Consider the following 227,860-nt stretch of genomic DNA (forward strand, 5'->3'; position numbering starts at 1 on the left):
GGCGTACAGCGTGTCCGGGTCACCGGCGACGAGGCGCGCGGCGACCGCGGTGCCATGCCGCGACGGATTCGCCGCGCTGCAGCCGTGCCGCTCGATGCGTGCGCGCACCAGCGCAGGATCGGACGGATCGACGCCGCCATCGATCAGCCCCACGCGCTGCGGCGGAGCGTTCGACGATGGTGTCGCCGAGGTCGCCGCAGCCGCAACGTCATCGGTGCCCGCGGGCAGGTAGAGATGCTGGTAGGTGAACGCGGCATCCGGTGCAGCCTGCCGCAGGGCGCGCATGGCCCGGGCGGTGCTGCGTGCACGCGTGTCGTGCAGGACCACGAAATCCAGCCCCAGCGTCGCGTCGGCCGGCGTCGCGCGATCCACGCTGAACCCCAGCGCCCGCACCGCGTCCAGTGGCGCACCCCACAGGCCCGTCGCGAGGAATTCGCCGCGTAGGATCGGCGCGCCCTGGGGATCGACATCGACGCGCCGCGACTCGCTTCGGCGCAGCACGTCGATCTGCAGTTTTCGGGTGAGCGACAGCGACCCGCGCAGCAGGTCGTCCATGCTGCGCAAAGGTGGTGTGGAAAGCACGGGCGGCAGGCCCGCGCCGGGTGCCTGCAGGTCGGGCAGGTGCTGCACGGGGCCCAGCAACTGTGCCTGCACCGATGTCGCGCCGACCCGAAAAGACGCGATGGTCAGCAACGAAAAGAGCAGGGCGGACGGACGGCGCAAGGGCATGGCCAACGGCCTCGGGAACAACCGGGCCGGATGCTAGCATGGCCCCGCTTTACGCCCTCGAACCGCGCCGCTGCGCACGAGGGAAGGAATCCTCCCCGGCGGACGTAGTGGAAGGTGATGCGTGAATTCGAGCGACGCCGTACGCGAAGGACTGATCCCGCTGTTGCCGCGCCTGCGTCGCCTGGCGCGTGCACTGGCGGGCCAGGTGGCCGATGCCGACGACCTGGTGCAGATCGTGCTGGAACGCGCCCTGGCCCGCTCTGCACAGTGGCGGCCGGATGCGCCGCTGGACAAGTGGGTGTTCGCGATTGCGCGCAACGCCTGGCGGGACGAGCTGCGCGCGCGTGGCCGCTCGCAGCATCTGTTCGCGCCGGAGGAGGCTGGTGAGATGGCCGTGGATAGCGGCAACGCCCAGCCCGCGCAACGGCTGGAACTGGCGATGGCGCTGGCGGCGTTGCCACCGGACCATCGCGAAGTGGTAGCCCTGGTGCTGGTCGAGGGCATGTCGTACGGCGAGGCTGCCGAGCTGCTGGAAGTGCCGGTGGGCACCGTCACCAGCCGTCTGGCTCGCGCCCGCTCAACGTTGCAGGCCCATCTTGGGAAAGAAGCATGACTCCGATCGACGACGATATCCTGCAGGCCTACGTGGACGGCGAAATCGATGCCGAGGCCGCCGCGCAAGTCGACGCCGCGCTAGCCCGTGACGCCACGCTTGCCGTGCGCGTGCAGCAGATGCGCGAGGTGAACGACCGGTTGCGCACCACCTTCGATGCGGTGCTCGATGAAGCGGTGCCCGCGCATCTTTCCGCGATGTTGCAGCCGCGACCGGCCACGGTGACACCGATCGCCCCACGCGCCGGATCGACGCGCCGCGGCGCCAGCGGCCGCCGCTGGTTCCTGCCCGGGGCCGCGCTGGCCGCATCGGTGGCGTTGCTCGCCGTGGCCTTGTGGAGTTGGCGATCCCATGACGATCTCGTGCGCATGCACGGTGGCCAGACCTTCGCCGCAGGTGCCTTGAACCATGCGCTGGACGAGTCGCTGGCCAGCGAGCCGGACGCGCAGGCGCCAGTCGCCATCGGCCTCAGCTTCCGCAGCGCGGAAGGACACATCTGCCGCACCTTCGTGTTGCGCGCGGCACCGGCACGCGCCGGCCTGGCTTGCCACGAACAGACGGGTTGGACACTGCCGGTGCTCAGCGTAATGGCGCCGTCCGGGAGCGGCGACCTGCGCCAGGCAGCGAGCAGCATGCCGGGTGCGGTGCAGGACGCAGTCGATGCGCGTTTGCGCGGCGATGTCTTCAATGCGCAGCAGGAACGCGCAGCGCGCGCCGCCGGCTGGCGATAGTCGCGCCGCCATGACCGAAGGCCCCGTTGCCGGGGCCTTCTGCCTGTGGACGATCAGTGGCGCTGGCGGTGAATCGCGCGGCTGTTGCGGTTTTCCGCGCGGTTGAGGCGACGGGTTTCGCCCCTGGTCAGGTGACCGTTGTGCTTCGCTTCGGCGGCGCTTTCGCGCTGGGCGATGTTGGCGGCGCGGCGTTGGTCGTTGGCTGCCTGCTGCGGCGTGATGGTGCCGTTGGCGACGCCTTTCGCGGTGCGCGCCTGCTGGTGGTCGATGCGCTGATTGACTTCGTTGACGCGGGGGTGACCGGGGACGGTGGTGTCGGCGGCCATCGCGCCGGCGCTGGCGAATGCAGTGCAGGCGATCAGGCTGAGCAGGCCGAGGCGGATCATCGAAGCGTGGTTCATGACGGTGTCCTTCAGTGTGAGAGGCCGGCGGTGGGGTACTGCCATGTCGTGCCGGGCGAGCGGCGGCATGCCGGAACAGGAACGCCGCCGGGGGCAGCGCGTTGACCGGCCGCCGGCACACTCCATGACTTCCGGCGGTTTCCGCCGATCGGACGGCGCGCCACCATCACGGGAATCGCGCCCGCAGCGCCACGGCGTCCGCCGGCACGCTGCGGCATTCCGCACTTCGCCCACCCTGACACGGAAGATACTCATGCGCAGCACCTTGCTGGTTTCCGCGATCGCCCTGGCGCTCGCTGGCGTTTCGATGACGGCCATGGCGGCCACGCCGGCGGCGACGTCCGCGGCCGACCTGGCCACCACCCAGCTGCCGCGCACGGTGCGGCCCAGCCACTACGACGTGGCGGTGACGCCGCATGCGGACAAGCTCGCCTTCGACGGCCAGGTGACGGTGACCGTCGACGTGCTGCAGCCGACCCACAGCATCACGCTCAACGCGATCGACATGACGTTCTCGTCGGTGCGCCTGACCCCGACGAAGCTGAAGATCGCCATCGCCGCGCCCAAGGTGACGGTGGATGCGAAGGCGCAGACGGCGACGTTCACCTTTGCCCAGCCGCTGCCTGCCGGGACCTACCAGCTCGCGATGAGCTACACCGGCAAGATCGGCACCCAGGCCAACGGCCTGTTCGCGATCGACTACGACACCACGGCGGGCAAGAAGCGCGCGCTGTACACCCAGTTCGAGAACTCCGACGCCCGCCGCTTCATCCCGTCCTGGGACGAGCCGGCGTACAAGGCCACCTTCAACCTCGCCGTGACCGTGCCCAGCGACGAGATGGCGGTGAGCAACATGCCGGTCGCCTCGACGAAAGACCTGGGCAACGGCATGAGCCGGGTGACGTTCCAGCCGTCGCCGAAAATGTCGACCTACCTGCTGTTCTTCGGCCTGGGCGAGTTGGAGCGGGCCACCACCATGGCCGACGGCACCGAGATCGGCGTGATCACGCAGAAGGGCAAGAAGTCGCAGGCCGGTTTCACGCTGAAATCGGCCAGCGACGTGTTGCGCGAGTACAACGACTATTTCGGCGTGAAGTATCCGCTGCCCAAGCTGGACAACATCGCCTCGCCGGGCAGCAGCCAGTTCTTCTCCGCGATGGAGAACTGGGGCGCGATCTACACCTTCGAATACGCCTTGCTGCTGGACCCGAGCTTCTCGACTCAGTCGGACAAGCAAGCGGTGTTCAACACCGCCGCCCACGAAATGGCGCACCAGTGGTTCGGCGACCTGGTGACGATGCGCTGGTGGGACGACCTGTGGCTCAACGAAGGCTTTGCCTCGTGGATGGCCGCGCGCACCACCGAGAAGCTGCACCCGGAGTGGCATACGCACCTGGATGCGGTGGGCACGCGCGAAGGCGCGATGTCGCGCGACGCGGTCGCCACCACGCACCCGGTGGTGCAACACGTGGAGACGGTGGAGCAGGCCAGCCAGGCGTTCGATGCGATCACCTACGCCAAGGGCGAGGCGGTGATCAACATGCTGGAAGCCTATGTCGGCCCCGATGCCTGGCGCGCCGGCGTGCGCAACTACATCAAGGCCCACGCCTACGGCAACACCGTGTCGGACGACCTGTGGAAGGCGGTGCAGGGCGCGGCCGGCAAGCCGGTCACCCAGATTGCGCACGACTTCACCCTGCAGCCGGGCATTCCGCTGATCCGCGTGGCGTCGTCCGCGTGCAGCAACGGCAAGACCACGCTGACCCTGAGCCAGGGCGAGTTCACCAAGGATCGCCCGAACAAGACGTCGCTGAAGTGGCACGTGCCGGTGATCGCGCAGAGCATCGGCGGCAGCGAGGTCGCCCGCACCGTGGTGGACGGCAAGGCCACGCTGGATTTGGCCGGCTGCGGCCCGGTGCTGGTGAACGCGGGGCAGAGCGGCTACTACCGCACGCTGTACACGCCGGCGGAATTCGCCGCGATCAAGAGCCAGTTCGCCAAGCTGGCGCCGATCGACCAGATGGGTCTGATGGGCGACAGCTGGGCGCTGGGCATGGCTGGCCTGCAGCCGGCGTCCAGCTACCTCGATCTGGCCCAGGTCACCCCGGCCGATGCCGACCCGCAGATCTGGGGCGACATCGCGGGCAGCTTCTCCGGCCTGCACGGGTATTACCGCGGCGACGACGCGCGTCAGGCGCGTCTTGATGCGTTCGCGATCAAGCAGCTGAAGCCGGTGTTTGCCCGCGTGGGCTGGGAGGCGAAGGCTGACGAGGGCGACCCCACCACGATCCTGCGCACCCAGCTGATCGGCGTGCTGGCCGACCTCGGCGATGCCGACGTGATCAGCGAAGTGCAGCGTCGCTACGCCGCGCAGGACACCGATCCGAAGGCCGTGCCGGCGGCCCTGCGCAAGACCATCTATGCGGTGGTGGCACGCAATGCCGACGCGGCGGGCTGGGACAAGCTGCATGCGAAGGCCAAGGCCGAGACCACGCCGCTGATCAAGGATCGCCTGTACGCGCTGCTTTCGATCAGCAAGGACAAGGCGCTGGCCAAACGCGCGCTGGAGCTGGCGCTGACCGACGAACCGGGCGCCACCAACAGCGCCGGCATGATCCGTGCGGTGGGCTACGAGCACCCCGACATGGCCTGGGAATTCGCGATGGCGCACCGGGCGCAGATCGACAAGCTGGTCGACTCCACCTCCAGCAGCCGCTACTACCCGGGCATCGGCGCCAGCTCCAATGATCCGGCGATGATCGACAAGATCAACGCCTACGCCGACGCGCACATCGCCAAGGGCTCGCGCCGCGCGGCGGAGACGGTGATCGCGAACATCCAGTACCGGCAGATGGTGCGCAAGGAACGGCTGCCAGCGATCGACGCCTGGCTGGCGAAGAACGGCGGCTGATCCGCTCGCCCGGGACGGCGCCCGCTTTCACCAGCGGGCGCCGCCTGGTGCGATTGGCGATACGCCCGGCGGACGATGTACCTTGCGTCTGCGCGCCGGCTGGCGCGATCGCCGCAGCTGCGGTGACCCGTCTTCATGCTTGAGTCCGAGAGCGATGGCCGATTTCGAAAAGCTGGAACCCGACAGCACCGTCTACCGCACACTGCTGGAATCCACCAAGGCCATTCCCTGGAAGATCGACTGGGACAGCAAGCAGTTCGCCTATATCGGACCGCAGATCGAGGCGCTGCTGGGCTGGACGCCGGCGAGCTGGCAGACGGTGGGCGACTGGGCCAGCCGCATGCATCCACAGGACCGCGAGTGGGTGCTGAATTTCTGCGTGGCGCAATCACAGGCCGGTGTCGATCATGAAGCCGACTACCGGGCGCTGACCCGCGACGGCCACTACGTATGGATTCGCGACGTGGTGCACGTGGTGCGCCGGGCGGACGGTTCGGTCGATTCGCTGATCGGCTTCATGTTCGACATCAGCGAACGCAAGCAGACCGAACAGAAACTGGCGAGCCTGCAGAAGGAGCTGGAGGAGCTGTCCTTCCGCGACGGTCTCACCGGCGTGGCCAACCGGCGTCGCTTCGATGCGTTGATGGAACTGGAATGGAGCAACGCGCGGCGCAACCGCCAGCCGCTGTCGTTGCTGATGATCGATATCGACTACTTCAAGCAGTACAACGACTGCTACGGCCACCTCGAAGGCGACGCCTGCCTGAAGCGCGTGGCCTGGCTGCTGGCTTCCGCCGCGACCCGCGCACGCGACCTGCTGGCGCGTTTCGGCGGCGAGGAATTCGTGTTGCTGCTGCCGGAAACCGACGAGGCGGCGTCGCACAAGCTGGCCGCGCGCTGCCGCGACCTGGTCCTGGCCGAGCAGATTCCCCATGCGCAGTCCGCGGTCGGCCCGGTGCTGACCATCAGCGTCGGCGCGGCCACCTGCATTCCCGCGCACGCCGACGAGCTGCGCGGCTTCCTCGACAGCGTCGACAAGCGGCTGTACCGGGCCAAGCAGCAGGGCCGGGACTGCATCGTGGCGGCAAGCTGACCGGCGCCAGGCCTGTCGGGCCGGCGATCGACGCCGGCTGATCGCGTTCACTGGCACGCTTCGTGCCCGTTGCCGTGGCCGGTTTTTCCCCGCGCCGCGGGCCATGTGCGGCCCCCGAACCGAGCGTATGCTGCCGCCGTGTTTCGTAGCCTTCACCACGGACGAGGGGAGATACGTCATGGCAACACTGCTGCTGGTCAAGGGGAATTCCGGGAATGATGTCGCCACGCTGCGCAAGCGCCTGGCCGGGGTGCTCGGCGACGACGCGCGCGACTTTCCGGGATTGGCGACGGGCGACGTTTTCGACGAGCAGGTCGACGCGGCGGCGCGGCGATGGCAGGCCGGCATCGGGATGGTCGCCGATGCGGTGATTGGGCCGTGCTGCCAGGGCCTGCTCGGCATGATGCAACCACAACCGATGGCGGTGCCGCTGACGGTGGACGCGGTGCAGCGGCTGTTCCCGGCCACCAAGAAGTCCAACATCGTGCGCTACCTGCCTTACGTGGCGGCGGCGCTGGGCGCGGCGGGGCTGCGCGACCGCATGATGATTTGCGCCGCGCTGGGCACCATCCGCGCCGAGAGCGAAGGCTTCGTGCCGATCGCCGAGTTTCCCTCGCACTTCAACACCACGCCGGGGCTGCCCGCGTTCAGTGCCTACGACGGGCGCAAATCGCTGGGCAACGACCAGCCCGGCGACGGCGCGCGCTATCGGGGCCGCGGCTTCGTGCAGCTGACGGGGCGGGCGAACTACCACACCTATGCGGCCCTGATCGGCGTCGACATCGAAGGCTTTCCGGACCTGGCCAACGCGCCCGAGGTGGCGGCCGTGCTGCTGGCGCTGTTCCTGTCGCACGCGGCGGACAGGATGCGCACGGCGCTGGCGGCGAACAACTACGCGGCGGCACGCAAGCTGGTCAACGGCGGCAGCTACGGACTGGCAAGCTTTCGCAACGTGTTCCAGCTGGTCGCGTCGGTCTGGCCGGTGGCGGTCCGCGGCGTGGGGGCGACTCGCAAGGCCGGCGCGGCTCGCAAGGCCGTCGCAGCGGCGGCGACGGGCACGGCGAAACTTGACGCCAGCAAGGACCCGGTCGACCTGCGCGATCGCGCCTACCAGCCGCCGCCGGCCAGCCTGCCTGATCGTTACCCCACCGATGCGCAGGTCAGCGAGTTCCTGCCGGCCTATACCGGGGCCGGCCTGATCCTCGACCAGGGCCAGGAAGGCGCGTGCACCGGTTTCGGCCTGGCCTGCGTGGTCAACTACCTGCGCTGGCGCAAGAGCGGGATGCCGGGTCGGCTGGCTTCGGTCAGCCCGCGCATGTTCTACAACTTCGCCCGCCGCTACGACGAATACGCGGGCGAGAACTACGACGGTTCGAGCTGCCGTGGCGCGCTGAAGGGCTGGTATCACCACGGCGTCTGCATGGAGGTCGACTGGCCGTATCGGCAGGAGGACACGCAGCCGCCGAAGTTCGGTTACGCCACCCGCGCCACCGCCAACACGCTGGGCGTGTATTACCGCATCGAGCTGAAGACGATCAGCGACCTGCAGGCGGCGATCCACGAAGTGGGCGCGATCTACGTGTCGGCCAACACGCACCAGGGCTGGCAGGACGTGCCGACCGTGCGCCGGAAGCTGGCCGGGCACGACAGCCTGCCGGTGATCGCGTTCGACGGCAAACCCTCGCACGACGACGGCCACGCCTTCGCCCTGGTCGGTTTCAACACCAATGGCTTTGTGGTGCAGAACTCCTGGGGCAAGAGCTGGGGTTGCGGCGGTTTCGCCGTGCTGACCTACGCCGACTGGCTGGCCAACGGCATGGACGCGTGGGTGGCCGCGATGGGCGTGTCGGGCGTGGTGCTGGGCCAGCTCGCGGCGGGCAGCAAGGGTGGCAGCAGCCGTGTCGGCACCAACCGCAGCCTGTGGTGGGATGAGGCCACCGCCTACGAGCACAGCGTGGTGCTGGGCAACGACGGCCGGGTGACGCGCTACCTGACCCAGGACGAGATGAGTCGCTCGCTGCTGTTCCAGGCCTGCACGCTGCCGGACCAGTGGTTCCGCCAGCAGAAGGCGACGACCAGGCGGCTGGTGATCTATGCCCACGGCGGACTCAACAGCGAGGCCGCGGCGATCGAACGCGCGCGGGCGATGGGGCGCTACTTCATCGGCAACGGCTGCTATCCGCTGTTCGTGATCTGGAAGACCGGCATGCTCGAATCGATCGGCGACATCTTCGCCGACAAGTTCCGGCACGAGCCGCCGCGGGCCGGCGGCATCCGCGAGAAGATCAGCGACGCCACCGACATCCTCGTCGAGCGCACCGTCGGCCGTCCGCTGGCGCGGCCGATCTGGAGCGAGATGAAGGAAAACGCCGAAGCCGCCAGCCTGCCCACGCGGGGCGGCGACCTGCTGGTGACGGCGCTGCAGAACCTGGCCAAGACCTGGGGCGACCGGCTGGAGATCCACCTGGTCGGCCACTCCGCCGGTTCGATCTTCCATGGCTACCTGGTCGACCTGCTGGCCGCGCGCGGGCTGGAGGCGCAGACCGCATCCATCCATCTCTATGCGCCGGCCTGTACGGTGCAGTTCGCCAACCGCCACTACGCGCCACACGATGCCCTGATGCAGCGGCTTTACCTGGGCATCCTGTCCGACCGCAACGAGCGTGACGACAACACCGCGGCGATCTATCGCAAGTCGCTGCTGTACCTGGTGTCCAACGCCCTGGAGCTGGATGTGCGCACGCCGATCCTCGGCCTGGCGAACGTGATGGACGCCGGGTACAAGGGCTGGGACGGTTCGTCCAGCACGGCCGAGGCGCTGGGCAACTGGCGCCAGGTGGCGAAGCAGACCGGCCTGGGCAAGCGCACCGAAGTCATCGATGTCGACAAGGTGCCCACCTGCCTGCACCCCGAAGTCGCCATCGATGCGGGGCATGGCAGCTTCGACAACAACGTCGAGGTACTGGGCCGCACCCTGGAACGCATCACCGGCGCGAAGCTGGCGTTGCCGGTGGACGACCTGCGCGGGTTCTAGCCGCGGGTTTTCCACCATAAAAAAGGCCCCGCCGTGGCGGGGCCTTCGCATCGGACGATCGACCGATGGTTAAGCTTCGACGTCTTCCCGGTACGCATCCACCGGGATGCACGAACACATGATGTTCTTGTCGCCGTAAACGTTGTCGACGCGGGCCACCGGCGGCCAGTATTTCTGCAGCTTCAGGCTGGCCAGCGGGAAGGCGGCCAGTTCGCGCGGGTAGGCGTGGGTCCACTCGCTGGCGCTGACCATGGTGGCGGTGTGCGGCGCGTTGGTGAGCGGGTTGTCCTCGCGGTCCAGCTTGCCTTCCTCGACGGCGCGGATCTCGTCGCGGATCTGGATCATCGCATCGATGAAGCGGTCCAGCTCGACCCGCGATTCGCTTTCGGTCGGTTCCACCATCAAGGTGCCGGAGACCGGGAAGCTCAGCGTGGGCGCGTGGAAGCCGAAGTCGATCAGCCGCTTGGCCACGTCCTCGGCGCCGATGCCGGTCGCGTCCTTCAGCGGGCGCAGGTCGAGGATGCACTCATGCGCGACCAGGCCGTTGCGGCCGGTGTACAGGGTGGGGTAGTGCGGCGCCAGCCGCTTCGCCACATAGTTGGCATTGAGCAGGGCCACCTGGGTGGCCTTGCGCAGGCCTTGCTGGCCCATCAGGGTGATGTACATCCAGCTGATCGGCAGGATCGACGCGCTGCCGAAGGTGGCGGCGCTGACCATCGCGCCGTTGCCGGTGCCCTGGGTGCGCGCGCCGTCGTTGCCCAGCGCGCCCGGCAGGAACGGCGCCAAGTGCGAACGCACCGCGCACGGGCCCACGCCCGGGCCGCCGCCGCCGTGCGGGATGCAGAAGGTCTTGTGCAGGTTGAGGTGGCTGACGTCCGAGCCCCACTTGCCGGGCTTGGCCACGCCGACCAGCGCGTTCATGTTGGCGCCGTCGGTGTACACCTGTCCGCCGTGCTGGTGGACGATGTCGCAGATGGCGACCACGTCTTCCTCGAACACGCCGTGGGTGGACGGGTAGGTCAGCATGATCGCGGCGAGGTTGGCCGAGTGCTTCGCGGCCTGCGCGCGGATGTCTTCCAGGTCCACGTTGCCGTTCGCGTCGCACTTGGTGACCACCACCTTCATGCCGCACAGGTGGGCCGAGGCCGGGTTGGTGCCGTGGGCGGATTCGGGGATCAGGCAGATGTCGCGATGGCCTTCGCCGCGCGACTGGTGATACGCACGAATCGCCAGCAGGCCCGCGTATTCGCCCTGGGCGCCGGAGTTCGGCTGCAGACTCACCGCGTCGTAGCCGGTGATCTCCACCAGTTGCGCTTCCAGACCGGCGATCAGTTCCTGGTAACCCTGGGTCTGCGCGGCGGGCGCGAACGGATGGATGTTGGCGAATTCCGGCCAGGTGACCGGGATCATCTCGGCGGTGGCGTTGAGCTTCATCGTGCACGAGCCCAACGGGATCATCGTGCGATCCATCGCCAGGTCCTTGTCGGCCAGCGCGCGCAGGTAGCGCAGCAGTTCGTGCTCGCTGTGATGGGTGTTGAACACCGGGTGGGTGAGGAACGGCGAGGTGCGCTGCAGCGCCTGCGGGATCAGCGACGGCGCGCTGGCGTCCAGCGCGTCGATGCTCGGCAACTGCGCGTCATCGCCGCCGAAGATGCGCCACAGCAGCTCGATGTCGGCGCGGGTGGTGGTCTCGTCCAGCGAGATGCACAGGTATTCGCCCCAGGCCTTGCGCAGGTTGGCGCCCAGCGCCACCGCGCGGGCGGCGATGGCGTCGGTGCGATCGCCGGTCTTCAGGCTGATCGTGTCGAACGCGCTGTCGTGGTGGCTGGCGGTGAAGCCGAGCTGCTGCAGGCCGGCCTTGAGGATCGCGGTGAGCCGCGTCACGCGGGAGGCGATGCGGGTGAGACCCTTGGGGCCGTGGTAGACGGCGTACATCGAGGCCATCACGGCGAGCAGCACTTGGGCGGTGCAGATGTTGCTGGTGGCCTTCTCGCGGCGGATGTGCTGTTCGCGCGTCTGCAAGGTGAGGCGATAGGCCTTGTTGCCCTCGGCATCGATGGAGACGCCGATCAGGCGGCCCGGCATCGAGCGCTTGTACGCATCGCGGCAGGCCATGAAGGCGGCGTGCGGGCCGCCGAATCCGAACGGCACGCCGAAGCGCTGGGTGTTGCCGATCACGATGTCGGCGCCCATTTCGCCCGGCGACTTCAACAGGGTCAGCGCCAGCAGGTCGGTGGCGAAGATGGCCAGCGCGCCCTTGGCGTGGATCTTCGCCACTTCCTCGCTCCAGTCCAGCAGCCAGCCGCTGCTGGCCGGGTACTGGATCAGCGCCGCGAAGTAGTCGTCCGCGGCGATCGCGGCATCCCAGGCCTCGGCGGAGTCGGCCAGGGTGATCGTCAGGCCCAGCGGCTCGGCGCGGGTGCGCATCACCTCGATGGTCTGCGGGTGGGCGTCGCCGAACACCACGATGGCGTTGCCCTTGTTCTTGCTCGAGCGCTTGGCCAGGGTCATCGCCTCGGCCGCGGCGGTGGCTTCGTCCAGCAGCGAGGCGTTGGCGATCTCCATCCCGGTGAGGTCGGCACACATCGTCTGGAAGTTGATCAGCGCCTCCATGCGACCCTGCGAGATCTCCGCCTGGTACGGCGTGTACGCGGTGTACCAGGCCGGGTTTTCCAGGATGTTGCGCAGGATGACGTTGGGCGTCAGCGTGCCGTAATAGCCCTGGCCGATGAAGCTGCGGAACACCTGGTTGTGATCGGCGATCGCGCGGATCTTGGCCAGCGCGTCTTCTTCGGTGATCGCCGTGGGCAAGGCCAGCGGCGCGGCGGACTTGATCGAGGCGGGCACGATGGCGTCGGTCATCGACTCCAGCGAATCGTGGCCGACCACGCGCAGCATCTGCGCGATCTCGGCGTCATCCGGGCCGATGTGGCGGTCGATGAAGGCGCCGTGGTTTTCGAGGTCACGCAGGGAAGTGGGGTTGTGGCTCATGGCTGGGCATCCGAAGACTGGCGTGTCGTGCCGCACGCGGGGCGCCCCTCTGTCCTTTTGCCTGAGAGTTTGGAAACGCGGCGGCGTTTCGTGCCCCTTCGGCGGCGGCTTCAGCCGCTCTCTCCAGAGTGTTCACGCATGGTGGTATGGGGGCCTGAGCGATTACGGGCGTTGCGTCTTCGGCAGCGGCCGTGTCCTGCGAGGGACGGGCCGCTTCTCCCACCATGCGTTTACCGCGGCGATTATACAGGGGGAACGGGGGCTGTCGCGGCCGGCCGGCGCCCGGCTCAGGGAGCTGCCGGACCGCCCTGGGTTATGCTCGGCTGCCTCATCGACCGGGAGTGCGCATGATTCGGATCGCCGACATCGACCACGTGGTGTTGCGTGTCACCGACAGCGACGCCATGCAGCGTTTCTACTGCGACGTGCTTGGCTGCCGCGAGGAACGTCGGCAGGACGAGATCGGCCTGGTGCAACTGCGCGCCGGCCGTTCGCTGATCGACCTGGTCGCCATCGACGGCAAGCTGGGTCGCCACGGCGGCGCCGCGCCGGGCGCGCAAGGCCACAACATGGATCACCTGTGCCTGCGCGTGGAGGATTACGACGAGGCGGCGATCCTGGCCCACCTGAATTCGCACGGCGTGCGCATCGGCGAACTGGGCTCGCGTTACGGCGCGCAGGGCGAGGGTCCGTCGATTTATCTGTACGACCCGCAGGGAAACATGGTCGAGTTGAAGGGGCCGGCAGTGGGCTGAAGAGCGCCCGTCCCGACTTTCAATCAAATCCGGAAAGACGAAGGCCGCCTTGTCGGGTGGCCTTCCTGACTTTAATCAAACCCGGAAAAGACGAAGGCCCGCATCGCTGCGGGCCTTCGTTTACAATTGGTGCCCAGGAGAGGACTCGAACCTCCACGGAGTTGCCCCCGCTAGCACCTGAAGCTAGTGCGTCTACCAATTCCGCCACCTGGGCAGGTGTCACGTTGCTCAGCGAGCTGCGTGAGCCGCGTAATTTAGGCATCTGCCGACGGCTTGTCAACACTTTTTCACAACCATCTCTCGCGACGTGGCATTCTCCGCGGCGCAAACATCACAAGGATACTGAGTGACCAGAAAAACTCCCCCCAAGTCCGGCCATCCCCAGGACTCGCATCCCGCGAAGAAATCCGCCAAGCGGACACCGCGCGCTGCATCCACGCCGGACAAGCGCACCCGGGCCGCCGCAGGCGCCGTGCGTGATCCCCATGCCGATCGCGAGGCGCAGCGTTATGCGCGCCCGATCCCCAGCCGCGAGGCGATCCTCGCCCTGCTTGAAGAACGCGGCGAACTGCTGACCGAAGCGCGCATTGCCGAAGCGCTCGGCATCCACGAAGAAACCGATCTCGAAGCCCTGCGCAAGCGCCTCGGCGCGATGGTGCGCGATGGCCAGATGCTGCTTGGCCGCCGTGGCGGCTACGCGCCGACCCAGAAGCTGGACCTGATCGCCGGCCGCGTGCTGGCCAATGCCGAAGGCTATGGCTTCCTGCGCCCGGACGAGGGCGGCGAAGACCTGTACCTGTCGCCGCAGCAGATGCGCGCAGTGATGCATGGCGACCGCGTGCTGGCCAGCGTGGTCGGCATCGACCGCCGCGGCCGCAAGCAGGGCGCGATCGCCGAAGTGCTGGAGCGGCGTTCGCCGCGACTGGTCGGCCGGGTGGTGATCGATGACGGCGTGACCCTGGTGACGCCCGACGACCGCCGCCTCAATCACGACGTGATGATCAAGCCGGGCACGGAGCAGGGCGCGAAGTCGGGCCAGATCGTGGTGGTCGAGATCACCGCGCCGCCCACCGCCCAGCGCGGTCCGGTGGGCGAGATCCGCGCCGTGCTGGGCGAACGCCTGCAGCCCTCGCTGGTGGTGGAGATGGCGATCGCCAGCCACGACCTACCGCACGAATGGCCGGCCGAAGTGCTGCGCGACGCGGCCCAGGTGGAAGCGGTGGTGACCGCCGCCGAGCGCGAGGGGCGCACCGACATCCGCAAGCTGCCGCTGGTGACCATCGACGGCGCCGACGCACGCGACTTCGACGACGCCGTGTATGCCGAGCCGAAGCGTGGCGGTGGCTGGCGGCTGATCGTGGCGATCGCCGACGTGTCGCACTACGTGCAGGTCGGCAACGCGCTGGATCGCGAGGCCTACGAACGCAGCACCTCGACCTATTTCCCCGGTTTCGTGGTGCCGATGCTGCCGGAGACGCTGTCCAATGGCATCTGCTCGTTGAACCCGAACGTCGAACGGCTGTGCATGGTCTGCGACATGCTGGTCGATGCCGAGGGCAACGTCACCAAGTCGAAGTTTTACGACGCGGTGATGCTGTCGCACGCGCGGCTCACCTACGACAAGGTGTGGGAAGCGGTCGGCCTGCGCGACAAGGACGCCCGCCACGAAGTGGCCGACGTGCTGCCGCAGCTGGAAAACCTGCACGCGCTGTACAAGGCGATGGCCGGCCAGCGCAAGCGGCGCGGCGCGATCGACTTCGAGACGCCGGAAGTGAAGTTCCGCCTCGACCAGACCGGCAGCGTCGAGTCGATGGGCGCCACCGAGCGCAACGACGCGCACAAGCTGATCGAGGAATGCATGATCGCCGCCAACGTGCAGGCGGCGCTGTTCCTGGAGAAGAAGAAAGTCCCCGCGCTGTTCCGCGCCCACGAGCCGCCGCCGGCGGAGAAGTACGAAGACCTGCAGCAGTTCCTGCGCGAGTTCAAGCTGCGCATGCCGCCGGTCGACGAAGTGACCCCGGCGGATTTCGCCGAGATCCTGCGCATGGTGCACGATCGCCCCGAGCGCGAACTGATCCAGAACGTGTTGCTGCGCTCGCAGAGCATGGCCGCGTACCAGCCCGACAACCGCGGCCACTTCGGCCTGGCGCTCACCGCCTACGCGCACTTCACCTCGCCGATCCGCCGCTATCCGGACCTGCTGGTGCATCGGGCGATCCGCTATGCGCTGACCGGCCGCAAGCCGGCCGACTACACCTACAGCCCCAGCGACATGGCGGCGATGGCGATCCACTGCTCGCAGCGCGAACGCCGCGCCGAGGAAGCCGAGCGCGACGTCGACGAGCGCTTCAAGTGCGCGTGGATGGAAAAGCACATCGGCAGCGAGTTCGACGGCGTGGTCACCGGCGTCACCTCGTTCGGCCTGTTCGTGGAGCTGGACGAGTCGAAGGTGTCCGGCCTGGTGCACATCAGCCAGCTCGCCAACGACTACTACCACTTCGATGCGACGCGTAAGCTGCTCAAGGGCGAGCGCACCGGCGCGCAGTTCCGCCTCGGTGACCACGTGCGCATCCAGGTACTGCGCGCCAGCCTGGAGGACCGCAAGATCGACTTCCGGCTGGTGTCACCGCGTACCCCGGCCACGCCGCCGACCGGCAGTGGCAAGGCGTACGACTATGCAGCCAGCGGCGAGCGCTATTCACTGCCGAAGAAGGCGGCGGCAACCGCCAAGGCGCCGGGCATGTTCGGCCGCGCCGCGAAGGCGATCGGTCGCGCGTTCGGGCGCAAGGAAGTTGAAGTTGCCGCGCCTGCGCCAACACCGGCTCCACGCAAGGCGGCGGTGAGCGATAATCCGCCGCCGCGTTCGTCGTCATCGTCGCGCGGTGCGCAGCGTCCAGCCCGCAAGGCTGATGCGTCCTCCTCCCGTGGTCCGCGCAAGGAGGCTTCGCCCAAGCGTGGCCACGCTCCGGCGGCCGCGCCCACCGCGAAGAAGGCTCCGCGGCGTCGACCCAAACCGAAAGGCAAGCCATGAGCGAGAGCTGGATCGTCGGGATCAACCCGGTCGAAGGTGCGTTGAGCAACGACGCCGAGCGGGTGCGCGAGGTGCTGGTGGAGAATGGCCAGCGCAACGCACGCGTGCTGGAGCTGGCCGAACGTGCGAAGAAGTTGAACATCCCGGTGCTGCATCGGCCGCGGGACGAGCTGGACAAGCATGCCGGCGAAGCGCGCCACCAGGGCGTGGCGGCACGTTATGAAGCCGCGCCCGCGGCGCACGAGAACGACCTGGCCGGCCTGCTGGAGCGCGACGGCAGCGATGCCCTGGTGCTGGTGCTGGACGGTGTCACCGACCCGCACAACCTCGGTGCCTGCCTGCGGAGTGCGGCGGCCGCCAAGGTCACCGCGGTGATCGTGCCGAAGGATCGCGCGGTCGGGCTGACACCGGTGGTGCGCCGGGCCTCGGCTGGCGGTGCCGACCGGGTGCCGCTGATCGCGGTGACCAACCTGGCACGCACGTTGCGTGAACTGAAGGACGCCGGCGTGTGGATCACCGGCTTGGCCGGCGACACCGACACCACCATTTACGGCGTCGACTTCAAGGGGCCGGTGGCGCTGGTGCTGGGCAGTGAAGGCGAGGGTATTCGCCGGCTGACCCGTGAGCTGTGCGATTTCGTGGCGAAGATCCCGATGCCGGGCACGATGGAAAGCCTCAACGTCTCCGTCGCCACCGGCGTGGTGCTGTTCGAGGCGTTGCGTCAGCGGAGCGCGAAGCGATGAGTTTCTTCTGGTACGACTGGGCCGGTTACCTCGGCGTGGCGCTGGTGCTGCTGGCGTTTTTCCTGCTGCAGGAGCGCAAGCTGCAGGGCAGCGGGCTGGTCTACCAGCTGATGAATGTGCTGGGTGCGATCGGCGTGATGCTGTCGTTGGGCTTCGGTAGCTTCAACCTGTCGGCATTCATCATGCAGGTGGCCTGGTTGCTGATCGGCAGCTACGGCATCGTGCGCGGCATCAATCGTCGACGCGAGACGCGCGGGCTGCCGTAGCGGCGGCGTGCGCAGGGACGACCCTGCGCACTTTTCCATCGCGGGGACGGCCCTGCCACACACAGAGGAACACCACATGGCGTGGATCTATCTGCTGCTGGCCGGCCTGTTCGAAGTGGTCTGGGCCATCGGCCTCAAGTACACCGAAGGCTTCACCCGGCTGTGGCCCACGGTGGGCACGCTGGCGGCGATGGCGGTGAGCATCGTGTTGCTGGCGATGGCGGTGAAAACGCTGCCGATCGGCACGGCCTACGCGATCTGGACCGGTATCGGCGCGGTCGGTGCGGTGGCGCTGGGCATCGTGCTGTTCGGCGATCCGGCCACGCTGCCGCGGCTGCTGTGCGTCGCGCTGATTCTGGTCGGCATCGTCGGCCTCAAGCTCACCGCGAGCTAGCAGGAGCAGGCAAACGCCTACTCGCCCAGCTTGGTGATCTCGGGGTTCGAGGTGAGGTCGCGCTTGCTGCGCTGCTTGTCCAGCGGTTCGCCGGTGACCTGGAACCAGATGTTCTCGGCGATGTTGGTGGCGTGGTCGCCGATGCGCTCGATGTTCTTGGCCATGAACAGCAGATGGGTGCACGGCGTGATGTTGCGCGGGTCTTCCATCATGTAGGTCAGCAACTGGCGGAAGTAGCCGGTATAGGCCTCGTCCAGCACCACGTCGTTCTTCCACACCTGGTAGGCGCGTTCGACATCGCGGTCGCGGTAGGCGGCCAGCACCTCGCGTACTTCCTCGGCGGCCAGCCTGGCCAGGTGGTTCAGGCCGTGGACCGGGGCGACCGGCGCCACCATCGACAGCGGAATCGAGCGCTTCGCCACGTTGGCCGCGTAATCGCCGATGCGCTCGATGTCCGACGCAATCCGCAGAGCGGCATACACGTTGCGCAGGTCGCCGGCCATCGGGGCCCGCAGCGCCAGCAGCCGCACCACGTCGTGGCCGATTTCCTGCTCCAGCTGGTCGATCGCCTCGTCGTTGCCGACCACCCGCTGGGCGGCGCGCTCGTCGCGGCGCTCCAGCACGTCGATGGCCGCTTCAAGCTGGGTCACCGACAGCTCGCCCATGCGCACGATCTCACCGGTGAGCCGGGTCAGTTCGCTGTCGTAACTCTTGATGATGTGGTCGGTGCCGGTGTTCATGGTTGCCTCGAAATGTTCAATCAGCCTTTTGAGCCGCCATTCCCGCGCAAGCGGGAATCCATGTCGCTTTGGTGCGAAAGAGCCGGGTCAAGGTGGATTCCCGCGTGCGCGGGAATGACGCCGCGATGGATCCCGGCTCTCAGCCAAACCGCCCGGTGATGTAATCCTCGGTCTGCTTCTTGCCAGGCTTGGTGAAGATCTTTTCGGTGCGGTCGAACTCGATCAGTTCGCCCAGGTACATGAAGGCGGTCTGGTCGGAAACGCGCGCGGCCTGCTGCATGTTGTGGGTGACGATGACGATGGTGAACTGGCTTTTCAGTTCTTCCACCAGTTGTTCGATGCGGCCGGTGGCGATCGGGTCCAGCGCCGAGGTGGGTTCGTCCAGCAACAGCACCTCGGGCTTCAGCGCGATCGCGCGGGCGATGCACAAACGCTGCTGCTGGCCACCGGAGAGGCCGAGCGCGTTCTGCTTGAGCTTGTCCTTCACCTCGTCCCACAGCGCGGCATTGCGCAGGGCCTGTTCGACCCGGCCTTCCATGTCCTTGCGCGACAGTTTCTCGTGGTGGCGGATGCCGTAGGCCACGTTCTCGAAGATCGTCATCGGGAACGGCACCGGCTTCTGGAACACCATGCCGACCTTGCTGCGCAGGCGGTTCATCGAATAGCGCGGGTCGAGGATGTTGTCGCCGTCCAGCCGGATCTCGCCCTTCGCCTCCAGCTTCGGATAGATCGCGTAGATGCGGTTGAAGATGCGCAGCAGGGTGGACTTGCCACAGCCGGACGGGCCGATGATCGCGGTGACCTGTTTTTCCGGGATATCCATGTTGATGCCTTTCAGCGCATGGAAACCGTTGTAGTAGAAGTGCAGGTCGCGCACGGTGATCTTGGGCGCCGCCGTCGCTGCGGGCGCCACCGGCGCCGGGTTCGTGGCGAGGGCGGAATCAGTCATGGGACACCTTGGTGCGGGAAAGAATCAGGCGCGAGGCCAGGCTCAGCAGCAGCACGAACATGGTGATCACGAACGCGCCGGCCCAGGCCAGGGCATGCATGGCGTCGCCCGGGTCGTTGGCGTACTGGTAGATGATCTGCGGCAGGCTGGACATCTTCTCCAGCGGATTGACCGCCATGTAGTTGTTGCCGAACGCGGTGAACAGCAGCGGCGCGGTCTCGCCGCTGATCCGCGCCAGCGCCAGCAGCACGCCGGTGATGATGCCCGAGCGGGCGGCGCGGATCAGGATCTGCAAGGTCAGCTTCCACTGCGGTACGCCCAGCGAAAGCGCCGCCTCGCGCAGGGTGGAGGGCACCAGTCGCAGCATCTCATCGGTGGTGCGCACGATCACCGGCAGCGCGATCAGCGCCAGCGCCACGCCGCCGGCAAAGCCGGAGAACGTGGTCGAGCCGTGGGTGAGGGCGGTGCTGGGCAGCACGATGATGGTGTAGACGAACAGGCCCATCACGATCGACGGCGCCGACAGCAGGATGTCGTTGAGGAAGCGGATCGACTCGCCCAGCTTGGTGCGGTTCGCGTACTCGGCCAGCCACGTGCCGGCCAGCACGCCGATCGGCGTGGCGATGCCGATGCCGATGAAGTTGATCACCAGGCTGCCGACCATCGAGTTCAGCAGGCCGCCGTCCTCGCCATAGGCGGTGATCTTCGTGAACAGTTTCAGGTCCAGCGCGCTGATGCCCTGGCGCAGGGTTTCCCACAGGATCCATGCCAGGAAGGCCAGGCCGACCAGGGTGGCCAGCAGGCTCAGCGCCATCGCCAGCGCGTTGGCGATGCGGCGGCGCAGGTACAAGGTGTTCATCAGCGCCCCTCCTTGCTGGCCAGCCGTCGCAACATCAATCGCGCGATCAGCAGCACGATGAAGGTGACCACGAACAGCAGGAAGGCCAGCGCCATCAGCGAGGACTTCTGCAGGCCCGCCGCTTCACTGAACTGGTTGGCGATGGTCGAGGCGATCGAGGTACCCGGATCGAGCAGCGACGCCGACAGGTGCATCGCGTTGCCGAGCACGAAGGTCACCGCCATGGTTTCGCCCAGCGCGCGGCCGAGGCCGAGGAAGATGCCGCCGATCACCGCCGAACGGGTGTATGGCAGCACGATGTCCCACGACACCTCCCAGGTGCTGGAGCCCAGCGCATAGGCTGATTCCTTCAGCCGGGTCGGTACGGTCTGGAACACCTCGCGCATCACCGAGGAGATGAACGGGATGATCATGATCGCCAGCACGATGCCGGCCACCAGGATGCTGGCGCCGAACGGATAGTCGCTGCCGAACAGCTTGCCCACGAAGGGCACGTGTTCGGCCACCCACGACAGCTGGCCGTCTTCGGGCTTGTTGCCGAGGTTGTTGGTCAGCCACGGCTTGATGTGTTCGGCGAAGAACGGGGCGAAGATGAAAAGCCCCCACATGCCGTAGATGATCGAGGGGATGCCGGCCAGAAGTTCGATCGCCGAGGCGACCGGCGTGCGCAGCCAGGTCGGCGCGACTTCGGACAGATAGACGGCGATGCCGAAGCTGATCGGCACGGCAATCAGCAACGCGATGAACGAGGTGGCGAGGGTGCCGTAGACCGGCACCAGCGCACCGTAGACGTCGTTGCCCGGGTCCCATTCCGAGCTGATCAGGAAGTGCCAGCCAAACGTGGCGAACGCCTCGCGGCCACCCCACAGCGTGGCGCCGGCGGCACCGAGCAGGGCCGCCAGCACGATCAGCGCGCAGCCCTTCAGCAGCCAGCGAAACAGCCGCTCGTGACGGGCGTCGCGGCGGCTGCGCTGTTCCAGGATGTCGGTGGTGGAGGCAGTGGTCATGCGGGACTCTGTGAATGAACTCGTGAACCTCACCACACCGTTCTCCCCCGGACTCGATCCAGAGGAGAACGGCTTCGATCAAACCATCAATGCTTGAATTCGGAAGCCCAATACGCCTCGATCTTGCTGACCAGCGCGGTCGGCAGCGGCACGTAGTCGAGTTCGCTGGCCGCCGGCTGGCCATGCTCCAGAGCGTACTTGAAGAAGTCGAAGGCGACCTTGCTGTTGCCGGCGTTCTTCGGCGACTTGTACATGATCATCCAGGTGGTGGCAGTGATCGGCCACGCCTGTTCGCCCGGTGCATTGGTCATGATCAGGTTGAAGTCCTTGGCGCTGGCCCAGTCGGCCGTGGCGGCGGCAGCAGCGAAGGCCTCGGCGCTCGGCTTCATGAAGTTGCCGCTGGCATTCTGCAGGTCGACCCAGGCGAGCTTGTTCTTCACCGCGTAGGCGTATTCGATGTAGCCGATCGAGCCCTTGATCTGGCGCACGTACTGCGATACGCCTTCATTGCCCTTGCCGCCCACGCCGGTCGGCCACTCAACCGCCGTGCCGAACTTCACCTTGGTCGCCCATTCATTGCTGACCTTGGACAGGTAGTTGGTGAAGTTGAACGAGGTGCCCGAACCGTCCGAACGATGCACCACGGTGATCTTGCCGGCGGGCAGGGCCAGGCCGGCGTTCAGCGCGGCGATCTTCGGGTCGTTCCAGTTGGTGATCTTGCCCAGGAAGATGTCGGCCAGGGTGGCGCCGTCCAGCTTGACCTGGTCCGCCTGCACGCCGGCGATGTTGACCACCGGCACGATGCCGCCGACCACGATCGGGAACTGGCCCAGGCCGTACTTCTGCAGGTCTTCCGCCTTCATCGGGGCGTCGGAAGCGCCGAAGTCGATGGTGCCTTCCTTGATCTGCGCGATGCCGGCGCCGGAGCCGACCGACTGGTAGTTCAGGCGGTTGCCGGTCTTCTCGGCATACGCAGCCGACCACTTGGACATGACCGGGTAGACGAAGCTGGAGCCGGCGCCGGTGATGTCGGTGGCCTGCGCGGCGGCCGCGCCGAAAGTCGAGGCCACGGCTAGGGTGGCGACGGCGGCGAATCGGACAGGTAAGTTGCGGATGGTCAAGACGGTAGCTCCTATCGAGTGAGGTCGGATGCGACCCCGCCATTTCAGGCTCTTCGTGTTGCCATTGGATGAAATGAATGTTTCAGGAAGATGACATGGGTGGGGAACGGTGATCAGAGACCGAAAGCGACAGCGGCGATGCTCTGCCGTTCCCCGTTCTCGCCTCAGCCCACGCCCAGCCCGACATGCGCCTGTTCGAACAGCTCCAGCTGGCGCCAGCGGTTGACCACGCTGCAGAACAGGTCGGCGGTGCGTTCGGTGTCGTAGACGGCGGAATGGGCTTCGCGGCTGTCGAATGGATGACCGGCGGCGAGCACGGCCTTGCTCAGCACAGTCTGGCCATAGGCAAGTCCGCCGAGGCTGACCGTGTCGAAGCAGCTGAACGGATGGAACGGATTGCGCTTGTGTCCGCAGCGTTTCACCGCCTGGTTGAGGAAGCCCAGGTCGAACGCGGCGTTGTGGCCGACCAGGATCGCCCGCTGGCAGCCGGCCTCGCGCACCGCTTCGCGCACCACGTGGAAGATGTGGTCCAGTGCCTGCCGCTCGGCCAGTGCGCCGCGCAGCGGATTGCTCGGATCGATGCCGGTGATCTCCAGCGAACGCGGGTCGAGGTTGGCGCCGGGGAAGGGCTCGACGTGCGTGGATACCGTAGGCTGCCGTTGCAGGAAGCCGTCTGCGTCCATGCACAGGGGCACGGCGGCGATTTCGAGCAGTGCATCATGTTCGGCGTCGAAGCCGCCGGTTTCCACGTCGACCACTACCGGCAGAAAGCCGCGGAACCGTTCGGCCATGCGTGGCGCGGCGCTGTTGTTGGGGATTTCCATCGGCGAAGCATATCAGTCGTGCTGCGCGGCATGAGGCGGCGGAGCAAGGCGCGGCTGTCATGGTGGTGTCATGAAAGCGGCATTCAACGGTAAAAATCGCTGGGCAAACTTGTTAACGAATCGCTAGCCGGCCATCGGATCGAGGGGGCGATCGAGATTTTCCCATCAACTTTCGGAGTAATGACATGCGTTCCAAATTGATTGCGGCAGCGATCGCCGCCGGCCTGGGCGTCAGCAGCTACACGGCTGCCGCGGCGCCGCAGCACACGACCCCGGCCCCCAGCGGCAGCGAAATCGAACTCCTCAAGGCCCAGTTGAGCGCGTTGCAGGCCAAGGTGGACGAACTGGAACAGCGCACCGACGCGCAATCCGAGATCAATGTCAGCACCGGCCAGGCGGTGGAGAAGGCGACCAACGTGACGGCCGCCAGCGACAAGAAGTTCGCGGCGCTGGAAAAGGCGGTCAACAACACCACGCTGTCCGGCAGAATGTATTTCGATGTCACCAGCATCGATCAAAAGAACAGCGATACGGGCAAGACCAATGCGTCCGGCCTCGGCATCGACGTGAAGCGCTTCTACCTCGGCGTCGACCACAAGTTCAACGACATCTGGTCGATGAACCTGACCACCGACTTCAACTACGTCAGCGGTGACGGCGAAACCAATCTGTTCGTCAAGAAGGCGTACGTGCAGGGCAAGTTCGACCAGGCGGCGGTGTTCCGCATCGGTTCGGCCGACATGCCGTGGATTCCGTTCGTCGAGAATTACTACGGCTTCCGCTACGTGGAACCCACCACGACCGACCGCCTGAAGTACGGCAACTCGGCGGACTGGGGCCTGCACCTGGGCGGCGAGATCGGTGCCGGGAAGTCGCTCAACTACGCGGTGTCCGTGGTCAACGGCAACGGCTACAAGAACCCGGGCCGCAGCAAGGGCGTGGACGTCGAGGGTCGCGTGGGCTTCGTGCCGTTCGAGAACATGGTCGTGGCCGTCGGTGGCTACAGTGGCCACCGTGGTCAGGAAACCCAGTTGACCGATGCACAGAACACCGCCCAGCGCGGCGACCTGATGGTGGCCTACGCCAGCGACGCGTTCCGTCTCGGCGCCGAGTATTTCACCGCCAGGAACTGGAACAACGTGCTGACCACGGCGACGGACAAGGCCGACGGCTACTCGCTGTGGGGCAGCGTGGCGATCGCCGATGGCGTCAACCTGTTCGCCCGTTACGACAATGCCAAGCTCAGCAAGACCCTGGACAGCGCCAACAAGGATGTCTACTACAACGCCGGCGTCGAGTTCCAGGTGACCAAGGGCTTCAAGCTCGCTGGCGTGTGGAAGCACGAGAAGGCGGACAAGTCGGTGGGTACGCCGGCACCGCTGCACGTGCAGAACGTGAAGACCAACGAGATCGGCGTGTTCGGCGAGGTGCGGTTCTAAAACTGTCACACGGCCGCGGCATACTGCGGCCCTGCGGACGGCGAAGCGCACGGGACAGCGCATAGGGTTATCGCAAGGGAGTTTCACCCAGGGAAGGAAAACGGCGGGCTTTGCCCGCCGTTTGCTTTTCCGCCGAGCGAAAACCTGCGGTCAGCGCCGATCCAGCGTGGCCCCGGTCAGCAGGCCGCGCGCCAGCATGCTGCACTGGCGCCGGTACAGCAGCAGCTGCCACTGGCGTCCGCCCAGTTGCCGCCACAGCACCGCCGAACGCATCGCGGCGAGCAGGTTGGTGCGGACCTTTTCCACCACGCTGGGCAGCTGCAGCTGTTGCGGGTTGCCGCTGACCATCACCCGCGGGTTGAGGATCGACAGGGTGGAGGCATACAGCTCGGCCAGCCGGCTGTTGACCTGGCTGGAATCCTGGCCGAAGTGCTCGACCTGCCGCTGCGCGGCGATGATGCCCTGCTGCAGTTTCTCCAGCAGGTCCGGACGTGCGGCCAGGCTGCGCTCCAGTCGCATCACGGTGACGGTCATGCGCGTCACCGCCATGTCGCGGCCGGTTTCGTCGAGCTGCGCGATCAGCGTGCGCAGGCCGAGCCGCACGTTCGCGGCGTCGCCGTACACGGCGACCACGGAGGGCGCATCGATGCGGAACACGCTGGCTACGCTGGCTTCCATTGCGCCTTCGTCGCAACGCCCGTCATTGGCCAGTTGCTGGGCCAGCGCGCAGGCCTGAAACAGGCCGGCCAGGGCAAGCACACGCTCTTCGGTCATGGAAAAAGTTTCAAGCACGGGTTGGAGCCACTCTTGCAGGGGAAGGGGAGGCGAAAGCCGGCAGCAGGCCGCCGTAGGCTGCGTCGGTGGCGGCGATCACCGCGCCGCCGAGGCAGACCTCGCCATCGTAGAGGACGACCGACTGTCCGGGGGTGACGGCGCGCTGGGCGTCGTCGAAGTGGATGTCCAGTCCGGTGGCGGTCACGCTGACCGTGCAGGCCTGGTCGGCCTGCCGATAACGGGTGCGAGCGGTGCAGCGGAACTCGTCTGCGGGCGGGTGGCCATCGACCCAGGTGGGTGCCTCCGAGCGCAATCGTCGCGAATGCAGCCAGCGGTTCTCGCCGCCCTGGGCGACATACAGCACGTTCGCTGCCACGTCCTTGCCGACCACGTACCAGGGCTCGCTGGCGGCGCCATGGCGGCCGCCGATGCCCAGCCCGTTGCGCTGGCCCAGGGTGTAATACATCACCCCGTCGTGTTCGCCGATCAGCTCGCCGTCGGGGCTGCGCATCTCGCCGGGGCGGGCCGGTATGTATTGCGACAGGAAACCGCGGAAATCGCGCTCGCCGATGAAGCAGATGCCGGTGGAATCCTTCTTGGCGTGGGTGGGCAGGTGGGCCTCGCGGGCCAGTTCGCGCACGCGGGGCTTCTGCAGCCCGCCCAGCGGGAACAGCGTGGCAGCCAGTTGCTGCTGGCCCAGCGCATGCAGGAAATAGCTCTGGTCCTTGGCCGTGTCCACCGCACGCAACAGGCGGTAACGGCCGTCCACGCAGTCGACGCGGGCGTAATGCCCGGTGGCGATCTTCTCGGCGCCCAGCGCATGCGCTTCGTCGAGAAAGGTCTTGAACTTGATCTCGCGATTGCACAGCACGTCGGGGTTCGGCGTGCGCCCGGCGCGATACTCGGCCAGGAAATGCTCGAACACGCCATCCCAGTATTCGCCGGCGAAGTTGCGCGCGTGGAACGGAATGCCAAGGCGCCCGCATACCGCCACGGCGTCCTTGCGGTCGGCGTCGGTGGTGCACGGGCCGGAGCGTTCGTCCTCTTCCCAGTTCTGCATGAACAGGCCCTCGACCTCGTAGCCGGCCTGCTGCAGCAGCAAGGCGGCCACCGACGAGTCGACGCCGCCGGAAATGCCCAGCATCACCTTCACGACGGCTCGCCTTCGGGCAGGTGGGCAAGGATGTCCAGCGGCAGCCGCTGGCCGCCCAGCCACAGGTCGATGCTTTGCAGGATCATCGGGCTGCGCAGGCGCTCGCCCAGCGCGGCGATCTCCTCGCGGGTCAGCCACAGCGCGCGGCGGATGTCGCTGTCCAGCGGGCGGTCGGGATCATGGCTGATCGCGCGAGCGGCGAAGCTGAAGCGGACCACCGCGTCGCCATGCTCGGTGCTGCGCCACTGGTGCACGCCGATCAGGTGCTGCAGTTCCACCGTCCAGCCGGTTTCCTCCAGGGTTTCGCGCAGGGCGGCCTGGGCGAGGCTTTCGTGGTCGTCCAGGTGGCCGGCCGGCTGGTTGTAGACCAATCGCCCGGCCACTTCTTCCTCCACCATCAGATAGCGTTCGCCCCTGGCCACCACGCAGGCCACGGTGACGTGCGGACGCCAGATATCGGAGTTGGGGGAGGAATCGGCCATGGACAGGCAATACCGGGGTGGAAAAGTGCCCATTGTGCCATCACCTCTGCTGACGCACCGTTGCGGCAGGGACGCATCCGCCGCGGCGTATACTTCGAACCAGAGAAACGACCCTGACCAACATGGCCCACGAACCCGAACATGAGCACGACAGCGGCCGCGGCCTGGCGCTGGAAACCGCGAAACCCGAGGTGGCGCGGCCCCCGCTGTTCCAGGTGCTGCTGCTGAACGACGACTTCACTCCGATGGATTTCGTGGTCGAGGTGCTGCGCAGCTTTTTCAACCTCGACCAGGAACAGGCGGTGCAAGTGATGCTGCACGTGCATACCCGCGGGCGTGGCGTCTGCGGCGTATTCACCCGCGAGGTGGCGGAAACCAAGGTTACCCACGTCAACGAATATTCACGCTCCCATCAGCACCCGTTGTTGTGCACTATGGAAAAGCTCTGAGCGACCCCATTTCGTGCTCATTGCGGCGTTGAAGGCCGCTCCCACTGCAAAGCGGAGACGATCCGAATGTTCAGCAAGGATCTGGAAGTCACCATCGGCCATTGCTACAAGCAGGCCCGCGAACAACGCCACGAGTTCATGACGGTCGAGCACCTGTTGCTCGCCCTCACCGAAAACCAGTCTGCGCTCGGCGCCCTGCGCGCCTGCGGCGTGGACCTGCCGCGCCTGTCGGCCGACCTGGAGCGCATCATCGGCGAAACGGTGCCGGTGCTGCCGGCGGGCGACGAGCGCGACACGCAACCCACGCTGGGCTTCCAGCGCGTGCTGCAACGGGCGGTTTACCACGTGCAATCCTCCGGGCGGAAGGAGGTCACCGGTGCGAACGTGCTGGTGGCGATCTTCGGTGAAAAGGATTCGCACGCGGTGTATTTCATGCACCAGCAGGAGATCACCCGGCTCGACGTGGTCAACTACATCTCGCACGGCATCGCCAAGATCGGCGACGAGCCGGCTGCCGGTGTGGCCGGCGGCGAGCGCGAGGGCGAGGAGGGCGGCGAGCCGAAGGGCAATCCGCTGCAGGAGTTCGCCAGCAACCTCAACGAGCTGGCGCTGGAAGGCAAGATCGACCCTTTGATCGGCCGTACCGACGAGATCGAGCGCACCATCCAGGTGCTGTGCCGCCGGCGCAAGAACAACCCGTTGTACGTGGGCGAGGCCGGCGTGGGCAAGACCGCGCTGGCCGAGGGCCTGGCCAAGCGCATCGTCGACGGCGAAGTGCCCGAGGTGCTGGAAGACGCCACCATCTGGTCGCTGGACCTGGGCGCGCTGGTGGCCGGCACCAAGTACCGCGGCGATTTCGAGAAGCGCCTGAAGGGCGTGATCGCGCAGCTGAAGAAGCAGCCGGGCGCGATCCTGTTCATCGACGAGATCCACACCATCATCGGCGCCGGTTCGGCGTCGGGTGGCACCATGGACGCCTCGAACCTGATCAAGCCGATGCTGGCTTCGGGCGAGCTGCGCTGCATCGGTTCGACCACGTTCCAGGAATACCGCGGCGTGTTCGAGAAGGACCGCGCGCTGGCCCGCCGCTTCCAGAAGATCGACGTGGTCGAGCCCACCGTGGCCGACAGCATCGAGATCCTCAAGGGCCTGCGTTCGCGCTTCGAGGAACATCACCACGTCGCTTATACCAACGAGGCGCTGAAGGCGGCGGTGGACCTGTCGGTCAAGCACATCCCCGATCGGCTGCTGCCGGACAAGGCGATCGACGTGATCGACGAGGCCGGCGCACGCCAGCGGCTGCTGCCTGAGGAACAGCGCACCGGCACGGTGGACGTCAGCGAGGTCGAATACATCGTGGCCAAGATGGCGCGCATTCCGGCCAAGCAGGTGTCCGCCTCTGACCGCGACGTGCTGCGCAACCTCGAGCGCAATTTGAAGATGGTCGTGTTCGGCCAGGACCAGGCGATCGAGGCGCTGTCCGCATCGATCAAGATGGCCCGTTCGGGCCTGGCCGATCCGTCCAAGCCGATCGGCTGCTTCCTGCTGGCCGGCCCCACCGGCGTGGGCAAGACCGAGGTGACCAAGCAGTTGGCGATGCAGCTCGGCATCGAGATGATCCGCTTCGACATGTCCGAATACATGGAAGGCCATTCGGTGTCGCGCCTGGTGGGCGCGCCTCCGGGCTACGTCGGTTTCGACCAGGGTGGCCTGCTGACCGAGGCGGTGACCAAGCATCCGCACGCGGTGTTGCTGCTGGACGAGATCGAGAAGGCGCACCCGGACGTGTTCAACATCCTGTTGCAGGTGATGGACCGCGGCGTGCTGACCGACACCAACGGCCGCGAGGCGAACTTCAAGAACGTGGTGGTGGTGATGACCACCAACGCCGGCGCGGCGATCGCGGCACGGCGCAGCATGGGCTTCGTCGAGCAGAAGCACGAATCGGACGCGATGGAAGTGATCCGCCGCATCTTCACCCCGGAGTTCCGCAACCGGCTGGACGCGATCATCCAGTTCGGCGCGCTGGATTTCGAACACATCCTGCGCGTGGTGGACAAGTTCCTGATCGAACTGGAAAGCCAGCTGACCGAGAAGCGGGTGAGCCTGGACGTGGACGCCGACGCCCGCCGCTGGCTGGCCGAGCACGGTTTCGATCCGCAGATGGGTGCACGCCCGATGGCGCGTGTGATCCAGGAAAAGGTGAAGCGCGCGCTGGCCGACGAGCTGCTGTTCGGCAAGCTGGCCGACGGCGGCGTGGTGCGGCTCAGCGTCGCCGATGGCGAGCTGAAGGTCGATTGCCAGGCGGCCGAGCAGGTGCCGGCGGTGGTCGAGTAGCCCAAAGCCCGAATGACGGGCAAAGCAAAGGCGGCGCATTGCGCCGCCTTTGTCATGTCTGGCACCTCATCACGCGTTCACTGCATCAAGGCAGTGGCACGACCGCTTTACTTCATGCGGTAGGTGATGCGTCCCTTGCTCAGGTCGTACGGGGTCATCTCGATCTTGACCTTGTCGCCCGTGAGAATGCGGATGTAGTGCTTGCGCATGCGACCGGAGATGTGGGCGATGATGACGTGCCCATTCTCGAGTTGTACGCGAAACATGGTGTTGGGCAGGGTCTCCTGGACCGTGCCTTCCATTTCGATGACGTCGTCTTTGGCCATGTGTTCCGGGGTTCACGCGCAGCCGTCATGGCCGCGTAAGCCGACGATTATGCCACGAAAGGGCGGCTGGTTAAAGAATCATCAAGCAGGCGGAACGCCGGGGCGGATCAGCTGAAATGCTCGTCCAGTTTGCGCCGAATTTCCTGCTCGACCATGCCCTTGAGTGGGGCCAGCATCAGGCCCAGCTCCGCCTTGACCTGGATCGCATCGCCGGCTACCGCGATGGAGCCGGTGACGCCGGGGCGCGAGAACAGCAGGGTATCGTCCTGCCAGCGGCCTTCCATGCCGAACTTTTCGTACATGCGCGCGGCGACCTGTTCGACCACGGAACGGGCTTCGGCGATCGAAAGCTGGTGGGGACGGCGGATGTCGATCTTGGGCATGGGGATTCCGGGGATGGGGTGGCGTCTGCAGGCGAATCTTAAGGCACGGGGTCACATGATAGAGTTTCGCGGTCCTTTGACCGGTTCATCCATGCGTATCGAATTTCCCAATGCGGCCCGTGAAGACTTTCACTGGACGCAGGCGCTGTTGCGGATCGGCAGCGCTGCCCACAACGACCTCGTGCTGGCCTCCGGCCAGGCGGCGCCCGAACATCTGCGGATTCATCAGGATCGCCGCGGCTGGGTGTTGCAGGTGCTGCCGTCGGCGGATCGCATCCATGTCAACGCCCGTCCGGTGCGCGAGCAGGCCCTGTTGCGCGCGGGCGACGTGATCAGCGTCGGCGACTGCCGCATGCTGCTGCGTTCCGACGAAGACCCCGCGGGGCGCGCCTCGCCGCAGGTTTCCGGGCAGGGGCGTTGCACGGTGGCCTTGCGCGCCGTCGCGGGCCCGTTGTCTGGCCGGGTGCTGTCGCTGGAAGGCGGGCTGGAACTCGGCTCGCCAGGCCATTGCCCGCTGGAGTTGCCACAAGGCGACGTGGTGGTGCTGCGGATCTTCTGGGAAAGCGGCCAGTTGTGGCTGGAAAACCTGCGTGCCTGCGAGCGCCATCCGCTGCGGGTCAATGGCACGGCCGTGCAGAAACTGGCCTTGCTGCCCGGCGACCAGATCGGCGTGGCCATGCATCGCTTCGTGATCGACGGCCCGGGGATGGAACCGGAGCCAGAGATCGTGATGGCCGAATCGTGGCCGCAGCCGCTGCCGGAAGAATCGGCGGGCCCGACCAGCGAGGTCTGGTGGCTGATCGTCACCGCCGCCGTGCTGGCTCTCGGCATCGCCCTGGTCCTGCTGATCCGGTTCTGAGCCTGCCTGCGTCGTGGCAGTTGACCGCGCCATGCTGCGCCGCGGCATAATGCCGGACACACTTCCAACGGGATGCAGGCGCACGTGAGCAGAGTCTGGAACTTCAGCGCCGGTCCGGCGGCCTTGCCACCGGCGGTACTCGAACGCGCACAGCGCGAACTGCTGGACTGGAACGGCAGTGGCGCCTCGGTGATGGAGCAGTCGCACCGCGGCAAGCGCTTCATCGCGATGGCGGCCCAGGCCGAAGCCGACCTGCGCACCTTGATGCAGATCCCGGCCGATTACGCCGTGCTGTTCCTGCAAGGCGGCGCGACCCAGCACTTCGCGCAGATCCCGATGAACCTGGCCGGCCCGGACGACGGCGCCGACTACATCGTCAGCGGACACTGGAGCGCCAAGGCCGCCAGCGAAGCCGGTGCGTACGTGCGGGTGAATGTGGCGGCCAGCAGCGCCGCGGACGACTATCTCAAGCTGCCGCCGCGCGACAGCTGGCAGCTCGATCCGCGCGCCGCCTATGTGCATTACACGCCGAACGAGACGATCCACGGCGTCGAATTCCATGACGTTCCCGATGTCGGCGAGGCGGTGCCGCTGGTGGCCGACCTGTCCTCGAACATCCTGTCCGAACCGCTCGACGTCAGCCGTTTCGGGCTGATCTACGCCGGCGCGCAGAAGAACATCGGGCCGTCCGGCCTGGTGGTGATGATCATCCGTCGCGACCTGCTGCAGCGTGCGGGCCGGCCGATGGCGCGGATCTTCCGCTACGCCGAACACGCTGCCGCCGACTCCATGCTCAACACGCCGAACACCTGGGGCTGGTACCTGGCCGGACTGACCTTCCAGTGGCTGCTGGAGCAGGGCGGCGTCGCCGCGATGGCCGGCCTGAATCGGGCCAAGGCCGGCTTGCTGTACGGCGCCATCGACGGTTCGGACGGCTATTACCGCAACCCGGTCGATCCCGCTGCCCGTTCGCGCATGAACGTCCGCTTCGACCTGCATGACACGGCGCTGGATGCCGCGTTCCTGCAGGAGTCGGACGCCGCCGGCCTGCTGGCGCTGAAGGGACACAAGGCGCTGGGTGGCATGCGCGCCTCGCTGTACAACGCGGTGCCGCTGGCGGCCGTCGAGGCGCTGGTCGAATTCATGGGCGATTTTGCCCGCCGGCACGGTTGAGCAGGCGCAGACGGCGTTTTTCAGGCAGGATGCAACTTCTCCATTTGGACGTCCATCATCCGGACGTCCATTCATCCAGACAGTGATCGCATCATGACCGATTCAAAAACCCCGCTGAGCGAGATGCGCGAGCGCATCGACAGCATCGACCGGCAGATCCAGCAGCTGATCTCCGAGCGCGCCAACCATGCGCGCACGGTGGCCAAGGTGAAGGGCGAAGGTCTGTCCGCGATCGACTATTACCGACCCGAGCGCGAGGCGCATGTCCTGCGCATGGTGGTGGACCGCAACGACGGCCCGCTCTCCGATACCGAGATGGTGCGCCTGTTCCGCGAGATCATGTCGTCCTGCCTGGCCCAGGAAGACCCGCTGAAGATCGGCTTCCTGGGGCCGGAAGGCACCTTCAGCGAACAGGCGGTGCGCAAGCATTTCGGTCACGCGGCCTACGGCCTGCCGCTGGGCAGCATCGAGGAAGTGTTCCAGGAGGTCGCCGCCGGGCATGCCGATTTCGGCGTGGTGCCGGTGGAGAATTCGGGGCAGGGCATGATCCAGGTGACGCTGGACATGTTCCTCACCTCCGAAGCCACGATCTGCGGCGAGGTCGAGCTGCGCGTGCACCAGTGCCTGCATTCGCTCACCGGGAAGCCGGAGGACGTCAGGCGCGTCTACGCCCATGCCCAGTCGCTGCAGCAGTGCAAGACCTGGCTGCGCCTCAACCTGCCCGAGGTGGAGTGCATCGCGGTGGGCAGCAATGCCGAGGCGGCGCGGCTGGCCCGCCATGCCGACGATGCGGCGGCGATCGCGGGCGAGACCGCGGGCAAGGTCTACGGCCTCAAGACCGTGGCGAAGGGCATCGAGGATCGCGCCGACAACACCACGCGCTTCCTGGTGATCGGCCGGTCGCTGTTCCCGCCCTCGGGCAATGACCGCACCTCGTTGCTGATCACGGTCAACGACAAGCCCGGTGCGCTGTACGACGTGCTCAGCCCGTTCGCGAAACACGGCGTCAGCCTGAACCGGATCGAGTCGCGGCCGGCGCATACCGGCAAGTGGCAATACGCATTCTTCATCGACGTTTCAGGGCATATCGACGAAGGCTCGCTGCAGGCCGCAGTGCAGGACATCGGGGCCTCGGCGGCCACCGTGCGCGTGCTGGGTTCGTATCCGGTGGCGCTGCCTTGAGCGGCCGGCTCGACTGGAGCAGCCGACCGGGCGGCGCGTTGCAAGGCAGCGTCACCGTGCCCGGCGACAAGTCGGTGTCCCATCGTGCGCTGATGCTGGCCGCCATCGCCGAGGGCACCTCGCATATTCATGGCTTCCTCGAAGGCGAGGACACCCGGGCCACCGCCGCCGTGCTGGCGCAACTGGGCGTACGCATCGAGACGCCGTCGGCCGGCGAGCGCGTGGTGCACGGCGTGGGCCTTCACGGTCTGCGCGGCACCACGCTGCCGCTGGATTGCGGCAACGCCGGTACCGGCATGCGCCTGCTCGCCGGCCTGCTGGCGGGGCAGGCGTTCGACAGCACGCTGGTCGGCGATGCGTCCCTGTCGAAGCGACCGATGCGCCGGGTGACCGATCCGCTGGCGCTGATGGGCGCACGCATCGATAGCCATGATGGCCTGCCACCATTGGACGTCCATGGCGGGCAGCCGCTGCGCGGCATCCGCTACGAGCTGCCGGTGGCCAGCGCCCAGGTGAAGTCGGCCCTGCTGCTGGCCGGGCTGTATGCCACGGGCGAAACGGAAATCATCGAACCGCACCCGACCCGCGACTACACCGAACGCATGCTGGCGGCGTTCGGCTGGCCGATCGTGTTTGCGCCGGGCCACGCAAGACTCGAAGGCGGACACCTGCTGCGCGCCCGGGATGTCGACGTGCCGGCGGACTTTTCCTCGGCCGCGTTCTTCCTGGTCGCTGCCAGCATCGTGCCCGGGTCGGCGTTGCGCCTGCCCGGCGTGGGGCTCAACCCGCGTCGCACCGGCCTGCTGCAGGCGCTGCGGCTGATGGGGGCGGATATCGTCGTCGAACACGAGCGCGAAGCCGGCGGCGAGCCCGTCGGCGACCTCGTGGTGCGCCATGCCGCGCTGCACGGCGTCGAGCTGCCGGAGTCGATCGTGCCGGACATGATCGACGAGTTCCCCGCCTTGTTCATCGCGGCGGCGGTGGCCTCTGGCCGTACCGTGATCCGGGGCGCCGCCGAGCTGCGGGTGAAGGAATCCGATCGCATCGCGACCATGGCCGCGGGCCTGCGTGCGCTCGGCGCGCGCATCGAGGAAACGCCCGATGGCGCGATCATCCACGGCGGCCGGCTGGCCGGTGGCGCGGTGGACAGCCATCTCGACCACCGCATCGCGATGAGCTTCGCGGTGGCCGGGTTGGCCGCCGACGCACCGGTGCGGATCAATGACTGCAGCCATGTCGCCACTTCGTTCCCGGGCTTCGTGACGCTGTCCAACGGTTGCGGTTTCGACCTGCGCGATGCGGACTGAGTCCCCGCGCAGGCTGTATCTTGGTGGCATTGGTCCGGGCTGCTGAAGGTTTTATCCATGTCGAACGTCGTACCTCCCTTCATCGTGGCGATTCCCGCCCGTTACGGCTCGACCCGCCTGCCGGGCAAGCCGCTGCGCGAGATCGACGCCATTCCGATGGTGGTGCGGGTGGCGCAACGTGCCTTGCAGGCCGGCGCTGCCCAGGTCGTGGTGGCGGTGGACGATGCGCGGATCGCCGATGCGCTGGCCGGGCAGGCCGGCATCGATATCTGCATGACCCGCGCGGACCACGCCTCGGGCAGTGACCGGCTGGCCGAATGCGCGCTGCATTACGGCTGGAGCGCGGACAGCATCGTGGTGAACCTGCAGGGAGACGAGCCGTTCGCCCCGGCCGCTGGCATTCGCGCGGTGGCGCAGGCGCTGGTTGGCGACGACGCGCCGATGGCCACGCTGGCCACGCCGATCATCGACGCCGAGGAATTGTTCGATCCGAACGTGGTGAAGCTGGTTCGTGCGGCGAACGGACACGCGCTGTACTTCAGTCGTGCGCCGATGCCGTGGGCGCGCGATGCGTTCGCCGGCGACCGACACAGCTTGCCGTCGGGCCTGCCGTTCCTGCGGCACATCGGCATCTACGCCTATCGCGCCGGTTTCCTGGACCGCTACACGCGCCTTTCGCGCACGCCGCTGGAGCAGGCCGAGTCGCTGGAACAATTGCGCGTGCTGGAGCACGGCCACGCGATCGCGGTGCGACTGACCCCCGAACCGTTCCCGCCCGGCATCGATACCCAGGCCGACCTGGAGCGTGCCGAGCAGTGGTTGCGCACGCAGCACTAAGCCACCATATCGATCGGGCCGCCCTCTAGAATCGTCCCATGCAGCCTGCGCAACCGCCCCCCTTCGACGGCAAGGCCTTCGTCCGTACGCTCACTTCCGCCCCCGGCGTCTATCGCCACTTCGATGCAGCGGGCGAGCTGCTTTACGTGGGCAAGGCCGGCAACCTCAAGAAGCGCGTCAGCAGTTACTTCCTGAAGCCACGGATGGAGCCGCGCATCGCGGCGATGGTGGCGCAGATCGCCCGCGTCGAGATCACCGTGACGCGCACCGAAGGCGAGGCACTGCTGCTGGAATCGCAGCTGATCAAGTCGCTGAAGCCGCGTTACAACATCCTGCTGCGCGACGACAAGAGCTATCCGTACATCTACCTGTCCAGCGGCGAGGACTATCCGCGGCTGGCCTTCCATCGCGGTGCGAAAAACCTGCCGGGACGCTACTTCGGGCCGTATCCCAGCACTTACGCGGTGCGCGAGAGCCTCAGCCTGATGCAGAAGCTGTTCAAGGTGCGCCAGTGCGAGGACAGCTATTTCCGCAACCGCACGCGCCCCTGCCTGCAGTACCAGATCGGCCGCTGCAGCGCGCCGTGCGTGGGCCTGATCAGCGTGGAGGATTACCGCAACGACGTGCGCCACGCCGAGATGTTCCTGGAGGGGCGCAGCAACGCGGTGATCGACGAGCTGGCCGAGGCGATGGAGCAGGCCAGCAAGGCGCTGCAGTTCGAGCGCGCGGCGAAGCTGCGCGACCAGGTTGCCGCGCTGCGCCAGCTGCAGGCGCAGCACCACGTGCAGGGCGCCAGTGCCGACATGGACGTGATTGCCTGCCGCATCGAGGCGGGCATGGCCTGCGTCAGCGTGCTGTTCTTCCGCAACGGCATCAGCCTGGGCACGCGCGAATTCTTCCCGCGGTTGCCGCTGGATGCCGAGCCGGCCGACGTGCTGACGCAGTTCATCGCGCAGTATTACCTCGACCGGCCGGTGCCGCGGGAACTGATCCTTGGCGAGGCGCTGGCGGATCGCGCGATCCTGGCCGAATTGCTGAGCCAGCATGCCGGTCGTGCGGTGGAGCTGAAGTCCAGCGTGCGGGGCGACCGCGCGCAGTTCCTGCAGATGGCCGAGCGCAACGCGCAGGCCTCGCTTACCGCGCGACTGGCCAGCCGGCAGACCCTGGGCACGCGCTTTGACGACCTGCAGAAGCTGCTCGGGCTGGAGGCGCCGCCACGCCGTATCGAATGCTTCGACATCAGCCACACGATGGGCGAACTCACCGTTGCCTCGTGCGTGGTGTTCGGCCCCGAAGGTCCGGAAAAATCGCACTACCGCCGTTTCAACATCGCCGGCATCACGCCCGGCGACGACTACGCGGCGATGCATCAGGCATTGACCCGGCGCTTCCGCAAGGTGGCCGACGGCCAGGGCGCGCGCCCCGACGTGCTGCTGATCGACGGCGGAGGCGGGCAGGTGGCGCAGGCGCTGGACGTGCTGAAGGAGCTCGGCGTCAACGGCATCGAGGTGGTCGGCGTGGCCAAGGGGCCGGGTCGGCGCGCCGGCGAGGAAACCCTGGTGCTGGCGCGGATCGAAGCGGGAAGCCCGGGACGCGAGTTGCACCCGGGCTCGTCGTCGCCCGCGTTGCATCTGGTTGCCGCGGTGCGCGACGAAGCTCACCGCTTCGCCATCAGCGGCCACCGCAAGCGCCGCGAGAAGGCCCGCGAGCGCAGCGTGCTCGAAGACGTGCCGGGCGTGGGCGCCCGCCGCCGCTCGGCGCTGCTGAAGGCGTTCGGCGGCATGCAGGGGGTCGAGGGCGCCGGCGTCGAGGAACTGATGCAGGTGAAGGGCATCGACCGCGGCCTTGCCGAACGGATCTACGCCAGCCTGCATGGCTGAACATCGGCAAACCCTTTCACTCGGCAGTAGCGCATCGGCGTGCGAAACTGGCACAAACCACTGGAAAGAATCATGCGCATCAACCTGCCGACCTGGCTGACCCTATTCCGTGTTGCCTTGCTGCCGGTGATGGTGGCGGTGTTCTACCTGCCGTTCCCCGGGCACAACATCACCGCGGCGATCGTGTTCGTGCTGGCCGCGATCACCGACTGGCTGGACGGCTACCTGGCCAGGCGCATGAAACTCACCTCGGCCTTCGGCGCGTTCCTGGACCCGGTGGCCGACAAGCTGATGGTGGCGGTGACCCTGTTCCTGCTGGTGGAAGCACACCGCGGCGGCTGGCCGGGCATCGTGATGGCGGTGACGGCAGCGGTGATCGTGGGACGCGAGATCAGCGTTTCGGCGCTGCGCGAATGGATGGCCGGCATCGGCATGCGCGCCACGGTGAAGGTCGCCTTCATCGGCAAGTTGAAAACGGTGATGCAGATGGTCGCGCTGGTGGTGCTGATCGTGCAGCACGAGAAGGCCGCCGAGGCGTTGCGGCTCTATCACATCGGCGAAGCGCTGCTGGTGATTGCCGGCGTGCTGACGATCTGGTCCGGGCTGACCTATCTGCGCGCCGCGTGGCCGCTGCTCAGCAGCGACATGCAGGAGCCGTCGCCGGTCGACAAGGCCGGGTCCTGAGCAGGCAGTTCGGGTTGTTGCAAATCCGGGCTTGACGATCCGCCATCACGTATTAGAATGCGCGGCTCCAATGCGGGAATAGCTCAGTTGGTAGAGCACGACCTTGCCAAGGTCGGGGTCGCGAGTTCGAGTCTCGTTTCCCGCTCCAGTTCGAAGATGAGGCCCCGACGTGTTCGGGGCCTCGTCGTTTTCGGACCGGATGAAATCCCTTGCCGAATTTGCCACCAAGGCTATTCACAAGCGAGTTCATTCTGGTATGATTCACGGCTCCGATGCGGGAATAGCTCAGTTGGTAGAGCACGACCTTGCCAAGGTCGGGGTCGCGAGTTCGAGTCTCGTTTCCCGCTCCAGTTTCAATGCAGAACCTCGGCTTTCCGGGGTTTTGTTTTTTCAGGACAAGCTGCGATCATTCCGGTCGCGTTTATCGAAGCAATGGCCTGGTGGCAGAGTGGTCATGCAGCGGACTGCAAATCCGCGTACGCCGGTTCGATTCCGACCTAGGCCTCCATTGCCCGATTGGCTGCCATGCAGCCCTGAAACCCGCCGCTGGCGGGTTTTTTGTTGGCCACGCCACTGGCCATGCGTGCTCGCGTCGCAGCCGGAGTCAGGCGCCGGCGGGGACGGCATCGACAGCAGGTGCGGCGGCTCGTTGACCGACCCATTGCCGGAAGTCGTCCGCCGCCAGCGGTCTGCAGATGAAGTAGCCCTGCATCAGGTCACAGCCCAGTTCACGCAACACGGCTTCCTGTTCGGCCGTTTCCACGCCTTCGGCAATCGTGGTCATGCCGAGGCGACGGCCCACGTCGATGACGAAGCTGGCCAGCGGATCGGCAATGGTTGCCTGCAGCGCGCCGATGAAGGAGCGATCGATCTTCAACTCGTCCAGGGGCAGTTGCTGCAGATAGGCGAGCGAGGAATAGCCGGTGCCGAAATCGTCGAGCGCCAGGCGGAAGCCGATCGCGGAAAGCTGCTGCAAGGTGCGCAGGGCCGCGTCGAAGTCACCGAGCAGGGCGCTCTCGGTCAGCTCCAGGGTAAGCGTGGAAGGCTCGATGCCCGCTGCGGCCACCTGCTCGGCGAGGTTCGACACGAACTGCGGGTGGGCAATTTGCCATGGGCTGATGTTGATGGAGATGCGCCCACCGAAATCGATGTCCTGCTCGCGCCACTGGCGGATGTGCCGGCAGGCGCATTCGATCGCCCACGTACCGATGGCGTGGATCAGGCCGGTTTCCTCGGCGATCGGAATGAATATGGCTGGCGAAACCTGCCCCAGTCGGGCGTGGTTCCAGCGCAGCAGCGCCTCGGCGCCCACCAGCGCACCGTGCATGTCCACCTGGGGCTGGAAGTGAAGCGAGAAGTCCTGCTGTTCCAGTGCCGTGCGCAGGCCGCGTTCCAGCTCCAGTCGTTCATCGGCATCGCGTTGCATGTGCGGCAGGAACAGACGCGCCGCATTGCGCCCGGTGGACTTGGCGCGATACAGGGCGATGTCCGCGCAGCGAACCACGTCAGCTGCGCCCTGGCCATGCTCGGGGAACAACGCCACGCCGATGCTGGCGCCCACGCCGAGCACGCGATTGTCGATCGCCAGCGGCGCGGCGAGTCGCTGCAGCATCCCTGCGGCGACATCCATCGCCCGGGCTGCGGCATCGTCGGCGCTGGTGCTGGCGGGTCCCAGCAGCACCACGAATTCGTCGCCACCGAGGCGCGCCACGGTGGACGCGGCAGGCGCCACGGAGAGCAGGCTGTCGGCAATGCTTTCCAGCACGCGATCGCCCACGTGATGTCCCAGCGAGTCGTTGATGGTCTTGAAGTTGTCGAGGTCGATCATCAGCACGGCGCCATGCTGTTGCGACTGCGTGGCATCGGCGATCAGGTCGGCCAGGGTGTACAGCGCGCGCAACCGGTTGGGCAGCCCGGTCAACGCATCGTGGTACGCAGCGTGGCGCAGGTCGAGTTCGGTCTCGCGGCGAATGTCCGCTTCGGCACGCAACTCCCTGGCCGTGCGTTCGAGCTGCAGGGTGTGCGCGTGCATCTGGCCAGCCAGGGAAACGCCCATCAGCAGCACGAAGGAAAGAAAGGCGAATGCGTCCAGCGAAGGGTAGGGCTTGCCCAGCGTGCTGACCACGATGGCGCCCCACAACAGCGCGACAAACTGGATCAGCAGGCACAGACCCAGCAAGGCGCCGCGCAGGCGCTGACCTTCCCGGTACTGTCGCCATGCACGGTACAGCGCCCACAGGAAGATCGCGTAGCTGGCCCAGCGAAAGGCATCGCCGCCGAACGAACGGGTGCCGTCCAGGGTGAACAGCGACTCTCCCCATGGCAGCACCAGCGGTATGCCTTCGCGCAGCGTCGTGTCGAACGCCGTGTACGGCTGGATCAGGTTGAGTGCGAACATGCCTAGCGCGGCGAAACAGACGGCACCCAGGACGGGGCGTTTCGCCGGCCTGCCGGTGTAACAGCCGACGAAGACCATCAGCGCCGGCATCGCGAGGATCGCTGCGCCAGTGACCATGCGCAGGCCGCGAATGGCGGGCACCACCGAGTCGGCCGCATTCATCAGTGCGTTGCCCAGCGCCAGCGTGGCGAGGCAGGTCGCCAGCACGGCAAACGCGAGGTGGGTGCGGTCGTGCCGTTGGCGCGCACCGATCACCAGGAACTGTACGGCAGCGCCATAAGCCAGGGCGGCCATCGCCAGCAGTGCGGCAGTGAAATAGCCAAAGCCGGGGTGATCCACCACCGCCATCCGATTCCCCCGATCCGCCTCGGTCGGCGGATTCATGGCGCGTAGCGTACGCCATGACGGCCGGAAAATGACCTTCGCGGGCGACTGCATGCATTTTTCCTGCAGGAATCGATGATTTTCATGCGAGACCCGTTGGCGGAACCCTTAAATTCCCCTACATTCAGCGTGCCGTGAGGCAATGCATCCATCCATCACACCTAGACGAGGGGAAATCCATGGCAAAGGCACAGAAAGCAGCAGCCAAGAGCAAGCCGGCACCGAAGGCGAAAGCCGCACCGGCCGCTCCGAAGCCGATCAAGGAAGCGCTGAACAAGTCCAGCCTGGTGGCGCATATCGTGGAAGCCAGCGGCGTGGTCGCCAAGGACGTCCGTGCCGTGCTCGCAGCGCTGGAAGGCGCGGTTGCCGGTTCCGTGCACAAGAAGGGCGCCGGTTCGTTCCAGCTGCCGGGCCTGCTGAAGATCACCGCGGTGAGCGTGCCGGCCAAGCCGAAGCGCAAGGGCATCAACCCGTTCACCAAGGAAGAGCAGTGGTTCGCGGCCAAGCCGGCATCGGTCAAGGTCAAGATCCGTCCGCTCAAGAAGCTGAAGGATGCCGCGGCCTGATAGCCACGGGTTACCCAGCGTCTGTCATGAAGGTGCGGCGGCTTTGTCCGCCGCACTTTTTTTTGGCGCGCAGAGCAGGCGTGAAAAAGATCAGGCGTGGAGAGCCGTGTGGTGCCCGGACCCGGGATCGAACCGGGATACCCGTGAGGGTGAGGGATTTTAAGTCCCTTGCGTCTACCAGTTTCGCCATCCGGGCCGGATGTCGCAGCGTGCTGCAGCGCGGCTGCAGGCGGCGCGCATCGTAGCATGCGCCCGGCGCAGGCCTGTCACGCGCGGCGCGTCAGAACAGGCTCTTGAAGATGTGGATGCCGGCGCTGTACTCGCCGATGATCGTGCCCACGCTGACCAGGAAGAAGTTCAGCAGGGTGCGTGCCACGCGGTTCTTCCACCAGCCGCTCCAGTGCACGATGTCGTCGCGCAAGGTGTCGAAGTCGACCACCCGGGGGCGACGCACCCAGGCTTCGGCCATCGCGCTGATGCCGCCGGCGGGGATGCCGGGACGGAACGGCTTGATCGGTGCGGCGATGAAGGCGGCCAGGATGCTGACCGGATGACCGCCGGCTGCCAGTGCACCCAGCGCGGCGAAGCCGCCGGTGAACAGCACCCAGTCACGCAGTGCCTGCGCGCCCAGCGCCGCGTTCTGATGGAAGGCCCAGGCGATGGCAGCGAACACCAGCAGCACCAGGCCCACCGCAAGCCATTTCGGCCAGCGCGCCTTGGGCGGCAACGCGGCCAGCTCGGCAACCCTGGCCGCGGGATCGTCCTGCTGATCGCGCAGCAGGGTGCACATGCCCTTCAGGTGACCTGCGCCGATCACCACCAGCACGCGGCGGTTCTCCGGGCCGGCCGAGCTTGCCGCTTCCTGGCGCAGGCGTGCAGCCATGAACGCATCGCGTTCGCCGATCAGGCTGTCGTAAAGCGGCTTGGAGCCGGTGGCGAATTCGCTGAACGCGCTTTCGAGCAGGTCTTCCTGCTTCAGTTTCTCGATGTCGCCCTGGGCGATCTCCTCGCGATCGAACACGCTGGCCAGCAGGCCGCCGAGCAGGCCGAAGCGCTGCCAGAAGCCCACGCTGCGCCAGGCCCGCTTCAGCGTGGTGCCGACCTCGCGGTCGATCGTCCACAACGGCAGGTTGCGTCGTTCGGCGCCATCCATCGCCGCCTTCATTTCGGCGCCGGGCTGGATGCCGGACTGGTCGGCGAGGCGCTTCTGGAACGTCGACAGCACCAGGCTGGCGGCGACCATGCCGGCCTTGCCCTGGCGGATCACCTTGAACAAGTCCATCTGCTTGAACGCTTCGGGATCGCGCATGCTTTGCGCGCGGCTGTCGCAGAGTTCCACCGCCACCGCATAGAAGTGCTCGTGATCGAGCAGGGCCTCGACCGCCTCCATGCTGCTGCGCGATACGTGCGCGGTGCCCAGCACCACGTACTCCACGCCATCGCGTTGCACCCGTTCGATCGGCTGGCCGTCGAGCGCGGCGGGCGACGTGGTGACTTCGGTTTCGGGGACACTCATGCGATCAGCAGGCCGGTCTGAAGGGAAAGTCCAAGCATGGGGACGAAGGCCATGTGGAACAAGCAGGCAGCGTGCCCGTCCGGTTTCAGTCGCGGTAGCGCTTGAGCAGGTCGGCGTAGGCATCGATGCGGCGATCGCGCAGGAACGGCCAGATCCGCCGTACATGCTCGCTGCGCGCCAGGTCCACCTCGGCCAGCAGCAGTTCGCGGCCTTCCGTACCGGCCTGGGCCAGGTATTCGCCCTGCGGACCGGCGACAAAGCTCGACCCCCAGAACTGGATGCCCGCGCCTGACGCCGTCGGGTCCGCTTCGTAGCCGGTGCGGTTGCACGACAGCAGGGGCAGGCCGTTGGCCACCGCGTGACCGCGCTGCACGGTGATCCAGGCGTCGCGCTGGCGATCCTTCTCGGCCTGTTCGTCGTTCGGGTCCCAGCCGATCGCGGTGGGGTAGAGCAGCAGTTCGGCGCCGGCCAGCGCCATCAGGCGCGCCGCTTCCGGATACCACTGGTCCCAGCACACCAGCACGCCGAGCCGGCCGACCGAGGTGTCGATCGGTTCGAAACCGAGGTCGCCCGGGGTGAAGTAGAACTTCTCGTAAAAGGCCGGGTCGTCGGGGATGTGCATCTTGCGATACTTGCCCGCGATCGCCGCCGAGCGATCGAAGACGACGGCGGTGTTGTGGTACAGCCCGGTCGCCCGCTTCTCGAAGAGCGAGGCGACCACCACCAGCTGCAGTTCTTCGGCCAGCTTGCCGATGCGCTCGGTGCCGGGGCCGGGAATCGTCTCGGCCTGGTCGAACACCTCGACCGACTCGTGCTGGCAGAAGTACGGCCCGTTGTGCAGTTCCTGCAGCAGCACCAGTTCGGCGCCGGCGGCCGCGGCTTTGCGCAGGCCGGCTTCGATCGCATCGAGATTGGCGTCGCGGCTGCCGCGGTCGGTTTCCTGCAGCAGGGCGACCTTCAGGGTCTTGCGGGTCATCGGGGCTATCCTCGGCATGGCGCCAGGCGAAACAGACCCTGCAGTTTAGCCGATGCGGCTCAGGCCAGCCCGGCCGGCAGCTGCATGGTGATGCAATGCAGGCTGCCGTTCTGCCAGATCAGCGGCCGGCACGGTACCTGGACGATCTCGCGGCCCGGATGCGCCGTGCCGATGATGCGGGCGGCTTCGGCGTCGGCCGGGTCGTCGTAGGCCGGTACCAGCACGGCACCGTTGACGATCAGGTAATTCGCGTAGGACGCGGCGAGGCGGCGCCCCTCGTCGATGCCGCTTTTATCAAGGATGGGCCGCGGCCACGGCAGCGGGTGCAGTCGATATGGACGGCCATCGACGGTGCGCAGCGCGGCCAGCTCGCCGGCCATGCGCTGCAGCTCCTCGTGGTGCGGATCGGTGGCGTCGTCGCAGGCCTGGAACACGATCCGGTCGTCCGGCGCGAAGCGGGCCAGGGTGTCGATGTGGGCGTCGGTGTCGTCGCCTTCGAGGTAGCCGTAGTCCAGCCACAGCACGCGTTCGGCATGCAGGCCATCGCTGAGGATGGCGCTCATTTCCTCGCGCGACTGTTCCGGGTGGCGCTGCACCAGGCAGCGCCAGGTGGTGAGGATGCTGCCGGCGCCATCGCTTTCGATGCCGCCGCCTTCCAGCGCCCAGTCGATGCGCTTGTGCGCGGCGTGGCCGAACACGCCCGCGGCAACCAGGCCGGCGACCAGGGCATCGTCCTGTTCGGCGCCGAACTTGCCGCCCCAGCCGGTGAAGCGGAAGTCGGTGAGCTGGAAGCCCCGGGCACCGCCCTTCAGCGTGATCGGGCCGGAGTCGCGCAGCCAGGTGTCGTCGTAGGGCAGGGTGATGCAGCGCAGCTTCGACAGATCCACGCCGGCGTCGGCGAGCAGGCCTTCCACGTGGATGCGCAAGTCCTCATCGGCGACCACGATGACCAGCGACTGGAAGCGCGTCACCGCGGCGGCCAGCGCCACGTAGGTGGTTTCCACCGAGGCCAGTCGTTCGGCCCAGTCGGTGTCCGCGTGCGGCCAGGCGATCAGGACGGCGGATTGCGGTTCCCATTCCGCGGGCAGGCGCAGGTTGTGGTCGGTCATGCGGGGCGATCTCGTGTGCACGCTGGGCACGCCGGGTTTGGCGCGCGACCGCAAAGTGTACGACGCGGCGGACCCGCGCACACAAAAACGCGGCCCGCATCGCTGCGGGCCGCGCCTTCATGAAGCCGGATCAGTTGACCGCGGACGGATTGGTGTTGTTGCCTGCCGGCGTGTTCAGCACCGAATGGATCACGTGGCTGTGTTCGAAGTACACGATGAAGTTCGCGTATTCCCAGCGATTGATCTGCGGGTGCTTGGCGGTGTCGCCACCGCGCGGGGACAGTTTGCGCTGCGGTGCGCCCCAGGTCTTCTCGACCTGGCTCATGCTGAGGCCGCGGCGGGGCAGGTTCATGCCCTTTTCCTGCTGCACGCGATGCACCAGCAGGCTGTCGCCATGCTTGTGCTGCGCGGCGGCCGCAGTCTGCGGTGCGGCGAAGGCAGCGCCTGCCGCCAAGACGACGATCGGCAAAATACTGGTGAACTTGATCATTGGCTCCCCCTCTCCCTGCAAGGCTGTATGCGGCGTCGTTGTAGCAGAAGCGCCCATGCTACGCCATGCCGGACACGGGCGATTGCGATGGGTTCGGCATTCGGCCAGGCCCGGTGACTGGTCGAGAATAGCCTGATCGCCGCTATCATGGGCGGCTGCGGGCGACGACCCGTCCGTTTCAGCCCGGGTTTTTCATGATTTCCTTTCGACATTTCGCCTTGCGCCGTGGCAGCCGTCTGCTGCTTTCCGACATCGACCTGGTGATCCAGAGTGGCTGGCGCCTGGGCGTGATCGGCCGCAACGGCTGCGGCAAGTCCAGCCTGTTCGCCGCCCTGCAGGGCAAGCTGGAAGGCGACGCCGGCGAACTGGAGATGTCGGGCAAGTTGCGACTGGCCTCGGTGGCGCAGGAAACCCCGGCGCTGCCGGATGCGGCGATCGACTACGTGCTGGGCGGCGACGAGGAACTGGCCGCGGCGATCAACGCCGAGGCGGAGGCCGGCGAACGTGGCGACATGGATGCGATGGCCAAGGCGCACCACCGCATCGAGGAGTTGAACGGCTACGACGGCCGTGCCCGCGCCGGACGCCTGTTGCACGGGCTGGGCTTTCCCCCGGAAACCCACGAGCGCGCGGTGCAGGAGTTCTCCGGTGGCTGGCGTGGGCGACTGAACCTGGCGCGGGCGCTGATGTGCCCGTCCGACCTGCTGCTGCTGGACGAGCCGACCAACCATCTCGACCTCGACGCCGTGCTCTGGCTGGAGGAATGGCTGCGCCGCTACCAGGGCACCTTGCTGATCATCTCGCATGACCGCGAGTTCCTCGACGGCGTGATCACCCACACGCTGCACCTCAACGACGGCAAGGCCAAGCTGTACACCGGCAACTACAGCGCGTTCGAGCGCCTGCGCGCCGAGCAGTTGCGCCAGCAGCAGATCTCGCACGAACGCGAGCAGGCCGAGCGGGCGCACCTGCAGTCCTTCGTCGACCGCTTCAAGGCCAAGGCCAGCAAGGCCAAGCAGGCGCAGTCGCGGATGAAGCGGCTGGAGAAGCTGGCCGGCACCGAGGCGGTGCGCGCCGAGCGGCCCTTCAGCTTCAGCTTCCCGGTGCCCGGCCGCCTGCCGGATTCGATGCTGCAACTGGAAGACATCACCGCGGGCTACGCTGCCGATCCGTCCAGCCGCGAAGGCAACGACGAAGTGGCCAACATCGTGCTGGCCGACGTGCGTTTTTCTATAGAAGCGGGTGAGCGGATCGGCCTGCTCGGTCCCAACGGCGCTGGCAAATCCACCCTGGTGAAAACCCTGGTGGGCGAGCTGGAACCGTTCGGCGGCGAGCGCAAGGTGCACAAGGACCTCAGCATCGGCTACTTCGCCCAGCACACGGTGGAAAGCCTGCGCGAAGGCGCCAGCGCGCTCGATCACCTGATGGACAAGGCGCCGGGGGTGGCGACGCAGGTGATGCGCGACTTCCTCGGCAACTGGAATTTTGCCGGCGATCGCGCGTTCGAATCGGTCGACGGTTTCTCCGGCGGCGAACGGGCGCGCCTGGCCCTGGCACTGATCGCCTGGGACAAGCCGAACCTCCTGCTGCTGGACGAACCGACCAACCATCTCGACCTGGACATGCGCGAGGCGCTGGCCGACGCGCTGACCGATTTCGACGGCGCCCTGGTGCTGGTCTCGCACGACCGCCACCTGCTGGGCCTGGTCTGCGACAGCTTCTGGCGCGTGGCCGACAGCGTGGTGGAACCGTTCGACGGCGACCTCGACGACTACGCCCGCTGGCTGAAGAATCGCGGCTCGGCCAGCAAGAAGGCGGCGAAGGCCGGTGCGGCCAAGCCCGTGGTGGTCAAGGTGGTCGAGGTTTCGCCGGAGGAGCGCCGTCGCCAGGCGGCCGCCCAGCGCGATGACGAAAAGGCCGCGCGCCAGCGGGTGAAGAAGATCGAGACGCGCACCGCCGCCATCGATACCGAGCTGGCCGCGCTGGAGGCGCAGCTCGCCGATCCGGCCACTTATAACGGCCCGACCCAGGAGATGATGCGACTGGGCCAGCGCCAGGCCGAGTTGCGCAGCGAGAAGGAAGCGCTGGAAGGCGAATGGCTGACGCTGATGGAACAACTGGAGGCGTAGCCGATGTCGACCGCCATCCCTTCGCTGCAATTATGGCTGCCTGCGCTGGCGCACTTCGCAGCGGGCTACCCGCTGCGCGAATGGCTGGCCCGGGCCGACCGCCTTGCCGCCGGCGGCGATGGTTATCTTGGCGGGCTGGCCGACCACTTCACGAACATCGGCGCGGATCTTCCCGCCGCGGCGATCACCCGCCAGTTCCTGGCCGGCGATGCGGGTGACGGCCTGTGGCTGTCGGCCGATCCGGCCTGGGTGCAGCCGGACATGAACGGTGTGCGCCTGCTGGCCTGCGGTCGCCTGCAACTGGATATCGACGCAGCCCGGACGCTGGCCGAAAGCCTGCGGCCGGTATTCGACGAGGCCGGCATGCAGCTGGAGGTTTCCTCGCCGGACCACTGGCATCTGCGGCTGCCCGCGGACATGGCGCTGCCCGAGTTCGCCGCGCCCGCCCAGGCGCTGGGCGAAGACCTCGCCCAGCATCTGCCGCAAGGACCGGAAGGGCGTCGCTGGCGCGTCCTGCTCAACGACATCCAGGTGCTGCTGCACCAGCATCCGCTGAATGCGCAACGGCAGGCGCGCGGGCTGTCGCCGGTGAACAGCCTGTGGCTATGGGGCGGCGGTCGCCTGCCGACCAGGATCGGCAGTGAGCTCGTCGGCGTGATCAGCGACGACGTGTTGCTGCGCGCGCTGGCCGCGCACGCCGGCATCACGCAGCAGGCACGCAGCGTCGACGCCATCGCCAGCGCCGGCGCCGGCTGGCTGGTCGACCTGCAGGACCTGCCGGCCCACGAGATCGCCGCACGCTGGTGGCCAGCGGTGCAGCCCTTGCTGGCGCGGCAGCCGGTGCTGTTGCAGTTCGCCAGCGGCGAACGCTGGCAGCGCAAACCGTGGCATCGCCTGCGCGTGTGGCGCCGGGGCGGATGTTGAGCGTCCTGCAGCTGCGTCGCCGCGAAAGTCGCGGCGTCCCTGCCGGCTGGCCGGAGTCGGTGCATCCGGTGTTGCAGCAGGTCTACGCCGCGCGCGGCGTGCTGCAGCCGGCCCAGGTCGAGCATCGGCTGGCGCGCATGCTGGCGCCGCAGTTGCTGGGCGGGATGGATCAGGCGGTGGCCTTGCTGGCCGAGGCGATCCGCGACGACTGGTCGATCCTGGTCGCCGGCGACTACGACTGCGACGGCGCCACCGGCACCGCCGTGGCCGTGCGTGGTTTGCGCCTGCTCGGCGCGCAGCGGGTCGACTACGCGATTCCGAATCGCTTCACCCACGGCTACGGCTTGAGCGCCGCCTTCGTGGCCTCGCTGCAGCCGACGCCCCGGTTGATCGTCACCGTCGACAACGGCGTGGCCAGCGTGGCCGGCGTGGCTGCGGCGAAAGCGCGCGGCATCCGCGTCATCGTCACCGACCACCACCTGCCCGGCGAGCAGTTGCCGGACTGCGACGCGATGGTCAATCCGAACCTGGCCGGCGACCCGTTCCCCAGCAAGATGCTGGCCGGCGTCGGCGTGATGTTCTACCTGCTGCTGAGCCTGCGCGCCGTGTTGCGGGAGCAGGGCGCCTTCACGAGTGCCGAGCCGGACCTGTCCAGCCTGCTCGACCTGGTCGCGCTGGGCACGGTGGCCGACCTGGTGCCGCTGGATTTCAACAACCGCGTGCTGGTCGAAGCCGGCCTGCAACGCATGCGCAGCGGTCGCGCCTGCGCCGGCATCGGCGCCCTGGTCGAGGTCGGCAAGCGCAGCCTGGCGACGCTGTGCGCCAGCGATCTGGGCTTCGCCGTGGGGCCGCGCCTGAACGCCGCGGGGCGGCTGGAAGACATGCGGCTGGGCGTGGAATGCCTGCTCACCGATGACGTGGCGCGCGCGCGCCACTGCGCCGCGCAACTCGATGCGATCAACCGCGAACGCCGCGACCTGCAGGCGTCGATGGTGGCCGAGGCGGAACAGATGGTGGCGGGTCTTTCCGACATCGACGCGATCGGCGTGGCCCTGTTCGAGCCGTCCTGGCACGCGGGCGTGGTGGGCCTGGTCGCCTCGAAGCTGAAGGAACGGCTGCACCGTCCGGTGATCGCCTTCGCCCCGGCCAGCGAGGACGACGTCGAGCACTTGCGGGGTTCGGCACGCTCGATCCCCGGCTTCCATGTCCGCGATGCGCTGGCCGTCATCGATGCGCGCCAGCCCGGCCTGATCGAGCGCTTTGGTGGCCACGCGATGGCCGCCGGGCTCAGCCTGAAAGCGGCGGACTATCCGCGCTTCGCTAGTGCCTTCGATGCCGTCGCACGCGAACTGATCGAACCCGAACGCCTGCAGGCGGTGCTGCACACCGACGGCGAGCTGCCGCCCGGCGCCGCCACGCTGGCACTGGCCCGGCAGTTGCGCGCTGCCGGCCCGTGGGGCCAGGCGTTCCCCGAACCGCTGTTCGACAACCTGTTCGATTGCGCCAGCTGGAAGGTGATGGGTGAATGCCATCTGCGCTTGCAGTTGCGAGATCCTCGCGATGGCGCCGTGCACGACGCCGTGATGTTCAACGCCTACCACGGCCAGCCACCGCCGCCGCGGCTGCGCGCGGCCTACGAGCTGGTCATCAACGACTGGCAGGGTCGCGAAAGCCTGCGCCTGCTGCTGCGGCACATCGAGCCGGCCTGAAGTTCCTGCGCCCATGAGCGGGCGTCTCTTGCGCGGTTTTCACGTGGCGCGGATCAGACTGCTTCTGACGTCATCGAGGGATAACGCCCGTGATCGCACAGATCGAAGGACTGCCGCCCGGCACGCTGGGCTTCCGCGCCCATGGACAGGTCACGTCGGCGGATTACGAAAGCATCATCGTGCCGGATGTGGAGGCGGCGTTTGCGCTGAACCGCAAGCTGCGCCTGCTGTACGTCACCGCCGACGATTTCACCGGCTTCGACGCTGGCGCGATGTGGGACGACGCCAAGCTCGGCATGCGCCATTTCAGCGGCTGGGATCGCGTGGCGCTGGTCACCGACGTGCCGTGGCTGCGTGGTACCGCCACGGCTTTCAGCTTCGCGATCCCGGCCCAGTTTCGCCTGTTCCACGGTGCCGAGGTCGAGGAAGCCACCCGCTGGATTACGGCGGACTGAGGACCTCGACGGTGCCGTGGCGGCCGTCGATGCGCACGCGCTGGCCGTTGACCAGCAGACGCATCACGTGGCGTACGCTCATCACCGCCGGCAGGCCCAGTTCGCGTGCGGTCACCGCGCCGTGCGACAGCGGGCCGCCGCTTTCGGTGATCACGCCGCAGGCCTGGTAGAACAGCGGCGTCCACGCCGGGTTGGTAGTGCGCGCCACCAGGATCGCGTCCTTGGGGAAGTGCGGGAAGTCCTCCGGGCTGCGCACCACGAATACCTCGCCCTCGACGATGCCGGGGCTGCCGCCCAGTCCCTTGAGCACGTGGCTGCCGTCGACCTCGACCGGTTCCGCCTCGCCGAAAATCCAGTCCGGCGTGCGTGCGCAGGCCGCCAGGTAACCGGTCTTGTGGCGGGCGGCGGCTTCCGTGATCGGGGCCAGCTCGCCGCTGTGCAGCGCGCCATCGAGCACGGCCAGCGGCACGAAATAGACGTCCATCGGATCGGCCAGCACGCCGCGGTCGACCAGCTGTGCGCCGATCGCCTTCAGGCCGCGGCGGAACGGCAGGTGCAGGCGAGTGGTCTGGTAATGCTCCAGGTCGTCCAGTGCGGTATACGTGCGGGCCAGCCGGATCACCTCGTGCACCAGGTAGCGCAGTTCCTCCGGCGCGTGGCTGAGCACGCTGTGCTCCATGGCCGCCTGGGCGGCTTTCTGCGCCAGCTCGGCGGCGGCGCGGTCCTCGTCGGGCCGGTCGACCAGCATCTTCAGCTGGTCCAGCACGATCTGCGGCGCCTCGACCCAGGTCGGGTGGTAGGCGTCGAAATCCAGTTCGCGATGGCCGTGACGGGCCAGGAAGCGCTGGAACTCGGCGTGGAAGGCAGGGTGCTGCGGCAGTTCTTCCAGCAGTTCGACGCTGGGGCCGCTGCGCAGTCGCGCATGCAGGGCGGCATCCATGCGAAGCAGCCGCGACAGCGACCACAGTTCGGCGTTGACCTGGCCGGTCTTGGTGTCGGTGACCGCCAGCAACTGGTCGAACACCTGCTGCGCCTGGTCGGCCGGCAGCGCCAGTCGCAGCATCTGCTGCAGGGCCACGTACAGCGTGCGCTGGGTCAGCGAGATCGCGATGTTGGGCAGGAAGTAGCTGGCGCCCAGCGCATTGATGCGCAGCACGTAGTCCCACAACTCATTCAGCGGGCGACCGTCCAGCGGCTCGCGCATCAGCGCGCCGATGCCGAGCAGGTAGGTGTCCAGGTCGCGCATCCAGCGCACCGGCAGCTCCTGCACCCAGGCGAACTGCGCCGCGATCTGCGGCAGTGCGGCGCGGATGCTTTCCACGTCCTTCAGCATCTTCGCCGGTGTGCGGCCGCTGTAGAGTTCGACCGCGTTCTGGTTGCCGTAGATGTAGTAGTCGCGCATGGCGAACCACTTGTCGCCGAACGGCGGCAGGCCCATCAGCTTGAAGCTGTGGTTGAGCGACGCATGGAAGCCGGCTTCACACAGGTCCCAGGTCAGCGGGGTGACCGGGTTGGGAAAGCGCTCGGCCGATTCGTCGCGGGTCCAGCGCGCCGGGATGCGCGTCACCGCGCGCGACTGCAACAGGTACAGCGTGCCGTCCTGCCACGCCCATTCGATGTCCTGCGGGAAGCCGAAGTGCTGCTCGGCGGCCAGCGCCAGCTGCGCCACGGCGCGGCGTTGTGCTTCGGCGAGGGCAGGGGCATGCGCCTGTTCGGCCGACAACGGCGTGTGGCGGGTACCGCCGGCGGCATCGGTGACCAGCGCCCGCGGCTTCTCGGCGATCACCGCCTCGACCTCGCTCATGTCGCTGCGCTTGAGCCGGTACTCGTCGACCGGCTCCTCGCCGCCGACCACGGTTTCGCCGAGGCCGAACGCGGCGTTGATCAGCACCTGGTCCAGCGCCCCGCGCACCGGGTCGATCGAGAACGCCACGCCGGCGGCCTCGCGTTCGCCCACCTGCACCATCTTCTGCACCACCACCGCCATCGCCGCGTCCAGGTGGTTCAGCCCCATCCGCTCGCGATACGGCAGCACGTGGGCATTCCACAGCGAGGCGTAGCAGCGGCGGATCGCGTCGAGCACGGCATCGACGCCGCGGATGCCCAGCAAGGTGTCGTGCTGGCCGGCGAACGCGGCGCCGGGCAGGTCTTCCAGCGTGCCGGAGGAACGCACCGCCACCGGCGCATCGGCCAGATCGAGTGCTTCCAGCTTCGCGGCCAGCTCGCCGCGCAGTGACGACGGCAACGGCTGCGCCAGCAGCAGGGCCTGGATGCGCTCGCTGCGCGCGGCGTGGTCGAGCGCGGCGGCGTCCAGCACGTGGCGGATCGCCTCGTGCAACGGCGCGACGAACTCGCGATAGACCTCGCTGCCGACCACGATGCCGGGCGGCACCGGCAGGTGCTGCGCGGCGCGGGCCAGGTTGGCGCCCTTGCCGCCGCTGACGGCATGCTCGGCGGCCTGCGGATCGGTGAACGCGAAGAGCTGGGTCATGCGAGGGTTTCCTTGCGATAACGCCGGACGAAGGCGAGCACCGCGGCGGCGAGGGCGATCCCGCACAGCACGTCGATGCCGTAGTGATAGCGCAGGTACAACGTGGCCACCACCAGCGCCAGGATGATCGGCGCCAGCAGCAGCGCGATGCGCCGATAGCCACCCAGCGCGAAGAAGCCCAGCACGTACACGCCGATGCCGCTGTGCAGGCTGGGGAACACGTCCATCCCGGTGATGCCGGCCTTGACCACGCCGGCCAGCAGGGCCGTCATCACGCCGCCGTGCACGGGATAGGGAAACACTTCGGGAAACGCCATGTACGGTCCGCCGGCCGGCACCAGCAGGTAGCCGGCAAAACCGACCAGATACATCAGGGTCAGGCCGAGGAAGAACGCCTTCGCCTCGGGGCTGCTGCGCCGCACGCTGAACACCACCGCGGGCAGCAGCACCACGAAATAGAACAGGAAGTAGCCGCTGCTGAGCAGCTCCGACAGCCACGGCCGTTCCCAGCCCAGCAGGTGTTCCGGCAGGCTGCGGCCACCCCACAGATCACGATCCAGCGCGAGCAGCGTCGCGTCGGCGGTGCGCTGGATGAATACCTCGCGGATCGCCTTGAATAGCGGAAAGATCAGCCAGCAGGCGACGAACTGCAGCGGGCCTTTCCAGCTCTCCCAGCCACTGCCGGGCGCGGCCAGCGTGGCGGCCAGCAACAGCAGCCAGGCGATGCTGCCAAGCACGCTGGCGGCGTGCAGGTCGCCGTCATCCAGCCGCCAGGCACCGACGCTGCCGAGCACCAGGATCAGCAACAGCTCGGCGGTGAAGGCATGGCCGATCCAGCGCGCGCTGCGTGGCATGTTCATGGCTTCCCCTGATGCATCACATGTGGCCAGCGCCACCAGCCGAGCGCGGCCAGCGACCACAGCGCCAGCAGCGGCCATGGCCAGAACCCGGTCATCAACAGCAGGCAGGGCAGCCAGACCATCGCCACCAGCAGTCCGCCCACGATGCGGAAAAAGCTCACCGTATTGCGCGCATCCGCCTTGCCACCGGCGAACCGGCCGGCCAGCAGCACCGGCGCCGCCAACAGCATGAACGCCGCCACCACCAGCCAGTCCCATGGCCATGAACGAGTGCGTGGTTGTGGCGGCCGTGCCTGCGGGTGCTGCTGGGCATCGATGAACGCCAGCGCATAGGACTCGCCCGCTGCGGCCCGCACCGTCGCCAAGGCTTCCGTCGCTGTAAAGATTTCCGAGTTCGGACAGTTCACCGAGACCGCGTCGAGTGCGGTCGCGATCGCTTGATGAATGCGCCGCTCCCAGTCGCGATCGGATTCATCGGCGTCGCGTGCAGGCAAGCTCACCGGCACGCCGACCAGCGCCTCGACGCGCGAACGGAAGCGGTCCGGCGTCTGGTAGTGCAGGCCCAGCGGCACCACCTCCAGCGACACTCCCTCATCCAGCAAGGTGCGCGCGATGCGCGCCGCGCCGCGCTGGTAAGGCAGCGGTTGCCAGCCCCATTCGCTGCTGCCTTCGGGAAAGATCGCCAGATCGCCACCCGCACGCAATTGGGCGCAGCCGGCGTCGACGGGATGGGCGAACCCGGCGCGCCGGGTGGCGTAGCGTTCGCGATCTTTCTCGCGCACCACCGCGATGCCGTCGAACATCCAGCGCAGCAGCGGATGCCGCAGCAACTGGATCGAGACCAGCCCCTGCGCGCCGGGGAACACCCGCAGCACGGTGTAGCCGTCGATCGCCCCGTTGCGGTGGCTGCTGACGATCAGTCGACCGCCGCGTCGCGGCACGGGTTGCCGATGGGCGCCGACGATGCGGATGCGGCCGAAGTAGAAGCCGCGCAGCAACCAGGCCAGCAGCGGAATCCACCAGCGCAGTGGCCGCCCTCCCGCGGGCATCGGTGCCGGGTCGGTGCGGGAGCGGGCAGACATCCGTGTTGCGTCATGGCTCATTGGCGGCAATGTAGCGACAAGCGGCGGCTGTCGTCACTGCTGTGCCAGCACTTGCCAAGCGTCGGATGATCTGTTCAAGTTGAACCATGCATTCCTTCGTCACCAGCAGCTTGAACTCCACCGCGCCTTCCGCGTGCGGCTTCGTGCTCGCCGGCAACACCAATAATCGCGCGAACAATAACGCCAACCGTTGGCGGGCCCGCGCGTAGCTGCAAGTTTCATCGAATACGCGAAAGAGGCCCGCCCAGTGCGGGCCTTTTTCGTTTTGCGTGCTTGATTTTTGCGGGGGTCCTTCCGCGCAGGGCAAACCCGGCCATCCATGGCCGTGCGGTCACTTTTGCGCGAGTCCATCCGCGCAAGAGCAAACCCGGCCATCCATGGCCGACTTTTCAGAAGAGCGGTATCCACAAACAGCAACCGAGGAGCTTCATGATGTGCTCGATTTTCGGAATGTTCGACCTGCAGCCGGGCGACGACCTCGCTTCGTTGCGCCGGCAGGCGCTGGAACTGTCGCAGCGCCAGCGTCATCGCGGGCCGGACTGGAGTGGGGTGTTCGTCGATGCCGGGGTGATCCTGGTGCACGAGCGGCTGGCCATCGTGGACCCGGCCAGCGGTGCGCAGCCGCTGCGATCGCGCGACGGCGCGCTGGCGCTGGCGGTGAATGGCGAGATCTACAACCACCGCGAGCTGCGTGCGGCCAGCAGCTACGACTTCACCACCGGCTCGGATTGCGAGGTGATCAACGCGCTATACCGCGAGCAGGGCAGTGACTTCGTGGGCAGGCTCAACGGCATCTTCGCGTTCGCGTTGTGGGACGGCGAGGCGCAGCGCTACCTGATCGCGCGCGACCCGATCGGCGTCTGCCCGCTGTACTGGGGACACGATGCGCAAGGCCGCCTGTGCGTGGCGTCGGAGATGAAGGCGCTGGTCGGCGTGTGCGCCGACGTGGCGCCGTTCCCTCCGGGCCATGTCTACGACAGCGCCAGCGGCGAACTGCGCAGCTACTACGCCAGGCCATGGCGCGACTACTCCGCCACGCGCGGCCATGACGTGGCGGCGCCGGCCTTGCGCAAGGCGTTCGAGCAGGCCGTGCATCGCCAGCTGATGACCGACGTGCCGTATGGCGTGCTGCTGTCTGGCGGGCTGGATTCGTCGCTGGTCGCCGCCTGCGCCGCGCAGTTCGCGCGCGAGCGGGTCGAGGACGACGACCGCAGCGAGGCCTGGTGGCCGCGCCTGCATTCGTTCGCGATCGGGCTGGACGGCTCGCCCGACCTGGCCGCGGCGCAGGTCGCCGCCGATGCGCTGGGCACCGTCCACCACGGCTTCGTCTACACGTTCTGGGAAGGGCTTGACGCGTTGCCCGAGGTGATCCGCCACATCGAAACCTACGACGTCACCACCATCCGCGCCGCCACGCCGATGTACCTGCTGGCGCGGCGGATCAAGGCGATGGGCGTGAAGATGGTGCTCTCGGGCGAGGGCTCGGACGAGATTTTCGGCGGCTACCTGTACTTCCACAAGGCGCCGTCGGCCGAGGCCTTCCACGAGGAAACCGTGCGCAAGCTCGACGCGCTGCACAGCTACGACTGCCTGCGCGCGAACAAGGCGATGATGGCCTGGGGCGTGGAGGCGCGCGTACCGTTCCTCGACCTGGAGTTCATCGACGTGGCGATGGGCCTGGACGCGAAGCACAAGATGGCCGGGCAGGGGCGCATCGAGAAAGCGCTACTGCGTGAAGCATTCGACGGCGCGCTGCCGGATTCGATCCTGTGGCGGCAGAAGGAACAGTTCAGCGACGGCGTGGGTTACGGTTGGATCGACGGGCTGAAGGCGCACGCGGAGCAGGCGGTCAGCGATCGCGAGTTTGCCGCGGCGGCGGCGCGCTACCCATTCAACACGCCGGCGACCAAGGAGGCCTATTTCTACCGCCGCATCTTCGAGCAGCATTTCCCCGGCGAAGCTTGCGCGGCGACCGTACCCGGCGGCAAGTCGATCGCGTGCTCGTCACCCGCGGCGCTGGCCTGGGACCCGTCCTTCGCCAGCGCAGCCGATCCGTCGGGGCGGGCGGTCAGGGGAGTGCATCAGCAGGCGCTGGCGAGCTGAACGGTCAATGCCGGTCGGGATGGATCAGCAGGCAGGTATGCCGGGTATTGAAGTCGAAAAGGAAGTCCATGTAGCGCAAGGCGCCGCCGCCGAGGAGGTAATGCCAGGGCAGGCTGGCCTGCTTGAATACATCGAAGGTGACGGTGAATGGCTGCCCGGAGATGTCGACATCGGCGGTGGCCCGGCTGATGCGCGCGGCGTGTTGGTGCGCGCCCATGTCGCGGACCCTGAGGCGCCGGCCCGGTCTGCTGTGCAGCTCGTCGAGGGCGTGCTGGTCGGCGGCGAGGTAATGGCTGGTGCCGCTGTCGATCAGGGCCGTGCGCAATTGCCCATCGATCGACAGGGCGGTGACCACGCGCAGCTGGTTGCCCCAGATGTCGCTGGATACCAGCATCGGTTCCCTACAGGCGCCGTCGCCATCGGTGCTGTCGCCAACCACCAGCGAGCTCTCGGTGAGGCGAAACGCGCCCAGTCGCCGCAGGATGTCCATGCCGAGCAGCCGGTGATTTCCCGGCACTACGGTCACCGGAACGTTCAGCAGGGTGAGCTCGCCGATGCCGAGCCTGGCCAGGATGCCGTAGCGGACGGGGACGTCGTGCGACAGAAACCCGCCGACCTTGCCGGTTCGATCAAGCATGGCGACGCCGAGCTTGCGTGCGCTGTCTTCGTCCAGTGTCAGCGCCGAGCTGCCCGTGTCGACCAGCAGCCATGTCTTCTTGCCGCCGCTTTCAACTTCCACGGCTGGCAGGTTGCCTTGCGCCAGGCTGCGATGAACCGGAATGCTGAAGCTGTGCGACGGCATGACCAGCTCAAGTTGTGGCGTGCCGGCCTGGCTGGCCAGGTAGCTCCGCATCTGCTCGAGCCTGGCCGGAGCCACCTTGTCCTGGAACCGGCGGATGATGTCCAGCTCGGCCGCATCGGCCTTGGCCGAGCCCTGGGACAGCCGCAGGTTGCCGTTGGCAAATTTCGCGCAGAAGAAGGCGACCTCGGGTTTGCTGTCGATCAGGCTGCGTTCGCAGACACGTGCATCCTCGCTGGACTTTTCCAGGTTGAAGTGGATGCGTTCCAGGGTCATGGCGGCAAGGACGCGACTGACAGGATCGTTCGAGGCCTGGTACATGTGGGCCAGGGCCGGCACGTCGGCCTGGTTCAGTGCCTTTTCCACGATCGCCAGCGTGGCAGCATCCGAACCCGATGGGGAAGAGGGCGTTCCCGGGCTCGATGCCTGCGTGGCCAGCGGGCAGCCGAGGCCGGCCAGGCTGCAGACGAATGCGGGTAGAAACGTCCATTTCTTCATTGCCCATGTTCCTTCATGTCCGGGAGCCCCCGAGTGTAGCCAGCAACCGCGTGCACCGGCGCACGCTCTGCTAATATCGGGGGCTGTTTTCCTGCGATTTCCGACCATGATCGAGACCAATCCCATCCAGGCCCAGATTGCCGACCTTCGCGACCGTGTCGAGTCGCTTCGGGGGTATCTTTGACTACGCCACCAAGAGCGAACGCCTGGAAGAAGTAACCCGCGAACTGGAAAGTCCCACTGTCTGGGACGACCCGGCGCGTGCGCAGGAACTGGGCCGCGAGCGCGCCCGACTGGATACCATCGTCAACGGCATCGACCGCATGACGGCCAGCCTCACCGATGCCGGTGAGCTGCTGGAGATGGCCATCGCCGACAGCGACGACGACACCGCGCAGTCGGTGATCGACGACCTGGCCAAGGTCGACGCCGAGGTCAACAAGCTGGAATTCCAGCGCATGTTCTCGGGCAAGATGGATTCCACCAACGCCTTCGTCGACATCCAGGCCGGCGCCGGTGGCACCGAGGCGCAGGACTGGGCCGAGATGCTGCTGCGCATGTACCTGCGCTGGTGCGAGAACCGCGGCTGGAAGACCGAGCTGATGGAAGTCAGCGGCGGCGACGTGGCCGGGATCAAGTCCGCCACGTTCCGGGTGGAAGGCGACTACGCCTACGGCTGGCTGAAGACCGAGATCGGCGTGCACCGGCTGGTCCGCAAGAGCCCGTTCGACTCGGACAATCGCCGGCATACCAGCTTTACCTCGGTATTCGTGTCGCCGGAAGTGGACGACGACATCGAGATCGACATCAACCCGGCGGATTTGCGCACCGACGTGTACCGCTCCTCCGGCGCTGGTGGCCAGCACGTCAACAAGACCGAGTCGGCGGTGCGCATCACCCACATCCCGACCAATACCGTGGTGGCCTGCCAGACCGGCCGCAGCCAGCACCAGAACCGCGACACCGCGATGAAGATGTTGGCCGCAAAGCTCTACGAGCTGGAGATCCAGAAGCGCAATGCCGAAAAGGACGCGCTGGAAGCGACCAAGTCCGACATCGGCTGGGGCAGCCAGATCCGCAACTATGTGCTGGACCAGAGCCGGATCAAGGACCTGCGCACCGGCATCGAGCGTACCGACACGCAGAAGGTGCTGGATGGCGACCTCGACGAATTCATCGAGGCCAGCCTGAAGTCCGGTCTCGAAGCCGGCTCCAAGCGCATCGATGCGTGAGACCTGACGCCTTCCGTTTACTGACGAGGTAGCCGCATGAACAGCAAGAAGATCTGCAGCATCGTGATCGCCTGTGCCGCACTGGCTGCGTTCGGCGCGGCCGCGCAATCGCAGCAAGGCGGCGCCGGCCAGGGTATCAAGCAGGACGCCAAAGCAGTCGGCCACGGCGTCGCCGATGGCGCCCGCGATGTCGGTCATGCGACCAAACACGTCGCCAAGAAGGTCGGGCACGGTGCCAAGGACGCCGGTGTCGGCATCGGCCATGGGGCGAAGAAGGCGGGAATCGCCATCGGCCACGGCGCGCGCGAAGGCTGGGATGCAACCAGACACGCGGTCAAGAAAGTATTCGGCAAGGACGATTGACGAGCCAGCTTCCCGAGGGAAACCTCGACGCCTCATCTTGCGACCCAACCCCAGACCATCTGGTGTGCGCCCCACGTTGCGGACACCCGGAGCAACAGAGTTCCCCATGAGCGAAACGACCGACACCCCGATCATCGACGAGAACCGGCTGATTGCCGAGCGCCGCGAGAAGTTGAACGCATTGCGCGAGCAGGGCATCGCGTTCCCGAACGACTTCAAGGTCGACAGCTTCGCCGGCGACCTGCAGACCGAGTTCACCGACAAGGACGTGCACACGGCCGAAGCGGTCGAGGCTGCCGCGCGCCGGGTGAAGATGGCCGGGCGCATCGTGCTCAAACGCGTGCAGGGCAAGGTCAGCTTCGTGCAGTTGCAGGATTTCAGCGGGCGCATCCAGCTGTTCATCCACCAGGGCACCTTGGGCGACACCTACGAGGCGTTCAAGAGCTGGGACATGGGCGACATCGTGGGCGCCGAAGGCGTGCTGATGCGCACCAAGACCGGCGAGCTTTCGGTGCGCGTGGACCAGCTGCGCCTGCTGACCAAGAGCCTGCGCCCGCTGCCGGACAAGCACCACGGCATGGCCGACGTGGAGCAGCGCTACCGCCAGCGTTACGTCGACCTGATCGTCACCGAGGAGGCGCGGCGCACCTTCATGCTGCGCTCGCGGATCATCGGCTACATGCGCCAGTGGCTGGAGGCGCCCACGCGTCGCTTCATGGAAGTGGAGACGCCGATGATGCACATGATCCCCGGCGGCGCCACGGCCAAGCCGTTCACCACCCACCACAACGCGCTGGATCTGGAGCTGTACCTGCGCGTGGCGCCCGAGCTGTACCTGAAGCGGCTGGTCGTCGGCGGCTTCGATCGCGTCTACGAGATCAACCGCAACTTCCGCAACGAGGGCGTGTCGACCCGGCACAACCCCGAATTCACCATGCTGGAGCTGTACCAGGCCTACGCCACCTATCACGAGATCATGGACCTCACCGAGAGCGTGATCCGCGATACTGCCCAGGCTGTGCTGGGCACCACGCAGCTGGAATGGGACGGCGCGGCGATCGACGTGGGCCCGGCATTTCGCCGCTGGCGCATGGAAGACGCGGTGCTGGAACACAACCCGGAGATCAGGCGCGAAGAACTGCGCGATCGCGAGGCGATGGCGGCGCACGCGAAGCGTCTCGGCGCACAGGTCAAGCCCGGTTATGGCTGGGGCAAGCTGCTGCTGGAAATCTTCGAGCACACCGTCGAACACACCCTGATCCAGCCCACCTTCATCACCGACCACCCGGTCGAGGTGTCGCCGCTGGCGCGCGAAAGCGATACCGACAAGGGCATCACCGACCGCTTCGAGCTGTTCATCAACGGCAAGGAGATCGCGAATGGCTTTTCCGAGTTGAACGACCCGGAAGACCAGGCCGCGCGCTTCCAGGCCCAGGTCGACGCCAAGGATGCCGGCGACGACGAGGCGATGCACTTCGACGCCGACTACATCCGCGCGCTCGAAGTGGGCCTGCCGCCCACCGGTGGCCTCGGCATCGGCATCGACCGGCTGGTGATGCTGCTGACCGGCTCGGCCTCGATCCGCGACGTGCTGCTGTTCCCGTACATGCGGCCCGAGGCCTGAGTGAACCCGCCCGCGCTGCAGGATCAGGCCGCGCCCGACGGCATCTGCTACGGCTGCGGCAGCGCCCATCCGCACGGCCTGCACATCAAGAGCCGCTGGGACGAGGATGGTGTGCACGTGGTTGCGACGCACCTGCCCGATGCCGACTTCCACGGCTGGCCCGGGCTGGTCTACGGCGGCCTGATCGCGATGCTGGTGGACTGCCATTCCAACTGGACGGCCATGGCCTGCCACTACCGCGCCGAGCATCGCGCGCCTGACAGCAAGCCGCGCATTGACTGCGTCACCGGCAATCTCGGCGTGAAGTTCCTGAAGCCCACGCCGATGGGTGTGCCGCTGACGCTGAAGGCGCGCGTCGACGGCGAGGTGGGGCGCAAGACCCGCGTGCTTTGCGAGGTCTATGCCGGCGACGTGCTGACCGCGCTGGGCGATTCGGTCTTCGTGCGCGTCGACACCGCCCAGCTGGCCGAGGCTGCCCGCAGCGCCTGAGCAGTACGGTGCGTTAAACTTCGCGTTTGCCGCCAACTCTGGAGCCAGCACCATGTGGTTTGCCATTATCGGAACGGACGTTGCCGACTCGCTGGAGAAGCGCAAAGGCGTGCGCCCGGCGCATATCGCGCGACTGCAGGCACTGCTGGATGACGGTCGGCTGTTCGTCGCGGGCGCGTTCCCGGCGATCGAGTCCGAGGACCCAGGTCCGGCCGGTTTCACCGGCAGCATGATCTTGGCCCAGTTCCCGTCGATGGCCGAGGCCCGCGCCTGGGCCGATGCCGATCCGTATGTGGCGGCCGGCGTCTACGCCGACGTGCAGATCAAGCCTTTCCGCAAGGCGTTACCGGCGTGAGCGAAGTGGTGCTCGAGCAGATCCGCCAGCGCCTGACTGCGGCGCTGGCACCGACCGAGCTGGAAGTCGTCGACGAAGGCCACCTGCACGCCGGCCACGCGGGGGAGGGCAAGGGTCACTTCCATGTGCGCATCGTCAGTCCCGCATTCGCCGGATTGCTGCCGATTCGGCGGCATCGCATGGTTTATGCGGCGCTGGACGGCCTGATGGACAACGGCATCCATGCCCTGTCGATTGATGCAAAGAACAAATAATTCAGTAACAGTCAGTTACAGTGAACTGTTCACTTGATGCTTCATGCAGAAACGCATTGCAGCGTCGCCCTGCGTTTGGCACAGTGCCCTGTCGCCCGGCTGCACGGGCCTTACCGTTGACCCGTTGAAGACCGCATGCGCCTGAGCACCATCAAACTCGCCGGTTTCAAGTCCTTCGTGGACCCGACCACCCTTCATCTGCCCAGCAACATGATCGGTGTGGTCGGTCCCAACGGTTGCGGCAAATCCAACATCATCGACGCGATCCGCTGGGTGATGGGCGAGAGCGCGGCCAGCCGCCTGCGCGGCGACTCGCTGACCGATGTGATCTTCTCCGGCTCCAACACGCGCAAGCCGGTGGGGCAGGCCACGGTCGAGCTGATCTTCGACAACGCCGACGGTTCGGTGCAGGGCGAGTACGGCCAGTACGCCGAGATCTCGGTGAAGCGCCAGGTCACCCGCGACGGCCAGTCCTCGTACTACCTCAACGGCGCGCGCTGCCGCCGCCGCGACATCACCGACCTGTTCCTGGGCACCGGCCTCGGCCCGCGCAGCTACTCGATCATCGAGCAGGGCATGATCAGCCAGATCATCGAGGCGCATCCGGAAGAACTGCGCACGCATCTGGAAGAGGCCGCCGGCATCTCCAAGTACAAGGAGCGCCGCAAGGAAACCGAAAGCCGGATCAAGGCCACCCGCGAGAACCTCGACCGCGTGCGCGACGTGCGCGACGAAGTGGACAAGCAGCTCGAACATCTCAACCGCCAGGCCCGCGCCGCCGAGCGCTGGAAGGCGCTGAAGGAAGAGCAGACGCGCAAGGACGCCGAACTGCGTGCGCTGGAATATCGTGGCCTGAAGTCCCAGCACGAAGGCGAGGGCGCGGGGCTGTCCGCCGCCGAGATCGAGATCGAAAAGCAGCTCGCCGGCCAGCGCCAGATCGAGGCCCAGCTGGAAAGCGTGCGTGAACGCCACACCGACGCCAGCGAGCATCTGAATGCGGTGCAGGCTGACGTCTACAAGGTCGGCGCCGAGATTGCCCGGGTCGAGCAGCAGGTGCGCTACAACAAGGAAACCGCCGAACGCCTGCAGCGCGCCCATGGCGACGCCGAGCGCGAACATGCCGAACTGGCCGCGCACATCGCCACCGATCGCGAACAGGTCGAGGCGCTGCGCCTGGCCCTGGCCGAAGGCGAACCGAAACTCGAAGCGCTGCAGCAGCTGCAGGACGACACCGGCGAAGCCCAGCGCAACACCGAGGCCAAACTCGCCGACTGGCAACAGCGCTGGGACAGCCACACGCGCAACGCAGGGGAATCGAACCGCGCTGCGGAAGTGGAACGGACCAGGCTCAGCTACCTGGATCGTCAGGCGGTCGACCTGGCGCGCCGTCGCGAAGTGCTGGAAACCGAGCAGAAGGCTACCGACGTGGCGGCGCTGGATGCGGCCGGCGAGCAATTGACCAACGAGCACGAGACCCAGCGCGAACGCGTGGAGACGCTCGGCAGCCTGCTCGACCAGCACAAGTCTGGCCACGAAAAGGTGCTGGAAGACGAACGCCAGGTGCAGTCGACCCTCAACGAGGCGCGCCAGCAACTGCAGGCTGCTCGCGGCCGGCACGCTTCGCTGGAGGCCTTGCAGCACGCCGCGCTGGGACAGGACGAAGGCGCGGCCAGTGGGTGGCTGACGAAGCTGGGACTGGATCACTCGCGTCGCCTGGGCGGATCGCTGCAGGTGGAAGCCGGTTGGGAAACCGCGGTGGAAACGGCGTTGAGCGGCTTTCTGGACAGCGTGCTGGTTGACCAGGCGCACACGCTGGCCAGCGAATTTTCCTCGATCGAGAACGCCGACATGGCCTTGCTCGACGCCAGCGAAGGCGGCATCAACACCGCTGGCACCCTCGCGGCGCACGTGCGCGGGCCGGCGGCGGCGATGGCGATCCTTGGCCACGTGCTCACCGCGGCATCGCTGGACGAAGCGCATCAACGGGTGGTCTCGCTGTCCTCGCTGGCGCCGTACCAGTCGGTGATCACGCCGGCGGGCGAGTGGCTGGGTCCGGGCTGGGCACGCGTGCGCCGGGCGCAGGGCAGCCAGGTCGGCGTGCTGGCGCGCGAACGCGAGCTGCGCACGCTGGCCGAGCAGATCGCCACGCTGGAAGCGCAGCTGGAAGAAGCCAGCGAGCGGCTCGATACGCTGCGCACCAGCAAATTCGAGACCGAACGCGCGCGCGACGATGCCCAGCGCGAGCTGTACAACGCGCATCGCCGGCAGTCCGAACTGGCCGGCCAGTTGCAAAGCCACCGCGGCAAACTGGAAACCGCCCGCGCCCGCGCCGAGAAGGTCAAGGGCGAACTGGCAGATCTGAATCGGCAGATCGACGAATTGCAGGGCCAGACCCGCGAGGCACGCGCCCGACTGGACGAATCGGTCGGCCTGATGGGCGACCTCGAAGACCAGCGCCGCGAGCTGGAGAACGAACGTCGCGGCCTGCTCGAAGCGCGCGAGGAAGCGCGCATGAACGCGCGCGAGGCCGCCGAGCAGTCGCATTCGCTGGCGCTCGCGCTTGAGTCGAAGCGTTCCTCGCTGAGCTCGCTGGAACAGACGCTGGCCCGCATGGACACCCAACTGCGCCAGATCGAGATGCGCCGCAACGAAATCACCGAACAGCTCGCCGCGGGTTCCGATCCGATCGCCGAGCTCGAATCGGAGCGGCAGGCGTACCTGGACCAGCGCCTGCTGGTCGACAAGCAGCTGGTCGAGGCGCGTCGCGCGCTGGAGGACTGCGACATCGAGTTCCGCAAGCTGGAGCAGCAGCGTCACCTGGCAGAGCAGGGCCTGGCCACGCTGCGCGAAGGGCTGTCGCAGAAGCGGCTGGCGGCGCAGGCCTTGCAACTGCGCGCCGATCAGCTGGCCGAGGCGATCGCCGGATCAGGTCTGGAACTGGAAACGCTGCTGGCCGAACTCGCGCCCGACATCGATGCGGATCAGTGGCGTTCGCAGCTGAGTGACCTCGGCCAGAAGATCGCCCGGCTTGAACCGGTGAACCTCGCTGCCATCCAGGAACACGCCGAACAGAGCGAGCGCAAGACCTACCTGGACAACCAGCTCACCGACCTGGTCGATGCGATGGAGACGCTGGAAGGTGCGATCAAGAAGATCGACCGCGAAACGCGCCAACGTTTCAAGGAGACCTTCGACAAGGTCAACGCTGGCGTGCAAGAACTGTTCCCGCGCCTGTTCGGCGGCGGCCATGCCTACCTGGAACTTACCGGCGACGACCTGCTCAACACCGGCGTGACAATCATGGCGCGCCCGCCGGGCAAGCGTCCATCCAACATCTCGCTGCTGTCCGGCGGCGAAAAGGCGCTGACCGCAGTATCGCTGGTGTTCGCGATCTTCGGTCTCAACCCGGCACCGTTCTGCCTGCTCGACGAGGTCGACGCACCGCTGGACGAGGCCAACGTGGGCCGCTTCTCCAGCTTGGTGCGCGAGATGAGCGAGCAGGTGCAGTTCATCTTCATCAGCCACAACAAGGCGACCATGGAAGCGGCCACCCAGCTGTGCGGCGTGACCATGCGCGAACCCGGTGTTTCGCGACTGGTGCAGGTGGATCTGGCCGAAGCGGCTAAACTGGCAGGCGCTGCCTGAGGAACTCATGATGACGTTGCAACCCGTGCTTGCCCTTGCCTGGAATCCCGCCGTCGGCATTCCGATGCTGATCGTCGGCCTCATCGTGCTGGCGCTGCTGTGGCTGTTCGGCCAGCCCAGGAAGGAGCAGGGCAAACGCCGCGTCGTGCCCGGCCCGCATGCCGGCGAGCGGCGCGAACCGACCTTCGGCGAATCGGATATCGAGCCGGTCGCTGACGATGTCTTCCGCGGCGATGCCAGGCCGCAGCAAGGCGAGCTGGAGGTGGGCTTGCGCGAGGAGCTGGAGCGCCTGGGCGCCACGCTGTCGGGCGACCGGGGCAGGGAACCCGGCGCGGCAGTTGCGCCGAAAACCCCCAGGACCAGGCAGCCACCGAAGCTGGCGGATCACGTGGCCTCGATCATCGATGCCTTGCGAGCTCCCAGTTCCAGCGATCCGGTGGCGCAGAACACCGACCTGCCGGCGGAAGCGCCGGTCGTGGAAACTCCATCGACACCCGCACCGGCCGCGGCGGCTCCCCAGCGTTCCGATCTGGGGCGGCGGCCGCCGCAGTTGCCGGTGGAACGCATCATCACGCTGTTCGTGGTGGCCCGCGAAGGCGAACGTTTCCACGGCCCGGACCTCGTGGTGGCCGCCGAAAAAGCCGGCCTGGAATTCGGCGACATGGGCATCTATCACCGCCTGGTCGACGGCAAGCGCGAGCTGGGACCGATCTTCAGCGTCGCCAACATGCTCAAGCCGGGCAACTTCGACCTCGCCCGGCTGGAAGATCTGCGCACACCGGGCGTCAGCTTCTTCATGACCCTGCCGGCGCCGCTGCCGGCGCTGGACGCATGGGACGCCATGCTGCCCACCGCGCAGCGGCTGGCCGAGTTGCTGGATGGCCATGTGCTCGACGAGGAGCGCAACGCGCTCGGACGTCAGGGCATCGCCCACATCCGCGACCAACTGCGTGGCTGGGATCGCGACCACGAAGGCAAGGAAATCATCTTCGGCCGCTGAGGCGTTTCAGGCCTGCGCGTCACGCCTCGGCAGTTTCCAGTCGGGGCGGATGAAGTGGCAGGTATAGCCCTGCGGGTAACGTTCCAGATAGTCCTGGTGTTCCGGTTCTGCCTCCCAGAAACCACCCGCCGGCGCCACTTCGGTCACCACCTTGCCCGGCCACAGGCCGGAGGCGTCGACGTCCGCAATGGTGTCTTCGGCGACCTCCTTCTGCGCATCCGAGGTGTAGAAGATCGCCGAACGATAGGACGTGCCACGATCATTGCCCTGGCGGTTGGCCGTGGACGGGTCGTGGATCTGGAAGAAGAATTCCAGCAGGCTGCGATAGCTGACCCGCGATGGATCAAACACGATCTCGATGGCCTCGGCATGGCTACCGTGATGGCGGTAAGTCGCGTTCGGCACGTCGCCGCCGCTGTAGCCGACCCGGGTGGAGAGCACGCCATCCTGCTGGCGAATCAGGTCCTGCATGCCCCAGAAGCAGCCTCCGGCAAGCACCGCACGCTCGGTCGTCATCGCACATCCTCCACCTGATCCAGGTACGCGCCGTAACCCTGCGCCTCCATCTCGTCACGAGGGACGAAACGCAGCGAGGCGGAATTGATGCAATAGCGCAGGCCGCCACGATCCTTCGGGCCGTCCGGAAAGACGTGGCCGAGATGGCTGTCGCCATGGGTCGAGCGCACCTCGGTGCGGATCATGCCGTGGCTGCTGTCACGCAGCTCGTTCACGTGGGCCGCCTCGATCGGCTTGGTGAAGCTCGGCCAGCCGCAACCCGACTCGAACTTGTCCGACGAGGCAAACAGCGGTTCGCCCGAAACGACATCCACGTAGATGCCGGGCTCCTTGTTGTGCAGGTATTCGCCCGTGCCGGGGCGTTCGGTGCCACTTTCCTGGGTGACCCGATACTGCTCGGGACTCAGTTGCGACAAGGCCTCGGGACTTCTGTTGTAACGGGACATGCGGCGCCTCCTGTCGTGGTTGCGATGCAGACAGAAATGGCAGTGCCGGCGCGCATATCAAGGACCGGCGACAAAAATATCCGGAAAGAGGGTGCTTCAGATTTCCTTGCGCTCGTACGCTTCGCGGAACAACCTTGCCAGCTCGCAGGTCAGCCACCATTGGCGCATGTCGCGTTCCCGACAGGTCCGACCCGCCGGAACGTGCAGGCCGAGCCGGTTGATCGTCTGTGGACAACGTGCGAAGTGGAGCCAGAAGTTGAGCCATGAAATTCAACAGCCCAGGTGGGGTAACCCCCGCCGGTTCGCTCCCGCTCTCATGGACGATCAGGTCAAATTATCGGGGCAGGCAGGGTTACCCAAGTTGGCGAAACGTGTTCCCGTTTGACATCCCGACAAGGCGTGCCGGCTCAGCGCTTACCCGTCACGCAGGGTCGAGTTGCACCTGGGGGCGACGCGTCGGCGCCCCAGGAGACTGCCGTGAGTGTCACCTTGCCTTCGCCCTGAAACGACATGGCCGAGTGGCCGAGCTGCAATTGATAGGTGCCGGCCGGGCGTAGCCAGCGCTGGCCATGGCTGTCGAAACTCACCAGCAGGCGCGGGTCGGCGGCGACCGTAAGGTGCGCGGACTGGCCGGGCTTCAGGCTGACGCGGCACCAGCCGGCCAGTCGCCGCGCATTGTTCGAACCTGGCGGGGTCACGTAGAGCTGTGGCACATCAGCGCCCACGCGTGCGCCGCGATTGGTGACAGTGAACGAGGCGATGAGCTTGCCGCCTTCCACACGTGGCTTGAAGTCGCTGTAGTCGAAGTGCGTGTAACTCAGGCCGTAGCCGAACGGGAACAGCGGTTCGAAGTGCTGGCGCTGGTACCAGCGGTAGCCTACGTCAGCGCCTTCGAGGTCGTAGTCGACGTCCTGCGCCGGCTGGCCTTGCGGCGGCAGGCCGATGGCGGCGAGGCCTGCGCCGGGGATAGTCGGGCGCGCCAGTTGCGATTCGTCGCGCGGCCAGGTGATCGGAAGGCGACCGGAGGGATCGACCTCGCCGTACAGCAGCCGCGCGATCGCCTCGCCGCCGGCCGCACCGGGGTACCACGCTTCCAGTACGGCGCCGACCTTGTCCAGCCACGGCATCGCCACCGGCCCATTGTTCTCCAGCACGACGATGGTGAGCGGGTTGGCCTTGGCCACGGCGGCCACCAGTGCGTCCTGGTTGCCCGGCAGGGTGAGGTGCGGCGCGTCGAAACTTTCCGCCGCCCACTGCTCGACGAACACCACGGCCACCCTGGATTGAGCGGCCAGCTTCGCGGCGGCGGCGATGTCCTCGCCGCTGGCGTAGCCCACCGTGCCATGCGCGCGTTGCCTGATCGCCGCCAGTGGTGCGGATGGCTGGTAGATGCGTGGCCCCGGCCACTCGGCGGGCGCCAGGCCCGGCACCGCGTTGCCCTGCGGCGACTGCACCGCGGAGGAGCCGCCGCCGGTCAGCACACCCTTGTCGGCATGGCCGCCGATCACCGCCACGGACTGCGCGGCGGACAGCGGCAGCAGCGCGTCCTGGTTGCGCAGCAGCACCGCGCCGGCTTCCTCGGCGCGCTGCGCCACCTTGCGGTCCGCGGCGAAGTCGATGGGCGCTTGCCTTGCTGGATGATCCATCACGCCGGCGGCGAACAGGCTGCGCAGGATGCGTCGCGCCATGTCGTCGATACGCGACTGCGGCACCTGGCCGGATGCGACCGCGGCACGCAGCGGCTGGTCGAAGTAAACCTCCTTGTCGAAGGTTTCGCCGGCCGATTCCTGATCCAGTCCGGCCAGCGCGGATTTCGCGGCGCTGTGAACCGCACCCCAGTCCGACATCACAAAGCCGGGGTAGTGCCAGTCGTGCTTCAGCACGTCGTTGAGCAGCCAGTCGTCCTCGCAGGCATAGACGGCGTTGATGCGGTTGTAGGAACACATCACCGAGCCCGGGTGGCCGGTCGCGATGGCGATCTCGAAGGCGAGCAGGTCGGACTCGCGCGCGGCGGCGCGGTCGATATTCGCGCTCAGCGTGGTGCGGTCGGTTTCCAGGTCGTTGAGCGCATAGTGCTTGATGGTGGAGACGAGATGCTGGCTCTGGATGCCGGCGATGGCGTTGCCGGCGATCACGCCGGCCAGCAGCGGGTCTTCGCCCGCGTATTCGAAATTGCGGCCGTTGCGCGGGTCGCGCACCAGGTCCACGCCGCCGGCCAGCATCACGTTGAAGCCGCGGCGATGCGCCTCGCCGCCTATCATCGCTCCACCTTCGCGGGCGATCGTAGGATCGAAACTGGCCGCGGTGGCCAGGCCCGAGGGCAGGGCGGTGGCGCCGAGCTTGTGCGGCTTGGCCACGCCGAGACCGGCATCGCTTTCCTGTAGCGCGGGCAGGCCCAGTCGCGCGATCGCCGGCCCATAGCCGGCCGAACCCAGCGCGCCCGATGCCATCACGTGGCCGTTCTCGGTGTCGCCGAAGTCGACGCGAATCAGCCGGAATTTCTCGTCTTGCGTCATCGCCTTCAGTACGAGGTCGGCGCGCTGATCGGGCGTCAGCCTGGCGTTCATCCACGGGTGCGCGTCGCCGCTCGCGTTCGCGGTGGTGCATGCACCGCCGAAGGCCCATAGGGCGATGCCGATCAAGGAAGCAATGCGGGTCTTGTGGAGTGCCATGACGTCCCCTTCGTTTTTCCGGAACAGATTGGATGCATGCTCATCGCGGGTGCCGGGTGGCAAACGCTTGACTCGGCAGGTACGGATTGCGATTCGATGCGGCGATCACGGCCCAAGCCGTCGCGGCAAGGCATGGCCGGTGGTAGTACCAGGCATATAGCGCCACGATGCGTGGCTCGGGCGTGGCGTAGAGGAAGCCGCCCGGCGAGGCCTGCTGCACGACCCTGGCGAACAGCGTGTCCGCCCTGGCCTCGTCGCCGACCCATCGCCAGGCGAGCGCGGCCTGCGCGGTGCCTTCCGTCCACATGCCGTCGCGGGCATCGGTGAAAGCGTAGCCGCCCTTGACCGCATGCCTGCGTTCGACCCAGCCCAGCGCGCGCCGCCATGCCTTCGGCGCATCCGGCAGGAGTTGCGCCCAGAGCTGCACATCGAGGGCGGATGGCGAGCGCAGCGGCGCCACACCGTCGCCTGCGGTGCCCGTCCAGAAATGCCCGCTCGCGGCATCCCATTGCTGCGCCACGAAATCACGGGCGTGCTTCGCCTGTGCGTTCCAGTCGCCGCCGGGTGCGGAGATCCGGGCCAGCCACGCGAACATCGCGGCCAGGTCGATGTTGTGCTCGGTCGATTTCCACGATGCCTTGCGTGGCGCCAGCAGGTAAGACTCGATGCCGCCGTGGAAGCCGGCCGCGCCGTGCGCGTCCGACGCGTGGGCGACGACCCAGTCGGCGAGATGTACCGCGGCATCGCGCCAGCGCGTCTCGCCGGTGGCGTCGTGCAGCGCCAGCAACGCCAGTGCGGTCCACGCGACGTTGCCGCAGGAGCTGCCGTCCTGGTACGCGCCGGCATACTGCTGCGCGGCATCGACCCATTGCTTGCGTTGCGCATCCTGCCAGCCGTTCGACAAGGGCTTGTCGCCTGCGACCGCGCCTGCGCGATACGCGTCGCGCAGGCGCGCGTCATGCATGGCCGCGAGGCGCAATGCTTCGCCGATGCGTTCCGCCTGCGGCCGCCTGCCGCAGGCGAGCAGGGCGATGACGGCGAGCGCGTTGTCGTAGGTGAACGCCACCGTGTGCAGTGGTGGCAGGGCGGGTGCGCCTTGTCCGCGTTCGCTGTCGTAGCTGCGTAGTAGTACCGGGCCGTTGCCCGGCAGCGCATCGACGCGCGCGGCGATGGCGTCGCAGCCTGCACGCTCGAGTGCTGCAATCATTGGCGTCGCGGACGCCGCGGTTTTCGCATGCACCTGCATTGCGGTGCATGCGGCGAGCAGCAGGCAGGCGAACAAGGCCGCCACTCCCGCCTTCACGGGAATGGCGGCAACCGGGGAACTCGCCATGTCGTGTTCCCCGGTTGCCGCCATGGCACGTGGTTCGGCATGCACCATGGCGGGAGCCCGTTGCAAGGGACCGCTCAGAAGTCCGCGCGCAGGCTGAGGTTGTAGCGGGTGTCGTTGCGGAAGAAACCCTTGGGCACGGTGGTGCCGTTGGTGTCGATGATTTCGCGGCTCTTGAACGTCGAGTTCAACAGGTTGGCCACCTGCAGGGCCACCTTGACATGGTCGTTGAGCGAGTAGATCAGCGAACCATCCAGCCGGCCCTGGGATGCGGCCATGACCGGCAGGAACGGATAATCCGCCTCCTGGCCCGTGATCAGGAATTGCGAGCGCCAGTTCCACGCCAGCCGCGCCGACAGCGGGCCTTTCTCGTAATACGTGGTGAAGTTGAAGGTATCGCGGGACAATTCGCCTGGCGGCAGCTTGAGCTGGTTGACGCACTGCGTGGCCGCCAGATACGTGGCGGGGCAGTAGTTGACCACGCCGAAGGCCAGTCCGTGTGGCTTGATGTAGGTGTAGTTGGTCTGCACGCCAAAGCCGGACAGCCAGCCAGGCAGGAAATCGAATTTTTGCTGGTAAGCCAGTTCTGCCCCGCCCACGCTGCCCTTCTGGTCGAGGTTGGCCAGGCCCGCCGTGTACTGCTCCGGATAGGTCACGCCGTTGTTCGTCACCGTGGTGTTCACCACGTTGGTGATGTACTGGATGGTGTGGTTCAACTGCTTCCAGAACAGCATGCCGGTCAACGAGCCGGCGTTGCCGAAATACCACTCCTGGGTCAGGTCGAAATTGTGCGCCGTGATGGGCTTGAGGTAGGGGTTCGTGCCGTTGTAGCCGTTGCCCACCGTCGGCTCGGTGCTGCCATTGGTGCCGTAAGGCAGCAGCCCGCTGATCGATTGGCCCGCCTCCAGCTGGTTGAGCGCCGGCCGGAAGATCGACTTGGAGAATGCGAAACGGGTGATGAGGTCGTCGGTCCAGCCGATCGACAGATTGAAGCTGGGCAGCCAGTTACCGTAGCCGTTCCTGGCCTTTATCGGGCTATAACCACCGTTGGCGAAGGTCACGTATTGCTGCTGCTGTGGCGAGGTGAGCGCGCAGAACGTGCCTGGTGAGGCCGGTTGGGTGCCATTTTTCGTTACGCCCTGGCAATACTCCGCGACGGTGGCATTGCCGAGAGCCTGCTTCATGTCCGGCAGCAGCAGATAGCCCGAGGCATCGTCCTGGGTATGCACGTAGCGCATGCCGATGTTGCCGCTGATCTGCAGGCCGCTCAGGAAATCCATGTTGCCGTTGCTGAAGTTCAGGCGGAGATAGGTGGCGTTGGTCTTTTCCCCGTTGGAAGAGATTTCCTGCGGCAGGTAATGCGTGCCCGGCACGAAGGTATAGCCGTACCGATCGCGTTCGTAGTTGGTGTAATAGGGACTCCACCAGTCCCAGCCCGGATTGATGGTCAGCGACTGCTGGTTGATCTGCTTCATCGCGGCGACGGACTGCCAGAATTGCGACTGCGGGTTGAGGTTGAAGAAGGGCGCGACCACGCCGAAATCACCGTGGTCGAAGGCAGGCAGGTTGACGTGATACGGGGAAACGTCGTTCGGTGTGTCGGCGGCAGTGACTGCCAGCCCTGGCCCGCCGGCGTAAGGCGTGCTGATGTCCCAGAAGTAGCTGTACGGCGAGGAATGCAGCGTTTCTTCCTGGTCGCTGTGCCGGAAACCGAACTGGATGTCGTCCAGCGGGCCCTTGTCCACGTCGAAGCTGCCGTCCAGGCGGAAGGCGCGCTGGTTGCCCCAGGACTTCTCCTGGTGATCCTGTGCCGCTGACCAATAGGTGTTGTTGGGGTTGGCGAAGTACTGGGCCGTCGTTTCGTTGGGATCGGGCGACAGCAGTTTGATCGTGGGCACATTGTCGCCGTGCGTGGCGATGTACCAGTTCGCCTGGGTCATCTGGCGAATGTAGTAGTAGGAATCCGAGTAATCGGAATGGGTGTCCTGCGCGTCCAGGCTGAGGTGCAGGCGGTCGTTGACGTTCCACTTCAGGTTGAAGGCGTAGTCGTTGGTCACATAGCGCCGCCTGAAGCCGGTGGTATTGAGCTGCGTCGGCACGCCGCCATAGGTGAACGGCAGGAAGGTCGATGCGGCCGGATCGCCCGAGATGATGCCGGACTGGAATACGCCGTTGGCGTCGTACACAGGCGTGGTGCCTGCCAGTGGCACGGCACAACCGGCCAGCGTCTGGCCGCTGCAGCCATCCGTCGATGCCTGCAGGGTGTGCTCGAAGGTGGTTTCGGAATCCGATGTCCGATTCCACGTCAATGCGGCCTGCCATGCCTTGTCCGGGCTTTCCCATTGCAGGGCCAGCGCATGGCCGAAGCGCGTGCTTGTTTCGTCCTGGTGGCGAAGGTCGCCGCCGACCGGCAGGTAGCGGTATTCGCCCGGCGCAAGGCCGGGGAGGGCGTCGGTTCTGCCACCCGGCAGGTCACAGCCATTGCACCGTCGCTGGTAATCGACCACGGAAATCGCATTGTCGGTCTGATAGATGCGGTCGTAGGCCACGTTGGCGAGGAAACCGAAGCGGCCGATGCCGGTATTCCAGTTGTGACTGAACAGGCCGGCGATCTGCGGCGTGCCCTTCTTGGCCAGGTCGCCCCAGTAGCTGCCGAGGGTGACGGAGGCCTGTGTATCCTTGTTGCTGTCGAAGGGCATGCGCGTGTTGAGGTTGATCGAGCCGGCGATGCCGCCTTCGATCATGTCCGCCGTCTGGTTCTTGCTCACCACCACCGATCCGATCAGCTCGGGCGACACGGTCGAGAAGTTGAGCCCTTGGCCCCCGCCGGCGGAGAACACCTCGCGGCCGTTGAACAGCGTGCTGGTATAGGGCAGGCCCTGCAGGCTGATGTCCGAACCCTGGATCGAGAAATGATCCGGGTCGGCGGCGACGCCGAAGGCGCTGACGGCTACACCCGGCACGCGTTGCAGGGCCTCGGTCACTGACAGGTCGGGCAGGGAGCCGGCGTCCTGCGCCGAGATCGCGTCGACCACGGTGTCGGCGTAGCGCTTGATGTTCTGCGCACGGTTCAGGCTGGACGAGTAGCCGTTGACGGTCATGCCGGTGAGCTGCTTCGCCTCCTTCTCGTTCGCCGTCGTGGCAGCGTTTTTCTTTTTTGCGGCGACCTTCGAATCCTTCTTCGCGGCGGGTGCAGCCTGCGCGGCCTGGTCCGCATCCTGCGGGGCAGGTTGCGCAGACAATGGGCTGGCCACGAACAGCGTCATCGCGATCGCGATGGGCAACAGGCGCAGTTGACTGGCGCCGCCTGCAAGCGGGTGCACGGATTGCTTCGTCACTTCGATATCTCCCCGGTTTTCAGTGAACGCTCGGCCAACGCGGTTCCGCCCTCGACCTCGGTTTCTTCCGCCAGCCGTCCAGACCCCAGACCCCAGACCATCGCCCCGCCTTCGTCGGCCAGGTGCAAACCTGCCTTTGCAGTCGGCGAGAAGAGATTGAAGTGGCGTGGGCGGCTGCCGCCGCAGGGCGCTTCGCCAACCGCCTCCGACGGACTTTCTCCTCTCTCCCGCGTTGCGTCCCCCCGCAAGCGGATCCCGCATTCGTCGCAAGCTAATCAAATGTACAAGCGCTGTCAACAGAAAATACCAGCGCTGGTACTTTCGCGTGAAACGGCCGGATTCCGTATGGTTGCGCGCCTTCCGCTTGGGGTAGGATGGAGCGCTGCAAGCCATACAGGGGCGGGATCTGCACATGCCTGCGAGAATCGAAGACGTCGCTGCGCATGCCGGCGTATCCACCAAGACGGTGTCCCGCGTGCTCAACGGCCATACGACCGTGCGCGCCAAGCTGCGCGCGCGGATCGAAGCGTCGATCCACGCGCTCAACTACGTGCCCAACGCGTCGGCACGCGGCCTGGCGGGGAATCGCTCGTACCTGGTCGCGCTGCTGTACGACAACCCGATGGCCGGTTCCAGCTACACCATGGAACTGATCGTGGGCGTGCTGCAGGCGTGCAAGGGCACGCCGTACAACGCGGTCCTGCATCCCTTCGACGCGGCGGACGACCTCGCTGCGCGGATCGATGGCTTCGTGGCGACGCACCGGCCGGACGCGCTGGTGCTGGTGCCGCCGCATGCGAACAACGTGAAGCTGCTGCAGCGCCTCGACGAGCTGGACATTCCTTACTCGACGATCTCCTCCAGGCTGCATCAGTCGCGCATCGACGTCGGCTTCGACGAGCGCAGGGCAGCGGCCGAGATTGTCGAGCACTTGGTCTCGCTCGGGCATCGCCGCATCGGCCACATCGCCGGGCTGCAGGGACACGGTGCGCGAACCTGGCGGCTCGGCGGCTATCGCGACGCCTTGCGCCGGGCCGGCATCGCTTACGACGAGTCGCTGGTGGTGGACGGGGATTTCGCCTTCGCCTCGGGCGTGGCCAGCGCGCGGACGCTGCTCGACCTGCGCCACCCGCCTACGGCGATCTTCGCGGCGAACGACGACATGGCTTGCGGCGTGATGCGCGAAGCCTACGAACGCGGGCTGTCGATTCCCGGCGACCTGTCGGTATGCGGCTTCGACGGCACGCCGGTGTCGCAGCTGATCTCGCCCGGCCTGACCACGGTGCATCAGCCGTGCCGCGAGCTCGGATGCCTTGCCGTGCAAAGCGTGCTGCAGTCGATCCGCGACGCCGCCATCCCCCGGCAGGCGCGGGTGCCCTACGAGGTGCACTTGCGAGCATCCACGGCCGCGCCCCGGAAACCGTAATATTCGTCCAGAACCGGCGCAGGGGACCTGACGCGCGGATCGACGGAGCGGAGGGGCTGTGATCGACGACGAGGCCGGAGTGGCGTTGCGCGGGCTGCCCATGCCCTTCAGCGCGTGCGCGGATGCGGCGCCACCGGCGTGCCGCGTCGGCTGGCCGTTCATCGCGATCTACGGCATGGCTTACATGGGCCTGTGGATGGCGTTGCTGCCGCCCATCCTGGTGGGCTTGGCAATGCGCGTGAGCGAGATTGCCCCGGCGCATGCGACGGGCAGCCTGTCCCTGGTGGTAGGTCTGGGAGCGCTTATTGCGCTGTTCGGCAATCCGTTCTTCGGCAGCCTCTCGGATCGCACGACCTCGCGCTTCGGCATGCGACGGCCCTGGCTGATTGCCGGCGCCACGGGGGGAGCGGTCGGGTTGGCGGTCATTGCGACGGCCGTGTCGGTTCCGCAGCTGTTGCTGGGCTGGTGCATCACGCAGCTTGCCTACAATGCGCAATTGGCCGCGCTGACTGCAATCCTTGCCGATCAGATTCCAGAGCCACAGCGCGGCATGGTATCCGGCATCGTGGGTGTCAGCCTGCCGGTGGGCATGGTGGGAGGCACCTATTTGGTGGAGCTCCTTGCTCATTCCACGCTGGCCATCTTTCTGGTGCCGGCGGTGATCGCCCTGGTCGGCGCATTCCTCCTGGCCTGGGTATTGCCCGACCGTCGTCTGGTTGCAATGCAGCGGCTGCGTTACGGGTGGCGCGGATTTCTGAGCAGCTTCTGGATCAACCCGCTGCGCTACCCGGATTTCGCCTGGGCGTGGAGCAGCCGTTTCCTGCTCTATGCCGGTGTTGCGCTCCTGATGACCTACCAGGAGTTCTATCTGATCCACCAGTTGGGTTGCCCCTCAGCTGCCGTGCCGCGGTGGATCTTTCTGTCGACCCTGGTGCAATCCGCTGCGGTAGCGGTCTCCAGTGTCGTGGGCGGTGGGTTGTCGGATGCCAGCGGCCGGCGCAAGGCTTTCGTCTGCAGCACGGCACTGATCTATGCGCTGGCCTTGTTGATGATCGCTTTTGCCACTTCGTACGCTCTTTTCCTCGTGGCGATGGCGATCACCGGCCTCGCGCAGGGGGGGTACCTGGCCGCAGATCTGGCGTTGGTGACCGATGTATTGCCAGAACGGGAAACACATGCAGCGAGGAACTTTGGCATCTTCAACATCGCCAGCGTCATGCCGCAGTCGCTGATGCCGGCCGTTGCGCCGGGCATCCTGTTGGCGAGCGGCGGGAGCTATACAGCCTTGTTCGCCATGGCAGCGGTTCTCGTCGCACTTGGAGCTTGGGCCATCTTGCCGGTGCGTGGCGCGCGCTGAAGAGGGCGATCAGCCTGTGTTCGCCTCGCACACTGATCAGCCATGAACACCAGCGGTTACGACATGATGAGAGGGTCGCACCAATTGTGGGATGAGCCAGAGAGCCGGGCACATGGCCTGCGAACATGAGACGGCGAGGCCCATAGGGCGGGTGCCAGCGGTTGCCGTGGCCTTATCGGGCACTTCTTTGATTTCGCATAATGTATATTATGTCAAATCAAGAATGGATGGATCGATCGCGTCGACCCGGCAGCCCTGGAACTGCTTGTCCTAAAGCAGGTTCGGACAGCTCTTCTGTGTCGACTTGATTTGCCGCAGCCAGTCATAGCCATCTTCGGCCCGCAGGCTGGCTTTGGTTGCGATCGTTCGTGGCCCCGCGTCTTGGCGTGCGGGCCGGAGATTCCCAAACCGACTGCTCGGGCCCTGCAGCAGATGATTGATGTAGCGCTTCATTCGAGTGGCTCCTGGAAATGGCAGTGGCCGGGCCGATTCGTGCCGGCCTGGTAGTCCAGACACAGGATTGGTTTTGCCGCGCCATGTATCAAGCCGGTTCGGGTGATCATTCCGTTCCTGCCTGGAAACGACGCCGAAGCTGCGGTGGTGTTCGCGCCCGGAAACACAGCGGTCGTCAAACCGGGGTTTCGCCTGCTGTCATGCGAACCCATGTAGCTGGCCGAACAGATCTTCGGCCGTCGGATCATGGGTAAGAAAATATTTGCATTGTTGTACGTCGTCCTGATGCTTGGCGCGATCGCGCCGTCGGGAGCTCGCGCAGCCACGTCGTATGACGGCGGCTACGTCAGGGTCGGCGTACCTGACATGACGCAGGCCGCGAAATTCTTCCGCGACGTGCTCGATTGCCAGCTGATCGGGGGCGAAGCCACGGCCAGTGAATCCGCAACGGAGTCCCTCCTGCTTTCCTGCGACGAAGGCTCGGTGGTCGAGCTCTTCGTCGATCGGGGCAACTCCCCTTCTCCCACGTCGGACAAGCAGTCGGCGACCCTGCAATTGGCTACGGACGACGTGGGGCGCGCCAACGAATGGTTGCGAAACCAGGGCGTGGTCGTCAGCAGCGCGCCGCATCGCGTGGTCTCGGGTCCCCTGGCCGGGCACATGGTGCTGGATTTCGCGGCACCGTGGGGGTTGCACATGCAACTGGTGGGCAGGAATGTCCCCGATCCCGGCAACACGGGGCTGGCCACGGCCGATATCCAGTACGACGGCGACTGAGCTCAGCGGCGGGCGCGGAAGAACTCCCGCAGCATCCCGGCCGACTCCTCACCCAGCAAGCCACCGGCCACCTCGATCCGATGGTTGTGGCGCGCGTCGACCAGGGTGTCGAATACGCTGCCCGCCGCGCCGGTCTTGGGATCTGCAGCGGCGTAGACCACCCTGCCCAGTCTCGCGTGGATCATGGCCATGGCACACATCGAACATGGCTCCAGCGTGACGTAGAGGGTGGCGCCGGACAGTCGGTGATTGGCCAGTTTCTCGCCCGCCGCCCGCATGGCCATGATTTCGGCATGGGCGGTCGGGTCGTGCAGGGTGATGTTTCGATTCCAGCCCAGGCCGGCGATCTCGCCTCCCTGCACCAGTACGGCCCCGACGGGCACTTCATTCTCGGCATCGCGGGCGTGCGCTGCCAGCTGCAGTGCTCGCCGCATGTACTGCACGTCGGCAGCTGAAAATTCACTGGAACTTGATGAAATTTCGTCAGTCATTTCAAATTGTTGCATGATTTACATGAGAAAGCCGGCAAGTTGCCGGCCGTTCTCCCTGCATGCAAGTGGCTGATTTTACTATTCCCACTCGATCGTGGCAGGCGGCTTGCCGCTTATGTCGTAAACTACGCGAGAAACACCGCGCAACTCATTGATAATTCTATTTGAAACCTTGCCGAGAAACTCGTACGGCAGGTGTGCCCAGTGGGCGGTCATGAAGTCGATGGTTTCCACCGCACGCAGCGCGATCACCCACTCGTAGGCGCGCGCGTCGCCGACCACGCCCACCGACTTGACCGGCAGGAAGACCGCAAACGCCTGGCTGGTCCGGTCGTACAGGTCGGCCTTGCGCAGTTCGTCGATGAAGATCGCGTCGGCCTGGGCCAGCAGCTCGGCGTATTCGCGTTTCACTTCGCCCAGGATGCGCACGCCCAGGCCCGGCCCGGGGAACGGATGGCGATAGACCATCGCGCGGGGCAAGCCGAGTTCCACGCCGATCCGGCGCACCTCGTCCTTGAACAGTTCGCGCAGCGGCTCGACCAGCTTCAGCTTCATGTGCGCCGGCAGGCCGCCGACGTTGTGGTGACTCTTGATGACGTGAGCCTTGCCGGTCTTGCTGCCGGCCGACTCGATCACGTCTGGATAGATGGTGCCTTGGGCCAGCCACTTCACCTCGCCGCTGCCGCCGGCAGTGAGCTTGGTGGACTCCTCGTCGAAGATTTCTACGAACAGGCCGCCGATGATCTTGCGCTTGGCTTCCGGATCGGCGACGCCTTCGAGCGCCTTGAAATAGCGATCGGCGGCGTTGACCCGAATGACCTTGACGCCCATGTTCTCGGCCATGGTGGCCATCACCTGGTCACCTTCCTGCCAGCGCAGTAGCCCGGTGTCGACGAACACGCAGGTCAGCTGCTCACCGATCGCCTTGTGCAACAGCGCGGCCACCACGGAGGAATCGACGCCGCCGGACAGGCCCAGCAGCACGAGGTCGTTGCCGACCTGTTCGCGCACGCGGGCGATCTGGTCGTCGATGATGTTGGTGGCGGTCCACAACGTGGCGCAGCCGCAGATCTCGGTGATGAAGCGCTTCAGCAGCGCCCCGCCCTGCTTCGTGTGGGTCACTTCGGGGTGGAACTGCACGCCGTACCAGCGCTTGTCCTCGTCTTCCATCACCGCGACCGGGATGCGATCGGTGCTGCCGGTGACGACGAAACCCGGCGGTGCCTTCGACACGTGGTCGCCGTGGCTCATCCACACGTCGAGCTTGTGACTGTCCGCATGATCGCTGAGGCCATCGAACAGGCGGCTGGCGGCGGTGATGTCCACCGTGGCGTGGCCGAATTCGCGGGCATCGGCCGCCTCGGTCGCACCGCCGAGCTGGGCCGCCAGGGTCTGCATGCCGTAGCAGATGCCGAGGATCGGCAGACCCGAATCGAACACCTGTTGCGGCGCCTTGGGCGCGCCTTCGAGCGTGGTGGACTCCGGCCCGCCGGACAGGATGATGCCCTTGGCGCCGAAGCCGGCGATTTCGGCCGGATCATGATCCCAGGCCCAGATCTCGCAGTACACGCCCAATTCGCGCACACGCCGCGCGATCAGCTGCGTGTATTGCGCGCCGAAGTCGAGGATGAGGATCTTGTCGGAGTGGATGTTGTGCATCGGCCCGGGCCTTGAAAACGTCCGTAATTAGCCAGCGTCATTCCCGCGAAAGCGGGAATGACGTCCGCCAGGGGTTGGAGAATTGGACAGAGTCCAATCTCCGGATGGGTTTCAAATCAGGAATTCAGCCGGTAGTTCGGCGCTTCCTTGGTGATCTGGATGTCGTGCGGATGCGCTTCGGTAACGCCGGCCGAAGTGACCTTCACGAACTGCGCCTTGTGCCGCACGTCCTCGACGGTGGCCGCGCCCAGATAACCCATCGAGGCACGCAGGCCACCGATCAGCTGATGGATGATGTTACGCAGCGGACCGCGATACGGCACGCGACCCTCGATGCCTTCGGGCACCAGCTTGTCGGCGTCGGCCTCGTCCTGGAAGTAGCGATCCTTCGAGCCCAGCTGCATCGCGCCGATCGAACCCATCCCGCGGTAGCTCTTGTACGAGCGGCCCTGGAACAGTTCGACCTCGCCCGGTGATTCCTCGGTGCCGGCGAACATCGAGCCCAGCATCACGCTGGAGGCGCCGGCGGCCAGTGCCTTGGGAATGTCGCCGGAGTAGCGGATGCCGCCATCAGCGATCAGCGGGATCTCGTCCTTCAGCGCGGTGGCGACCATGTCGATCGCGGTGATCTGCGGCACGCCCACGCCGGCGACCACGCGGGTGGTGCAGATCGAGCCGGGACCCACGCCGACCTTGACCGCATCGACGCCCACGTCGAGCAGCGCGCGGGCCGCTTCGCCGGTGACGATGTTGCCGGCAATCACCTGCACTTGCGGATAGTTCTTCTTGACCCAGCCCACGCGATCGATCACGCCCTGCGAATGGCCGTGCGCCGTGTCGACCACAAGCACGTCGACGCCGGCATCGACCAGGGCAGCCACGCGCTGTTCGGTATCGCCCGAAACGCCGACTGCCGCGCCGACCAGCAGCGCTTCCTGGCGATCCTTGGCGGAATGCGGATTGTCGCGCGCCTTCTGGATGTCCTTGACGGTGATCAGGCCACGCAACTGGAATGCCTCGTTGACCACCAGCACTTTCTCGATGCGGTGCTTGTGCAGCAACAGCAGCACATCGTCCTGGCCGGCGCCCTCGCGGACGGTGACCAGCTTGTCCTGGCGCGTCATGATGTTGCGCACCGGGTCGTCCAGCTTGCGCTCGAAGCGCAGGTCGCGGCTGGTGACGATGCCGACCAGCTGCGCACCATCCACCACCGGCACGCCGGAGATGTTGTGCGCACGGGTCAGTCGCAGCACTTCGCGAATCGAGGTTTCCGGGGTGACAGTGATCGGGCTGCGGATCACGCCGGCTTCGAACTTCTTGACCAGGCGCACTTCGGCGGCCTGCTGCTCGGCGGTCATGTTCTTGTGGATGATGCCGATGCCGCCGTTCTGGGCCATGGTGATGGCGAGTCGGGCTTCGGTGACGGTGTCCATGGCAGCGGACACGATGGGGATGTTCAGGCGCAGGTCGCGGGTAAACCGCGTCGAGGTGTTCACGTCGCGCGGCAGCACGATGGAGTGGCCCGGAACAAGGTAGACGTCGTCGTAGGTCAGTGCCTCGGCGAGAATGCGCATGAAAAAGCCCCGGTGCAAAGAGGGAATTATACGCGCCCCGACGTGTTGCCTGCCAGATGCAGGCCTGAATGCCGGCCTGCCGGACCGTCTCAGCCCGCTGCCGCAGCCTGCAAACGAGCCTCGGCGGCTTCCAGCGTGTTCTCCATCAGCGTGGCCACGGTCATCGGTCCGACACCGCCGGGAACCGGCGTGATCCAGCTGGCGCGTTCGGCCGCCGGGGCGAACTCCACGTCGCCGACCAGCCGTCCATCGTCCAGCCGGTTGATGCCGACATCGATGACCACGGCGCCAGGCTTGATCCAGTCGCCCTTGACCAGCCCGGGCTTGCCGACCGCGACGATCACGATGTCGGCCTGGCGTACAAAGCCTTCCAGGTCGCGCGTGAAACGGTGGCACGAGGTGGTGGTGCAACCGGCGATCATCAGCTCGAGCGCCAGCGGTCGGCCGACATGGTTGGAAACGCCGATCACCACCGCGTGCTGTCCGCGCACCGGGCGATCGGTGTGGCCGAGCAGGGTCATCACGCCTTTCGGTGTGCATGGACGCAGACCAAAGCGACGCAAGGCCAGGCGCCCCACGTTGATCGCCTGGAAACCGTCCACGTCCTTGTCCGGATCGATGCGGTCGACCAGAGCGTCTTCGTCGATGTGATCCGGCAGTGGAGACTGCACCAGGATGCCGTGCACATCCGGATCGGCGTTGAGCCTGTCGATCAGTGCGAACAGCTCCTGCTGGGTCGTGTGTGCCGGCAAGTCATGGTCGAAGGAACGAAAGCCGACCTGGTGACAGGCCTTGCGCTTGTTGCGCACGTAGACCGACGAGGCGGCGTCGGCGCCGACCAGGACCACCGCTAGGCCTGGCGCGGCCAGCCCCTGCCGGACGCGCTCGGCCACGCGTTTCCCCACACGCTCGAGCAATTCCTGCGCGATGCGTTTGCCGTCGAGTATGCGTGCGCTCATGGATGTCACCTGGCTGGGGAGTCGTGCATTATCCGGGCTGGATCACATGCATACAAACACGGGCCGCGCATGGACATCACCGGATTGAGCGACGATCGTCTGCACCTGCGGACATGGCGGGAGGAAGATGCGCCGGCGCTGGTGGAAGCTGTCCGCGAATCCGTGGCCAGTGTCGGGCAATGGCTGCCGTGGTGTCGCGCGGGCTACGACCTGAGCGACGCCCTGACCTGGATCGCACACTGCCAGACAGGCTGGGCCAGCGGCGATCATTTCGCGTTCCCGGTCTTCGAAGCCGGTTCCGGTCGATTGCTGGGTGCCGCCGGTCTCAACCAGCACAACCGGCTGCATCGCAGCGCCAACCTGGGTTACTGGGTGCGTGAATCCTGCCAGCGGCGCGGTGTCGCCGTTGCGGCTGCGCGGCGGGTGGCCCGCTTCGGCTTCTCGCAACTCGGGCTGGTCCGCATCGAGATCGTGATCCTGCCCGACAACCTGGCCAGCCACGCCGTCGCCAGAAGTCTGGGCGCAAAATTCGAGGCGATCGCCCGGCAACGGCTGTGGGTTGAAGGCCAGGCGCGCGACGCCGCGGTATACGGATGGATACCGCGGGACCTCGACTGAAGCCTGTTCAGCGCGTCCGGCTGATCAGCTCGCTCTTGCGGCGGCGGGCCTTGTGCTGCTGTTCCTTGGTCAGCACCTTCTTGCGCCCGGCATACGGGTTTTCGCCCTCGCGGAACGCGATGCGGATCGGCGTGCCCTCGAGCTTGTAGCGCTTGCGGAAGAAGTTTTCCAGGTAGCGCTGGTACGCCGGTGCGATGTGCTTGGTGCGGGTGCCGTGGATCACGATGGTGGGCGGATTGGTGCCGCCCGGATGCGCGAAGCGCAGCTTCGGCGCATGGCCGTTGACCAGCGGCGGCTGGTAGCTCTCGTAGGCCTTTTCCAGCGTCTTGGTCAGATCGGACGACACCAGCACCTTGGTGGCTGACGCGTGCGCACGCACCACGGCGCGCATCAGTTCGCGCAGGCCCGAACCATGCAGTGCGGAGATCTGCACCTGCTTGGCCCAGTCGGCGAATACCAGGCGACGGTCCAGCGCGCGGCGGCATTCGTCGCGCTGGTACGGGTCCATGTCGTCCCACTTGTTGATCGCGATGACCAGCGCCCTGCCCTCGTCCATCGCATAACCGATCAGGGTGAGGTCCTGGTCGGCGAGGTTTTCCCGGGCATCGATCATCACCACCACGACCTGGGCCGCGGCGATCGACTGCAGCGTCTTGATCACGCTGAATTTCTCGACGGCTTCCTCGACCCGCGCCTTGCGCCGGATACCGGCCGTGTCGATCAGCGTATACCGCTTGCCGTCGCGCTCCAGCGGCACCCGGATCGGATCACGGGTGGTGCCGGCGACGTTGGAGACGATCAGCCGTTCTTCGCCGAGCAGGCGATTGATCAGGGTCGACTTGCCGGCATTCGGGCGTCCCACGATGGCGACGCGGATGGTGCCATCCTCGCTGTCGGCCTCGACGCTGCCCTCTTCCTCGGCGGGAAGGATCGGCAGCAGGACGCGGATCAGGTCATCGGTGCCGCGATTGTGCGCCGCCGACAACGGCAGCGTCGTGCCGATGCCGAACGCGGAAAACTCGGCCAGCACAGCTTGTTCGTCGAGGCCGTCAGTCTTGTTGACCACCGCCACGATCGGCTTGCCGCTGCGACGCAGCTCGCCCAGGATCACGTAATCCTGCGGCAGCAGGCCGTCGCGGGCGTCGACCACGAAGACCAGCACGTTCGCTTCCTCGATCGCCAGGCGCACCTGCCTGGCGGTGAGCACGTCCATGGTTTCCTCGACACCGGACAGGCCGCCGGTATCAACCACCACGAACGGCCGCTCACCGCTGCGGCAGACGCCGTAGTGGCGATCGCGGGTGACGCCCGGCATGTCGGCCACGAGGGCGTCACGGCTGCGCGTCAGCACATTGAACAGGGTCGATTTACCGACATTCGGACGACCAACCAGTGCGACGACGGGCAACATGATAAGTACTTCGTTCCAGCGATCAGGGTGAGGACAGACGGTAGGCGCCGATGTGGCCCTCGACGTCCTCGACGTAAACGATGTCGCCCACCACCAGCGGCTGGGCACGGATCGCCTTCTTCGACAGCCGCTCACGGGCGGCCAGGGCGCCATCGCCGCTCTGCAACCAGTGCACGTAGCCTTCCAGGTCGCCCACGACAACGTAGTTGCCCTGCACGGCGGGGCCGGTGACCCAGCGATATTTCAGCGAGGCGTTCTTCCACATGTCGGTGCCGGTGCTGCGATCGAACGCCCACACCTGGGACTGGTCGTCGACACCGAAGATCGCGCCGGCATTGCTGGCCAGCGAATCGAAGGTGGAGAACGGGTGCGACCACAAGGGGCGACCGCTGGGGCCGTCGATGGCGGTCAGGTTGCCGTGATAGGCGGCGCCATAGAGCGTGCTGCCGTCCAGCAGGATAGAGCCGTCGGCGTCATTCAGCTTGTCGATCTCGGTGCGGCCTTCGCCGCTGGACAGCCGCTGCTCCCACAACTTCGAACCATTGTCCTGACGCAGGGCCACCAGCTTGCCGTCGTCGCTGCCGAAGAACAGCACGCCGTTGGCTACCAGCATCGTGCCGTTGCCACGCAGACTCAGCAGCGGCACCGTGCTCTGGTCGTAAACCCAGCGACGATGGCCGTCCGCGGCGTCCAGCGCATAAATGCGGCCGTCACCGGTGCGCACCATCACCATGTCGCCCACGATCACCGGCGACGCCATCACTTCGCCGCTGACTTCGACTTCCCAGCGCGGGTTGCCGTCTTTGGCGCTCATGGCGTAAACGTGACCATCCAGCGTGCCGACCGCGAGCAGGTCGCCGCTGACCGCAGGGCCGCCCGCGTATTGGGCATCCTTGCGCTTCTTGTCACCCCAGCCAAACCAGCCGTGCGTGCGCGAGCTCTTCGTCCACAGCGTCTTGCCGCTGGTGGCGTCGATGGCGGCGATTTTTCCGTCGGTGCTGTCGGCATACAGGACGCCGTCGACCACCGCCGGGCGCAAACGCACGCCGCTCACCTGGGCGCCGTCACCGACCGTGGTCTTCCACAGGCGGGTGACTTGCACCGTCGACTTGAAATCCTTGGCCAGCGGCGTCGGCGGCTGGACGTTTTCCTTCTTGAAGGAATGGCAACCGGCGAGGGTTGCCAGCGAAGCCAGCGTGATCAACAGAAATCTTTTCATGCACCCTGCTTCCCGGCCACAGCCAGATTATCGATTTTCATCTGCAGCGCGCCGCGTTGCGGCGCCTCCTCGCCCAGTGCCGACATGGCAGCCTGATAGGCCTTGCGGGCTTCGTCCGGGCGTCCAAGCTTGACCAGCACATCACCGCGGAGTTCCTGCGCCAATCCCTGATAGCTGTCCGCCGGAATCTTGTCGAGGGTGGCCAGGGCCGCCTTGCCGTTGTCGCTGGCCATTTCCACCTGGGCCTTGCGCAACTGCGTGAGCGACTTCAGTGCCGGTTCGGTGGCATGGCTCTCGGCCCATTCCAGCGAGGCCTCGGCCTTGTCCAACTGCTTGGCCTCGACTTGCTGTTTCGCACGATCACTGACGGCGAACACGGCAAATGGCGACTTCGCGTAATCCTTCATCAGCTGATCGGTCAGTTGCGCGGCAGCATCGGTCTTGCCCGAGGCCTGCGCGATCTGCACCTGCTGATAGAGCTGGGAGGCCTCGGCCTCGTTGCCAGCCTGGTGCTTGCGCCACTGCTGCCATCCGAAGATGCCGACCAGACCGATCGCGATGCCGACGATGATCGACACACCATTCTCGCGCAGCCACTTCTGAACCAGCTCGCTCTGTTCGTACTTGTCGTATTCTTCAAATGCCATGCAATCACCATTCAAAAGGCCGCGCGCCCGCGGACGCGTGCAAAGGCCAGTGCGATAAATCAAGGGAAAAGCCGGTCACGTCCACTCGAGACCGAGTGGACGTCAGTGGGCAAGCATAACCGAAATGGCGCGCCCGAAGCGGCCCGGAATGGCGATCAGAGGCTGGCTGCGGAAGCCTTGCCGTCCTGCATTCGCACGCGGAAACGGGCCACGTTGGCCCGGCGGAAATCATCGAGGCCGACCGTGGCGCCGTCGATCACCACCTGCGCACCGTTGGCGTTGCCGATGCGCACGTCCAGCGCCTGGCTGCTGTGGTAGGTCTTGCTGGTTCCGGCAGGAAGCAAGCCGTATTCCAGTCGCGTGCCGTCCGCCTGCACCACTTCCACCCAGCTCGCCGAGGTAAGCGTCATGCTGAGGCTATGATCACCCACGCCGGTTTCGACCACGGGTGGTGTCGGTCGTGCAGGCGTCAGACTGCTGTTCTCCAGGCTGGGAAATGGCGCCATGGAGGCGAGCAGCGGCTGATCCTGCGCCGGTGGTGCGACCTGCTGCACTGGCGGCAGGATGCTGGCGGGCGTCTGCCCGTCAGTCTTGACGGCCTCGACAGCGGGCGCCTCGATCTGCGCTACCGGTGTTGCGTCGAGCGGGGCGAGATGGGTGAGATCCCGATCCAGCGTGCCGCGCACGCCCAGCCAGATCATCGGCACCACGATCACTGCGGTAAGCACGACGTAGGTGGCGGCCGTGGCGTAACGATCCAGCAGGAAGCGCGAATGCGAGATGCCGCCCGTGGCTACCAAAGGTGTCTCGACCTGCCGGATGCGATCCAGTTCCACCTGGATCGATGCCTCGTTGATACCCAGGTAGCGACCATATTTGCCGATATAGCTGGCCAGGTAGACCTTGGAATCAATGCCCTCGTGCTGATCACGCTCGAGCTGGCGCAGTATGCGAGCGGGCAACTTCAGCGTATGGGCGCAGGCTTCCAGGTCCAGCCCGCGGGCTTCACGCGCCCCATGCAGGCGACTGCCGAAACTTACCGCGTGGGGGTCTGTGGGAGACACATCCATGTTGGGCAAATTGATACCGAACAATTCGGGCTTGTCAGAGCTCTGCCCGGTCGGCTGGGATTGCATGGAGGTCATTGGCGGGTCGTTGAATTCAGCGCCTGCGCCTGCTCCGAATCCGGGAACTGGCTCAGCAGTCGCTTGCTGTAAGTGAGGGCGCCTTCCTTATTGCCCAGACGTGTTTCGATGTCGTGCCCCAGTTTGAGTGACGCGGCCGTGGGCTGGCCCAGCGCATCGAACCGCTGGAGGAACGCCCTGGCGCGAAACGCATCCTTGTTCAGGTAAAGCGTATTTGCAAGCTGGAAGAGTGCCTCTGCATTACCCGGATTTCTTGCGATGGCGTCACGAAAACTCGCTTCACCCCCCGCAATGTCGTGGGCGCGAAGCTGGCAGACACCGGCATTGGTCAAGGCCACGTCCGGAGTCTGGTAGAACGGGTCGGCTATCGCCTTGCGGAAATACTGGTCCGCCTCGGCGATCTTGCCGGTATGGCAGAGGAAAACACCCAGGTTGTTGTTGGGTGCCCCCTTGTTCGGCTCCAGTGCAACCGCCTTGCGGTAATGCTCCTCGGCCTCGGGCAGCCTGTTGATGCGCTCGTAGATGACGGCGATCACGGTGTGGGCCGGCGCGTAGCGGGGATCGAACTGCAGCGCCTTGGTCACTTTTTCCAGGGCCGTCTGCAGGTCGCCCGAATTGAGGTAACGCTGGGCCAGTTCGGTATGGATGCGGGCGGCTTCCTCAGCCTGATCACTCTGGCTGCTCTGCGGCATGCTCTTGCCCAGCGAGCTGCTGTCGCTGTGCGTGGTGACGCAACCTGCCAATGGCAGCCAAAGGCTGAACAGCACTACCCGCTCAAACCGCATGCGATGTCCCCTCTTCCTGTCGCTTCTTGATGTCGGCGCTGCGCCGGGTACGATCGGCGACCTGGCCGGCCAGTTGGCCGCAGGCGGCGTCGATGTCGTCGCCGCGAGTCCTCCGCAGCATGGTCAAAATGCCGGCATTGAGCAACTGGGTCTGGAATTGGTGGATGTCGTTCGCATCCGAACGCTTGAACTGGGTGCCCGGGAAGGGGTTGAACGGAATCAGGTTGACCTTGCACGTGGGCAGCTTGCGCATCAGCTTGATCAGCTGCCGCACATGCTCGGGCTGGTCGTTGATGCCCTTCATCAAGGTGTATTCGAAGGTGATCGACGTGCGCGGCTTGCGCGCGACCCAGCGCTGGCAGGCAGCCAGCAGCTCGGCGAGCGGATAACGCTTGTTGATCGGCATCAGCTCGGTGCGCAGATCATCGTTGGCCGCATGCAGCGAGACGGCCAGCGACACGTCGATGGCGTCGGACAGCTGGTCGATCAGCGGCACCATGCCGGCGGTCGACAAGGTGACGCGCTTGGCGGCCAGGCCGAAGCCCAGGTCGTCGCGCATCAGCTTCATCGCCTTGAGCACGTTCTCGAAATTGGCCAGCGGCTCGCCCATGCCCATCATCACCACGTTGGTGATGCGACGGTTCTGGTGGGTCACGTTGCCCAGGTACTTCGCCGCGACCCAGACCTGGCCGATGATTTCGGCGGTCGACAGGTTGCGATTGAAGCCCTGCGCCCCGGTCGAGCAGAACTGGCAGTTCAGCGCGCAACCGATCTGCGAAGAAACGCACAAGGTGCCGCGGGTCGGCTCGGGAATGTAGACCGTCTCGATCGCATTGCCCGAGTCCATGCCCAGCAGCCACTTGTGCGTGCCGTCAGTGGCGACCTTGTCCAGCAGGGTCTTCGGTGCACCGATGTAGCAGACCTCGGTGAGCTTGGCGCGCAGCGCCTTGCCCACGTCGGTCATGTTCTCGAAGTTGTCTTCCAGGTCGTGGTAGATCCACTTCATCACCTGCTCGGCGCGGTACGGCTTCTCGCCGATCTGCACGAAGAAATCGCGCAGGCCCTGCCGATCGAAATCGAGCAGGTTCACCTTGGTGTTACTGGCGACAACTTGGTTCAAGGAATGGCTCTTGTGAAGAGTGCGGCCACGGATGGCCGCTTTTTGATCTTCGCGTTCAAGGATGAACGCACAAATTAACGGCAAACTTCCGTGGCGGCGAAGAAATAGGCAATCTCCACCTTGGCGGTGTCGACGGCGTCGGAACCATGCACGGCGTTGGCGTCGATCGACTCGGCGAAGTCGGCGCGGATCGTGCCCGGCGCGGCTTCCTTCGGATTGGTCGCGCCCATCAGGTCACGGTGGGCCAGCACGGCGTTCTCGCCTTCCAGCGCGGAAATCATCACCGGGCCGGAGATCATGAATTCGACCAGCGCCTTGAAGAACGGGCGCTCGCTGTGCACGGCGTAGAAGCCTTCGGCTTCCTGGCGCGACAGCTGCTTCATCTTGGCGGCGACGATCTTCAGGCCAGCCTGTTCGAAGCGTGCGTAGATCTGGCCGATGACGTTCTTGGCAACGGCGTCGGGCTTGATGATGGAAAGAGTGCGCTCCAGCGCCATACGGGTCTGCTCCGGAAAAAAACGGATGATTGGGAAAGGGATGGTCGCCAGTCGAGGCCGGCTGAGGCCAAATCTGTCAGAGATTGAGGATTTAGCTCACGAAATTGTGACAGATTCTAACCCATACGCAAGTCGCGGCGGGTTTGCAACAAACGATCGTTTGACGGCTGCGGAGCTGTCCGCGTATGCTCAAACGATCGTTTGAACCGGCCTCAGGCTGCTGGATGGTCCTTCCGTGAACAGCTCCGTTTCAACCAAGGACCGCATCCTGGGCGCCGCCGAGCTGCTGTTTGCCCAGCGCGGGTTCGAGGGCGCCTCGCTGCGCCAGCTGACCACCAATGCCGGGGTGAATCTGGCCGCCGTCAATTACCACTTCGGTTCAAAGGAAAAGCTGGTCGAGGAGGTGTTCCGTCGCCGCCTCGACGCGCTGAACGAAAGCCGACTGGCCGCACTGGCGCAGGTCGCCGGCGCGCCCGAGACCACCCTGGAAGACGTGCTCGAAGCCTTCATCCGCCCGGCGCTCGACCTTTCCCACGACGACAGCGGCGCCCTGTTCATGCGCGTGCTGGCCCGCGCCTTCGCCGAACACGACGACACCCTGCGCCAGTTCCTGTCCGCCAACTACGGCCATGTCATGCGCCAGTTCACCGCCGAGTTCGCCCGCCTGTTGCCCCAGTTGAGCAAGCAGGAGCTGTACTGGCGCATCGATCTGGTGACCGGCGCGCTGACCCACGCGATGTCCGGCTTCGGCATGATCCAGCGCAAAAGCGATGTCAGCGAGAACGCCCATCGCGAACAGACCGCCCTGCACCTGATCCGCTTCGCCGTGGCCGGTCTCAGCCACCCCTGAATTCACCTGTCCCACCTCTTGCACGTTTGGAGAAGCCAATGACTGCTGCATCCTCCCCCACCCCCGGCTTGCGCATCCGCAAGGCCGCCGTGCTGGGCGCCGGTGTCATGGGCGCGCAGATCGCCGCGCACCTGACCAACGCCGGCGTTGAAACCGTGTTGTTCGACCTGCCCGCGAAAGAAGGCCCCAAGAGCGGCATCGCGCTGAAGGCGATCGCCAACCTGGCCAAGCTGTCGCCGGCTCCGCTGGCCGACAAGGCGCTGGCCGCCTCGATCATCCCGGCCAACTACGACGACGATCTCGACCATCTGAAGGACGTCGACCTGGTGATCGAGGCGATCGCCGAACGGATGGACTGGAAGCTCGACCTCTACAAGAAGATCGCCGGCCACCTGTCGAAGACGGCGATCATCGCCTCCAACACCTCGGGCCTGTCGATCAACACGCTGGCCGAGGCGCTGCCCGAGGAAATGCGCCACCGCTTCTGCGGCGTGCACTTCTTCAATCCGCCGCGCTACATGCACCTGGTCGAGCTGATCCCGACCAGGCTCACCGACAAGAGCGTGCTGGACGGCCTCGAAGCGTTCCTGGTCACCACCGTCGGCAAGGGCGTGGTGATCGCCAAGGACACCCCGAACTTCATCGGCAACCGCATCGGCGTGTTCTCGATGCTGTCGGCGATGTACCACACCGACCAGTTCAAGCTCGGCTTCGACACCGTCGACGCACTGACCGGTCCGGCGCTGGGTCGCCCCAAGAGCGCCACCTACCGCACCGCGGACGTGGTCGGCCTGGACACCATGGCCCACGTCATCAAGACCATGGCCGACACCCTGCCCGATGATCCTTGGCACAAGTACTTCAAGGCGCCCGTGTGGCTGGCCGGCCTGATCGAAAAGGGCGCGCTGGGCCAGAAGACCGGCGGCGGCTTCTACAAGAAGGTCGGCAAGGACATCGTCGTACTGGACGTGGCCAAGCAGGATTTCCGCCCCTCCGAGCAAAAGCCCTCCGACGAAGTCGCCGCGATACTGGCGATCAAGGACCCGGCCGAGAAGTTCGGCAAGCTGCGCGCCTCCAGCGACCCGCAGGCGCAGTTCCTGTGGGCCAGCTTCCGCGACCTGTTCCACTACAGCGCCTACCACCTGGCCGACATCGCCGACACCGCCCGCGACGTCGACTTCGCCATCCGCTGGGGTTACGGCTGGAAGCTCGGCCCGTTCGAAACCTGGCAGGCCGCTGGCTGGCAGCAGATCGCCGAGTGGATCAACGAAGACATCAAGGCCGGCAAGGCGATGAGCAACGCGCCCCTGCCCGCCTGGGTCACCGACGGCCGCAAGGGCGTGCACGGCAAGGACGGTTCGTATTCCGCCAGCGCCAACGCCGACAAGCCGCGTTCGCAGCACCCGGTGTACCAGCGCCAGCTGTTCCCCGATCCGATCCTGGGCGAGAAGTTCGACACCGGCAGCACCGTGTGGGAGAACGACGGTGTGCGCCTGTGGACGCTGGGCGACGACGGCATCGGCATCATCTCGTTCAAGACCAAGATGAACACCGTCAACGACCACGTGCTCGATGGCATCCAGCACGCGATCAAACTGGCCGAGGAAAAGCTCAAGGCCGTGGTGATCTGGCAGACCGGCGAACCGTTCTCCGCCGGCGCGGACCTGAAGGGCGCGCTGGGCCTGCTGAAGGACGGCAAGTTCGACGACTTCGAGCACATGGTCGCCAACTTCCAGCGCACCAGCATGGCGATCAAGCACGCCCTGGTGCCGGTGGTGTCCGCCGTGCGCGGCATGGCCTTCGGTGGTGGCTGCGAATTCCAGATGCATTCCGCCAGGACGGTTGCAGCACTCGAAAGCTACATCGGCCTGGTCGAGGCCGGCGTCGGCCTGCTGCCCGCTGGTGGCGGCCTGCATGAGCTGGCGATCCGCGCGGCGAAGGCCAACCCGGCCGATCCGTTCGAGGAGCTGAAGAAAGTGTTCGAGACGGTGGCGATGGCCAAGGTTTCCGCCAGCGCGTTCGAGGCGAAGAACCTGGGCCTGCTGCGCGACGGCGACGTGGTCGTATTCAACGCTTACGAGCTGCTCTACGTGGCCAAGCAGGTGGCCAACGCGCTGGCCGAATCCGGCTACCGCCCGCCCCTGCCTGCCAACGCCATCCCGGTCGCCGGTGATGTCGGCACCGCCACGTTCAAGGCCTCGCTGGCCAACCTGCAGGCCGGCTACTTCGCCTCGCCGCACGACATCGACATCGCCACGCGCATCGCCGACACCCTGTGCGGCGGCGTGATCGAGCGCGGCTCGACCGTCGACGAGGAATGGTTGCTGGCGCTGGAACGCAAGCACTTCGTGGAGCTGGCCAAGACCGAAAAGACCCAGGCCCGCATCGCCCACACGATGACCACCGGCAAGCCGCTCAGGAACTGATGCATGCCCCATCTCCCTCCCCTTCAAGGGGAGGGCCGGGGTGGGGATGGTTGTCCCCCACAGTTACGACCCACTTCGCCCAAACCCGCGCACCGCGCGAAGGGCAACGGAGAATAAAATGACCAAGCAAGTGCAAGACGCCTACATCGTCGCCGCCACCCGCACCCCGGTCGGCAAGGCGCCGCGCGGCGTATTCCGCCACACCCGCCCGGACGACATGCTCGCCCACGTGATCCGCAGCGTGATGGCGCAGTACCCGGGCATCGACCCGCACCGCATCGGCGACGCCATCATCGGCTGCGCCATGCCCGAGGCCGAGCAAGGCATGAACGTGGCGCGCATCGGCGTGCTGCTGGCTGGCCTGCCCCACACCGTGCCCGGCGTCACCATCAACCGCTTCTGTTCCTCCGGCCTGCAGGCCGTGGCGATGGCCGCCGACCGCATCCGCCTGGGCCTGGACGACCTGATGCTTGCCGGCGGCACCGAAAGCATGAGCATGGTGCCGATGATGGGCCACAAGATCGCGATGAACCCCGCGATCTTCCAGGACGAGAACATCGGCATCGCCTACGGCATGGGCATCACCGCCGAAAACGTGGCCAAGCAGTGGAAGGTCAGCCGCGAGCAGCAGGATGCGTTCGCGGTCGAAAGCCACCGCCGCGCCCTGGCCGCCCAGGCTTCCGGCGAATTCGACGACGAGATCAGCCCGTTCGCGCTGGACGACCACTACCCCAACCTCGCCACCCGCCAGATCGTCACCGACAGCCGCCGCATCACCGCCGACGAAGGCCCGCGTGCCGGCACCACGATGGAAGTGCTCGCCAAGCTGAAGACCGTGTTCCGCAACGGCCAGTTCGGCGGCACCGTCACCGCCGGCAACTCCAGCCAGATGTCCGACGGCGCTGGCGCCATCCTGCTGGCCAGCGAAAAGGCCATCAAGGAATACAACCTGCAGCCGCTGGCCCGCTTCGTCGGTTTCTCGGTCGCCGGCGTCAAACCCGAAGTGATGGGCATCGGCCCCAAGGAAGCGATTCCCAAGGCACTCAGGCAGACCGGCATCACCCAGGATCAGCTCGACTGGATCGAACTCAACGAAGCCTTCGCCGCCCAGGCGCTGGCCGTGATGGGTGACCTCAAGCTGGACCCGAGCAAGGTCAACCCGCTCGGCGGCGCCATCGCGCTCGGCCATCCGCTCGGCGCCACCGGCGCGGTGCGCATCGCCACGCTGGTGCACGGCATGCGTCGGCGCAAGCAGAAGTACGGCATGGTGACCATGTGCATCGGCACCGGCATGGGCGCGGCGGGCGTGTTCGAAGCGCTCTGATCGCGTGACCCAAAAAACCAACGGCGCCGCAGCGATGCGGCGCCGTTTCTGTTTCCGGCCAAGGCGGGCCAGCGGAAAGCCGCAGGCGCCCTCAGCGCCGTCGCGCCGACGCCGGGCTGTCGCTCGCATGCGTCGACCACAGCCGGCGCAGCTGGCGTGCCGAACCCAGCCCGGCGCGTTCGGCGGCGCGTTCCACGCTGTCCCCGGTGGCCAGTGCCTGACGGGCGAGTGCGAGGCGCAGGCGGGCGTGGTAGGTGTTGATCGACATGCCGCTGGCTTCGCGAAAATGCCGCGTCAGGCTGCGCACGCTCAGGTGGCCGATGTCGGCCAGCCGCGCCAGTGGCCATTCCTGGTCCGGCGCCCTGGCCAGCGCATCCTGCACGTGGTGGATCGCCGTGTTCATGTGGTTGCGCCCTTCCAGCCACGGCGACAGCGCGGGGTCGCCTGACGCACGCCGCATGTAGACGGCCATCTCGCGCGCCACCGCGGCGGCCAGCCGCGACGAGCCCAGGCCGGCGATGAGATGCAGCGCCAGGTCGATGCCGGCGGTGATGCCGGCGCTGGTGTACACCTCGCCATCCTCGACGAACACGCGGCTGTCCAGCACCTCGGCCGTCGGCGCGAGTTCCCGCAGCGTGTCGAGCAGGCTGTGATGCGTGGTGCAGCGGCGGCCGTGCAGCAAGCCCGCGGCGGCGGCCAGCAACGCGCCCGAGCACACGCACGCAAGCCGTCGGCCGTGGCCGCCATGCCGCTGCAGCCATGCGACCAGGGCCTTGCTGGCGGGCGAGGACAACACCTGCTCACCACTGCCGGTGGCGCCGCAGACGACGATCATCGCGTGATCATCCAACTGCGACGGCAACGGTTCGATGCCGGCGAGTCCTACGCCCAGCGCCGTCGTGGCAGCCTCGCCTTCCGCGATCGGCGCCAGCAGGCGCAGGCGCACCGGCAAACCCATCGAAGCGGCGATGCGAAACGCGTCGGCCGCGCCGGCGAGATCCAGCAGGATCAGCGCCGGCGGCAGCACGAAGCACACCTCAGTGATCGGCGAGGACGTCATCGACGGTGCGGATGCGGGCAAAGCGACCATCCAGAACCAGTTCCGTGCGCTGCTTGATGTCCTGCGCATCGTAGTGGCTTCCGCTGCCGGCGTGGATCATCGGAAACGTCAGCGTCGCCTCGGTCACGTAGTCCACCGCAAAGCCGAGATCCGAGGCCACCCGCGCGGTGGTTTCGCAGCACTGCTCGGTGCGGATGCCGCTGACGATCACCCGCCCGATGCCGCGCTCGCGCAGCCACGCCTCCAGGCTGGTGCCGGTAAACGCGTTGTGCACCTGCTTGCGGAACACCACGTCGTGCGCATCCGGCACCCACGCCATCGGCGTCACCAGTCCCGACGCCGCGGTGAAATGCGCATCGCCGTCCTCGTGCAGGATGCGCACGACCGGCCAGCCGCGTGCGGCCGCCGCGTCGATCAACTTCAGCAGGTTCTCGCGGAACACCGGCACATCGTCCTCGCGCCAGTACGGCGCATGCAGGAACGACTGCTGCACATCGATGACCAGCAAGGCGGGGGTATCGGACATGAGGCGACTCCTTCGTTGGGGAGTCGTCACTTTAGGCAGCCGACCGACCGGCCACGAGCACCGCGCCGGACCATGAGCGGACGGATCTGGCCACGCCCTCCCCGAAACATGAGAAGCGCGTATCGGCTACATCCGCCGCGACTCCGAAGGAGGTGACCGGTCGGCGCACCCGAGACGCCACGAAAGTCGACTCCGGCCCATGTTTTAGTACCGGCATCGCGGCGGGGATTTTCGAGGCGCTCTGAAGTTCGTCATTCCGGCGAAGGCCACTCTGAAACTGCGACGGCGCCGTAGCGATACGGCGCCGTTTTCATTCGGGGTGGTCCAGAATTGTCACCGATGTCGCCCCTAATACCCCGAGCTGTATCCCGGTATCGGCAGGAAGTAGCGTGCCCAGTTCTTGAATTCGACGGGGAGATCGTTGGCGCTCAGCAGCCACCAGTTCGGCCATGCGACGCAGGTGGCGCATTGGTCGGGCACGGCGTTGATTGCCGCCTGTGTCAGTCCGGGACCTCCCAGCGGGAACAATCCTTTCTTTGCCTTCAGCTGCGCGGAGGCAATCAGGTAGTAAGGCGGACCTCCGGCCGGCAGTTGACCATGATGGCTATAGACCGTGTCAACCACGAGCCAGCCGGCTTGGCCGGAGTTTTCGACCAGCAGCGTGCTCTTGGCCCGCTTGAGGTCGAACCACATGATGTCGGTCTTGTTGGCGAAGCTGGGGACGTTGCAGGTGGCGTCGGTGAAATTGCCATCGGGCCCCTTGCTGAAGGAGTGATTGGTGAATTTCAGCGCCTGGATCGTGGCGAAGTCCTGCGTCACCGTGCGGACATTGCCCATCCAGGCCGCGTCGAACGTGGATGATCCGGGAAGCGTGACGAAGGTCTTGTCGGTGGAGGCGTTCAACACCTCGTTGTCCTTGAACCCCAGGATGTGCCAGGCAAGCTGCCGCGCCACGGTGTTGAAGATTCCGCAATTGCAGGACTTCGCAAGGTTCGTACCGTCCAGCAACGGTATGCCGCCGGTGCCGGCTCCAGGGATCGCCGGGGGCTTGCCCGGGGCGATGGGCCCGCTATGCGAGGTCGAGCCGTTGTTTCCGGCCGTATCTATCCAGACCCAGTTGTTGGCTCGCGCATAACGCCACAGATTCGCGTTCAAGTTGTGCCAAAGAGTGGTCTTGTTGGCGATATCGGCCAGAGGGTGGCCGGGCATGTTGACGATGTGGGCGGCAGGTTTGCCCGTCCAGCCATAAGCTGCAAGCAGTGTGTCGATAACCGGTTGTGAAGGCATGCCCATCAACTCCCTTGGTGGTCGATCGAAAGAGGAACCGGAGAACCGGGCCCGAGTCGGATGCTTCTGTCACTTGCGTAAAGGCGAATTCCTTCCCGTTCCCGCGGCATTACGCGGCACGGAACCTGGAATCGAGGCACCTGTCACCTGCAATCGCCATGTTCGTTCACGCCTCGTGCGAGGGGATCGAAATGAAAGGTGATGAAGCTGCAAGGTCCGCGGCCTAGATGCCAGCGAAACGGCCGGTGATGGCAAACGGATTCGCAGGGCAGGCCTGTCGCGGTCGACAAGCACGTGATGGCACTCCAGCATCTGCCCTGCTGCCGTCGTGGCGGCAACGCAGATGATGGTGGCGACGATCGGCCCGCGTTCCATGGTCATCCATTCCCCCCGGAATCCGGTCGAGGATAGCGCAAAAAATCGGGACGGCCGGCAAACCGGCCTCGGGTCTGACGGTTCGCGTGCCCCGCCTTGCGGGGTATAGTTCGACGGGCATGGCGGGTGTCTTGCCCGGCCACGAATCCAAGGGGAAAAGTCATGGGTCTTTTTCAGGCAGTGGCGGGATCGATCGGCGGCACGCTGGCCGATCAATGGAAGGATTTCTACACGATTCCGGACGGCCTGCCGTCGACGGCGGCGCTGTTTGCGGCAGTGCCTCAGGGCAGCAATGCCGGGCGCGGTTCGAACACGCACGGCTCGTCGAACATCATCACCAACGGTTCGAAGATCGTCGTGCCCGAAGGCTATGGGTTGCTGCTGTTCCAGGACGGCAAGATCACCGGCTTCGCCGCCGAGGCCGGCGGTTATGAATGGCGTTCGGACGACCTCAACTCGACCTCGATTTTCTCGGGCGGCGGCCTTGTCGATTCGCTGATCAAACAGAGCTGGGAGCGCTTCAAGTTCGGCGGCCAGCCGGGTTCGCAGCAAGCGGCGTTCTTCGTCTCGCTGAAGGAGCTGCCGGACAACCGTTTCGGCACGCAGTCGGAAATCTACTGGGACGACGCCTTCCTCAACACCCAGGTCGGCGCGGTGACGCGCGGCTCGTACACGCTGAAGATCGTCGACCCGATCCTGTTCGTGAAGAACTTCGTGCCGGCCTCGTATCTGCAGCCGGGCAAGGTGTTCGATTTCACCGACATCGACAACGCCGCGGCCAGCCAGCTCTTCAACGAGGTGGTGGGTTCGCTCGCCCCGGCTTTCAGCCTGTATTCGAACGACGGCAACAAGGAACACCGCATCACCAAGCTGCAGCAGGATTCGCTGGGCTTCGCCAAGAGCCTGTCCGATGCGGTGGAAAGCGCCTACCAGTGGAAGTCCGATCGCGGCCTGGCCATCGTCAAGACCGCCATCGTCTCCATCGAGTACGACGCGAACACTCGCGAACTGCTGAAGACGGTGCAGCGCGCCGATGCGCTTTCCGGCGCCCGCGGCAATTCCAACTTGCAGGCCAGCGTCGCCGCTGGCATGCAGGCGGCCGGCGAGAACGGCGGCGCAGCGGGCATGATGGGCATTGGCATGGCGTCGGGCATGATGGGTGGCATCGGTGGTTTGCAGCAGCCGGTGGCGCCAGCCGCACCGGCGGCCGACGACCCGATCGCCAAGCTGAAGAAGGCCAAGGAGATGCTCGACCTCGGCCTGATCTCCCAGGCCGATTACGACGCGGCAAAGGCCAAGGCCCTCGGCCTGTAAGCGGCGAACGGCGCTCACACCATGAACACCACCATTCCCCCGCTGCCACCGGGGCCGCCGCCTACCGGCCCCGGTTCGCCGCACGATGTGCCGCCGCCACACGGCAGCTTTCCGATCGATCCGGCCACCCTGCCCCCGCCGATCCGCGACGAGTTGCAGGCGCCGGACCCGATCGCCATCGACACGGCCGCCGACGAGCTCAAGGACGGCCTCAACCGCTGCCCGAAATGCGGTTCGACCGAGATCCGGCAACGGCCCGGCACCGACCTGCTGATCTGCATGTACTGCCGTCACGAATGGCATGGTGAGGGCGTCGAGGAGGCCTTCGGCCTGGGCGAGGGCATCGATCAGTTGCAGGGCACGGTGATCGCTTCGGGCGCGCAGGACATCAAGGCCGACGCGGCCAGCCTGATGACCTTCAAGTGTCCCGGTTGCGGCGCCGAGGTCACGGTCAATACCGCCAACGCGATGACCGCGCGATGCCACTGGTGCCGCCACGTGTTCGGCGTCAACGAGCAGGTGCCGAATGGCGCGGTGCCCGATGCGGTGCTGCCCTTACACATCAGGAAGGACGACGCGGTCGCGCGCATCCGCCAGTTCGTCGACAAGCGGCGGCTGTTCGCGCTGAAGGCGTTCAAGGAAGAGTTCACGCCGGAGAACGTCGTTCCCGTCTACCTGCCGTACATGATCGTCGATGGCAATGTCAGCGCCAGCGTCGCCGGCCAGGGCGAGATCAAGACGCGCGAATACACCAGCGACAAGAAGACCTACTACGACGCCGACGTCTACAGGCTGGACCGCCACGTGGACTTCACCGTGGACGACCTGCCGCTGGAATCCTCCAGCGAACGCGGCAACCTGGACACGCGCACCAATACCAACAACATCATCAACACGATCCTGCCGTTCGACACCAAGAACGCGGTGAAGTGGAACGCGTCCTACCTGACCGGCATCACCTCGGAAAAGCGCGACATGGACGTGGAAAAGTTGCGCCCGCAACTGGAAGACGAGCTGCTGTCGATCGCCCGCGCCCAGGTCGAAATGTCCGTGGCCCGCTACGATCGCGGCGTGCGCTGGGAACAGGAACAACTCAGCGTGCATGGCACGCGCTGGGTGTCGATGTACCTGCCGGTGTGGCTGTACTCCTATCACCAGCCAGGCCCCAACGGCGGCATGCTGCACTACATCGCGGTGAACGGCCGCACCGGCGAAACCATGGGCAGCGTGCCGGTGCAGCAGTGGAAGCTGCTCACCGCCGCGCTCACCGTCGGCACGTTTCTCGAAGCCATTGCACTCTTTCTCGTGGGGCATTCGTCATGAGCGACGACAGTGGATTGTGGCTGCTGGCATTGGGACCGGCCGGAGCAGCGGGCCTGTACTGGACCCTGTACCGGTATTACCGCAACACCGACAAGTCACACGACTTCGAACACGAGACGGCCGTGGTGGCCAAACCGGTGACCGGCTCGGAACAGAAGATCGACGAGGTGAAAGGCACGCGTGACTCGCGCATCCGCGGCGACAATGTGCACGCCTACCGCAAGCGCGTGCAGCGGGTGCCAGGCGGCTCCGGATAAGGGCGCCAGCAAGCATCGACCTGCCCCGGCGTCGCCGGAACCACGACGTCTCGAAATACGTACACTTTTGGACATCCATACGGAACAGGAGCGGCGGACATGGGTATCGGCATCGGCATGCGGGGCACTGACCTGCGGAAATTCCTGATGGTGGCGCGGGATCGCAACGTCATCCTGCTGGTGCGCCACACCAACGAGGATTCGCTGCGCTACGTCTGCGTGCCCGGCTACTACCCCAAGCCAGCCCTGATCAAGGCCAAGACCGCCGACCTCAACCCGCCGGCTGTCGTGCGTTCGGTCGGCGGCCGCATGGTGAGACAGGAGTACGTCATCGCCGGACTGGTGGTGCATCCGGGCATGCATCCCGGGGCGTACAAGCCGGCCAAGCTGCAGAAGGCGACGGATGCCTGGCTCGACGGCATGCATTACCTGGCGGCCGACATGCCGGCCATGGGGGATCCACAGCGTCCGGAAAGCTGGGCCGCCTGGGGCGTGGGCCGCGTCGCTGCCTGTTCGGCCGAGTGGCGCTGGCGCGTCGACGTTGATCCCGCCTCCCGGCACTACGGCTGCCTGCAGCTGAACCATGCCGGCAAGGGCTGGGTCTACATCCACGGCGACTACGACCTCAAGGACGTGATCGTCCGCGGCAACGAGACCGACAACCGGCGCCACGAAGGCCAGCTCCACGGCGTCAAGAACTTCACCCCGCTGCTCACGAACATGGAGTTCGAACGCATCCGCGTCTCGCTGAACCAGCTGATCGGCACCGACATGGTGCAGCATGGCGCGGAGGCGCAGTTCGCCTGGCACGGCGACGAGCCGATCACGGTCGCGTTCCCGGACTGGCGAATCCTGCTGTTGACCGACGCCACGACGGTGCAGCGATGGTATGAAGACCTGAACCGGTCCGTGCTGGCAGACAAGGGCCTCGACTACGCACGCGACCGCTCGCGGATGTTCCACTTCGGGCCGCACGGCATGTTCGCCCCCGGTGCCATACCGGCGTCGAGCTGGGGCTAGACAGGGGCCAACGCCGCGCCTGGAACACGCGCCTCACTTCCGAAGCAAAGCACGTCCGCCCGCCGCTACAGCCACGGCATCGTCTGCGCCCTGCAGAACGGATCATCCCGCACAGCGGACCCGCGCCTTCCGGCGTGGCCGCCCCACTGTCATCAGCGGGTTGCCGCGATCGGTCCGCACGACGGCTCGCAAGTCCTGCTGCAGGCGCTCGTCGGCGCGGGCGACTGCGGCAGCGTCGATCAGGCGCGACGGATCGGCCCGGCGCATGGCCGCGCCATGTCCTTGCGCATCGCCTCGACATGGCTGTGCCGTGTCCGCTTTCGGGACGATTTCCCGTTAGACAGGAAGAAGCCAGCCACGATCCTTCCTGTCGAACACGGAGAAACCGATGCGCAAATACTGCCGTTCACTCGCCACCCTGTTGCTTGTCACTGCCGCTGGACCTGCCCTGTCGCAAACGCCACCGGAGCTGGCGGCCGAGCAAGTGGCGCAGGACGCCAATGCCAGTGGCTTCCCCGTCGGACGGCTGGGGATCGCGGAACAGAAATTCGCCCAGGGCTTCCACCTGCACGAGACCGGTGTCGTCACCCACCTGATGCTGCCACTGAACTGCACGTCGGCGCCGGAGGTCATCGTGGTCCGCGTGACGATCCAGAGTCTGCGCAACACCGTCCCGGCTGCATCGCCTTTCTCGGCAAGGTCGCCTGCCGTCCGGCCGGGTATTGATGTCGCAGGACGTTCCCGGCTATGCGCTGGATTCGTGGGCGTCGGCCAACGGCATGCAGAGCATGCGCATGGTCGAGTTCGAACAGCCACGATTGATGTTGTCCGGTGATTACGCTTTTACGGTCGAGGCCAGCGGCGGCAATTGCATGCTGTGGACAGGCCCGCTCGGCGACAGCTACGCCGAAGGCCAGGCCTTCATCATCAACAGCCCATGGATCACGGCATGGTTGCCGTGGAATCGCGACCTGTCATTCCAGGTATTCCAGCGTGCACGCTGAAGTCGCTGGCATCACGCACCGTCATATCGCCAGGCGTTTCGCCAGTTCTTGAGCGATCCTAAAGCGGAACGCCTTGCACGCCAGCCAGCAACGCCTGGATGTCTTGCCGCATCTTCTGCAGGCGTGGTGTGTCGGCCTTGCCCAGGCTGGCCAAGGCGCGCTGATAAAAATTGGCGGCTTTCGACTTGTCGCCCTGTTTCTGCCAGGCAATGCCCATGCCTTTGTACACAGTCGCCAGTTGTCCCGGCACCGGCTTGCCGCTGGTCAGAATGGTTTCCGAGTGGGAAAAGGCGTCCAGCGCATCGGCATGCTGCCCCAGGTCATTCAATGCCTCACCCAGTTGCCAATAATTCGTTCCGACTTCCGGACTGTCCGCACCCACCAACTTTTCGTTGATCGCGATGGCTTGGCGCATGTCGGCTTCGACGCGCGATGGAGTTCCTGGAAGAGGCACTCACCGGGGCGACGCCACAGCACATGCTCGACAGCAAGTTCTCGCTGAAGGATCTGCTTGCCAGCTTGAGGTAGGCCTCGTGCATCAGCGCGGTGGTCTGGAAGTCGTCGCGCAGGCGCCGAAGCTGCGACCGCGCCGCGCGCTTGAGTTCGTCGTAGACCGCCGAGTAGGCCTGGCCCAGCGCAGCGCTGTCCCCCGCGCGTGCACAGGTGAGCAACACAGTGACCTCGAGCTGCTGTGATGTACGACGACGCCGGCAAGGCGACGGCGACGCTGGGCGGGACGGATGGCACCCAGATGAAGAATGTGACCGACGGCGCCGACCCGATGGACGCGGTGAACAAGCGGCAGATGGATGCCGGCGATGCCGCCACCGCTGCCCAGACGCTGAACTCCTCGAAGTCGTACACCGACAGCAGGTTCGCGACCTGGAACGACAGTTTCACCCAGTATCAGCAGCAGGTCGGCAGGCGTTTTGCGCAGACCGACAAGCGCATCAGCCAGGTCGGCGCGATGGGCACCGCGATGACCCAGATGGCGGTCAACGCATCCAATGGCAGTGGCCCGAATGGACGCATCGCGATCGGCATGGGCGCGCAAGGAGGCCAGGGCGCGGTATCGATCGGCTATGGCAAGCGTGTCGGCGACCACGGCTCGTTCTCGCTGGGTGCCAGCTTCAGTCGCGGTGAGTCCAGCGCCGGCGCCGGCTTCGGCTTCGACCTGTAAGCGCTTCGGGGGAACGTACGGAACGGCGCGGGTAGCCGTGTCGTTCCGTACGCCCTCTTGCCTGCTGATCCGAATGACCAGCAGCCGGCCCGAAGCAGCGCAGCGCGCCAGTCGCGTGGAATTCACGGCCCGCTTCGCACAGTACGCCGACGGTCACGAACGAGGCTGCAAAGCCGGGGTCGGCGCGTAACGCAAAGGCAGGTGCACATGCGGTATCTCATCAAGGCGGTCGGATCGGCCTTGCTCGGCCTGGCGCTGGCGGCCTGCTCGCCCCCGGCACCGGTGGTCAAGCCGGTGTCGAAGGCGTTGCCGCCCACCGTGAGCACGCCGGCGGCGCGCTACGTGCACGCCGAGGCGGACAAGCACCAGGAGCAATCCGGTTTTCGTCTGCTGATGCGCAGCACCAATGCACTGATGAGCCGCGTGGCGCTGGCCGACCATGCGCAGCACTCGCTTGACCTGCAGTACTACATCTTCGACAACGACGCGACCGGACGGCTGATGGCGCAGCGGTTGCTGGCCGCGGCCGATCGCGGCGTGCGCGTGCGCCTGCTGGTGGACGACATCAACGCTAGCCAGGCGATCGACCTGTTCGACGCGCTGGACACCCATCCGAACATCGAGGTGCGCCTGTTCAATCCGTTTGCCACGAAGAGTCCATCGCTGCTGTCCAGGGCCACCCAGTTCCTGCTCGATACGCACCGGCTCAACCGCCGCATGCACAACAAGTCGTTCATCGCCGATGGCAACGTGGCGATCGTGGGCGGACGCAATATCGGTAATGCGTACTTCGACGCGGGTGAGAACACCAACTTCCGCGACCTCGACCTGATCGCGATCGGACCGGTGGTGAACCAGGCCTCGCACGCGTTCGACGAATACTGGAACTGCGACGCGGCCTATCCGGTGAAGGCGTTCCACGGCAAGCACGCCGATCACTTCGACCTGGCGAAGCTGCGGGTGGAGCTGGCCCACGATGCGCGCGTGTTCGCGCAATCGGACTATGCGCAGGCGACGCTGGACGCCCTGCCCCATGGCGCATCCGCCGATCGTCCGGGCAGCTGGTTCTGGGGGCCGGCCACGCTGGTGGCCGACCAGCCGTCCAAGATCGAGGCCGGGCCCGACCAGCCGCAGTTGCGCATCGGTCCGGACATCAAGGCGATGACCGATGCCACGCAGCACGAACTGCTGCTGATCTCGCCCTACTTCATTCCCGGCGAGCGTGGCTCGGCGTATCTGGACGCGCTGGCCAGGCGCGGCGTGACGGTCAAGGTATTGACCAATTCGCTCGCCTCCAACGACGAGCCGATCGTGTACTCGGGCTACTCGCGCTATCGCCGCTCGCTGCTGGAAAGCGGCGTGCAACTGTTCGAACTGCAACCGGCCACGGGCGCGTCGCAACCGGCCACCACCGGCGGCACCTCGTCCGGCGTCAGCCTGCACGCCAAGGCCATCGTGGTGGATCGGCGGAAGGTGTTCATCGGCTCGATGAACATGGACGCGCGCTCGAAACTGCTCAACACCGAGATGGGCATCATCGTCGATTGCCCGCCGCTGGCCGCCGCGGTGACCGAGTTCTTCGACACCGCCACCTTGCCCGAGTACGCCTACCGCGTGTCGCTGAAAGCCGACGGATCGGCGCACGGTGCCATGCAATGGCAGGCCACCGAACACGGCAAGCCGGTGACCTACGACCACGATCCCGGCGTTACCGCCAGCCGTCGGGTCGAGGTACAGATGCTCAAGCTGCTGCCGCTGGAGAGCCTGCTCTAACGTGCCGGAAAGTCACGCGCTCACCTGTGGGATGGAGATGTTCCGCAACGCAAGTCCGGCGTCTTCCGACGCCGGACTTGCCGGGAATGACCGCATGGCCGGTCGCGCGCATCACGAGCGAAGCACGCGGACGAGACCCGTCAGCATTTACCCCGGACGATGCATCAGGACTTGTCTGCGGGCTTGCCGCATTCACCCTTGGCGCAATCGAAATCGACCTTGATGCCGCCGCCGGCACGAACGGTCACATTGGTGTGCTTGACCACGGCTTGTCCGTTCTCTTCGAGCGTCACGACGTAGACACCGGCCGGAACCATCTTGACCTTGTAGCGGCCTTTGGAATCGGCGTGAACCCGACGCTGCAGACCATTGACGTCGCTATGAACCACGATGCTGTCGCCCGCCGGTGCGACGCCGAAAACGGTGCCGGCCGTGGACTGCGCATGGACCGCCATCGATCCTGCCACACCGCACAGGGCGACGGCGGCGGAAATGGCCAGGCTGCGTGCGAAAGAGGAGCGACGCTGCGAATGCTTGTTCGAAAGGACATTGCTGTTGTTCATGAGATTTCCTGATGCCTGATTAGAGCCTTGGGGCACGAACGCCGCCAGAAATCAGGCAGCCCGCTCGTGGGGGAGTTCTGGACGTCCGCGCATTACCTGTCCGGCACGCGACGGACTGTCGGGTGCAAGCCGGGTTTCACTCGTCGTCTGCTGCCATCGGTTGAAGCGCGGATGTCACTTGCCCGATGGCTGTGCAAGCCTACGACGGCAAGGCGCGCTTGCCGAAGGGCCAGAGGTCATAGGTCAACCCATCTGACGAACAGGATGACAAGGCCCGCCGCGGAACGATCGTGGCTGGCCCACCAGGTCAGCTCAGCATTTCGGCCGGGCGCGATACGCACCCGGGTTCATGCCCATCACGGTGCGGAAGCGGTGATTGAACGTGGACAGATCACTGAATCCGGCCTCGAAGGCAATGCCGGAAATGGATGTGGTGGAGTCGCGCAACTGAACGGCGGCGCGGTGCATGCGTGTGCGCAACACGTACTGATGCGGGGTCATGCCCACCACGCGACGGAACACCCGCAGGAAGTGCCAGGGGCTGAGGCCGGCTTCGCGGGAAAGCTCGCCCAGCGTCAGGCTGTCGTCGGCCAGTTGCGCATCGGCTTCGATACGGCGTACGGCATCCGATACGCGCTGGACGTCGTGGCGGCCAAGGCGGCCCGATCGTGGGCACAGCTCGGCATCCACATGCAGCGCGATGCCCGCCAGATCGATGGCGATTTCCTCCAGCGCGGCGGCATTTTCCTGTCGGGCAGATTCCAGTCGGGCCAGGAGCCGCGTCAGCGACGCCACAGGCGGCACATGCGAGTGGCCGAATGTGGCCTTGCGTACGCCGGGCATGGCGGCTACCAGGTTTTCCCAGCAGGCCGGGGTGAAATGGAAGGACAGACAGTGATCGCCGGTGCCGTGTTCGTGTCCGCATTCAAAACACTGGCCATGGTTGCCGAGCAGCAACGACCCGGGCGCCAGCAGAGCATCACCCTGACCGCTGCGATACAGGAAGGTCCCGGCGAGGACCGCCGCGACGGAGACTGTCTCATGGCGCTCCTCGAACGCACGATCGCGCGGCCCGGCGCTGCAGATCACCTCCTGCACGCTCCAGCCATTGCCGCTGGCCAATGCTGTTGCCTCTATCGTCACCGTGGAACAGACCTTTCCGTCGAACAGCAATTTTTCCCAAGCCGCCAGTTGCAGTCACGTCGATGATGTTGCCACCGACCATCATCGGAGTCACCCATGATCGACCACTTGTCCATCGGCGTCCGCGACATCACGCGTGCCAGGGCCTTCTACGACGCCGCATTGCAGCCGCTGGGCTATCGCTGTCTCAGTGCGGATGCAACCTCGCTCGGCTACGGCACGACTTCGGTGGCGTTCTGGGTGCTGCGCAGCGAGGCGCCGGTTCCGGCCAACGACGCCTCGGGGTTGCACATCTGCCTGATGGCTCCCAGCCGCACCAGCGTTGATGCCTTCCATGCCGCCGCGCTCGCTCATGGCGGGCGCGACAACGGGGGACCTGCGCTTCGGACGGATTACAGCACGAACTATTACGCCGCGTTCGTGAGCGACCCTGACGGCTACCGCATCGAGGCGTATTGCGGCAGCTCTGCGTGACTGACTGCAGCGGGACGGCATCATCCAGTCCAACGAGGAGAACCCTTTGGCAACCGTACGCAAGGACATCATCACCACAGCCCATCCCGACGATGCATGGGATGCGATCCGCGACATCGGTGCGCTGCATACGCGCCTGGTGCCCGGCTTCGTCATCGACACCTGTCTCGAACCCGGTGCGCGGCGGGTCACCTTTGCCAATGGCCAGTGCGTGCGCGAGCCGATCATCACCCTGGACGAGTGCAGCCGTCGACTGGTGTGGTCAGCCGAAGGTGTGGGCGCCACGCACTACAACGCCTCCGCCCAGGTGGTGGCCGAACCGGATGCCACTCGTGTGGTCTGGCTGGCGGATTTCCTGCCCGACGATATCGGTGGCGCGATCGAGGCAGCGATGGATGCTGGTGCGCATGCGATGAAGGTGGCCCTGGACCGATTGGCGCGCTGAGCAGGCAGGAGGAGCGTCATTCGTGCACGCTCGCGGAACGCCTATCTCACCCAGTGAGACACCACGCCGGCTTAATCCGCGAAGACTTTCGCGGATGCCAACCATGAGCGCCTTGCCCGACCGTTATGCCACCGATGACCTGGTACTGCGCGACCCCGGCGATGGCCGCACGCTGGCCCAGCGCCTGTCGAAGCGCTACGCGGCGCGGATCACAGGCGCCTTCGTGGTGCCCGGTCGCGAGGGCAGCTTCGCGCCGATGCCCGCGGATCTTCCGCCGGCCGTGGCGCAAGCCCTGCGCACGCGGGGCATCGAGCAGCTTTACAGCCATCAGGCCGAGGCGTGGAAGGCCACGCAATCGGGCGCGCACGTCGCGATCGTCACACCCACCGCCTCGGGCAAGTCACTGTGCTACACGCTGCCGGTGATCAGCGCGGCGATGCAGGACAAGGCCAAGGCGCTTTACCTGTTCCCGACCAAGGCGCTGGCGCAGGACCAGGTGGCCGAACTGCTGGAGTTGAACAACGTCGGCGAGCTGGGCGTGAAAGCCTTCACCTTCGATGGCGATACGCCCGGCGACGCGCGGCAGGCAATTCGCCTGCATGGCGACATCGTGGTCAGCAACCCGGACATGCTGCATCAGGCGATCCTGCCGCACCACACCAAGTGGGCGCAGTTTTTCGAGAACCTGCGCTACGTGGTGATCGACGAGGTGCACACCTACCGTGGCGTGTTCGGCTCGCACGTAGCCAACGTGATCCGCCGGCTGAAACGCGTCTGCGCGTTCTACGGCGTCACCCCGCAATTCATCCTGTGCTCGGCCACCATCGGCAATCCGCAGGAGCACGCCGAGGCGCTGATCGAGGACGCAGTCACCGCGATCACCGAAAGCGGCGCGCCCACCGGCGACAAGCATGTGCTGCTGTGGAATCCGCCGGTGATCAATCCCGATCTGGGACTGCGCGCCTCGGCGCGCTCGCAGACCAATCGCATCGCGCGGCTGGCGATCAAGTCGGGCATGAAGACGCTGGTGTTCGCCCAGTCGCGCAGCATGGTTGAGGTACTGACCAAGTATCTCAAGGACGTGTTCGACCACGACCCGCGCAAGCCACCGCGCATCCGCGCCTATCGCGGCGGCTACCTGCCGAAGGAACGCCGCGCCGCCGAGCGGGCGATGCGTGAGGGCAGCATCGACGGCATCGTCAGCACCTCGGCGCTGGAGCTGGGCGTGGATATCGGCAGCCTCGACGTGGTAGTGCTGAACGGCTATCCGGGCTCGGTCGCCGCTACCTGGCAGCGCTTCGGCCGCGCCGGCCGGCGCCAGCAATCGGCGCTGGGCGTGCTGGTGGCCAGCTCCGATCCGCTGGACCAGTACCTGGTGCGGCATCCGGAGTTCTTCCAGGGTGCGACGCCGGAACACGCGCGCATTCAGCCGGATCAGCCATTGATCCTGCTCGACCACATCCGCTGCGCCGCGTTCGAGTTGCCGTTCGTCGGTGACGAGATGTTCGGCACTGAAGTGACCACGCCGTGGCTGGACTTGCTGGGCGAGGAAGGCGTACTGCATCGCGAGGGCGATCGCTGGGAATGGATTGCCGACAGTTACCCGGCCATCGCGGTCTCGCTGCGCTCGGTCGCCGACGGCAATTTCGTGGTGGTCGATCGCACCGACGGTCGCCAGACCATCATTGCCGAGGTCGACTACTCCGCCGCCGCGGTGACGCTGTACGAAGGCGCCATCCACATGATCCAGTCGCTGCCCTACCAGGTCGAGAAGCTGGACTGGGAAGGCCGCAAGGCGTATGTCACGCGCACGAACGTCGACTACTACACCGACGCCATCGACTACACCAAATTGAAAGTGCTGGACTGCTTCGACAGCTCGCACGCGGGCTGCGGCCAGGCGCATCACGGCGAGGTGCACGTGGTGCGCCGCGTGCCGGGCTACAAGAAGATCCGCTTCTACTCGCACGAAAACATCGGTTTCGGCCCGGTCAACCTGCCCGACCAGGAACTGCACACCACCGCGGTGTGGTGGCAGCTGCCGCAGGCGGTGCTGGATGCTGCGTTCGAACAGCGCCAGCAGGCGCTGGACGGTTTCCTCGGCGCGGCTTATGCGCTGCAGATCGTGGCCACCGTGGCGGTGATGGCCGAGGCGCGCGACCTGCAAAAATCCGTGGGCTCGGGCGATGGCGCGTGGTTCGTCAGCGCCGACCTCAGTGGCCGCAGCCAGATCCGTGGCAACGACGGTCAACCCGCCACGCTGGCGCCAGGTACGCCGTTCACGCCCACCGTCTACCTGTACGATGCTTTCCCCGGCGGCATCGGCCAGAGCGAGCCGTTGTTCCAGCGTCGCGAGGATCTGGTGGCGCAATCGATTAGCCTGATCGAACGCTGCGACTGCCGCGCCGGCTGCCCGGCCTGTGTCGGCCCGGTATTGGCCGCGGACGAAGAGGCAGCCAGCACGCCGAAGGCGCTGGCGCTGCGCGTGCTGGCACTGCTGGTGGCACTGTGAATGCGCTGGCTGCACGGATGCGCAAGCTGCGCGTGGAAGCCGGCAAAGTCGCCAGCACGCCTGTAGCGACATCAATCATCCATTCCGTCAGCAGCCATGCGGTGACCGTGCCGGATCGGGTGATTTCCCCCGAACTGCGTCGCCTCCTGCAACGACACGCGCAACTGAAGCGAGGCCCGGCCACACTCTCGTCCAACGACCGCGAGGTGCCCGGCATCGAGATCGCGCCCGGCCTGCGCTACACCGAACAATGGATTGACTGGCTCGCTCCGCCGGCGATCATCGACGCCAGCTTCGCCCGGATGGAACTGGTACATCACGATCGCCTGCTGCACTTCGACACCGAGACCACCGGCCTGGCCGGCGGCACCGGCACCCGCGCCTTCATGATTGGCGCCGCCGACTGGCTCGATGGCCGCTTCCGCATCCGCCAGCTCACCCTCACCACGATGGCCGCCGAAACCGCCATGCTGCACACGTTCGCCGAGTGGCTGAGCGAGGACACCGTGCTCGTCAGTTACAACGGCAAGTGCTACGACGCACCGCTGTTGGCCACCCGCTATCGCCTCGCCCGCCTGCCCAACCCGCTGGCCGGCCTGGCTCATCTAGACCTGCTGCATCCGGTGCGACGGTACTGGAAGCGGCAGTGGCCCAACTGCCGCCTGGCCACCGCCGAACGACAGTTGCTCGGCGTGGTGCGCGAGGACGACCTGCCCGGCGCCGAGGCGCCGGCCGCCTGGCTCACCTACCTGCGCGGCGGCTCTGCCCGCAACTTGCGGCGGGTGGCCGCACACAACGCACAGGACCTGAAGAGCCTGGCCGGCGTGCTGCTGCACATGGCCGATTGCTCGACCATATCGACAGCGCGTTGAAGAGCGGTTTGCCAGCGGGCAAGGTACCCGCTCAATGCGCCACCCCGGGAGCGGAACGGGACGATTTGCCATGGTGCGGGCGCGGCCACGGGCACAGCATCGGTACTTCGTGCTGGTAGCGGCGGTAGTCACCGCCGTACGCGGCGATCAGGTCGCGTTCTTCGAGGAATTTCACCGCAATCAGGATGTAGCCCGTGGTGGCGAGGGCAAACAGCAGATGGCCGGCGCTCATGTGTGGGGTGGCCCAGAACGCGATGAGGAAACCGAGCATCAGCGGATGGCGCACGACGCGATAGAAAAAATGCTGCTTGAACGGCAACGGCGTACAGGGGCGCCCGCGAGCGTACAGCCACACCTGGCGCAGGCCGAACAGGTCGAAGTGGTTGATCACGAAGGTGCCGGTGAGCACCAGCAGCCAGCCGAAGGCAAACAGCGCATACAGGAGCGACTGGCCCCAGCCGGCGTCCACCTGCCAGATCGTGCCCGGCAACGACCGCCACTGCCAGAACAACAGGATCAGCGCCAGGCTGGACAGCAGCACGTAGGTGCTGCGCTCGATCGCCGGCGACACCACGCGTGTCAGCCACGCCTTGAAGCTGCGGCGAGCCATGCCGCTGTGCTGCACGGCGAACAGCCCGAGCAGTGCGAGGTCGATGATCCAGGGTGTGGGCGTCTCCGGCCCGATCGGCGGCGGCCGGTCCAGTGTCCGGGGTACCAGGAAGTCCCCCACGAAGGCGATCGCGTAGAGAAACGTCAGGAAGAACACGACGTAGCAGAGCACGCCGTAGCAGAGAACCGACAAGGCACGCATGATCGATTACCTCCGGTGGTGACGCCTCACAGCGCCGACAGGAACGCCACGAGATCGCTTTTTTGCTGCCCGCTCATGTGCACGTCGAAGCGGGTGTCGTAGAAGTCGACGACGTCCATCAGCGTCGCCGCCGAGCCGTTGTGGAAGTACGGCGCGCGTGCGGCGAGTCCACGCAGGATCGGCCCCTTGAACTTGCCTATGTCGGCCCACTTGCCGGTACGCAATGCCAGGCCGGGGTCGGTGGTCTGCACGCTCCTGCCCGTGGAGTTGTTGGTCAGCGTGTACAGCGGCATGTCCGGCGTGCGTCGGCTCGCGTCGGCAATGCCGATGTCCACCGGCAGCGCCACCGAGTGATTGCCGATGTTCGGCGCGTTGTGGCAGCTGCTGCAGCTGCCGTGGATGACAGGCAGGCCGGTCACGTCGTTGAGCCCGGCCACGCCGCTGATCGCGATCGGCAACGTGTTGAAGAGCTGCTCGCCACGGGCAATCGCGGCCCGCGCACGCTCGCCGCGATCGTGGCTGAACTGCGCGCCGGGGACGTTCCACTCGTCGAACAGGCGCATCGCCTTCTCGTCGAAGGCATCGCCGGTGGGATCGCCGCCCAGGGTGTCGTTGATGCCGATCCAGAAGCGCTGCTGCGCCAGGATGCTGGCGCCGCCCATGCCGTCCCCGGCGTTGAGTTTGCCGGCATCCTGGTCGATCAGCTGGGCGGTGAACAGATGCAGTTCGAAGTCCACGATCCGGTCGATCACGCTCTCGTCGGGGGCGACCGCGGCCTGTTCGTGACCGAGGATGGCGTCGCGCGCCTGCGAAGCCAGGCTCTCGATGATGTTCTCGTGGTTGATGCCGGCATCCATCGGCGGCTTGAATGGCGCGACGGTCTCACGCCCGTCCCACATGACCGCGGTAAGCCAGATCAGGTTGGTCGACGGCAGCGGGCGCCGAAACAGCGACAGGTCGCTCGCGCTGGCGTAACCGTAAGGATCATCGACGCGGGTCAGGTGAAACTCGGCATTCGCCGGCATTGGCATGCCCACGCGGATCAGGCCCCGCTTGAGCAGCATGGAGTAGGCGATGCGCCGCGCGTAGAGGTTGGACACATCGGCCCGTGGCGACACAGCGCCGTCGACCAGGCGGAAAATCGGATCGTTGCCGTTGGTGCTGGCAAAGCGCTGGCGCAGTTCGTCCGGGGTGATCGACCAGCCCTGGGCCTGTCGATGGCAGGAATCGCAGGAGCGGCCGTTGGGGCCAAAGCTCTGGAAGAACGGATTGGCGGTGTCGATGCTGCCGCTGGGCGTGCTGGTCTGCAGCCAGCCCGAAGGGTTGGCGGTGACCAGCGTGTTGGCAGCCGGTGATGGCTGGTGACGTCGATCCTGCGCCGGAGTGCCGACAACAGTCGCCAGCAGGACCAGTCCTGCTGCGACGGATACGAAAGTGCGCTGATGGAACATGACGGTGTGCCCCCTTGGCTTGTCGTTGATGCAGCCCCTGCCCCGCCCGACCGCGTGGTCGTGGCAAGACGGAGAACACCGAAGGGCGACAAGTTGCGACATGCGCCCACCGCCCGGTCCACGCAGGCCAGCCGGGGCGATGAGTGGGGCGCTGAAGTGCGGGTCAGTTCAGCAACTGGCCGCAGGAAGCCAGGGGATGGCGCAGCAGCGTGCTGGCAATGGCCAGCTCGGGATGTGCAGCGAGACCGCCGGCCTGGATGGTCGCGCTGGCGGCGCGAGCCTGCGCTTCGGCATGGGCGCAGTCGCCACTGCGCGCCGCGGCCACGGCAAGCCACAGCTGCGCCGCGAGTCGACGCGGATGCGCCGGTGGCAACTCGCCGGCGGCACGGGGAATCGCTGCCGTCAGCCGGGTCTTTGCCTCGCCGGCCTGGTCATGCGCCAGCTCGACCTGCGCCAGCAGCGTGTGCACCCACAGCAGCTGTGGGTCGTTGCGGGGCGCCGCCGCGGCAAGGTCGCGCTCGACCGTCGCCTGCAGGTCGGCTGGACACGGCGTGGCGGGGGTCTGGGCGCAGGCCAGCAGCAGGCGCGCCTCGGCGATCAGCGGCGGCATCCGGTATTTGCGCGTGCGCAGGCCGGCGATGGCTTCCGGCAGCAGCTTGCGCGCCACGGCAGGCTGGCCTTCCAGCAGGGCGATGCCCGCCAGTTCGCTGTCCACGCGGCCGATCCGCATGCGGTTGGCCGGATCATTGCCGTACAGCTTGCGGGCCGCGTCGAACAGCTTGCGCGCCGCGACGAGATCGCCCGCCTCCACCTCGCCAAACGCCGTGGCCTCCAGCGAGTCGCCATGCAGGGCGGTATCCGCGCCGAAGCCGCTGGCCGACCAGGCCTGCGCCTGCCCGCAACGCGCCTGCGCGCTGGCGTGATCGGCGCGCAGCCCCTCCAGCACGCATGCTTTCTGCGCGGCATACACCTGGGTGATCTGGGGCGCATTGCCGTTGCGGGCGTACATCGCCAGGGCCTGCGCGAACAGTGCATGTGCCTGCGTCCACTGGCCGGCGCGATAGGTGGACGAGGCCAGGCCGGCCAGCGCCAGCGTCGTCTGGTTGCTGGACGGGCCGAAATGCGCGAGCTCGAACTGCCACGTTTTTCGCCACATCGGGATGGCCTCGTCGTAGCGCTCCAGGCCTTCCAGCGCGGAGGCGACGTCGTTGTAGCCGATGCCGACCCGCGGATCGTCCGGCCCCCAGCTGGCGATCCGTTCGGCCAGTGCCTCGCGGGCGAGGTCCAGCGCGGCTTCGCCATGGCCCTCGCTGTTCTCGACCGCGCCCAGCGGACCGAGCAGGTCGATCAGTGCTTCGCCGCGGATGCCCTGCGCCAGCATGCGCTGGTGGGCAAGCCGCAGGTCGGTGCCGCCGTCGGCATAGTCCTCCATGCGCACCGCGGCGTAGCCCCGTGCGGTCAGCGCACGGATCGATTCGATGGCGGACGGCGCGAGCGTCCGTTCCGACAAGGCGACCGCCCGGTTCGCCAGTTGGCGCGCCTGCGCGACATCGCCGAGGTCCTCGTACAGGCGCGAGAACATCGCCAGCAGGTCCACGCGGCTGCCGTCATCCATCGATGGCGCGTTGTCGAGTTTCGCGACGCCATGGGCCAGCAGTTCGTCCAGGCTCGGTTGTTCCGATGTGGCGGCACCGTAGCGCACCGGTGCGAACAGACTCTCGACGAAATCCCGCACCATGTTCGCGCGTGCGGCCTGCTGGCGGGCCACCTGTGCCTGCCACAGCGCGATCGACAATGAGGTGAGGACGGCCGCCACGAACAACGCGGTGAGCACTACGCCGCCGCGATGGCGGGCCACGAACTTGCTGGTGCGATACCAGCGCGACGGCGGATGGGCCAGCACCGGCTGGCGGTCCAGGTGGCGCTCGATGTCCTCGGCCAGCGCGCCGGCCGAGGCGTAGCGACGCTCCGCCTCGGTGGCGATGGCCTTCAGCACGATGTTGTCGAGATCGCCGCGCAGCTTGTGCCGCAGCCTCGACACGCTGGCCGGCACGGTGCCGTAAGCCGTGGTGACGGTGTCTTGGCTGAGCCGTGACGACGGGGTGCCGGCATCCACGCTGGCGCGCCGTTGCCCGGTGATCAGTTCGTCCAGCAACACGCCCAGCGCATACACGTCGGTCGCCGCGGTGACCGGTTCCTGGGCGAACTGTTCGGGCGCCGCGTAGGCGGGCGTCAAGGCGCGATGCTGGGTATGGATCTGCTCGGCGGCGTCCTCGTCGAGCAGCATGGCGATGCCGAAGTCGAGCAGCTTGACGTGGCCGTCGGCGGTGACCAGCACGTTGGACGGCTTCAGGTCACGGTGCACGATCAGTGCACGATGCGCCGTCTCCACCGCACGACAGACCATCAGGAACAGCACCAGCCGCTGGCGCAGGTCCAGCCGATGCTGGCTGGCGTAGCGGGTGATCGGCACGCCGTCGACCAGCTCCAGCGCGATATAGGCCAGACCGGCCTCGGTGATGCCGCCCTCGATCAGGCGGGCGATGCCGGGATGGCGCAGGCGCGCCAGCGCCTCGCGCTCGCGGCGGAACTGGCGCTGCGCATCGGCGGTGTAGAGGCCGCGCGCCAGCAGCTTGATCGCCACTTCCTGGCGTACGCCATCGACCTGGCGAAAGGCCCGGAACACCGTCGACGAACCGCCCTCGCCCAGCACCTCGACCAGCTCGAACGGACCGATGCGGCTGCCGGCCGGCAGCGCCTGGGCGACGCTGGTATCGCCGATGGCCCGCGCGGCACAGGCGGCATCGCCGGTGGACAGCAGCTCGCCTTCGGTGGCGTCGGCGGCGAGCAGGCGTTCGATCTCCGCGCGCCGCAGCGGATCGGGGCAGCGCTCGTCCAGCAGACGCGCACGCTCCGGCGCGGGCAGCCCGAGTGCCGCTTCGAACACGTCGCGCATTGTCGTTGCGGGTTCCACGCCGAACTCCCCACGGTATGCCTTGCCACGGTTAACCCCGAACATGCCCCGTTTGCGACCTCGCCCCCGGCCGCGCTTCGCCGCCACCCCGACGGCATGCTGCGCCCCCGGCACCCTCAACCCATGCGTGCCTTGATGAACGCGCGGGCGAAGCGCCAGTCGCGGTCGATGGTGCGCCGGGCCACGCCGAGCGTGTCGGCGACCTGCTCCAGGCTGAGCCCGGCGAAGTAACGCAGTTCCACCACCTGGGCGGCACGGGCGTCGGACTGTTCCAGCGCGTCCAGCGCGGCGTCCAGCGCCAGCGTCTGCTCGGCGGTGTCGAGCGCCAGCTTCAGATCCTGGTCGTCAAGGGTGACCCGCAGCCACTGCCCGCCCGCGCACAGGCGCAGGCGATCGCGGGCGCGGTTGATCAGCAGGTGGCGCATGGCGCGCGCGGCGTAGGCAAAAAACTGGGCGGGATGGTCGAAATGCAACGCCTCGCGCTGGCCCATGCGCAGGTACAGTTCGTGCACCAGCTCGGTGGTGTCCAGGGTGGCCTGGCGACGATTCGACAACTGTCGGGCGGCCATCGCCTTGAGCCGTGCGTACACCACGGCAAACAGCGCGTCGGTGGAACCGTCGCCGGCCAGGGGTCGGGAATCGGACATGACGAGCACCTCCCTGCAGCCGCCATGCGCCGCATGGTACGCCTTTGCCGGGAATCCGTACCCCGTTCGGCGCGGACAGCTGAACGGTCGTCCGCTCGGTCGCCGCGGCGGGGAATTAGCTCAGGCCGACAGCGCGTCAGCCGCCAGCAGGGGCGGCAACCGGCGCGAGCCCGATCGCCGACCGTCGATGAAGGTATACAGGCGACCGCCGATCATGGTCACCACGGCACGGCCGGACAGGCGGATGCTGGCAGCCGCCGCTGGCGACATCGACAGGCCGAGCTGGTGTTCGGCACGCATGCGGACGGCCTTGGCGGCAAACCAGGCCTTCGGACCGGCCAGCAAGCTGTCCGACGCCGACTCGGTCTGGCGCGAGTCCGCGATGGTCTGGCGCAGATGGGCCAGGTGGCTGGTGTTGAACGCTTCGCTCAAGGCGGTGCACAGGAAGGGCGAGGCCACGTATTCGTCCAGCAAGTTGCCCAGCACGGCCACAACGCTCAGGGCGATCCGCCGGTTGGCCCGTTCCACGTGTGAGTTGCCCGTGGATGCCTGCCAGATCCCGTCGAGGGCCGCGGCCAGCCTGCGGCACTCCGGCTGGTTCAGCGGGCGCTGGCCCAGCGGGATGGCGCGACGGGCAACCAGCCAGGCCTGGTCGCGGGCCGGCAGCGCGTGCGAACGCTGCGCGGTGCGGGCCCTGGCTTCCCGCATGGACAATTCGTCGGTGGCCGCCATCCGCAGGGACAGTGCCTCCTGGGTCAGCGGCACCGCGCGGACGCTGCCGTCGGCACGATACCAGCGCCGATGTTCCAGCGTGGCGCGATGAAACAGGCCTGCCGGTGGCGGCACCGTGGCCCGCGCCTCGGCGGCGTAATCCAGCGACGGCGCCATCGAGCGCAGCCCGGCGACGTGGGCAGCCAGTACGCGGTCGAGCAGGATTTCGGCGGTGATCAGGTGGCGATGGTAGGCGGCGTGACGATCATGGTCGGCGCCGGCGGTGAAGTAGACGAAGCGGATGCGCGGGGTGGCTTCGTCGCTGCGGACGGCCCCGTGACAGCCCTGGCCGATGATCCGGCGCCCGATCGGCAGGGCGCGATGCGCGGTCGGCAAGCTGTCGAGCACGCTCTTGATGGCGGGCAATACGGCGGACGGATCGGCCATGGCGGCCTCTTGCACTGGCGCACTTGCAGAAATCGACAAACTCACAAAACAACCCTGCCTGCTTGGGCGACCACGGCTCTCGACTCTGCCAGCGCCCCGTCACCCGGATACCTGCCGTCCAGCCTGGACAACTACGGTTTCACTCTTGCATCGACCGCGCCAACAAAGTGTGCGCTGGATCGCATCGCTGGAAGCCCGTGCGGGGCGGTTCAGGGGCATCGCGCGCCGCGGCCGGCCGGATTTTCCCGGTTGGCGCGGAAAAACAGGCAAAATAGGCGGTTGCGGCATGCCATCCCGGGTGTCCGCCCCTTCCTGCCGATGACCGACGACGAATGACCGCCTTGAACATGCCCCCCGCCTCCCCGCCCGAAGACGCCGATGCCTGCCTGCTGGAGCGTCTGCGCGCCGCGGCTGAACTGCTGGAGTCGGTGGCGGCGGACCGCGAGCTGCTGGACCGGCTGCCGGCCGACGATCGCCAGCGCCTGCACCAGGCCGTGGCGCAGGTCTATCACCCCGACCCGGCGGCGCGCCGGATCAAGCTGAAGGCGGCTGAAAAGGCCCGTTACGCCAGCAAGGTCGAAGCGGAGGAATCGGTACTCAACCAGACCGGCATCCGCACGCTGCGCCGCCGCCCCGTGTTCACCACGGCCAACCTGTTCCCGCCCCAGGGATTCGAGCCACACGACATCCCGCCGCAAGCCGATGCCGCGCAGCCGCGCGAAGCCATCGAACCCCGGCACTGCTACGTCTGCAAGAAGAAGTATTCCACCCTGCACTTCTTCTACGACCAGATGTGCCCCGACTGCGCCGCGTTCAACTACGCCAAGCGAGACGAACTGGCCGACCTCAGCGGACGCGTGGCCCTGCTCACCGGTGGCCGGGTGAAGATCGGCTACCAGGCTGGCCTGAAACTTCTGCGCGCCGGCGCCGAGCTGATCGTCACCACGCGCTTCCCGCGCGACTCGGCGGCGCGCTACGCGGCCGAACCGGACTTCGCCGAATGGGGTCACCGGCTGCAGGTCTACGGCCTGGACCTGCGCCACACGCCCAGCGTGGAAGCGTTCTGCCAGGAACTGGTGGCCACCCGCCCGCGGCTGGACTTCATCATCAACAACGCCTGCCAGACCGTGCGCCGACCACCGGACTTCTACGCCCACATGATGGAAGGCGAGACCGCCGCGCTGCACGACATGCCCGAGCATGTGCGCCAGTTGGTCGGCCACTACGAGGGTTTGCGCAGCTCGAACATCCTGCCGCAAGGCGATGCGCCGGCCCGGCACGATTCCTCCGTTCCCGGCCTGACCCGCGCCGCCGAGCTGTCGCAGGTGGCGCTGCTGCCGGAGGAACTGCTGGCGCAGAGTCACCTGTTCCCCGAAGGCCGGCTCGACCAGGACCTGCAGCAGGTCGACCTGCGCCAGCGCAATTCATGGCGCCTGCTGATGGCCGAGGTGCCGTCGGTGGAGTTGCTGGAGGTGCAGCTGGTGAACGCGATCGCCCCGTTCATCATCAACGCGCGATTGAAGCCGCTGATGCTGCGCACGGCCGATCGCGACAAGCACATCGTCAACGTGTCGGCGATGGAAGGCCAGTTCTACCGCAACTTCAAGACCACCCGGCACCCGCACACCAACATGGCCAAGGCCGCGCTCAACATGATGACGCGCACCTCGGCGACGGATTACCACAACGACGGCATCCACATGAACAGCGTGGACACCGGCTGGGTGACCGACGAGGACCCGGCCGAGCTGGCCGCGAGGAAGGTGGCGGAGGAACGCTTCCATCCACCGCTGGACATCGTCGACGGCGCCGCCCGCATCGTCGATCCGATCATCCACGGCATCAACACCGGCGAGCACGTGTGGGGGCAGTTCCTCAAGGATTACCGCCCCACGGACTGGTGAGCCCTCGCCGTCGTCAGGCCTTCCTGCCGGCGGCCTCGCCGAATGACGGCGGCCGGTCCGCCGGCGACGCGCCGAATTCCGGGTTCGGCGTACTGCCCATCCTGAATTCCAGCGTGCCGCCGGCGGCCAGCTCGGCGTGGCTGATCCAACTGCGGCTCCATGGCTGGCCGTTCCAACTGACCGACTGGATGTACGGACTGTCCGGTCCGTTGCCCGGCGCCAGCACCATCAGCCTGCGCCGGTCGGCCAGCTCGATCTCCGCGCGATCGACCAGCGGGCTGCCGAACACGTAGTTGGCGCTGACCGGATCGACCGCGTACAGACCCAGCGCGCCGAGCACGTACCAGGCGCTGGTCTGGCCGCAGTCCTCGTTGCCGGCGAGGCCGTCGGGCTGCGCCTCGTACATGCTTTCGAGCAGCTTGCGCACGCGTGCCTGGGTCTTGTGGTGCGCACCGGTGTACGCGTACAGGTAGGCCACGTGATGGCTGGGTTCATTGCCGTGGGCGTACTGGCCGACCATGCCGGCGATGTCCGGCGGCGCATCGGCCGGCAGCGCCGAACTGGTGTTGAACAGTTCATCCAGCTTGCGCTCGAACGCCTGCTCGCCGCCGAACAGTTTCATGTATTCGTACAGGTCGTGCTGGTTGAGGAAGGTCGCCTGCCATGCGTTCGATTCGGTGAAGTCGCGCCATTTCCTCGAGTGGCCCATGCCGCGCGGATCGAACGGTTCCAGCCAGTGGCCATCCTTCGCGCGTGGCCGCACGAAACCCGACTGGCGGTCGAACACGTGCCGGTAGTTGCGCGAGCGTTCGCGCAGCCGGGCAGCTTCGTCATGCGCGCCGGCGGCATCGGCCAGCCTGGCCACGGCCCAGTCATCGTAGGCGTATTCGAGCGTCTTGCTGACCGCCTCGCCTTCCTTGTCGCTGGGGATGTAGCCGAGCTTGCGGTAGTACGGCAGGCCGCGGTAGTCGTCGTCCATCGCCCGCCGGCGAAACAGCGGCCAGGCCGCGGCGTAGTCGATGCCGGTGAAGCCTTTCGCATGCGCCTCGGCCACCACCGCGGCGGAGTGGTAGCCGATCATGCAACCGGTTTCCACGCCCTGCAGCGGCCACACCGGCGGGCCATCAGGGCTTTCGCCGGCCATCCGCACCAGGCCGTTGACCAGGTCGGGCACGCGATCGGGCTGGTACAGCGTCAGCAGCGGATGCTGCGCCCGGTAGGTGTCCCACAGCGAATAGGTGCTGTAGTTGTTCGCGCCCGGCGGCAGCTGGTGCACGGCCAGGTCCATGCCCCGGTAGCGGCCATCGACGTCGCTGAACAGGGTCGGCGCCAGCATGGTGTGGTACAGCGAGGTGTAGAAGATGCTGCGCGTGTCTTCGGACACCGTGTCGATGCGGATGCGGCCCAGCTCGCGCTCCCACGTTGCGGCCGCCGTCCTGCGGACCTGTTCGAAGTCCCAGCCGGGCACTTCCGCATCGAGATTGCGCAGCGCGCCGGCCACGTCGACGCCGGAGATGCCGACCTTGACCAGCAGCGGCGCGCTGGCGACGTTGTCGAAGTGCAGCGCCGCCTTCAGGTGCCGGCCCTGCGTTTCGCCGGCGCCGGCCGGCAGGGCCGCATCTTCGTTGTACAACGTGGCCTGCGTGATCGGGCGCGACAGCTTCATCGCGAAATAGATGTGCCGGCCGCCGGCCCATTGATGCACGCGGCGCTCGCCGACTAGGGTGTCGTTGCCGACCAGCTTCAGCCGCGCATCGCTGACCTTGCTCGGTACCGCGGCATCGTCGTGGTAGCCGTGCGCGAGATCGACCAGCAGGTGGCCGCTGCCGTCGCCGTGGAAGGTGTAGCGATGCAGTCCGGTGCGCAAGGTCGCCGTGAGCTCGGCGAGGATGTCGTGGTTCTTCAGGTGCACCCGGTAGTAGCCCGGCTGCGCCTGTTCCTGATCGTACGTCGAGCGGTAGCCCGGGCCGGGCTGCGCCATCGCATCGGGCGAAATCCGCTCGCCGACATCGGCGCCGTCGTGGCGCGAACGGTAGTTCAGGTCCGGCAATCCACGCCCGCCCGGTTGCAGCAGCGCCGGTCCCTGTGCCGGCATCACCAGCACGTCGAGCATGTCGCTGGCGCCGGTGCCGCTCAGGTGCGTGTGCGAGAAACCCATGATCGAACCATCGCCCTGGTGGTAGCCCGAGCAGGCATCCCAGCCGGCGTCGTTGGTGTCCGGGCTCAGCTGCACCATGCCGAACGGCAAGGTGGCACCAGGATAGACGTGGCCGTGGCCGCCGGTGCCGATGAAGACATTCACGTGGCGGGCGAAACCGTCGGGCTCGGGCGCGGGCGACATCGCCTGGCCGTTGCGCGGTGCCGCGAATGCCGCCAGCGGTTCGAGCCGGCTGCCGAGCAGGCCCAGGGCGGCTGCGCCCTGCAGGAAACGTCTGCGTGTCACCATGCTGCGTTCTCCGTTGCGTGTTCGGGGGTCATGCGTGCCGCAGCAGCTCCGGTCGCTGCGCCGCCACTTGCACGATCAGTTCGCCGAACAGGGTGTTGGCCCAGGCGAACCACGCGCGGGTGAAATGTGCCGGATCATCCTGATCGAAGGCCTCGTGCATGAAGCCGGTGCCGGCGTGGGTGGTTTTCAGCCAGCGCAGGCACTGGCGGATCTCGCCGTCGTCGTCGCTGCTCAGGCCCCGCATGATGATCGACATCGGCCAGATCATGCGCAAGCCCTCGTGCGGGCCACCGATGCCCTGCGCCGCGCGGCCCTGGAAAAAATACGGATTGCGCGGGCTCCAGGCCAGTGCGCGACTGCGCCGGTAGCGCGCGTCGTCGGCGGGGCAGCAGCCGAGGTAGGCCAGGCTCGACAGCCCCGGTGCATTGGCATCGTCCATGAACAGCTGGTTGCCGTAGCCGTCGACTTCGTACGCCCAGATCTCGTTGCCTTGCCCATCGCGCATCACGCCGAACTTCTGCAGCGCCTGTTCCACCTCATCGGCCAGCGCGGTGCATTCGCCGGCAAAGGCGCGGTCGTCGTGCAGCGCGATGGACAGCTGCGCCAGTTGGCGCAGCGAACTCACCGCGAACAGGTTGCCGGGGATGAACAGCGGATACACGCAGGCGTCGTCCGATGGCCGGAACATCGCATGGATCAGCCCGACCGCACGGGTCGGATTGCCGTAGCCGCCGAGGAACTGGGTATCGGTCGGGTTGGCCGATGGCCGCTGGAAATGGTACGGACCGGGGCCGTGCTTGCGCTGCTGTTGGCGGAACGTCGCCAGCACTGCATGCATCGCGGTGCGCCAGTCGTCGTCGAACGGCTGGCGATCGCCGGTAGCCTGCCAGTACGCATGCGCCAGGCGGATCGGATAGCACAGCGAATCGATCTCCCATTTGCGCTCGGCCACGCCCGGGCGCATGTCGGTGAGGTCGTGCTGCGCCCACGACAGTGGCGTCTTCGCCTGCGGATCGGGCAGGAAGGCATTGGCATACGGGTCGATCGAGATGCACCGCGCGTGGCGATGGATCAGGCCGCGGAACAGCCGGCGCAGCGCTTCGTCGTGCGCAGCCAGCGACACGTACGGCCACACCTGCGCCGAGGAATCGCGCAGCCACATCGCATCGATGTCGCCGGTGACGATGAAGGTATCCGGCTTGCCGCCCAGGCTGCCCAGCTGCACCGTGGTGTCCAGCGTGTTCGGGTAGCAGTTCTCGAACAGCCAGGCGAGTTCGGGATCGCCGATCTTCGCCCGCGTGCGGGCGATCAGCGCTTCGACGGCTGCGCTGGTGAACTTGCGCTTGCCCGGGGGCGGGCGATGGCTGGGAAAGCGCGATGCGGCGTGTACCAGCGGGATGCCGCCGAGCATGGCGCCACTGGCAGCGCCGGCCATCAACTTCAACAGTGAACGGCGAGATGTATTCATGATTCGATGAAGGCCCTCGAATGACCCGCTTGCCCGTCATTCCCGCGAAGGTGGAAGTCCAGGTTGCGGTTTCGCAAGCCTTACACGAATCCCGGCTTGCGCGGGATTAACGCATTTCCCTGGAGAAACGCTGCAGCCCCCGTCGCGGGCCACGCTTTGCCCGACCGTGGCATCGACCAGTGAGCGCACCTGCAACGCCGCTTGCAACGAGGCGAGATCGGCCGGGCTGCTGACCTGCAGTTCGATGCTTTCGCCGGGCAGCAGGTCGAGGGCGTTGTCCGATACCCTGGCATCCAGTTCGCCGAAGTCGATCCATACGGCGCGCGCCAGATGTTTCGCGTGCAGCTTCAATACCACGCCATGGCCGCTGTCGCGGAGTTCCGCCTGCAACTCCGGGGTCGGCAATTGCAAGGTCGACGCGCGATCGAAATACAGCAGATGTCGCGACACCGCCCTGCCCTGCACGATCAGCTCGAACACGGCGAAGCTGCGATGCGGATCGGCACCTTGCAGCAGCGCCGCATCGGCCAACTCGGCGACGCGGGTACTGGCCAGCGCGGGCACATGCACCTGGTCGAGGCGCTCGTGCAGCAGTTGCCCATCCATGTCCATCACGCGCAGGCGCAGCTGGGCGTCCAGCGGCGCGGTGCGGTCGGACACCAGGAACACCTCGGTACGTCCGCCGCGACGGATCGGCGCCACCCGCAACGGCGCGTAGAAACGGCGGGCGTGGAACTGCAGCGCCTTCCAGCGTCCGAAATAGTCGACGCTGGACCACGAGGCGCCGGGCCACACGTCGTTGAGCTGCCAGTACAGCGAACCCATGCTTTGCGGGCGCGCGCTGCGCAGGTGGTCGGCGGCCAGCTCGATGCCCTCGGCTTGCATCACCTGGCTGAGGTAGACGAAGGACGCGAAATCCTTCGGCTCGCCGTAATACTTGCGGATGTAGTACAGCAGGCGCCGGTTGCCGTTGCCGCCGTCGAATTTCTGGTGCGCGCGCATCATCGGCGACTCCGGCGACAGGTCGGACGGTGCGGCGAAGCTGCGCAGGGTGGCCATCGCCGGGAACGATTGCAGGCCGTACTCGGACTGGAAGCGCGGCGTGGTCTTCAGGTAGTCCTCGATCGGGGCGGAGCCGGCCCAGACATCCCACACGTGCATGTCGCCGTCGTTCGGCACGTTGGCCGGCCCGTCGAAATCCGTGCTCGGCGAGCTGGCCCAGTACGGCACGTCCGGCGCATGGCGCTGCACCACGTCGCGCAGGGTTTCGCCGAACAGGGTGCGCATGCCGCGCTCGACGCGTGCCCGTTCGGCCGGTCCGATGGACTCGGCGAACTTCTTGCGGTCGGGCCAGGACTCCCAACCCGTCTGCACCTCGTTGTTGCCGCACCACAGCACGATGCTCGGGTGATCGCGCAGGCGGATGACCTGTTCGGTCGCCTCGATCCGGGTGTTCTCGCGGAACGCCTCGTCGTACGGCGGGATCGCGCCGCCGAACATGAAGTCCTGCCAGATCATCAGGCCGAGCCGGTCGGCCAGCGCATAGAACGCATCGCTCTGGTAATAGCCACCGCCCCACACGCGCAGCATGTTCATGTTGGCGTCGCGGGCGGACTGCAGGATCTGTTGCAGGCGCGCCGCGGTGACGCGTTCGGGGAAGCTGTCCAGCGGGATCAGGTTGGCGCCCTTGGCGAAGACCGGCACGCCATTGATCACGAAAGCGAAGCTGCGGCCCCAGCGATCGCGCTGCCGCCGCAGCTCCACGCTGCGCAGCCCGGTATCGCGCTCGGCGCCGGCGATGACCTTGCCGGCCACCACCACTTCGGCATGGAAGCGATACAGGTTCGGCTTGCCGTAGCCGACCGGCCACCAGCGCTGCGGGTGTTCGATGCGCAGCGGCAGCTCGACATGGTTGTCGCCGGCAGTCAGCGAGGTCCCCAGGGTCGTGCTGCGCTGGCTGCCGTCCGGCGCCGTCCACGCCACCCGCAGCTCGGCCTTGCCGGCATGGTCGGCACGAAGATCGAACTGCGCCAGCAATTGCGCGGCCTGCGCGTCGACGTGCTGCTGGGCGATGTGGAAATCCGCCAGCCGCAGTTCGTCCCAGGTTTCCAGATGCACCGGCTGCCAGATGCCCTCGGTGACGTAGCGCGGGCCCCAGTCCCAGCCATACTGGTAGTTCGCCTTGCGCACGTAGTTGGCCGTCTGCCTGCCCTTCGGCTCATCGCCGAACGCGGAATCGAATTCGCCCGGCAAGGCGTGGGGCTGCTTCAGCAGCCAGGGCTGCAACCGGGCGATTGGCGAATGCAGCGTGACCTGCAGCGTATTGCTGCCCGCGTGCAGCACGTTCTTCACCGGCACGCGCCAGCGCCGGAACATGTTGTCCGCGGCCAGCAGCGGCTGGCCGTTGAGCGAGACGTCGGCGAACGTGTCCAGGCCGTCGAAGACCAGATCGACATGGCCATGTCGCAAGGTCGCCGCATCGATCGCCAGTGGCAACTGGTATTGCCAGTCGGCCAGGCCGATCCACTGCAACGCCGCCTCGTTGTCGCGCTGGAACGGATCGACGATCACTCCCGCCGCCAGCAGGTCGGTCTGCACGCTGCCCGGCACATGGGCAGCGCGCCAGCCCGCCGCTTCCGGGTGGGTCTGCGCGGCGGGCGAATGCGGATCGAGGCGGAAGCGCCAGCCGCTGGCGAGCGTCTGCGTTGCCGCGGCCGCGCCGCCGGCCCACAGCGACACGATCAGAACGGCTACACACGCGCATCGTCTCGGGAACGCCGTGGTTGGCGGGACATCCCTGCCCGGTCGCGTCCTCTGTTTCGTCATGCGCAGGCCTCTGGCGATGAACAGCGGCGTCGCTGGTGATCCGCCACGGCGGCGCCCGGTGAAGGTATACGCGATCGCGCTCCCGGTAAATCGCGACTTGGCTAAAACTACCCAACGCCCGATATGGTAAAGGCTCACGATAAATATCTTTTCCTACATGGGCTTAGGATCAACTGCAATAAGTCACATTTCGCTGGCATCGGCAGACCCATCACGATTCGTCCAGTCCACCAGGTAGGACGCCATCACGTCCAAATCGACCAGTAGCTCAGTGGGCGTGAATTCAAAGGATCCGAAGAGATTGACGTTCTGCCAGGCCGCCGGCGACACACCCTTTAACATGGCGATGGCGCCCTCGTCCCCTGCCGTCTGCTTCTGGTCATAAACACGCGAGAGCAGCGCGGTGTTGTAGTGGATGATCGCGTTGGCAATGAGGCGAGAGCAATCGTTCCAAATCTGCTGCTCGGCCTCGGTCTGGACGCGGAACTTGCCACCGTTGACGTAGGCAATGGCACGGCGGAAACGATGATAGGCCTCGCCGCGATTCAGTGCCTTCTGCACGCTCTGGCGCAGACCGGCATCGTCGATATAGCTCAGGATGTAGCGGGTTCGGATGAGGTTATCCAACTCCCAAAGGGCCTTCTTGGTTTCATTCTGGCGTTTGTAGCTACTCAGCTTCCGAATGATGGTGGCCTGAGTCACATCCTTCTGGGCCAGCGAGGCCATGATGCGCTGAATGTTGGGCCATTCGTTGATGATCAACTCGTCCTTGCATTTGCGGGCGGGTCGGATGAGGACGTCCCCGTAATGACTGGGATTGCGGGCGCCGACTAACGAATCCATCTTCTTATGCAGGTCGCGGTACCGTGGCGCGAAGCAGTAGCCGAACGTGTGGAGCACCCAAAAATTGACCTGGTTGGTGCCATGGGTGTCGGTCGAATGCCGATCCGGCTTGATCTCGGACGTATTGTTGTAGAGCAGATCGAAGACGTAGTGACTTTCGTGTTCATGGGTACCAATCACCTTGCCATTGATCGGAATATGGTTGGCCACCACGGTATAGGCACTGACGCCCTTATGCAGTCCGAAATACTTCGGAGAGTGTCGTGCATTGATCGTGTCGATCTGGGTTTCCATGCGTTGCCCGTCGCTACTGGAATGCACCTCGTCGCGGATGTGGAACAGTGGGAACGCAGAGAGCCGCGCCGTGGCATTGCTGATGGCATCGTTGGTGGCATGGAGCGTCTCCTGCCGCAAAAAGCTGCGCGTGGTGTTCAGCAGCGAGGCATAGTTGAGCCCGGACACCTCGGCCATCTTGCGCAGCCCCATGTTGGTTCCCAGGGCGACGATGCAAGCGAGGATCTCGCGGGGATCGGGTGCCTGCTTGACGTATCGTTCCAACACATGAGTGAAGGTTGCCAGAAAACCCGTTTCCCGAGCCACATACCACAGCAGGTCGGCAATACCGATACCGGGCATTGCAGCGAAGAACGGGTGATTGAGTGACTCTTCGGCGGCCGGATACGCCAGTGTCCAGCGGCGTTTATCTCCCTTGCCACGTATCGAGATATGGGCATTGTCGCCAGCGGCGATACGCGCGTTGACCTCGGCAAACATGGCTTCGTTGTCGGCATGCAACTGTGCCAACGTGGCTTCGATGGAGGCGCTGAGAAGCGGCAGATCCACCTCGCGCAACACGGCTTCCTTGTCGCGCCATCGCTCGTCGCTGATCAGGTCATCCTCAAACTGTCGAAATTCATGGCTGTCTCGAACGAAGAGGTTGCCCCCTTCCAGGGCCTCGCATAGCAGGCGATAGACCAGGAATTCGTAGCGATCGATGTCCAAGGTCTTGGCTTTGCCTTGGACGCTCGGATACAGGTAACGACGCAGGCGCTTGGGAATCAGTTCGGTCGGAAACGACTCGGGCGGGATCTGCCGCGGCGAGCGCCCTTGCCGCAGGTGATCCTGCAGAAACGCGACGGCCGACATGAGCGGCGCATGTTCGACCCGCCCCTCGAACGTCAGGTCGGTGAACAACTGACGCAGGTTGCGTTTGAAAGTCATCGAAAGCGAGGTGTAGTACGCCCACTGAAAGCCCAGCTTGTCGAAAGCAATATTGCGCATGTAGTCGGCGACCAGCGAAAACTGCTCGGGCTTGAGATAGGTGAAGGCTTTCGCTTTCACCTGCGCAAAGGTGGCGTCGTCTGCCATGCGATCGTCCACGAACATCTGCAGCACCTGGCCCGCCGCCTGCAGATGTTCGCTCGCCTCCTGAAGTGCTCGCTGCATGGCCTCTTCGCTCGCCTGCTTGGCGGCCTGCTCATAGCTGTCTACCTTGGCCATGAAGGCTTCGATCAGGTGATCGTTGATCCGGCGGAATCGTTGGTAGGCAAAACACAGGAGATACAGCCGGGCCGTCGCCGGCTCCATGCGCTGTAACTTGTAGACGGTGTAATACATCACCAGTGAGGCAAAGTATTTGCCGCTTTCCTTTGACACTTGAGTGGTCGACAGGAACTGCTCGGCAAACGCATGCAGGGGCTCGAAGAAGCGGCGCCGATCAAGCTCTGCCTTCAGCGCCTTGAGACTGAAGTCATTGGGTTCGTGCCGTAGGGTGCGAAGATCCAGCACCGATGCATCGGTTTGCAAGAGACTGTCGAGGTGGGTGCGGATAGCCGGGGTGAGTGCGGCATCGAGCTGCTGGGTGAGCCGCATACGTTCGGTGGTGACCGCGTGGCCGATGAGATCCTGCAGCGTGGTATATGCCGGCAGAACAACGCGCTCTCGTTCCAGATGATCAAGCGCTTCGCGCAGAAGGTAGCGTGGTTGCGTGGAGTGGCGAGCAAGCCGCTGCATTCGGGTACTTAAGGCGTCACGAATCGACTTGTCACATCGTCGAAAACCGAACGCCTGCAGGATGCGCTGCTCGATGGCCAAGCGGGCCGGTTTGGATGGTGGTGACAGCGTATCGCGTACGCGCGCCGAGAAATGGCGTTCCAACAGAAAACGCACGTCGGGATGAGAGGACGGTGGGAGCGGGTCGACGAACTGACGCTTGGCCTTGAAATAGCCCAGCATCAAGCGGGTATAGAGCGTGGCCGAAGCCGTGCGGGACTGCACCAAGGATTGTTCCGCTTCGCTCACGTCCAGATAGAGCGCGCGATCGGCATCCGTCCATGCGGGTGGTCCATACAGCTCGTCGATTTCTTCGGTGGTGAGTATGGCCAGGCGCCGCACACGATTCGTCATCGGGCGCCTCCTCCTGGCGAATATTCGCACGTGGGTCTAGCCGAGATACGTGTACAAATAGAACGCATCGTTGATATTCGAGGATCTGTCAAAGGATTAGGCAGAACATTTCTGGCAGCCGCTCTTGCTCACGCTGTGGCAGACCGCGCTACAACAGCACTTGCCTCGTCTGCGTATGAAACCGGTGAATCTCATCCTCGATCCTCTTATCGATCATGTACACCGGCCGCTTTCCATTCGGGCACGGCAAGCGTGGCGTGGTGCCGAATAAGCGGCAGATCAGCGGGCGTTCGCTGTAAACCTCACATCCGTGCTTGCCCAAATAGGGACAACTCCACTCGGCTAACGCCGCGGCGTGTTCCGTGTCGGTTTTCATAGGCAACCTGGCGACTTCTTCTGCGGATGCCGTCACCGGTCCACAACAATCATGGCAGCCGACCACGCAGGTGAAGGTCGGAATGCGCTCGCGCAGTTCAGCAATCTTTCGGTCATTGACGTGCACAACTACAGGACTCCAAGATCTCCGAGATACGGGTTCCCATCGGGGTTTGACCACGATGGGATCGGGCACGCTTCCACGTCGAACAGATAAAAGAAGCCATGGGCTTAGCGGCGGGGTGGGTGGCTAAGGAGAAATAAGCCGACCAGACAGGTGGGCCAGCCAAGGGCATAGCTCCCATACGCCAGGTCCTCCCTCGACAGGACGATCGCGCTAACCATCAGTCCGGCGGCGACAAGTAACACACCACCCACACCGATCAATGATCGGCGCCGTGATGCCCTGCCCAGGAGTACAAACGCGGTGGCCGCCGCACCATCCACGATCACGGGTACCCATTCCCACCACAGCATCGTCATGTCTCCTCAAGAATGGAGCCCTTTTCGGCGGCTTCCAACGTGTTTTTAATCAACGTGGCCACTGTCATCGGGCCAACGCCGCCGGGAACGGGGGTGATCCAGCTGGCCCGCTCTCTTGCGGATGCAAAGTCGATGTCGCCCACCAGTCGCCCGTCATCAAGGCGGTTGATACCTATGTCGATCACCACAGCTCCGGGTTTGATCCATTCACCCTTGACAAGCCCTGGCTTACCTACGGCGACAATCAGGATGTCGGCTTGCCGCACGTAACTTTCCAGATCGCGAGTGAACCTATGGCAGCACGTGGTCGTACAGCCGGCGATCATCAGCTCCAGCACCAGCGGACGACCTACATGATTGGAAGCCCCTACCACCACCGCATGCTCACCACGCACCGGCCGATCGGTGTGTGCCAGCAAAATCATCACGCCTTGGGGGGTGCACGGGCGCAAGCCAAAGCGACGCAGTGCGAGGCGTCCCACATTGACGGCCTGGAAACCATCCACGTCCTTGTTCGGATCAATGCTATCGACCAATGCATCTTCGTCGATATGCGTCGGCAGTGGCGACTGCACCAGGATGCCGTGCACGGCCGGGTCGGCATTCAACTGCGTGATCAGGGCCATCAACTCCGCCTGGGTGGTAGTAGCCGGCAGGTCGTAGTCAAACGATTGAAACCCGACCTGATGGCACGCCTTGCGTTTGGTGCGCACGTAGACGGACGAGGCCGCATCCTCACCCACCAACACCACCGCCAGCCCAGGCACGCTGAGTCCGTCGGCAACACGTTGACTGACCCGCATGGCCACACGATCAAGAAGTTCTTGTGCGATGCGTTTACCATCAAGAAGACGTGCGCTCATGAAGATGCCGGCATGTCTTCACGCCGGTGCAGCGGTGAGCGCGGGTTGATCATGAGCGGTCGCACAGACATGGTCCACAATGGGGGGATCAAGGGATGGCAGGAGAAGCCACGGGCATGATGCGTTTGATCGAAGCCGCGCTTCGGAACGTCGTCTTTCAAGTCGTACAACATTGAGAGGAGCCGCTGCCACTCACCCTGGTGCCAGCGACTCATCGACGCCGGTTACCCGGCTTCGTCCGAGTTGCTATGGCGAAGAAGCCAACCATGCATGCGGCTAAACCCAAGAGGAAACTTCCCGACACCAGGATGTCGCTATGCCATAGCGTGGCGCCCAACAAAACGACCATGGCCACGATAAGCATGAGTCCCGCGAACATCAGCATCCGGTGTCGTCCCGTGGAACCAAGGAACAAGAATGCTGCCGCTGCCGCGCCGTCAATGAGTACCGTTAACACTGTCCAGACCGTCATCCGTCTCTGCTCCTGTGTCCTAAGTTACTGTGCACCGTGCGCCTGTCTGGGAGCGCGCAGCAACCCTTCGATACAGGCGATTGCGGTCATGTTGACTACGTCACGCACCGTGGCATGGGGAGTGAGAATGTGCGCCGGCTTGTTCAGCCCCATCAGGATCGGCCCAATCGCTACACCGTCGGTCATCACCCGCGCCATGTTATAGGCGATGTTGGCCGCATCCAGACTGGGCAGTACGAACAAGTTGGCGCGTCCGCTCAGCGTCGTGTGAGGGAACATGCGTTGGCGCAAGGCTTCGTCCCACGCGGTATCGGCCTGCATTTCGCCGTCCATTTCCAGCTCCGGCGCCCGACGCTTCAGGATCTGCCAGACCTGACGCATCTTCGCGGCACTGGGATTGTCGTGGCTGCCGTAGTTGGAATGCGACAGGAGTGCCACTTTGGGTTCGACACCGAATAGCCTGAGCCGCTCGCTCGCTAGCACCGTGGCTTCAGCGATCTGTTCGGCCGAGGGATCGACCTGCACATGGGTGTCGACGAAGAACCAAGCACCTTTGTCGTTGATCACGCCGGTCATGGCCGACGTACAAGGTACACCGGGGTCGAGTCCAAACACGCTTCGCAGGTAACCCAGCTTCTTGTGGAATCGCCCGACGATGCCACAGATCATGGCATCGGCTTCACCTCGTTCCACCATCAGCGCGGCGATCAGCGTGGGACGCGAGCGTAGCAGGTTCTTCGCCGCCGGCTGGGTCACGCCGCGACGTTCGGTCAGCGCGTGGTAGTGCTGCCAATAATCGTGGAAGCGCGGATCGTCGTGGATGTTGGTCAACTCGACATCCACACCTACGCGCATGCGCAGGCCGAGCCGCTGGATCCGCGCCTCGATCACATCCGGCCGACCGATCAGGATGGGAAGCGCGAGGCCCTCGTCGATCACCGTCTGCACGGCACGCAAAACGGTTTCTTCCTCCCCCTCGGCGTACACCATGCGCTTGCGGTCGCTGCGGGCGCACTCGTAAACCGGCTTCATCAGCAGACTGGTGCGGTAGATGAACTGGCCGAGTTTCTCGCGATAGGTGTCCATGTCCGTGATCGGACGCGTGGCGATACCGGAGTCCATGGCTGCTTGTGCTACGGCCGGCGCCAACATCACCAGCAGACGCGGATCGAACGGGCGTGGGATGAGGTAATCAGCGCCGAACGAAAGCACCTCACTGCCGTAGGCGCCGCCAAGGTCGGACGCCTCCATCCGCGCCAGCGCCGCGATCGCCCGCACACAGGCCAGTTTCATCGCCTCGTTGATGCCGGTGGCACCGACGTCCAGTGCTCCACGGAAAATGTAGGGAAAGCACAGCACGTTGTTGACCTGGTTCGGATAGTCCGAACGCCCCGTTGCGAGGATGCAGTCCGGGCGGACTTTTTTTGCTTCTTCCGGCAGGATCTCCGGGGTGGGATTGGCCAACGCGAAGATGATCGGCGAATCGGCCATCGTCGCAACCATGGTGGGCGTCAGAATGCCACCCGCCGACAGGCCAAGGAAGATATCGGCACCCTCGACGATGTCCGCCAGCGAGCGTTTGGTCGTGGCGCGAGCGTAGCGGGCCTTGTCGGCATCCAGATGGGGGCGGCCGGTGTAAAGCACCCCATCACGGTCCACCGCCAGGATATTCTCGGGTTTCAGGCCCAGTGCCACGAGCATATCCAGGCACGCAACACCGGCCGCTCCCACACCCGAGGTGGCGAGCTTGGCCTCCTCGATCCGCTTGCCGACAACCTCCAGCGCGTTGAGCACGGCGGCACCGACGATGATCGAGGTGCCATGTTGGTCATCGTGAAACACCGGAATCTTCATCCGCTCGCGCAGCTTGCGCTCGACGACGAAGCACTCCGGTGCCTTGATGTCTTCGAGGTTGATGCCGCCGAACGTGGGCTCCATCGCCGCGATGATGTCGACCAGCTTGTCCGGGTCACGCTCGTCCAGTTCAATGTCGAAGACATCGATGCCGGCGAACTTCTGGAACAGCACGCCCTTGCCTTCCATGACGGGCTTGCCGGCCAGCGGGCCGATGTCACCCAGACCGAGCACGGCCGTGCCATTGGTGATCACCGCGACCAGGTTGCCTCGCGCCGTCAGCGTCGAGACTTCGCGAGGATCGGCCACGATCGCTTCGCAGGCCGCTGCCACGCCGGGGGAATACGCCAGCGCAAGATCGCGCTGGGTCAACATGGGTTTGGTCGACGTCACGGAAATCTTGCCGGCCGGGGCACACCGGTGATACGCAAGCGCCGCCTGTTTAAGCATATCGGACATGGTGGCCGAGTCCTGTGAGTAGAGAGACGTTAGGAAGGGAGATGTCGGGTGATGTGCAGGAGTCCTCGCAGAATGGCCAGCGGGCTGGGCGGGCAACCATTGACCACGGCATGAACGGGGATCACGTCGCTGATCGGGCCGCGCGTGGCGTAGTTGGCGCCGAATATCCCGCCGCACGCGCCGCAGTCCCCCACGGCCAGCACCCACTTGGGCTCGGGCATCGCTTCATAGGTTTGCTTGAGCGCTTCTTCCATGTTGACCGACACCGGCCCGGTGACCAGCAACAGATCGGCGTGCCGGGGGCTGGCGACAAATCGGATGCCCGCGCCTTCGAGGTTGTAGTACGGATTGCTCAGCGCGTGGATTTCGAGCTCGCAGCCATTGCAGGAGCCGGCGTCAACATGGCGTATGCACAAGGCACGCCCGAACACGTCGTGCAACTCGCGCTGGATCGCGGTCAGTCCAGTGTCCGCGTCCTGCGCCGGCAGAGGTTCGCTCAAGCCGCCAACACGACGGATGCGTGAAAGGATATCGAACATGCTCGCTTACCCGTCGTGTCCGCTGTAGGAGAGATTGAATGACTTGTTGATGAGGGGGAAGTCGGGAACGATGTTGCCCAGCAGCGCGACCTCGATCAGCGGCCAGTTCTGCCACGAGGGGTCATGCGGATGGCATCGCCGGATACGGCCGTCCGGACCGGTCTCCAACGCCACCATCACCGGGCCGCGCCATCCTTCGATCAGACCGACTCCCAGCTGGCCGGCCGGCGCCATCGGAACTTCTGCGCAGAGGTCGCCATGCGGCAACGTGTCCAGCAGGTGTCGGCACAACCGCAGCGACTCCAGCGTTTCGTCAAAGCGCACCTGCACGCGTGCCGCCACATCGCCTTCCGCGCGTGTCGCCAGCACGGGGGCCAGGTTGTCGTAGGGTGCCCATGGCTGGTCGACGCGAAGATCGCGAGCGATGCCGGACGCGCGTGCGGCCAGGCCGACGGCTCCCAGCGTCCGGGCCTGAACGGGCGTCAGCCGGCCGGCACCGAGAAAACGATCCTGCAGACCTTCGTGGTTGGCGTAGATGGAACGCAGTTCATGCACGGCGCATTCGAGCATCGCGACTTCGTCGAGCAGGGTCGGCATCGCCCGCACCGGCAGATCGCAGGCCACCCCGCCGGGCACCACAAAGTCGAACAGATAGCGCTGGCCGAACACCTCTGCGTTATGGCGGAGCAACTGCTCTTTCAGGGTCGAGAACTGCGTCAGTCCGAAGGCAAAGCCAGCGTCGTTGCCGATGCCGCCGAGATCGCCCAGATGATTGGCGATGCGCTCGCGTTCGAGCGCCAAGGCGCGCAAGACGGCGGCACGCGGCGACGGAACCGAGGCCGTGATGGACTCGAGCGCCGCGCAATAAGCCCAGCCAAAGGCTACTGTCGAATCCCCGCTGAGCCGTGCCGCCAGGCGATGGCCGTCGCGTTGCATAAAGCTTTCAAAACGCTTGGCGACCCCCTTATGGGTATAGCCCAGGCGTTCTTCCAGGCGCAGCACTTTTTCGCCCACGACGGAAACATGGAAGCGTCCCGGCTCGATGGTCCCGGCATGCACGGGGCCCACCGCCACCTCATGCACGCCTTCGCCGATGACCGGCACGAACGGATAGGGCGCACTGACGCCCGGATAGGTTTGCGCCGAACCGACATCGCGGCGCAGCGGAAACACGCCCTCCGGCCAGCCGCCATGACGCAACCATGGGCGCGTGTCACCGCCTTCGGCCCGGATGCCGAGCAGGTCATGGATCGCACGCTGCAGGCGGTCGGCCACCGGGAAACGTGACGTCAGCGAGGGATAGACCCCGCGTTCGGCAGGCATCGCATGTTCGATCAGGACAACGCGATCGGGCAACAAGTAGGCCGCGCGCACGCGCAGGCATTCGTCACGATCCCGATCATCGCTACCCCAGAGCGCCAACAAACTCGCGCCCGCTTCGCGTAGCGCATCGGCCGCCCACGTCCAGTGGTGGGCGTCGGCTTCCACACGGTAGACCGCCGCGTTGGACGGCAGGGGCATGCAGGCAGTATCAAGGAAGTCAGGCCACATATGATTCATCCAATCAACCGTGCGGCCAGGCGATACCATTCGGCGAGGGCTGGCGGCATGTACACGCCGAGCATCAGCACGATCGACAAATGGACGAACACCGGCACCAGTGCGGGCGAATGCGGCAAGGGCCGCGCGTCGGTCTCACCGAACACCATCGGCTGCACTTTGCCGAAGATCGCGGCAAACGCCACGCCCAGGGCGGTCAGCAGGATCGGCGTGGCCCAGGGATGATCGCGCATCGCCGTGGTCAGTATCAGGTATTCGCTGGTGAAGACGCCGAACGGCGGCATGCCGAGGATCGCCAGCGATCCCAGCATCAGCCCCCAGCCCACAGTGGGACTGACCACCAGCAAGCCACGGATGCCGTCGATACGCTGCGTGCCCGCGATCTGCGATGCGTGACCGGCGGCGAAAAAGATCGCCGACTTGGTCAACGAGTGCACCGTCATGTGCAGCAGTGCGGCGAAGTTCGCCAGCGGGCCACCCATGCCGAACGCGAAGGTGATGATGCCCATGTGCTCGATCGAGGAGTAGCCGAACAGGCGCTTGATGTCGCGTTGCCGCCACAGGAAGAACGCGGCCAGCAGCGTCGAGAACAGACCAAAGCCCATCAACATGCGCCCGGGAAGTTCAGAGTGCATCGCGCCGACGGCGAGGATCTTGCAGCGAACCACCGCGTACATCGCCACGTTAAGCAGCAGCCCCGACAGGACTGCCGAGACCGGCGTCGGACCCTCGGCGTGGGCATCGGGCAGCCAGTTGTGCAAGGGGGCGAGGCCCACCTTGGTGCCGTAGCCAACCAGCAGAAACACAAAAGCCAGTCCGATCACGGTGGGATCGAGCTGCCCTTTCACGGCATTGAGATGCGTCCACAGCAGCGCACTCATGCCCTCGCTACCGAGCAGCCGCTCCGCCGCGAAATACAGCAGGATCGTGCCGAACAACGCTAGCGCGATACCGACGCCGCACAGGATGAAGTACTTCCAAGCCGCCTCGATGCTGGCGCGGGTGCGGTACAGCGACACCAGCAGCACTGTCGACAGCGTCGCCGCTTCCATCGCCACCCACAGCAGTCCCATGTTGTTGGTCGACAACGCCACCAGCATCGCAGTCATGAACAGCTGGTACATGCTGTGATACAGCCGCAGGCGGCGCGCGTTGAGGCGGCCGTGATCTTCCTCGATGCGCATGTAGGGTCGTGAGAACACCGCCGTGGTGAAGCCGACCAGCGCGGTCAACGCGATCAGGAACACATTGAACGGGTCAACGAAGAACTGCTCGTGGGCCACCGTCATCGGCCCCTCGCCAATGATCCGCAGGACCAGGGCGCCGGCGGCAATCAGCGTGGCGAAGCTGATGGCAACATTGAGTTCGGCCGCACGCTGCTGCGCGCCAACGAGCGCGAGCAGGATCGCGCCCACCACCGGGATAGCCAGTACCAGCACGAGCTCCACGTCAGTCCTCCTTGAGTGCTTCGAGCTGATGCAGATCGAGGCTGTCGAACTGCTCGCGGATCTGGAAGAAGAAGATGCCGAAAATGAATACGCCGACCAGCAGATCCAGCGCGATGCCCAGTTCGATCACCATCGGCATGCCGTAGGTCGTGCTGGTGGCGGCGAAGAACAAGCCGTTTTCCATCGCCAGGAAACCGATCACCTGGGTGACCGCCTTGTGCCGGGCAATCATCATCAGGAAGGCCAGCAGGATGACCGCCATGGCGATGCCCAGGGTCTGCCGGGTCACCGTGGTGGCCAGCGAACTGATCGGCTGGGCCAGCCCGAACGCGAAGATCACCAGGCCCAGCCCCACCAGCATCAGGGTCGGGATGTTCACCAGCGGATCGCTGTCGCCCTCGATACCCAGGCGGCGCATGAGCCGCATCAGGATCCACGGCATCAGGCAGACTTTTTCGACCAGGGTCAGTGCGGCAGAGTAGTACAGGTGTGGCAAATGCGCGGTCGTGGCCGCTAACAGCGTGGACGCGGTCAGCACGGCGCCCTGCCAGGCCAGCAGAATGATCAGCCGCCGCGTACGCCGTTGCGCGAGCATGGCGAACGAAATCATCAGCAGGCCGGCGGCGAGGACGTGCAACAGCTGGGTGGCGAGGGTCAGTGTAGGCATGATTCAGGATTGCAGCAGCAGGTGGACGAGCAGTCCCAGCACGGCGAGCAGGAATGCCATGCTCAGGAACTCGGGTGCGCGGAAGATGCGCAATTTGGCCGAAACCGTCTCGATCAACGCCAGCACGGCGCCGGCGATGACCAGCTTGATCACCAGCCATGCCACGGCGAACAGCAACGCCAGCGGCCCGTTCGCTTGCAGCGCGATGCCCCACGGCACAAACAACGCGAAACCGATGCAGGCGTAATTGAACAGCTTCAGCCAGGACGCCCATTCCATGAGTGCCAGGTGGCGCGCCGAATATTCGAGCAGCATCGCCTCGTGGATCATCGTCACTTCGAGATGCGTCGCCGGATTGTCGATCGGGATGCGGGCGTTCTCCGCCAGCAACACCATCACGAAAGCCACCCCGGCGAAGGCCAGACTCGGGTGCAGCGCCAGCCCATCGGCGTTCAAGGTACCTTCCACCACCGTCGGCAGCGCCGTGCTGCCGAACATCAGAAAGGCGTTGAAAAGCACCATCAGCAATGCCGGCTCGGCGAGAAAGCCGATCATCATCTCGCGCCGCGCGCCCATGCTGCCGAACACCGTACCGATATCCATCGCTGCCAGCGCCATGAACACGCGTGCCGTCGCAAACAAGCCGACTAATGCGATCGCATCGGCCACACGCGCCATCGGCAGATCCGTGGTCACCGAGGGAATGATCGCGGCCGCCATGGCCATGGTGCCGAACACGATGTAGGGCGTGGCGCGGAACAAGGGCGAGGCGTACGTGGCCAGTGCCGCATCTTTTCGGAACAGCTTGCGCAAGCTGCGGTAGGGCTGCAGCAGGGGTGGTGCCGACCGATTCTGCAACCAGGCCCGACACTGCGCGACCCAGCCCGCCAATACGGGTGCCAGCGCAACCGCAAGTACCACGCCACCCAACTGGCTGACGAGCGCGAGCGCGTTCATAGGACAAACACCAGCAACACAATCAAGGTAAGGAAGCTGTACAACAAATAGATGGCCAGACGGCCACGCTGCAGCACGGAGAGCGCATCGGCCAGCCAGCCGACGGCACGGGCGAGCGGTAGATAAAGCCCATGCCAGCATCGGTCGTCGATCTGGATACGGTAACGGGGAGCTCGGTCATCCGGCGAGGGCAGTTCGCGCTCGATGCGAAAGAACGGCCCGAACATGTGCCGGATCGGCTGACCAAACCCTTCGGCGGTGTCCTGCATGCGCGGGGTCAGCGCGGGGTAGCCGCAATTCCACGGCGGCATGCGGCGCACACGACCGTGATACAGCCGCCGTACCAGCACGAACATCACTGCGATCACGCCGGCCATGCCCAGCAGCAGCCACAGGCCACTGTAGGAAGCCTGCGCCCGCGCCACCGGGGCGATCCACCAGGGCGCCGGTCCGCGCTGGATCACGGTGCCGACTAACGCCCGTGTCACGGCAGCGACGGCATCCAGCGCGACTTGCGGGAAGACGCCGATGAGGATGCAGCCCAAGGCCAGCCAGCCCAGTCCCACACGTTCGAGCCAGCCGGCATCGTGAGCCTGCATCAATGACGGTTCGCGCGGCTGGCCCAGAAAGATCACGCCATAGAACTTGACCATCACGTAGCCGGCCAGCGCGGCGGTCAATGCCACCAGCGCGGCCCCCAATGGCACGATCATGTTGACGAACGCATGCGGCATGGAGGGCGTCGACAAAAACGCCTGCAGCAGCAGCCATTCGGACACGAAACCGTTGAGTGGCGGCAAACCGGCAAGTGCTAGGGTGCCGATCAAGGCCAGGGTGGCGACCCAGGGCATCCGGCGGATCAGGCCGCCCAATTTGCCCAGGCTGCGTTCGTGGGTAGCGTGGAGCACGGATCCGGTGGCCAGAAAGAGCAGGCTCTTGAACAGCGCATGATTGAAGGCATGCAGCAACGCCGCCGTCAGCGCCAGCGCCGCCAGCAAACGCATGTTGAATGCGTAGCCCAACAGGGCCAAACCGATGGCCGCGACGATCAGGCCGATGTTCTCGATGGAGGAATAAGCCAGCAACCGCTTCATGTCGGTCTGCACAGCAGCAAACACGGCGCCGAACAGGGCGGTACCCAGCCCCAACGCTAGCGTCAGCATGCCCCACCACCACGGACCGGTATGGAGCAGATCGAAACTGACGCGCAGCAGGCCGTAGATCGCCACCTTCAGCATCAGGCCACTCATCATGGCGGACACCGGCGATGGGGCGGCCGGATGAGCTTCGGGCAACCACACATGCAGGGGCACCAGCCCCGCCTTGGCACCGAAACCGAACAACGCCAGCCCGAAGGCCACACCGGCCCACACCGGGGAGAGCGTGGCGCCGCGCATCGCATCGAACGTCATCAGCCAGCTGCCACCGTGCAACACGCCGAAACACAGCAGCAGCGCCAGCGCTCCCACGTGCGCCATCAACAGGTACAGAAAGCCGGCGCGCTGGATCTCCGGGATGCGGTGCTGCGTGGTCACCAGGAAATACGAGCTGAGCGCCATCGTCTCCCAGGCCACCATGAACAGATAGGCGTCGTCAGCGAGGATGACCATCGCCATGCTGGCCAGAAACGTGTGGTATTGCAGGCATAGCAGGCCTGGCGAGGTACCTTCGCCCGCACGGAAATAACCGGCCGCGAACACCGAAATGCCGGCGCCGACGCTGCCGAGCAGCAGCAGGAAAAAGCCGGAGAGCGCATCGAGCCGAACATGGAACGGCAAGTCCGGCAATCCGAGCGGAAGGACCACCTGCTCCACCACGAAGCCGTCCGTGAGTGCGGAAAAACCCACGGCGGCGATACCCAGGGCGACAAGCGCGCCGAGCGGAAACAACGTGTAGGCCACCCAGCCGATGCGATGTGAGCGCACCAATCCGGCGAGGCCCAGCACCAGCCAGGCAGACACCAGGCCGAGCAGGACCGGCACGTGCGAAAGAGCGAAAAACGGATTCACCCCCGGCTCTCCATCGTCTCACTCGCCACCACGAGCATCGGGGTACAGGCCGGTGACGAAACGCGGAGGGCTGTGCTGTTCATGATAATGGAGCTACTATTGGAAACATCTTTAGTGTAAGACTGATGGAACTCAAATGTCACTAGAAAGTCGCACCGCGCGATTGACCATCCTGATCGATCCACGAAAGAAGGCGATCTTCGAGCGTCTTTGCGCCGAGGAGGACGCCACACCCTCGCAGGTGGTGCGCCGACTGCTTCGGAACTACATCGGGCAGAGATCGGGGCACCCATGGCGGCCTGGCGAACATCATGTAAAAAAAAGAAGAGAACCCTTTGGAGGCGAAAGCTCATGACCTCACTCGATAGGGTCGTGGACACAGGCGAGGAACAGCGAACGAAGCCGGGCATCGCGGCCGTCGGCGCGACCGACCGTCCCGGATCCATCGCAGCAAAGCGCACGGCAAAAAGACCCCTTGCGTCGAGCAGTGCGGCCATTTCAGCGAATTCCACCCTGAAACCGGATCAGATCGCCTTCCTCGGCGAGCATGCCGCTCACCACAAGGCCACCGCCGCGACGGCGTTCGTACAGGTTCTGTGCTGGCCGACGCTTCCCGACGCATGGCCCCGCCTTACGCGCAGCTGTGCGGCGCTGGTCGCGGTGCGTACGGACATGTTCTCGTCGGGGGCGGTACCTGTGGCCCGCTCCTGGGTGCAAGGCGTGGCCCCCCAGTTGAGCCTCCCCTTCAGCCGTGACGCGGGTGCTGAAGAAAGCACGTTAGCGACGTTGATCGCGCGACTGCCGGCGCGCCTTGTCGCTACGGTCGTGGAACCCGATCGCGAAAAAGGCGTGGTGTCGGACCTGGTCCTGTATCGGCGATCCCTTTCCGGATGCCTCGCAGCGTATGAGGCGTTTTTAAAGGACGCTCATGAAAGTGCACGCGGCGTCTTGATCGCGCATTCCCGCAAGGGAACGCAGGGCGAAAACCTGACGGAGGCTTTCAAGGAAGCTCGCGACCGTCTTGACGACGATTCCAGCCTCAACAATCTCAAGTTGCGATTCTGGTCCGAGCCCGCTCTACCACTGCCATTGGAAATCGCCAACCTAGCCGCCGCGGCGATCAGCCGTTACCTGGAAGCACCCAAGCAGGCCAATCCCATCTTTGACGCCGTAGCCTCCAAGCTGGTGAATCCCCCTACCTGCCTGGAATCGCGCAAGCGCCGCTAAGCGTGACAACCAGGATGTCCGACATCTTTATTACTCTCCGGATCCAACCATGCATCCATTCCGACAACCGATGACGGCTGGCAAAAGAACGCACGCGGCATCGGCTTCTAAACAGCCCCCGGCGTTCGTCGCCGATCGAGAGTAACGACTAGAGGCACGGACGCCACGGACATCAGCGATTCCACGTGAGGATAGCCCCATGCCAGATACGCGACCGCTCTCTCCGCATCTTCAGATCTACAAGCGGCAGGTGCAGATGATGACTTCCATCGTGCATCGCGCCACCGGCATCGCCTTGGCCGTCGGCAGCGTGCTGGTGGTAGCTGGGCTGCTGCATCTGGCCGCCGGCGAAGACAGCTTCAACCACTTCAAGAGCATTCTCGGCAGCTCGGTCGGCATGGTTCTGCTGGTCGGCTGGAGCTGGGCATTGTTCTATCACCTGTGCAACGGCATCCGTCATCTGATCCAGGATGCCGGCCTTGGGTATGACATTCCCCAGTTCGTACGCTCCAGCTGGTTGTCGGTCGCCGCCAGCATCGTGCTCACCGTGCTGGTGTGGGCTTATGTCATGACGGCCGGGGGTGCGGCATGAACGCGAAGGACACCGTCGTGAAAGACCGGCGCAACCCGTTGAAGGTTGCCCGCGGGCTGGGTTCATCGCAGTCCGGTGTGGGCCACTGGTGGACCCAGCGGGTGACCGCGGCCGCACTGGTGCTGCTCGGCGCGTGGTTTGTCGCCACCGTGCTGTGCCTGCTGCATGCCGACTACACCACGGCGCATGCGGCGGTCGCGAAGCCGTGGAACGCGCTGCTGCTGATCGCGTTCGTGCTCACCATGTTCTGGCATGCCGTGCTTGGCCTGCAGGTGGTGATCGAGGATTACGTGCACACCCGCTGGAAGGAAGTCGTCCTGCTGGTGGCGATCAAGTTCCTCGCGGTGCTCGGCGCGCTGGCCAGCGTGCTGGCCGTGCTGCGTATTGCGCTGACCCCCTGAGATGCGAGGCGAGAGTGTCATGGAAAGCTACAAGATCCAGCAACACCTGTATGACGTGATCGTGGTCGGGGCCGGTGGTGCCGGTCTGCGCGCGACCTTCGGCCTGGCCGAGAAGGGCCTCAAGGCCGCCTGTATCACCAAGGTCTTTCCGACCCGTTCGCACACCGTGGCGGCACAGGGCGGTATTTCGGCTGCGCTGGGCAACATGGGCGAAGACGACTGGCGCTTCCACTTCTACGACACCATCAAGGGCGGCGACTGGCTTGGCGATCAGGACGCGATCGAGTACATGTGCAAGAACGCGCCCGCGGCCGTGATTGAACTGGAGCACTACGGCGTGCCGTTCTCGCGTACCGCCGAGGGCAAGATCTACCAGCGTCCGTTCGGTGGCATGACCACGCACTACGGCAAGGGCACCGCACAGCGCACCTGTGCGGCAGCCGACCGTACCGGCCACGCCATGTTGCACACGCTGTACCAACAGGCGTTGGCGCATGACGCCACGTTCTTCATCGAATACTTCGCGATCGACCTGATCTTCGACGAAGCCGGTGTTTGCCGCGGCGTGCTCGCGCTCGACATGAACGAAGGCACCTTGCATTTCTTCCGCGGCCAGGCCGTGGTGCTGGCGACCGGCGGTTACGGTCGCGCCTATTTCAGCGCCACCTCGGCGCATACCTGCACCGGCGACGGCGGCGGCATGGTGTTGCGCGCGGGTCTGGCGTTGCAGGACATGGAGTTCGTGCAGTTCCATCCGACCGGCATCTACGGTGCCGGCTGCCTGATCACCGAGGGCGTGCGTGGCGAAGGCGGATACCTCACCAACGCCGAGGGCGAGCGCTTCATGGAGCGCTACGCACCGCACGCGAAAGATCTGGCGTCGCGTGACGTGGTCAGTCGCGCGATGACGATCGAGATTCGCGAGGGTCGCGGCGTCGGCGAACACAAGGATCATATCTACCTGAACCTGATGCATCTGGGGCCGAAGGTTATTCAGGAAATGCTGCCGGGTATTGCCGAGTCGGCCCGCATCTTCGCCGGCGTGGATGTGACCAAGGAGCCGATCCCCGTCATTCCGACCGCGCACTACAATATGGGCGGCATCCCGACCAATTATCACGGCGAGGTCGTGCAGAAGCGTGGCGACGATGTCGACGCGATCGTGCCGGGCCTGTTCGCGATCGGCGAGGCGGCGTGCGTGTCGGTGCATGGCGGCAATCGGCTGGGTTCGAACTCGCTGCTCGATATCGTGGTCTTCGGTCGCGCGGCGGCCCATCGCTGTGCCGAGCTGATCCAGCCAGGCACGGCGCATAAGGATCTGCCCGCCAACGTACTGGACAAGTCGCTGGCCCGCTTCGATGCGTTGCGTCACGCCAACGGGAGCACGCCGACGGCGCAGATCCGCATGGCCATGCAACGCACCATGCAGAGCGATGCGGCGGTGTTTCGCACCGGTGCCTCGCTGGCTGAAGGCAAGCAGAAGATCTCCGAGGTCTACGATTCGTTTCAGGATGTCCATATCAGCGATCACTCGCTGGTGTGGAACTCCGACCTGATCGAGACGCTGGAGCTATCCAACCTGCTGGCGCAGGCGGTGGCGACCATGCATTCGGCGGAGCAGCGCCCGGAAAGCCGCGGTGCGCATGCGCGCGAGGACTTTCCGGAACGCGACGACCTCAACTGGCACAAGCACACGCTGGTATGGGTCGACGAGGCCGGCAAGTCGCGCTTCGATTATCGTCCGGTGCACATGAATACCTTGACCGACGAGGTCGAGCCCGTAGCCTTGGCGAAACGCGTTTATTGATTGCACTTTGTGGGCGGCTTTTTTCGGCCGTGATCGGACACCACGCGCATCGAATCATTGAAGGTTGACGACATGGCTGAATTCACCCTACCGAAGAACTCCAGGATCCAGCCGGGCAAGCACTACCCGGCCAAGGATGCGAAGAAGCCGCGTACCTTCCGCATCTATCGCTGGTCGCCGGATGACGGACAGAACCCCCGCATGGACACGTACGAAGTCGATCTGGCCGCGTGCGGTCCGATGGTTCTGGACGCGCTGCTGAAGATCAAGAACGAAATCGATCCCACACTGACGCTGCGTCGCTCGTGCCGCGAAGGCATCTGCGGTTCGTGTGCGATGAACATCGACGGCACCAACACACTGGCCTGCACCCGCGCGATCAGCGAATGCGCGTCTGGCGACGTGAAGATCTATCCGCTGCCGCATATGCCGGTGGTAAAGGATCTGGTCCCCGACCTGACTCACTTTTACGCACAGTTCGCCTCGATCAAACCGTGGCTGCGCACGCAGAGCCCGGCGCCGGATCGCGAGCGCCTGCAGTCGCCGGAAGAGCGCAAGAAGCTGGATGGCTTGTACGAGTGCATCTTGTGCGCCTGCTGCTCGACCAGCTGTCCGAGCTACTGGTGGAACGGCGACAAGTACCTCGGTCCGGCGATCCTGCTGCAGGCCTATCGCTGGATCGTGGATTCGCGCGATGAAGCCACCGGCGCCCGCCTGGATGATCTGGAAGATCCGTTCAAGCTGTACCGCTGCCACACCATCATGAACTGCACCCGCACCTGTCCCAAGGGTCTGAACCCGGCCAAGGCGATTGCCGAAATCAAGAAGCTCATGGTGGAGCGGCGCACGTGAACAAACGGAGCCGTTGTCCGGGCGGTGAAGGAAAATCGGTGCAAGCACCATTTACCGTATTAGCCCTGGAAGTTGCCTCCAATGAAAATTGATTCCAAACCTATGCCCATTGAAAATCGCACCGCTCGTTTGACCATTCTGATCGACCCCCGCAAAAAGGCGGTTTTTGAACGCTTGTGCGCGGGAGAAGATGCTACGTCTTCACAGGTCGTACGCCGGCTGATCCGGGAATACATCGAACGCAAGTTGGGTCGTCCATGGCATACGGAGGACGACCCCGCCGAAACGGCGGCACCGACGCCCGGAAGCACTCATGCCCGCGCACGCTAACGACCTCCCATCGTCGGCAACCTCTCTCCCAACCGATACCGCGCGGATGACGATGGCTGGACTGGCCCCGGAACACGTAGCCTTCCTGGGAGAGTGCGTAGCCCATAATGTCTACGTGCAGATGCTGTGTTGGTCCGAGACGCCCACCGCCTGGTCGATGCTCGCCGAGGCCGCCGCCGCGATGCGCATGGTGCGCGATGGTTCGTCGATGTCCCACCCCGTCGGGAGCCTATCGTGGGTGCAACGTGTGGCACCGCAGCTGAGTGAACCGCTCGAACGGGAGCGGGATGCCGCCGAGAGCACGCTGGCCACCATGATCGGCCGCCTGCCAGTGCGATTTGCGATGGCGGTAGTGGAACATGAGCGTGGCGAACGTCAGGGAACGGAGGGGGCGCGTTACCGCTCGCTATTCTCCGGTTGCCTGACGGCCTATGACACCTATCTCAAGTCCTCCGGTCAGCATTCCGTCCGGATCATGATCGCGCCCAGTCAAGGGGATGCGAAAAATGACCTGCGCTTGGCCGTCTATCGCGACTTGCTGCGTCACCTGGATGGAACCGAACGAAGAGATACCCTCGAACTGGCTTTCTGGCCCGAAGGCACGCCGCCGTTGGCGATGGAAGTCGCTCAGCTGGCCGCAGCGGCGGTGAGTCGGCACCTGCAGGAGCCGACGCTCGTCAATCCTTTGTTCGAGACCGTCCGCACCCACTTGGCACCGCCCTCGCACTTTCACGCCTTAGGTGGAAGAACGGGACGCCGCTGACTCCTCGCTCGAACGTGGCGACCAGGATGAAACATGTCGATCGATTAGGTCGATCGTCCGCACGATAGCCAAAGGACTATGGAATGCGCATATTGATCGTCGACGACGATGCCGCTTTTCGCAATTCACTTAAAAGCGATCTAACGCAGATGGGGCACGAGGTATCCGCTGCGGTGGGGCTGGAATCGGCTCTCGATGCGGTATTGCAGACAGCCTTCAGGGCGGCCATCGTCGATGCGCACCTTCCGTATGGTGAAACGCGACGCCTCATCACCATGCTTCAGTCGTGTGGAACCTCTGTGCTATTGCTTGCCGAGCAAGACTCGACGACAGGTTTGGCTCACCCCACCGGTTATGCAAGTGTCTGCACGCTGATGAAACCGGTGGGTGTGGTGGAGTTGGAGCGGAGCCTCTATCGGTTGTTGGAATGCTGCTAAAAGCGCGTTCACCGCGTCGGTTTCCGCTCCGATCTCTGTCACGACATCTTGAGATATTCGCCGCCCCAATGCACACGATGAAATCAAGCCCCGCGATGGGCAAGCCTTTTTTCTGGTGGGAGGGCAACACGCTGGTGGTCAACATTCTGGGCAAGCCAAGTGCCAGCTGCGACGCCATCGGCAAACCCAAAGGCTCCCAACTCAAGATCAGTGTGACAGCCGCTCCGCGTGCAGGACGCGCGACCGATCACATGGTGCGCTTCCTGGCCGGCGAATTTGGCGTCCCGCGCTCTGCTATCGAGGTGGTGTTCGGACGTATGAACGTCAACAAACAATTGCGCATCAAAGAACCCCAGAAGCTTCCAGCGGTGTTCCAGGCGGAGAATGCTTCTGATGAGCTGGATAGCACTCCAAGGTAGCTGATGCCTGAACGACTGGAACAAGTCGTCACAACTGCGTTGAGTCAACTTTGACTCTACGTGCGCCGAAGAAAGGATTCGATAGGGCCGAAGCCAAGCCCCAAGGATCAAATCGCTGGCGTTTGTGGCGCGTCCGATGGGCACCGCGCTCTTCATGGCGCTACAGTGACGCTGGAGCCGAGGGACAAAGCTCACGGTCGCACTGTTCCTTCTCGGTACCACCACGGCAGGCATGGCGTTTCTGCCCGGTTACAGCGTGCTTGGTGCTGGCGCGATTGCTCTGCTGGCAATCTTCCGCTTTCTACAAGGCATCGCGCTGGGTGGTTCGTGGGACGGATTGCCGTCGCTGCTGGCCATGAATACACCGCCGCAGCGACGTGGCTGGTACGCCATGCTGGGGCAACTGGGTGCGCCGATCGGTTTCATGATCGCCAGCGGGCTGTTCCTGTTTCTGCACGCCAGCCTCTCGCAGGACGAGTTCCTCGACTGGGGATGGCGCTATCCGTTCTTCGTCGCCTTTGCGATCAATGTGGTCGCCTTGTTCGCGCGCCTGCGCCTGGTCGTAACTCAGGAGTATACGAAGTTGATGGAGGAGCACGAGCTTGAGCCCGTCGGCGTGATTGACTTGGTGCGTGCGCAAGGCAATAACCTGTTCCTGGGTGCATTCGCCGCGCTGGCGAGTTATGCCCTGTTTCATCTCGTCACGGTGTTTCCGGTGTCGTGGATCGTATTGGGTAAAACACAATCCATCGACGATGTGCTGATCGTGCAGATCATCGGCGCCGTGATCGGCATCCTCGGCATGATCGCATCAGGATTCATCGCCGATCGCATGGGTCGACACAGAACGCTTGGGTCGCTTGCTGTACTTATCGGAGTCTTCAGCCTCTTCGCGCCCTGGCTACTGGGTGGCAGTCGTGCGGCGCAGGACATCTTCATTCTGGTGGGATTCGCGCTGCTCGGCCTTTCCTATGGCCAAGCCTCCGGCAGCGCCACAGCGAATTTCGCGTCCCGCTTCCGCTACACCGGCGCCGCACTGACCTCCGATCTCGCATGGCTCATCGGTGCAGCCTTCGCGCCGCTGGTGGCACTTGGGCTGTCATCGCGTTTCGGACTGGGGGCGGTGAGCCTCTACCTGCTCTCCGGCGCCGCGTGCACCCTGTTGGCATTGCGCGTCAACCGTGAGCTAACGGCTCGCGACTAACCCGTAAAGCCGCCGTCTTACTGACAGGCGTCATACGCGCCATGCTGACTGTCTGCACCGAGTTGCAGCGCGCGGCAGCTCATCGCATACCGCTTCACATCAACAAACGGCGCCATGGCATGCAGAGCCAGCCGATCAAGCAGTACATCGGTGATGCGCAATCGTCTGCACGCCAAGCCAGGAAAGTTTTAAACGCGCCGGAACACCAGCGAGCCATTGGTACCACCAAAGCCGAAATTGTTTTTCATCGCCACGTCGATCTTCATCTGCCGCGCCGTGTTGGCGCAATAGTCCAGGTCGCACTCGGGATCCTGCTCGAAAATGTTGATGGTGGGGGGCGACACCTGACGATGCACGGCAAGAACGGTCAGTACCGACTCCAGTCCGCCGGCGCCACCAAGCAGGTGCCCGGTCATGGATTTGGTGGAATTGACCACCACTTTGCGCGCTGCATCGCCAAGAGCCAGTTTGATGGCCTCGGTTTCGTTCTTGTCCCCCAGTTGCGTGGAAGTGCCATGTGCGTTGATGTACTGAATCTCGTCCGGATTGACACCGGCGTCGTGCAAGGCTTTGACCATGGAACGTCTCGGACCATCGGTGTTGGGCGCTGTCATGTGGTAAGCGTCGCCACTCATGCCGAAGCCGGCCAGTTCCGCATAAATTTTGGCGCCGCGCGCCTTGGCATGCGCATATTCTTCCAGCACCAGCACACCGGCACCTTCACCGAGCACGAAACCATCCCGCCCCTTGTCCCAAGGGCGGCATGCCGTCGCGGGATCATCGTTGCGCGTAGAAAGTGCCTTGGCTGAAGCAAAACCGCCCAACGCCAACGGTGACACTGTCGATTCTGCACCACCGCACACCATCACGTCCGCATCGCCGTAAGCAATGGTTCTAGCGCCGATGCCAATGGCATGCAGACCGCTGGTGCAAGCTGCTACCACAGCGTAGTTGGGGCCTTGCAGACCAAACATGATCGACAGGTTCCCGGAAATCATGTTGATGATGGTGCCTGGAATAAAGAACGGCGAAATTTTGCGCGGTCCACTGTCCTTATAGGTTGTGTGTGTCTCCTCGATCAACGGCAGTCCACCAATACCTGCGCCGATATTGACCCCCATACGGTCAGCGTTTTCCGGAGTCACTTGCAGGCCAGAGTCATTGAACGCCTCCATACCCGCCACCATGCCGTAATGGATGAACGTATCCAGGCGGCGCGCTTCTTTGGCAGAAAGATACCGAGTGACGTCGAAATTCTTTACTTCCCCGGCGATCTGAGAGGCGAAGGCGGAAGCATCGAAGCGGGTGATCTTGGTGATACCGGATTTTCCAGCGACGATATTGCTCCATGTCTCGCCGACACCGATGCCGACCGGGGATACCGCGCCCAAGCCAGTTATAACAACTCTGCGTTTAGTCAAGATGATTCCGTAGTAAGGATTGAGGCGAAATTTGCTTGAATGTACGGGAAGACCACCAGCCTCGCTGTGGTTCAGCGAACAGCTAGGAGGGAAATGGGGCTTCTGACGAAATGGAAGTTGACGGACGCAAGCATTGGAAGGAAGAAGACTCATTTGCAGAACATGCTCAGTAGCACCTCGAAGTTGTATTCAACTTCTTCGAGCACATTCAACCAATACCCGATAACGCCATGCAGTTGGATTATCCGCAGCAAGCCTTCCTCTTCTGCTGGATCGGCGGCCACAGCACGTTGCTTTACACGCAGCAATCTCCAAACTGGGGCCGCCACAGTTTACCGCAGCCAGAGCACTCGTATAGAAACCAGCATGGCAATGTGAACATCATCTCGGTGACTCGATGCCCACATTGTTGGCAGGTCAACGTGCTTTCGAGTGCGCTCGCTGGAGCAAACTGGGCAAACGATGCGGCTACACCTTCAAATAGTCATCGCAGGCAACGAAGAGTTGACCAATGTCGGGAGAGCCAGCATCTGGACGCAGCGCCAAGATGGCGCGCAGTTCCGTAATCTGCGTATTGTCTGGAGTCAATTCGGATGGGTTTTCCCACATCCAGTCGACCGCGATCGATGAAAGCCGCGTGGCGGGCATGTAGCGACTTCGTGTGGTGTCGGAACGTCCATACCTGCACGGAAAACAGCCCTATTCAAACCATGGCTTTCACGGGCGCCCTTGAACGCGCTGGCCGGCATGCCAAAGGATCGGTCGGGTCAATCATGGGCGTCTCCTGGAGATGGCGTTGCCTTGTGGCGCGTCTTTGTGGTGCTGGCATGCCGCGCATCCTCTTCCGCATGAATGTAGATCGACGTGGTACCAATGGAACTGTGGCGCAGGTTCTGCTGGATGTGATGGATCGGTGTGCCATCCTCGGCCTGATGCGTAGCGGCCGTATGCCTCAGCCAATGCGTCGATGCCCGCCGTACCCGCGCAGCTTTGGCACCGTCCTTTTCTTGCAAAGTATCGGCCACGCGTCGGAAGGCGTCCTTGACGATCTGGTAGACCGAGGTGGGCGTCAGCGGGAAAGGCCTTCCGGCGATACCCAGAATGGCGGGTGTCTTACCATCCGACGAAGGCACCTCTGGCAGTCCATAAAAACGTCGGTAGCGTGCGAAATCCTCCATAAGACTATCGCTCAGAGGGATCATGCCCTCGACGCCGCCTTTGCCCACGGCGTGCAGCCACCACCGTCTACGGACATGCTGGAAATCACTTTCGCCGGCGGCCGCCGCTTCGGCAGCCCGCAGTGCAGTTTCATAGAGGAAGCGAAGCACCCAGCGGACGCGTTCGTAGCGCTGCCTTTCCCGCGCCGTGTCCTGCGGCCAACCGTCGACGACACGTAGGACATCCTCCCAGAGCGCCCGATCCAAGTAGCGTTCGATCGTGCGTCGGGTGCCGCGGCGCGCCCGTCGTCGCTGCAGCACAAACGGGCTGCCCGCGAGATAGCCGGCGCGTACGAGATAGTTGAACAGTCCCGCAAGAATGCCCAACGCTTGGCGACGGCTGCGCTCGGCTAACGGACCGACGAACAGTCGTCGATGTTCGCCACGACGAGCCAGACCGTCGTCGCACCAGGTCGCGGGCGGTTGAATGAGGAATGCCTCATAGGCGATGACATCTTCCCGCGTCAGGCTGGACACCGGCTTGCCCCGCACTTGCGTGGCCCAGAGCAATAGCCGCTCGGCTTCTTTGCGGTAACTGCGGAAGGTGTGTGGCGAGTCGTGATATTCCGCCAACCATAAGCCGATCGCCGCCACGTCGTCATTGGCCGCAATCTGCCGCGCCACACTGGCCGGTGCCCGGTTGGTGCCTACGCAACCTGACAGGGCGGGCAACAGGGCCTTGGGCAACGCCAAAAGACTCATTAGCAGCTCAGTCATGCTTTCCAATGTTCGCGACCACGGGTAAAGCAGGGTACTGCCAAAATACTTTCGATTATAGGAGTTATCGTAAATTTCTTGAATTAATCGTTATATATATAACGTAATACTGCGATATACAGTATTCTTATCCTTCGAAATTGACCCTCCGAGCGCTTGGATCTGCCCATGAGCCGTGTCAGCGATACCCGTCAACGTACCCGTGAAGCCGCCGCCCAGCTCGTTGCCGGCGCGAAGCGGCCGCACGAAATCACCGTCGACCAGATCTATGCCGTCATCCAGCAGGGCAGCCGAACCACCATCAATGATGAGTTGAAGTTGTGGAAGGACGAGCGAACGAAGGTCGACGCGCTCGGTGCCGATTTGCCACCGGCGGTGGCCGACGCCATGCGCTCGTTGTGGGTCGCCGCCGTGGAACAGGGGGAGCGGACCTTTACCGAACAGCGTGAGGCAATGGAAGCCGAACTGAGCTCGATCCAACTGGAACGCGACGAAGCCAGGGCATCGCGCGATGCCACGATCGCCGATGGACAGCAGCGAGCGCAGCAGGCGACACAACTGGGCGAGCAGCTGACTGAACTGCAGCAGCGGCTGGTCAGTGAAAGTGCAACCAAAAACGATGCGCTTGGCCAGGTCCACGCTTTGCAGCAGGAAATCGCCAGCTTGCGTACCGAATCCATGCGTCAACAAGAAGCCACGGTCGCGGCCCAGGAGAAGCAATCCACCGAATTTCAGGCTCGCCTTGCCGAGCGTGACCTGGCCTTCCAGACCGAACTCGGCACCGCCACCCAGCGACTGGAAGCGGCCCAGGACCACATGCTCCGGCAGATCGATGAGGCACGCGAAGGGCAACGTCACGCCGAAAGGGCGCTGGCCAAGGCGCAGCGGCGACATGAGGAGCAGCAAACGGAGCTTACGGAACTGCGGTTGCGCTACCGCGAACAGCTTCAAAAGCTCGAACAGCAGCGTGCACAGATCGAAGCCCTCACGACCGAGCGGCAGACCTTGATGCAGCAGGTACAGTCGAATCGCGGGCAAATCGACGGGATGGAACTGGCTTTGCAGTTGCTGGCTGCCAAGGCCTCAGGTACAAGGAAAAGTAACGACGATATGCGCAAACCTGCCCAGCGGAAGAGACGTGTGGACTCCAAGAAGAGCGCCAAGGGACTGTGACGAAGAGGCATTTTCAATGCCGGGCTTCAGCGCTCCGGGAGTTGTTCAGCGTAAGCCGGCAGTTCTGTAAGCGTTGCCGATTCGTCTTGGGCGGAAAGCCAGACGCCGTCGGCCAACTCGCAGTGAAGGAAGATCGATTGGTTCTCCGTCCAACCAACTGACCGAACCATATCGTTGGGCAGTTCGATAAGCCACGAACCGTCTATTCGTCGCAGCACAGCCGTTGTTGGATGGGGCATGAGACTGGCTCCGGTACTGAAGGGCTTGTAACCCAATTTTACCTCCGCGCGATCCCCAGTATGGGGTCACCCCTCGACTTTGGAATCTGCTTGCTTGAAAACCACCACGCCGCCGCATATCACCAAACATATCCAACAACTGATCGCGAAAGTGGTTCCGGGCGGAAACCCTGCCTATCTAACGGTTCAACCCGAAGCCGACGCAGTGGTCAACGAATGCTTCCCGAATGTGACGGCTAAGATCGTGCGGGCCGGTGGACGTATGCTATGCGGCTGGCAGATCTGGGAGTGGCCGCATGTGATGGTCGAGGCGGAGTTTCATGCCGTCTGGGTTTCGCCCGAGGGTCAGCTCATCGACATCACACCCAAGACGCACGGGGAGGCTACGATCTTGTTCGTACCTGACGCAAGGCGCACATACACCGGCGCTGTTACAGATAACGTCAGGCTGCCGGTGCGGGACGATTTGCTCGTTCGTCACTTCATCAAGGCGTCCGAGGCCATCGTCCAGGTGATGAATCGTGGCGAGCGCACGGCCCAATACGGGCAGGTCAGCGTTCCGGCGCATGAGATCGAGCCGCTGCTGAGGGCACAGAGTTTTCTCGGTCAGTCCATTTCATCGGGCCTGCGCGACCACGATCCATGTCTGTGCGGAAGGGGTAGCAAATACAAGCGGTGCCATGGCCCTGGCTTTGAAGCCCTCTTTAGCAAGTAGCTTTGGTGTGAATTATTTCCTCTATACCAGCGTCAATACAGCTGCTTAGCTGTGTTTCTGCGAAAATTTCCAGAATCCCGGCCATACCTCAGACGGGACATCATGATCTCCGATACGAATCGGAGACGAGCTTTTGCTTGCCGATTGACCCCGGCGGCGAAACGGTAACCCCGGTTTTTCGTTCCGTTGCTCTCCACACCCCGGGATAGCGTCATAAGTAGCTGTCTGTAAAGATGTTTTATAGGTACTTTTACCATATTGGGCGTTGGGTGGTTTTAGCCGACTTCCCGCACACGCGCAGCCATCGACACTTGATATCTCCCATGCAGGCGCCAGTGTCTTGCATGCCCATCACGATGAACGGCACGAATTCGACCGCAAGACCCGGAGTGCCGCCACGGCCACCGCCCCGTAGATTGGCTGCACGAGATAATCTTCGGGAGCACACCCATGAAAACCGCCGACAAAATCGCCGAACAGGCCGCCGCCACGCTGAGCGACCCCCGCTGGGCCGCGCTGCAGGCGCGCGATGCGGGCGCCGACGGCAGCTTCTTCTATTCGGTCAGGACCACCGGCGTGTACTGCCGTCCTTCCTGCGCAGCCCGCCCGGCCCGGCCCGGGAACGTGGCGTTCCACGATTCGGCCGCAGCGGCGGAACGCGCCGGCTTTCGCCCGTGCAAGCGCTGCAAGCCGGACCAGCTGTCGCTGCAGGAGCAGCACGCGGCCATGGTCACCGGGGCCTGCCGCCTGATCGAGAACGCGGAGACCGCGCCCACGCTGGAGCAACTGGCGAAACCGACCGGCCTGAGCCCGTTCCATTTCCACCGCATCTTCAAGGCCATCGCCGGGGTGACGCCGAAGCAATATGCCGCGGCACACCGCGCCGGCAGGGTGCGCAGCGAACTCGGTCGCGGCAGCAGCGTGACCGAGGCGATCTTCGACGCCGGCTACAACGCCAGCAGCCGTTTCTACGAGAGCTCGAACCAGCTGCTCGGCATGACGCCGTCCAGCTACCGCGCCGGCGGCGTCGACCACGACATCCGCTTCGCGATCGGCGAGTGCTCGCTGGGCGCCATCCTGGTCGCGCAGAGCCAGCGCGGGGTCTGCGCGATCCTGTTCGGCGACGACCCGGATACCCTGGCCCGCGACCTGCAGGACCGCTTCCCCAGGGCGAACCTGATCGGTGGCGATCGCGCGTTCGAGCAGTTGGTGGCGACGGTGGTCGGTTTCGTCGAGGCGCCTGCGCTCGGCCTCGACCTGCCACTGGACGTGCGCGGCACCGCGTTCCAGCAGCGGGTCTGGCGGGCGCTGCGCGACATTCCGGCCGGCGCCACCGTCAGTTACAGCGAGATCGCCCAACGCATCGGTTCGCCCAGGGCGGTGCGGGCGGTGGCCGGTGCCTGCGCGGCGAACATGCTGGCGGTGGCGATCCCCTGCCATCGCGTGGTGCGCAACGACGGCGGCCTGTCCGGCTATCGCTGGGGCGTGGAACGCAAGCGCGCCCTGCTCGCCCGCGAGGCCAAGGCATGAACGCGATGCCCGACGCGATGACGGATGACGCCGCTGCGCGACTGCAGGTTTTCGACTGGGCCGACGTCGCGGACGACCTCGACGCGCAGGGCTTTGCGATGCTCGAAGCCCTGCTGTCGCCGCGGGAGTGCCTCGATCTGGCCAGCCTCTACGCCGACGAGGCGATCTTCCGCAGCCGTGTCGTGATGGGCCGGCACGGTTTCGGGCGCGGCGAGTACCAGTATTTTGCCTACCCGCTGCCGGACACCGTGGCCAGTCTGCGCGGCGCGATCTATCCCCGACTGGTGCCGGTCGCGAATCGCTGGAATGCGGCGATGGGAATCGACGTGCGCTATCCCGACTCCCACGCGGCGTTTCTCGCGCGCTGCCACGGCGCCGGCCAGCGGCGGCCCACGCCGCTGCTGTTGCAGTACGGCGCCGGTGACTACAACTGCCTGCACCAGGATCTCTACGGCGAGCACGTGTTTCCGCTGCAGGTGGCGATCCTGCTGTCCGAGCCGGGACGGGATTTCAGCGGCGGCGAATTCGTGCTGACCGAGCAGCGCCCGCGCATGCAGTCACGCGCCGACGTGGTGCCGCTGCGCCAGGGCGACGCGGTGGTGTTCGCGGTGCACCAGCGCCCGGTGCGTGGCACGCGGGGCAGCTACCGGGTGAACCTTCGTCATGGCGTCAGCCGGCTGCGCAGCGGCCATCGCCACACGCTGGGCATCATCTTCCACGACGCCACATGATCACCACCGACCTGTTCGCCGGCATCCGGGCGCCGCGGCGCGACGAGTCCTTGTGCGCAGGCGCGGTGGTGTTGCGCGGCTTTGCGCTGGCCGACGAGGCGCCGCTGCTGCAGGCGATCGATGCGATCGTGGCGCAGGCGCCATTCCGCCACCTGATCACCCCCGGCGGCTTGCGCATGTCGGTGGCGATGACCAATGCCGGATCGCTGGGCTGGGTCAGCGACCGGCGCGGCTATCGCTACGATCCGGTCGATCCGGACAGCGGCAAGCGCTGGCCGCCGCTGCCCGACGTGTTCCGCAAGCTCGCCGCCAACGCGGCCGCCCAGGCCGGCTTTGCCGGTTTCGCGCCGGATGCCTGCCTGGTCAACCGCTACGAGCCGGGCACCCGGCTGAGCCTGCATCAGGATCGCGACGAGCGCGACTTCGGCCAGCCGATCGTTTCCGTGTCGCTGGGCATTCCCGCCGTGTTCCTGTTCGGTGGCGAACAACGCAGCGATCCCGCGATGCGGGTGCCGCTGGCTCACGGCGACGTGGTCGTTTGGGGCGGCCCGGCGCGGTTGCGCCATCACGGCGTGCTGCCGCTGAAGCCGAACCATCACGAAGCGTTGGGCGAATGCCGCATCAACCTCACGTTTCGCTGCGCCGGCTAGCCAGGGAGTTCGTCCGATGAAAGGCCGCAAGCCGGCATCCGTCGATGCATCGAAACATCTGGCATCAATCGACTCCGACTGGGCGCAACTGGTGGCGCAACTCGGTCCTTGCGGACACGAACCGAAACCCGCCCGCGAACCGTACGAAGCGCTGGTGCGTGCGGTCGCCTACCAGCAACTGCACGTCAAGGCCGGCGATGCGATCGTCGCCCGCCTGCTCGCCCTGCATCCACGGTCGGCGTTTCCGTCGCCGCGGCAACTGCTCGACGCCAGCTTCGACGCGATGCGCGCCTGTGGTTTCTCGGCGCGCAAGATCGAGACGATCCGGAGCATCGCCGCGGCCACGCTGGAAGGCGTGGTGCCCGACCTCGCCACCGCGCAGTCGCTCGCCGACGACGAGCTCATCGCCCGCCTGAGCGCGCTGAAGGGCATCGGTCGGTGGACGGTGGAGATGTTCCTGATCTACAGCCTGGCCCGGCCCGATATCCTGCCGGCCGACGATTTCGGCGTGCGCGAAGGCTACCGGCTGCTGAAGTCGTTCGACGCGGCGCCGACGCCGAAGGCGATGGCGCTGATCGGCCAGGCGTGGAGCCCGCATCGCACGGCCGCGGCGTGGTACCTGTGGCGCGTCCCCCGACCGTTGAAGGCAAAGCGGGCCACTACGCCGACGGTGGAGTGACGCCGAGCCGGTGTCCATACACCAGCTTGCCGCCGAGCCAGCCGGCAACGCCCAGCGCGACGAAACCCAGCACGCTCAGCGCGATCGCCGGCACGCCCGGTGCGGTCAGCCGGGCACCCTGCAGGCGCAGGAACAGGCTGGCCGCATAACAGGACAGTGCGCTCATCACCGCGATCATGTGCCGGTTGAGGTCGCGGATCGCCGGGTGATCCGCGGCGACTTTCGCCAGCTCCAGGAAACCGGCCAGCATGGCGGGTATCGAGAAACCGATCCCCGCCACCAGCAACACGCCGGCAAGATGCCACGCCGGCTCACCCCAGACCAGGCTGGCCAGATCCGCCGCCGTGGCCAGCGACCAGCAGGCGATCGGGAAATGGACCAGCGCGGGGTGCAGCGGATGGCGCATGGCAGCTCAGCCCAGCAGCAGGCTGAGCAAGGTCAGGAAGCCGACCACCGCGACGCCGGCATGCACGAGCACCACGGCTTTGGGCGCCACCTGTTTGCGCATGTGGAACGAAGCGAGGAAGAAGCCGCCCAGCGCCGCCAGCACCAGCAAGGCCAGCGCCGCGGTGAGCCGCCCCGGCGCCGCGCCCTGCAGCACGACCAGGATCAGCAGCACCAGGCCGCTGGCGCCCAGCAAGGCGTGCAATGCCGAGATCGCCCACGGCGCCAGCTTGCCGCGCAGCACGCTGGAGGCCAGCACCAGGCCGCCGATGGCGGCCACCGCAAAAATCAGGACTGCATAGAGCAACATGTCGTTCTCCCCTTGTCGCATGGCGTGGATGAAGTGGATCGTCAGGGATCGGATGCAATCGTGCCGCAGGAGGTTCCCGCATGCCGGGCGGACATCTCGCGGAAGCCGCTCAATAGATCAGCCGCACGCCCAATTGCACCTGGGTGACCGCCGGCCCCGGCGCCAGCCCCGCGTCGACGCGCTGCGTGCGCACGCTGTCGATGCGCAGCACCTCGGCGCTCAATCGCAGCCAGTCGCGCGGGCGCCAGTTGAGCGCCGCGGTGACGGCGTTGCCGTGCTCGCCCTGGCCGGTGCCCACGGCGGCGGCGAGTTCGCGGGTGCTGAAATGTTCGATGCGCAATGCCGGGCGCCACGTCCCGCGGTTCCATCCCGCCAGCAGGAAGGCCGAGCGGAAGCGCGTTTCGAACTGCAATCCGTCGACCGGCTCGATCACGGTGGCGCCGTCCATCGCCTGGGCGATCCAGCGGATCGGGCCGGTGTCGGCCGAGGCGCCCAGGCTCCAGAACCAGGTGTGCCAGGCGAATACGCCGCTGTCGCTGTGCGCGGCGGGATCGGCGCGGTTGTCGTAACGCATCAGGCTCAGCCTGCCGCCGGCAGACGTGCGCCAGTCGAGGTTCGCGTACCAGCCGGTGCGATGGCCGATATTCTGGAACGGATCGTAGCGTCCCGGCGGCTGGCCACCGTTTCGGCGCACCACCGCGTCGGGCTCGTGCGGGCGGCTGCCCAGCCCGTAGGTGAGGTCGCTGAGCGACCAGCCACGCACGGCCAGCAGGTTGCCGGCCGGATCGTTGCGCTGGAACAGCGCGCTGCGCAGTTCCCAGCTGGCGTCGTCGCCGCGCCATTCGAACCGGCCCTCCGCGCCCGTCGCGCGCAATTCCTCACCGACCCAGCTATTGATCGCCGAAGGCGTAAGCGTCCACGAGCTGGTCCAGCCGATCGCATCGTTCTCCAGCGAGATCGGCGGCAGGAAAGCGCCGGCCTGCACTGACCAGCGCCAGCGCGACAGCGACACCGGGCGGTAGCGCAGGTAGGCTTCGATCGTGTCCAGCGTGGCGTAGTCGGTGTCCTGCCACTGGACGGAGGCCAGCGCCATCAGCGCGGGCGTGAACTGGGCGGTGCCGACCACGCCCGCACCGCCGAAGCGGGCATCGACGCCGCCACCGCCGAAACGCGTCTTGCCCAGGCCGCCGTGGGTCCAGCTGGTTTCGCCGGGTGCGGCGACCAGGCGTCCGTCCAGCCATGCATGCAACTTGAAATCCTGGGCGAGACCTGCCGGCACGTACAAGACCAGCAGGCAGCACAGGCAGGCCCGGCGCATCATCGGCGCGGCCCCGCGGCGGCCAGCCCGGCCTGCCCGCCGACGAAGGTCGCGAAAGCCTCGGCCGGCATCGGCCGGGCGATGAAGAAGCCCTGTGCATGATCGCAGCCGACCGCAGCCAGGTAATCCAGCGCGCCCTGGTCCTCCACGCCTTCGGCGGTGACGCGATAGCCCAGCTGATGACTCAGCTCGACGATGGAACGCACGATGATCCGGTCGTTCGCATCGGTGGCCAGGTGCCGGACGAACATCTGGTCGATCTTCAGTTCGCTGACCGGCAGGTGGCGCAGGTAGGCGAAGGTCGCCTGGCCCACGCCGAAATCGTCGATCGCGATGCCGATGCCCTGCTCGGCCAGCCCTCGCAGGATGCGGATCGCCGTGTCCGGTTCGCCGATCACGGCCCGCTCGGTCACTTCCACGGTCAGGCAGGATGCCGGCACCCGATGGATCGACAGCAGCGCGGCGATCCACGCCGGCAAATCGGCATCCTCCAGGTCGCGGGTCGACAGGTTCACCGCGATGTGCAGCGCCAGGCCACGTTCGATCCAGCGCTGAACCTGCGCCAGCGCGCTGGCCAGCACCCAGCGGCTGACACGATGGATGTTGCCGGTGTCCTCGGCCATGCCGATGAACGTGTCCGGCGCCACCCAGCCGCGTCGCGGGTGGCTCCAGCGCAGCAGCGCCTCGGCACCGTCGGTGCGCTGGCTGGCGAGGTCGAACTTGGGTTGGTAGTGCAGCAGCAGGCCGTCGCGGTCGAGTGCCTCGCGCAGGTCGCCCATCAGCGACAGCCGCTCGGGCCGATGCGGGTCGGTGGCCGCATCATAGAAACTCAGCGCGCTGGCCGAGCCGGCGGCGGCGAACTGGGCGACCTCGGCATGGCGCAGCAGCATGTCGGCTTGCCGGCCATCGGCCGGCGCCATCGCGATGCCCACGGACGGCAGCCGGTCGATGCTGACGTCGGTTTCCTGGTACGGCTCGTTGAGCGCGTCGAGTACGCGCAGCCCGGCCGCGATCGCGGCGTCCTGCCCGGCCCGCGGCAGCCACAGCATGAACTGCGTGTCGCTGGTGCGGGCGAGGAAGGCATCCATCGCGACCCGGCGGATGCGTTCGCTGGCGTCGCGCATCAGCCGGTCGCACAGGGCGTGTCCCATCGTCTTGATGATTTCGGGCGCTCGCGTCAGGCCGACCATCAGCAGAGCACCCTCGCCCGCATGGCTTGCCAGGCTTTCGTCGATGCTGGCTTCGGCAGCCAGCCGGTTGGGCAGGTCGGTGACGCTGTCGTGCATGGCCTGGTGGCGGATACGCAGCTCGCGCTGGCGCACCGCTTCGGTCATGGCGTCGAAGGCGCCGGCCAGCTGGCCGATTTCGTCATGTCGCCGGGTGCTGGCGGGGGTGCGGTAATCACCCGCTCCGATGCGTCGCACCGCGGCGGCCAGCGCCTCGACCGGGCGCGACACGCTGCGCGCGGTGAACCATGCGCCGAGCAGGCCCACGCCCAGGCCCAGCGCCAGCAGGGTCGCCCACGCGATCGCGATCGAGCGGAACGGACTCAGCGCGTCGTCCAGCGAATAGCCCAGCACCGCCACCACCGGCGCGCCCTGCTTCGGCTGCTTCAGGCGCTGCGCCAGCACCATGTATTCCTTGCCGCCGACCTCGGTCAGCAGCGGTTTCCACGGCAGCCCGCGATGTGCGCTGGCGAGGCTGTCGACCAGCCCGGTGTGGCGATCGCCCCGCGCCACCACGTCCCAGCGATCCGGGGCGGTCTGCGTGGCCAGCTCGATGTCGCGGGGCAAGGCGGAAAGCCGCTGCATGTGCGCCAGCAGCACGTCATCCAGCGGCACGTTGACCACCACCAGGCCCACCGGCTGCGGCGCGTAGATCGGCACCACCACCATCCACGACGCCTTGCCGTCCAGCGCGACCACCGCGGCGGTGCGCCGGTCATAGGCGTCATCGATCAGGTCGGGAAACGGAAAGCGCTGCGGCATGCTCGTGGTGGCGGCGGTATCGGCCTCGACCGTTCCGTCCAGGCCGATCAGCAGCATGCGCGAGGCGCCCACCCGCCGGCCGTGGTTGCGCAGCACCGACAACACGGTGCCACGATCGCGCTCGGCGATGGCCGAACGCAGCGCGTAGTCGAGCGACAGCACTTCGACGTTGCCGCCGATCCGCGCCGAGATGTCGTCCATCTGCGCCACGAAAGCCTGCGCGTTGGCGGTCAGCTGGCGCTCGCCTTCGGTCACCAGGGCGCGCCGGGTCACCTCGTAGACGAGGCCGGCGGTCAGCAGTTGCACCGTCACCAGGGTGGCGACGAAGAACAGCGCGAGGCGAAGGCGGAAACCCATGGTGCGCATGGTCGGCTCAGTAGTCCAGGTGCTCGCGATCCATGAACATGCGCGGATCGGGCATCAGCGACAGCGTGAAATCCAGATGTCCGATGTCGGCATCATTCCCGATGGTCACGCTTTGGCTCGATTGCGGATGACCGGGATGCAGCTGCGGGTGCCAGACGTGCGCGGTGTAGCGCCCCGGCGCCAGATGACCGATGGTGGCGTTGCCGTCACTACCGGAAAGCGCGATCGCCGGCACCGCGGACACGAACAGGTAGGTGATCATGTGGTCGTGGATGTTGCAGCCCACCGCGGCGATGCCGCTCTTGTCCATCACCAGGGCCGGCGAGCTTTCCCCAGGCCGCAGCACGAATTCGAAAGTCCTGATCGCGGCAAACGAATAGACGTGATGGCGGGTGCTGTCGCTGTTGCGGAACACCACCTCGTCGCCAGGACGAAGCAGTTGCACGTACGGAACGAAGGTCTCGTCCCGCTGGTCGACGATGTGGGTGGCCGGTGCCGGAGGCGCCGATGCCGCAGCCGGAGCCGCATCCGGGATCAACATGACCACCGCGTCGCTCACCGCATGGCCGCGGCCATCGTCGAGGTGGACGGTGACCTCCGCCGCCAGCACCGGCCATGCATTTCCCAGCAGCAGTGACGCAACCACGAGCAGGCAGCGCATTGACGGAGTCCCCCGATCCCCTCATTGGCAGCTAGCCTACCGCAGTTTGCCTGCTGGCCGGATTCACCGGAATCAACCCGGGCGTCCGTGCCGTGGCCCCGGCAACTTGCTACCCTCGCGGAATCCACCGATCGCGAGGCAGGCATGGCAGAACACGGCATCCACACCATCGATACCGGCTTCGTGCGGCCACAGTTCGACGCGGCCTACCTGGTCGTCGAGAACGGCCGCGGCGCGTTCATCGACTGCGGCACCAACTTCGCGGTGCCGCGCATGCTGGATGCGCTGGGCAGCGCCGGTATCACGCCGGCCGATGTCGACTGGCTGATCCTCACTCACGTGCATCTGGATCATGCCGGCGGTGCCGGCGAGCTGATCGCGCAGCTGCCGAACGCGAAGCTGGTGGTGCATCCGCGCGGGGCACGCCACATGATCGACCCGTCGGTGTTGTGGGCCGGCGCCAGCGCCGTCTACGGCGAGGCGGTGATGGAACAGACCTACGGCCGGCTGCGGCCCATTCCGGCCGAGCGGGTGATCGAGGCGGCGGACGGGCACGTGGTGGACCTGGGCGGGCGGCCGCTGTCGTGCATCGATACCCCGGGCCATGCGAAGCACCACCTCACCGTCTACGACGAGCGTGCCAACGTCTGTTTCACCGGCGACGTGTTCGGCCTGTCGTATCGTGATTTCGACACGGCGCACGGCCCGTTCATCCTGCCCACCACCTCGCCGGTGCAGTTCGACCCGGAAGCGCTGCATGCCTCGATCGAACGCTTGATCGCGCTGCGGCCCGAGGCGATGTACCTCACCCACTACGGCCGGGTGGAAGCGGTGGAACGGCTGGCCACCGACCTGCACACGCAGATCGACGCGATGGTCGCGCTGGCCCGCGCCGCGCACGGCCAACCCGACCGACACGCCGTGTTGATGGAATCGCTCACCGATCTCTACGCCACCCGCGCCGAAGCGCACGGCTGGAACTTCGGGCGCAGCACCTTGCGCCAACTGCTGGAGATGGACATCGAGCTGAATGCGCAGGGGCTGGAGGTCTGGCTGGACCGCTGACGACTCAGGCCAGGCGCGTACCGTTCGGCACCGGCCGTTCGACGGCGGTCAACACCACCCCGTCGTCGGTGTGAAACCCGGTCAGCAGGAACTGCGAACGAAACGGGCCGATCTGCTTTTCGGGGAAGTTGATCACGCCGACGATCTGCCGGCCCACGAGTTGCTCGGCGCTGTACAGCGCCGCAATCTGCGCGCTGGTCTTCTTCTCGCCGTACGCGCCGAAATCCACCCACACTTTCCAGGCCGGCTTGCGCGCCTCGGGGAACGCTTCCACCCGTGTCACCGTACCGGCGACGATCCGCACCTTCTCGAAATCGGCCCAGCTGATTTCACCCTGCCCTGCTTCGCTCATCCTTCCAGCCTCGTCTTCAACCAGTCGCGGCCCTGCTGCCACCAGTAGGTCGCCTGCGCACCAAGATAACCGAACGGCCGGTGCGTGCTGCCCAGGCCGTAGTCGGCAAACTGTTTCCAGCCCTGGTCGCCATCGGCGATCGCCGCCGCCAGCAGTTCGCCGGCCGCGCAGGTCGGCGCCAAGCCATGGCCACCAAACGCTTGTGCCCACCAGAGCCCGTTGTCGCTCCCGCCGATTTGCGGCATCTGGTGGCGCGCATAGCTCATCAGGCCCGACCACGCGTAATCGATTTTCACGCCGTGCAATTGGGGGAACACCCGCAGCAGGTCTTTCGTCAGCAGCCGCTGCACCGCCTGGGGCGAGCGGTTGCGGATCGAGATGCGGCCGCCCCACAGCAACCGGGTGTCCGGCAGCGCGCGGTAGTAATCGAATGCGAAGCGGCTGTCATAGACCGCGGCGCGGGTGGCCAGGCAGTCGTCCATCCGTGGCCCCAGCGGTTCGGTGACCATCACGTAGGTGGCGATCGGCAGGATCGCCCGGTCGATCGGTTTCTGCAGGCCCGCCAGGTAACCGCCGCAGGCCAGCACCACCTGGTCGACCAGCAGGTCGCCCTGCGCGGTGCGCAAACGCCATTGCAGGCCTTCGCGTTCGAGGCTGCGGACACCGCTGTTCTCGTGGATGCGCACACCCTTTCCGGCCGCCGCCGCGGCAAGCCCGATCGCATAGTTGAGCGGATGCAGGTGCAGCGCGTCACGCTCGTACAGGCCGTCGTGATAACGCTCGCTGTGGATACGCTGGCGCAGTTCCGCCTCGGCCAGCCATTGCCATTGCACGCCGTAGTGCCCTGCCAGCAACTGCTGGCGCTGGCGCAACACGGCGGGATCGCGGAACCAGTTGGCCCAGATCACGCCCTCGTCGACGGCATCGCAGGGAATGGCGTAATCGGCGATGCGCCGGCGAATGCGCTGCACCGCTTCGGTGGTGAGCCGGAAAATGGCCTGCGCGCGCGCCTCGCCCAGCTGGTCCAGCAGCGATTGCTCACCCAGCGAATAGCCGGCAAACACGAAACCTCCGTTGCGGCCGGAGGCACCGAAACCGATCTGTTCGCGCTCCAGCAGCACCACCTCGCCGACACCACGCTCGGCCAGTCCCAGTGCCGTGTTCAGTCCGGCAAAACCGCCACCGACGATCGCCACCCGGGCGCGTCCGCTGCCCTGCAACGCGGCGTAAGCCGGGTAAGGCGTCGCCGTGGCGCGGTAGTACGAAGGGAAGGAAACCTGATTCATGCCGACGCCGTGGCCCACGCCCGCGCTGCTGACCTGACAGGCGCGGGCGCGGTACCGCTCAAAGCTGTTCGAGGAACGCGCGTACCGTCGGTGCGAGCTTTGGATCCTGCATCGCCATGTGCATGGTGGCGCGGACCAGCCCGGCCTTGTTGCCGCAGTCGAAGCGGATGCCTTCGAAACGATGCGCCAGCACCTTGCCCTGCTCCCTGAGCAAGGCATCGATCGCGTCGGTTAGCTGGATCTCGCCACCCGCCCCCGGCGTGGTCTGCTCCAGCAACTGGAAGATCCGTCCAGGCAGCACGTAGCGACCGACCACGGCCAGGTTCGACGGAGCATCGGCCGGCTTGGGCTTCTCGACCATGCTGCGGATCAGCGCGCTGCGTTCATCGATCGGGGTCGCGTCGACGATGCCGTACTTGTCCGTCTCGTCGTGCGGCACTTCCTCGACCGCGATCACGCCGGCCTGCTGCGCGTCGGCCAGTTCGGCCATCTGCCGCAGCGCGCCCTTGCCGGAGCCGTTCCAGATCAGGTCATCGGGCAACACCACGCCGAACGGCTCGTCACCGACAACGGGTTTGGCGCACAGCACGGCATGGCCCAGGCCCAGCGCTTCGGGCTGCGTCACGAAGATCGCCCGGACGTTGCGCGGCAGGGTGCCCTGCACCAGTGCCAGCAACTCGGCCTTGCCCTTCTCCTGCAACTTCGACTCCAGCTCGTAGGCCTTGTCGAAGTAGTCAGCGATCGCGTGCTTGTAGCGATTGGTGACGAAGATCAGCGTGTCCGCACCGGCATCCACGGCCTCGTCGACGGCGTACTGGATCAGGGGCTTGTCCAGGACCGGCAGCATTTCCTTGGCGACGACCTTGGTCGCCGGTAGAAAGCGCGTGCCGAGGCCGGCGACGGGGAACACCACTTTGCGCAGGGGCTTGCTCACTCATTGATCTCCGGATTGGCACGACGGATGGACACCACGTTGTCCGGCTGCGCCGACTCGCTCCAGCGGAACGACGGCAGCAGGCTGGACACGCAGCGTCGAAGTTCTTCCTCATCGAAGGCATTCACCGCTTCGGCGGCCTTCTTCAGCAGGGATTGCAGCAGCTCCCACGACACTTCACGGTGCTGGGCCAGGAAGATCTTGGCGTGGGTGGTGGCGCAGTAGTTTTCCAGCGGGTGGAACAATTCCTCGAACAGCTTCTCGCCCGAGCGCAACCCCGTGTACACGATCGGGATCTCGCTGCCGGGCTTCTTGCCGGCCAGCCGGATCATCTGCTCGGCGAGGTCGCGGATCTTCACCGGCTCGCCCATGTCCAGCGCATAGATCTCGCCGCCCGTGCCGATGCTCGCGGTCTGCAGGATCAACTGGCAGGCCTCGGGAATCGTCATGAAATAGCGCGATACCTCGGGGTGGGTCACGGTAACCGGGCCACCTGCCCGGATCTGCCGCCGGAACAGCGGCACCACCGATCCGGCCGAGTCCAGCACGTTGCCGAAGCGCACCGTCATGAAACGGGTGTCGGTCTGCGCATTGAGGTTCTGGCAATAGATTTCGGCCACGCGCTTGCATGCGCCCATGACGCTGGTCGGATTGACCGCCTTGTCGGTGGAGATCAGCACGAAGCACTCGACGCCCGTCTCGCATGCGGCATCGGCCACCACGCAGGTTCCCAGCACATTGTTGTTGAAGCCTGCACGGAGTTGCCCCTGCAACATCGGCACGTGCTTGTACGCTGCCGCGTGGAACACCACCTGGGGCTGCAGGTCGGCAAACGCCTTGCGCATGGCCACCCGGTCGCCACAGCGGGCCAGGATGCCGTCGAAGATCAACTCGGGGAACTCGGCGCGCAGCTCCTGGCCAATCCGGTACAGGTTGTACTCGCTCTGCTCCACCACGGTCAGCGACTGCGCCCCCAGCCGCGCCACCTGTCGGCACAGTTCCGAACCGATCGAGCCACCGCCACCGGTGATCAGCACGCGACGGCCGCTGAGCGTCTCGCGAATGGCCGTCCAGTCCAGTTCGACCGCGTCGCGGCCAAGCAGGTCCTCGATCGCCACTTCCTTGATCTGGTTGAACTGGGCCCGACCGGCGACCACGTCCTCCAGCCGGGGCACCGTGCGATATGGCAGGTCGGTGGCATCGCACAACGCGACCACCCGGCGCATCTCGATCGTGGAAGCACCCGGCAGCGCGATCAGCAGCATGTCGACCGCCGCCTCGCGCGCCACCTCGGGCAACTGCTCCAGTCGCCCCAGGATCGGATGTCCGTTGATGCTGGCGCCACGCAGGCTGGACTTGTCGTCGACAAAACCGACCACCGCGTAGCGCCTGTCGCGATGGAGGTCGCGCGAAAGGACCTCGCCGGCGCGATCCGCCCCCACGATCAACACCCGCTTGACGCTCTGGTTCTGCAGCAGGTCGTTGCGGCTGTCCTTCCAGTAGCGATAAGCCAGTCGGGGTACGCCAAGCAGTATCGACAACAGCAGCGGATAGAGCACCAGCACGGAGCGCGGCACACCCTCCAGCCGCTCGTAGAGGAACAGCGTCACGCCGATGGAGATCGTGCCCGCCAGCACCGCGCGCACGATGTTCCAGAGATCAGGCAGGCTGGCGAAGCGCCATACGCTCCTGTAGAGCCCGGTCCAGCGGAAAATCAGGCCCTGCACCAGCAGCACGATGGGAAATTCCAGCAACTGGAAGCTCACCACTTCATCGGGCTTCAAGGCATAGCGGAACAGCTTGGCAATCCACCAGGCAAGCGCGGCCATCATCAAGTCGTGCAGAACGACGGCGATGCGGGGATGGATGAAGCCGACAAGCTTACGCAGCGACATGAGGTGTCCTGTTCAAGTTGCGCCGCAGACAACGACGTTTCAGCGCCAGCCACACGGCCGACGCCACTGCATAAACCGCCATGGTAATCGGCAGCGCCAGGCGCAGATGACTCCAGGCCAACCAGGCCATGGGTGCGGCGACAAGCAGGTTCCAGCCCAGGTAGGCGAGATCGGCCAAGGCGTGGGTGGCGCCGCGACGTACCGTCCACTGGTAGAGATGTTCGCGGTGGGCAGTGTACCAGCGCCGTCCCCGCCACATGCGCGTCAACAGGGTCAGGCTGGCGTCCACCGCGAACGCCGAGGACAGGATCAGCGCGGGCCAGAGCAGCGCCGGCTCGACCCGCCACAGCATGGTGGTAAAGGCGAAGATCAGCAGGCCGATGCTGCCGCTGCCCACGTCGCCCATGAAGATCTTCGCGGGCGGGCGATTGAACCACCAGAATCCCGCCAGTGACGCCGCCATCACCGCCGTCGCCATCGCCAGGGCAGGCTGCGCTGCCTGCCATGCCAACAGGGTCAGTCCCGCGCCGACGAAGATCGCCTGTTGCGCCAGCAAACCATCGATGCCGTCCATGAAATTGTGCAGGTTGACGCTCCAGACGCCGCCAACCAGCAGCAGGGGCAACCACCACACCGGCGTACCGGTGACCAGCAAGCCTGCCGAAAACAGGCCCGTGCCAAGCAACTGGGCGAACAGCCGTGGCAATACCGGCAGCGAACGATGGTCGTCCCACCATCCGGCCACGGCGACGAGCAGGAATCCGGCGAGCAACCCCGCCGTCACGCTGAGCGGCCAACTCGCCGGCGGCGCGCACAACACGCCCGGAAGACACACGAGCATGGCCACGACCACGCCGATACCACCGCCGCGCGGCGTGGCCACGCTATGAGATCGACGCTGCCCGGGCAGGTCCAGCATGCCGCGTCGGCGGGCATAGCTGATCGAAGCCCGCACCACGAGCACGGTGATCAGAAAACTGCACGACAACCATCCGATGGTCACGGACATCCGCTGTTCACTCGCTGGCTACACCATGGATGGGCCTGATCGTGCTCCAGCTCTTGCAGCTGGGACACTGCCAGTGATGGGCCTTGGCGCCGAAACCGCATCGACTGCAGCGGTACATCGCCTGCCCTTCAAGCAGCTTGCGGGTAAGGTCGCGCAGGATCAGGAAGTTCTCGCGTGCCTCTCCCTCGATCTTGTCCATGGTGGCGTCGATCAGCGCCATCAGGCCACGCACCGAGGGCCGCTGGCGCAGTTGGGTGGTGAGGAAATCGATCGCCGCGCGCTCGCCGTCGCGCTCCTTGTAGAGATGGGCCAGCGCCAGCACCGGCGAAACACCGTGGTAGCGACCGATCATCTCGCGCAAGAAACTTTCCGCACGTTCCATCTGCTGCGACCTGGCGTAACTGTTGAGCAGCGGCGGCAGGATTTCCGGAGTGAAGGCGATGTCGGTCTGGATCGCCGACTCATACGCCGTCACGGCGTCGGCGTGCTGGCCATCCTCGGACAGCAACCTGCCGGTCAGCATGAATGCCCGCACACAACCCGGCTGGCATTCGAAGGCCTGCCTGAGGTAGTCGCGTGCTTCGGCTCTCGCCCCGTGCTGGCGCGAGCGATCGGCCAGCTCGCAATAGAACTGGGCGATCATCGGCGCCTCGTCCTCGCCGGTCATCACCTCGAGGCGGCGCGCATGTTCGATCGCCTTGTGCCAGTCGCGCTCGTGCTGGTAGATGGCAATCAGGTGCCGCAGTGCGGAGGGCGCGTGCGCGTTCATCGCCACCAGGTCGCAGAACAGCGCCTCGGCGCGATCGAGCAGGCCCGCCCGCATGTAGTCTTCACCCAGTTCCAGCAGCGCCACCGTCTTCATCGCATCGGTGAGCCCGGGGCGCGAAACCAGGTGCTGGTGCAGGCGGATCGCCCGATCGACCTCGCCACGACGGCGGAACAGGTTGCCCAGGGCCAGATGCGTCTCGACCGTATCGCGGTTGTATTCGGCCAGCTTGAGGAACACCTCGATCGCCTTGTCCTGCTCCTCGTTGAGCAGGTAGTTCAGGCCACGGAAGTAGTCCGACGACAGCGCGCTGACTTCGGCGCCGGAGCGGCGTGCGCCAAACTGGCGCGAAGTCCACCAGCCCAGCACGAAAGCGATCGGCACCAGGGAAACCAGCACGAGCACGACATTCATGGCTTGACCGGCGACTTCTTGTCCGCGCGCAACTGCCGACGCTGCTGGCGCCCCTGCCGCATGCTCACGCCCAGCCAGGCGGTCAGTCCACCGAGCAGCCATCCGATCACGACCGCACCAAGCAGGGCTGCACCCTTGGGCAGCCGGAGCTGGGCAAAGCCCAGGTCATAACCGACGAGGTCGGCGTTGAGCGCACCGAAGACGATGCCGGCGGCGATGAAGAACAGCAGGAGAATGATGGCGAGCAGTCGCATGGGGCGACTTTACCCGATTGATGCTGACTGGCACAGGCGCCGCCGGGATTCCGTGCGGCGATGATTCATGCGCGTGCGCCTGCCCGCGAAAAAGGCAAAAAGCAGGCCGACTCGCGTCGCCTGCCTTCTTTCCATGTCTGTTGCATGACCTGCCGATCAGGCGGTGCCTGTCTCGAGATCCTGGTTGACCCGTTCACGCAGCTCCTTGCCGGGCTTGAAGTGCGGAACGTGCTTGCCGGGCAGTGCCACGGCTTCGCCGGTCTTGGGGTTGCGCCCCATGCGTGGTGGTCGGTAATGCAGCGCGAAGCTGCCGAAGCCACGCACCTCGATACGCTCGCCATGAGCCAGGGCATGGCTCATCTGTTCGATGACGCTCTTGACGGCCATCTCGACATCGGCAAACGCAAGGTGGGTCTGACGCCTGGCCAGCGCCTCGATCAATTCGGATTTAGTCATGGGCCCCAATGTCCGTGACGTGAAACAACGGGGCGGCAGAAGCCGCCCCGTGTCAGACGTGTGCAACGCGATCAGTCAGCCTTGTTGAACTGCTCCTTGAGCAGCGCACCAAGCTTGGTCGTGCCGCTGGCGGCAGACGAATAGTCGACCGACGTATCCGGTGCGTCTTCCTCGTCCTTGGCGCGAATCGAGAGCGCCAGCTGGCGACCCTTGCGATCCATGCCGGTGAACTTGGCCTCGACCTTGTCACCCACCTTCAGATGCAGCGTGGCATCGTCGATGCGCTCCTTGGCGATGTCGTTGGCGCGCAGGTAACCCTCGACGCCCTCGCCCAGATCGATCACCGCACCCTTCGCATCGACTTCCTTGACGGTGCCGTTGACGATGGTGCCGCGCGGATTCGCCGCCATGAACTGGCCGAACGGATCCTGCTCCATCTGCTTGATGCCGAGCGAGATGCGCTCACGCTCCGGGTCGACTGCCAACACCACGGCCTCGATCTCGTCGCCCTTCTTGAAGTTGCGAACCAGATCTTCGCCGGACATCTGCCAGGAGATGTCGGACAGGTGCACCAGACCGTCGATGCCGCCGTCCAGGCCGATGAACACGCCGAAGTCGGTGATCGACTTGATCTGGCCGGACACCTTGTCGCCCTTCTTGTGCATCGCTGCGAAGGCTTCCCACGGGTTCGAGCGGGTCTGCTTGATGCCCAGCGAGATGCGGCGACGCTCCTCGTCCACGTCCAGCACGGTGACTTCGGTTTCGTCACCGACCTGCACGACCTTGGCCGGGTTGACGTTCTTGTTGGTCCAGTCCATCTCGGACACGTGCACCAGGCCTTCCACGCCCGGCTCGATCTCGACGAAGCAGCCGTAATCGGTGACGTTGGAGACCTTGCCGAACAGGCGGCTGCCGACCGGGTAGCGGCGGGCAATGGCGACCCACGGGTCGTCGCCCAGCTGCTTCAGGCCCAGCGAAACGCGGTTGCGCTCCTTGTCGTACTTCAGCACGCGCACGTCCAGCTCATCGCCGACGTTGACCACTTCGGACGGATGACGCACGCGCTTCCACGCCATGTCGGTGATGTGCAGCAGGCCGTCGATGCCGCCCAGGTCCACGAACGCGCCGTAGTCGGTGAGGTTCTTCACCACACCCTTGACGACGGCACCCTCGGTCAGGCGCTCAAGCAGCTGTTCGCGTTCGGCGGAGAACTCGGTCTCGACCACGGCGCGGCGGCTGACCACCACGTTGTTGCGCTTGCGGTCGAGCTTGATGATCTTGAACTCGAGTTCCTTGCCCTCGAGGTAGGTCGGCTCGCGCACCGGGCGCACGTCGACCAGCGAACCGGGCAGGAACGCGCGAACGTCCTTGATGTCGACGGTGAAACCGCCCTTGACCTTGCCCGAGATCATGCCCTTGATGGTCTCTTCCTTGTCGAACGCCTGCTCCAGGTCGTCCCACACCATCGAGCGCTTGGCTTTCTCGCGCGACAGCTTGGTCTCGCCGAAACCGTCTTCCAAAGCTTCGAGGGCTACCTTCACCTCGTCGCCTACCTGCACCTCCAGCACGCCCTCTTCGCTCTTGAACTGCTCGATGGGGACGATGCCTTCGCTCTTCAGGCCAGCGTTGATCACGACGACGTCGTTGCGGATTTCCACAACGATGCCGGTGACGATGGCGCCGGGCTTCAGCTTGGAGATGGCCTGCTGGCTCTGTTCAAACAGTTCGGCAAAACTTTCAGTCATGTTGATTCCATAGTGGGAAAGGATCGTGGTTCATTGCGCTGGAATGGTTGGTGCGCGAACTTCCGATCCACCGGTTGAGGGTGCATGAGGGGTTCCCGGGGAACCGACCGTCATCACCGTTGGCCAAAACCCCCTGCCTTGGCAGGGGCACAAAAGCCGCCGCGCAACCCGTTCAGGGCTGCACGACGGCAAATACTTTCGCAACGACCTCGTCGATGCCCATGCCGGTGGTATCCACCAGCAAGGCATCAGCGGCAGGCTTGAGCGGCGCCACGGCACGCGAAGCATCGCGACTGTCACGCGCCTCAATTTCGCGCTGAAGGCCAGCAAGTGTAACGCTGAGTCCCTTTTCCTTCAACTGCTTATAGCGCCTTTTCGCCCGTTCCACGGCGCTCGCGGTAAGGAAAACCTTGTACTGGGCATCGGGGAAGATCACCGTGCCCATGTCGCGCCCGTCCGCCACCAAGCCCGGCAGCTTGCGGAAGCCCAGTTGCAGCGCCACCAGCGCTTCACGCACCGACGGCATCGAGGCGATCGCCGAAGCAGCCGCACCGGCGGTTTCGGTGCGCAATTCGTCGGTGGCATCGTGGCCGTTGACGATCACCCGGGTCTCGCCGCCATCGGCCGCAGCCCGGAACTGGATCTTCGTCCCCTGCGCGCAACGGGTCACCGCCTCCACGTCCGAAAGGTCGAGCCCGGCCATCCCCGCGGCGTAACCCACGGCGCGATACAGCGCCCCCGAGTCCAGCAGGCGCCAGCCCAGCCGCTCGGCCACCAGCGCGCTGATGGTGCCCTTGCCCGATCCCGACGGTCCGTCGATGGTGAGTACGGGGGCTGGGGCATGGCTCATGGCGGGATCCTGGCTGAACGGCAAAGCGCGCAGTTTAACGCGTTGACCCGCTCCCGGACGCGTGCTATCTAGCCGATCCCACCTTGCCTGTCTGCGTTGTCGAACTGCCTTATGACCGATCTTCGCCGCGAGTTCGAACAGGCTGCCGCAGACATCCAGCGACTGGGAATGCGCCCCGACAACGATACCTTGCTGAAGCTGTATGCCCTGTACAAGCAGGGCTCGGAGGGCGATTTGAAGCGCACCCAGCCCGGTTTCTTCGACTTTGTCGGCACAGCCAAACACGAGGCCTGGGCGCAATTGAGCGGTGTTCCGGAAGACGAGGCCATGCGCCGCTACATCGCACTGGTACAACAACTGCTGGCCTGAGTACCGGCTCCGTCCGCAGACGGTGCTTGCTTTCGGATAGCGAACACCGGCACATTCATACGATCGTTTGAGTCGGCCGTGGATCGCATGAACTACCCCAACCTGTTTGCCCCGCTCGATCTGGGCCACGTCACCCTGCCCAACCGCATCCTGATGGGCTCGATGCACACCGGGCTGGAGGACAAGGCCAGCGATTACGACAAGCTGGCCGCGTATTTCGCCGAGCGCGCCCGCGGCGGCGTGGGGCTGATGGTCACCGGCGGCATTTCGCCCAGCATCGAAGGCTGGCTGAAACCGTTCGGCGGCCGCCTGACGATGCCCTGGCACAAGCCCCGCCATCGCAAGCTCACGGACGCCGTCCACGCCGAGGGCGGGCACATCTGCATGCAGATCCTGCACGCGGGGCGCTACGGCTATCACCCGTTGTCGGTGGCGCCATCGAGGATCAAGTCGCCGATCACCCCGTTCACGCCGCGCGCACTGTCCGCCCGCGGCGTGGAACGCACCATCGACGATTTCGTGCATTGCGCGAAACTCGCCCGCGACGCCGGCTACGACGGTGTCGAGGTGATGGGCTCCGAAGGCTATCTGATCAACGAGTTCATCGCCGCACGCACCAACCGGCGCAACGATCGCTGGGGTGGCGACGCCGACCGGCGCATGCGCTTTCCGATCGAGATCGTGCGCCGCACGCGCGAAGCGGTGGGCCGGGATTTCATCATCATCTATCGGCTGTCGATGCTCGACCTGGTCGAGGGCGGCCAGGACTGGGATGAAATCGCCACGCTGGCCAGGGGCATCGAGGCGGCCGGCGCCAGCATCATCAACACCGGCATCGGCTGGCACGAGGCACGTATTCCCACCATCGTCACCAGCGTGCCACGCGCCGGCTTTGCCTGGGTCACGCAAAAGCTGAAGGGTGAGGTAGCGATCCCGCTGGTCGCCACCAACCGGATCAACATGCCCGACGTGGCCGAACGCATCCTGGCCGACGGCGAAGCCGACATGGTCTCGATGGCGCGGCCGCTGCTGGCCGATCCGGCCTGGGCGAACAAGGCCAGGGCCGGGCGCAGCGAACGCATCAACACCTGCATCGCCTGCAACCAGGCCTGCCTCGACCACGTGTTCCAGAACCGGCGCGCCAGTTGCCTGGTCAACCCGCGCGCCTGCCACGAGACCGAACTGAAGATCGAGCCGGCGAGCATCCGCAAGCGCATCGCCGTGATCGGTGCCGGTCCCGCCGGGATGGCCTGCGCCAGCACCCTGGGCGAACGGGGGCTGGCGGTGACCCTGATCGACCAGGCCGGGGAAATCGGTGGCCAGTTCAACGTCGCCAAGCAGATTCCGGGCAAGGAAGAGTTCCACGAGACCTTGCGCTACTTCCGCCACCGGCTGCAGGACGTCGGGGTCGAGGTACGACTCGGCCAGTCGGCGGATGCCACGAGGTTGCGCGAAGGCGGCTATGACGAGGTGGTCATCGCCACCGGCATCACGCCGCGCCAGGTGAGCTTTCCCGGCAGTGATGATCCGCGCGTGCTGGGTTATCTCGACGTGCTGGCCCGGCACCAGCCGGTCGGTGCGCGGGTGGCTATCATCGGTGCCGGCGGCATCGGTTTCGACGTGGCCGAATTCCTGGTCGAACACCTGCCCTCGCCCACCACGGACGTGGCTCGCTGGACCCGGGAATGGGGCGTGGACATGGAACTCAAACAGCGCAGCGGCCTGCAGGCGCCGCAGCCGGAGCCGCCAGCGCGGCAAGTGTGGCTGCTCCAGCGCAGCGAGGGCCGCCCTGGCGCGCGACTCAACAAGACCACCGGCTGGGTGCATCGTGCAACGCTGAAGGCAAAGCAGGTCAGCATGCTCGGCAAGGTCGGTTATGAACGTTTCGACGACCAGGGCCTGCACGTCACGGTCGATGGCAAGGCGCAGATCCTGCCCGTCGACAACGTGGTGATATGCGCCGGCCAGGAGCCCAACCGTCGACTTGCCGATGAACTCATCGCTGCCGGCATCACGGTACACGTGATCGGCGGCGCCGACGTGGCGGCGGAACTCGATGCGAAACGGGCCATCGACCAGGGCACTCGACTCGCCAGCAGGATCTAGTCTTGCCCATCCGCACTGCGGGGTTTTCGGAGCGCGGAATCCTGCCAGGCCGGTCACCGCCAGCGTGCTATGAGAATTCCGGGCGCTCGGGGCCCGGAGTCATGCGACCGCCCATGGCGACGACACCGCTGTCGGATGACAGCGGTGTCGTGCAAGCCGGAAAAAGAAAGCGCCCCGCAGGGGAGACGCATCAACGTGGGTTCAGGGGGGGAGTTGAACCAGACGTCGTATTTAGCGTCGCTGCGGGGCGAGGGTCACCGCCACCGGGGGGAGGGGAGGTGGCGGGACGTCGTCATTTTATGATCGCCTCAATAAAGTATCTAATATATATTTAGCGCATCATTAATTCGATATCGCTATATGTTCGATCTTCGCCAGTTGCGCTATTTCGTCGCCGTCGCCGAGGAGCTGAGCTTCACCCGGGCGGCATTGCGCCTGCACCTGTCCCAACCGCCGCTATCCCAGCAGATCCGCGCCCTCGAGGAGGACCTCGACGTGCGGCTGCTCGAGCGCAACAAGCGCCATGTGGCCCTGACCGAACCGGGCCGCGTGTTCCTCGAACAGGCTCGACAGATTCTCGCCAAGGCCGATGAGGCACGCAGCCAGGTCACCGCCGCTGCGGCCGGCTACAGCGGCCAGTTGCGACTGGCCTATAGCGTGTCTGTCTCGTTCCATCCCGCCCTGCCCCAGACCCTGCTCCGTTACGGCCAGCTCGCCCCCAAGGTCGCGCTGCAGTTGAGCGAGATGTATACCGAACCGCAATTTGCCGCCCTGCTCGCCGGCCAGATCGACGTCGGCTTCGTGCGGGATGAACCGACCAACCCCCAGACGGCGCGCAGCCTGCGGCTGAACGTGATCGACCGTGAACCGCTCCTGCTGGCGCTCCCCACCGGCCATCCGCTGGCCGGGCGCAGCAGCCTGCATCTGGCCGAAGTCGCCGGCGATGCGTTCGTCTCGCAGCCGCGCCAACTGGTCGCCACGCTCTACGATCGGCTGGTGAAACTGGCCACCCGGGCAGGGTTCCAGCCCACGATCATCCAGCACGCCCAGCAGGTCAACGGCTTGCTGGCGTTGGTAGCCGGCGGCTTGGGGCTGGCCCTGGTCCCGGCCAGCATGCGGGCCGTGCGGCTGGCGGGCGTCAGTTATGTGCCGCTGGAAGACGCCGATGCCTACCTGTTGCTGGCCCTGGCTTCGCGCGTCGACGACACTTCGCCCGTGCTGCAGCAGTTCCTGGCCACGGTCACGGAAATGGTCATTGCCCCGGGCTTGTGACAAGGCTTTCAACTGGTTACAATTGCCAGCTTACTTTATTCTTTTGTGTCAGGAGCTGGCCGTGAAGGTGCTTAACTCTTTGAAGTCCGCCAAGGCGCGGCATCGCGACTGCAAGGTTGTTCGCCGTCGCGGCAAGGTGTTCGTGATCTGCAAGAGCAACCCCCGTTTCAAGGCTCGTCAGCGCTGAGTCATCGCGCAAGGCGACACGAAGAAGGCCGCGCAAGCGGCCTTTTTTGTGTCTGCAAACCGCGTGGCGGCTTCGGCAGATCGTGTCCACCGAGGCCACCCGCCGGCTATTCGTAACGCACGCCGGTGATTTCGTAATGCTTGACGCCGTTCGGCGCGGTGAATTCGAAGCTGTCACCTTCATGCTTGCCGATCAATGCCCGCGCGATCGGCGATGACACGGCAATCAGGCTCTGCTTGATGTCGGCTTCCAGGTCACCCACGATCTGATAGGTCACCGCCACGCCGCTGTCTTCGTCCTCGAGATCCACGATCGCGCCGAAGACGACCCGCTTGCCGGGGTTCAACTTCGCCACGTCGATCACTTCGGCGTTCGACAACAGGGCTTCCAGCTGGGCAATGCGCCCCTCGGTGAAGCTCTGCAGCTCGCGCGCCGCGTGATACTCGGCGTTTTCCTTCAGATCGCCATGCGCGCGGGCCTCGGCAATCGCCGCGATGATGCGCGGACGATCGACCGACTTCAGCCGGTCAAGTTCGCCACGCAGACGTTCCGAACCGCTCTTGGTGATGGGGGGACGACTCATGCGCCGAGCTCCTTGTGCAGTTCCTGCAGGCTGTGCACCTCGCCATCGCTGTGGAAATCAAGCGAATGGACCAGCGCACGGGCGCCTGCCACGGTCGTGGAATAGGTGACGCGATGCTGCAGGGCCTCGCGCCGGATCGAGAACGAGTCGGCGATCGCTTGCTTGCCCTCGGTGGTGTTGACGATGTACGCGATCTCGCCGTTCTTGATCAGGTCGACGATGTGCGGCCGCCCTTCGAGCACCTTGTTGACCCGTTCGCAGGCCACGCCATGCTCGGCCAGGTAGCTGGCCGTACCCGACGTCGCCACCAGGGTGAAACCGCGCCCGATGATTTCCTTCGCCACGGTCAGCAGGCGATCCTTGTCGCTGTCGCGCACCGACAGAAACGCCTTGCCCACGGTAAGCGTCCGGATCCCCGCCGCCTCATGGCCACGGGCGAACGCGGCACCGAAGCTGCGCCCCACGCCCATGACTTCGCCGGTGGAGCGCATCTCCGGACCCAGGATCGGATCCACGTTCTGGAATTTCAGGAACGGGAAGATCGCCTCCTTCACCGAGTAGTACGACGGAATCACCTCGCGCGTGGCGCCGAGGCTCACCAGCGAACGACCCGCCATCACCCGCGCGGCGACCTTGGCCAGCGGCACGCCGGTGGCCTTGGACACGAAGGGCACGGTGCGCGAGGCACGCGGGTTCACTTCCAGGATGTAGACCGTGTCGCCCTGGATCGCGAACTGGGTGTTCATCAGGCCGATGACCTTGAGTTCCTTCGCCATCGCGCTGACCTGGCGGCGCATTTCGTCCTGGATCTCGGTACTCAGCGAGTATGGCGGCAGCGAGCAGGACGAGTCGCCCGAATGCACGCCGGCCTCCTCGATGTGCTCCATGATGCCGCCGATCAGCACGGTGCCCTCGGCGTCCGCGATCACGTCCACGTCGACTTCCACCGCATGATCGAGGAAGCGGTCCAGCAGCACCGGCGAATCGTTCGACACCTTCACCGCGTCGCGGATGTAGCGCGACAGATCGGCGTCGTCGTGCACCACTTCCATGGCGCGACCGCCGAGCACGTAACTGGGACGCACCACCAGCGGATAGCCGATCTCGCGGGCCAGCGCCAACGCTTCGTCGGCGTTGCGGGCGGTGCGGTTCGGCGGCTGCTTCAGGCCGATCTTCTCGATCATCTGCTGGAAGCGCTCGCGATCCTCGGCCAGGTCGATCGAATCCGGGCTGGTACCGATGATCGGCACGCCAGCGGCTTCCAGCGCCCGCGCCAGTTTCAGCGGGGTCTGCCCACCGTACTGCACGATCACGCCCTTCGGCTTCTCGACATGGACGATTTCCAGCACGTCTTCCAGCGTCAGCGGCTCGAAGTACAACCGGTCGGACGTGTCGTAGTCGGTCGAGACGGTTTCCGGGTTGCAGTTGACCATGATGGTTTCATAGCCGTCCTCGCGCAGCGCCAGCGAGGCATGCACGCAGCAGTAGTCGAACTCGATGCCCTGCCCGATCCGGTTCGGGCCACCGCCCAGCACGATGATCTTGTCGCGGCTGGTCGGCTCGGCTTCGCATTCTTCCTCGTAGGTCGAATACATGTACGCGGTGCTGGTGGCGAACTCGGCCGCGCAGGAATCCACCCGCTTGTAGACCGGTCGCACGCCCAGCGTGTGGCGCAGATGGCGCACGGCGGCTTCGTCGGTGTTCAGCAGTTCGGCGATGCGTGCATCGGCAAAGCCCAGCCGCTTGAGCTCGCGCAGACGCGACTCATCGAGCGCAGTGATGCCCTGCGCAATGACTTCAGCCTCGGTCAGCACGATGTCCTCGAACGCGGCGAGGAACCACGGATCGACCCGACTGAGGTTGAACACTTCCTCCAGCGACAAGCCGGCGCGGAACGCGTCGGCCAGATGGAATACGCGGTCGGGGCGCGGCTCGCGCAGCTCGCGCTTGAGCACGGCCAGGCCGTCCTCGGTGCCGATGTCGAGGCCGGTCGGGTTGAGGCCGGTCTTGCCGATCTCCAGTCCGCGCAAGGCCTTCTGCAGCGATTCGTGGAAGCTGCGGCCGATCGCCATCACCTCGCCCACCGACTTCATCTGGGTGGTCAGGCGCGCGTCGGCGGCCGGGAATTTCTCGAAGGCGAAACGCGGGATCTTGGTGACGACGTAGTCGATCGACGGCTCGAACGAGGCCGGGGTCAGCCCGCCGGTGATGTCGTTCTTCAACTCGTCCAGGGTGTAGCCGACGGCGAGCTTCGCGGCGACCTTGGCGATCGGAAAGCCGGTGGCTTTCGACGCCAGCGCGGACGATCGCGACACCCGCGGGTTCATCTCGATGACCACCACGCGGCCGTCCTCGGCATTGATGCCGAACTGCACGTTGGAACCGCCGGTGTCCACGCCGATCTTGCGCAGCACGGCGATCGAGGCGTCGCGCAGGCGCTGGTATTCCTTGTCGGTGAGCGTCTGCGCCGGTGCCACGGTGATCGAGTCGCCGGTGTGCACGCCCATCGGGTCCAGGTTCTCGATCGAGCAGACGATGATGCAGTTGTCCGCGGTGTCGCGGACCACTTCCATCTCGAATTCCTTCCAGCCGAGCACGGATTCCTCGACCAGCACTTCGCTGGTCGGCGAAAGCTCCAGGCCGCGCTTGACGATTTCCTCGAACTCCTCGCGGTTGTAGGCGATGCCGCCGCCGGAGCCGCCCAACGTGAAACTGGGCCGGATCACGGTGGGGAAACCGACCTTGGCCTGGGTTTCCAGCGCCTGTTCGAACGTGCGCGCGATCTCGGCCTTCGGGCATTCCAGCCCGATCTCCGCCATCGCCACGCGGAACAGCTCGCGGTCCTCGGCCATGCGGATCGCTTCGCGCTTCGCACCGATCAGTTCGACGTTGTACTTCTCCAGCACGCCGTTGTCGGCCAGGTCGAGCGCGCAGTTCAGGCCGGTCTGGCCACCCATCGTGGGCAGCACCGCATCCGGGCACTCCTTGGCGATGATGCGCTCCACCGTCTGCCAGTTGATCGGCTCGATGTAGACCGCGTCGGCGGTTTCCGGGTCGGTCATGATCGTGGCGGGATTGGAGTTCACCAGGATCACCCGGTAACCCTCTTCCTTCAGCGCCTTGCATGCCTGCGCGCCGGAATAGTCGAACTCGCAGGCCTGGCCGATCACGATCGGACCGGCACCGATGATGAGGACGCTCTTGATATCGGTGCGCTTAGGCATGCGTGCGGGCCTCCTGCATCAGGGTGGCGAAACGTTGGAACAGATAGCCGACATCGAGCGGCCCGGGACTCGCCTCGGGATGACCCTGGAAGCAGAACGCGGGACGGTCGGTCAGCGCGAAACCCTGCAGCGAACCGTCGAACAGCGAGGTATGGGTGACCCGCACATTGGCCGGCAGCGTGGCCGGATCGACCGCGAAACCGTGGTTCTGCGAGGTGATCAGCACGCGGCCGTCGTCGTGATCCTTGACCGGGTGGTTGGCACCGTGGTGCCCGAACTTCATCTTCACCGTCCTGCCGCCCAGCGCCAGGCCCATCAGCTGATGACCGAGGCAGATGCCGAACAGCGGGATCTTCGCATCGAGGAAGGCGCGGGTTGCCACGATGGCGTAATCGCAGGCCGCCGGATCGCCGGGGCCGTTGGACAGGAACACGCCATCGGGCTTCATCGCCAGCACCTCGGCGGCAGGCGTCTGCGCCGGCACCACGGTGACCTCGCAGCCTTGTTCGGCGAGCAGGCGCAGGATGTTGAGCTTGCTGCCAAAGTCGTAAGCGACCACCTTGAAGCGCGCGGCTGGCTGGTTGAACGCAGCACGATCGAGGTCGTACACGCCCTGATTCCAGACATACGCCTTGGCGGTGCTGACCACCTTGGCCAGATCCATGCCGTTCAGGCCGGGGAATGCGCGCGCCCTGGCCAGCGCCGCATCGGCGTCGACCTGCTCGCCCGCCATGATGCAACCGGCCAGCGCGCCCTTGTCGCGCAGAATGCGGGTCAGCCGGCGGGTGTCGATGCCGGCGATGGCGACCGTGCCATGGCGCTTCAGGTAATCGGGCAGGCTTTCGGTGCTGCGCCAGCTGCTGGCCCGGCGCGGCACGTCGCGCACGATCAGGCCGGCGGCGTGCACCGCGGTGGATTCCACGTCTTCGGCATTGATGCCGGTATTGCCGATGTGGGGATAGGTCAGCGTGACGATCTGGCGGGAGTACGAGGGATCGGTGAGGATCTCCTGGTAACCGGTCATGGCGGTGTTGAAAACCACTTCGCCAACGGTTTCGCCGGTTGCTCCGACAGCGTGACCATGGAACACGCTGCCGTCTTCGAGGGCCAGCAGGGCAGGAATAGGCATACGATAACCGCCTTTTTGATGCAGCAAAGTCCGCAAGCCGCACGATTGCTGGCTTGTGGAGCTTGTGAGGGAAAGGATCTGGGCGGGTGGAAATGATAAGTGGCGACGCCGTTTCTGTCCACCTCGCAGGACAGGCATTGCGCTCATGCCCGGAGCTTTCCAGTCAGTCGGCCAGCGCTACACTAGGCCACATTTTGCCGGAGAACGATGTCCCATGAGTGCTGCCGTCCTGCTCGATCCCGCTCGTCTCGATCGCCCGGATACCACGGTGCAGCACGATCCCTTCCCGTTCATGGTGGCGCACGGCCAGTTGCCGGACGAAGTGCGCAGCGACCTGGACCGCGATTTCCCCAAGTACGCCAGCGCCGGCTTTTTCCCTTACGACCCGGCCGACTGCGGACCGAGCGTCAACGCCCTGATCCGGGACATGACCGCACCGGACTTCGCCAGCGCCATCGGCCGGCGCCTGGGCATCGATGATCTCGGGCGTTATCCCACGCTGGTCACCTTGTGCCGGCTGCTCAACAAGCGCCACGGCACCATCCATACCGACAGCCGGTCCAAGATCGCCACCGCGCTGATCTACCTCAACCCCCAGTGGCCCGACACCAGCGAGGGCTGCCTGCGCTTCCTGCATCGCATCGATGACATCGACAGCGTGATCGCTCCGGAGCTGACGCCGCTCTATGGCGAGTTCGCCGTCTTCAAGCGCTGCGACAACTCCTTCCACGGGCACCTGCCCTATGAAGGCGAACGACGCGTGATCCAGGTCGCGTGGCTGACCAGCGAGGAGGAGAAACTGCGCAAGACCAGGCGTGGCAAGTTCTCGCGCACCTTCAAGAAGATCTTCGGCAGCCTGGACAGGAAGCTCGGCGCGGGCCGGGATCGCAACGCGTCGCATCGCGACTGAGTTCGCCCTGCCATGTCGCCCGTCGCGCTGCACACGATGTTCGAGGCACTGGCTTACGCGATCGGCTTTCGCACCTTCCTGTGGACGCGGCGTCGACTGGCACCCACGGCATTCCGGCATGAGGACCACCTGGTCTGGGTGGCGGTGGGTGCGATCGTCGGCGCCGCGCTGGGCGCCAAGCTGTCGTTCTGGCTGGACGACCCGCTGACCGCGTTCGCCGACTTCCCCGACTTGCACCACCTGCTGGAAGGCAAATCGATCATCGGCGCCCTGCTCGGCGGCCTTGTCGGCGTGGAGCTGGCCAAGAACATCGCTGGAGTCGACAACTCCACCGGTGACGCCTTCGTGCTGCCGCTGACCCTGGGCATGTGCATCGGCCGGGTCGGCTGCTTCCTGGCCGGCCTCGGCGACCGCACGTATGGCGTACCGACGGCGCTGCCGTGGGGCGTGGACTTCGGTGATGGCCTGCCACGCCATCCCACCCAGCTCTACGAGATCGCCTTCCTGCTGGCCCAGTACGTACTGCTGCACTGGCGTCGTGCGGCTCTGACCCGGCCGGGCGACCGCTTCCGCGCGTTCATGGTCGGCTACCTGCTGTTCCGCCTGCTGGTCGAGTTCATAAAGCCGGTGTTCTACACCTATCCCGGGGGGCTGTCCGGGCTGCAATGGCTGTGCGTGGCTGGGCTGGTTTACTACGCCCGCGACATTCCACGTATCCTGCGGGCGTTGTTCGCCAGGGGAAGCGGTGCATGGGAGCCAAGGTAAGGCCATATCTGTTCTACGACAGCGCGGTGTCGATCTGCACGACCTGCCTGCGCCGGGTCGAGGCGAAGATCCTGATCAAGGATGAACGCGTCTACCTGGAAAAATGGTGTCCGCACCACGGCCGCGAGCGTGTGCTGATCGCCGACGACGCGGCGTACTACCGCCAGTGCCGCGAGCTGTACATCAAGCCGCCGGAGCTGCCGCAGCGCTTCAATATGCCGCAACACTACGGCTGTCCGTACGACTGCGGCCTGTGCCCGGAGCACATGCAGCATTCCTGCCTGACCCTGGTCGAGATCACCGACCACTGCAACCTGCGCTGCCCGATCTGCTACGCCGACAGCGGCCCGCACCGCCCCGGCTTCCGCGATCTGGCCACGGTGGAACGCATGCTCGACGCGGTGGTGGCCAACGAGGGCGAGCCCGACGTGGTGCAGATATCCGGCGGCGAACCGACCCTGCATCCGGATTTCTTCGCGATCCTTGATGCCGCCAGGGCGCGTCCGATCCGGCACCTGATGGTCAACACCAACGGCCTGCGCATCGCGAAGGAGCCGGAGTTCGCCGCACGGCTGGTCGAGTACCAGCCCGGCTTCGAGCTGTACCTGCAGTTCGATTCCCTGCGCGACGAGGTGCACAAGGACTTGCGCGGCGCGAAGCTGCGCGACGTGCGACTGAAGGCGCTGGAGCACCTGAACCGGCACGACATCTCCACCACGCTTGTCGTCACCGTGAAGAAGGGCCTCAACGATGGCGAGCTGGGCGAGATCATCGACTTCGCACTGACCCAGCCGTGCGTGCGCGGCGTGACGTTCCAGCCGATCCAGGCCGCCGGCCGTCTGGAAGGCTACGATCCCGAACACAACCGGCTGACCCTGAGCGAAGTGCGCCGGCGCATCCTCGAACAAAGTCCGCTGTTCCAGCCCGACGACCTGATTCCGGTGCCATGCAACCCGGACTGCCTGGCGATGGCCTATGCACTGAAGATGGGTGGCCAGGTCGTGCCGCTGACCCGCTTCGTCTCGCCGGAAACCCTGGTCAGCAAGGGCCGCAACACGATCGTGGTGGAGCGTGACGAGGAACTGCGCGCCCACGTGTTCGAGCTGTTCGCCACCAACCATTCACCCGAATCGCAGGCCTGCTCGCTGGCCGACCTGCTGTGCTGCCTGCCGCAGGTGCAGGCGCCGTCCGACCTCGGCTACCGCAACGTGTTCCGCGTGCTGATCATGCAGTTCATCGACGCCCACGGCTTCGACCTGCGCGCGGTGAAGAAATCCTGCGTGCACATCGCCCAGCCCGACGGGAAGATCATTCCGTTCGATACCTTCAACCTGTTCTATCGCGACGACAAGGCTGCCACGTTGACGAAGTTGCGCCGCGAGATCGAACAGGGCCGCGCCATCGAGGAAACACCCCATGAGTGAGATGCGTCTGGAACCGCCGACCTCCGCGCCATCACCGCCCCCACCCATGCCCCACGAACCGTACACTTCCGGCGGCTCGCTGGCGGCCGGGGTCGGCCTGGCGTGGCTGGTCATGATCGTTGGCGAAGTGCTGTTGATGACGCTGATACTGATGACTGACAGCCTCGGCGCGATCCTGGGCGGCTTCCTGCTTCCGCCGCTGGCTATCGTCGTGTGGGGGGTCGTCCTGCTCAACGGCAGCAAGCCACGCACCGGCAAGGGCATGCTGCTAGGCCTGCTGTCGATCGTCGCCGTCGCGTTTCTGCTGGTCGCCGCCTGCTTCGGCCTGATCAACGCCTATCACTGAGCTGTCACCAGCCGATCCGGCCGTCGACACGACTCACCGCTGCGTCGCGATGACATCCTCGAGCTGCCAATGCCCGGCGCTACGGCCGACCAGCCAGTGCGCCGCCTGCAAGGCACCGCGCGCGAAGATCGAACGATCGGTGGCACGGTGAACCAGTTCCAGCCGCTCGCCCTGCCCGATCAGCATCGCGGAATGTTCGCCGACGATGTCGCCGCCGCGCACCACGGCGAAGCCGATGCTGCCCTCGCCCCGTGCACCGGTCTGGCCCTCGCGGCTGTACACCGCCGTCGCCTCCAGCGTGGTCCGGCGGGCAGCGGCGGCGGCGTGGCCGAGCGCCAGGGCGGTGCCCGACGGAGCATCCTGCTTGCGGCCATGATGTGCTTCGACGATCTCCAGGTCCCACTCCGGCAACGCGGCAGCGGCTTCGCGCAGCAGTCGCGTCAGCACCGCCACGCCCAGGCTGAAATTGGCCGCGCGCAGGAGGGCGATGTGCTGGCCGGCATCGGCGAGGCGCGCTTCCAGCGCGGCGTCGAGGCCGGTGGTGCCGCTGACCAGCGCGATACCGCGCGTCAGGCAGTGCTCGAGCGCCGATGACAGGGCCGCCGGGCTGCTGAAGTCGATGACCGCATCGATCGCTGGCGTCTGCGTCCAGTCGTGCGCATGGCGCAGGACGCTGTCGGTGAGTGGCGCCACCAGCTGGCCATCGTGCGGAGAACCGGGAGCCACCACTGCGTGGACCAGCGCGAAGCGGGGATCCGTGCCGACAAGATCCAGCAAGGCACGCCCCATGCGGCCGGAGGCGCCGTTGATGGCAAGACGGACGGGTCGGGTCATCAGCGACGCACTCCAGTGGCTCGATCATTGGATGCTGGCCCGCGGCCAGCAGGAATCACGCGGTGACTTTCGACCAGAATTTCTTCACGCCGTCGACCCAACCGTTGGCGCGCGGCGTGTGCTTGCTGGCCTCGCTGCCGTCGAAGGTGGCCTCCAGCGATTCCAGCAACTCGCGCTGCTGCTTGGTCAGGCGCACCGGCGTCTCCACCACGACCCGGCAGATCAGGTCGCCATGCCGGCTGCTGCGCACCGACTTGACGCCGCGACCGCGCAGGCGGAATTGCGTTCCGGTCTGGGTTTCCGACGGGATGCTGATCGGCACCTCGCCATCCAGGGTCGGCACGGGAAGTTCGGCGCCCAGGGCTGCCTGCGAGAAGCGGATCGGCAGCTCACAATAAAGGTCATTGCCCTCGCGCTGGAAAATCGCGTGTTCGCGCACCTGCACTTCCACGTACAGATCGCCGGCCGGCGTACCGGACGGGCCGGCCTCGCCCTGCCCGGTCAGGCGGATGCGATCGCCGTTGTCGACGCCCTCGGGAATCTGCACCGATAGCGTGCGGGTCTCCTCGATGCGGCCTTCGCCGTGGCATTTCCTGCACGGATTCTCGATGGTCTGGCCGCTGCCGCTGCAATGCGGGCAGGCCTGCTGGATCGAGAAGATGCCGTTCTGCATGCGCACCTGGCCGTGGCCGTGGCAGGTCTTGCACTTGCTGACCTTGCCATCTTCCGAGCCGCTGCCGTTGCAGTGGTGGCAGTTGACCTGGCTGGGTATCTCGATTTGCCGGCTGACGCCGAACACGGCCTCTTCCAGGTCCAGTTCCATGATGTAGCGCAGGTCGGCACCGCGACGCGGACGCCCGCGCCCGCCGCCGGCACGACCGAAAATGTCGCCGAAGATGTCGCCGAAGATGTCGCCCACGTCGCCGAAACCCGCGCCGCCTCGGCCACCCATGCCGTGCTCGAACGCGGCATGACCGTGCTGGTCGTACATCGCGCGTTTCTGGGTGTCGGACAGCACCTCGTAGGCCTCCTTGGCCTCCTTGAACTTGTCCTGCGCCGCGGGATCGTCCGGGCAGCGATCCGGGTGGTATTTCATCGCCAGTCGGCGAAAGGATTTCTTCAGCTCGACTTCGCTGACGCTGCGCTCCACGCCCAGCACTTCGTAGTAATCACGTTTGCTCATTGATGCATCCACACTGCCTGTCGCGCCCCTGTCCCGCATTCAGCAAACAGCCCACGCCAGGAGAATTCCCGGCGCGGGCTGGCCCATCGGCAACGCCGATGACGATGCCGAAGATTACTTGTCGTCTTTCACTTCGGTGAACTCGGCATCCACCACGTCATCGGGCTGGGCCGAACCGCCGCCCGGTGCCGACTGTGCACCGGCGTCAGCCTGGGCGCCACCCTGCGCCGCCGCGTACAGCGCCTGCGCCACCTGTTCCAGCTTCTCGACCTTGGATTCGATCGCCGCCTTGTCGTCGCCGTCCTTGACCTTCTCCAGGTCGGACAACGCACCCTCGATGCTGCTCAGCTGATCAGCCGGCACCTTGTCGCCGTGCTCCTTCAGCGCGCTGCGGGTGGCGTGGACAAGCTGGTCGGCCTTGTTGCGGGTGGCCACCAGTTCATGGAACTTCTTGTCCTCTTCCTTGTTCGCCTCGGCGTCAGCGACCATCCGGGCGATCTCTTCCTCGGACAGACCCGAGCCGGCCTTGATCTCGATCTTCTGTTCCTTGCCGGTCTTCTTGTCCTTGGCCGACACGTGCAGGATGCCGTTCGCGTCGATGTCGAAGGTAACCTCGATCTGCGGCATGCCACGCGGCGCCGGATCGATGCCCTGCAGGTCGAACTTGCCCAGCGACTTGTTCGCGCTGGCACGCTCGCGCTCGCCCTGCAGCACGTGCACGGTCACCGCGGTCTGGTTGTCGTCGGCCGTGGAGAAGGTCTGCGAGGCCTTGGTCGGCACCGTGGTGTTCTTCTCGATCAGCTTGGTCATCACGCCGCCCATCGTCTCGATGCCCAGCGACAGCGGGGTGACGTCGAGCAGCAGCACGTCCTTGACCGAACCACCCAGCACGCCGCCCTGGATCGCCGCGCCCACGGCGACGGCCTCGTCCGGATTGACGTCCTTGCGCGGTTCCTTGCCGAAGAAGTCCTTCACCGCTTCCTGCACCTTGGGCATGCGGGTCTGACCGCCGACCAAGATCACGTCGTCGATGTCGGACACGCGCAGGCCGGCATCATTCAACGCGGTGCGGCACGGCTCGATGGTGCGCTTGACCAGATCCTCGACCAGCGCCTCAAGCTTGGCCCGGGTCAGCTTGATGTTGAGGTGCTTCGGGCCCGAGGCGTCGGCCGTCACGTACGGAAGGTTCACGTCGGTCTGGTGGTTCGAGGACAGCTCAATCTTGGCGCGCTCGGCGGCGTCCTTCAGGCGCTGCAGGGCCAGCGGGTCCTTGCGCAGGTCGATGCCCTGCTCCTTCTGGAATTCCTCGACCAGATAGTCGATGACGCGCATGTCGAAGTCTTCGCCACCCAGGAAGGTGTCGCCGTTGGTGGCCAGCACCTCGAACTGCTTCTCGCCGTCGACTTCGGCGATCTCGATGATCGACACGTCGAAGGTGCCACCGCCCAGGTCGTACACCGCGATCTTGCGATCGCCGCCCTTCTTGTCGAGGCCGTAAGCCAATGCGGCCGCGGTCGGCTCGTTGATGATGCGCTTGACGTCGAGGCCGGCGATCTTGCCGGCGTCCTTGGTCGCCTGGCGCTGGCTGTCGTTGAAGTATGCCGGGACGGTGATCACCGCCTCGGTGATCGTCTCGCCGAGATAGTCCTCGGCGGTCTTCTTCATCTTCATCAGCACCTTGGCAGCGATCTCCTGCGGCGCCATCTTCTTGCCGTCGGAGGTCTGCACCCAGGCGTCACCGTTGTCGTGCGCCACGATGCCGTAGGGCACGATGTGCAGGTCCTTTTGCACTTCGGCGTCGGTGAACTTGCGGCCGATCAGGCGCTTCACCGCGTAGAAGGTGTTCTTCGGGTTGGTCACGCCCTGGCGCTTGGCCGAGGCGCCCACCAGCACTTCGCCGTCCTTGTTGAAGGCGACGATGGACGGCGTGGTGCGATCGCCTTCCGAGTTCTCGATGACCTTGGTCGTCGTGCCGTCCATCACGGACACGCAGGAGTTGGTGGTGCCCAGGTCGATGCCGATGATCTTGCCCATGTTCAATCTCTCCAGATTTTCTTTGCGGCCCCCGCGGCCGCGATGGTTTTCAGATGGGGGTCTGCTCTGGCGATTCAATGCCGGCAATGCCCCGAAGACGTGTTCCAGCGTTCCCGCCGGCGCGCCATTCAGGCGGGCGCCAGCGTGGTGACCATTCAGTCCCTGGCCACCGCCACCAGGGCGGGACGCAACAAGCGGTCATTCAGCACGTAACCCTTCTGCAGCACACTGACCACCGTGCCCGGCGCCTGGCCGGCAGCGTCGACCATGCTCACGGCGTGGTGCCGTTCCGGGTCGAGCGGCTGACCCAGCGGATCGACCTGCGACATGCCATGGTTCTCGGCGACCTTCAGCAGGGCCTTCAGGGTCAGGCCAAGGCCTTCGCGCATAGAAGCGACGTCGGCCGCCTCGACTGCCAGGCCACTCTCCAGTCCGTCGTACACCGGCAGCAACTCGCCGAGCAGTTTCTCGTTGGCGAAACGGCGAGCCTGCTCCAGGTCGCGGTGCAGACGGCGACGCTGGTTGTCGAGCTCGGCGTGCTCGCGCAAGACGGTCTCGCGCAGCTCGGCATTGCTGGCCTCCAGCTCGGCCACACGCGCCTGCAGGGCCTCCAGCTCGGGATTGGCCGCGTCGGCGGAATAGTCCTCGGCTGGCGTGTCGCCCGACGAATGCGGATCGTTGTTCTGCATGTTCACTCCAAACGGTTGTCATGGCCGGCACGAATGCCGACCGCCCATGATTCTTGCGAGAAACCCCGTCTCCCGCAGCGGTTATAGGGTCGTGGCCGCCCGATTCAAGGCGTCGCTGAGCAATCCGGCAGTGGCCTGCACCACCGGGATCACCCGCTCGTAGGCCATCCGGGTCGGCCCGATGACGCCCACCGCGCCCAGCACCCGACCCTGCGCGCCATAGCTGGCGGTCACCACGCTGCAACCATCGAGCGCGGTAAAGCCCGATTCCTCGCCGATGAACAGGCGCATCCCGGGGGCCCGGGCGCAGACTTCCATCAGCTGCAGCAGTTCGTTCTTTTGCTGGAACGCCTCGAACAGCTCGCGCATGCGCTGCATGTCCGCCAGCTCGGCATAACCCATCAGATTGGTCTGGCCACTGACCAGCATGTCCGGCCCGGTCGGACCGTCGGGGCCGAACGAGGCGGTGGCCAGCTCGACCGTACTGGCCAGCAACCGGTTCAATTCGCTGCCGGCCTTGCGCACCTCGGCCAGCAGGTGGGCACGGATGTCGTGGATCCGGAAACCGGCAAAGTGGCTGTTGAGGTAATTGGCGGCGCGCTCGAGCTCGCTGGCATCCAGCGGCTTGGCCAGTTGCACGATGCGGTTCTGCACCTGGTTGTCGCTGAATACCAGGATCACCAGCACCCGCGCGTCTGGCAACGACACGAAATCGATATGCCGCAGCGGGAAATCGGCCTGGCGCGGCACGGTGACCACACCGGCAAACCGGGTCATCGCCGACAGCAAGGTGGAAACATTGCCCAGCAGATCGCGCGTGGTGGTCGGTCCCGGCGGCAATTCGCGCTGCAGGCGGGCCATCTCGGCCTGGGGCAGCGGCTGAAGTTCGATCAGGCTGTCGACGAACAGGCGCAGCCCGCGCGGCGTCGGCACTCGTCCTGCCGAGGTGTGCGGCGAAGCGACCAGGCCGGCGTCTTCCAGATCCGCCATGATGTTGCGGATGGTGGCGGCACTGACATCCAGGCCGGACGAACGCGACAGCGTGCGCGAGCCGACGGGCTCGCCGTCGATCAGGTATTGCGCAATCAGCGTGCGCAACAGGTTGCGCGCGCGTGCATCGAGGTCGTGGCCGTGCCGGTTCGTCATGCTGAGTGTTGCAGTCCGTGAGACCACACAGAAATAAGGTCTGCGCGCGCGCCTTGCAAGTGAAACGTATCCAGCAGCTCGGCGGCTCCCGCTACAATCCCGTCACTCCCCGATCAAGCCAGCCATGCTTACTTCGCTCTACGTCCGCCATTTTGCCGTTGTGGAAGCCGCCGAAGTGTCCTTCGGCCCCGGCCTGACCGTGGTCAGCGGCGAAACCGGTGCCGGCAAGTCATTGCTGGTCGACGCCCTGATGCTGCTGGCCGGGGCCCGCGCCGACAGCGGCATGGTCCGCGCCGGCAGCGACCGCGCCGAACTGGCTGCCGAGTTCGACCTCACCGATCTGACCGAGGCGCGGGCGTGGCTGTCCCGCGAAGAACTGGACGAGGATGGTGGCTGCCAGTTGCGCCGGGTGATCCGTGCCGAGGGCAGTTCCAGGGCCTGGATCAACGGCCGCCCGGCCAACGCGCGCCAGCTCGGCGAACTGGCCGCCCTGCTGGTCGAGATCCATGGCCAGCACGAGCATCAGGCACTGCTGTCCCGTCCTCATCAGCTGGCCCTGCTCGACGCTTATGCCGGCCATGACGACCTGCTGGTGCAGGTGCGCGAAAGCGCCATGCAGTGGCGCGAGCTCGCGGCGCGCATGCGCAAGCTCAGCGGCGGCGACGACCGGGACCAGCGGCTCGAACTGCTTCGCCACGAAATCGAATCGCTCGAAAAATGGTCCCTGCCGGCCGCCGACTTGGCCGAGCTGGAATCGAGTCACAAGCGGCTGGCCAATGCCGGACGGCTGGCTGAAGGCAGCACCAGCGTGTTGGAACTGCTCGATGGCGACAGCGAATTCGCGCTGCGCCGCGCGCTGGGCCGCACCCACGCGGAGCTGTCCAAGCTTGCCGCACTCGACGACAAGCTCGCCCCCCTGCTCGATCTGCTGGACAACGCCGGCATCCAGCTGGCCGAGGCGACCGATGGTCTGGGACGATACGCGCAGGACGTCGATCTCGATCCGGAACGCTTCAGCGAAGTGGACAACCACCTGGCCCGGCTGCATGAACTGTCGCGGCGGCACCGGCTGCCGGCTGCTGAATTGCATGACAAGCTGACCGCCCTGCGCGCCGAACACGATGAACTGGAAGGCGCCGGCGATGCGCTTGAAGCGCTGGCCACGCAAAGCCGGCGGCTGGAGCTGGCCCATGCCGACGCCGCCGCCAGGCTGAGCGAGGCACGCTCGCTGGCCGCCAGTCGGCTCGGTGAGGAAGTCAGCGCCCTGATGAACGAACTGGGCATGGCCGGCGGCCAGTTGCAGGTCGAACTGGAACCCGCTGCCGCCGTCGAGCCCGACCCGCAGGGCCGCGAACGCTGCGAGTTCCTGGTCAGTGCCAATCCCGGTCAACCACCGCGCGCACTGCGCAAGGTCGCCTCCGGTGGCGAACTGGCCCGCATCAGCCTGGCCATCGAAGTCGCCACGCTGGGCAAGGACACGGTCGGCAGCATGATCTTCGACGAGGTCGATACCGGCATCGGTGGGGCGATCGCCGAGGTGGTCGGGCAGAAACTCCGGGCGTTGGGCGCGCAGCGGCAGGTTCTGTGTGTCACCCATCTGCCGCAGGTTGCCGCGCAGGGGCACGCCCATCTGCGGGTCAGCAAGCACAGCGATGACGACTCCACCCGCACCCGTATCGAGAAGCTCGATGCCGCCGGCCGCCGCGACGAGCTGGCGCGCATGCTGGGTGGTCTGGAGATCACCCGGGAAACCAGGGCCCACGCCAGGCAGATGCTGGACCGCGCACAGACGGACTGAGCTGATGCCGGCGCGAGTGACCCGTCAGCCCGCCGGTGACAGCAACCCTCGTTCGCTGGCCATGCGGTAGAGATCGAGTTCCGACCCCGCCCCCAGCTTGCCCATCAGGCTGGCCCGGTGGATGTAGACGGTCTTCTGGCCGATGCCCAGCTCCGCCGCCACCTGCTTCGGGGTGAGGCCGCCAGCCAGCAGCAGGAACACTTCGCGCTCCCGGGTGGTGAGCCGGTTGACCGGGTCCAGCGCCTCATTCGGCCGCTCCGCCCGACGCTGGCGCAGGTCCGAGCTCAGGAAGCACTCGCCCTGCATCACCGCGCGCAGGCCCGCCACCAGTTCTTCCGGAGCGACACCCTTGGTGACGTAACCACTGGCGCCGCGACGAAGCGCTTCGGACACATAGGGCTCGCCGTCATGCATGCTCAGCACCACGATGCGGGCCTGCGGATGCACGCTGCGAAGATGCTCGATCAGCGGCAGGCCGCTGCCATCCGGCAGGGACAGGTCCAGGGCCACCAGATCGGGACGCCAATGCCCCACGGCTTCGACGGCATCGTCGGCGCTGCGGCATTCGGCCACCACATCGAGATCGGACTCCATCTCGATCAGCCGCTTGAAGCCCTCGCGAACGATGGCATGGTCATCAACCAGAACGATGCTGTACATCCGCCTACTTTACACAGAGCGGGAGCCCATCTGTACATTCCCGGCCGCTCGCTCCCCTGAACATCCGCAACGGGCGCGCATGTAACATTCATCCATGCGATCGAAACTCCTGCACCTGCCCGACTCCGGGCCCATCATCGCCGCGGGCTATCTGCTGCTCTGGCTGCTGCTGTGGTCGACCGTCCAACCCTACTGGATGCTGCCTTACGGCCTGCGTTTCGGCACCCTGCTGCTGACCCCGGTGCGCTATTGGGGCTGGCTGCTGGGCGCCGAGCTGGCCGCGACCACCGGTATCGCACTCGCCCATGGCATGCCGCTGGGCTGGCTGGGTTTGGCCATCGGCGAGTTGCCGGAGCCGCTGGTGATGGCCGGCGGCCTGTGGCTGCTGCGCCGGTTCAACCTGCATGCCAGCCTGCAAAGCCCGCAGGAAGTGACCCGACTGATGCTGTCGGTGGTTCTGGTGGTTTCCGCGACGACCGCCGTCGACGCCGCCCTGCTGGCGATGGTCAGCACCCCGAGCTCCCCCGAATTGCTGGCCCGCATGCTTGGCGAGGAGTTGCTCAGCCAGTATCTGGGCATCCTCCTGATCGTGCCGTTGATGATCATGGTCCTGCGCACGCGAATCGAGCAGCGCGCCCTGGCCAGCCTGGTCATGGACGGCCTGCTGGTCATGCTGCCGTCGATGACCATCCTGCTGGTGCTGTCGGAACAGGCCGCACCGCAACCGCAGTTCGCCCGGGTGCTTTCGCTGGCGCCGGTACTGTTCTTCGCTTTCCGTCACGGCTGGCGAGGGGCCAGCCTGGCCATGTTGACCACCAGCCTGGGCATGACCCTGGTGGATCAGCACCTGGGCCACGCGCCCACGACGGCCGCGGCCTACCTGTTCCTGGCCGTGGCAGGCACCGGCGCACTGATGCTCGGTTCGGCCACGGACGCCCTGCGCCGCAGCAGCGCGCGGGTGGCCGAGCAGAACGTCTACCTCGGCGCCGTCAACCGCCGCCTCGACCAGTTGGCCCACCAATTGCGGGACGCCGCGCGCGGCAACCTGCAGGCCGACGAAAACCAGCGCCGCCATCTGGCCGCCGAACTGCACGACGAGCTCGGCCAGAACATCACCGCGATCCAGACCCACGTGAAGCTGGCCCAGGCACGCCTGCATCAGGCCGGCATGGAGGACATCAGTACCTCGATCAACACCATTCTGGCGCACATGCGGCGGGCCCTGCATCGGCTGCTCGACGACCTGCGCCCGGCCGTGCTGGACGAGTTCGGGTTGCTGCGCGCGCTCGACGAGGGACCGATTCGCGATCTGCTGAATGCCGCCGGGATGACGTATCACACCCAGTTGCATGGCGACCCGCGCCTGCTGGACGACGATACCCGCACCGCCATTTACCGGCTGGTGCAGGAGAGCGCCACCAACGCCGTCAAGCACGCCCGGGCCAGCGAATTCCGCCTGCGCCTGCGCATCGGCGAACGCCAGGGCATCGCCGTGGCCCTGCTGGACGTCCGTGATGACGGCGCGGGCCTGCCCAGCCGACTGCCGCGTGGCGGTCGTGGATTGCAAGGCATGCGTGACCGAGTCACCTCGCTGGGTGGGCAGTTCCGGCTGCGTCCCGCCGCGACCGGAGTCCACCTCCGCATCTTGCTGCGAAGCAGCACATGCGCGATGGAAGAGCAGCGAGTGACCTAGGAATTTTTCTGATACCGCAAACGTGAAGCTCTCGTTACGATCAATCCATCGATGTGGGGGAGCCGTCATCGCAAGATGACGGATCAGGGCAGCCGTGGGGACGGCGGCTCTGAAAAAACGGCAGGATGCCGTTTCGCCGCTACCTGGCGAGAGTCATGAGGCAACAGCGAGCCATTCGCTTGCCGATCGACAGGTAGAGGAGCAGCCGCGGGCGGACAGGAGTCCTCCTCGCGGCTTTTTTATGCCTGCCGTTTGCCCTTTCGGGGAAATGGCGCCGGCGATGGGCGCCGCGGCAACTGCTCAGCCTTTGCGGGGACGGTGCTTGGGCCTTACATAGAGGACCAGGTTGTGATCCTCGATCACGTAGCCGTGCTTGGCCGCAATTTCATGCTGGAGACGTTCGATCTCCTCGCTGACGAACTCGATGACCTTTCCGCTGTCCACATCAATCATGTGATCGTGGTGCTTTCCGCGGTCAAGTTCGTAGACCGCCTGGCCACCTTCAAAATTGTGCTTGACGATGATGCCGGCCGCCTCGAACTGGGTCAGCACCCGGTAAACGGTGGCCAGTCCGATGTCTTCCTGGTGGGCAAGCAGTTTCTTGTAGACGTCCTCGGCACTGAGATGCTGCACGCCTTCTTCGTCGAAAATCTGCAGGATGCGCATGCGCGGATGCGTGACCTTGAGGCCCACCCTGCGCAGCTCTCTGGTTTCCTGTTCCATGCCCCACCCTCGCACACGGCCTTTTCGAGCCGGTAGTGTATCATCCGACACCTTCACGATCCGGACGCAACACGCATGCAAAAGCTGATTACCCTGCTGGTTTTCACCATGCTGGCGCTCTCTGTCGCCGGCTGCCACATCGTCTACAAGCCCGACGTGCAGCAAGGCAATCTGCTGGACAAGAAAACAGTGGAGCAGCTCAAGCCCGGGATGACCAAGCATCAGGTGCTGGTGCTGATGGGAACACCGTCGGTGAACAGCCCGTTCGACCAGAGCCGCTGGGACTACGTTTCGACGTTTTCGCATCGTGGTTCTCCGATGAAGGTGCGCACGTTCACTCTGACCTTCAACAACGACACCCTGGTGCGTACCGAAGGCGACTTCTTTGCGCAAGACGCCCAGCAACTGGTCAAGGACAGCAAGAAATACAACGCCGGCTATCCGGCCAACGAAACCGAAGGTGACAAGAACACCTCGCCGGATGACAAGAAGGACAACGGCGGTTTCGGACAGGGCAGCAACGACGGCCACTGATCAATCGACGGCCTGGCTGCACATGGCTCAACGGGCGCGTCGCCGACGTGCCTCCATCGGATCGAGCAGCAAGGGGCGATATATTTCGACCCTGTCGCCGTCACGCAGTACGTGATCCGGCGCCACCTTGCGGGAAAACAGGCCGAGGCGTTCGGAACTGATCGTGCCCTCGGGGAGTGCCTCGGCCATCCCCGAAGCGGCAATGGCTTGGGCCACCGTGGCACCTTGGGCGAGATCGATCCGGCGCCGCAGGGCACGCTCCGGCCCCGCGCAAATGACTTCGACCCGGATCGTGGCCTCACCCATAAACGCGCCCCGCCTCCCGGCAAAAGTCATCCACCATGCGCCCGGCCAGCCCCTGGAAACCGAGCTTCAGGGCACTGCCGCCGAGCCGACCGGCGTAATCGAAATCCAGCGCAAATGCGACCTTGCATCCCGCCTCGCCCAGCGCGATGAAATCCCATACGCCTTCGAGACTGCGGAACGGCCCATTTACCAGATCCATCTGCAGACGCCGTGGCGGGTCGATCGTGTTTCGCGTGGTGAAGCTCTGCTGGAAGCCCGCGAACTTGAGATCGAGTCGCGCCACCAGCACATGTTCCGAGCGCTCCAGAATTTCCGCACCGGCACACCAGGAGAAGCGCTTTGGGTATGCTTCGACTTCATTGACCAGGTCGAACATCTGCGCTGGCGAATATTTCACCAGCGCGCTGCGGCGGATTTCGATCACGACAACCTCTTCGGCTTGTGCATTCATCCGTGAATGCGAAAGATCAAGTGAGCGTCCTGCCTGGACGCAATCTCAACAAAGCGTCGCTCCGATGGGAACGACGGGCAATGCGGCCGCCCAGAGGCCCGAAGTTTAGCGGACATGGCCAAGAACAAGGACAAGGACAACAAGGGTGGCGGGACCATCGCGCTGAACAAGCGCGCCCGCTTCGAGTACCACATCGATCAGCGCTTCGAAGCCGGCGTCGCATTGCAGGGTTGGGAACTGAAGGCACTGCGTGCGGGCCGCATCAATTTCGGCGACAGCTATGCGGTGGTGCTGAAGAACGAGATATTCCTGGTCGGCACCTCGATCCCCCCGCTGATCAGTGCCTCCACCCATGTCATCGCCGAGGACCGGCGCACGCGCAAATTGCTCCTTCATCGCAAGGAGATCGACCAACTGGTCGGCGCCGTCGAACGCAAGGGCTACACCCTGGTGCCGACCGCGATGTACTGGAAAGGCAACAAGGTGAAGGTCGAGATCGGCCTGGCCCGCGGCAAGCAGGAACACGACAAGCGCGATACCGAGAAGCAGCGCGACTGGCAGATCGAAAAGCAGCGCACCATGCGGTCGCACAATCGCGCAGCCTGAAAACGGCGGCAAGGCACCAAAGAAAAACCCCCGATCGCTCGGGGGTTTTTTATTGGTGGAGGTGGCGGGAGTCGAACCCGCGTCCGAAGGCGTTAAATGCCCGGATCTACATGCTTAGCTCGCCGTTCGATCTCGTTCCGCGACAAGTACGGTGGGCAAAACGCACCGCGGAACCAGCCTGATTGATTTAGCCTAGAACCGCCAGGCGGCAGCGTTCGGCGATCTCATGATAATGACCCTACACCGACGAGCATGAGCACAAGTGGGTTCGGGGCTTACGCCTTAAGCGGCGAGAGCGTAGTTGTCGTCGTTGGCAACTATGAGTTTGCTGCTGGATTAACGAGGAAAGCTGCCCCCTCGGCATGCACCAAGTCATCTCACTACCCCCGTCGAAGCCAGGACACCCCCGGGGAAAACGATCTGACACCCCAAGTATATGGGGACGCGGCACGCAACACCAATGCCCGGTCGATGTACCGCATGCGAGCCGTGCAATCCTTGACCATCGTCAAGCGGAGTGTTGTTAGGTCGTTAACGCAACGTCTATACTTGGTGGCTTGCAAGATCCCGTATCCGTCGCACTCGTGGGAAAGACCTCGATGACTCGATTGCATTTGCTGGGCCTGGTTGTGGCCTCTGCCCTGTTCGCCACCGCTAGCGCCCACGCCGAAGGCGACAAGGCCGCCGGCCGCAAGCTGGTTTATACCTGCGCCGGCTGCCATGGCGTGCCCGGTTACACCAATGCCTATCCGCAGTATCCGGTGCCGAAGATCGCCGGCCAGAACGAGCAGTACATCGTCAACGCGCTGAATGGTTACAAGGCTGGCGACCGCAAGCATCCCACCATGGATGCGCAGGCCCAGAGCCTGTCCGATGCGGACATCCGGAACATCGCCGCCTATCTTTCCAGTCTCGCCAAGTAGTCGCCAAGGATTTCACGCATGAACCGTGTGCTTACCCTGCTTTCCGTCGGCGCCGTGCTGGCGTTCGCGTCCACCCAGTTGCTGGCCAATGGCAATGCCGAGAACGGAAAGCAGAAGGCTGCAACCTGCTTCGCCTGCCACGGTACCGATGGCAACTCGATCGACCCCCAGTACCCTCGCCTGGCAGGACAGTACAACCTGTATCTCCAGCGCGTGCTGCACGAATACAAGAATGGCGATCGCGACAACCCGATCATGAAGGGCATGGTTGCCACGCTTTCCGACCAGGACATCGAAGACGTGTCCGCGTATTTTTCGGGACTGCCGAGCAAGCTCGACACCCTGCAGGGCCACATCGGCGGCGACAAGTAAGTCGATTCCCTCTTCAGTCCGAAAAGGCCCGCGCAAGCGGGCCTTTTCCGTCATGACACACCGACCGGTTCAGGCAACCGCGGATTTGCCCTCGGCCTTGCTGTAATAGGGCTTCTCGCCGCCGGCGTGATCGGTAGCGTCACGTACCGCGGTGATTTCCGGCACCCGCTCGCGCAGGGTCTTTTCGACCCCCTGCTTCAGGGTCACGTCGACCATCCCGCAGCCATGGCAGCCACCACCGAACTGGAGCAGCACCACGCCATTGGCGTCGATCTCCAGCAGGCTGACCCGGCCGCCGTGCGACGCGAGCTTGGGGTTGATCTCGGCCTCCAGCACGTAGCGCACACGCTCGATCAGTCCCGCCTCCGCGCCAGGGACGTCACCCTTGATCTTCGGTGCCCGGATATTGAGCTGGCCACCGGTCGCATTCGGCTCGAAGTCGATGCTGGCGCCATCAAGCCAGCTGGCGCTTTCGCCATCCACATGAAAATCGAAACCGGCGCACTCGATCGTCCATTCCCCACCAGCCAGGTCGATGGGCTCGCAGAACTCCAGTTCGCAGTTTGCCGCGGGCGTACCGGGCGAAGTCACCCGCAGGCGGATGCCCAGCCCTTCGATGCCCTGTTGTGAGAGAAGGCGCAGAAAGTGCTGCTGCGCACGCTCGGAAATATCAATCATGCCTGCTCCAGAACCGCCCATGTCGATGCCGGCCAACCGGTGCCGACGAAACAGCACCATTTTAGTCCTGTTTCAGGTTTCATGCGCGCTTTGACTTTTGCGCGCACAACTTCGACGCTTCGCCTCCGCTATTCCGAACACCGATGGAGACTGCATGAACGCCAACGAGCTCTCGACCAGACATTGCCAGCCCTGCAAGGGCAAGGAACACGCACTGCAGGCGCCCCAGATCGCCGACCTGCTGCAACAACTGCCAGGCTGGAGCCTGGTCGACGACGGCCGGGCCATCGTGAAGGACTTCACGTTCAAGGATTTTCACCACACCCTGGGTTTCATCAACGCGGTCGGCTACATGGCCAACCATGAAGACCATCACCCGGATCTGGAGGCGGGCTACGGCCATTGCCGGATCCTGTGGTCGACCCATGACGTGGGCGGGCTGTCCCTCAACGATTTCATCTGCGCCGCGCGGGTCGAGGCGCTGCTGGCGCGCTGATCAGTAGTCGGTGCGCGACTTGTCGCGGGTATAGACCAGCCGCTTGCCCTTGACGGCAAGGACGTCGAGGAAGTTTTTCAGGTCATCGGGCAGCGGCGCGGAAAAGCTGTAGGCCCGTCCATCCAGGTCGAAGCTCATGTGCGAGGCGTGCAGGAACAGCCGTTCCAGCCCCATCTCGCGGTAGCGCTTGTTCATTTCGCGGTCGCCGTACTTCGGATCACCGGCCAGCGGGTGGCCGACATGTGCCGCATGCACCCGGATCTGGTGCGTGCGGCCGGTGCCCAGGGTGGCCTGCATCAGGCGCGCGCTGGGGTACTGCTCCATCTCGCGGAAAAACGTCAGCGACGGCTTGCCGCTGTCGGCCACCCGCACCATGCGTTCACCACCCTGCAGCACCGACTTCAACAGCGGCGCGTTCACGTCGAACTTTGCCTTGGACGGGTGGCCGAGCATCAGGCACAGGTACTGCTTGGTGACTTCGCCGGCGCGGATCGCCGCCTGCAGACCGGTCAGCCCGGCGCGAGTCCGGGCGAAGACCAGCACACCGCTGGTATCGCGATCCAGCCGATGAACCAGTTCCAGATGCTCCTGCGGCCTGGCCGCGCGAAGCAGTTCGATGGCGCCGTGGCTGACCCCGCTGCCACCGTGACTGGCCACGCCCGAGGGCTTGTCGATCACCAGGAAATGCTTGTCCTCGAAGATCACCGCATCGGCGACCGCGGCAACCAGCCCTCCGGCGGGGGCATGTCCTTCCGACCTCTCGGCCACTCGAACCGGCGGGATGCGCAGCGTATCACCCTCTGCGAGACGGGTATCGGGCTTGGCCCGCTTGCCGTTGACGCGCACCTGACCCGTACGCAAAAGCCGATAGATCATGCTCTTGGGGACGCCCTTGAGCAGGGTCACCAGCGCGTTGTCGATGCGTTGACCGTCTCGTTCGGGACCGATCTCGACTTGACGTACACCGTGAGGTGCGTCATGGGAAGTTGCCGTCTGCATTGAAAAAAACCTGCTGAAATAGGATACTCGGCGGGCGCTACATTCTGCCCATCGAAGTCTGGATCGGGTCGAGTGCCCGCCCGTAACGTCGGCGAGGATTGCCCCGGTTGCCTTCTGGCGGCCGGTCGCGACTCCCTTTCATCGTAACGGTTGGGCCGTCGTTTGTCCGATGCCATTGCGGCATCGGGGCGGCAGGCGCAGCTGACCGAATCATCCCGACGCCGGAAACGGTGCCGTTTTTTTTGCCGCTTAACTGCAGCGGCGCGATCCCCGGCAGGCCGCCACTGTGGCGCCACCGCGGCACGCGACGCGCGGCCAAGCCGAGGATTACCACCATGAAACGTATGTTGATCAACGCGACTCAGCGTGAAGAGTTGCGCGTGGCCATTGTCGATGGCCAGAACCTGTACGACCTGGACATCGAAATCCCTTCGCGGGAACAGAAAAAGTCCAATATTTACAAGGGTCGAATCACCCGTGTCGAGGCTTCGTTGGAAGCCTGCTTCGTTGAATATGGCGCCGAACGCCACGGTTTCCTGCCGCTCAAGGAAATCTCCCGCGAATATTTCACCAACGGCCTGGACCCGCACAAGGCGAACATCCGCGAACTGATCAAGGAAGGTCAGGAAGTCGTCGTGCAGGTGGAAAAGGAAGAGCGTGGCAACAAGGGCGCCGCTCTTACCACCTTCATCAGCCTGGCCGGCCGCTACATGGTGCTGATGCCGAACAACCCGAAGGCCGGCGGCGTGTCCCGCCGGATCGAGGGTGAAGACCGGCAGGCCCTGAAGGAAGCGCTGGACCACGTCACCGTGCCGGACGATGTCGGCCTGATCGTGCGCACCGCCGGCCTGGGTCGCGATGCCGAAGAGCTGCAGTGGGATCTCGATTACCTGTTGCAGCTGTGGAAATCGATCTCCGAGGCGGCCGGCAAGCAGAAGGCGCCGTTCCTGATCTACCAGGAATCGAAGCTGTTCATCCGTGCCCTGCGCGACTACCTGCGCAGCGACATCGGCGAGATCCTGATCGACGACGAGTCGCTCTACAACGACGCTCGCGACTTCATGCAACAGGTGATGCCGAACGCCCTGCGCAAGCTCAAGCTCTACCGCGACGACACCCCGCTGTTCACCCGTTACCAGATCGAAACCCAGATCGAGAGCGCGTTCGACCGCCAGGTGCGCCTGCCGTCGGGCGGCTCGATCGTGATCGACCAGACCGAGGCGCTGACCGCGATCGACGTGAATTCGTCGAAGGCGACCAAGGGCAGCGACATCGAGGAAACCGCGTTCAACACGAACTGCGAGGCCGCGGTGGAAATCGCCCGCCAGGCGCGCATCCGCGACGCCGGCGGCCTGATCGTGATCGACTTCATCGACATGGACAGCCCGCGCCACCAGCGCGAGGTGGAAGACCGCCTGAAGGAAGCACTGAAGCTTGACCGTGCCCGCGTGCAGATCGGCCGCATCTCCCGCTTCGGCCTGCTCGAGATGTCACGCCAGCGCCTGCGCCCCAGCCTCGGCGAAGCGACCCAGATCACGTGCCCGCGTTGCGAAGGCCACGGCCATATCCGCGGCGTGGAATCGCTGTCGCTGTCGACCCTGCGCCTGATCGAAGAACACGCGATGAAGGACAACACCGGCCAGGTGCTGGTGCAGGCGCCTTCCAGCGTGGTCAACTTCCTGCTCAACGAGAAGCGTGCCAGCGTGGTGGAGATCGAACTGCGCCACAAGGTGCACGTGATGATCATCGCCGACGAAAAGCTGCAGACCCCGCACATCGAGATCCAGCGCATCCGCGAAGCGGACATGGGCGAGCACAGCAAGCCCAGTTACGAAATGCTGACCGCGGTGGAAACCGCCGAATTGCCGAAGATGGGCCAGGCCCTTGGCAGCGGTGAGCAGCCGGCAGTCAGCGGCGTGCTTCCGGCAAGTCCGGCCCCGGTGCGCGAGGAAGTCGCGGCCGCCCCGGCGCCCAGCCGACCGACCGCGCCCCGTCGCAGCCCGGCAGAACCCACGGCAACGCGCAGTGCTCCCGCCGGCGGCGTCATTGCCCGTTTGCTGGGCTGGTTCCGTGGTCCGGAAGCACCGGCGGCGACCTCCCCTGCTCCGGCGCGCAGCGACAGTGGCAACGAGAACGGCAACCGCAGTCGTCGCGACGAACGTGGCAACCGCAACGGCAACGGCCCCAGTGCCACGTCGGCCCGCCAGCCACGTCGCGAAACGACACCACCGCAAGGCTCGCCGAAGTCGGCAGCTCAGCAACAGGCGCGCAGCAATCGTCAGCGCAACAACGAATCCCAGTCGCGACCGGCACCGCAGGCGCAAACCCAGTCTGCCAGGGCGGAACGCCAGCCCAAGGCTCCGGCCGAGAACGCTCCGCCCCGGGCCGAGCGCAAGCCCAATCCGCAACAGCAGCCGAAGGATGAGCGCCAGCCGCGCGTCGTGGAAAACCAGCGTCCTGTTGCGGCCCCGATGGACAAGGTGGCCAAGGAAGCCGAGTTGCTGGTGACGCCCGTTGCCGAGGCAGCGGTGCCCTCGTCCGAAGAAGGCGCGGCGGATACCGAAGGTGCCCAGTCGCGGCGTCGGCGCGGTCGGCGCGGTGGCCGTCGTCGCCGTCGTCATGACGAAGCCGGTGCCAATGGAACCGATATCAGCAGCGAGCAGGCCGAGGCGCTGGACGACGAGGACCGCGAAGAAAGCGCCCTGGCACCCACGCCCGTGGCGACTCAGGCGGGCATTGCCGAACGCGTATCCACGGATGCCGCTAACGTCAGGACTGGCGCCGCGGATCAGGCCAAGGCATCGGCCCGCCCGACCCATGAAAGCTCTGCGTCTGGTGTGACAGAAGGCCAGTCGACGCTGGAGACACCTGCGGCTGTGATCAGCGCAGTAACTGCCTTTAACCTGCCTGCGCTGCCGCCGATTCCGCTCCAGGACGAACCGGCTCCGGCAAACAGCAGCACCGATCAGCATGCCGTCAAGGTTGAAGTGGCCGAAACCAGGCCCGCAACGACCCCATCCAGCACGCTGGCAGCCAGGCTTGACCAGGAAAAGACGTTGGCGGGAACCGTTGACGTAGAAGCTTCGCCCGAAGCAAGGTTCGTGGCCGTTGAAACACCAGCGGTGACGCCAGCCGTCAGCCAGCCGTCCACGCACGCGGGTGCTTCAAGTGACGCCATCGTCGCACCGGCGGCACAGCCTGCCGAGGAAACCACCGTCGAGGTTGCGGTTGCGGCGGTGACAGCTCCTGCCTCCACGATGACGGCGACTCCGGTCGAGAAGCCCACGTCGGCTGCGCCAGTGGCCTCCGGTTTCCCGAACACTGATTCGACCAGCCCCAAGCCGGCGGCGGCATCCAGCACGCCCGCATCACCGGTGGCGGCGGAGCAGACCGGGCCGGCGACCGCCACCGAGGCGGTGTCCGCTCCCCTTCCGATGCCCAAGCAAGGTGACCTGCTGGGCATGCCTCCCCGTCACGTCACGGTGACGGACAAGGCCATCGAAGACACGGAAGAACCTGCACCGGTCCCGCACGACAAAAGCGACGCGCAAGGCTGATTGCGGCAATAGAAAAACCGGACGAAAGTCCGGTTTTTTTTGTCCTCGCATCAGGCTTCCGTTGCCGGGAGCTTCAGTTGCCTACGTGATGATTCGGCGTATCGATCAAGCCATGCACCGTCATCAGATGGGCGAGGCTCAGCACGTGGTCCACGTGGAGCTTTTCCATCAGTCGCTGCTTGTAGGTGGAAACGGTCTTGGGACTCAAATTGAGCTGCTCGCCGATCATCGTCAGCGGCTTGCCCCGAACCAGCATCATCGCCACCTCCAGCTCGCGGCTGGACAGCGTATCGAAGGGCGAAGCGCTGCCATCGAGGGTGGCCAGGGCCAGTTGCTGGGCAACGGCCGGGGCGAGATAGCGCCTGCCGCCGGCAACCTGGCGTACCGCCGAAACCAGTTCGTCCGCACTGCACCCCTTGGTCAGGTAGCCCAGTGCCCCCGCGTCAAGCAGGCGCTTGGGAAAACGCGCATCGTCGACGACGGTCACGATCACGATATGCGTGGACAGTTTTGACCGGCACACGCGCTCGGTGAGCTCGATCCCGCTCATGCCCGGCATGTGCACGTCGACCAGGGCGATGTCCGGACTCAGGGTGCGGATCAGCCGCAGCCCTTCCTCGGCGGTGCCCGCCTCGCCCGCAACGTGAATGTCCGACTGCTGTTGCAGGATCATTCGAAAGCCGGTGCGCACCAGCTCGTGATCGTCCACCAGGACCACATTGATCACTTGACTCCCTCCTTGGTAGGGCTGCTTGAAATTAGGCTGCATGGTACGCCAATGCAAGTGGCCTCATGGCCCATGAACCGCCGGCGCGATCCTTGCGCCCGGCCAGTCCAGCCGCGCGCCCCCTCCCTCCGCGCGTTGCAGTCGGCGTGTCCGGTATCCGTCAACAGGCTCAGGCGGCCAGCACGCCCCGGCCCTGACCGGTGGTCCCCTGCGCGAGCGTAGCCGCGCCATGGGTGTAACTCGCCAGGACGAGGGTGGAGCTCGGTCCGGGCATCTCTACGCGAATTTCCCTGCCAAGGCGCTGAAACTCGTCCCGTGCCATTTCGCGTGCAAGCTTGATCGCAGCGCCCAGCTGCAGATCGCTGAACAAGGTGATGTGATGGCGGCAGATGCTCCAGCCCCCGTTTGCCAATGGCTTCAGCAGGATCGTCACCATCACAATCACTCCCCTTCCAGTGAGGCCCGAAAACGTGCCGCTGACCGGCCAGCGAATGCCGTGCCCGACTGGAAAGGAATGTGACATGGCGACGCGCCAGATGATGTCAGCCGACGCCCACGATGAGTGTGCGCAAAACGCCGCAGCAGCTTCTTCGAATTGCACCATCGACTGGTGAAGTCCGCACGCAAACGGAAAAGCCGCCCAAAGGGCGGCTCTTCCGTTTGTCGTTTCGACAGGTTTGTCGAAACCATTCAATTGGTGCCAAGAGGGGCAACGAAAAGCCAGCAATACCAAGCCATGCGGACGGCCGTCTGGAAAGTTACTCACAAAGTTACTCACGATATGCTGTTATTTGCCTGTCTCATGGAAGAAGGCCCACGCAGCAGAAATCAGAGGAATGGTCGGGTCTTTTCCGCAGTACCGCTTAATCCATTCCTCCATCCCGGGGAAGTCAGTAGCGATCTCTCGCCCTCGCTGCGCACTCACGCCAGAGGCAAAGCCGGCGAGCCAATGGGTGTAGGCGTCGGAAACTCCAGGACGCTGCCACTGTGATCGGGCCTGCAAGTAGGACCCGCAAGACGCCTGCCCAAGGCCAAAAACTGTCGATAGCCCGGCCTTCGCTTTGGCGGTCGCGTATGTGAATGCCACGACACATCCAGTCCGCGGCGCGCTGGCGTACGTCACCTTGCCATCAGGACCTGTGCATCGATATACGGCCGCCGCGTCGGAACTCGCTTGTGTATGGCCATGCTCAGCCGCGTTTGCCACAGAAGCCACTATAAATACGAGAAAGATGATCGCGTATTTCATAGCTCCCCTTTTCCGTCCGGTCATTTCCATTCCTTTCTACTTTGGAAATTGGCGCGTCAGTGCTGACGGCTTCGCATGCACGATCACACTTAATCGCACTGTGCGACTGAATCATGGCTTTTGGAGCCGCTCAACACCAGAACATCACTAGTTTGCAATTGCCGTCCGAGGGTTGCGGTCACCCGGGCTTGCGCAGGTTCGCCGCCACCCTCGCCTTACCCTCAGCAGTACGCGGGCCAGTGGAACACCCGCCATGCCACTTGCAGCGGCGCTTACCGGGCACGCTTAGGGCTTCGCAGGGATGGCCGTCGCGGCGGCGACGTGCGCCGCATGGAACGCGCAGCAATGCGGCTAAGTCATTCGCCCTGGTGCTACCTAAGTTGTTCGCGCGCGCAGATGGCGTCAGTTTATTCCGGTGCTCGGCAGTGATGTGCAATATCAAGCGATTGATCACGCTGCTGAAGTCGCCGCCCAAACGGTTACCGGTGTTCGCCATGATGACGGCGCGGGCCGCGTCGCTGGGGTAGTAGTCGATCCGGGGATACCGCTGCCGCCGTTCCCGCTGTTGTTCCAGTTTCCGGGTTTTGCGCCCGGCGTTTCCGCAGTCATCGCGCGCGCGCGCGATGCTGGCGGCATCCTGTTCTGTCCTGTTCTCAGGCTCGCTCATATGACCGCACCTCTCTTGGCTTGCATGGTCATCGGCCTGTTTGGCTGGCCTGATTCAGCAGATCGGCGGCGGCTTTCAAGTCCGGATCGTCATTCCCTTTCGCCATCTGGTACAGATTGGCCAGATTCGGGATCTGTCCGTTGTACGGCACGTCGATGCTACGCCTGAGGAATCGCACGAAAGCGGGGTTCGTCATCAGGCGGGCCGCGAGGTTGGCGGACACCGCGCCGGCCGCGATGCCTCCCGCCGTTCCCGGGTGGCCCGTGAGTGCGGACATGATGAATGCCCCTGTCGTGCCAAGCTGAAATCCAGCCGTCGCCGTCCCCGATGGATTGGCAAACACCCTCGACCATTGCCGCACGTTGGCCGCCATGCGCGCCACGGCGTCCATGTCATCGCTGAACCCCTTGCCGAATCGGCCAAACAGATTGGCCTTCGCCTGAGGACTAAGCTTGTTCCAGTTGGTCAGGAACGTCGACATGCTGAACTCGTCGCCCGCGGCGTTCTGCTGACCTGGTGTTGCCTTGCCAAGCCGCCGTATCACCGTCGACGCAAGCACCTTCTGCTCGTCGGGCTTCAGGCTCTGCATGACCGTGCGCAGCGTGGTGGCGCCGTCCTTCGTGCCGGACGTGGCGGCGTTGAACACCGCTTCGGGGCCGCCATTCTTGTCGACCACGCGGGCCAGGGCGTCGATGCGTGACTGTCCAGCGGCGTAGTAGGCATTGGCGCGGTTCCAGGCTCGGCGCGCCTCGGGCACGCTTTTCACCGCATCAGACATGTCCTGCGAAAGCGCCCCATACAGCCGTTTGAGATCGGAGCGCGCAATGGAGCCATCACCCATGCCGAAGCCAATGTCTGCCAGTTTCTCGCCGATCCGGCTGCGCAGTTGCTTCAACCCCTGATATGGCAATGTCCGTCCGCGACCCATGATGGCGTTCCAATCCAGATCATCGCCAAGCGCTTGGCGCAGCTTGTCCATCTTCGAGTCGATGAACTGCCCGGATGTTGCCTCCATGCGACCCGTCGGAGTCGTCAGCTTCGCCAGCGCGCTTTCCGTATTGTTGGCGAAGATGGGCGTGTTTGGCGGGAATACATCGTCGAGCTTGTCGTACAACTGACCTGATTCCGCCTTGAACCGGTCGAGAAACCCACCAGCACCGGAAATGCCGCGCTCGATCACGCGGCCCGCCTTCACCGGGTCGGCCATGGGCGACAATCGGCCAGCGATGCTCTCCATACCCTGCGCCACCTGATCGGCCTGATTCTGCGCGGCGTTACGCATCTGGCCGGCGGCGCCCGGCGTCTTGGACAGGAGCGATTCGGCACCCTGCGTGCGAGCGTTCTGCGTGGCCTGCCCGACCGTTGGCATGGTGCCGGCGCGCTCAAAGTCAGCGATATTCTGCGCAACCCGCTGCCGCCCAGCTTCACCACCACGGAACAGGGCCTGAAACCCTACCTGCCCGATCTGCTTTGCGGACGGCAGAGCGCCACCAATCAGCCCAGCGGCTATCTGTACCCCGGGCCCATACCCCGCTTCATGCGCCAGTTCCGACGATGCGGCACCCGTTGCCGTGCTCGCGATCTGGTTGCCGGCGTGTGCCGCCATGGACTCGCCAACACCGGCAAGCAGCGGGCTTGCAGAGCCTACGGCGGCCTTGCCAAGGCCGATGAAACCGCCCGCCCCGGCCACGCCACGATCCACGGCGCTGACCACCCGTTCCGTCGCGTTTTCCGGCTGCGGGTTCGGGATGCCGACGCCGTTCATCCATCGATCGATGGTCTGGTTTGACGGAGCCTCGCGATAGTTCGATCCGACTGCCTTGTAAATCGGGTTAGCGACAGTTGATACCGCATCATTCAGCAACGCCGGAATGCCGAGCGCTCCGTGCACCACGTTGCGGCCGGTCATGATCGCAGCGCGGCCAAGATCCTGCCCGAACGATCGTGGCGGCTCGACATAGCCGCCTTGCACGTCGCTGAAATCGGCCCGTAGTTGCTGTGGCGCCTGCGTGGTCTTCGGCTGTCCCGCGTGATGCTGCTGCGCGTAGGCAATGGCCTGTTCTTCCGTTGCCCCATCGGGCGCAGTGACCTCGTATTTCGTTCCGTCAGGAGCGGTGATCTCGAACTTAGGCATCAGTGTGTGTTCCTGTCGTGGGTTGGTAAATTAATTGCCGCGGACTCGGATCGTGTCGGGTCGACTAACTGGCGCAGGTAGAACACCAGCAGGGCATGCGCGAGCGGATCGCCGTTGCCATCCATGTAGCCCTCGCACAGGGCGGCTTGTTCGGCGGCGGCTTCCAGTTCCTCGACCGGCAACACGTCGACCACGGCGCGGGGAATGCCCAGCTTCACGGCCAGCACCAGCAGACGTGCGCGAATGGCATGCAGTGCCAGCAACTCGGCCTTGTGATCGGTGAGCCGCTGGCGCAGTTCCGGAGTGACGCTGCCGGCTGGCGCCTCGACATGCAGACGTTCGCCGCGGGCCTGAAGATGGATGCCAGCAGCACGACACTGGCGGATTAGTTCGACGGCGCTCATAGGTCGATCACCTCCCGTTCCGTGTTGCTTTCCTCTTTTTTCTCGGGGAGGGTGTTTTTATCCGTGACACGGTGACAATCCTTATCCAATGCGGGTTCTAGGGCATTTCCTATCGGTGACACTTCGGCAGGCGTCACGGTTGCCGATGCTTCACAAACCGCGCTGCTATGCGGTTGTCCCGCTGTCACGGATAAATTGCCCCCTTCGGCGGAAAGGTAACGATTGAAGGCGTCTGCGAAGTCGGCGAGGGCATACCCCTTGAGTCGGTCGCCGTTCGGCAGCCGTGTCGTTTTCGGCTTGATGCCGAACTCCGAAAGACGCGCGGCGAGCTGGCGGATCGTCAGCGGGTTGCCGCGGTTCCACGTCGCCCACGGTGCTTCCTCGTCATGGGTCAGGATGTCCAGCAGCTCACGGCTGGCCAGTCGGCCGGTGTGACGTTCCTTGAATGCTGCCTCGACGTCGCGGAGCAACTCGACATTGATGCTCTGCGTTTCTTCCTCGACACCGTGAAGCGCCAGCGCCGCGGCCCGTGCCAGTCCCGGCCATTCACTGCCGGCCAGATCGGCAATGGCCAGCAACGGCTCCCAGCAGTCTTGTGCACGATCGCCCAGGCCATGCGCGGGTGCGGGCTGGGCCGATGCAATGCGGTGCCGGTGATCACGCGCCCAACGTGTGAGGCGTGCCTGCAGATCCATCCACGGCTGCGGGTCAGATCGCCGGATATTGGCCGCTGTCTCGCCGGCCACCTTGCGACGCATGCGCAGCGGAATCGAACGATCCTCGATCGTGCCGGCCAGCTTGCCGATGCCGCACAGGATCTTCGGCGCCCAGGTGCTGAACTTCGTTGGGGTGTGATCGTCACCCACGCAGCGGATGACAAAAGCGCCTTCGCGGTACAGGCCTGAATTGATCAGACCGCGCGCTTCCTCGTTGTCCTTCAGGAAGGCGTCTGCCTCGTCGATGCCCAGCGTCGGCGACCACAGTTCCACGCTGCGGAAGATGGCCGATGGCGTGATGCTGGAAATCGACAAGGGCCGGAACACCAGCCGCATCATCGCCGTGAGCAACACCGTCTTGCCGCACCGCATTTCCGGTGCGGATATGTGCGCCAGCGGCGACACCGTGAGCACGTCCATGCAGTAGGTGTGCACCACCCACAGGGCCGCGGCGCGGATGGTCGGCGGGTCGGCAATGACGTGCTCCCCGATGATGGCGCAGAGATCGGCAAGCAACTGCCTGCCGTCGACCGGTTCCGGCCACGGTTCCACCTCGGCAACGACCTCGACACTGCCGCCGTCATCCTTCGTCGCGGTGAGCTTGTCCAGTTCGCCCACGCTGGCCTTCGCTGCCTTCGCCGCGGCGCGCACTCGCTGATAGCGTGCCGCGTCGTCTTGGCGAACCTTGGTCAACGCGACCAGCACGTCCGCCTCGAAGATCGCGCCGGGGTCGGTGGTAAGCCTCCCCAGCGCCAGCTCGATCAGGTCGGGATCTGGAAAGGCTGCCTCCTCGCGCGCAGCCAGATCGTCGATGCTGGCGCTATAGCTCTCAGCGTGCATGCAGCACCTCCTGGGCATCGAAGATGCGCAAGGCCGCGACACGGAGCCGGGTCAGGTCGGTATCGTCCAAGGGCTCGCCGGCGTCCAATTGGTTGGCACCGATCAGCACCACGCTGGCCTCGGTCACCAGCACACTCAAGGCAGCACGCCAGCGGGGCAGCATCGCCGCTTGTCGGAGCTGGCTGCGTTCGGCGGGCGACATGCTGCGCAGATCCTTCCGTGCGAACAGGTCGCCCACCTGCAAGCCCACCGCGCCGAGCACGTCGTGCACCTGACAGCCGGCGAAGCAGTGCACCAGCAGCGTGCCGTTGTCGGCCTCGGTGATCGCCAGTGAGGCAGACTTGCCGCCATGCGCTGGGCAACGCGCGCGCCAGCCCTTGCCGGTCTTGATGACGCCCTCCAGGCGGCCGATCAGGTCAGCGGCGCTCATGGCCACCCCCGATCAGCGAATAGACCGCGACGCGGGGATGCTTGCGCCCCTGATCGTCGTAGCGGTCCACCCGAATCGTCTGGATATTGTGGCCACCCTCGCGCAGCTCCTTCACGCGAGCCGCCGGCATCATGATGTTCAGATCACGCCGCGCCGCGATGGTGTCGATCGCCTCTTGGCGCAGGTGGGCCAGCAAGCGCAGACGCTGCGCCGCGGCGCTGGTGTAGGTGGTACGATGCTGAGCAGATATGTTCTGTGTGCGATCTCGAAGCCCCGTTGCCGCGGGGTTTCGTCGTGTCTGGGGCGTGCTCATGCGGCGGAGTCGATCAGCGCGCGGATATCCTCAACGCGCCATGCCGTGATGCGCGCACCCAGCTTGACGGGTTGCGGGTAGCGGCCGGCGCGAACACCAGCCCACCAGGTCGATCTGCTGACGGGATAGATGCCGGCTGTTTCCGACTTCGTCTTCGTGGCGGGGATGCGGACAATCTGCGGCAAGCGCAGATAGCCGGTTTCGGGGAGTGCTGCAGCCATGTTGCTTTCCTTGGGCCGCTATCGGCCGTCGTTGAACATGGCTGCAGATTGTTCGCACAAGCGATGCGTTGAATAGGCGCAGTTGTCTGCGACAACACTCAGAAATGGGCGCGGACAACTGCCGCAAACCTCACTGCTACAGGGTTTCCATAGGCGCGGGTAACTTCCTAGCGTGGGCCAGGGCGGAGCCCATCTGCACGGATAATTTGCGCCATCACTTCTGCGGCCCGATCCGCGACGCCTTGTTGTTTCAGCCAGTTTTTAACCGTCTCATTGGTGCTTGCGGTACTCGGGTCAGTCGGATCGTAGTTCACCCAATAGCGCCTGACCGCTTCTGCGAGCTTGCGCAGCAATTCAGTCTCGTGAGTGCCCCACGGCCAAGAGTGCGCGCTCGCATCTGTGACTTTTGGCGAAGCTTTCGGAAAATCTTCTGGAAATGTGAAGGGGATAGGCAACGACTCACCCCACGTACGAAACTCCCCTAGCCGCACACCAGTTTCACGGCTTCCGTAATACCTGTCGTTCTCCGTACTGTAAGCGGGCAATTGGCTCCCTAAATGAGACTTGGCGATTGAAACGAGGCGCTTCAGCTCGGCATCCAAATGGCTCGGCAAAGCGTTTCCTTTGATTGCCCTTGGATCAAAACCACGAGAAAGAATGCACGCGTCGCCATAGTCCACTAGCGAAAGATTCGCCCAATAGCTCCAATCAATACGGTTTGAACTGCCTGCTCTTGCTGGCTCCTTGAAAGATCGGACGCCCGAAAGATCGGGGGGCAAGTCCTCATGGTTCATCGCACACACCTCTGTGCCCTTCATAAGGTGCCGCGCCAGCCGGGGAAGGTGCCCGGTTTTCGGGGATCAGCCTAGGCGCGGCTTGAAGTGATCAGCCCTTTGGTTCGCTTGGAATGATCTCCATTGCTACCAGCAGATCGTTGAACATCTGGCCCCATGGATCAGGCTTTCGCGCCAGCCCACGCTTGACCAGAAAGTTGTTGAACCTTTCGGCAAGCTCATCGGGTTGATCACGCACGTCTTCATGCGACTCTTTCGAGGCTACAGCGGCACAGGTCACAGCACCGGGGAACTGGATGATTTGCGCGCTCATTTCTGAGCATCCGACACTGCCATCAGCAGCACTTCCACCGGTATTTCGTCCGCTTTCAACCCCGCCGGAATCGCGTTGTATACCGCTAGCTCTTGCTCAAAGGCCAGGCCATGCCGATCCAAAATGGAGCGCACGGGATCAAGGCATCTCGCCATGTCATCCCGAAGCATGCGCATCTCTGCATCCGGCTCGTTCGCGAAGCCCAGAACCGGAATTGAAACGGCGTCCGAAGCTGCGCAAGGCCCGATGCGACCGCTCTCAATGTTGATCGCCAAGACGCTCATGCCTTCGACTCCTGTTTCGACAACTTGGCGCGAAACTCCGCCCGCTCTGCTTCGGCCAGTTCGCGGGACGCGTCCAGCAGCATAAAGATCAGCATGCTCGCCTCGTTCACAGTTTGGCGGGCGCATTGCCGGTGATCGCCGATAGCCAGCAGATCAGCAACAGCCATTGCCTGCGATACGTACACGCTGGCGTCATTGCCGGAGAATGGGGTGGGCACGCTCTCGTTCGTTACACTCTCAGTTGCCATGATCGTTCTCCATTGGAACGGTTGTGGAAGGCGGGCCGGGTGCTCGTAACACCCGGTTCCGCCGCTTACCGGGCCATGCCCGATTCTTCATGCTGGCGTCGCATCGCGTGCGACTCAGCCAGCCTTGCGATTGATGGCGACAACCTTGCCGCCTGCCTTCAATCCATCCAGATAATCCGCCCACGCCTGCATCATGCGGGTGCGCTCGTCCAGGTACTGCGCAGCGTGCGTGTAGGCCTCGCGCACCTTGTTCGATTCCGCATGGGCCAGCTGGCGCTCGATCGCGTCCGGCTTCCAGCCCATTTCGTTGAGCCGCGTCGCTGCCATGCCGCGGAAGCCGTGACCGGTCATTTCCTCGCCGGAGTAACCCAGCCGGCGCAGCGCGGCGTTGATGGTGTTCTCGCTCATGGGGCGGCTGGCGGTGCGCAGGCCCGGGAACACGTAGCGGCCATCGCCAGTGAAGGTCTGCAGCTCGCGCAGAATCGTCACCGCCTGAGTGGACAGAGGCACCAGGTGCGCGGCCTTCATCTTCATGCGCGCGCCGGGGATGCGCCACATCGCTTCGTCCAGATCGAACTCGGCCCATTCGGCCTGCCGCAGCTCGCCCGGGCGCACGAACAGCAGCGGGGCCAGCTTCAAGGCGCAGAGGGTCACGTACTGGCCGGTGAAGCCGTCGATCGCGCGCAGCAGCTCGCCGACCTTGGCCGGGTCGACGAGGGCGGCATGGTGTTTCACCTTGGGCGACTTCAGTGCGCCGCGCAGGCTGCCGGTCGGGTCGTTGTCGGTGATCCCTTCAAGGATGGCGTACCGGAACACCTGCCCCGCCTTGACCTTGGCCCGCTTGGCGGTTTCCAGCTTGCCGGTGGCCTCGACCTTGCGCAGGGTGTCCAGCAGCTCGCGCGAGGTGATCTCGCCGATCGGCCGGGTGCCGAGATCCGGGTACAGGAACGATTCCAGGACCCAGCGGGACTTCGCCGCGGTGATCTCGGCCACGTCCTGCCGCGCCATCCACTGCTCGCCAACCAGGCGGAAGGTCTGGACCGGAGCCGCGGCTTCCACCCTCGCCTCCTTGCTGGCCAGCCGTTCGGCACTGGGGTCGACGCCTTGGGCGACTTGTGCCCGGGCCGCGTCGCGGCTCAGCCGGGCTTGCGCCAGCGTCACGCTCGGGTAGGTGCCCAGGCTCAGCATCTTGGCCTTGCCGTCGAACCGGTAGCGGTAGCGCCAGCGCAGCGCCCCGGAGATCGGCACCTCCACCGCCAGCCCGTTGCCGTCGGCCACCCGGTACAGCGCGCTGCGGGGGCGCAGGGAGCGCAGCTTGATCTCGGTCAGCATGTGAGTAACCCCGCCGTGAGTAACCGGCCATCCGGCCCTGTTACTCCCAAAGTTACTCACGTTACTCGCCGGATGCAATGGGTCTACATAGGACGCAATCGGACGATCAGGCACAAAAAAACCCGCCAAGTAGCGGGTTTCGTTGTGTTTTTCGGACTCTATGGGACGTCCTGAAACGGTGTAATGGTGCCCAAGAGGGGACTCGAACCCCTACGACTTGCGTCGCTACCACCTCAAGGTAGTGCGTCTACCAGTTCCGCCACCTGGGCAGGTGTGTTGCTTAGTGCTTGACCGGCGGCTCGGTGGCTGCCGGCACCTCGCCCTGACCCTGGGTCGGAGCGGGGGTTGCCGCCGGCGGAGCTGCCGGTACGGCGTTGCTGGTTGAAGCAGGTACGGCTGCCGGAACTTCCGAGCCCGCGGCAGGCTTGGCCGGGGCCGCGTTGGTGGCTGCCGGCTGCTCGGACAGCGACGACATCACGCCAAGATCCTGTGCCTTGGCCTTGGGTGCGCCGTTGTCATTCAGATACACGCCCATGGCCAGGCTGAGCAGGAAGAACAGGCCGGCGAGCACGCCCGTGGCACGGGTCAGGAACGTGGACGAACCGCGCGCGCCGAAAACCGTGGCCGAGGCACCGCCGCCGAAACCGGAACCGGCGTCGGCGCCCGCTCCGTTCTGCAGCAGGATCAGCACGATCATCGCCGCTGCGATCAGAATGTAGAACACGCTGAAAATGACGAACATAAGGTTTCTATTGAGCCTGTGACGCCTGATGCGCCGCGGCGCAGATTCCAAGGAAGTCGGATGCAGTCAGGGAGGCCCCACCGATCAGACCCCCATCCACGTCCGCCTGCGCGAACAATTCAGCGGCGTTGGCCGCCTTGACGCTGCCGCCGTAAAGCAGTCGGGTCAGACGGGCAATCATAACATCTTCTTTTTCCAGTTGGCTACGGATGAAGGCGTGCACCTGCTGCGCCTGCTCCGGGCTCGCGGTCCGGCCGGTGCCGATCGCCCAGACCGGTTCATAGGCGATGACCGCGGTGTCGAAACTGGCCACGCCATTGAGCGCGAGCACGGCATGCAGCTGGCGTGCGATCACCGCCTCGGTCTCGCCTGCTTCGCGCTGTTCCAGTGTTTCACCCACACAGAGGATCGGGGTCAGGCCGCCGGCACGGGCCGCGGCAAATTTCTGCGCCACCAGCTCGTCGCTTTCATGGTGGTACTGGCGACGTTCCGAATGGCCGACCAGTACCCATCGCGCGCCGATGTCGGCCAGCATCGCGGCCGACACTTCGCCGGTATATGCGCCATGCCCCTCGTGTGCACTGACGTCCTGCGCACCGACCCGCAAGCCGGAATCGGCCTGCTGCGTGGCCAGCTCGGCCACGTAGGGGAACGGCGGAAACACGGCGACATCGATATCGCCCGGCATGTCGGCGGCGATGTCCGCCACGAGAGCCTTGGCCATCGAGCGACTGCCATGCATCTTCCAGTTGCCGGCGACGAATTTCTTGCGCATGGTCTGCTTCTGCTGCGATCAAACCGCAAGCTTACCGAGGGGTCGGAGGAACGGCAAACGCACCTGCCACTGGCGTCGCCCGACCCGTGCAGTCAAGAATGACGATCCCTCCGCAGGAACCACGCACGATGACCCGTCGCCCGCTCAGCCTGATCACCGGCGCTTCTTCCGGCATTGGCGCCGAGTTCGCCCGCCAGCTCGCGGCCCTGGGTCACGACCTGGTGCTCACCGCCCGCCGCACCGAACGGATGGAAGCGCTCGCCGTCGAACTGCGCGCAGCCCACGCCGTCGACATCACCGTGCTGCCCTTCGACCTTACCGATCCATCGACGCCACAGCGGTTGTGCGAAGGGCTGGAGCAACGCGGCCTGCAGGTGAACTGGCTGATCAACAATGCCGGCTACGGCGTGCCGGGCACCTTCGTTGCCAACGACTGGAAGACCCATGCCGACTTTCTTCAGGTGCTGATGACCGCACCCACCGAACTGGCCTGGCGGGTGCTGCCCGGCATGCGCGAGCGCGGCCACGGCCGCATCATCAACGTCGCCTCCCTGGCCGGCCATGTTCCGGGTCCGGCGGGACACACCTTGTACGCGGCCAGCAAGGCCTATCTCATCAAGTTCTCGCAATCGCTTTGCCTGGAGAACCAGGCCGCCGGAGTGCACGTCAGCGCCTTGTGCCCCGGCTTCACCTGGTCCGAATTCCACGACGTCACCGGCACTCGCGACAAGATGAACAAGCTGCCCGGCTTCATGTGGCTCACCGCGGGGGAAGTGGTGCGCCAGGGCATCGCTGCCGTCGAGCGCGGTGATGCCGTGTACATCCCCGGTCGGGTCAACCGGACCATCAAGCGGGTCGTCCAGCTGATGCCGGACCGACTGGCCATGTGGCTCTCGGCACGGGAGTCGAAGCGTTACCGGAATACCCAGGTCTAGACCGGTACGCAGGCACGCTCCGCGCCGTCCCTTATTGTTGAACCCACGCTCGCCACCGGCTTCTCACCATGTCACTGTTTCCCACCCAGATGCGACCGTTGCCCTACCGCAAGCCCGTCGAAGGCCGCGATTACTGGGTGGTCGACGACGTGCTGCCGAATGCCGACGAGGTGCGCGCGCGCTGCCTGGCCAAGACCGATTGGGAAATGGGCTATCCGTACACCGGCGAGGTATGGCCGGGAATGCGGGCGATTCCCGCCTTGCTGGACGACGAACTGGCCGCGCTGGACAAGCGGGTATGCGAGCTGACCGGAGCGAAGAAACTCTGGGTCGAGCAGACCGAGGCCGGCCTGCGGCTCAACCACAACTGCGTGCAGGTGGTCGGCTCGGTCGAGGGCTCGGTCAAGCCGCACACCGACTCGACGAATCTGTGCCGCTACGCGGCGGTGCTCTATCTGAATCCCGACGTGCCGGCACACTGCGGCACGAGCTTCTTTCGCCAGCGCATGCCCGGGGGCCAGCTGGGCGGGAACATCGTGATGCCGCCGCATCGGAATCTGGCCGAGGCCCTGGGCAATCGCTTCGTCCAGCCGAACGCCTTTGTCGAGGACGTGCGGGTGGATCATCGCTGCAACCGGCTGCTGGTCTACAAGGCCAATCTGATCCACAGCGCGAGTGCGTACTGGGGGCAGGAGCTGGCGGCCAAGCGGATGACGGCGGTGTTCTTCTGGATGGCGTGAGGAGCAGCACCCCCATCCGGCCTGCGGCCACCTTCCCCCGCGGGCGGGGGAAGGAAACCGGGGGCACGCGTTCGCGCGCGGGAGGAAACAAGCTGATCAGATCAGCTTGATCTCGCGCAGCCGCTGCAGCAGGTATTCGTGCGAGGTGATGGAGGTGTCGTAGCGGCGCGGGTTGTCCGGCGTGATGCAGGAGTCCAGCGGGTCCAGCACCACGTCCGGGTTCGGGTGCAGGAAGAACGGCACCGAATAACGCGGCTTGCGCGCGTTCTCGTTCTGCGGGTTGACCACCCGGTGCGAGGTCGACGGATACACGTGGTTGCTCAGGCGCTGCAGCATGTCGCCGATGTTCACCACGATCGCGTCGCCCTCGGTGGTGATCGGCAGCCACTCGCCGTGGCTCAGCACTTCCAGGCCCTCGGCGCTGGCGCCGACCAGCAGGGTGATGAAGTTGATGTCCTCGTGCGCACCGGCGCGCACGTTGGGAATGTTGTCCTGGGTGATCGGTGGATAGTGGATCGGCCGCAGGATCGAGTTGCCGACGTCGGTCTTGTCCTCGAAGAAGTTTTCCGCCTCGCCGATGTGCAGGGCCAGCGCACGCAACACGCGCGTGCCCAGCTGGTCCAGCGCCTCGTACAGGCCATAGCCGTACTGCTTGAAGTCCGGCACTTCGCTGGGCCACACGTTGGGCGGCATCACGTCGGCGAATTTCGAGTCGCGCGGAATCTCGCGGCCGACATGCCAGAACTCCTTCAAGTCGGCGTACTGGCTGTCCTTGGCCGTCTCCACCTTGAACGGCGTGTAGCCGCGCGCGCCGCCGCTGCCGGCGAGGTGGTACTTCATCTTGGTTTCGGTGGGCAACGCGAAGAAGCGCTGGAACACGTCGTACGAGCCGTCGATCAGTTCGCGCGGAATGCCGTGGCCGCTGATGCAGCAGAAACCGAATTCGCGATAGGCCGCGCCGAGCTCGGCGACGAAGGCATCGCGCTCCGTGTCGTAACGGCGGATGTCGAGGGTTGGAACATTCTTCATGGCTGTAGTCACCAGGTTGGGCGTGCGGTCGGATGATCCGCCACCGCAGGGGCGGGGCACGTCGGGCCAATCCATGGCGACCCGGTGCTGCTACAGGTTCACGAGCGTTCGGCTGCGGATTTTACCGTTGCCGCGAGCTTCTCTGCCAGCTGTTGCACTTCCGCTGCGTCGGCGCCTTCCACGGTGACCCGCACCAGCGGCTCGGTGCCCGAGGCGCGCAGCACTACGCGACCGCGACCCTGCAGCACCCGCTCCACTTCGGCCAGAGCCTGCTTGACCTCGTCGCTGGCGAGCGAACGACGGGCGCCCACGGCGCGCACGTTCAGCATCACCTGGGGCATTTTCTGCAGCCCCTGCCGCGCCGTGGCGAGATCCTCGCCCGAACGCGCCAATGCCTCCAGCACGGCCAGCGCGGCGACGATGCCGTCGCCGGTGGTGGCCCGATCCAGGCACAGGATGTGGCCGGAGGTCTCGCCGCCGAGCACGCCTTCGTGCTGGCGCAACTGCTGCATCACGTAGCGATCGCCGACGTTGGCCCGAATCAGCGGCACGTCGAGTTTGGCCAGCGCCAGCTGCAGGCCGTAGTTGCTCATCAGGGTGCCGACCACCGGGCCGTTCAGCGCGCCGTGCGCGTGCCAGCTGCGCGCCAGCACGTAGAGGATGTCGTCGCCGTCGGCGAGTGCGCCGTGGCGGTCGACCAGCTGCACCCGGTCGCCGTCGCCATCGAAGGCGATGCCGAGATCGGCACCGTGGGCCAGCACCGCCTGCTGCAAGGCCTGCGGATGGGTCGAGCCGACATCGCGATTGATGTTGAAGCCGTCCGGCTTGTCGCCGATGGCGATCACCTCGGCGCCCAGTTCGGCGAACACCTTGGGCGCCACCTGGTAGGTCGCGCCATGGGCGCAGTCGAGCACCAGCTTCAGCCCGTGCAGGCTGAAGTCCTCTGCCACCGTGGTCTTGCAATACTCGGCGTAGCGGGACACCGCGTCGTCGATGCGGCGGGCCTTGCCGAGCCGTTCGGAGGCCACCGTGACGAACGCCGCATCGACTTCCTGCTCGATCGCCAGCTCGACTTCGTCGGACAGCTTCTCGCCATTGGCCGAAAAGAACTTGATGCCGTTGTCGTGGTGCGGGTTGTGCGAGGCGCTGATCACGATGCCGGCCTGGGCACGCATCGAGCGGGTCAGGTAGGCCACCGCCGGCGTCGGCATCGGACCGAGCAGGCCTACGTCGGCACCAGCCGCCACCAGCCCGGCTTCCAGCGCCGATTCGAACATGTAGCCCGAGATGCGGGTGTCCTTGCCGATCAGCACCTTGGGACGATCCTTCCGCTCACGCGCCAGCACGCTGCCGACGGCGCGGCCCAGCTGCAGCATGAAGTCGGCGCTGATCGGCCATTGTCCGACCAGGCCACGAATGCCATCGGTGCCGAAGTATTTGCGTTGATTCATCGTTGTGGGGATCTCGGGTGTCTTGCGGGAACGCAGCCGGCTCGCCGGCGCGTCATTCAATCGTCGTCGGGCCAGCGCGGCGCCGCCGGCGACGCACTGCGCCGGGGCACGGCGTCCACCGCATGCACGCCCCGCCATACTGCCAGCGCGTCCACGGTCGCCGCCACGTCATGTACGCGAACCATGCGTGCTCCGCGCTGAACGGCGATCAGCGCGGCCGCCACGGAGCCCGCCTGGCGCTCGCCCGGCACGCTGCGACCGGTCAGCGTGCCGATCATCGACTTGCGCGACAAGCCGGCGTAGACGCCACTGCCCAGGCTGGCGAACTGTTCCAGCGCCGACAGCAGGGCCAGGTTGTGCTCCAGCGTCTTGCCGAAGCCGAAGCCGGGATCGACCAGCACCTTGCGGCGATCGATGCCGGCCAGCTCGCAGGCGAACAGCCGATCGGTGAGGAAGCGATGCACCTCGCCGACCACGTCGTCGTAATGCGGCTCGTCCTGCATGCTGCGCGGCTCGCCCTGCATGTGCATCAGGCACACCGGCACGCCCAGTTCGGCAACCGCGTCCATCGCGCCATCGCGGCGCAGCGCGTAGACGTCGTTGATCATGCCGGCGCCGGCGGCGACCGCGGCACGCATCACCTCGGGCCGCGAGGTGTCGACGGCGATCGGCAGCGAGGTGCGCGCCACCAGCTGTTCGACGACCGGCACCACGCGTTGCAGTTCCTCTTCCAGCGAAACCTCGGCTGCGCCCGGCCGGGTCGACTGGCCGCCGACGTCCAGCATGTCGGCGCCCTCCTCCGCCATGCGCACGCCATGCGCCACGGCAGCGTCCACGCTGTCATGCAGGCCGCCGTCGGAGAACGAATCGGGGGTGACGTTGAGGATGCCGACTACCCGGGCGCGATCCAGCCGCAGCGGACGTCCGGCACAGTCCAGCACCGTGGCAAACAAGTCGTTCGACATGCTCATGGCCTCGTCAGATGCAATCAGCGATGTGCCACTCAGGCACCGACCTTGCCGCCCAGCTCGCCCATGAAACGGCGGTAATGGCGCAGTTCGGCGATGGAGTCGCGGATGTCGGACAGCGCCGTATGCGCCGACTCCTTGCCCACGCCCTTGGCAATCTCCGGCGCCCAGCGCCGCGCCAGTTCCTTCAGCGTGGACACGTCCAGGTTGCGGTAGTGGAAGTAGCGCTCCAGCCGCGGCATCTGCCGGTGCATGAAACGGCGATCCTGGCAGATCGAGTTGCCGCACATCGGCGACTTGCCCGGCGGCACCCAGGCGCGCAGGAATTCCACGGTGGCCTGCTCGGCCATCGCGTGGTCGGTTTCCGAGATCAACACCTGCCGCCACAGGCCGGACTTGTGGTGCTGGTTGGTGTTCCAGCTGTCCATCGACTCCAGCTGATCGATCTCGTGGCGGATCGCAAACACCGGCCCGTCGGCCAGCACGTTCAGTTCCTTGTCGGTAACCACCGTGGCGATCTCCAGAATCGAGTCGTTGTCGGTGTCGAGGCCGGTCATCTCCAGATCGATCCAGATCAGGTTTTCTTCGTGGGCTTGGCTCATGGGTTCTCCTTGTGC

Annotated in this window: 205 protein-coding genes, 6 tRNA genes, 1 other RNA gene, 3 pseudogenes and 1 riboswitch (1 of these 216 cut by a window edge); of the genes and pseudogenes, 93 read left to right on the forward strand and 122 right to left on the reverse strand. The window is 65.5% G+C overall.

What is annotated here, in order from left to right:
• Positions 1–729, reverse strand: partial view of a S8 family serine peptidase gene (locus ASD55_RS07335; RefSeq protein WP_056764846.1) — the 5' portion only. 519 nt of this gene lie to the left of the window's left edge; the window shows 729 of its 1,248 coding nt (coding positions 1–729); the start codon lies at positions 727–729; its stop codon lies off the left edge, out of view.
• A 121-nt stretch (positions 730–850) separates the two neighbouring features.
• On the opposite strand from ASD55_RS07335, the gene ASD55_RS07340 reads away from it, so the two are divergent.
• Entirely contained in the window at positions 851–1,342 is a 492-nt protein-coding gene (locus ASD55_RS07340; protein WP_056717570.1) for an RNA polymerase sigma factor, read from the forward strand.
• A complete protein-coding gene (locus ASD55_RS07345; RefSeq protein ID WP_056764848.1) occupies positions 1,339–2,073 on the forward strand; it encodes a hypothetical protein in 735 nt (244 codons plus the stop codon). Before ASD55_RS07340 ends, ASD55_RS07345 begins: the two co-directional genes overlap by 4 nt.
• Positions 2,074–2,126: 53 nt before the next feature.
• Here ASD55_RS07345 and ASD55_RS07350 read toward each other — a convergent pair whose 3' ends face one another.
• Positions 2,127–2,474: a hypothetical protein gene (locus ASD55_RS07350; RefSeq protein ID WP_056764850.1), complete on the reverse strand. Its 348-nt coding sequence runs from the start codon at positions 2,472–2,474 to the stop codon at positions 2,127–2,129.
• 253 nt (positions 2,475–2,727) lie between these two features.
• Between ASD55_RS07350 and ASD55_RS07355 the strand changes: the two genes are divergently transcribed.
• The 3 genes from ASD55_RS07355 (at position 2,728) to ASD55_RS07365 (ending at position 9,512) form a co-directional block, all read left to right on the forward strand.
• On the forward strand, positions 2,728–5,385 hold the full coding sequence (locus ASD55_RS07355; protein WP_056764852.1) for a M1 family metallopeptidase: 2,658 nt from the start codon (positions 2,728–2,730) through the stop codon (positions 5,383–5,385).
• Positions 5,386–5,539: 154 nt separating this feature from the next.
• Positions 5,540–6,478, forward strand: a complete 939-nt coding sequence (locus ASD55_RS07360) for a sensor domain-containing diguanylate cyclase (RefSeq protein ID WP_056764854.1) — start codon at positions 5,540–5,542, stop codon at positions 6,476–6,478.
• A gap of 178 nt (positions 6,479–6,656) precedes the next feature.
• The gene (locus ASD55_RS07365) at positions 6,657–9,512 is read left to right on the forward strand and encodes a C1 family peptidase (protein WP_056764856.1); all 2,856 of its coding nucleotides are present in this window, start codon (positions 6,657–6,659) and stop codon (positions 9,510–9,512) included.
• Positions 9,513–9,581: 69 nt separating this feature from the next.
• Here the strand turns inward: ASD55_RS07365 and gcvP are convergent, their stop codons facing one another.
• Complete coding sequence (gene gcvP / locus ASD55_RS07370) at positions 9,582–12,503, reverse strand: aminomethyl-transferring glycine dehydrogenase (RefSeq protein ID WP_056764858.1); 2,922 nt, start codon at positions 12,501–12,503, stop codon at positions 9,582–9,584.
• Positions 12,504–12,542: 39 nt separating this feature from the next.
• Positions 12,543–12,640, reverse strand: a riboswitch (glycine riboswitch).
• A gap of 210 nt (positions 12,641–12,850) precedes the next feature.
• Here gcvP and ASD55_RS07375 point away from each other — a divergent pair.
• Entirely contained in the window at positions 12,851–13,258 is a 408-nt protein-coding gene (locus ASD55_RS07375; protein ID WP_056764860.1) for a VOC family protein, read from the forward strand.
• Positions 13,259–13,385: 127 nt separating this feature from the next.
• Here ASD55_RS07375 and ASD55_RS07380 read toward each other — a convergent pair.
• Positions 13,386–13,472 (reverse strand) — tRNA-Leu (locus ASD55_RS07380).
• A 258-nt stretch (positions 13,473–13,730) separates the two neighbouring features.
• On the opposite strand from ASD55_RS07380, the gene rnr reads away from it, so the two are divergent.
• The 4 genes from rnr to sugE all read left to right on the forward strand — a co-directional run bounded on the left by rnr (position 13,731) and on the right by sugE (position 17,692).
• On the forward strand, positions 13,731–16,289 hold the full coding sequence (gene rnr, locus ASD55_RS07385) for a ribonuclease R (RefSeq protein ID WP_056764861.1): 2,559 nt from the start codon (positions 13,731–13,733) through the stop codon (positions 16,287–16,289).
• Complete coding sequence (gene rlmB / locus ASD55_RS07390) at positions 16,286–17,032, forward strand: 23S rRNA (guanosine(2251)-2'-O)-methyltransferase RlmB (RefSeq protein ID WP_056717562.1); 747 nt, start codon at positions 16,286–16,288, stop codon at positions 17,030–17,032. Before rnr ends, rlmB begins: the two co-directional genes overlap by 4 nt.
• Positions 17,029–17,298, forward strand: coding sequence for a hypothetical protein (locus ASD55_RS07395; RefSeq protein ID WP_056764863.1), 270 nt, complete (start codon positions 17,029–17,031; stop codon positions 17,296–17,298). Before rlmB ends, ASD55_RS07395 begins: the two co-directional genes overlap by 4 nt.
• Positions 17,299–17,374: 76 nt before the next feature.
• On the forward strand, positions 17,375–17,692 hold the full coding sequence (gene sugE, locus ASD55_RS07400; RefSeq protein WP_056717560.1) for a quaternary ammonium compound efflux SMR transporter SugE: 318 nt from the start codon (positions 17,375–17,377) through the stop codon (positions 17,690–17,692).
• Positions 17,693–17,709: 17 nt separating this feature from the next.
• On the opposite strand, the gene phoU is transcribed toward sugE, so the two are convergent.
• The 6 genes from phoU to rnt form a co-directional block, all read right to left on the reverse strand.
• Positions 17,710–18,432, reverse strand: coding sequence for a phosphate signaling complex protein PhoU (phoU, locus tag ASD55_RS07405; RefSeq protein ID WP_056717559.1), 723 nt, complete (start codon positions 18,430–18,432; stop codon positions 17,710–17,712).
• 139 nt (positions 18,433–18,571) lie between these two features.
• The gene (gene pstB, locus ASD55_RS07410; RefSeq protein WP_056764864.1) at positions 18,572–19,381 is read right to left on the reverse strand and encodes a phosphate ABC transporter ATP-binding protein PstB; all 810 of its coding nucleotides are present in this window, start codon (positions 19,379–19,381) and stop codon (positions 18,572–18,574) included.
• Positions 19,374–20,240: a phosphate ABC transporter permease PstA gene (gene pstA, locus ASD55_RS07415; protein ID WP_056717557.1), complete on the reverse strand. Its 867-nt coding sequence runs from the start codon at positions 20,238–20,240 to the stop codon at positions 19,374–19,376. The genes pstB and pstA overlap by 8 nt, the downstream gene beginning before the upstream one ends.
• Complete coding sequence (gene pstC, locus ASD55_RS07420; protein ID WP_056764866.1) at positions 20,240–21,247, reverse strand: phosphate ABC transporter permease subunit PstC; 1,008 nt, start codon at positions 21,245–21,247, stop codon at positions 20,240–20,242. The genes pstA and pstC overlap by 1 nt, the downstream gene beginning before the upstream one ends.
• Before the next feature lie 86 nt (positions 21,248–21,333).
• A complete protein-coding gene (gene pstS / locus ASD55_RS07425; RefSeq protein WP_056764868.1) occupies positions 21,334–22,368 on the reverse strand; it encodes a phosphate ABC transporter substrate-binding protein PstS in 1,035 nt (344 codons plus the stop codon).
• A 164-nt stretch (positions 22,369–22,532) separates the two neighbouring features.
• Positions 22,533–23,192 carry a ribonuclease T gene (gene rnt, locus ASD55_RS07430; protein ID WP_056764869.1) on the reverse strand — a complete coding sequence of 220 codons (660 nt, stop codon included), beginning with the start codon at positions 23,190–23,192 and terminating at the stop codon, positions 22,533–22,535.
• A gap of 185 nt (positions 23,193–23,377) precedes the next feature.
• Between rnt and ASD55_RS07435 the strand changes: the two genes are divergently transcribed.
• The gene (locus ASD55_RS07435; RefSeq protein WP_056764871.1) at positions 23,378–24,631 is read left to right on the forward strand and encodes a porin; all 1,254 of its coding nucleotides are present in this window, start codon (positions 23,378–23,380) and stop codon (positions 24,629–24,631) included.
• A gap of 150 nt (positions 24,632–24,781) precedes the next feature.
• On the opposite strand, the gene hflD is transcribed toward ASD55_RS07435, so the two are convergent.
• From hflD to ASD55_RS07450, 3 genes are read right to left on the reverse strand one after another with little or no spacing between them, the layout of a single operon-like run.
• A complete protein-coding gene (gene hflD, locus ASD55_RS07440; protein WP_056717552.1) occupies positions 24,782–25,405 on the reverse strand; it encodes a high frequency lysogenization protein HflD in 624 nt (207 codons plus the stop codon).
• 10 nt (positions 25,406–25,415) lie between these two features.
• Complete coding sequence (gene mnmA / locus ASD55_RS07445; protein ID WP_056764873.1) at positions 25,416–26,558, reverse strand: tRNA 2-thiouridine(34) synthase MnmA; 1,143 nt, start codon at positions 26,556–26,558, stop codon at positions 25,416–25,418.
• On the reverse strand, positions 26,555–27,040 hold the full coding sequence (locus ASD55_RS07450) for an NUDIX hydrolase (RefSeq protein WP_056764876.1): 486 nt from the start codon (positions 27,038–27,040) through the stop codon (positions 26,555–26,557). The genes mnmA and ASD55_RS07450 overlap by 4 nt, the downstream gene beginning before the upstream one ends.
• A gap of 122 nt (positions 27,041–27,162) precedes the next feature.
• Between ASD55_RS07450 and clpS the strand changes: the two genes are divergently transcribed.
• Complete coding sequence (clpS, locus tag ASD55_RS07455) at positions 27,163–27,489, forward strand: ATP-dependent Clp protease adapter ClpS (RefSeq protein WP_007808959.1); 327 nt, start codon at positions 27,163–27,165, stop codon at positions 27,487–27,489.
• A gap of 66 nt (positions 27,490–27,555) precedes the next feature.
• Positions 27,556–29,826 (forward strand): ATP-dependent Clp protease ATP-binding subunit ClpA, encoded by a 2,271-nt coding sequence (gene clpA / locus ASD55_RS07460; RefSeq protein ID WP_056717549.1) that lies wholly within the window; start codon positions 27,556–27,558, stop codon positions 29,824–29,826.
• A 107-nt stretch (positions 29,827–29,933) separates the two neighbouring features.
• Here clpA and infA read toward each other — a convergent pair whose 3' ends face one another.
• Both infA and ASD55_RS07470 read right to left on the reverse strand, forming a co-directional pair.
• Positions 29,934–30,152: a translation initiation factor IF-1 gene (gene infA, locus ASD55_RS07465; RefSeq protein ID WP_007508585.1), complete on the reverse strand. Its 219-nt coding sequence runs from the start codon at positions 30,150–30,152 to the stop codon at positions 29,934–29,936.
• 107 nt (positions 30,153–30,259) lie between these two features.
• Positions 30,260–30,535, reverse strand: a complete 276-nt coding sequence (locus tag ASD55_RS07470; RefSeq protein WP_056764877.1) for a polyhydroxyalkanoic acid system family protein — start codon at positions 30,533–30,535, stop codon at positions 30,260–30,262.
• Positions 30,536–30,626: 91 nt separating this feature from the next.
• On the opposite strand from ASD55_RS07470, the gene ASD55_RS07475 reads away from it, so the two are divergent.
• The 10 genes from ASD55_RS07475 (at position 30,627) to ASD55_RS07520 (ending at position 38,965) form a co-directional block, all read left to right on the forward strand.
• Positions 30,627–31,394: an FHA domain-containing protein gene (locus tag ASD55_RS07475; RefSeq protein ID WP_056764879.1), complete on the forward strand. Its 768-nt coding sequence runs from the start codon at positions 30,627–30,629 to the stop codon at positions 31,392–31,394.
• Between the two features lie 84 nt (positions 31,395–31,478).
• Positions 31,479–32,567: a 3-phosphoserine/phosphohydroxythreonine transaminase gene (serC, locus tag ASD55_RS07480; RefSeq protein ID WP_056765336.1), complete on the forward strand. Its 1,089-nt coding sequence runs from the start codon at positions 31,479–31,481 to the stop codon at positions 32,565–32,567.
• A gap of 93 nt (positions 32,568–32,660) precedes the next feature.
• Positions 32,661–33,749: a prephenate dehydratase gene (pheA, locus tag ASD55_RS07485; protein ID WP_056764880.1), complete on the forward strand. Its 1,089-nt coding sequence runs from the start codon at positions 32,661–32,663 to the stop codon at positions 33,747–33,749.
• Positions 33,746–35,056, forward strand: a complete 1,311-nt coding sequence (gene aroA / locus ASD55_RS07490) for a 3-phosphoshikimate 1-carboxyvinyltransferase (RefSeq protein ID WP_056764882.1) — start codon at positions 33,746–33,748, stop codon at positions 35,054–35,056. The genes pheA and aroA overlap by 4 nt, the downstream gene beginning before the upstream one ends.
• Before the next feature lie 57 nt (positions 35,057–35,113).
• On the forward strand, positions 35,114–35,893 hold the full coding sequence (gene kdsB, locus ASD55_RS07495) for a 3-deoxy-manno-octulosonate cytidylyltransferase (RefSeq protein WP_056764884.1): 780 nt from the start codon (positions 35,114–35,116) through the stop codon (positions 35,891–35,893).
• A 38-nt stretch (positions 35,894–35,931) separates the two neighbouring features.
• Positions 35,932–37,773 carry an excinuclease ABC subunit UvrC gene (uvrC, locus tag ASD55_RS07500; RefSeq protein ID WP_056764886.1) on the forward strand — a complete coding sequence of 614 codons (1,842 nt, stop codon included), beginning with the start codon at positions 35,932–35,934 and terminating at the stop codon, positions 37,771–37,773.
• 72 nt (positions 37,774–37,845) lie between these two features.
• The gene (gene pgsA / locus ASD55_RS07505; protein ID WP_007808940.1) at positions 37,846–38,457 is read left to right on the forward strand and encodes a CDP-diacylglycerol--glycerol-3-phosphate 3-phosphatidyltransferase; all 612 of its coding nucleotides are present in this window, start codon (positions 37,846–37,848) and stop codon (positions 38,455–38,457) included.
• Positions 38,458–38,529: 72 nt separating this feature from the next.
• Positions 38,530–38,605, forward strand: a tRNA-Gly gene (locus tag ASD55_RS07510).
• A 126-nt stretch (positions 38,606–38,731) separates the two neighbouring features.
• A tRNA-Gly gene (locus ASD55_RS07515) sits at positions 38,732–38,807 on the forward strand.
• An 84-nt stretch (positions 38,808–38,891) separates the two neighbouring features.
• A tRNA-Cys gene (locus ASD55_RS07520) sits at positions 38,892–38,965 on the forward strand.
• Between the two features lie 96 nt (positions 38,966–39,061).
• Here the strand turns inward: ASD55_RS07520 and ASD55_RS07525 are convergent.
• Entirely contained in the window at positions 39,062–41,239 is a 2,178-nt protein-coding gene (locus tag ASD55_RS07525) for an EAL domain-containing protein (protein ID WP_235577748.1), read from the reverse strand.
• Between the two features lie 179 nt (positions 41,240–41,418).
• Between ASD55_RS07525 and ASD55_RS07530 the strand changes: the two genes are divergently transcribed.
• Positions 41,419–41,805 carry an HU family DNA-binding protein gene (locus ASD55_RS07530; RefSeq protein ID WP_007808937.1) on the forward strand — a complete coding sequence of 129 codons (387 nt, stop codon included), beginning with the start codon at positions 41,419–41,421 and terminating at the stop codon, positions 41,803–41,805.
• Positions 41,806–41,914: 109 nt separating this feature from the next.
• Here the strand turns inward: ASD55_RS07530 and ASD55_RS07535 are convergent.
• From ASD55_RS07535 to ASD55_RS07555, 5 genes are all read right to left on the reverse strand, one after another.
• A tRNA-Leu gene (locus ASD55_RS07535) sits at positions 41,915–42,001 on the reverse strand.
• Positions 42,002–42,085: 84 nt separating this feature from the next.
• A complete protein-coding gene (locus ASD55_RS07540; protein ID WP_056764890.1) occupies positions 42,086–43,321 on the reverse strand; it encodes a TraB/GumN family protein in 1,236 nt (411 codons plus the stop codon).
• An 85-nt stretch (positions 43,322–43,406) separates the two neighbouring features.
• Positions 43,407–44,297 carry a carbon-nitrogen hydrolase gene (locus tag ASD55_RS07545; protein WP_056764892.1) on the reverse strand — a complete coding sequence of 297 codons (891 nt, stop codon included), beginning with the start codon at positions 44,295–44,297 and terminating at the stop codon, positions 43,407–43,409.
• 59 nt (positions 44,298–44,356) lie between these two features.
• Complete coding sequence (locus ASD55_RS07550) at positions 44,357–45,406, reverse strand: agmatine deiminase family protein (protein ID WP_056764894.1); 1,050 nt, start codon at positions 45,404–45,406, stop codon at positions 44,357–44,359.
• A gap of 130 nt (positions 45,407–45,536) precedes the next feature.
• Positions 45,537–45,896 carry a hypothetical protein gene (locus tag ASD55_RS07555; protein WP_007808930.1) on the reverse strand — a complete coding sequence of 120 codons (360 nt, stop codon included), beginning with the start codon at positions 45,894–45,896 and terminating at the stop codon, positions 45,537–45,539.
• Between the two features lie 194 nt (positions 45,897–46,090).
• Between ASD55_RS07555 and ASD55_RS07560 the strand changes: the two genes are divergently transcribed.
• The 4 genes from ASD55_RS07560 to ASD55_RS07575 all read left to right on the forward strand — a co-directional run bounded on the left by ASD55_RS07560 (position 46,091) and on the right by ASD55_RS07575 (position 51,113).
• Complete coding sequence (locus tag ASD55_RS07560) at positions 46,091–48,025, forward strand: ATP-binding cassette domain-containing protein (RefSeq protein ID WP_056764896.1); 1,935 nt, start codon at positions 46,091–46,093, stop codon at positions 48,023–48,025.
• 3 nt (positions 48,026–48,028) lie between these two features.
• Positions 48,029–48,949 (forward strand): hypothetical protein, encoded by a 921-nt coding sequence (locus tag ASD55_RS07565; protein WP_056764898.1) that lies wholly within the window; start codon positions 48,029–48,031, stop codon positions 48,947–48,949.
• Complete coding sequence (gene recJ / locus ASD55_RS07570; RefSeq protein ID WP_056764900.1) at positions 48,943–50,658, forward strand: single-stranded-DNA-specific exonuclease RecJ; 1,716 nt, start codon at positions 48,943–48,945, stop codon at positions 50,656–50,658. Before ASD55_RS07565 ends, recJ begins: the two co-directional genes overlap by 7 nt.
• An 89-nt stretch (positions 50,659–50,747) precedes the next feature.
• Complete coding sequence (locus ASD55_RS07575; protein ID WP_056764902.1) at positions 50,748–51,113, forward strand: STAS/SEC14 domain-containing protein; 366 nt, start codon at positions 50,748–50,750, stop codon at positions 51,111–51,113.
• On the opposite strand, the gene ASD55_RS07580 is transcribed toward ASD55_RS07575, so the two are convergent.
• From ASD55_RS07580 to ASD55_RS18930, 4 genes are read right to left on the reverse strand one after another with little or no spacing between them, the layout of a single operon-like run.
• On the reverse strand, positions 51,100–53,604 hold the full coding sequence (locus tag ASD55_RS07580; RefSeq protein WP_056764904.1) for a PEP/pyruvate-binding domain-containing protein: 2,505 nt from the start codon (positions 53,602–53,604) through the stop codon (positions 51,100–51,102). The two genes, ASD55_RS07575 and ASD55_RS07580, sit on opposite strands and share 14 nt — an antisense overlap.
• The gene (locus ASD55_RS07585; protein ID WP_056764906.1) at positions 53,601–54,464 is read right to left on the reverse strand and encodes a phosphatase PAP2 family protein; all 864 of its coding nucleotides are present in this window, start codon (positions 54,462–54,464) and stop codon (positions 53,601–53,603) included. Before ASD55_RS07585 ends, ASD55_RS07580 begins: the two co-directional genes overlap by 4 nt.
• Positions 54,461–55,546 (reverse strand): 1-acyl-sn-glycerol-3-phosphate acyltransferase, encoded by a 1,086-nt coding sequence (locus ASD55_RS18640; protein WP_056764908.1) that lies wholly within the window; start codon positions 55,544–55,546, stop codon positions 54,461–54,463. Before ASD55_RS18640 ends, ASD55_RS07585 begins: the two co-directional genes overlap by 4 nt.
• 10 nt (positions 55,547–55,556) lie before the next feature.
• The gene (locus tag ASD55_RS18930; protein ID WP_255357469.1) at positions 55,557–55,688 is read right to left on the reverse strand and encodes a hypothetical protein; all 132 of its coding nucleotides are present in this window, start codon (positions 55,686–55,688) and stop codon (positions 55,557–55,559) included.
• A 311-nt stretch (positions 55,689–55,999) separates the two neighbouring features.
• Between ASD55_RS18930 and asnB the strand changes: the two genes are divergently transcribed.
• Positions 56,000–57,670 carry an asparagine synthase B gene (gene asnB, locus ASD55_RS07595; protein ID WP_056765339.1) on the forward strand — a complete coding sequence of 557 codons (1,671 nt, stop codon included), beginning with the start codon at positions 56,000–56,002 and terminating at the stop codon, positions 57,668–57,670.
• Positions 57,671–57,674: 4 nt separating this feature from the next.
• Here asnB and ASD55_RS07600 read toward each other — a convergent pair whose 3' ends face one another.
• Positions 57,675–58,967 carry an aspartyl protease family protein gene (locus tag ASD55_RS07600; RefSeq protein WP_056764910.1) on the reverse strand — a complete coding sequence of 431 codons (1,293 nt, stop codon included), beginning with the start codon at positions 58,965–58,967 and terminating at the stop codon, positions 57,675–57,677.
• Positions 58,968–59,073: 106 nt separating this feature from the next.
• Here ASD55_RS07600 and prfB point away from each other — a divergent pair.
• The 8 genes from prfB (at position 59,074) to zipA (ending at position 67,929) form a co-directional block, all read left to right on the forward strand.
• Positions 59,074–60,199, forward strand: a protein-coding gene (gene prfB / locus ASD55_RS07605) for a peptide chain release factor 2 (protein ID WP_157598900.1) whose coding sequence is annotated in 2 segments (ribosomal slippage) — positions 59,074–59,148 and positions 59,150–60,199 — 1,125 coding nt in all. Because the reading frame shifts where the segments join, the coding sequence is not laid out codon by codon here.
• Between the two features lie 36 nt (positions 60,200–60,235).
• A complete protein-coding gene (locus tag ASD55_RS07610) occupies positions 60,236–60,562 on the forward strand; it encodes a hypothetical protein (protein WP_056718533.1) in 327 nt (108 codons plus the stop codon).
• Positions 60,563–60,668: 106 nt separating this feature from the next.
• Entirely contained in the window at positions 60,669–62,186 is a 1,518-nt protein-coding gene (lysS, locus tag ASD55_RS07615; protein ID WP_056764913.1) for a lysine--tRNA ligase, read from the forward strand.
• Entirely contained in the window at positions 62,187–62,675 is a 489-nt protein-coding gene (locus ASD55_RS07620; RefSeq protein ID WP_056764915.1) for a PaaI family thioesterase, read from the forward strand. It begins immediately after the preceding gene.
• Positions 62,676–62,727: 52 nt separating this feature from the next.
• Positions 62,728–63,030, forward strand: a complete 303-nt coding sequence (locus ASD55_RS07625) for a YciI family protein (RefSeq protein WP_056718536.1) — start codon at positions 62,728–62,730, stop codon at positions 63,028–63,030.
• Positions 63,027–63,284, forward strand: a complete 258-nt coding sequence (locus ASD55_RS07630) for a BolA family protein (RefSeq protein WP_056718537.1) — start codon at positions 63,027–63,029, stop codon at positions 63,282–63,284. Before ASD55_RS07625 ends, ASD55_RS07630 begins: the two co-directional genes overlap by 4 nt.
• 135 nt (positions 63,285–63,419) lie before the next feature.
• Positions 63,420–66,929 (forward strand): chromosome segregation protein SMC, encoded by a 3,510-nt coding sequence (smc, locus tag ASD55_RS07635; RefSeq protein ID WP_056718538.1) that lies wholly within the window; start codon positions 63,420–63,422, stop codon positions 66,927–66,929.
• 10 nt (positions 66,930–66,939) lie between these two features.
• Positions 66,940–67,929 carry a cell division protein ZipA gene (gene zipA / locus ASD55_RS07640; RefSeq protein WP_056718632.1) on the forward strand — a complete coding sequence of 330 codons (990 nt, stop codon included), beginning with the start codon at positions 66,940–66,942 and terminating at the stop codon, positions 67,927–67,929.
• Between the two features lie 6 nt (positions 67,930–67,935).
• On the opposite strand, the gene msrA is transcribed toward zipA, so the two are convergent.
• From msrA to ASD55_RS07665, 5 genes are all read right to left on the reverse strand, one after another.
• Positions 67,936–68,445, reverse strand: coding sequence for a peptide-methionine (S)-S-oxide reductase MsrA (gene msrA / locus ASD55_RS07645; protein ID WP_056718539.1), 510 nt, complete (start codon positions 68,443–68,445; stop codon positions 67,936–67,938).
• Positions 68,442–68,891 (reverse strand): peptide-methionine (R)-S-oxide reductase MsrB, encoded by a 450-nt coding sequence (msrB, locus tag ASD55_RS07650; RefSeq protein WP_056718540.1) that lies wholly within the window; start codon positions 68,889–68,891, stop codon positions 68,442–68,444. Before msrB ends, msrA begins: the two co-directional genes overlap by 4 nt.
• Positions 68,892–69,298: 407 nt before the next feature.
• Positions 69,299–71,563: a glycoside hydrolase family 3 C-terminal domain-containing protein gene (locus ASD55_RS07655; protein WP_056765354.1), complete on the reverse strand. Its 2,265-nt coding sequence runs from the start codon at positions 71,561–71,563 to the stop codon at positions 69,299–69,301.
• Positions 71,564–71,603: 40 nt separating this feature from the next.
• On the reverse strand, positions 71,604–72,896 hold the full coding sequence (locus tag ASD55_RS07660; protein WP_235577749.1) for a hypothetical protein: 1,293 nt from the start codon (positions 72,894–72,896) through the stop codon (positions 71,604–71,606).
• Between the two features lie 74 nt (positions 72,897–72,970).
• Positions 72,971–76,231 carry a TonB-dependent receptor gene (locus ASD55_RS07665; protein ID WP_056764917.1) on the reverse strand — a complete coding sequence of 1,087 codons (3,261 nt, stop codon included), beginning with the start codon at positions 76,229–76,231 and terminating at the stop codon, positions 72,971–72,973.
• A gap of 412 nt (positions 76,232–76,643) precedes the next feature.
• Between ASD55_RS07665 and ASD55_RS07670 the strand changes: the two genes are divergently transcribed.
• Positions 76,644–77,657 carry a LacI family DNA-binding transcriptional regulator gene (locus ASD55_RS07670; RefSeq protein ID WP_056718542.1) on the forward strand — a complete coding sequence of 338 codons (1,014 nt, stop codon included), beginning with the start codon at positions 76,644–76,646 and terminating at the stop codon, positions 77,655–77,657.
• Positions 77,658–77,715: 58 nt separating this feature from the next.
• The gene (locus ASD55_RS07675) at positions 77,716–79,014 is read left to right on the forward strand and encodes an MFS transporter (RefSeq protein WP_082542686.1); all 1,299 of its coding nucleotides are present in this window, start codon (positions 77,716–77,718) and stop codon (positions 79,012–79,014) included.
• Between the two features lie 270 nt (positions 79,015–79,284).
• On the opposite strand, the gene ASD55_RS18380 is transcribed toward ASD55_RS07675, so the two are convergent.
• Positions 79,285–79,467: a hypothetical protein gene (locus ASD55_RS18380; RefSeq protein ID WP_157598902.1), complete on the reverse strand. Its 183-nt coding sequence runs from the start codon at positions 79,465–79,467 to the stop codon at positions 79,285–79,287.
• A 267-nt stretch (positions 79,468–79,734) separates the two neighbouring features.
• Here ASD55_RS18380 and ASD55_RS07680 point away from each other — a divergent pair, with 267 nt between their 5' ends.
• Positions 79,735–80,244, forward strand: coding sequence for a VOC family protein (locus ASD55_RS07680; protein ID WP_235577750.1), 510 nt, complete (start codon positions 79,735–79,737; stop codon positions 80,242–80,244).
• Positions 80,245–80,246: 2 nt separating this feature from the next.
• Here ASD55_RS07680 and tadA read toward each other — a convergent pair whose 3' ends face one another.
• From tadA to folD (ASD55_RS07700), 4 genes are all read right to left on the reverse strand, one after another.
• Entirely contained in the window at positions 80,247–80,735 is a 489-nt protein-coding gene (tadA, locus tag ASD55_RS07685; protein ID WP_056764918.1) for a tRNA adenosine(34) deaminase TadA, read from the reverse strand.
• 78 nt (positions 80,736–80,813) lie between these two features.
• On the reverse strand, positions 80,814–82,394 hold the full coding sequence (gene guaA / locus ASD55_RS07690) for a glutamine-hydrolyzing GMP synthase (RefSeq protein ID WP_056764920.1): 1,581 nt from the start codon (positions 82,392–82,394) through the stop codon (positions 80,814–80,816).
• A gap of 116 nt (positions 82,395–82,510) precedes the next feature.
• Positions 82,511–83,968 carry an IMP dehydrogenase gene (gene guaB, locus ASD55_RS07695; protein ID WP_056718546.1) on the reverse strand — a complete coding sequence of 486 codons (1,458 nt, stop codon included), beginning with the start codon at positions 83,966–83,968 and terminating at the stop codon, positions 82,511–82,513.
• Between the two features lie 89 nt (positions 83,969–84,057).
• Positions 84,058–84,927, reverse strand: a complete 870-nt coding sequence (gene folD / locus ASD55_RS07700) for a bifunctional methylenetetrahydrofolate dehydrogenase/methenyltetrahydrofolate cyclohydrolase FolD (protein WP_056718547.1) — start codon at positions 84,925–84,927, stop codon at positions 84,058–84,060.
• A 69-nt stretch (positions 84,928–84,996) separates the two neighbouring features.
• Here folD (ASD55_RS07700) and ASD55_RS07705 point away from each other — a divergent pair, with 69 nt between their 5' ends.
• The gene (locus ASD55_RS07705) at positions 84,997–85,545 is read left to right on the forward strand and encodes a GNAT family protein (RefSeq protein WP_056764922.1); all 549 of its coding nucleotides are present in this window, start codon (positions 84,997–84,999) and stop codon (positions 85,543–85,545) included.
• A gap of 7 nt (positions 85,546–85,552) precedes the next feature.
• Here the strand turns inward: ASD55_RS07705 and der are convergent, their stop codons facing one another.
• The 7 genes from der to ndk form a co-directional block, all read right to left on the reverse strand.
• Positions 85,553–86,956, reverse strand: a complete 1,404-nt coding sequence (gene der, locus ASD55_RS07710; RefSeq protein WP_056764924.1) for a ribosome biogenesis GTPase Der — start codon at positions 86,954–86,956, stop codon at positions 85,553–85,555.
• A gap of 22 nt (positions 86,957–86,978) precedes the next feature.
• Positions 86,979–88,175, reverse strand: coding sequence for an outer membrane protein assembly factor BamB (gene bamB, locus ASD55_RS07715; protein ID WP_056718550.1), 1,197 nt, complete (start codon positions 88,173–88,175; stop codon positions 86,979–86,981).
• A complete protein-coding gene (locus tag ASD55_RS07720) occupies positions 88,172–88,822 on the reverse strand; it encodes a tetratricopeptide repeat protein (protein WP_056764927.1) in 651 nt (216 codons plus the stop codon). The genes bamB and ASD55_RS07720 overlap by 4 nt, the downstream gene beginning before the upstream one ends.
• Before the next feature lie 155 nt (positions 88,823–88,977).
• On the reverse strand, positions 88,978–89,967 hold the full coding sequence (locus ASD55_RS07725; RefSeq protein ID WP_056764930.1) for a helix-turn-helix domain-containing protein: 990 nt from the start codon (positions 89,965–89,967) through the stop codon (positions 88,978–88,980).
• On the reverse strand, positions 89,964–90,752 hold the full coding sequence (gene pilW / locus ASD55_RS07730) for a type IV pilus biogenesis/stability protein PilW (protein ID WP_056764933.1): 789 nt from the start codon (positions 90,750–90,752) through the stop codon (positions 89,964–89,966). The genes ASD55_RS07725 and pilW overlap by 4 nt, the downstream gene beginning before the upstream one ends.
• Complete coding sequence (gene rlmN / locus ASD55_RS07735) at positions 90,742–91,872, reverse strand: 23S rRNA (adenine(2503)-C(2))-methyltransferase RlmN (RefSeq protein WP_056718554.1); 1,131 nt, start codon at positions 91,870–91,872, stop codon at positions 90,742–90,744. Before rlmN ends, pilW begins: the two co-directional genes overlap by 11 nt.
• 74 nt (positions 91,873–91,946) lie before the next feature.
• Positions 91,947–92,369 carry a nucleoside-diphosphate kinase gene (gene ndk, locus ASD55_RS07740; RefSeq protein ID WP_056718555.1) on the reverse strand — a complete coding sequence of 141 codons (423 nt, stop codon included), beginning with the start codon at positions 92,367–92,369 and terminating at the stop codon, positions 91,947–91,949.
• 235 nt (positions 92,370–92,604) lie between these two features.
• Here ndk and ASD55_RS07745 point away from each other — a divergent pair, with 235 nt between their 5' ends.
• The 3 genes from ASD55_RS07745 (at position 92,605) to ASD55_RS07755 (ending at position 96,969) form a co-directional block, all read left to right on the forward strand.
• Positions 92,605–93,219, forward strand: coding sequence for a TetR/AcrR family transcriptional regulator (locus ASD55_RS07745; protein ID WP_056718556.1), 615 nt, complete (start codon positions 92,605–92,607; stop codon positions 93,217–93,219).
• Positions 93,220–93,257: 38 nt separating this feature from the next.
• The gene (locus ASD55_RS07750; RefSeq protein ID WP_056764934.1) at positions 93,258–95,645 is read left to right on the forward strand and encodes a 3-hydroxyacyl-CoA dehydrogenase/enoyl-CoA hydratase family protein; all 2,388 of its coding nucleotides are present in this window, start codon (positions 93,258–93,260) and stop codon (positions 95,643–95,645) included.
• A gap of 118 nt (positions 95,646–95,763) precedes the next feature.
• Positions 95,764–96,969, forward strand: a complete 1,206-nt coding sequence (locus ASD55_RS07755) for an acetyl-CoA C-acyltransferase (RefSeq protein WP_056764936.1) — start codon at positions 95,764–95,766, stop codon at positions 96,967–96,969.
• Positions 96,970–97,060: 91 nt separating this feature from the next.
• Here ASD55_RS07755 and ASD55_RS07760 read toward each other — a convergent pair whose 3' ends face one another.
• The 3 genes from ASD55_RS07760 to ASD55_RS07770 all read right to left on the reverse strand — a co-directional run bounded on the left by ASD55_RS07760 (position 97,061) and on the right by ASD55_RS07770 (position 99,842).
• Positions 97,061–98,059 carry a helix-turn-helix domain-containing protein gene (locus tag ASD55_RS07760; protein ID WP_235577752.1) on the reverse strand — a complete coding sequence of 333 codons (999 nt, stop codon included), beginning with the start codon at positions 98,057–98,059 and terminating at the stop codon, positions 97,061–97,063.
• Entirely contained in the window at positions 98,007–98,555 is a 549-nt protein-coding gene (locus tag ASD55_RS07765; protein WP_056764939.1) for an isochorismatase family protein, read from the reverse strand. The genes ASD55_RS07760 and ASD55_RS07765 overlap by 53 nt, the downstream gene beginning before the upstream one ends.
• 348 nt (positions 98,556–98,903) lie before the next feature.
• The gene (locus ASD55_RS07770; protein WP_157598904.1) at positions 98,904–99,842 is read right to left on the reverse strand and encodes a hypothetical protein; all 939 of its coding nucleotides are present in this window, start codon (positions 99,840–99,842) and stop codon (positions 98,904–98,906) included.
• A gap of 537 nt (positions 99,843–100,379) precedes the next feature.
• On the opposite strand from ASD55_RS07770, the gene ASD55_RS07775 reads away from it, so the two are divergent.
• From ASD55_RS07775 to ASD55_RS07800, 6 genes are all read left to right on the forward strand, one after another.
• Complete coding sequence (locus ASD55_RS07775; protein ID WP_056764946.1) at positions 100,380–101,531, forward strand: SPFH domain-containing protein; 1,152 nt, start codon at positions 100,380–100,382, stop codon at positions 101,529–101,531.
• Between the two features lie 21 nt (positions 101,532–101,552).
• Positions 101,553–102,854: a hypothetical protein gene (locus ASD55_RS07780; protein WP_056764949.1), complete on the forward strand. Its 1,302-nt coding sequence runs from the start codon at positions 101,553–101,555 to the stop codon at positions 102,852–102,854.
• Positions 102,851–103,111 carry a hypothetical protein gene (locus ASD55_RS07785; RefSeq protein WP_056718564.1) on the forward strand — a complete coding sequence of 87 codons (261 nt, stop codon included), beginning with the start codon at positions 102,851–102,853 and terminating at the stop codon, positions 103,109–103,111. Before ASD55_RS07780 ends, ASD55_RS07785 begins: the two co-directional genes overlap by 4 nt.
• Before the next feature lie 99 nt (positions 103,112–103,210).
• Entirely contained in the window at positions 103,211–104,131 is a 921-nt protein-coding gene (locus ASD55_RS07790) for a hypothetical protein (protein ID WP_056764952.1), read from the forward strand.
• A 388-nt stretch (positions 104,132–104,519) separates the two neighbouring features.
• The gene (locus ASD55_RS18385; RefSeq protein ID WP_157598906.1) at positions 104,520–104,966 is read left to right on the forward strand and encodes a hypothetical protein; all 447 of its coding nucleotides are present in this window, start codon (positions 104,520–104,522) and stop codon (positions 104,964–104,966) included.
• Complete coding sequence (locus ASD55_RS07800) at positions 104,926–105,135, forward strand: hypothetical protein (RefSeq protein ID WP_157598908.1); 210 nt, start codon at positions 104,926–104,928, stop codon at positions 105,133–105,135. Before ASD55_RS18385 ends, ASD55_RS07800 begins: the two co-directional genes overlap by 41 nt.
• A 58-nt stretch (positions 105,136–105,193) precedes the next feature.
• On the opposite strand, the gene ASD55_RS07805 is transcribed toward ASD55_RS07800, so the two are convergent.
• On the reverse strand, positions 105,194–105,550 hold the full coding sequence (locus tag ASD55_RS07805) for a tetratricopeptide repeat protein (protein WP_056764960.1): 357 nt from the start codon (positions 105,548–105,550) through the stop codon (positions 105,194–105,196).
• A gap of 279 nt (positions 105,551–105,829) precedes the next feature.
• On the opposite strand from ASD55_RS07805, the gene ASD55_RS07810 reads away from it, so the two are divergent.
• Positions 105,830–106,315: a YadA-like family protein gene (locus ASD55_RS07810; protein WP_056764963.1), complete on the forward strand. Its 486-nt coding sequence runs from the start codon at positions 105,830–105,832 to the stop codon at positions 106,313–106,315.
• A 207-nt stretch (positions 106,316–106,522) separates the two neighbouring features.
• Positions 106,523–108,088, forward strand: coding sequence for a phospholipase D family protein (locus ASD55_RS07815; protein WP_056764966.1), 1,566 nt, complete (start codon positions 106,523–106,525; stop codon positions 108,086–108,088).
• A 164-nt stretch (positions 108,089–108,252) separates the two neighbouring features.
• Here ASD55_RS07815 and ASD55_RS07820 read toward each other — a convergent pair whose 3' ends face one another.
• Positions 108,253–108,651 (reverse strand): carboxypeptidase-like regulatory domain-containing protein, encoded by a 399-nt coding sequence (locus ASD55_RS07820; protein WP_200946106.1) that lies wholly within the window; start codon positions 108,649–108,651, stop codon positions 108,253–108,255.
• Positions 108,652–108,963: 312 nt separating this feature from the next.
• A complete protein-coding gene (locus ASD55_RS07825) occupies positions 108,964–109,824 on the reverse strand; it encodes an AraC family transcriptional regulator (RefSeq protein WP_200946108.1) in 861 nt (286 codons plus the stop codon).
• 66 nt (positions 109,825–109,890) lie between these two features.
• Between ASD55_RS07825 and ASD55_RS07830 the strand changes: the two genes are divergently transcribed.
• The 4 genes from ASD55_RS07830 to ASD55_RS07845 all read left to right on the forward strand — a co-directional run bounded on the left by ASD55_RS07830 (position 109,891) and on the right by ASD55_RS07845 (position 114,097).
• Positions 109,891–110,268: a VOC family protein gene (locus tag ASD55_RS07830; protein WP_056764968.1), complete on the forward strand. Its 378-nt coding sequence runs from the start codon at positions 109,891–109,893 to the stop codon at positions 110,266–110,268.
• 46 nt (positions 110,269–110,314) lie between these two features.
• Positions 110,315–110,713 (forward strand): SRPBCC family protein, encoded by a 399-nt coding sequence (locus ASD55_RS07835; protein ID WP_056718569.1) that lies wholly within the window; start codon positions 110,315–110,317, stop codon positions 110,711–110,713.
• 103 nt (positions 110,714–110,816) lie between these two features.
• A complete protein-coding gene (locus ASD55_RS07840) occupies positions 110,817–113,225 on the forward strand; it encodes a DEAD/DEAH box helicase (RefSeq protein ID WP_056764971.1) in 2,409 nt (802 codons plus the stop codon).
• A gap of 17 nt (positions 113,226–113,242) precedes the next feature.
• The gene (locus ASD55_RS07845) at positions 113,243–114,097 is read left to right on the forward strand and encodes a ribonuclease H-like domain-containing protein (protein WP_235577753.1); all 855 of its coding nucleotides are present in this window, start codon (positions 113,243–113,245) and stop codon (positions 114,095–114,097) included.
• A gap of 31 nt (positions 114,098–114,128) precedes the next feature.
• Here the strand turns inward: ASD55_RS07845 and mddA are convergent, their stop codons facing one another.
• The 5 genes from mddA to ASD55_RS07870 all read right to left on the reverse strand — a co-directional run bounded on the left by mddA (position 114,129) and on the right by ASD55_RS07870 (position 121,138).
• On the reverse strand, positions 114,129–114,908 hold the full coding sequence (gene mddA / locus ASD55_RS07850; RefSeq protein WP_056764973.1) for a methanethiol S-methyltransferase: 780 nt from the start codon (positions 114,906–114,908) through the stop codon (positions 114,129–114,131).
• Positions 114,909–114,934: 26 nt separating this feature from the next.
• Positions 114,935–116,359 carry a hypothetical protein gene (locus ASD55_RS07855; RefSeq protein ID WP_056764976.1) on the reverse strand — a complete coding sequence of 475 codons (1,425 nt, stop codon included), beginning with the start codon at positions 116,357–116,359 and terminating at the stop codon, positions 114,935–114,937.
• Between the two features lie 163 nt (positions 116,360–116,522).
• Positions 116,523–119,315: a serine/threonine-protein kinase gene (locus tag ASD55_RS07860; protein WP_056764979.1), complete on the reverse strand. Its 2,793-nt coding sequence runs from the start codon at positions 119,313–119,315 to the stop codon at positions 116,523–116,525.
• Between the two features lie 134 nt (positions 119,316–119,449).
• Positions 119,450–119,980 carry an ECF-type sigma factor gene (locus ASD55_RS07865; protein ID WP_056764984.1) on the reverse strand — a complete coding sequence of 177 codons (531 nt, stop codon included), beginning with the start codon at positions 119,978–119,980 and terminating at the stop codon, positions 119,450–119,452.
• Positions 119,981–120,100: 120 nt separating this feature from the next.
• A complete protein-coding gene (locus ASD55_RS07870; RefSeq protein WP_056764986.1) occupies positions 120,101–121,138 on the reverse strand; it encodes a hypothetical protein in 1,038 nt (345 codons plus the stop codon).
• 332 nt (positions 121,139–121,470) lie between these two features.
• Between ASD55_RS07870 and ASD55_RS07875 the strand changes: the two genes are divergently transcribed.
• Positions 121,471–123,042: an SDR family oxidoreductase gene (locus ASD55_RS07875; protein WP_200946112.1), complete on the forward strand. Its 1,572-nt coding sequence runs from the start codon at positions 121,471–121,473 to the stop codon at positions 123,040–123,042.
• A 13-nt stretch (positions 123,043–123,055) separates the two neighbouring features.
• On the opposite strand, the gene ASD55_RS07880 is transcribed toward ASD55_RS07875, so the two are convergent.
• The 13 genes and pseudogenes from ASD55_RS07880 to hyfB all read right to left on the reverse strand — a co-directional run bounded on the left by ASD55_RS07880 (position 123,056) and on the right by hyfB (position 144,717).
• Entirely contained in the window at positions 123,056–125,488 is a 2,433-nt protein-coding gene (locus ASD55_RS07880; RefSeq protein ID WP_056764989.1) for a GH92 family glycosyl hydrolase, read from the reverse strand.
• A 28-nt stretch (positions 125,489–125,516) separates the two neighbouring features.
• A complete protein-coding gene (locus ASD55_RS07885; RefSeq protein ID WP_056764992.1) occupies positions 125,517–126,956 on the reverse strand; it encodes a glycoside hydrolase family 125 protein in 1,440 nt (479 codons plus the stop codon).
• Between the two features lie 177 nt (positions 126,957–127,133).
• A pseudogene (locus ASD55_RS07890) lies at positions 127,134–129,695 on the reverse strand (glycoside hydrolase family 2 protein); the annotation flags it as partial.
• Positions 129,696–129,965: 270 nt separating this feature from the next.
• A complete protein-coding gene (locus ASD55_RS07895) occupies positions 129,966–133,031 on the reverse strand; it encodes a Tn3 family transposase (protein WP_056764995.1) in 3,066 nt (1,021 codons plus the stop codon).
• A gap of 148 nt (positions 133,032–133,179) precedes the next feature.
• The gene (locus tag ASD55_RS18015; protein ID WP_082542693.1) at positions 133,180–133,533 is read right to left on the reverse strand and encodes a YkgJ family cysteine cluster protein; all 354 of its coding nucleotides are present in this window, start codon (positions 133,531–133,533) and stop codon (positions 133,180–133,182) included.
• A gap of 352 nt (positions 133,534–133,885) precedes the next feature.
• On the reverse strand, positions 133,886–134,752 hold the full coding sequence (gene folD / locus ASD55_RS07905) for a bifunctional methylenetetrahydrofolate dehydrogenase/methenyltetrahydrofolate cyclohydrolase FolD (protein ID WP_056765000.1): 867 nt from the start codon (positions 134,750–134,752) through the stop codon (positions 133,886–133,888).
• Positions 134,753–135,248: 496 nt separating this feature from the next.
• Positions 135,249–137,537 carry an NADP-dependent malic enzyme gene (locus ASD55_RS07910; RefSeq protein ID WP_056765001.1) on the reverse strand — a complete coding sequence of 763 codons (2,289 nt, stop codon included), beginning with the start codon at positions 137,535–137,537 and terminating at the stop codon, positions 135,249–135,251.
• 29 nt (positions 137,538–137,566) lie between these two features.
• Entirely contained in the window at positions 137,567–138,076 is a 510-nt protein-coding gene (locus tag ASD55_RS07915) for a formate hydrogenlyase (protein WP_056765004.1), read from the reverse strand.
• Positions 138,077–138,082: 6 nt separating this feature from the next.
• Positions 138,083–139,636, reverse strand: a complete 1,554-nt coding sequence (locus ASD55_RS07920; RefSeq protein WP_056765006.1) for an NADH-quinone oxidoreductase subunit C — start codon at positions 139,634–139,636, stop codon at positions 138,083–138,085.
• Positions 139,633–141,084: a hydrogenase 4 subunit F gene (locus tag ASD55_RS07925; protein ID WP_056765008.1), complete on the reverse strand. Its 1,452-nt coding sequence runs from the start codon at positions 141,082–141,084 to the stop codon at positions 139,633–139,635. Before ASD55_RS07925 ends, ASD55_RS07920 begins: the two co-directional genes overlap by 4 nt.
• A 1-nt stretch (position 141,085) precedes the next feature.
• Positions 141,086–141,751 carry a formate hydrogenlyase gene (locus tag ASD55_RS07930; RefSeq protein WP_235577754.1) on the reverse strand — a complete coding sequence of 222 codons (666 nt, stop codon included), beginning with the start codon at positions 141,749–141,751 and terminating at the stop codon, positions 141,086–141,088.
• 3 nt (positions 141,752–141,754) lie between these two features.
• Positions 141,755–142,708 (reverse strand): NADH-quinone oxidoreductase subunit H, encoded by a 954-nt coding sequence (locus tag ASD55_RS07935; protein ID WP_056765013.1) that lies wholly within the window; start codon positions 142,706–142,708, stop codon positions 141,755–141,757.
• Positions 142,705–144,717, reverse strand: coding sequence for a hydrogenase 4 subunit B (gene hyfB, locus ASD55_RS07940; RefSeq protein WP_056765016.1), 2,013 nt, complete (start codon positions 144,715–144,717; stop codon positions 142,705–142,707). The genes ASD55_RS07935 and hyfB overlap by 4 nt, the downstream gene beginning before the upstream one ends.
• 136 nt (positions 144,718–144,853) lie before the next feature.
• Between hyfB and ASD55_RS18815 the strand changes: the two genes are divergently transcribed.
• From ASD55_RS18815 to ASD55_RS07985, 11 genes and pseudogenes are all read left to right on the forward strand, one after another.
• Positions 144,854–145,072, forward strand: a complete 219-nt coding sequence (locus tag ASD55_RS18815; RefSeq protein WP_082542694.1) for a CopG family transcriptional regulator — start codon at positions 144,854–144,856, stop codon at positions 145,070–145,072.
• A complete protein-coding gene (locus ASD55_RS07945; protein WP_056765019.1) occupies positions 145,069–145,944 on the forward strand; it encodes a hypothetical protein in 876 nt (291 codons plus the stop codon). The genes ASD55_RS18815 and ASD55_RS07945 overlap by 4 nt, the downstream gene beginning before the upstream one ends.
• 199 nt (positions 145,945–146,143) lie before the next feature.
• The gene (gene sdhC / locus ASD55_RS07950) at positions 146,144–146,536 is read left to right on the forward strand and encodes a succinate dehydrogenase, cytochrome b556 subunit (RefSeq protein ID WP_056765022.1); all 393 of its coding nucleotides are present in this window, start codon (positions 146,144–146,146) and stop codon (positions 146,534–146,536) included.
• Positions 146,533–146,937 carry a succinate dehydrogenase, hydrophobic membrane anchor protein gene (sdhD, locus tag ASD55_RS07955; protein ID WP_056765023.1) on the forward strand — a complete coding sequence of 135 codons (405 nt, stop codon included), beginning with the start codon at positions 146,533–146,535 and terminating at the stop codon, positions 146,935–146,937. The genes sdhC and sdhD overlap by 4 nt, the downstream gene beginning before the upstream one ends.
• A 19-nt stretch (positions 146,938–146,956) precedes the next feature.
• Complete coding sequence (gene sdhA / locus ASD55_RS07960; protein ID WP_056765026.1) at positions 146,957–148,744, forward strand: succinate dehydrogenase flavoprotein subunit; 1,788 nt, start codon at positions 146,957–146,959, stop codon at positions 148,742–148,744.
• A 72-nt stretch (positions 148,745–148,816) separates the two neighbouring features.
• Positions 148,817–149,596, forward strand: coding sequence for a succinate dehydrogenase iron-sulfur subunit (locus ASD55_RS07965; RefSeq protein ID WP_056765029.1), 780 nt, complete (start codon positions 148,817–148,819; stop codon positions 149,594–149,596).
• An 81-nt stretch (positions 149,597–149,677) separates the two neighbouring features.
• Positions 149,678–149,926, forward strand: coding sequence for a ribbon-helix-helix protein, CopG family (locus tag ASD55_RS18025; protein WP_235577755.1), 249 nt, complete (start codon positions 149,678–149,680; stop codon positions 149,924–149,926).
• A gap of 52 nt (positions 149,927–149,978) precedes the next feature.
• A complete protein-coding gene (locus ASD55_RS07970) occupies positions 149,979–150,689 on the forward strand; it encodes a hypothetical protein (RefSeq protein ID WP_157598912.1) in 711 nt (236 codons plus the stop codon).
• Between the two features lie 83 nt (positions 150,690–150,772).
• The gene (locus ASD55_RS07975; protein ID WP_056765033.1) at positions 150,773–151,126 is read left to right on the forward strand and encodes a response regulator transcription factor; all 354 of its coding nucleotides are present in this window, start codon (positions 150,773–150,775) and stop codon (positions 151,124–151,126) included.
• Positions 151,127–151,203: 77 nt separating this feature from the next.
• On the forward strand, positions 151,204–151,545 hold the full coding sequence (locus ASD55_RS07980; protein ID WP_056765384.1) for a DUF167 family protein: 342 nt from the start codon (positions 151,204–151,206) through the stop codon (positions 151,543–151,545).
• Positions 151,546–151,741: 196 nt separating this feature from the next.
• A pseudogene (locus ASD55_RS07985) lies at positions 151,742–152,749 on the forward strand (MFS transporter); the annotation flags it as partial.
• Between the two features lie 188 nt (positions 152,750–152,937).
• Here ASD55_RS07985 and fabF read toward each other — a convergent pair.
• From fabF to ASD55_RS07995, 4 genes and pseudogenes are all read right to left on the reverse strand, one after another.
• The gene (gene fabF / locus ASD55_RS07990; protein ID WP_056765036.1) at positions 152,938–154,170 is read right to left on the reverse strand and encodes a beta-ketoacyl-ACP synthase II; all 1,233 of its coding nucleotides are present in this window, start codon (positions 154,168–154,170) and stop codon (positions 152,938–152,940) included.
• Between the two features lie 298 nt (positions 154,171–154,468).
• Positions 154,469–154,591: pseudogene (locus ASD55_RS18965) on the reverse strand (GDCCVxC domain-containing (seleno)protein); the annotation flags it as partial.
• A 47-nt stretch (positions 154,592–154,638) separates the two neighbouring features.
• Positions 154,639–154,818 carry a hypothetical protein gene (locus ASD55_RS18820; protein WP_235577757.1) on the reverse strand — a complete coding sequence of 60 codons (180 nt, stop codon included), beginning with the start codon at positions 154,816–154,818 and terminating at the stop codon, positions 154,639–154,641.
• Positions 154,819–154,937: 119 nt separating this feature from the next.
• A complete protein-coding gene (locus ASD55_RS07995; protein WP_056765038.1) occupies positions 154,938–156,104 on the reverse strand; it encodes a site-specific integrase in 1,167 nt (388 codons plus the stop codon).
• 168 nt (positions 156,105–156,272) lie between these two features.
• Between ASD55_RS07995 and ASD55_RS08000 the strand changes: the two genes are divergently transcribed.
• From ASD55_RS08000 to ASD55_RS08025, 6 genes are all read left to right on the forward strand, one after another.
• Positions 156,273–157,277, forward strand: a complete 1,005-nt coding sequence (locus tag ASD55_RS08000) for a DNA-binding protein (protein WP_056765040.1) — start codon at positions 156,273–156,275, stop codon at positions 157,275–157,277.
• 333 nt (positions 157,278–157,610) lie between these two features.
• A complete protein-coding gene (locus tag ASD55_RS08005) occupies positions 157,611–158,231 on the forward strand; it encodes an SEC-C domain-containing protein (protein WP_082542715.1) in 621 nt (206 codons plus the stop codon).
• Between the two features lie 450 nt (positions 158,232–158,681).
• Positions 158,682–159,761, forward strand: coding sequence for a bifunctional DNA-binding transcriptional regulator/O6-methylguanine-DNA methyltransferase Ada (ada, locus tag ASD55_RS08010; protein ID WP_056765046.1), 1,080 nt, complete (start codon positions 158,682–158,684; stop codon positions 159,759–159,761).
• The gene (locus tag ASD55_RS08015; protein ID WP_056765049.1) at positions 159,758–160,492 is read left to right on the forward strand and encodes a 2OG-Fe(II) oxygenase; all 735 of its coding nucleotides are present in this window, start codon (positions 159,758–159,760) and stop codon (positions 160,490–160,492) included. The genes ada and ASD55_RS08015 overlap by 4 nt, the downstream gene beginning before the upstream one ends.
• A complete protein-coding gene (gene alkB / locus ASD55_RS08020; RefSeq protein WP_056765052.1) occupies positions 160,489–161,142 on the forward strand; it encodes a DNA oxidative demethylase AlkB in 654 nt (217 codons plus the stop codon). The genes ASD55_RS08015 and alkB overlap by 4 nt, the downstream gene beginning before the upstream one ends.
• 16 nt (positions 161,143–161,158) lie before the next feature.
• Entirely contained in the window at positions 161,159–161,821 is a 663-nt protein-coding gene (locus ASD55_RS08025) for a DNA-3-methyladenine glycosylase (protein WP_056765055.1), read from the forward strand.
• Here ASD55_RS08025 and ASD55_RS08030 read toward each other — a convergent pair.
• The 5 genes from ASD55_RS08030 to ASD55_RS08050 all read right to left on the reverse strand — a co-directional run bounded on the left by ASD55_RS08030 (position 161,802) and on the right by ASD55_RS08050 (position 166,908).
• Positions 161,802–162,227: a DUF2231 domain-containing protein gene (locus tag ASD55_RS08030; RefSeq protein WP_056765058.1), complete on the reverse strand. Its 426-nt coding sequence runs from the start codon at positions 162,225–162,227 to the stop codon at positions 161,802–161,804. The genes ASD55_RS08025 and ASD55_RS08030 overlap by 20 nt on opposite strands.
• A gap of 6 nt (positions 162,228–162,233) precedes the next feature.
• The gene (locus ASD55_RS08035) at positions 162,234–162,575 is read right to left on the reverse strand and encodes a hypothetical protein (protein WP_056718584.1); all 342 of its coding nucleotides are present in this window, start codon (positions 162,573–162,575) and stop codon (positions 162,234–162,236) included.
• A 109-nt stretch (positions 162,576–162,684) separates the two neighbouring features.
• Positions 162,685–163,896, reverse strand: a complete 1,212-nt coding sequence (locus tag ASD55_RS08040) for a hypothetical protein (protein ID WP_056765061.1) — start codon at positions 163,894–163,896, stop codon at positions 162,685–162,687.
• Positions 163,893–166,247, reverse strand: coding sequence for an EAL domain-containing protein (locus ASD55_RS08045; RefSeq protein WP_056765064.1), 2,355 nt, complete (start codon positions 166,245–166,247; stop codon positions 163,893–163,895). The genes ASD55_RS08040 and ASD55_RS08045 overlap by 4 nt, the downstream gene beginning before the upstream one ends.
• A gap of 7 nt (positions 166,248–166,254) precedes the next feature.
• Complete coding sequence (locus tag ASD55_RS08050; protein WP_056765067.1) at positions 166,255–166,908, reverse strand: hypothetical protein; 654 nt, start codon at positions 166,906–166,908, stop codon at positions 166,255–166,257.
• Between the two features lie 144 nt (positions 166,909–167,052).
• On the opposite strand from ASD55_RS08050, the gene ASD55_RS08055 reads away from it, so the two are divergent.
• Positions 167,053–167,973, forward strand: a complete 921-nt coding sequence (locus ASD55_RS08055) for an MBL fold metallo-hydrolase (RefSeq protein WP_056765070.1) — start codon at positions 167,053–167,055, stop codon at positions 167,971–167,973.
• A gap of 4 nt (positions 167,974–167,977) precedes the next feature.
• Here ASD55_RS08055 and ASD55_RS08060 read toward each other — a convergent pair whose 3' ends face one another.
• From ASD55_RS08060 to cmk, 10 genes are all read right to left on the reverse strand, one after another.
• On the reverse strand, positions 167,978–168,325 hold the full coding sequence (locus ASD55_RS08060; RefSeq protein WP_056718588.1) for a tRNA-binding protein: 348 nt from the start codon (positions 168,323–168,325) through the stop codon (positions 167,978–167,980).
• Positions 168,322–169,611, reverse strand: a complete 1,290-nt coding sequence (locus ASD55_RS08065) for an FAD-binding oxidoreductase (protein ID WP_056765386.1) — start codon at positions 169,609–169,611, stop codon at positions 168,322–168,324. The genes ASD55_RS08060 and ASD55_RS08065 overlap by 4 nt, the downstream gene beginning before the upstream one ends.
• A gap of 58 nt (positions 169,612–169,669) precedes the next feature.
• Positions 169,670–170,545 (reverse strand): UTP--glucose-1-phosphate uridylyltransferase GalU, encoded by an 876-nt coding sequence (galU, locus tag ASD55_RS08070; RefSeq protein WP_056765072.1) that lies wholly within the window; start codon positions 170,543–170,545, stop codon positions 169,670–169,672.
• Positions 170,542–172,440 carry a nucleoside-diphosphate sugar epimerase/dehydratase gene (locus tag ASD55_RS08075; RefSeq protein ID WP_056765075.1) on the reverse strand — a complete coding sequence of 633 codons (1,899 nt, stop codon included), beginning with the start codon at positions 172,438–172,440 and terminating at the stop codon, positions 170,542–170,544. The genes galU and ASD55_RS08075 overlap by 4 nt, the downstream gene beginning before the upstream one ends.
• Positions 172,427–173,449: a glycosyltransferase family 4 protein gene (locus tag ASD55_RS08080; RefSeq protein WP_056718592.1), complete on the reverse strand. Its 1,023-nt coding sequence runs from the start codon at positions 173,447–173,449 to the stop codon at positions 172,427–172,429. The genes ASD55_RS08075 and ASD55_RS08080 overlap by 14 nt, the downstream gene beginning before the upstream one ends.
• 7 nt (positions 173,450–173,456) lie before the next feature.
• Entirely contained in the window at positions 173,457–174,629 is a 1,173-nt protein-coding gene (lapB, locus tag ASD55_RS08085; RefSeq protein WP_056718593.1) for a lipopolysaccharide assembly protein LapB, read from the reverse strand.
• Entirely contained in the window at positions 174,626–174,883 is a 258-nt protein-coding gene (locus ASD55_RS08090) for a lipopolysaccharide assembly protein LapA domain-containing protein (protein ID WP_056718594.1), read from the reverse strand. Before ASD55_RS08090 ends, lapB begins: the two co-directional genes overlap by 4 nt.
• 156 nt (positions 174,884–175,039) lie before the next feature.
• Positions 175,040–175,339, reverse strand: a complete 300-nt coding sequence (locus ASD55_RS08095) for an integration host factor subunit beta (RefSeq protein WP_056765077.1) — start codon at positions 175,337–175,339, stop codon at positions 175,040–175,042.
• A gap of 71 nt (positions 175,340–175,410) precedes the next feature.
• On the reverse strand, positions 175,411–177,084 hold the full coding sequence (rpsA, locus tag ASD55_RS08100) for a 30S ribosomal protein S1 (protein ID WP_007805435.1): 1,674 nt from the start codon (positions 177,082–177,084) through the stop codon (positions 175,411–175,413).
• 172 nt (positions 177,085–177,256) lie between these two features.
• A complete protein-coding gene (gene cmk, locus ASD55_RS08105) occupies positions 177,257–177,934 on the reverse strand; it encodes a (d)CMP kinase (RefSeq protein WP_082542695.1) in 678 nt (225 codons plus the stop codon).
• A 111-nt stretch (positions 177,935–178,045) separates the two neighbouring features.
• On the opposite strand from cmk, the gene ASD55_RS08110 reads away from it, so the two are divergent.
• The 4 genes from ASD55_RS08110 (at position 178,046) to ykgO (ending at position 181,868) form a co-directional block, all read left to right on the forward strand.
• Complete coding sequence (locus ASD55_RS08110) at positions 178,046–178,303, forward strand: acyl-CoA-binding protein (RefSeq protein ID WP_056765080.1); 258 nt, start codon at positions 178,046–178,048, stop codon at positions 178,301–178,303.
• Between the two features lie 87 nt (positions 178,304–178,390).
• On the forward strand, positions 178,391–180,409 hold the full coding sequence (locus ASD55_RS08115) for an NADPH-dependent 2,4-dienoyl-CoA reductase (RefSeq protein ID WP_056765082.1): 2,019 nt from the start codon (positions 178,391–178,393) through the stop codon (positions 180,407–180,409).
• 360 nt (positions 180,410–180,769) lie between these two features.
• Positions 180,770–181,681 (forward strand): LysR substrate-binding domain-containing protein, encoded by a 912-nt coding sequence (locus ASD55_RS08120; protein WP_056765085.1) that lies wholly within the window; start codon positions 180,770–180,772, stop codon positions 181,679–181,681.
• 61 nt (positions 181,682–181,742) lie between these two features.
• Positions 181,743–181,868: a type B 50S ribosomal protein L36 gene (gene ykgO, locus ASD55_RS18035; protein WP_007508267.1), complete on the forward strand. Its 126-nt coding sequence runs from the start codon at positions 181,743–181,745 to the stop codon at positions 181,866–181,868.
• A gap of 106 nt (positions 181,869–181,974) precedes the next feature.
• On the opposite strand, the gene greA is transcribed toward ykgO, so the two are convergent.
• From greA to carA, 3 genes are read right to left on the reverse strand one after another with little or no spacing between them, the layout of a single operon-like run.
• Positions 181,975–182,451 carry a transcription elongation factor GreA gene (gene greA / locus ASD55_RS08125; protein ID WP_056718599.1) on the reverse strand — a complete coding sequence of 159 codons (477 nt, stop codon included), beginning with the start codon at positions 182,449–182,451 and terminating at the stop codon, positions 181,975–181,977.
• Entirely contained in the window at positions 182,448–185,675 is a 3,228-nt protein-coding gene (gene carB, locus ASD55_RS08130; protein WP_056765088.1) for a carbamoyl-phosphate synthase large subunit, read from the reverse strand. The genes greA and carB overlap by 4 nt, the downstream gene beginning before the upstream one ends.
• Positions 185,668–186,804, reverse strand: a complete 1,137-nt coding sequence (carA, locus tag ASD55_RS08135) for a glutamine-hydrolyzing carbamoyl-phosphate synthase small subunit (RefSeq protein WP_056718601.1) — start codon at positions 186,802–186,804, stop codon at positions 185,668–185,670. Before carA ends, carB begins: the two co-directional genes overlap by 8 nt.
• 214 nt (positions 186,805–187,018) lie before the next feature.
• Between carA and ASD55_RS08140 the strand changes: the two genes are divergently transcribed.
• The 4 genes from ASD55_RS08140 to ASD55_RS08155 are packed head-to-tail and all read left to right on the forward strand — an operon-like array spanning position 187,019 to position 190,249.
• Positions 187,019–187,714, forward strand: coding sequence for a 2OG-Fe(II) oxygenase (locus ASD55_RS08140; protein ID WP_056718602.1), 696 nt, complete (start codon positions 187,019–187,021; stop codon positions 187,712–187,714).
• Between the two features lie 12 nt (positions 187,715–187,726).
• Entirely contained in the window at positions 187,727–188,479 is a 753-nt protein-coding gene (locus tag ASD55_RS08145) for a prolipoprotein diacylglyceryl transferase family protein (RefSeq protein WP_056765091.1), read from the forward strand.
• Positions 188,464–189,903 carry a radical SAM protein gene (locus tag ASD55_RS08150; protein WP_056718604.1) on the forward strand — a complete coding sequence of 480 codons (1,440 nt, stop codon included), beginning with the start codon at positions 188,464–188,466 and terminating at the stop codon, positions 189,901–189,903. The genes ASD55_RS08145 and ASD55_RS08150 overlap by 16 nt, the downstream gene beginning before the upstream one ends.
• The gene (locus tag ASD55_RS08155; protein ID WP_157598914.1) at positions 189,896–190,249 is read left to right on the forward strand and encodes a hypothetical protein; all 354 of its coding nucleotides are present in this window, start codon (positions 189,896–189,898) and stop codon (positions 190,247–190,249) included. Before ASD55_RS08150 ends, ASD55_RS08155 begins: the two co-directional genes overlap by 8 nt.
• A gap of 33 nt (positions 190,250–190,282) precedes the next feature.
• Here the strand turns inward: ASD55_RS08155 and dapB are convergent, their stop codons facing one another.
• The 5 genes from dapB to hrcA all read right to left on the reverse strand — a co-directional run bounded on the left by dapB (position 190,283) and on the right by hrcA (position 196,135).
• The gene (dapB, locus tag ASD55_RS08160; RefSeq protein ID WP_056765092.1) at positions 190,283–191,083 is read right to left on the reverse strand and encodes a 4-hydroxy-tetrahydrodipicolinate reductase; all 801 of its coding nucleotides are present in this window, start codon (positions 191,081–191,083) and stop codon (positions 190,283–190,285) included.
• A 55-nt stretch (positions 191,084–191,138) separates the two neighbouring features.
• Positions 191,139–192,266, reverse strand: coding sequence for a molecular chaperone DnaJ (gene dnaJ / locus ASD55_RS08165; protein ID WP_056718607.1), 1,128 nt, complete (start codon positions 192,264–192,266; stop codon positions 191,139–191,141).
• 114 nt (positions 192,267–192,380) lie between these two features.
• Positions 192,381–194,300 (reverse strand): molecular chaperone DnaK, encoded by a 1,920-nt coding sequence (gene dnaK / locus ASD55_RS08170; RefSeq protein ID WP_056718608.1) that lies wholly within the window; start codon positions 194,298–194,300, stop codon positions 192,381–192,383.
• 155 nt (positions 194,301–194,455) lie between these two features.
• Positions 194,456–194,989 (reverse strand): nucleotide exchange factor GrpE, encoded by a 534-nt coding sequence (grpE, locus tag ASD55_RS08175; RefSeq protein WP_056718609.1) that lies wholly within the window; start codon positions 194,987–194,989, stop codon positions 194,456–194,458.
• Positions 194,990–195,070: 81 nt separating this feature from the next.
• Positions 195,071–196,135: a heat-inducible transcriptional repressor HrcA gene (gene hrcA / locus ASD55_RS08180; protein WP_056718610.1), complete on the reverse strand. Its 1,065-nt coding sequence runs from the start codon at positions 196,133–196,135 to the stop codon at positions 195,071–195,073.
• Positions 196,136–196,259: 124 nt separating this feature from the next.
• Here hrcA and recN point away from each other — a divergent pair, with 124 nt between their 5' ends.
• Complete coding sequence (gene recN / locus ASD55_RS08185) at positions 196,260–197,933, forward strand: DNA repair protein RecN (protein WP_056765095.1); 1,674 nt, start codon at positions 196,260–196,262, stop codon at positions 197,931–197,933.
• Positions 197,934–197,957: 24 nt separating this feature from the next.
• Here the strand turns inward: recN and ASD55_RS08190 are convergent, their stop codons facing one another.
• Positions 197,958–198,593: a response regulator transcription factor gene (locus ASD55_RS08190; protein WP_007805399.1), complete on the reverse strand. Its 636-nt coding sequence runs from the start codon at positions 198,591–198,593 to the stop codon at positions 197,958–197,960.
• Between the two features lie 94 nt (positions 198,594–198,687).
• On the opposite strand from ASD55_RS08190, the gene ASD55_RS08195 reads away from it, so the two are divergent.
• Positions 198,688–200,286 (forward strand): MASE1 domain-containing protein, encoded by a 1,599-nt coding sequence (locus ASD55_RS08195; RefSeq protein WP_056765098.1) that lies wholly within the window; start codon positions 198,688–198,690, stop codon positions 200,284–200,286.
• Between the two features lie 300 nt (positions 200,287–200,586).
• On the opposite strand, the gene fur is transcribed toward ASD55_RS08195, so the two are convergent.
• Positions 200,587–201,009, reverse strand: a complete 423-nt coding sequence (gene fur / locus ASD55_RS08200; protein WP_056718613.1) for a ferric iron uptake transcriptional regulator — start codon at positions 201,007–201,009, stop codon at positions 200,587–200,589.
• 75 nt (positions 201,010–201,084) lie between these two features.
• Here fur and bamE point away from each other — a divergent pair, with 75 nt between their 5' ends.
• Positions 201,085–201,543, forward strand: coding sequence for an outer membrane protein assembly factor BamE (bamE, locus tag ASD55_RS08205; protein ID WP_056718614.1), 459 nt, complete (start codon positions 201,085–201,087; stop codon positions 201,541–201,543).
• 27 nt (positions 201,544–201,570) lie between these two features.
• On the opposite strand, the gene ASD55_RS08210 is transcribed toward bamE, so the two are convergent.
• Together ASD55_RS08210 and ASD55_RS08215 are read right to left on the reverse strand one after the other, a co-directional pair.
• Complete coding sequence (locus ASD55_RS08210; protein WP_056765101.1) at positions 201,571–201,849, reverse strand: RnfH family protein; 279 nt, start codon at positions 201,847–201,849, stop codon at positions 201,571–201,573.
• Positions 201,842–202,273 (reverse strand): type II toxin-antitoxin system RatA family toxin, encoded by a 432-nt coding sequence (locus ASD55_RS08215; protein WP_056718641.1) that lies wholly within the window; start codon positions 202,271–202,273, stop codon positions 201,842–201,844. Before ASD55_RS08215 ends, ASD55_RS08210 begins: the two co-directional genes overlap by 8 nt.
• A 141-nt stretch (positions 202,274–202,414) precedes the next feature.
• On the opposite strand from ASD55_RS08215, the gene smpB reads away from it, so the two are divergent.
• A complete protein-coding gene (gene smpB / locus ASD55_RS08220; protein WP_056765104.1) occupies positions 202,415–202,906 on the forward strand; it encodes an SsrA-binding protein SmpB in 492 nt (163 codons plus the stop codon).
• 53 nt (positions 202,907–202,959) lie between these two features.
• Here the strand turns inward: smpB and ssrA are convergent.
• Positions 202,960–203,314: a transfer-messenger RNA gene (gene ssrA, locus ASD55_RS18040) on the reverse strand.
• 191 nt (positions 203,315–203,505) lie between these two features.
• On the opposite strand from ssrA, the gene ASD55_RS08225 reads away from it, so the two are divergent.
• Together ASD55_RS08225 and ASD55_RS08230 are read left to right on the forward strand one after the other, a co-directional pair.
• A complete protein-coding gene (locus ASD55_RS08225; protein ID WP_056718617.1) occupies positions 203,506–203,829 on the forward strand; it encodes a cytochrome c in 324 nt (107 codons plus the stop codon).
• Between the two features lie 18 nt (positions 203,830–203,847).
• Positions 203,848–204,201, forward strand: coding sequence for a cytochrome c (locus ASD55_RS08230; protein ID WP_056718618.1), 354 nt, complete (start codon positions 203,848–203,850; stop codon positions 204,199–204,201).
• A gap of 69 nt (positions 204,202–204,270) precedes the next feature.
• Here ASD55_RS08230 and ASD55_RS08235 read toward each other — a convergent pair whose 3' ends face one another.
• On the reverse strand, positions 204,271–204,879 hold the full coding sequence (locus ASD55_RS08235; protein WP_056765389.1) for an NfuA family Fe-S biogenesis protein: 609 nt from the start codon (positions 204,877–204,879) through the stop codon (positions 204,271–204,273).
• A 154-nt stretch (positions 204,880–205,033) separates the two neighbouring features.
• Between ASD55_RS08235 and ASD55_RS08240 the strand changes: the two genes are divergently transcribed.
• Positions 205,034–205,375 carry a 4a-hydroxytetrahydrobiopterin dehydratase gene (locus ASD55_RS08240; protein WP_056765108.1) on the forward strand — a complete coding sequence of 114 codons (342 nt, stop codon included), beginning with the start codon at positions 205,034–205,036 and terminating at the stop codon, positions 205,373–205,375.
• On the opposite strand, the gene ASD55_RS08245 is transcribed toward ASD55_RS08240, so the two are convergent.
• Complete coding sequence (locus ASD55_RS08245; RefSeq protein WP_255357471.1) at positions 205,376–206,374, reverse strand: RluA family pseudouridine synthase; 999 nt, start codon at positions 206,372–206,374, stop codon at positions 205,376–205,378.
• Between the two features lie 335 nt (positions 206,375–206,709).
• On the opposite strand from ASD55_RS08245, the gene ASD55_RS08250 reads away from it, so the two are divergent.
• Entirely contained in the window at positions 206,710–209,931 is a 3,222-nt protein-coding gene (locus ASD55_RS08250) for an Rne/Rng family ribonuclease (protein ID WP_056765113.1), read from the forward strand.
• 73 nt (positions 209,932–210,004) lie between these two features.
• Here the strand turns inward: ASD55_RS08250 and ASD55_RS08255 are convergent, their stop codons facing one another.
• The 17 genes from ASD55_RS08255 to tpiA all read right to left on the reverse strand — a co-directional run bounded on the left by ASD55_RS08255 (position 210,005) and on the right by tpiA (position 222,120).
• Positions 210,005–210,658, reverse strand: coding sequence for a response regulator (locus ASD55_RS08255; protein WP_056718622.1), 654 nt, complete (start codon positions 210,656–210,658; stop codon positions 210,005–210,007).
• Positions 210,659–210,827: 169 nt separating this feature from the next.
• Positions 210,828–211,436 carry a hypothetical protein gene (locus tag ASD55_RS18825; protein ID WP_235577758.1) on the reverse strand — a complete coding sequence of 203 codons (609 nt, stop codon included), beginning with the start codon at positions 211,434–211,436 and terminating at the stop codon, positions 210,828–210,830.
• A 649-nt stretch (positions 211,437–212,085) separates the two neighbouring features.
• A complete protein-coding gene (locus ASD55_RS18045) occupies positions 212,086–212,574 on the reverse strand; it encodes an HGGxSTG domain-containing protein (protein ID WP_082542696.1) in 489 nt (162 codons plus the stop codon).
• Between the two features lie 28 nt (positions 212,575–212,602).
• Positions 212,603–214,708: a hypothetical protein gene (locus ASD55_RS08265; protein WP_056765116.1), complete on the reverse strand. Its 2,106-nt coding sequence runs from the start codon at positions 214,706–214,708 to the stop codon at positions 212,603–212,605.
• On the reverse strand, positions 214,708–215,112 hold the full coding sequence (locus tag ASD55_RS08270; protein ID WP_157598918.1) for a hypothetical protein: 405 nt from the start codon (positions 215,110–215,112) through the stop codon (positions 214,708–214,710). Before ASD55_RS08270 ends, ASD55_RS08265 begins: the two co-directional genes overlap by 1 nt.
• The gene (locus ASD55_RS08275; RefSeq protein WP_056765122.1) at positions 215,109–216,668 is read right to left on the reverse strand and encodes a DUF3631 domain-containing protein; all 1,560 of its coding nucleotides are present in this window, start codon (positions 216,666–216,668) and stop codon (positions 215,109–215,111) included. The genes ASD55_RS08270 and ASD55_RS08275 overlap by 4 nt, the downstream gene beginning before the upstream one ends.
• Positions 216,658–217,098 carry a hypothetical protein gene (locus ASD55_RS08280; protein WP_056765125.1) on the reverse strand — a complete coding sequence of 147 codons (441 nt, stop codon included), beginning with the start codon at positions 217,096–217,098 and terminating at the stop codon, positions 216,658–216,660. The genes ASD55_RS08275 and ASD55_RS08280 overlap by 11 nt, the downstream gene beginning before the upstream one ends.
• Positions 217,085–217,411 (reverse strand): helix-turn-helix domain-containing protein, encoded by a 327-nt coding sequence (locus ASD55_RS18830; RefSeq protein WP_235577759.1) that lies wholly within the window; start codon positions 217,409–217,411, stop codon positions 217,085–217,087. The genes ASD55_RS08280 and ASD55_RS18830 overlap by 14 nt, the downstream gene beginning before the upstream one ends.
• On the reverse strand, positions 217,408–217,632 hold the full coding sequence (locus tag ASD55_RS08290; RefSeq protein ID WP_056765128.1) for an AlpA family phage regulatory protein: 225 nt from the start codon (positions 217,630–217,632) through the stop codon (positions 217,408–217,410). The genes ASD55_RS18830 and ASD55_RS08290 overlap by 4 nt, the downstream gene beginning before the upstream one ends.
• A gap of 167 nt (positions 217,633–217,799) precedes the next feature.
• Positions 217,800–218,426: a hypothetical protein gene (locus tag ASD55_RS18395; RefSeq protein WP_157598920.1), complete on the reverse strand. Its 627-nt coding sequence runs from the start codon at positions 218,424–218,426 to the stop codon at positions 217,800–217,802.
• A gap of 91 nt (positions 218,427–218,517) precedes the next feature.
• Positions 218,518–218,739 (reverse strand): hypothetical protein, encoded by a 222-nt coding sequence (locus ASD55_RS08295; protein ID WP_056765131.1) that lies wholly within the window; start codon positions 218,737–218,739, stop codon positions 218,518–218,520.
• Positions 218,736–219,023, reverse strand: a complete 288-nt coding sequence (locus ASD55_RS08300; RefSeq protein WP_056765134.1) for a hypothetical protein — start codon at positions 219,021–219,023, stop codon at positions 218,736–218,738. Before ASD55_RS08300 ends, ASD55_RS08295 begins: the two co-directional genes overlap by 4 nt.
• Positions 219,020–219,271: a hypothetical protein gene (locus tag ASD55_RS08305; protein ID WP_056765137.1), complete on the reverse strand. Its 252-nt coding sequence runs from the start codon at positions 219,269–219,271 to the stop codon at positions 219,020–219,022. Before ASD55_RS08305 ends, ASD55_RS08300 begins: the two co-directional genes overlap by 4 nt.
• A gap of 114 nt (positions 219,272–219,385) precedes the next feature.
• The gene (locus tag ASD55_RS08310; RefSeq protein ID WP_056765140.1) at positions 219,386–220,603 is read right to left on the reverse strand and encodes a tyrosine-type recombinase/integrase; all 1,218 of its coding nucleotides are present in this window, start codon (positions 220,601–220,603) and stop codon (positions 219,386–219,388) included.
• A 184-nt stretch (positions 220,604–220,787) separates the two neighbouring features.
• A tRNA-Leu gene (locus ASD55_RS08315) sits at positions 220,788–220,872 on the reverse strand.
• An 11-nt stretch (positions 220,873–220,883) separates the two neighbouring features.
• Positions 220,884–221,345: a preprotein translocase subunit SecG gene (gene secG / locus ASD55_RS08320; RefSeq protein ID WP_056765143.1), complete on the reverse strand. Its 462-nt coding sequence runs from the start codon at positions 221,343–221,345 to the stop codon at positions 220,884–220,886.
• 7 nt (positions 221,346–221,352) lie between these two features.
• The gene (tpiA, locus tag ASD55_RS08325; RefSeq protein WP_056765146.1) at positions 221,353–222,120 is read right to left on the reverse strand and encodes a triose-phosphate isomerase; all 768 of its coding nucleotides are present in this window, start codon (positions 222,118–222,120) and stop codon (positions 221,353–221,355) included.
• Positions 222,121–222,248: 128 nt separating this feature from the next.
• Here tpiA and ASD55_RS08330 point away from each other — a divergent pair, with 128 nt between their 5' ends.
• Together ASD55_RS08330 and ASD55_RS08335 are read left to right on the forward strand one after the other, a co-directional pair.
• Positions 222,249–223,055: an SDR family oxidoreductase gene (locus tag ASD55_RS08330; protein WP_056719107.1), complete on the forward strand. Its 807-nt coding sequence runs from the start codon at positions 222,249–222,251 to the stop codon at positions 223,053–223,055.
• A 68-nt stretch (positions 223,056–223,123) separates the two neighbouring features.
• Positions 223,124–223,795, forward strand: coding sequence for a DUF6445 family protein (locus ASD55_RS08335; RefSeq protein ID WP_056765149.1), 672 nt, complete (start codon positions 223,124–223,126; stop codon positions 223,793–223,795).
• A 96-nt stretch (positions 223,796–223,891) separates the two neighbouring features.
• Here the strand turns inward: ASD55_RS08335 and ASD55_RS08340 are convergent, their stop codons facing one another.
• The 4 genes from ASD55_RS08340 to orn form a co-directional block, all read right to left on the reverse strand.
• Positions 223,892–224,824, reverse strand: coding sequence for a 2-oxoglutarate and iron-dependent oxygenase domain-containing protein (locus ASD55_RS08340; RefSeq protein WP_056719103.1), 933 nt, complete (start codon positions 224,822–224,824; stop codon positions 223,892–223,894).
• Between the two features lie 98 nt (positions 224,825–224,922).
• The gene (gene glmM / locus ASD55_RS08345) at positions 224,923–226,275 is read right to left on the reverse strand and encodes a phosphoglucosamine mutase (RefSeq protein WP_056765152.1); all 1,353 of its coding nucleotides are present in this window, start codon (positions 226,273–226,275) and stop codon (positions 224,923–224,925) included.
• A 56-nt stretch (positions 226,276–226,331) separates the two neighbouring features.
• The gene (folP, locus tag ASD55_RS08350) at positions 226,332–227,246 is read right to left on the reverse strand and encodes a dihydropteroate synthase (RefSeq protein WP_056765157.1); all 915 of its coding nucleotides are present in this window, start codon (positions 227,244–227,246) and stop codon (positions 226,332–226,334) included.
• Positions 227,247–227,278: 32 nt separating this feature from the next.
• Positions 227,279–227,845, reverse strand: coding sequence for an oligoribonuclease (gene orn, locus ASD55_RS08355; protein WP_056719097.1), 567 nt, complete (start codon positions 227,843–227,845; stop codon positions 227,279–227,281).
• Positions 227,846–227,860: the final 15 nt, after the last annotated feature.

The organism is Rhodanobacter sp. Root561 (assembly GCF_001427365.1).
In the GTDB taxonomy this organism is placed as follows: Bacteria; Pseudomonadota; Gammaproteobacteria; order Xanthomonadales; family Rhodanobacteraceae; genus Rhodanobacter.

What these genes read in the sequence shown, in the direction of transcription:
- ASD55_RS07345 (WP_056764848.1), top strand. Translation starts at nt 1,339, where the DNA reads ATGACTCCGATCGACGACGATATCCTGCAGGCCTACGTGGACGGCGAA.
- ASD55_RS07350 (WP_056764850.1), bottom strand. Translation starts at nt 2,474, where the DNA reads ATGAACCACGCTTCGATGATCCGCCTCGGCCTGCTCAGCCTGATCGCC.
- ASD55_RS07355 (WP_056764852.1), top strand. Translation starts at nt 2,728, where the DNA reads ATGCGCAGCACCTTGCTGGTTTCCGCGATCGCCCTGGCGCTCGCTGGC.
- ASD55_RS07360 (WP_056764854.1), top strand. Translation starts at nt 5,540, where the DNA reads ATGGCCGATTTCGAAAAGCTGGAACCCGACAGCACCGTCTACCGCACA.
- ASD55_RS07365 (WP_056764856.1), top strand. Translation starts at nt 6,657, where the DNA reads ATGGCAACACTGCTGCTGGTCAAGGGGAATTCCGGGAATGATGTCGCC.
- gcvP (WP_056764858.1), bottom strand. Translation starts at nt 12,503, where the DNA reads ATGAGCCACAACCCCACTTCCCTGCGTGACCTCGAAAACCACGGCGCC.
- ASD55_RS07375 (WP_056764860.1), top strand. Translation starts at nt 12,851, where the DNA reads ATGATTCGGATCGCCGACATCGACCACGTGGTGTTGCGTGTCACCGAC.
- rlmB (WP_056717562.1), top strand. Translation starts at nt 16,286, where the DNA reads ATGAGCGAGAGCTGGATCGTCGGGATCAACCCGGTCGAAGGTGCGTTG.
- ASD55_RS07395 (WP_056764863.1), top strand. Translation starts at nt 17,029, where the DNA reads ATGAGTTTCTTCTGGTACGACTGGGCCGGTTACCTCGGCGTGGCGCTG.
- sugE (WP_056717560.1), top strand. Translation starts at nt 17,375, where the DNA reads ATGGCGTGGATCTATCTGCTGCTGGCCGGCCTGTTCGAAGTGGTCTGG.
- phoU (WP_056717559.1), bottom strand. Translation starts at nt 18,432, where the DNA reads ATGAACACCGGCACCGACCACATCATCAAGAGTTACGACAGCGAACTG.
- pstB (WP_056764864.1), bottom strand. Translation starts at nt 19,381, where the DNA reads ATGACTGATTCCGCCCTCGCCACGAACCCGGCGCCGGTGGCGCCCGCA.
- pstA (WP_056717557.1), bottom strand. Translation starts at nt 20,240, where the DNA reads ATGAACACCTTGTACCTGCGCCGCCGCATCGCCAACGCGCTGGCGATG.
- pstC (WP_056764866.1), bottom strand. Translation starts at nt 21,247, where the DNA reads ATGACCACTGCCTCCACCACCGACATCCTGGAACAGCGCAGCCGCCGC.
- rnt (WP_056764869.1), bottom strand. Translation starts at nt 23,192, where the DNA reads ATGGAAATCCCCAACAACAGCGCCGCGCCACGCATGGCCGAACGGTTC.
- ASD55_RS07435 (WP_056764871.1), top strand. Translation starts at nt 23,378, where the DNA reads ATGCGTTCCAAATTGATTGCGGCAGCGATCGCCGCCGGCCTGGGCGTC.
- hflD (WP_056717552.1), bottom strand. Translation starts at nt 25,405, where the DNA reads ATGACCGAAGAGCGTGTGCTTGCCCTGGCCGGCCTGTTTCAGGCCTGC.
- ASD55_RS07450 (WP_056764876.1), bottom strand. Translation starts at nt 27,040, where the DNA reads ATGGCCGATTCCTCCCCCAACTCCGATATCTGGCGTCCGCACGTCACC.
- clpS (WP_007808959.1), top strand. Translation starts at nt 27,163, where the DNA reads ATGGCCCACGAACCCGAACATGAGCACGACAGCGGCCGCGGCCTGGCG.
- clpA (WP_056717549.1), top strand. Translation starts at nt 27,556, where the DNA reads ATGTTCAGCAAGGATCTGGAAGTCACCATCGGCCATTGCTACAAGCAG.
- infA (WP_007508585.1), bottom strand. Translation starts at nt 30,152, where the DNA reads ATGGCCAAAGACGACGTCATCGAAATGGAAGGCACGGTCCAGGAGACC.
- ASD55_RS07470 (WP_056764877.1), bottom strand. Translation starts at nt 30,535, where the DNA reads ATGCCCAAGATCGACATCCGCCGTCCCCACCAGCTTTCGATCGCCGAA.
- ASD55_RS07475 (WP_056764879.1), top strand. Translation starts at nt 30,627, where the DNA reads ATGCGTATCGAATTTCCCAATGCGGCCCGTGAAGACTTTCACTGGACG.
- pheA (WP_056764880.1), top strand. Translation starts at nt 32,661, where the DNA reads ATGACCGATTCAAAAACCCCGCTGAGCGAGATGCGCGAGCGCATCGAC.
- kdsB (WP_056764884.1), top strand. Translation starts at nt 35,114, where the DNA reads ATGTCGAACGTCGTACCTCCCTTCATCGTGGCGATTCCCGCCCGTTAC.
- uvrC (WP_056764886.1), top strand. Translation starts at nt 35,932, where the DNA reads ATGCAGCCTGCGCAACCGCCCCCCTTCGACGGCAAGGCCTTCGTCCGT.
- pgsA (WP_007808940.1), top strand. Translation starts at nt 37,846, where the DNA reads ATGCGCATCAACCTGCCGACCTGGCTGACCCTATTCCGTGTTGCCTTG.
- ASD55_RS07525 (WP_235577748.1), bottom strand. Translation starts at nt 41,239, where the DNA reads ATGAATCCGCCGACCGAGGCGGATCGGGGGAATCGGATGGCGGTGGTG.
- ASD55_RS07530 (WP_007808937.1), top strand. Translation starts at nt 41,419, where the DNA reads ATGGCAAAGGCACAGAAAGCAGCAGCCAAGAGCAAGCCGGCACCGAAG.
- ASD55_RS07540 (WP_056764890.1), bottom strand. Translation starts at nt 43,321, where the DNA reads ATGAGTGTCCCCGAAACCGAAGTCACCACGTCGCCCGCCGCGCTCGAC.
- ASD55_RS07545 (WP_056764892.1), bottom strand. Translation starts at nt 44,297, where the DNA reads ATGACCCGCAAGACCCTGAAGGTCGCCCTGCTGCAGGAAACCGACCGC.
- ASD55_RS07550 (WP_056764894.1), bottom strand. Translation starts at nt 45,406, where the DNA reads ATGACCGACCACAACCTGCGCCTGCCCGCGGAATGGGAACCGCAATCC.
- ASD55_RS07555 (WP_007808930.1), bottom strand. Translation starts at nt 45,896, where the DNA reads ATGATCAAGTTCACCAGTATTTTGCCGATCGTCGTCTTGGCGGCAGGC.
- ASD55_RS07560 (WP_056764896.1), top strand. Translation starts at nt 46,091, where the DNA reads ATGATTTCCTTTCGACATTTCGCCTTGCGCCGTGGCAGCCGTCTGCTG.
- ASD55_RS07565 (WP_056764898.1), top strand. Translation starts at nt 48,029, where the DNA reads ATGTCGACCGCCATCCCTTCGCTGCAATTATGGCTGCCTGCGCTGGCG.
- recJ (WP_056764900.1), top strand. Translation starts at nt 48,943, where the DNA reads ATGTTGAGCGTCCTGCAGCTGCGTCGCCGCGAAAGTCGCGGCGTCCCT.
- ASD55_RS07580 (WP_056764904.1), bottom strand. Translation starts at nt 53,604, where the DNA reads ATGACCCAGCTCTTCGCGTTCACCGATCCGCAGGCCGCCGAGCATGCC.
- ASD55_RS07585 (WP_056764906.1), bottom strand. Translation starts at nt 54,464, where the DNA reads ATGAACATGCCACGCAGCGCGCGCTGGATCGGCCATGCCTTCACCGCC.
- ASD55_RS18640 (WP_056764908.1), bottom strand. Translation starts at nt 55,546, where the DNA reads ATGTCTGCCCGCTCCCGCACCGACCCGGCACCGATGCCCGCGGGAGGG.
- asnB (WP_056765339.1), top strand. Translation starts at nt 56,000, where the DNA reads ATGTGCTCGATTTTCGGAATGTTCGACCTGCAGCCGGGCGACGACCTC.
- ASD55_RS07600 (WP_056764910.1), bottom strand. Translation starts at nt 58,967, where the DNA reads ATGAAGAAATGGACGTTTCTACCCGCATTCGTCTGCAGCCTGGCCGGC.
- ASD55_RS07610 (WP_056718533.1), top strand. Translation starts at nt 60,236, where the DNA reads ATGAACAGCAAGAAGATCTGCAGCATCGTGATCGCCTGTGCCGCACTG.
- lysS (WP_056764913.1), top strand. Translation starts at nt 60,669, where the DNA reads ATGAGCGAAACGACCGACACCCCGATCATCGACGAGAACCGGCTGATT.
- ASD55_RS07625 (WP_056718536.1), top strand. Translation starts at nt 62,728, where the DNA reads ATGTGGTTTGCCATTATCGGAACGGACGTTGCCGACTCGCTGGAGAAG.
- smc (WP_056718538.1), top strand. Translation starts at nt 63,420, where the DNA reads ATGCGCCTGAGCACCATCAAACTCGCCGGTTTCAAGTCCTTCGTGGAC.
- zipA (WP_056718632.1), top strand. Translation starts at nt 66,940, where the DNA reads ATGACGTTGCAACCCGTGCTTGCCCTTGCCTGGAATCCCGCCGTCGGC.
- msrA (WP_056718539.1), bottom strand. Translation starts at nt 68,445, where the DNA reads ATGACGACCGAGCGTGCGGTGCTTGCCGGAGGCTGCTTCTGGGGCATG.
- msrB (WP_056718540.1), bottom strand. Translation starts at nt 68,891, where the DNA reads ATGTCCCGTTACAACAGAAGTCCCGAGGCCTTGTCGCAACTGAGTCCC.
- ASD55_RS07655 (WP_056765354.1), bottom strand. Translation starts at nt 71,563, where the DNA reads ATGGCACTCCACAAGACCCGCATTGCTTCCTTGATCGGCATCGCCCTA.
- ASD55_RS07660 (WP_235577749.1), bottom strand. Translation starts at nt 72,896, where the DNA reads ATGGCGAGTTCCCCGGTTGCCGCCATTCCCGTGAAGGCGGGAGTGGCG.
- ASD55_RS07670 (WP_056718542.1), top strand. Translation starts at nt 76,644, where the DNA reads ATGCCTGCGAGAATCGAAGACGTCGCTGCGCATGCCGGCGTATCCACC.
- ASD55_RS18380 (WP_157598902.1), bottom strand. Translation starts at nt 79,467, where the DNA reads ATGAAGCGCTACATCAATCATCTGCTGCAGGGCCCGAGCAGTCGGTTT.
- tadA (WP_056764918.1), bottom strand. Translation starts at nt 80,735, where the DNA reads ATGACTGACGAAATTTCATCAAGTTCCAGTGAATTTTCAGCTGCCGAC.
- guaA (WP_056764920.1), bottom strand. Translation starts at nt 82,394, where the DNA reads ATGCACAACATCCACTCCGACAAGATCCTCATCCTCGACTTCGGCGCG.
- guaB (WP_056718546.1), bottom strand. Translation starts at nt 83,968, where the DNA reads ATGCGCATTCTCGCCGAGGCACTGACCTACGACGACGTCTACCTTGTT.
- folD (WP_056718547.1), bottom strand. Translation starts at nt 84,927, where the DNA reads ATGAGCGCACGCATACTCGACGGCAAACGCATCGCGCAGGAATTGCTC.
- ASD55_RS07705 (WP_056764922.1), top strand. Translation starts at nt 84,997, where the DNA reads ATGGACATCACCGGATTGAGCGACGATCGTCTGCACCTGCGGACATGG.
- der (WP_056764924.1), bottom strand. Translation starts at nt 86,956, where the DNA reads ATGTTGCCCGTCGTCGCACTGGTTGGTCGTCCGAATGTCGGTAAATCG.
- bamB (WP_056718550.1), bottom strand. Translation starts at nt 88,175, where the DNA reads ATGAAAAGATTTCTGTTGATCACGCTGGCTTCGCTGGCAACCCTCGCC.
- ASD55_RS07720 (WP_056764927.1), bottom strand. Translation starts at nt 88,822, where the DNA reads ATGGCATTTGAAGAATACGACAAGTACGAACAGAGCGAGCTGGTTCAG.
- ASD55_RS07725 (WP_056764930.1), bottom strand. Translation starts at nt 89,967, where the DNA reads ATGACCTCCATGCAATCCCAGCCGACCGGGCAGAGCTCTGACAAGCCC.
- pilW (WP_056764933.1), bottom strand. Translation starts at nt 90,752, where the DNA reads ATGCGGTTTGAGCGGGTAGTGCTGTTCAGCCTTTGGCTGCCATTGGCA.
- ndk (WP_056718555.1), bottom strand. Translation starts at nt 92,369, where the DNA reads ATGGCGCTGGAGCGCACTCTTTCCATCATCAAGCCCGACGCCGTTGCC.
- ASD55_RS07750 (WP_056764934.1), top strand. Translation starts at nt 93,258, where the DNA reads ATGACTGCTGCATCCTCCCCCACCCCCGGCTTGCGCATCCGCAAGGCC.
- ASD55_RS07755 (WP_056764936.1), top strand. Translation starts at nt 95,764, where the DNA reads ATGACCAAGCAAGTGCAAGACGCCTACATCGTCGCCGCCACCCGCACC.
- ASD55_RS07760 (WP_235577752.1), bottom strand. Translation starts at nt 98,059, where the DNA reads ATGGTCGCTTTGCCCGCATCCGCACCGTCGATGACGTCCTCGCCGATC.
- ASD55_RS07765 (WP_056764939.1), bottom strand. Translation starts at nt 98,555, where the DNA reads ATGTCCGATACCCCCGCCTTGCTGGTCATCGATGTGCAGCAGTCGTTC.
- ASD55_RS07770 (WP_157598904.1), bottom strand. Translation starts at nt 99,842, where the DNA reads ATGCCTTCACAACCGGTTATCGACACACTGCTTGCAGCTTATGGCTGG.
- ASD55_RS07775 (WP_056764946.1), top strand. Translation starts at nt 100,380, where the DNA reads ATGGGTCTTTTTCAGGCAGTGGCGGGATCGATCGGCGGCACGCTGGCC.
- ASD55_RS07780 (WP_056764949.1), top strand. Translation starts at nt 101,553, where the DNA reads ATGAACACCACCATTCCCCCGCTGCCACCGGGGCCGCCGCCTACCGGC.
- ASD55_RS07785 (WP_056718564.1), top strand. Translation starts at nt 102,851, where the DNA reads ATGAGCGACGACAGTGGATTGTGGCTGCTGGCATTGGGACCGGCCGGA.
- ASD55_RS07790 (WP_056764952.1), top strand. Translation starts at nt 103,211, where the DNA reads ATGGGTATCGGCATCGGCATGCGGGGCACTGACCTGCGGAAATTCCTG.
- ASD55_RS18385 (WP_157598906.1), top strand. Translation starts at nt 104,520, where the DNA reads ATGCGCAAATACTGCCGTTCACTCGCCACCCTGTTGCTTGTCACTGCC.
- ASD55_RS07800 (WP_157598908.1), top strand. Translation starts at nt 104,926, where the DNA reads ATGGTCGAGTTCGAACAGCCACGATTGATGTTGTCCGGTGATTACGCT.
- ASD55_RS07805 (WP_056764960.1), bottom strand. Translation starts at nt 105,550, where the DNA reads ATGCGCCAAGCCATCGCGATCAACGAAAAGTTGGTGGGTGCGGACAGT.
- ASD55_RS07810 (WP_056764963.1), top strand. Translation starts at nt 105,830, where the DNA reads ATGTACGACGACGCCGGCAAGGCGACGGCGACGCTGGGCGGGACGGAT.
- ASD55_RS07815 (WP_056764966.1), top strand. Translation starts at nt 106,523, where the DNA reads ATGCGGTATCTCATCAAGGCGGTCGGATCGGCCTTGCTCGGCCTGGCG.
- ASD55_RS07820 (WP_200946106.1), bottom strand. Translation starts at nt 108,651, where the DNA reads ATGAACAACAGCAATGTCCTTTCGAACAAGCATTCGCAGCGTCGCTCC.
- ASD55_RS07830 (WP_056764968.1), top strand. Translation starts at nt 109,891, where the DNA reads ATGATCGACCACTTGTCCATCGGCGTCCGCGACATCACGCGTGCCAGG.
- ASD55_RS07840 (WP_056764971.1), top strand. Translation starts at nt 110,817, where the DNA reads ATGAGCGCCTTGCCCGACCGTTATGCCACCGATGACCTGGTACTGCGC.
- ASD55_RS07845 (WP_235577753.1), top strand. Translation starts at nt 113,243, where the DNA reads ATGCGCAAGCTGCGCGTGGAAGCCGGCAAAGTCGCCAGCACGCCTGTA.
- mddA (WP_056764973.1), bottom strand. Translation starts at nt 114,908, where the DNA reads ATGCGTGCCTTGTCGGTTCTCTGCTACGGCGTGCTCTGCTACGTCGTG.
- ASD55_RS07855 (WP_056764976.1), bottom strand. Translation starts at nt 116,359, where the DNA reads ATGTTCCATCAGCGCACTTTCGTATCCGTCGCAGCAGGACTGGTCCTG.
- ASD55_RS07860 (WP_056764979.1), bottom strand. Translation starts at nt 119,315, where the DNA reads ATGCGCGACGTGTTCGAAGCGGCACTCGGGCTGCCCGCGCCGGAGCGT.
- ASD55_RS07865 (WP_056764984.1), bottom strand. Translation starts at nt 119,980, where the DNA reads ATGTCCGATTCCCGACCCCTGGCCGGCGACGGTTCCACCGACGCGCTG.
- ASD55_RS07870 (WP_056764986.1), bottom strand. Translation starts at nt 121,138, where the DNA reads ATGGCCGATCCGTCCGCCGTATTGCCCGCCATCAAGAGCGTGCTCGAC.
- ASD55_RS07875 (WP_200946112.1), top strand. Translation starts at nt 121,471, where the DNA reads ATGACCGCCTTGAACATGCCCCCCGCCTCCCCGCCCGAAGACGCCGAT.
- ASD55_RS07880 (WP_056764989.1), bottom strand. Translation starts at nt 125,488, where the DNA reads ATGGTGACACGCAGACGTTTCCTGCAGGGCGCAGCCGCCCTGGGCCTG.
- ASD55_RS07885 (WP_056764992.1), bottom strand. Translation starts at nt 126,956, where the DNA reads ATGAATACATCTCGCCGTTCACTGTTGAAGTTGATGGCCGGCGCTGCC.
- ASD55_RS07895 (WP_056764995.1), bottom strand. Translation starts at nt 133,031, where the DNA reads ATGACGAATCGTGTGCGGCGCCTGGCCATACTCACCACCGAAGAAATC.
- folD (WP_056765000.1), bottom strand. Translation starts at nt 134,752, where the DNA reads ATGAGCGCACGTCTTCTTGATGGTAAACGCATCGCACAAGAACTTCTT.
- ASD55_RS07910 (WP_056765001.1), bottom strand. Translation starts at nt 137,537, where the DNA reads ATGTCCGATATGCTTAAACAGGCGGCGCTTGCGTATCACCGGTGTGCC.
- ASD55_RS07915 (WP_056765004.1), bottom strand. Translation starts at nt 138,076, where the DNA reads ATGTTCGATATCCTTTCACGCATCCGTCGTGTTGGCGGCTTGAGCGAA.
- ASD55_RS07920 (WP_056765006.1), bottom strand. Translation starts at nt 139,636, where the DNA reads ATGAATCATATGTGGCCTGACTTCCTTGATACTGCCTGCATGCCCCTG.
- ASD55_RS07930 (WP_235577754.1), bottom strand. Translation starts at nt 141,751, where the DNA reads ATGCCTACACTGACCCTCGCCACCCAGCTGTTGCACGTCCTCGCCGCC.
- ASD55_RS07935 (WP_056765013.1), bottom strand. Translation starts at nt 142,708, where the DNA reads ATGAACGCGCTCGCGCTCGTCAGCCAGTTGGGTGGCGTGGTACTTGCG.
- ASD55_RS18815 (WP_082542694.1), top strand. Translation starts at nt 144,854, where the DNA reads ATGTCACTAGAAAGTCGCACCGCGCGATTGACCATCCTGATCGATCCA.
- ASD55_RS07945 (WP_056765019.1), top strand. Translation starts at nt 145,069, where the DNA reads ATGACCTCACTCGATAGGGTCGTGGACACAGGCGAGGAACAGCGAACG.
- sdhC (WP_056765022.1), top strand. Translation starts at nt 146,144, where the DNA reads ATGCCAGATACGCGACCGCTCTCTCCGCATCTTCAGATCTACAAGCGG.
- sdhD (WP_056765023.1), top strand. Translation starts at nt 146,533, where the DNA reads ATGAACGCGAAGGACACCGTCGTGAAAGACCGGCGCAACCCGTTGAAG.
- sdhA (WP_056765026.1), top strand. Translation starts at nt 146,957, where the DNA reads ATGGAAAGCTACAAGATCCAGCAACACCTGTATGACGTGATCGTGGTC.
- ASD55_RS07965 (WP_056765029.1), top strand. Translation starts at nt 148,817, where the DNA reads ATGGCTGAATTCACCCTACCGAAGAACTCCAGGATCCAGCCGGGCAAG.
- ASD55_RS18025 (WP_235577755.1), top strand. Translation starts at nt 149,678, where the DNA reads ATGAAAATTGATTCCAAACCTATGCCCATTGAAAATCGCACCGCTCGT.
- ASD55_RS07970 (WP_157598912.1), top strand. Translation starts at nt 149,979, where the DNA reads ATGGCTGGACTGGCCCCGGAACACGTAGCCTTCCTGGGAGAGTGCGTA.
- ASD55_RS07975 (WP_056765033.1), top strand. Translation starts at nt 150,773, where the DNA reads ATGCGCATATTGATCGTCGACGACGATGCCGCTTTTCGCAATTCACTT.
- ASD55_RS07980 (WP_056765384.1), top strand. Translation starts at nt 151,204, where the DNA reads ATGAAATCAAGCCCCGCGATGGGCAAGCCTTTTTTCTGGTGGGAGGGC.
- ASD55_RS18820 (WP_235577757.1), bottom strand. Translation starts at nt 154,818, where the DNA reads ATGCCCGCCACGCGGCTTTCATCGATCGCGGTCGACTGGATGTGGGAA.
- ASD55_RS07995 (WP_056765038.1), bottom strand. Translation starts at nt 156,104, where the DNA reads ATGACTGAGCTGCTAATGAGTCTTTTGGCGTTGCCCAAGGCCCTGTTG.
- ASD55_RS08000 (WP_056765040.1), top strand. Translation starts at nt 156,273, where the DNA reads ATGAGCCGTGTCAGCGATACCCGTCAACGTACCCGTGAAGCCGCCGCC.
- ada (WP_056765046.1), top strand. Translation starts at nt 158,682, where the DNA reads ATGAAAACCGCCGACAAAATCGCCGAACAGGCCGCCGCCACGCTGAGC.
- ASD55_RS08015 (WP_056765049.1), top strand. Translation starts at nt 159,758, where the DNA reads ATGAACGCGATGCCCGACGCGATGACGGATGACGCCGCTGCGCGACTG.
- alkB (WP_056765052.1), top strand. Translation starts at nt 160,489, where the DNA reads ATGATCACCACCGACCTGTTCGCCGGCATCCGGGCGCCGCGGCGCGAC.
- ASD55_RS08025 (WP_056765055.1), top strand. Translation starts at nt 161,159, where the DNA reads ATGAAAGGCCGCAAGCCGGCATCCGTCGATGCATCGAAACATCTGGCA.
- ASD55_RS08030 (WP_056765058.1), bottom strand. Translation starts at nt 162,227, where the DNA reads ATGCGCCATCCGCTGCACCCCGCGCTGGTCCATTTCCCGATCGCCTGC.
- ASD55_RS08035 (WP_056718584.1), bottom strand. Translation starts at nt 162,575, where the DNA reads ATGTTGCTCTATGCAGTCCTGATTTTTGCGGTGGCCGCCATCGGCGGC.
- ASD55_RS08040 (WP_056765061.1), bottom strand. Translation starts at nt 163,896, where the DNA reads ATGATGCGCCGGGCCTGCCTGTGCTGCCTGCTGGTCTTGTACGTGCCG.
- ASD55_RS08045 (WP_056765064.1), bottom strand. Translation starts at nt 166,247, where the DNA reads ATGCGCACCATGGGTTTCCGCCTTCGCCTCGCGCTGTTCTTCGTCGCC.
- ASD55_RS08050 (WP_056765067.1), bottom strand. Translation starts at nt 166,908, where the DNA reads ATGCGCTGCCTGCTCGTGGTTGCGTCACTGCTGCTGGGAAATGCATGG.
- ASD55_RS08055 (WP_056765070.1), top strand. Translation starts at nt 167,053, where the DNA reads ATGGCAGAACACGGCATCCACACCATCGATACCGGCTTCGTGCGGCCA.
- ASD55_RS08060 (WP_056718588.1), bottom strand. Translation starts at nt 168,325, where the DNA reads ATGAGCGAAGCAGGGCAGGGTGAAATCAGCTGGGCCGATTTCGAGAAG.
- ASD55_RS08065 (WP_056765386.1), bottom strand. Translation starts at nt 169,611, where the DNA reads ATGAATCAGGTTTCCTTCCCTTCGTACTACCGCGCCACGGCGACGCCT.
- ASD55_RS08075 (WP_056765075.1), bottom strand. Translation starts at nt 172,440, where the DNA reads ATGTCGCTGCGTAAGCTTGTCGGCTTCATCCATCCCCGCATCGCCGTC.
- ASD55_RS08080 (WP_056718592.1), bottom strand. Translation starts at nt 173,449, where the DNA reads ATGTCCGTGACCATCGGATGGTTGTCGTGCAGTTTTCTGATCACCGTG.
- lapB (WP_056718593.1), bottom strand. Translation starts at nt 174,629, where the DNA reads ATGAATGTCGTGCTCGTGCTGGTTTCCCTGGTGCCGATCGCTTTCGTG.
- ASD55_RS08090 (WP_056718594.1), bottom strand. Translation starts at nt 174,883, where the DNA reads ATGCGACTGCTCGCCATCATTCTCCTGCTGTTCTTCATCGCCGCCGGC.
- ASD55_RS08095 (WP_056765077.1), bottom strand. Translation starts at nt 175,339, where the DNA reads ATGACTAAATCCGAATTGATCGAGGCGCTGGCCAGGCGTCAGACCCAC.
- rpsA (WP_007805435.1), bottom strand. Translation starts at nt 177,084, where the DNA reads ATGACTGAAAGTTTTGCCGAACTGTTTGAACAGAGCCAGCAGGCCATC.
- cmk (WP_082542695.1), bottom strand. Translation starts at nt 177,934, where the DNA reads ATGAGCCATGCCCCAGCCCCCGTACTCACCATCGACGGACCGTCGGGA.
- ASD55_RS08110 (WP_056765080.1), top strand. Translation starts at nt 178,046, where the DNA reads ATGACCGATCTTCGCCGCGAGTTCGAACAGGCTGCCGCAGACATCCAG.
- ASD55_RS08115 (WP_056765082.1), top strand. Translation starts at nt 178,391, where the DNA reads ATGAACTACCCCAACCTGTTTGCCCCGCTCGATCTGGGCCACGTCACC.
- ASD55_RS08120 (WP_056765085.1), top strand. Translation starts at nt 180,770, where the DNA reads ATGTTCGATCTTCGCCAGTTGCGCTATTTCGTCGCCGTCGCCGAGGAG.
- greA (WP_056718599.1), bottom strand. Translation starts at nt 182,451, where the DNA reads ATGAGTCGTCCCCCCATCACCAAGAGCGGTTCGGAACGTCTGCGTGGC.
- carB (WP_056765088.1), bottom strand. Translation starts at nt 185,675, where the DNA reads ATGCCTAAGCGCACCGATATCAAGAGCGTCCTCATCATCGGTGCCGGT.
- carA (WP_056718601.1), bottom strand. Translation starts at nt 186,804, where the DNA reads ATGCCTATTCCTGCCCTGCTGGCCCTCGAAGACGGCAGCGTGTTCCAT.
- ASD55_RS08140 (WP_056718602.1), top strand. Translation starts at nt 187,019, where the DNA reads ATGAGTGCTGCCGTCCTGCTCGATCCCGCTCGTCTCGATCGCCCGGAT.
- ASD55_RS08145 (WP_056765091.1), top strand. Translation starts at nt 187,727, where the DNA reads ATGTCGCCCGTCGCGCTGCACACGATGTTCGAGGCACTGGCTTACGCG.
- ASD55_RS08150 (WP_056718604.1), top strand. Translation starts at nt 188,464, where the DNA reads ATGGGAGCCAAGGTAAGGCCATATCTGTTCTACGACAGCGCGGTGTCG.
- ASD55_RS08155 (WP_157598914.1), top strand. Translation starts at nt 189,896, where the DNA reads ATGAGTGAGATGCGTCTGGAACCGCCGACCTCCGCGCCATCACCGCCC.
- dapB (WP_056765092.1), bottom strand. Translation starts at nt 191,083, where the DNA reads ATGACCCGACCCGTCCGTCTTGCCATCAACGGCGCCTCCGGCCGCATG.
- dnaJ (WP_056718607.1), bottom strand. Translation starts at nt 192,266, where the DNA reads ATGAGCAAACGTGATTACTACGAAGTGCTGGGCGTGGAGCGCAGCGTC.
- dnaK (WP_056718608.1), bottom strand. Translation starts at nt 194,300, where the DNA reads ATGGGCAAGATCATCGGCATCGACCTGGGCACCACCAACTCCTGCGTG.
- grpE (WP_056718609.1), bottom strand. Translation starts at nt 194,989, where the DNA reads ATGCAGAACAACGATCCGCATTCGTCGGGCGACACGCCAGCCGAGGAC.
- hrcA (WP_056718610.1), bottom strand. Translation starts at nt 196,135, where the DNA reads ATGACGAACCGGCACGGCCACGACCTCGATGCACGCGCGCGCAACCTG.
- recN (WP_056765095.1), top strand. Translation starts at nt 196,260, where the DNA reads ATGCTTACTTCGCTCTACGTCCGCCATTTTGCCGTTGTGGAAGCCGCC.
- ASD55_RS08190 (WP_007805399.1), bottom strand. Translation starts at nt 198,593, where the DNA reads ATGTACAGCATCGTTCTGGTTGATGACCATGCCATCGTTCGCGAGGGC.
- ASD55_RS08195 (WP_056765098.1), top strand. Translation starts at nt 198,688, where the DNA reads ATGCGATCGAAACTCCTGCACCTGCCCGACTCCGGGCCCATCATCGCC.
- fur (WP_056718613.1), bottom strand. Translation starts at nt 201,009, where the DNA reads ATGGAACAGGAAACCAGAGAGCTGCGCAGGGTGGGCCTCAAGGTCACG.
- bamE (WP_056718614.1), top strand. Translation starts at nt 201,085, where the DNA reads ATGCAAAAGCTGATTACCCTGCTGGTTTTCACCATGCTGGCGCTCTCT.
- ASD55_RS08210 (WP_056765101.1), bottom strand. Translation starts at nt 201,849, where the DNA reads ATGGGTGAGGCCACGATCCGGGTCGAAGTCATTTGCGCGGGGCCGGAG.
- smpB (WP_056765104.1), top strand. Translation starts at nt 202,415, where the DNA reads ATGGCCAAGAACAAGGACAAGGACAACAAGGGTGGCGGGACCATCGCG.
- ASD55_RS08225 (WP_056718617.1), top strand. Translation starts at nt 203,506, where the DNA reads ATGACTCGATTGCATTTGCTGGGCCTGGTTGTGGCCTCTGCCCTGTTC.
- ASD55_RS08230 (WP_056718618.1), top strand. Translation starts at nt 203,848, where the DNA reads ATGAACCGTGTGCTTACCCTGCTTTCCGTCGGCGCCGTGCTGGCGTTC.
- ASD55_RS08235 (WP_056765389.1), bottom strand. Translation starts at nt 204,879, where the DNA reads ATGATTGATATTTCCGAGCGTGCGCAGCAGCACTTTCTGCGCCTTCTC.
- ASD55_RS08240 (WP_056765108.1), top strand. Translation starts at nt 205,034, where the DNA reads ATGAACGCCAACGAGCTCTCGACCAGACATTGCCAGCCCTGCAAGGGC.
- ASD55_RS08245 (WP_255357471.1), bottom strand. Translation starts at nt 206,374, where the DNA reads ATGCAGACGGCAACTTCCCATGACGCACCTCACGGTGTACGTCAAGTC.
- ASD55_RS08250 (WP_056765113.1), top strand. Translation starts at nt 206,710, where the DNA reads ATGAAACGTATGTTGATCAACGCGACTCAGCGTGAAGAGTTGCGCGTG.
- ASD55_RS18045 (WP_082542696.1), bottom strand. Translation starts at nt 212,574, where the DNA reads ATGAGCGAGCCTGAGAACAGGACAGAACAGGATGCCGCCAGCATCGCG.
- ASD55_RS08265 (WP_056765116.1), bottom strand. Translation starts at nt 214,708, where the DNA reads ATGCCTAAGTTCGAGATCACCGCTCCTGACGGAACGAAATACGAGGTC.
- ASD55_RS08270 (WP_157598918.1), bottom strand. Translation starts at nt 215,112, where the DNA reads ATGAGCGCCGTCGAACTAATCCGCCAGTGTCGTGCTGCTGGCATCCAT.
- ASD55_RS08275 (WP_056765122.1), bottom strand. Translation starts at nt 216,668, where the DNA reads ATGCACGCTGAGAGCTATAGCGCCAGCATCGACGATCTGGCTGCGCGC.
- ASD55_RS08280 (WP_056765125.1), bottom strand. Translation starts at nt 217,098, where the DNA reads ATGAGCGCCGCTGACCTGATCGGCCGCCTGGAGGGCGTCATCAAGACC.
- ASD55_RS18830 (WP_235577759.1), bottom strand. Translation starts at nt 217,411, where the DNA reads ATGAGCACGCCCCAGACACGACGAAACCCCGCGGCAACGGGGCTTCGA.
- ASD55_RS08290 (WP_056765128.1), bottom strand. Translation starts at nt 217,632, where the DNA reads ATGGCTGCAGCACTCCCCGAAACCGGCTATCTGCGCTTGCCGCAGATT.
- ASD55_RS18395 (WP_157598920.1), bottom strand. Translation starts at nt 218,426, where the DNA reads ATGAACCATGAGGACTTGCCCCCCGATCTTTCGGGCGTCCGATCTTTC.
- ASD55_RS08295 (WP_056765131.1), bottom strand. Translation starts at nt 218,739, where the DNA reads ATGAGCGCGCAAATCATCCAGTTCCCCGGTGCTGTGACCTGTGCCGCT.
- ASD55_RS08300 (WP_056765134.1), bottom strand. Translation starts at nt 219,023, where the DNA reads ATGAGCGTCTTGGCGATCAACATTGAGAGCGGTCGCATCGGGCCTTGC.
- ASD55_RS08305 (WP_056765137.1), bottom strand. Translation starts at nt 219,271, where the DNA reads ATGGCAACTGAGAGTGTAACGAACGAGAGCGTGCCCACCCCATTCTCC.
- ASD55_RS08310 (WP_056765140.1), bottom strand. Translation starts at nt 220,603, where the DNA reads ATGCTGACCGAGATCAAGCTGCGCTCCCTGCGCCCCCGCAGCGCGCTG.
- secG (WP_056765143.1), bottom strand. Translation starts at nt 221,345, where the DNA reads ATGTTCGTCATTTTCAGCGTGTTCTACATTCTGATCGCAGCGGCGATG.
- tpiA (WP_056765146.1), bottom strand. Translation starts at nt 222,120, where the DNA reads ATGCGCAAGAAATTCGTCGCCGGCAACTGGAAGATGCATGGCAGTCGC.
- ASD55_RS08330 (WP_056719107.1), top strand. Translation starts at nt 222,249, where the DNA reads ATGACCCGTCGCCCGCTCAGCCTGATCACCGGCGCTTCTTCCGGCATT.
- ASD55_RS08335 (WP_056765149.1), top strand. Translation starts at nt 223,124, where the DNA reads ATGTCACTGTTTCCCACCCAGATGCGACCGTTGCCCTACCGCAAGCCC.
- ASD55_RS08340 (WP_056719103.1), bottom strand. Translation starts at nt 224,824, where the DNA reads ATGAAGAATGTTCCAACCCTCGACATCCGCCGTTACGACACGGAGCGC.
- glmM (WP_056765152.1), bottom strand. Translation starts at nt 226,275, where the DNA reads ATGAATCAACGCAAATACTTCGGCACCGATGGCATTCGTGGCCTGGTC.
- folP (WP_056765157.1), bottom strand. Translation starts at nt 227,246, where the DNA reads ATGAGCATGTCGAACGACTTGTTTGCCACGGTGCTGGACTGTGCCGGA.
- orn (WP_056719097.1), bottom strand. Translation starts at nt 227,845, where the DNA reads ATGAGCCAAGCCCACGAAGAAAACCTGATCTGGATCGATCTGGAGATG.